The sequence below is a fragment of the Vibrio sp. E150_011 genome, assembly GCF_053544015.1.
In genome coordinates, this window is sequence record NZ_JBHFOL010000002.1 from 403,699 (window position 1) to 634,384 (window position 230,686).

Consider the following 230,686-nt stretch of genomic DNA (forward strand, 5'->3'; position numbering starts at 1 on the left):
TACATGGACGTGGCATTACACATTGGAGATGGGTAGAAGTTTTGGACCTGATCGCACTCAAAGTTGTTTTTCTTCAGCCAAAGCGCCAAGTTCAGCATGTCTTCGTCTTCGGCGCCTGGGTGCGCTGAGATAAAGTAAGGGATAAGATATTGTTTCTTACCTGCTTCCTTGCTGTATTTTTCAAACATTTCTTTGAAACGATCGTACGTGCCCATGCCGGGTTTCATCATCAGATCCAGCGGGGCTTTCTCTGTGTGTTCAGGGGCAATTTTTAGATACCCACCGACGTGATGTGTAACCAGTTCACGGACATACTCTGGTGATTCAATTGCCAAATCGTATCGAACACCAGAAGCGATCAGGACCTTCTTAATGCCATCGACTTTTCTCGCTGAGCGATAGAGGTCGATGGTGTGTTTGTGGTCGGTATTAAGCTTGTTACAGATGCCCGGGAACACGCACGATGGTCGACGACAGTTTGCTTCTGCTTTAGGGTCGGAACACCCTAAGCGGTACATGTTAGCCGTTGGTCCGCCAAGGTCAGAGATGGTGCCGGTAAATCCTGGCACTTTGTCACGAATTTCTTCCAGTTCATTGATGATGGAATCTTTAGAACGGTTCTGAATGATGCGTCCTTCGTGCTCGGTAATAGAGCAGAATGAACAGCCACCAAAACAGCCACGCATGATATTGACCGAGGTTTTGATCATCTCGTAAGCTGGAATCTTGGCTTTGCCGTAGGCAGGATGAGGTACACGAGCATAAGGCAGCCCAAAGACGTAATCCATTTCATTCGTAGACAGTGGGATTGGTGCTTGGTTAACCCAAAGTTCACGGTTTCCGTGACGTTGAATGAGCGCTCTACCTGAATAAGGATTGGTTTCCAAATGCATGATTCGGCTAGCGTGCGCATACAAAATACGGTCGTTATTGAGCTTTTCAAACGGCGGAAGCCTAACGGCCGTTGTTTTTGAGTCGTGGCGGGAAGGTCGAATCGCAATTGGTTGAGCTTCTACCGTGACATCGGTTTCTTTTTTGTTTGTGTCGCAATTTGTTTCGACTTCATAAGGATTCTGTGGGACAAACGCTTTGCCCGGTTTTTCTATTCGCGATGAATCAATGATTTTGTAGCCTTCTGGCTCTGCAGGAAGGTTAATGGCAGTACCGCGGATATCAGTCAGCGCTGTTATAGGCTCGCCATCAGCCAATCGATGGGCGACTTCGACGAGGGCACGCTCTGCGTTACCAAACAATAAAATGTCGGCCTTTGCGTCAAATAGCACGGAGCGACGTACTTTATCTGACCAATAATCATAGTGGGCAATTCGACGTAAGCTTGCTTCAATGCCGCCTAGCACAATAGGTGTCTCTTTGAACGCTTCACGACAGCGCTGAGAATAAACCAATGTGGCTCGGTCTGGGCGCTTGCCGCCTTCATTATTTGGCGTATAAGCATCATCATGACGCAGTTTTTTGTCAGCCGTATAACGGTTGATCATTGAGTCCATATTACCAGCCGTAATACCAAAAAATAGGTTCGGCTGGCCGAGCGCCATGAAGGCGTCTTTGTTGTTCCACTCAGGTTGAGCGATGATACCGACTCGAAAACCTTGAGCTTCTAATAGTCGACCAATGATTGCCATACCAAAGCTAGGGTGGTCCACATACGCGTCGCCCGTTACAATAATAATGTCACAGCTATCCCAACCAAGAGCATCCATCTCTTTCCTACTGGTGGGTAGAAATGGAGCAACACCGTAGCACTCAGCCCAGTATTTTTTGGTTTCATGGATTGGGGTTATGTCGTTGTACATGTTTTGACCTCTAACTTTGGAGGCGCGCATTATATACTTCTAATCGAGAGACTTCAAAATTAAAGCTTTGTCAATAAAGAGCGTAGGGTTATATGGAATGGGCATTGAGAGCAACAATAGTAAAGTGACTCAAGCTGATATATCATCAGCGCACTTTTATGTCTGTGAATAATGGAATTATGGTTTCTTCAATTCTAACGTTACTAGCGCCATCTATTACGGTGACATTGCTCATTCTTACGCTCATATTGGCTAAAGGTGATATCTGTCCAGGTCAGCGCGGCCGAATTCATAAATTGTTGCCAGCTATTGGCTTGCTGTGGTTGGCCATTGCCTCGCTTAAAGTAGAGGCCTTTCTTGTCGTTTTTGCTATTTTCTATTTTTATTCAAAAGTAAAAACGGGCAAAACGCGAGAGCGAGGTCCTTTTTGGGTTATCCATCTAGCCAATGGGTTTGGCATTGCCTTTTCCGCTATTCTTATTTCTTCGCAGGCAACATTTGGTCATGGGGTAGCACTATTAAGTTCCGGTCTTTTGCTTGGTACGGCCTTTGCTCACCTTTTATTGACGATTGCTCGTACCCGTCTGCAAGCTTTCCACAGAATTCTCCCTGTTTCTGGAGTGATACTTGCGATCGTATTCGCCGTTAGCTTTTTAGGAAATGCCTATCACTGGCAAGAAAGTGTTGCGCAACATTATGTGATTGAGCTCGTGATGTCTTTTGTCATGTTGCTGGTGGGTATTACTTGTTGGGTCTGGCATCTTGTTCGCCATCATGCCCCTGAAAAACGTCAGCTCAGTGTTGCCTTTTTTTGCTTACTTTCTGCTAATGTCGGCTTGTTCCAGCTTTACGCGGTGATGTAGGGCGGATGCGGAAGTTTCATGTGAACACAGTCTGACATCTTGAATATGAGCAGCATGTCGCTTTCTATTTCTTTAAACCAAGCTAGTCTTTAAAAGACTGGCTTTTTTTTGGGGAGAGTGACGATGGATTTAAGTAATGTCAGTGGTTTTGATAGCATCATTTTGCTGGGAATCGTGAACGAAAAGCTGCGTTTAGAGTGTGAATCCTTTGAAGAATTGGTATGCGCGTATGAGTTAGATATTGAAGGGGTTGTCGGTAAGCTTGATATGCTAGGCTATAAGTACGACCCGTTGACCAATCAATTTAAAGCGTATCAGCAATAAACACGCTCTAAAATAATATTGATATAGTAAGCTTGTCAGTTGTGTATCATTCGCAGGACAAGCTTATTGACGGTATCTATTCAACGAAAGTAACCGGAGTGTTCAAGGGGCGGTTATCCACAGCACTTCTTGTGTTTTTTCTTGCTACCGCAAGGGCAAGGATCGTTTCTGCCGACTTTCGATGATTCAATCGAGATAGGGCGAGGTGGTAGGCTATCATCCAACTCCCCATCGACGTAATACCACTGCTCGTTTTCAAACAGAAATCGTGAGCGTTCAGACAAGCAATGTTCAAATCCATTCTCTTCTAAATACGCTTTAAAAGTGACATAACCTTCATGCGAGTTTGCCCCGTTCTCTGTATTTGTCACTTCTAGCTTGGTCCATTTCCCGTCAATTGAATCGGCAATAGAGTCGCGCTCTTCTTCGGCCATGCAGCTTGGATGGTAAGTATCAACAACGAAATCGACATTCTTTGTGACGTGTGCGCAGAAACGTGCTCGCATTAATTGTTGTGGTGTTGTGGCAAGGGCAGGGTTGAGATGGATTGGCTGGCAACAAGCTGAAAACTCTAGCTGGCTGCCACAAAAGCAAAGTGACATAGTGAACCTAAATTAAGCGTGAGTGTGATAGTCAGATTCGATCGTGAGTAGATCTTCTGTCCATTTTATCGCATCGTCATAGTGCTTTGCTAGTCTCTCATCATTAAGTTCAAGCTTATCGCGAAGTTGAATCACAGAAGACCAATCGGCAGCCTCGTAAGCTTTGACTAAACTCAATATATCCCCAAGCTTGCCTTTTTTAATCACCAATGCTGACTTTACTAGGTTATTGATTGGCATTTTATGCACAAGCTCTTCAAGCGGCTGATCAAACAATGAATCAAGTAATGAGAACATACCAGTAAGAAAACCGAGACCATCTTCGATATTACTATTCATATCTTGCAAAATCAGTTCACAAAAGCGAGCTCGTTGGATCGATAAACTGTACAGAGAATCTGGTTTGTCGTCTTGCGTAGACGTGATTGCGACCAAGGAAATGAATTTACGTAAACGATCCTCACCGAGGTAAACCAGTGCTTGTTTAAACGATTTGATTTCTGCACGGATGAGATAAGAAGAGTTTACAAACGTTAGCAGCTTGTAGGATAAGGTGACGTCGAGCGAGAATAAGCGTTCTAGTTCATCATAATCTATATTTGGGTTGGAGATTTCTTTACATAGCTGAACAACCGTTGGAAATGACGGTTTTATCTGTTTGCGACGAATAAGTTGCGGCTTACTAAAAAAGTACCCTTGAAATTGGGTAAACCCTACCGATTTAGCCAGTTCAAATTCTTCATAAGTTTCAACTTTTTCTGCCAAGAAAATGATGTCGTGAGCATGTAGTTTGTTGATAAGCGCTTTGGCTTTATCAAGCGGATACTGACGAATATCGATCTTGATGATCGAGGTATACGGTAAGAACGGTAACCACTCCTTTTTAGGGATGAAATCATCTAAGGCAATAGTGTAACCCGCTTCCGCCATTTTCCGAACTGCAGACAACAGCTCCTTGGTCGGCTCGCAACTCTCGAGTATTTCGATGACTAAGTTATCTTTAGGAAATAGCGTAGGGACAAGGTTAACCAAACTCTGATAGGGAAAGTTAACGAAGCCAAGTTTATCGCCTATCGTACTGTAATGCGTGGCTAAAAAGTGCTCGGAAAGCAAACGATTTGTCGCGATATCGGGGTCAATATCAGGAAACGTATTATTCGGACCGTCCCTAAAAAGCAACTCATAACCAATGGTTTTTTGTTGATTATCTAAAATAGGTTGTCTAGCAATGTACGAGTATTTCAAATTTGGCATCGTGATCTCATAAACGTATCAACTATCTTAACGTCTAATAAGTAACGTTGACCATCGATCTGTCGGATTTTATGTGGAATGGCTCATGCTTTTGACAAAATGTCGGATTTGCAGTTCCTGTTTTCCAGGTGTGCAGACCAATACAGAGCCTTGTGTGTACCAATCACCAAGGACGATACGGGTGTATTCTTCGCCTTCGATATCAAATGTATGAATATTCGGACGGTGTGTGTGCCCATGAATCATGAGTTTGACATTCTCTGCTTGCATGACCACTTCAACTTCATGTTGTGTCACGTCCATAATATCAAGCGATTTTCCGATTTTTTCTTCTTTGATATCGCCTTGTATCTTATTAACAATACGGCATCTTGTAAAGAAAGGAAGTCGATTAAATAACCATTGAAGCCATGGTTGGTTAACTTTTGCTCGATAGGCGAGGTATTTAACGTCATCGGTACAAAGGGTATCTCCGTGCATGACGACAGCGCGTTGCCCGTATAAGTCAATGACGGTTTGTTCATTCAACAAGGTGATGCCCGTGTCGCGACAGAATCTTTTTCCAAGTAAGAAATCACGATTCCCCTGTAAAAAATAGCATGGGATACCCGATGATGTCAGTGTTTTGAATTCGTCTCGAATCGTGTGAGCAAAGTCAGAGGGATCATCGTCTCCGATCCAAAATTCAAATAGGTCACCCAGCACATAGAGTGCATCAGCGTGAATCGCTTCGTTGCGCATGAACTGGATGAAGCATTCTGTCGTATCGGGGAGAGAAGGCGAGAGGTGCAGGTCAGATATGAATAAAGTCGTCATAATATGAGGAAAAGGAGAGCCACGCTCTCCCTAACCATTACTCGTGGATAGTTGTGCTAGTAATAAGCACTTCTTCTAGTGGTACATCTTGGTGCATACCCATAGAGCCAGTGCTAACGCCTTTGATTTTTTCTACGATATCTAGACCTTCAACTACTTCAGCAAACACGCAGTAACCCCAACCATCAAGACTTTCTGAGCGGAAATCTAGGAATTTGTTGTCGTTAACGTTAATGAAGAACTGAGAGCTAGCAGAATGTGGTTCCATTGTACGAGCCATTGCCAGTGTGCCAACTTTGTTGCTCAGGCCATTGTTTGCTTCGTTTTTGATCGTTGCACGTGTTGTTTTTTCTTTTAAGCCAGACGTCATGCCGCCGCCTTGAATCATGAAACCATCGATAACACGGTGGAACAAAGTGTTGTCGTAAAAACCATCACGGCAGTACTGTAGGAAGTTTGCACTTGTTTCTGGTGCTTTCTCTTCGTTTAATTGAACCTTGATGTCGCCGAAATTAGTATGAAGGGTGATCATGATGAATACCTATTTAACGTGTTTTTATGTTGAACCACCGATTCTAGCTTAAGTGACAAGACAAGCAAACGGTCAAATTCGCAGAATATCTAATTGGTGCGTGGTTTTTACACGATATTGGAAAGATCAACGATAAAGTACCGGAGTAATTGTGAGTTTTCTTTGTTTAAGCGCTCCATTATGTCGGCGATTATGGTTATAATCTCACATAACTTTACACGTAATTATCCAGATAGAGATCATGCTAAAAATATACAATACGCTGACGAGACAAAAAGAGGAATTCAAACCTATCCATGCTGGCAAAGTAGGTATGTATGTGTGTGGGGTCACCATTTACGATCTCTGTCATATTGGCCATGGCCGCACCTTTGTATCTTTTGATGTGGTTTCTCGCTACCTTCGCTATGTAGGTTATGACCTGACGTTCGTTCGCAACATTACTGATATCGATGACAAAATTATTAAGCGTGCGAATGAAAACGGTGAGACGTGTGACTCACTCACTGAACGATTGATAGGCGAAATGCACGCTGATTTCGATGCGCTGAATATGAAACGCCCAGATGTCGAGCCTCGTGCGACGCAATTTATTGCTGAAATCATTGCACTTGTAGAACGCCTCATTGAGCGTGGTTTTGCTTATGTGGCAACGAATGGCGATGTGATGTTTGAGGTGAGTAAATTTGAGGATTATGGTCGTTTGTCTAAACAAGATCTCGACCAGCTTCAAGCAGGCGCTCGTGTTGATATTGAAACGGCAAAGCGCAGCCCACTTGATTTTGTATTATGGAAAATGTCTAAGCCTGGCGAGCCAACATGGGAATCACCTTGGGGGCCGGGTCGTCCAGGTTGGCATATCGAGTGTTCAGCAATGAACTCATCGATTCTTGGTGATCATTTTGATATTCATGGCGGCGGTTCGGACCTACAGTTCCCGCATCATGAGAATGAAATTGCTCAGTCTTGCTGCGCACATGATACGCCTTATGTAAACACATGGATGCACAGCGGCATGGTCATGATTGATAAAGAAAAAATGTCTAAGTCATTGGGCAACTTTTTTACCATTCGTGACGTATTATCTCATTATGATGCTGAAACGGTGCGCTACTTCTTAATGTCTGGTCATTATCGCAGCCAGCTGAATTACAGTGAAGACAACCTGAATATGGCGAAGTCAGCGCTAGAGCGTTTGTATACTTCACTGCGTGGGTTAGATATCCAAGCTGAACCGACGGGTGGCGAGGAGTATGTAACTCGCTTCTCAACGGCAATGAATGATGACTTTAATACGCCAGAAGCTTATTCCGTTTTATTTGATATGGCTCGTGAGATTAATCGCCTTAAAACGGTTGAGTTAGCTCAAGCAAGTCAATTAGGTGCAGTGATGCGCGAACTTGCTGATGTTATTGGTATTTTACATCAAGATCCTGATGCATTCCTTAAAGGTGACGCAGGCAACAATGATGAAGTAGCCGAAATTGAAGCACTAATTAAACTTCGTAATGACTCTCGCGCGTCAAAAGATTGGGCAAATGCTGATTTAGCTAGAACGAAATTGACTGAAATGGGCATCGTTCTTGAAGACAGTTCAGAAGGCACAACGTGGCGCCGTAAATAGCGTAAGCGTTTTCCTTTTATAAGAATAATCTCAGCCCTTGCTTGCAAGGGTTTATTTTTAAGTTTTAGCTTTGGTGTAATGTTTTGGCTCAAATGTATTTTTATTACTCTGCAATGAATGCGGGTAAATCGACCACACTGCTTCAGTCGTCATTTAATTATCAAGAGCGAGGTATGAACCCGCTTATCTATACGGCAGCGCTTGATGACCGTTATGGTACTGGTAAGGTGAGTTCGAGAATTGGTTTGCAATCGGATGCACAGTTATTTAAACCAGACACTGACCTTTATACTGCTATCTCTGAGCTTCATAACGAGGCGACTCGACACTGTATCTTGGTCGATGAATGCCAGTTCTTATCCAAAGAACAAGTGTATCAGCTGACAGAAGTGGTTGATAAACTTCATATCCCAGTACTGTGTTACGGTCTACGCACCGATTTTTTAGGTGAGTTGTTTGAAGGAAGCCGACAGCTATTAGCATGGGCCGATAAACTGGTTGAGCTCAAAACGATTTGTCATTGTGGCCGCAAGGCGAATATGGTTATCCGTACCGATGAGCATGGTGTGGCGATTGCACAAGGTGACCAAGTGTCGATCGGGGGAAATGATAAGTATGTTTCCGTTTGCCGCCAACACTATAAAAGCGCCCTAGGTAAGTAATAAGAGTTACGGACCCTACGTGGAGTCAGGTACAAAAAAAGGAAGCGAGTCGCTTCCTTTTTTTATCTGGCGCTATTAGGTTGATTTATTACTCAGTCATATCGATGTCGAGTGCATCGAGCGTATGTTGGTATTTAAATGTGAAACCAAAAGCCTGTAGTTTACCGCTTGATATGGCCTTGTCTGGGGTAGAGTTTACCGCGTTTAGTGACGAGTCTACCCCTGCCGCTTTCAATGCAGAGCGATAAAAAGTGGCTTTATCACAGGTGTCTGGCGTCGTCACATTGAGCACTTCGTTTTTGATTTCTTTTAATACAAAGCTGACTGCAGCAATGGCATCATGAAGATGGAGCATATTTGCAGGCGCTCTATCACTGACCGATTTAATCTTAAGCGCAAAGCGAGAAGGATGCCGATTGGGACCAAAAAGTCCACTGCAGCGCACGATCGCGTAATCAAGCTGAGAACGAACAACATGCTCTTCTGCGGTAAGCATAACAACGGATTTATCACTAAAGTCAGCTTGTGTTTGGCTTAATGATAAGCTTGCCATATCTTCGGTCATCAATGTTGGCCGGTCGGGATAGACGGAGGTTGAGCTAATCATAATGACTTTGCGGACATTAGCTTGTTTCGCGAGGTCGACCAGTCGAGCCCATTGTGTCGCGTACATTGTGCCACGACCTTGTCGAAATCCTGGTGGAAAACAACCGATGATAGTGGTGATTTTTTTCTGCTGTAACGCCTTAACGAATGTGTTTTGATTGTCATCGTTAATAGCGGTGAGATTACACTGCAAAGCATCGATCCCATCACCTTCTAGTGCCGCAACACCTTGTTCTGATGTCTTAGTCGCCGTTACGTTGTAGCCTTGGTTCATTAAGTGCTCAGCGAGTGGGCGGCCTAGCCAGCCTGCGCCGACGATTAATACAGAAGAATCTTGCATGCTACGAGTCCTTAAACAAATGCCTAGTTAGCTCACGAAGTCGCTTATGAGCGGCATCGTTACTTTTGCTTGAATGCTGAATAATGTCGATATTGACGACAGCGGAAAGTTTTTCAAATGCTAAGGGCACAGTAACCAATTGCCCTTGTCTCAATGCTTCTTTTGCCAGATAGCTAGGAGCAAATGTCCAACCACAACCCGCGATGCACCAATCTATAATCATACTATAGCTATCAGAGTGCCACACATCGGGGCTGAGAACTTGATGGAAGCTGCTCGCTTGGGAATTGCGCGCGCTGATGACAAGCTGCCTATGCAAACTTAACATTTCGATATGAGGAGAGCGTGTCTGTGCGAGCGGGTGTTTTGAAGAAACATAAATATCAAAGGCGATTGTGCAAACATGTTCAAAATCGAGAGAGAAAGGAATGAGGTGTTCGCCGTAAAGCAACCCAGATGTCGCTCGACCAGACTGTACCATATCAATAATATCGACACTGGAAGCGAGCAAGCATTCAACCTTTAGAGTAGGAAATTCTGTATCTAGAGTTTGCAAAATAGGGGTGATTTGTTCAAGAGGAATACCTTCGTCAACGGCTAAAACTATGGGGTGAACCTTAGTTTGTGCTAGATTGGCGACTTGTTCACTGAGCCTATTGTGTTGAACCATCACAGCCTTGGCGTACGGGAGTAACGTGTGACCAGCCTCAGTTAATACAGGGTATCGGCCTCTCCGGTCGAATACGCTCACACCACAATCTATCTCTAGATTTCCAATATTTTGACTAATGGCAGATTGAACCTTTCCAAGTTGCCTTGCTGCTGCTGAAAATGAGCCCGTTTCTACCGTCGTAATAAATGCTTCAATTTGCTCGATACTTAACATATCAGTAATCCTGATGTTACCTAACTTTTACTAGTCATAAGCATAGACCATAATCGTTACCATGTTGAATGTGAGTTATGGTTATCTATATGAATAATAAAGAAAGAGTATTCCACGCTATCATGTTTGAAGTATTGGCGTTAGCTATCATTATACCTGTGGTTTCTTGGGTTTCCGGGACAAGTTCTGGGTCGTTGGTCATTGTTGGGGTTGGAATGAGCGTATTCACGGTGATCTGGAATTATTTCTACAATATTGTGTTTGATAAATACATGGGGGAGAATCGCGAAACTCGCACTATGACCGTCAGGGTCATGCATGCGTTGGGTTTTGAGGCTGGGCTTATAGGATTTACTATTCCAGTTATCGCATGGTTCTTGCAGGTTTCGTTATTCGCGGCATTGTTGATCGAGGCTGGGTTTCTTGTTTTCTTCTTCTTTTATACAACGCTATTCAACTGGGCATATGACAAATGGCAACCTTATCAACGTCTATTTATGTGTTGATGAACTCGCTGACTGTGGCGCTATAAAGACGGAAAAAGCGAAGTTGTGGAAACGGATAGGGGATATCACATAGACGGCTTCAAACGGTCGCCTATGTGTTATCGAGGTGTTTTACAGTCGAGCGTTTAGTACGCGTAGCACTTTGTCGGCATGCTCTGCGACTTCAATGCCTTCACCTGTTAAGTATCCACCATCTGGCATAGTACACAAACCTTTCGCATAGAGCGCTTGAACCGCTTTTTGTGTCTCTTCGTTGGCGTCGGTATGAACTTTGATTCCTGTGGCTGAACTGCTTAGGTCAAATTGCAGGAGCAAGTTAAGTTCGGCAAGGTGTTCTAACGTTAATTTCATAGAGGTGCCTTTTCATTTAGATTGTTCGATCAACATAGTGCGATTTGAGTTCATTGACAATCATATAGTGAATAATTTGTTAGCTAACCCCGTGTTCTCAGAGAGAAGGGTGAATATTTTATGCTAAGTGGATGAATTGTAATCAGTTGGAACACTAAGTCATGTCTTTTATCGTGAACTTTGAATATAGTTCATGGTCCATTATATTGTTGTGCCTTTACTTCACTTAGATTGATAAGCAGTCTGAGTCTACGGGAGAAAAAATGTCTACACGCAAAGCGATAGTAGTACTGACGTGTGTTTTGGGCATTGCTTCTTGTGCTTCAACGCCTACCGCGGTTGATCGAGACCCAAACCTTAGCGCTGAGCAAATCCAGACAGCGCAAAAACAAGAATATAACGAAATTTTGGCGACTCATTCATTGTGGACTAAACGTTTAGAAGACGCAGAGTCTCTGCGAATTTATGCGCCCGAAAATTATCGCGATATGATGTCTTCTTGGAAAGATGCTCATGAGCTTTTTATCGAAATGAGAAAAAACCCAGCGCAAGTAGATGTTAAGCACTCTGTGTTTTCCAGTGAAACTTACGCGATTGCATTTCGAGATAGAGTGAATACTGTCGAATACAATTTTACCGCTATCCAGCGTCTAAAAAAACAAGCCGACGAACTGCTTGCCCCGGCAATGACTCAGATGGCCTACCTGAGAAAGCTTGATGCCGCAAAATACTTTAGACATGCAAATACAACCGTTACGCGAGAATACGAACAATTGTTTCAGTATCTAGTGGTGTCGGAGGTGGATCGAGCTGAAAATTACCAAGCGATCTTCCTTGAAAAAGCAACGGCGTTAGAAGTTCGTGTTATTGATGCTATGTATGTAGATCCGCTTGCGAGTAAGTTGTCTAATCTTTCAAGTGCGCGCTACAATATATTGGCGCCAATCAGCTTTAGTTATGTCGATCAAGGCATCATCGAGCTAAGAAAATTTGTTAGTCAATCACCTCGAGATTTTGAAACTATCGAACGGGATGTTGATAGCATTAATTTTCAATTTCGCCGATTAGAAGCCGTTGTGACTGAAGTAACAAAGCTGAATGATGTAGAAAAATCTAATTTTGAGCCACTGGTTCTTGCTGCTGAGTCGCGACTACATAAAATTTCCACTGTAGCCAAAGGGAATGATTATCGAGATCAAGATCTTACCACGCAATCTGAGCGAATTGCTCATGATGTGGAGATGTTGAATAAAGCAGAACAGTCTTCTGCCTTGCGTAAAGAAAATGCGCAGTTGAGACAAAAAATCGCACTGCTTGAATTACAAAATAGTAGTGACCAAGGTAATACGGAACAAGTGGTGACAGAAGTGATGGACAAAGCCGCTTACAATCGACTTGAGATAGAAAACCTAAAGAAGTTGGTGAGTGCGTTGCAAGAAAAAACGACGGACTAACGAGTCAACTCCAGCCTATTTAGCTACGGCAAAAAACATTAAAAATAAACCTAAAAAACACTGCCTAAAGCGGTGTTTTTTAGGTTTTCTAAGGATGAAAAATAAGGCTGCAAAAATACATACCTATATATTACTTATTGTTTTCTTATGACTATTTTCCATAGTGATGGTGTGATGTGTGTTTTATATTGATTAGCGCTGAAAATGTCACTTGCCATATCAATTGATTGGGCGCATTATCCGCCACCATCAAATTGTAACTAAATATGTGTTTAAAAAATGGAAATGAACCAGTTCGATTCTTTGTTACCACCACAAATGGCTGAACGCGCCGCTGAAGCTGGTGTAGGTAAAGCAACGAAAGACCCAATGAAATCTTTCTTACTCGCAATTACAGCAGGTTTGCATATTGGCATTGCTTTTATCTTTTACACAACGATTACAACTGGGGCTGGAGACCTGCCTTGGGGTTTAACTCGGTTTATGGGCGGCCTTGCATTTAGTCTTGGGCTTGTACTAGTGATTATTACCGGCGGTGAGCTGTTTACTAGCTCAGTCTTAACCTTAGTCGCAAGAGCAAGCGGCAAGATCAGCTGGGGCGCATTATTTAAGAATTGGGCGGTGGTCTACTTTGGCAATATGCTGGGTGCGCTGTTCCTTGTTGCCATCATGCTCACCGCGAAACAATACTTGTTCGATGATGGCCAGGTTGGGTTAAATACGATGCACATCGCGCAACACAAGCTTCACCATGGATTTTGGCAAGCGGTAGCGTTGGGTATTATGTGTAACGTTTTGGTTTGCGTTGCCGTATGGATGACATTTAGCGGTCGCACATTAACGGATAAGATTATCGTTATGGTTCTCCCTGTTGCCATGTTCGTATCCGCTGGGTTTGAACACTGTATTGCCAATATGTTTCAAGTCCCAATGGCCATTGGTATTAAGTATTTTGCACCGGCTGAATTCTGGCAAAACATAGGCGCAACACCGGCTGACTTTGTCGATTTAAATCTAATCGGGTTCGTCACAAATAACCTGATCCCTGTCACCCTTGGTAATATCATCGGTGGCGGCATATTTGTTGGAATGTTGTACTGGCTAATCTATTTGCGTGATTAACATGGTTCGACCGCCGTTTAAGGTGGTTGATTAATACGTTACCTGATACTGAACATCGCTTATTGCTTATTGCTTATTGCTTATTGCTTATTGCTTATTGCTCAGTGTCAGGAATCTCGACACTAAAACCAAAGTATATTTTTTGTTGTTTGTCTCCAATCTTTGGGTTCTGTAGAGTCCCTTCCATCCCTCTTTAGTGGGGGATTCGCATCAACTGCCCTTGGTGTCTGAATCAACCAGTTTTTTGAATCGTCTAGCGGCGTACTTGATATAGGCCGCATTTCTTCACCCACCATTCTTCCGTCTCCTAAGTTATCAATACAATATCGCTACTCAATCCATAGTGCGTGTTATCGCTTACTTTCATTACCGTATCCCTCTCTTATGACGATTTAATGAAGCTGATGATGTGGAATGCAGGGTGTGGTTAAAAAAATATCGACAAGTCAGTAGCTTGGTTATCCACATATACTGTGGATAACCAAGTTTAAACTAGGTGTGTAACGTCCGGTTTGCTGATTATTTGTTCAATTACTGCTCACTAGTGGGGAGGATGAGTGGCTTGCCGGAGGACGTAAAGTTGCCCCTAATAATTAGGTTCAAGTTGATGGTAATCGATACGGTCATCATCACAAATATGGCCAGCATAATAAGCAGTTGATATTTTATCGCAACCAGTGGATTAGCACCGCCTAAAATCTGACCAGTCATCATTCCCGGCAATGAGACTAAGCCGGTTGTAGCCATTGTCGCGAGGATCGGTGCTAGAGATTTTTGCAACGCAACACGCACGAACGGCAATGTCGCAATGGAGACTGACGCCCCCAAAGAGATGGCGGCTTCATACTCAGCCCAGCGATCTTGTAACGCCCCAAAAAAGTTCTGCAGTGCAACGATATTGCCACTAATACTGTTCCCCAAAAGCATCCCCGCGAGAGGAATGACATATTGTGCACTGTAAAAAGGAGTGGGTTGGATAATGGCGATACAAAGGATAGCAACGACGGGAAACAACCCAAATGATAGCGAAGCGACTACATAAGGTAACAAATGACGTTTAGGGAGTTTTGCCTTACTTAAAACAGCGCTGGCACCAACCACAATCATGACAGCAAGCCAGATGATATTGACCACGATACTATTTAAAAAGAACAAATATTCGAGATAGAGGCCGACAAGCGCAAGCTGAAGTGACATTCGAAGGATGCTAAAGCAAGCATCTTTATTGAGGTTAAGCTTGTAATAATGACTGATTGAAAAAGGGATCAACAATACCACTGAAAAAGCCAACAGTTGCCACCAGCTGATATCTATAACGTCTTGCATATTCGACCGTTTATAAAACAAAGTTGCCACTATTCTACTTGACTCGCGTATGCCTCACACCGTTTATTTGGGGCGGTTTCTTATCATTTTTATAACATTCTGGTGTCTTTTACTCGGTAAATAGCGCTGAATTCGTCAATATCTACCACGTGAATCTCACTGTCTACCACGTAAATTTGGTTGAAATGTTGCATATTTGCTGTGTTGTTTACATACTTATAAAAACATTAATTCTTCACATCCATTCATAATTTTTCATATTGGCATTTAATTGATTACAACTCAGGATGACCTCAAAAAAGTGTGGATTAACAAGGCGTGAGGGGGCGGAAACGGTTGAACCTTACATAAGGTATGGTTTAGCATTTTCGGCAGATAGTTTTAATAATTGGTTTATTCATCAGAATAAATCGCAGCTTTAACACGATACAAAATAGGCAAATGTATGAGTGATGTTAACAAAGTTGAGAGTGCTGAAAAACATGGTATGGAATGGAAGTCATTCTTTTTCATCTGCGCAGTTTTCTTTCCTCTCTTGAGTGTAGCGATCGTCGGTGGTTACGGCTTTACGGTGTGGATGCTTCAAATATTTGTATTTGGTCCTCCAGGTATGCACGGCTAATTAACCGCCAATTCAATCTATTACGAGTTTCGAGAGAGTAAGTCATGAAATCCTTTTTAACCAAACTTTGGCGTACCATCAGTAAGCCAGCTGTCCACATCAGTTTAGGTGTACTCACCGCTGGTGGTTTTTTAGCCGGCGTGATCTTTTGGGGTGGCTTTAATACCGCTCTAGAGGCAACCAACACCGAAGAGTTCTGTATTGGTTGTCACACTATGAGTGAGAATGTATACGTTGAACTTCAAGAAACGGTTCACTGGAAAAATAATTCTGGTGTTCGTGCGACTTGTCCCGATTGTCACGTACCCCATAACTGGACCGATAAAATTGCCCGTAAGATGCAAGCTTCTAAAGAAGTGTTTGCGCAAATCTTTGGTGATTTAGATACACCAGAAAAATTTGAAGCGCGCCGCTTCGCGCTAGCTCGTCACGAGTGGGACCGTTTTTCTGCCAATGGGTCTTTGGAGTGTAAAAACTGCCACGCTTATGAGTCGATGGATTTTGAAACCATGTCTCCTACTGCTCGTATTCAAATGAAATCTGCGGCAGAGCGTGACCAGAGTTGTGTCGACTGCCATAAAGGCATTGCCCACCACCTACCAAAAGATATGGCGCAAGCGTCTGGTATTGTTGGTGAACTAGAACAAGTCGCAAGCAGCACGTCTTACTCGAAAGGTAACGATGTCGTTTCTATTCGTCATTTACCGCTGTATACCGACGAGACAGGTGCAACTGAAGCGGGTCTATTAAGCCCAGCAAGTGAAGTGGCAATCGTTGACACCAAGGGTGACATGATCGAAGTCCAAATCGATGGCTGGCGTAAAGCGAAGGGCTTTGGGCGAGTAATCCAAGAAGACTTTGGTATGAATATCTCGACAGCGATCCTAAATAAAGAAGTATCGCAAAGCGCTGACGTAACGGTTGGTGAGAAAAAAGAAGACGAGCTTACAGGTCTACCTTGGGAAGAAGTTACAGTTAACCTTTGGATGAAAAAAGAGTCCATGTTGCCTGATTACACTCCAATTTGGAACGCGGCAGGTCAAGCGTATCAAACGAACTGTTCTACGTGTCACACACAACCAGATGTTGCACACTTTAGCGCGAACGGTTGGGTCGGCATGCTGGACGGTATGATCGCATTTGTGAACTTCGATAGAGATACTGAGGCATTGGTTCTTAAGTATCTACAGAAGCACTCATCAGATTTCTCTGAAGGCCACCACTAATAGACGTTAATTGGAGTAACAAAATGGCAATTACACGAAGAAGCTTCCTTAAGGGTGTGGCCGGCACAAGTGCTGCATCTCTAATCGGTCCTAGCTTGTTAGCTTCGGCGTCTGCTAGTGCAGCTGAAGTAGACGGAACCTGGAAAACATCAGGTTCACACTGGGGTGCGTTTCGTGCCCGAGTGTGGGGCGGTAAGGTTCAGGAAATTAAACCACTAGAAGTCGACAAATACCCAACTGAGATGCTTAACGGCATCAAGGGAATCATCTATAGCCCATCACGTGTACGTTACCCAATGGTACGCCTAGATTGGTTAAAGAAACATAAATATGCGGCTGAGACGCGCGGCAACAACCGCTTTGTTCGTGTTACATGGGATGAGGCGCTTGACCTTTTCTACCGTGAGCTTGAACGCGTACAAAAAGATTACGGTCCTTGGGCGCTGCATACCGGTCAAACGGGTTGGCGACAAACCGGTCAGATGCACAGCTGTAACAACCATATGCAGCGTGCAATGGGTCTACATGGCTACTCTGTAAAAAAAGTAGGTGATTACTCTACTGGTGCTGGTCAAACGATCTTACCTTATGTCCTGGGTTCTACTGAGGTGTATGCACAAGGTACATCTTGGGAGTTGATCCTAGAGAATAGTGATAACATTATTCTTTGGGCAAACGATCCTGTGAAAAACCTGCAAGTCGGTTGGACATGTGAAACTCACGAGTCGTTTGCTTATCTAGAGCAACTGAAAGAAAAGGTCGCGAAAAAAGAGATTAACGTTATCTCTGTTGACCCTGTGAAGAACAAAACGCAACGTTACCTTGAGAATGAGCACTTGTATGTGAACCCTCAAACCGATGTGGCGTTTATGCTTGGTATGGCGCATACCCTTTATAATGAAGATTTGCACGATCAAAAATTCATCGATACTTACTGTCTCGGATTTGAAGATTTCGTCAGCTATCTTCAGGGTGAGTCAAAGGACAAGATTGAGAAGACACCTGAATGGGCTGCAGAGATCTGTGGTGTATCTGCGGACAAGATTCGTGAGTTTGCCCGTATGCTGGTGCAAGGTCGTACTCAATTCTTGTTTGGCTGGTGTATTCAGCGTCAAGAGCACGGTGAGCAACCTTACTGGATGGGTGCTGTATTGGCATCGATGATTGGTCAGATTGGTCTTCCTGGTGGTGGTGTATCTTACGGACATCATTATTCTGGTATTGGTGTACCGTCGACTGGTTTTGCTGCGCCTGGGTCATTCCCGCTGAATATTGATCAGGGCCAAACGCCAAAACATACCAATCAAGATTTTAATGGCTACAGTCGTGTTATTCCGGTTGCGCGTTGGGTGGATGCCTTATTAGAGCCGGGAAAAAAGATTAACTCCAATGGTTCGGTTGTTACGCTACCGGATGTAAAAATGATGGTATTTAGTGGTAACAACCCTTGGCATCACCACCAAGATCGTAACCGAATGAAGAAAGCCTTCAGAAATTTGCACACCGTGGTTTCAATTGACTTTGCTTGGACAGCGACGTGTCGCCATGCCGATATCGTATTACCTGCATGTACTCAGTGGGAGCGTAACGATATCGATGGCTACGGGGCATACTCAGGTCGTGGTCTTATAGCGATGCATAAGCTCGTTGATCCTTTGTTCCAGTCTAAGACTGACTTTGACATTATGACTGAGCTAACACGTCGTTGGGGTGTGTCTGATGATTACACTCGTGGCATGTCAGAGATGCAATGGGTTAAATCACTTTACGATAACTGTAAAGAAGCCAACAAAGGCAAGTTTGACCTTCCTGAATTTACAGAGTTCTGGGAGAAAGGCTTCCTCGACTTTGGTACCGGTAAGCCTTGGGTTCGTCATGCTGATTTCCGAGAAGATCCGGAGATTAATGCACTTGGTACGCCATCTGGTTTTATCGAGATCACGAGCCGTACTATCGGTAACATGGGCTATGAGCACTGCCAAGAGCACCCAATGTGGTTTGAAAAATCAGAGCGTTCTCATGGTGGACCAGGTTCTGAACAGCATCCGTACTGGCTGCAATCATGTCACCCGGACAAGCGTTTGCACTCTCAAATGTGTGAATCAGAAGATTTCCGAGCGACTTATGCAGTACAAGGTCGCGAGCCAATCTACATTAACCCTAAAGATGCGAAAGCAAAGGGTATTAATGATGGTGACTTAGTCCGTGTGTTTAACGACCGTGGTCAATTATTAGCTGGTGCCGTCGTGACGGACAGTTATGCTCCTGGTGTTGTGCGTATCGAAGAAGGTGCTTGGTATGGGCCTCTTAACGAAAAAATAGGTGCGCTTGATACTTATGGCGATCCAAACACGTTGACGCAAGATATTCCGTCTTCAGAGCTTGCTCAAGCAACGTCAGCAAACACCTGCTTGGTTGATTTCGAGAAGTTCAAGGGTAAAGTGCCACCAGTAACCGCCTTCGGTGGACCGATTGAAGTCGCTTAGCGAGCAAGGTCTTCAACAGAGTTTTAACTAGCACACAAAACCCATTCTTCGGAATGGGTTTTTTTGTGCTTGAGAATATACTTATCATGTAATCTATTAACTAGGTCGAGGACGTATGACCGAATATATACCTTTCTCCAAAGAGGTTGATGCGCTTGCAATTAACCCTGATATTTGTATTACCACATCCTCTGGTGAGTTGAACTTCACTTACACGAGCCTAAATTTTACCCCGCTTTCTTCCCGAACAGCATTAACACGATTTGAAAACCAAGTTGAGACAGACGCAAGGTTGCTCGGAGATGGCTTTCAAATGCTGTGTCAAACCTCCGGTACTGTCAATCAGCTCATCGATATTGGTCGCTGCCCTGACAACAGTGCCAGCTATCGTATTTACGATGAACATGCTCCCAAGCGTTTTTACAATTATCTGTTGGTTGAGCAGTCTGCAGGCTTTACGCTATTTGGCTTTACCTCCTGTCACCGGTTTGCCGGTTACTTTGAATTGCAAGCTGGCGTTCATGGTATTGATGTGGTGGCATTTCTCGATGGTGAGCATAGTGAGCCTCAGCATTGGCAAGATAACCAGTTAGAGTCGTTAGTCGTGCTACATGGTGAGGCGATGGACAGCGTGTTTGAACAATTTTCTCGCCTGATTGCTTGTCATCATCCAGTGAAACCCGGCGTATTGAAACCAAGCCCGATAGGGTGGTGTTCATGGTATGCCTATTATGCCGATGTGAACCGTCAAAATGTAATTGATAACGTTCAGGTGATGGAGCAAGACCAAGCCGATCTTGAATGGGTGTTACTTGATGATGGTTATCAGGCTTTTATGGGTGACTGGTTGACGCCTTCAGAGAAATTTGACGGCGGGATAAAGACGCTGATTGCGAGTATTCGTCGCAGTGGAAAAAGGCCTGCAATTTGGATGGCACCATTTATCGCCCAAGCAGAATCAGACGTGTTTAAGCAACATCCAGATTGGTTTCTTAAACATGCGGATGGGTCATTACTCAAGGCGGAAGACGTGACCTACGGCGGCTGGCGATGCACGCCTTGGTATATTCTTGACTGCTCGAACCCAGACGTACTCGCTCACCTGACTCACGTAGTAAAAACGATGCGTGAAGAATGGGGTGTTGAGCTGTTTAAGCTGGATGCTAACTATTGGGGAACACTGCCGGGCCAGCGCTGTAAACCGGGAGTGACCGGTGTAGAAGCCTATCGCTTAGGGATGGAGGCCATTACGGAAGGTGCTGGAGAGGCGTTAGTATTAGGTTGCAATGCGCCTATGTGGCCGTCGCTTGGGCTTGTGGATGCCATGCGTGTATCGGATGATGTTGAGCGCGATCCGGCTCGCTTCGAACAAATAGCAAAAGAGACCTTTTTGCGCAGCTGGCAGCATCAACGACTGTGGTTAATTGATCCCGACTGTGCCACTTTTACTTCATTGCCTAATCAAGGCACAGACCGAGCGAGTTATGAATTTCATCGCAATGTGCTCTTGGCATCGGGGGGGGTGTTGTTATCGGGTGACCCACTACCAGAATTGACACCGTTTGCAAAAGAAACATTGGCAAGCTTAGTAAGTCGTCAGAAACAAACCGATCATACCTCTATCTTTCAATCATTGACAATGAATCACTCAACCTTAAAGCTGACCGAGCAGCGCTGGCTGCACTGTTTGTTTCATTACGATGAAATTGGTACTGACTATACCCTAACATCAGAATACCCATGCGATTGGTTCGACTTCTGGACAAGAGAAAAGCTTAACGCTGACCCTACACACATACAAGTGGTCCCTCTCAATCGAGCTCGTGAAAGTCGCGCTGTGGTTGCCGTGTTTGCTAGTGGAGAGTGATGGCATGTTTGATGTCTGATCGAATCTCGTCGCTAGGGGAGTAGGAACGTAGACCTTTTACCCGTTAAAGCTTAAGTCGTGCTTTAGCGGGTAAGATTAAATCTCAAATAACCAATAGTAGCTATAGCCAACAACCAAGGCTGGAATAGCCGAATAAACGGTAGCCACTAATGCCGCTTTCGGTGCCATTGCGATCGCTGGGAAAAGTGCATCGCCGTCATTTGAAATTGCGTTAGAAAGCTGCGTAGACATCGGCACCGCACCGGTAAGATAAAGGCTTGTCACCAGAATTTGAGGCCCGCAACCGGGCAATAGTCCGATGGCGACTCCCATCAAAGGCATGTAGACCCCCCAACCTGAAAATGAAGTGCTAAGGTCAATGTGTGCAAAATGTAGGGTGAGTTCAAATGCTAAAAACGCAACGATCACCCAAGCACTCACGAAGTGGGTGTCCTGCGCTGCTTTTTGCATAGGATGCGAGGTGGGCAATTTGTCATCTTCAGCGACCGTGCTCTGATAGTCTTCAATCTCTTTGGTAAATGCCCATAAAGACATAATTACTACCGCTAAAATGGCACCAAGCCACTCAATGGTATTTGGACTTAACCCAAGCAGTGTATTAACGTCAATTTGGAACGACATCGTAAAAGCCACGATAAGTGAGGGGAGTATCATCCATTTCCAAAATAACCCTTGAAGATTGATTGCCATGAGTTGTATCGGACTGGAAAGCTCGTCTTGCTGACGAGTATTCGGATCGTGAGAATCACAACCGCATGCTTGCTTCGTTGGCGTGATAGCTTTAGTTGACGTAATAGCTCCCGTTGACGTAATAGCTCTAGTTGACCTAACAGCATCAACAAGTTGAGTGACTTTGGGACGAAGAAAATCTGGTTTATGAATAGCATTGATGACCAGTCCGCTCACGATACCGACGGCGACACCTGCTGCGACTAATCCGAGACCGGTACTTGGACGACTAGCCAAGATTAAAAATGCGGCATCGCCCATCGTTGCGGTTAGTACGGCAACGATCGATCCAAATCCAACTTTTCCTGAAACAAATTGAGTGGTGACGATAATAGCGCCACCACAACCTGGCAGAGCGCCTAACAAAGAGGAAAAGACCACTTGATGCTTAGGGGAGTGTTGATAGAGCTCGACAAGCGCGTGTTTGCTGGAAACAAATCGAGAAATATGGTGATACACGGCAAGGGTGAATACCACATAACATGCGACGGCCCAGTACGCATCAGAAAGTGCGGCAACCGCAAGGCTTCGAGTTGGTTCGCTAACCAGCAATGCGATCAAGGTTACCGGAAGTAATAAGCGTTTGTATGCGGGTTTGAATTGTTCTAATGACAAACCATTCAAGCTTCCAATATTCTTAACGTGTTCCATAAATCCTGCCAATGCAAATGAGAACTGTTATCATTATATATGCTTGATAATGATTATCAATAGCAATTTGAATGTTTTGTCCGTCAAGAAATTCATTTAAAGCACTTACAGGCGATGACAAATTCGCAAAATCAGGTAAAGTATCGCCCTTGTGAGCAGTTGTCGTGGGGCACATACCCACAAGATTAAACATAGTTAGGAAGTATAATGATTCTAGTTGTCGGTCATAAAAACCCAGATAGTGATAGCATTTGCGGTGCACTAGTAGCGACAGAACTACTAAAAGCACGTGGTCTTGAAGCTAAACCCATTCGCCAAGGCGAAATCAATCGTGAAACTCAGCACATTCTTGCAACCGCTGGTGTTGAGCAGCCTGAATTGCGTACCAGCGTAGCGGGTGAAAAAGTTTGGTTAGTAGACTATACCGATTTGGCTCAGGCGCCAGACGATATTAACGAAGCCGAAATTCTAGGTATTGTTGACCATCACCGTCTTGGTGACGTGATGACAGTGAATCCACTTGAAGCGTGGATTTGGCCTGTAGGCTGTACTTGTACTATTTTGTTCAACCTATTCAAAATGGAAGAAGCTGAGATCACTCGCCCGCTAGCGATTCTGATGATGTCTGCCATCTTGTCAGACACGGTTGGCTTTGCGTCTCCTACTTGTACGCAAAAAGATAAAGATGCAGTAGAAGCATTAGCGACTATCGCAGGCGTTACAGACCTAGACTCATTCATCAAAAACCTGTTGATCGCAAAAACAAACATCGAAGGCCTCACTGCTGCAGAACTGGTTGAAAAAGATCTGAAAGCATACCCATTCAATGGACGTGATGTGGTTGTTGGCCAAGTTGAGCTTGCGACATTAGAACAAGTAGACGGAATGATTGAAGCGCTTGAGCAAGATCTTGTTCGTCGCTGTGATGACGATGCTTTAGCGTTTGCCGCTGTGATGTTAACCGATATTACGACAGCACAAACACGCTTGATTTATAAGGGTGAGTGGGCAGATAAATTGGTGAAGCATGAAGTTGAAGGCATGTTGATGATGGAAAATACGTTGAGCCGTAAGAAGCAAGGTTGGCCTTGGCTTCAAGGTGAACTTGTTTAATCATCCCCAAGATTAAGTAAGCCCTAGCACTGTTTGTATTTTGTCGCCAATGGCCTTTGAATACAATTATTAGTGCTAGGGCTTTTTATTAGGTATAAGCTTGTACCAATAGTAACACTCTATATAAGGCATGAAACTATGGCACTAGAGCAAAATCAAATCGAAGAAATTGTGCGTTACGACGAAGAAAAGCGCTTTAAATATAGCGTGAAGACAATGACGCAAGAGCGTCAAATCTGGATTCTTACCGACGAGCATGGCTGCGTGATGTTAAACACAGAAGAAGAAGACTGTGTGCCAGTTTGGCCAAATCAAGAGTTTGCTGAGCAGTGGGCAACAGGTGAGTGGTCAGAGTGTAAAGCTGAGTCTATCTCGTTGAACAAATGGCACAGTCGCTGGACGACAGGCTTGGAAGACGATGAACTGGCTGTCGTGGTATTTCCAAATCAAAATGAAGAAGGGGTAGTAATGTTCCCTGATGAGTTTGATTTTGAACTCAAAAAACAAGCGTCAAAAACACGCTAGGTTGACGGTCAAACGGTAGTACACCCTGCGGTCGCCAAACCCCATTTAGAAAAAAGCTCAGCCTAGGCTGAGCTTTTTGCATTCTAATGAGACGGCGATTTTAATCGTGTACCTTACCTTCAATACCTAAGATGAAGAAGTACTAAAACGGTTTAGTCGCGCTTCCATAAGATATGGCAGAATTTATTGTCTGGATCACGACTGACGAGAAGGCGAGCAAAGACATCATCCAGCGCATCATCTTCTTCGTTGACAAGGCCAATACGGACTTCGGCAAAGGTTTCGTCCACAGCGAAGCCAACGTGCTCAGGCCAATCGCTACCGGTCTCCACGAGTTCAGCAGCGCCACGGTCTTCAAATTGAGCAGTAAACAGAATAACGTCTACTGCTTCTAGGTTGTCCGGTGCCATCTCTAAAAAAATGTCGTAGGCGGCATCGATCACGTCGTCGTATGAAATGAGTTCTGACATAATATTAAGCTCGGTTCATGTATTTGCGTTCAGCGGTGTTAATCACAACGCGATCGCCTGTTGCAATGTATTCAGGTACTTGAATAGTAAGACCTGTCGCAAAGCGTGCTGGCTTAGAGCGAGCAGAAGCAGAAGCCCCTTTGATTGATGGGTCTGTCTCTTCAATAACTAATTCGACGGATGAAGGTAACTCTAAACCTGCAGTTCTGCCATCAATCAAGACAACTTGTACGCCCTGCGTATCTTCGTTGATGAATAACAAATCATCCGCAATTTCGTCTTGTTTAAACGTAAACTGAGTGTAGTCTTCGTTATCCATAAAGATGTACTCATCACCATCTACATAAGAAAACGTTACGTTTCGTTTGTTCATTTCAACGGTATCAACAAGTTCATCAGACTTATATCGTTCTTCGATTTTTGAGCCAGTTGCTAAATCTGTGCAGCGCAGTTTATAGATTTTTGCACCACCGCGACCGCCAGGGGTCGTAATCTCGATATCTTTAATTAGCAACGTCTTACCATTTGACTCAATCGCAAAACCTTTTTTAAGCTCACTTGCCTTTGGCATGAAATTTTTCCTTCGTTTTAATTAGACAGCTGATTATACGACCGAATACTATCTTTGCTCAAGAACCAAGTTCGTTCGACCCGTTAGATTGCTCAATAAAGGGGTGGCGTGAGAAAGTCCTCACGACGACGTGGTCGATTAGATCTTTGAAGTTATTTGAATCTGAGTCGATGCGAACGTACACTGGCCATATTCTCAAGTTGAAATGAAACAGTCAGTGCCAGCAATTAACAACGACGCTCAGTCTACCCCTCAGGCGCATTATCAGCCCGCTATCAACGATCTTCTCTCGTGCTTGAAGAGTGGGTTACGTGGCAACCTTCACAGCGTGTATATCTATGGTTCGGTGGCATACGGAAGGGCGGTTCCTGGTCTCTCAAACCTTGATGTTGTAGTGGTCACTCATCAGCCATTTTCAAGTAGTGAGCTCAAACTGCTCAATACGATTAACTGGCGTTTTCAAAAAGATTTCCCTTTTATCGATGGCGTGCTAATTCGGCGGACGGTGGTCAGTGAAGTCGCCTCTTTAGAGGCATTGTTTACCTGGGGCTTTTTGATTAAGCAATGTTGTATGTGTGTACTAGGGGATGACCTATCGGAATGTTTTGGTGATTATGTGCCCAGTTGGGAAATTGCCAAACAATGGAATATGGACATAGCGCAGGCACTGCCTATAGTTCGCCATCGTGTTGCGACCGCTCAAACCCAAAAGGAATTGCTGAAAGCGCAGCGTTTTATGTCTAAAAAGCTGCTTAGAGCCGCTTATGGCTTGGTGATGCACAAAACAAAAATCTGGCGCGACGAACCGAAGCAATGCGGAGAGCACTTTCTTCGCTACTACCCTGACCAGAAAGTGGTTGTGGAGCGGCTCCAGATATTACTCGGACCACGAGCTATTCCAAAACGTTCGGTGGTTGGGCTACTTGATGACTTCGGGGCTTGGCTCATTAAAGAGTACAAGAGAACCGAGTTTAGGATTGGTTGAAGAAACACAGGGAAAGCGGGTTTCTTCAGTATTTAAAAGAGCCCCATTTGAGGTGCACTAAGATCATCAAAATTTTTGCCAATGAAAGGCAAAATGGCCTCGGCGACAGGGCGTAACTGCTTATCGATGTAATGTTGATAGTCAATGGGCGAGGTAATGTACTCTTTCGGCTCAGGACCATTGACCGTGAACACATATTCAATACGTCCTTTATTTTGGTATTGCAATGGTCGACCAAGTTGTTGATTAATTTGGTCAGCCATTCGAGCTGCTCTGACTTGCGGCGGTATGTTTTTAACGTACTCATGAAGCTTTCGTCTCAAACGTTTTTGGTACACTAGCTTGTGATCATATTCACCATTTGCGGTGGATTCGACAAAAGCACGAATGTAAGCGTCTGGGTCTTGGTCTGAAAATACCATTTGGTAGAGCTGCTTTTGAAACTCTTGCGCAAGCGGTGTCCAATCGGTACGCGCACTTTCTAATCCTTTAAATATTAAAGACTCGCCCTGTGTGGTTCGTCGCAACCCGGCATAGCGCTTCTTTGAGCCCATTTCTGAGCCACGAATCGTAGGCATGAGAAACTTTCCATAATGCGTTTCATATTCCAACTCGAGAATAGAGGTGAGTTGGAACTCATCACGCAAGTGCTTTGTCCACCACTCATTAATCTGTTCAACAAGCTCGCCTCCGATGGCATCGGCCTTGTCGTTGGCAAAACGGTCATTAAGTGAAACAAAAATGGAGTCAGTGTCTCCGTAGATGACCTGATACCCTCGTTGTTCAATCAGCCATTTAGTTGTCTTCATTATTTCATGACCGCGCATGGTAATCGAAGAGGCGAGGCGAGTATCGAAGAAGCGACAGCCTGATGAACCCAAAACACCGTAAAAAGAGTTCATGATTATTTTTATTGCTTGAGAAAATGCTTTTTCATTATTGGCTTTAGCGACATCTCGAGCTTTCCATAGTTCTTCAATCAAGTTTGGAAGAAAATGCTGGGTTCTATGAAATTGACCACCACGAAATCCTGCTACGGCTTGATTGTTGTCTTTGCCAACATCGATCTTTAATCCTTCAATCAGTCCCATAGGGTCAATTAAAAAAGAACGGATGATAGAGGGGTATAAGCTTTTAAAATCGAGAACTAATACAGAGTCGTATAGACCAGGTATTGAGTCCATCACGTAGCCTCCAGGGCTCGCGACCCAATTTTCTGGGTGTAGGTTTGGAGCCGCGTAGTTGGCACGATGTAAGCGTGGCAGGTAAAGGTTGGTAAAAGCGGCAACAGAGCCCCCAATGCGATCAAGCTCTACGCCAGTGAGTCGACTGCGCTCAATGGCAAAATCAAGTAAATGTGTGGTTTGAAAGATGCGATTTACCAGCACACAGTCTTGCAGGTTATATTTTGCCAAGGCAGGTTTATCTTCACGAAACATTCTATTGATTTCATCCATGCGGTCGTGAACGTTATGGATGGCTTTTCCTTCCCCGAGAAGTGCTTGCGAAACGGCTTCCAATGCCCATGAGCGAAAGTGATAAGTAGCGGTTTTAAGTGTATCGATGCCGTCCAGTACGACGCGTCCTGGAATCGTGATAAAACTTTGTTGGCTAGAGGTCAGTGTGCGGAAGTATACACGCTGTTCATTTCTGCCGAGATTGAGTGCGATATGATGGTATTCCGCGCGTTTGGTTAAGAGCTTAAAATCAAAATCGATAACACTCCAGCCTACAATCACATCGGGGTCATACCGCTTAAACCATTGGTTTAGCGCAATGAGCAAGGCTTTTTCGTCAGTGACCCATTGGATTGTTGTTGTCGAGTCTTGAGGCTGTCCGACCATGATCACTCGGCTGTCATTGGCTGCATCTAGGCCGATAGAATAGAGCTGCCCCTTATCAGAACACTCAATATCAAGAGATAAGACGTTGAGGCTCGGTGCGTTATCTGCGGCTTTACATTTGGCATCTGTGATTTGAACAAATTGATTGGGTTGCCCTGAGTTGATGACTTTACGGCGCCCGGTAAACGCCATGCTGCCTTGAATAAATCGTTCCATTAGGAATCGGTCGGCGAGTTTAATATCGCTTTCAAGTACCAGAATATCTTGGGCTTTTAATGCTTCTACGAGCTTACGAGATTCTGCAATAGAATCGCAATAAACAACGTTAAGTGGCTCACTGGCAAAGCTCATAAGTGCAACTGGGTTGTTGGATATCGCTATAGCCAGAGCGCACGCGCGCTCGGAGACAGCCAATGCACTTTCTTGTAGAACAAAAAACAGTGGACGTTGGTCGTGAATTAATAACTGCGTTGGGCCTTGTTCTGTGGCGAGCCAAAGTTCAATTTGAGGTCCGGAACGGGTATCCCTCGCTTGACGGGTAAGGAGAAAGCCAGTTTGTATATCCAATGAGGTATTTCCTACGCAATCACGATTTAACTGAATATTGTAAAATAATCAGTGGCTGATAAAAGCCATTTTATTTTAGTGTATCAAAGCTCAAGGAAGAGCGAAAATCACAATGAAGACACTCAGCTACAAAAATGATGGGCATTTTTGAATAGTGACTTGTGTCGAGTTTTTGTCAATTAACAGATAATCATGTGGTTGTGGTTTCATAGTGAAAGCCATTAATTTGTTGTGATAAAACGTGAGCTTACGCCGGTAATGGCTGCCTTTGTATGTTTTGTAACCTAATGATTTTTAAGTTTTTATGATTGACGATCTGACAACTTCATCGTAATGTGTTTGCTAAAGTTTGCGGTCGTGCACGATATGCGCGAAAGCTTTTTTGTATAATTTGCGATATGATACGCAGCTTAGCTGCTATCCACTAACCTTGAGTGGTCGCAGAGCCAATTTGATAAGTGTGGAGATACAAGTTTGATTAATATTTTCCTTGTAGATGATCACGAACTGGTTCGCACAGGGATACGACGTATTATTGAAGACGTCCGTGGTATGAATGTAGCAGGGGAAGCTGACAGTGGTGAAGAGTCTGTAAAGTGGTGTCGAAGTAACCATGTCGACGTTATTTTAATGGATATGAACATGCCTGGAATCGGTGGGTTAGAAGCAACAAAAAAAATTCTACGCCACAATCCAGATGTTAAGATCATCGTACTAACTGTACATACAGAAAATCCATTTCCGACGAAAGTTATGCAGGCGGGCGCAGCGGGTTATCTAACCAAAGGCGCAGCACCTGATGAAATGGTTAATGCTATCCGTTTGGTCAACAGCGGTCAGCGTTATATCTCACCTGAAATTGCACAGCAAATGGCGTTGAGCCAATTCTCGTCAGCTTCAGAAAACCCGTTTAAAGACTTATCCGAGCGAGAGCTCCAGATCATGATGATGATCACTAAAGGACAAAAAGTAACGGATATTTCTGAACAGCTCAGCTTAAGCCCAAAGACTGTTAACAGCTATCGATATCGTTTGTTTAGTAAGCTTGATATCACTGGTGATGTTGAACTGACTCACTTAGCGATTCGACATGGAATGTTAGATACTGAGACCTTGTAGTGTCAGAACCCATTTTTGATTCAGCATCTTTTCTAAAAACAGTCACTAACCAACCCGGCGTCTACCGTATGTACGACGCTGAGTCGGTTGTGATCTATGTGGGTAAGGCAAAAGACCTTAAAAAGCGCCTCGCGAGCTATTTTCGCAAAAAGGTCGATCGCGAAAAAACGCGAGCCTTAGTGAGCCATATCGCCAAAATTGATGTGACGGTAACGCATACAGAAACAGAAGCCCTCATCCTCGAACACAATTATATCAAGCAGTATTTACCCAAATACAATGTATTACTGCGCGATGATAAGTCTTATCCTTACATCCTCATCTCAAATCACAAACACCCCAGATTGTCGCTTCACCGTGGTGCTCGGCGACGAAAGGGAGAGTACTTTGGCCCTTATCCAGATTCTGGGGCAGTCAGACAGACGCTACATCTTATCCAAAAGATATTTCCGTTACGTCAGTGTGAGGATTCGGTCTATGCGAACCGGAGCAGACCGTGTTTGATGTATCAGATTGGCCGTTGCGCTGCGCCTTGTGTCAGTAGCATTATTTCTGATGAAGAGTATCAAGAGCTTGTTGAATATGTCCGTTTATTCCTCAAAGGGAAAGACAAGCATGTGCTTCAAATTTTGGTTGATAAAATGGATGAAGCCAGCCGTGCGCTCAAATTTGAAGATGCGGCTAAATATCGCGATCAGATCCAAGCTATTCGTCGCGTGCAAGAGCAGCAATTTGTATCTGAAGACAGTGACGATGATATGGATGTGCTGGGTTATGCTCAAGAAAATGGCGTCGCTTGTATTCATATTTTAATGATTCGACAAGGAAAAATTCTAGGCAGTCGCAGCCACTTTCCTAAAATCCCGAATAACACTGACAAGCGAGAGGTCTTTTATAGCTTCTTGAGTCAGTACTACCTGAATCAAAGTGAATCTCGCACCATCCCAACTCGGATCATCCTAAATGATGGGTTAGTGGAAGAGGTAAATGAACTGCAACGTGCATTATCAGAAATAGCCGGTAGAAAAGTCACCTTCAATATTGAACCATCAGGATCTCGAGGTCAGTATTTAAAACTTTCCAATACCAATGCATTAACCGCTATTACTACCAAAATTAACCATAAAATGACGATCAACCAGCGTTTTAAAGCGCTGCAAAAAGTCTTTAAACTCGACAGTATTACCCGCATGGAATGTTTTGATATCAGCCATACGATGGGAGAAAACACCATTGCTTCGTGCGTTGTCTTTAATCAAGAAGGGCCGGTAAAGCAAGAGTATCGCCGTTACAATATTACTGGCATCACCGGAGGTGATGACTATGCTGCTATGGGGCAAGTGCTAGAACGTCGCTATTCAAAGCAAATAGATGTCGATAAGATACCGGATATTATTTTTATTGATGGTGGCAAAGGACAACTCAATCGAGCCGTGGATATTGTCTCTAAATATTGGGGGGAGTGGCCAAAGCTACCATTGCTGATTGGTATCGCGAAAGGCGTCACCCGTAAGCCAGGTTTAGAAACCCTAATTACACCGCAAGGTAACGAATTTAATCTACCAAGTGATGCGCCAGCGCTGCATTTGATTCAACACATTCGTGATGAAAGCCATAATCATGCCATTGCAGGTCATCGCGCTAAACGCGGAAAAGCGAGAAGAACCAGCCCACTTGAAGGAATTGAAGGGGTTGGACCTAAACGTCGGCAAGCCCTGCTTAAGTATATGGGGGGATTACAAGAATTGAAGCGAGCAACTGTTGAAGAAATCGCCAAAGTACCGGGAATTAGCATTTCTTTGGCAGAAAACATTCATCAAGCATTGAAACACTAGTAAAAATCCCGCAACATAAAGATGCAGTAGAAAAGAGCTGATAATTATATGCGTTTAAATATACCTAACATTTTGTCTTTGTTGAGATTGTTTCTCATCCCTGTATTCGTCGTGGCGTTTTACTTGCCCTATAGTTGGGCGCCTTTTGCCGCCGCTATGATATTTTGGGTCGCTGGTTTTACTGACTGGTTGGATGGGATGCTGGCGAGGAAACTAAACCAAACGTCTCGTTTTGGTGCCTTTATCGACCCCGTTGCGGATAAAGTTCTTGTGGCGACGGCCCTGATATTGATCACTGAGCATTATCATAGCATCTGGATTACCATTCCCGCGGTGACCATGATTGCACGAGAAATTATCATCTCAGCATTAAGAGAGTGGATGGCTGAAATAGGCAAGCGTGCAAGTGTCGCGGTGTCTTGGGTCGGTAAGGTAAAAACAGTGATGCAGATGTTTGCGTTGTGGGTGTTGGTTTGGCGTTATGATGACTGGATGATTTGGGTCGGTTATGTTGCGTTGTACATTGCAACGATTCTCACCTACTGGTCAATGATGCAATACCTGTCTGCTGCAAAAGATGATTTGTTGAATTCCGAAGATTAGAAAAAGGCGAGCTAAGTGCTCGCCTTTTTCATGCCTGAAATATACGTAGAAGCGATGAGCATCAACTAATTTGGATTTTAAGTAAGCGATACCTTGCAGGCTCTTACTTTGTCTCAATTGAAATCAAAGTTAAATAGTAAATAATCTGCATGTTTATGCTACTAAATTGAGCAAATCGACCTTTTTTGAATGTTTATTAGGCAAACGATTCAAAATATAAAAAAATACTATTGACTCATTTGTCCGATTACGTAAAATGCATCCCGTACTCAAGAGGAACTGCTCAAAGCAACCTTAAGAGTAGAAGTTAAAAAGGCGCCTTGGCAGAGTGGCTATGCAGCGGATTGCAAATCCGTGGACCTCGGTTCGACTCCGGGAGGCGCCTCCATTCTCTTTCTCAGTTGATGAGCTAGAAGAATGAAAATGCGATACTAGCTCAGTTGGTAGAGCGCAACCTTGCCAAGGTTGAGGTCATCGGTTCGAACCCGATGTATCGCTCCAAATTAAAATCTTATGGCGAAAGCGATAAGACACAGATGGTGTTTAACCACTCTTTATTAAAAGAGTACATTGGTTGGCGCATCGCAAGAAATTGCGTGCCCTGGTGGTGGAATTGGTAGACACAAGGGATTTAAAATCCCTCGACGTTCGCGTTGTGCCGGTTCAAGTCCGGCCCGGGGCACCATCTATTAAAGTCTGTATAGTGATATACAGCAATGCGATACTAGCTCAGTTGGTAGAGCGCAACCTTGCCAAGGTTGAGGTCATCGGTTCGAACCCGATGTATCGCTCCAATTTAAAAAGCCCTAGCAGAAATGCTAGGGCTTTTTGGTTTTTAATTATCATCTGAATCTACGTCTAAATCTTTCTTTATCTTCTCGATTCTTTTTGCAATTATGTCCCGCACCAATCCGCTTTTTATTCGCCAGGGAGTATCCATGTTTACAGGTATCATTCAATCTGTCGCCACTATCGAAAAAATTACAGACCTCAACGGTATCCGCACGTTTGAGATTGGCTTTGCGCCCGGCTTTTGCATTGATCTGGAAATTGGAGCTAGTGTTGCGGTAGATGGAGTCTGTTTAACGGTGACGCAGTTAATTAATGAGAACAGAGCAAGTTTCGATGTGATGCTACAAAGCTTGGCAATCACGACCTTGAGTGATTTCACGCAAGGGCAGCGTATTAATGTTGAGCGTGCAGCAAAAGATGGGGCAGAAATTGGCGGTCATCCTTTATCTGGTCACGTTGATTTTAAAACGGAGCTTGTAGACATACTTAAGCAAGAAGACAACTATCGCATTCGCTTTGGCTTGCCCGAGCAATGGAAGCCTTATGTGTTTCCTAAAGGTTATATTGCCATTAATGGCGCTAGTTTGACGGTGTCTGAGGTGGATAAGAAAGACAACTGGTTTGACGTTTGGTTGATCCCTGAAACATTGCGAATGACGACGTTTGGACATAAAGGAGCCAATGATTGCGTTAACATCGAGATTGAGCGTGGCACTCAGGTGATTGTCGACACCGTTCGGGATACCATTAAAGAAACGCTTGGGCCACTATTGCCGATGTTTGAACAATTTCTTGAACAACAAGGCGTCGACGTTGACGTAATTAGCCAACATACTACGCAAAGCCTTTCTAACAAAAAATAAACCAATGCATCGTGTTACCAATAACGCCGTAACAAGCAGGTTACGGCGTTATTCTATCGGTTTCATTTCCTGGACTGATAACTATTCAATACATCAATAAACGGTTGCGAGCAGAATCAGTTTTATGGTATTTTTCTGCGCAATCTCGGAGCGATTCTGGGGGATACGCGTCGTGCCGTTCAAATTACGGGATTACGTAGGGTAGGTATTGATTATCCATATAATCAATAGACGGGATACTGTTGTCGCCAAGCGGCATGTTTAAGGGAAACCCAACATTGAAACTTATTAACTCTCACTCCTTCTCTCATACTGTATTCGTACAGTGTTTGTTTCCTATTTGTGTCGTACGCGCAAACAGCAATATTACAGAGCCTTGATCTTATAGAGTAAAAATTCGTCTAAACCGAATTATCCGTTTAGCGCTTTGTCACATCTGAAGGTTCAGATGGGGCGTATTTTGCTATCTATTTTGTTGGGAATAGAACCCACGCAATATCAAGGTTACACAAATGAGTACAGCATTCGAAATCGAATCTACAGAATTCGCCGCGTCAATATTAGCGCACGTGCCCCATCTTGACAGCCTTTATGATCTCTCCCCTGATCAGGTATTACTTGATCAAGCCGAGCATGAGTCTGATGTTCGTTCATATCCGAGACGTCTTCCCATTGCCATTAAACGTGCACATGGTGCGCTCGTTGAAGATACTCGAGGACAAATCTTTCTCGACTGCCTAGCGGGTGCGGGCACCTTAGCAATGGGATATAACCATCCAGAGATCAACCAGGCACTTAAGGCGCAGCTTGATTCTGGCCTTCCATACCAGACGCTCGATATTACCACCGTCGCGAAAGACACGTTTATTAAGCGGGTGAAATCCTTCCTTCCTTCTGATTTTGCTCACAATTCAGTGATTCAGTTTTGCGGCCCCTCTGGCGCAGACGCCGTTGAGGCGGCGATAAAACTGGCAAAGCAAACCACAGGCCGAAACACCATGTTTGCCTTTAGAGGGGCGTATCATGGTATGACCAACGGTACGATGGGAATGATGGGGAACTTGGGGACAAAGGCCCGCCGCACTGGCTTAATGTCGGATGTACATTTTATGCCATTCCCATACAACTTACGCTGCCCGTTTGGTTTGGGAGGGGATGCTGGAGCGAAGCAGAGCATTCGCTATATTGAGCGACTTCTTAACGACGACGAAGCCGGTATCATGAAGCCTGCTGCGATCATTGTTGAACCTGTGCAAGGTGAGGGTGGTGTGATTCCAGCGCCTGCGTTTTGGCTTAAAGCGCTACGACGCATTTGTGATGAACACGATATTTTATTGATTCTCGATGAGATCCAATGTGGTGTGGGCAAAACAGGCTATCGGTTCGCGTTTGAAGAATCCGGTATTTCGCCTGATATATTATGTCTCTCCAAGGCAATTGGTGGTGGTCTGCCTATGTCACTTTTGGTCTTTAATAAAAAGATTGATACGTGGCAAGCGGGTGAACACACCGGGACATTTCGAGGTAATCAACTCGCGATGGTATCGGGCGCGAAGGCACTAGAGATCATTGAGCGAGACAACTTGGTTGAACATGCCAATGTCGCCGGCGAATACTTACGTATGGGCCTAGAGCGCATTCAAAGTCGCGTTAACTGTATTGCAGAGGTTCGCGGTAAAGGTCTGATGCTTGGTTTGGAGATTGTTCGACCAACGGGTGAGCGAAATAAATTTGATGAGCCGTGTGCGGATGGCGAATTGACTCTAGCCATTCAACGTGCGGCGCTAGAGCGAGGCTTAATGGTAGAGAAGGGTGGTCGTGATGGATCCGTCATTCGATTGCTCCCTCCTTTAATTATCAGTTACGAACAGATAGATTTTGCTTTGCGGGTGATTGAAGAAGCGATCATTGTTGCTGGCGGCGGACAAAAGAGTGAGCAAGAAGCCAAGCGCCAAACTTGGCAGAAACACTTTGTTCATACCGGGTCAAATGGCAGCACTGAGTTTTCTCAAGTGATGAATCATACTACTCAGGCAATGAAAGAAGTCTTTGAGCAAACTCACGCCCCGTATTCAGCGCTTGACCCTCAGCAATTGGAAGCGGCGATTAACGCCGTCAATTTGGATGGCTATAATCACAACCTTCAAGCCGTTGTCGATGATACGGCCGATCTTGTTGCTCGCCATTCTATTTTTACTCAGCACCCTGATTGTATCGCTCACCTTCACACCCCACCCCTGATGCCGGCGATTGCCGCTGAATCTATGATTGCGGCGTTGAATCAATCTATGGACTCTTGGGATCAAGCGTCTTCGGCAACCTATGTCGAGCAGAAGGTACTGAACTGGCTCTGTGAACGATACTCGCTGGGCGAGCAAGCCGACGGTATCTTCACAAGTGGCGGGACGCAAAGTAACCTTATGGGCTTGCTGCTCGCGCGCGACCGTATTACTGATGTGATCAATGATCACTCGATACAAAAACAAGGCTTACCGCACTACGCGGATAAGCTGCGTATCGTCTGTTCAGACAAATCCCATTTTACGGTGCAAAAGTCGGCATCTTTGCTTGGCTTGGGTGAAAAGGCGGTGCACTGCGTTGCGACCAACGAAGATGGTACGATTCAAGTTGATGCGTTGAAAGCGGATATCGAGCAGCTGATCACACAAGGACTAATCCCCTTTGCGTTAGTTGGAACGGCAGGCACCACGGATCACGGGGCGATTGATGACCTTGAAGCGTTGTCGCAGATCTCGACCGCTTACGATATGTGGTTTCATGTTGATGGTGCTTACGGCGGCGCACTGATTTTAAGTGGACACAAAGCCAAATTGCTAGGCATTGAAAAAGCAGATTCGGTCAGCGTTGATTTCCATAAACTATTTTATCAAACCATCAGTTGTGGTTCGCTTTTGATCAAAGATCGAAGCAACTTTAAGTATCTTTTGCACCATGCTGATTACCTTAACCGAGAGCATGATGAGTTACCTAACCTTGTCGATAAATCGATCGCGACAACTAAGCGCTTTGATGCATTGAAGGTCTTTATGACCATGCAAAGCGTTGGTCCCGCAGCGTTAGGTGAGATGGTTGATCATCTCATTGAGCAGGCTCAAGACGTTGCTCAACTTGTTAAACAGCATGGGAACTTTGAACTGCTTGCAACGCCATCGTTGTCGACGGTTTTGTTCCGAGCGGCACATCATGAGGTCGAGGATCTTGACCAACTGAATAAAATCATCAGATTAGAAGCGCTCACTCGAGGTGTTGCGGTTCTAGGGGAAACCGTTGTAAAGGGGCAATCAGCCCTTAAGTTCACAATACTTAACCCGTGTTTAACCCTTTCTCATTTTGAAACGTTACTCAATAATATTAATCAATTAGCCCTTGAGCTAGTGACAAAAGGAAACAAATAATGGCAGTTTTACAAATCGGCGCAGGTGGTGTTGGATGGGTTATTGCTCATAAAGCCGCGCAAAACAACCAGGTGTTGGGTGATATTACGATTGCATCACGCACGGTCGCGAAGTGTGAAAAAATCATTGAATCCATCAAGGGCAAAAATAACCTTCAAGATGCGAGTAAAAAGCTGGTAGCGCGCTCTGTCAACGCTGATGACGTTGAGGCTTTAGTTGCACTAATTAAAGACGTACAACCTGATCTTGTTATTAATGCTGGCCCTCCGTGGGTAAACATCACCATTATGGAAGCCTGCTTGCAAGCGAAGGTCTCCTATCTTGATACGTCGGTAGCGGTTGATCTGTGCTCAGAAGGCCAGCAAGTACCACAAGCCTATGATTGGCAGTGGGGCTTCCGCGACAAATTCAAAGACGCGGGTATTACCGGTATTCTCGGTGCGGGTTTTGATCCAGGCGTCGTGAGTGTATTTGCCGCTTACGCTGTCAAGCATCTGTTCGATGAGATCGATACTATTGATGTGATGGATGTGAATGCAGGCGATCATGGTAAGAAATTTGCTACCAACTTTGATCCTGAAACGAACATGCTTGAGATTCAAGGGGATTCTTTCTACTGGGAAAATGGCGAGTGGAAACAAGTTGGCTGTCATTCTCGTATGCTTGAGTTTGATTTCCCATTAGTAGGTAAGCATAAAGTCTATTCAATGGCGCACGATGAAGTTCGCTCTATGCAGGAATTCATCCCAGCAAAACGTATCGAATTTTGGATGGGTTTTGGTGATAGCTATCTCAATTACTTTAACTGTATGCGTGATATTGGATTGCTTAGCCCTGATCCTGTTACGCTGCATGATGGTACGGAAGTTCACCCGCTGCACGTATTAAAAGCCCTGCTACCTGATCCGACGTCACTGGCTCCAGGCTACACTGGCAAGACTTGTATTGGTACTTGGGTGCAAGGGACCAAAGACGGTAAGGCGCGCAGTGTCTTTATCTACAATAATGCCGACCACGAAGTCGCGTATGAAGATGTTGAACATCAGGCGATTTCTTACACCACCGGTGTACCGGCTATCACGGCTGCACTTCAATACTTCCGTGGTGAATGGGCGGATGCTGGCGTATTTAATATGGAGCAACTGAATCCGGACCCATTCTTGGCAACAATGCCTGAGATTGGTCTTGATTGGCACGTTCAAGAGCTTGAAGTCGGTCAGCCGGATATTCATATCCTAAAATAATCAGGGTTGTTGATCGAAAAATGCGTGACTCATCGTTGATGAGCTGGCGCATTTTGCGGTAAGGATTCAGTAAAAACACTAAGCCGATGCTTTTAGCATCGGCTTAGTGAGTTCTTTTTGAGTGATAAGACGATGCAAAACAGTGAACCAAAAACGCCGTATTTTATGATCAACGAAGAAAAGTTGATCGCGAATCTTGAGAAAGCCAAGTACCTGAAAGAACAATCAGGCGTGAAGCTAGTACTTGCGCTCAAGTGTTTTTCCACTTGGGGCGTGTTTGATGTGATCAAGCCCTATTTAGATGGCACGACAAGCAGCGGACCTTATGAAGTAAGGCTCGGCAATGAAACCTTTGGCGGTGAAACTCATGCTTATAGCGTAGGCTACACGGAAGATGACGTTCGTGAGGTTGTCGATATTTGTGACAAGATGATCTTTAACTCGCAGTCTCAACTTGCGGCTTATCGCCATATTGTTGAAGGTAAAGCATCGATTGGCTTGCGTCTTAATCCAGGCGTGAGTTATGCCGGTCAAGACTTAGCCAACCCAGCGAGACAATATTCTCGCCTTGGTGTTCAAGCTGATCACATCGATCTTAATGTCTTCGATTCGATCGACGGTGTGATGTTCCACATGAATTGCGAAAACAAAGATGTTGATGCATTTATTGGATTGTTAGCGGCGATTTCTGAGCAATTTGGTACGCACTTAGACAAGCTCGACTGGGTGAGCATGGGAGGCGGAGTCTTCTTTACATGGCCTGATTATGACATCGATAAACTCAGTGCGGCATTGAAAGCATTTGCTGACAAGCATGGAGTACAGATGTACCTTGAGCCCGGTGAAGCCATTATCACTCAAACGACCGATCTCGTCGTGACGGTGGTTGATATTGTTGAAAATGGGTTGAAAACGGCGATCGTCAATTCAGCGACAGAAGCGCATCGACTCGATACCTTAATCTATGATGAACCTGCGTCTATTCGAGAAGCAAGTGTCGATGGTGAACATGAGTATGTGATTGGATCGTGTTCATGTTTAGCGGGAGATCAATTTTGTGTCGCCAATTTTGATGAACCACTGCATGTTGGTCAGAAGCTTCATATTATGGACAGCGCCGGTTATACCATGGTCAAACTCAATTGGTTTAATGGCTTAAAAATGCCGTCTATTTACTGTGAACGTTCAAATGGGGCGATCCAAAAGTTGAATGAGTTTGGCTATGAAGACTTTAAACGCTCATTGTCGCAATGGTCGATTAACGAATATTGATTTAACATTGTTAGGAACATTTAATCGTTTTTTATGGATTGTCCTGCGCAGTAAACTTATCTAGTAGAAAATAAAGCAGACTGACTTGTCTGCTTTATTTTTTGGCTATCATTTTTTATACACTTGTTAGCATTCATTGTGTACCACTAGTGTTACGAATGATCTTTGCTCACTGACTATTTTCTCACTGACTAACAGTGACTATTGTTTTTATTTGGTTGGCGGGTATGAATAGCTAAGACCGCCTTGCCAGGAAAATCGAGGTTGTTCTCTGTCATGCACAACACCTGGTTGAGACCATGGCCATCCACCAAACTGTGAGCGTTCAAAGTCGATAAACGCATCGTTCAGTTCTTGCGAATTATTCATGACAAAAGGACCATGTTGAGCAATAGGTTCATTGATCGGTAAGCCTTGCAATATCAATATCTCACAACTGCTTTCACCCGCTGAAAGTGTGGTTTCAATGCTAGAATCGAGACCGACTAACTGATATTCATCGAATGTACTCGTATCAATATTTAGCTTATCACCATGAAAAAAATAAAGGTCACGAGTTAACCTGCCGACTGTTTTGGGCAAAGTGATGGTTGATAACGGCGACATCGTAATTTTCCAAATAGAAACGTGATGTTGTTTATCCGCAGCCCAAGAGTTTGATGGAGGAGCAATCGCACTTTTCCCTTCCCAAGTTCCAGCGATCAGTTTAATCGCCGTACTGCGGCCAAAAGAATCTTCATTCACAATGGTAGGAATATCTTCATGCCACATCATCTTGTATTCAGGGTCAACTAATTTATTGATTTTTGGTAAGTTGAGCCAAATTTGGAATGACTCCTTTGGATTAGCATTATTTTTGTCAAGCAATGGAGACATTTCTGAGTGTTGTATACCCGCACCAGCAGTCATCCATTGGACGTCGCCAAAGCCATAGCGTCCGGTATTTCCCGCTGAGTCAGCGTGATCGACGATACCTTCTTCAACAATGGTAATGGTTTCAAACCCTCGGTGTGGGTGCGCTGGGAAGCCCGGAACAACATCGCCATAGTACATGCTCCAACCATCTTTAGATGAAAAATCATTACCTATCTGTCTGCCTTCTAAACTGACATTTGGCGCCATTTGGTTATTAGCAATAGGAAAGTAATCAGTATGGTGTCGGCAAAATAAAAAGGGGTCACGTGTTGGCCAATTATCGGACAGAGGCTCGTTAAATAAAATTGAACTCATTTTATATTCCTTGAAATAAATTGGCGGCCAATAATTAATAATTGGCCGCAAGCTAGGTTTATAGCCCGAACTCTTTTGGATCAGGGTCAAAATATTGTTTCCCTTCTTCACTTAATTCGGCAAGTTCAACAACATAGCCGCCATGTGTTTCAAAGCGACCTTGATAACCAATTGGCACTGGAGTTTTAGGTTGCAGTACTTTCATTCCTGCTTTTTGAGCGATATCTAATGCTAGGTCCATATCTTCTGTCCAATATAGGACTTTTGTGCGTTCAAGGTATTCTGGAAAACCGTCCATTGACTCCGTGATGACCGCTGAAATGTTGCCAAAAGGGGAGGTGATAGCAATAACTTGCAGGTTACCTAGCTTGGGCATGTTAAATACGTATTCGAGCTCACCGTCAAAGTTATTGATATATTGTTTTACAAATTGCTTACCTTCTTCAGGTTTTAGGAAAACACGAATATATTCATTGCTTGAAAAATTTTTTGTTAAGTCAGACATTACGATCTCTTTATATAATGAGTTATTTAATTTTTCCCATTGTTTAATGGGTTATTTAAATCTGGTATTTAACTCCATATATAACGTGATGGTTGAGTCATCTCGTTTGTGCATCCTATGCTCTCCAGAAAGTGACGCTATGGTATTCATCTCCAAAGAATGAATAAACAGCTAAACTATCAAATGACTATTCTAATATTGTGAACAATAGGGATGACCATGGGGCAATTTGAAGACCTTAGAGCATTTGTAGCCGTTGCCAGGAGTGGGAGCATTACGAAAGCCTCAGAGCAATTAGATTCGGCTAAATCCGCGGTTAGCCGTAGGTTGAATGAGCTTGAGGAGCGGGTGGGGGTAAAGTTGCTCACTAGAACAACGAGACAACAAAAATTGACTGAGGCAGGGACCATTTATTTAGAGCGGGCTGAAGAAATTGTCGACAGAATGGAAGAGCTCAATGACGCCGTGTGTGGTTCTGCGAATGCTGTTGAAGGCTGGATTAGAATGTCCGCACCTTTAGGGTTAGGGAGTCGGCAGGTGTCATTTGCGGTGCAAGCATTTATGAAAATTCACCCTAAAGTGCGGATTCATTTATCACTTGTTGATAGTCGCCCAAATATTGTTAGCGAACAATATGATATAGGAATAATTGTTGGTGACGTTCCCGACTCAAACTTAGTGGCAAAGCGTCTAATGACGGTGGAGCACGTCTTGTGTGCGAGTCCGGGTCTTATAGAACGTGTAGGGCAGCCTAAAACGATGGCAGACTTAGCCCGTTATGATTACCTTCAGTACGCGGGTACACATATAGTGGATCCTTTAATACTTTATCTGCAGCAGTCGGATCAAAAAGTGGCACTTAATGTTATTTTGGAGTCGAATAATGGCGTGTTATTAAAAGACATGGCAGTGTCTGGGCACGGTATTTTATGCCTCCCAAACTTTATCGCTAATAGCGAGTTAAAAGATGGGAACTTGGTGAAAATTCTAGAGGACATAAAGCTGCCGAGCTATGCTGTTTCCGCTATCTATCCTCAACGAAAATATATGCCGCTGCGGTGCCGATTACTCGTTGAACATCTAACGAATTGGTTTTGCAATATTCATTAGCAGGCCGCAACCATACCACTGTGCGGGATGAGTCTATAAAATACCTATAAGAGACACGACATGGCAGTCAACGATGGCCTAGCATGCGATGTTTAATCAATTGAGGTTATGCCTTTTATTCGTTACAGTCGACGGGCTGCAACGAATACTGCAACTTAACCTAATTTAGAGTGATGAACATGGTAATTATCTCAACCAATGTCGGTGATATCGAGATCGAACTCAATCTTGAAAAGGCACCAGTGAGTGCTAAAAACTTCTTAAGATATTGCCAAGAAGGCTTTTATGACGGCACTATTTTCCATCGTGTCATCGATGGGTTTATGATTCAAGGCGGCGGCCTTGATGACAAAATGACAGAAAAATCGACTCGAGCACCAATTGTTAATGAAGCAAATCGAGGCTTAAAGAATGTAATCGGTAGCATCGCGATGGCAAGAACAGATGCGCCACATTCTGCGACGGCTCAATTCTTCATCAATTTGGATGACAACGATTTTCTCGACCATACTGCGACCACAAACAACGGTTGGGGTTATGCGGTATTTGGAAAGGTGACTGCGGGGATGGATGTAGTGAATGCTATTGCTAAGGTCAAAACGACCTCGAAGCTTAGCCACGATGACGTTCCGCAAGACGTGATTGTCATCGAGCGCGTCTCCGTTCAGTAACTCATCAATTCTTTCTTACGCCTTAATTTAAGTCATAGTGCTTCATGTTACTTATATTGCGATGACTATATTACTTTGACGATGTGGCCGTTACGTCATGACGACGGTCATGACGTGTGGATTATCAATGAGCACGTCGATTGTTTTAATGTCAGTCAAAACAATAAGGCGCATCTCTTGATCGCACTGTAACCTCAGACACTCTTCTTTACGTTCATTTCTTTGGGTATCTATCGCGATGCCTTCAATAACATCCTTGCTTGGTTCATTGCTATTAAAGTGACTACTATTTTGTGTTTGTATGTTGAGAGCAATACGAATCGGGAAACGATACAAACACAATAACTCAATTTGGTCGTAGTGCGCGCAAGACAACATGATGTGAACTCCGTTTAGTGTACCGCTTATTTATCGCTATGGGTGTAGCGCTATGGGTTTAGTGCTTGGAACATCAACAGTTTATAGAAGCGTAGTAAAAGTCAGATTCGTTTGCGAAATGAAAATTGAACCGAAGCGGCTTTGACTTTTCGACGTTGATGTCTAAAGAAAATTGTTTGGTCGGCATTGTATCAAACTCAATGCGATACCACAGGGTCTGCTGATATCGTTGAGTGATCTTAAATGAAGTCGGTGACTGTGGTGTTGGTGCGTTTGGTGTCGATAGCTGAACTTGACCAAGGTGTTGCCATTCTGACGAGGCTGGAGCGAGATCTTTTGACTCCAACGTCACCACAACGACAAGGTTTTGGGCGGTTGGCGTATTAGGGAAAACCTGTAAACGATAGCGAGCGGAGTTTGCCGACAGGCCATCCAATTCGGTTTTATGGTATCCACAACTTCGGCTTTTGACTAATTCATGATTGTCTTTAATGGGTTTAAAGTAAGTTCTCTGGGTAGGGTAAGCCACGCAACCAGCAAGGGACAACAAACTCATTCCGATAATGAATGCACGCATCATAGGGTGATTCCTGTGAAGAAAAATTGAGTATGCCGCAAGAAAATATCAATAAATAGTCAGGCTGACCAAGTGTTACCTTAACAGTAACAACGCTGACAAACTTGGACGTAACAATTCTGGCCGTAACGGCTCTGGACGTAACAGCTGGGGGCGAATCTCTGTTGTCTATTGCGGTTCAGTACTGTCTCATTTAAAGTCATCGTTATAGATGTCATGTTTCGCAGTTGAGTACGTATGCAATTATTGGTAGATAGAACCGGTGAGCAATTTCTTAGTATTTTGCAACAAACAGACGATCATGTCCGTGTTCAGTTCATTTCAAATGAGGGAGTAGCGAAAGGAAAACCGTTTTCCGATCGTTTATCAGGGTTATTCCTTGCTGGCTGGAGTGTGAGACAAACCTCAACCGCTATTGGGCTTGAACGCTTTCTGCAAGGTGTGCTGGAAGATGAAAAAGTGAGCTTTTCGCTTCATCAGCTATTTCCCTTAGGGCGCAAGGTGAAATTACCCACTAACGAGGTAGTGACCATTGCTAGCTACGCCAACACGCACCAAGGCGGATACTATATGTACGTTCGCGCTCACGGGGAGTTGAAACGCTTAAAAATTGAGGCAACTTGGCAGTTGCTTCCGTCGGACAAGCTGCTTGCTTTGCCTTATTATCCAGCCCCGCGAACCAAAGCTGAGATAGACAATATCAATAGCTTCGATGCGTGGGCTGGTGGTTTTTAACTCCGCTTAATATCTTGTTCAGTAAGCGGATTCGTTATTGCTTACTTTGCGAGCGCCTCAACGATAGCTTTACCCACAGCGTGCGCGCTCGTTGGGTTCTGGCCGGTAATCACTCGGTTATCGGTCAATACGAGTTCACCCCAAGGCTGAACTTTTGAATAGCGAGCCGCAGTACGTGCTAGGGAGTCTTCAAGCAAGAACGGAATTTTATCGATAGTGCCAAAATCGACTTCTTCTTCACGAGTAAATCCAGTCACAGATTTTGACGCAAGCAGTTTTTCGCCGTTACTCAAAGTGATAGGCAAGAGTGCAGCAGGGCCATGACATACTGCCGCTAAGAGGCCACCATTTTCATAATGCGTGGCTGCGATACGAGCAAAATCATCATTGCTTGCAAGGTCTGAAAGCAAACCAAACCCGCCAGGATAGAAAATAGCGTCATAATCAGCAACGTTAATCTGTCCTACAGGGATGGTGTTGTTGATGCTGTTTTGAAGATCGTCATTGTTAAGCATTGCAGTATTGACGTCATCACCTTCCATATCGGTACCATAAAGTGGCGCTTTGCCACCATGAATTGAAGCGATGTCGTAATCAAAGCCTGCTTCCAGCAACACATGTAGCGCATGAGTCAGCTCTGGTGCATAGGTACCGTTCGCGTCCTGAGTATCGCCAAGTGTGGCATGGTTCGTTACTGGTATAAGTACTTTCTTCATTTTATTGTCCTTTTGACTTTGGGTCGGTCTTTTGCCGTTGAGTTAATACTAATAGTAAGTCGCTTTAATGATAATATCTGTTAATGGCAAAATATTATTGCTATTTAGCAATAATATCGATTACGTTGATATGGGCTAAAGCAAGTTGGTAGAGAACGATGGACAGTTTTGAGGGGATTAACGAGTTTGTTGCAGTCGCGGAAAGCCAGGGTTTTTCTGCCGCGGCAAAACAATTGGGGTGCAGTACTAGTCATGTCAGTAGGCAAGTATCGCGACTAGAAGAGCGATTGGGTACGGCATTGTTTGCTCGCTCTACTAGGTTGGTCAGTTTGACACAAACAGGACAGGCGTATTATCAACACTGTAAAGACCTGGTCGTAGGGCTACAGCAAGCGAATGAACAAGTGAGCTCACAGCAGATCCAACTCAATGGCACACTGCGTGTTAGCGCGGCTGGTGCATTTGCTGAAAAATATGTGGCCCCAGCGTTAATGGAATTTGCTAAACAATATCCCGATCTAACCATAGATATGGACTTTAACAGCCGGATGGTGAACTTTATCGAAGATGGGATCGATTTTGCTATTCGTTATGGCAAGCTCTCTGACTCCGGTTTGGTCGCGCGAAAACTGCTCGACCGCCCAATGGCTGCTGTCGCAAGTCCCGCTTACTTAGCGGCGCATGGTATCCCACAACACCCTCAACAACTTAAACGACACAGTTGTATTGTGGCTAACAATGATCATTGGACTTTCACACATGAAGGCGAGCCGTTAGAGGCAATTCGAGTACAGGGAAGATGGAAAAGCAATAATGCCGAGGCGGTGGTAAAAGCCTGTGAGCAAGGCTTGGGCATCGCTTACATGCCTAAAAGTACATTTACCAACTCGATCGATGACGGTTTGCTGGTCCCGGTACTACAACCCTATTGGGGCAAGGGATTAAGCAGTTGGATTGTTTATCAAAATCGACGTTTCTTGCCAATGCGAGCGCGTTTAGCGATTGATTACCTACTCGAGCATTTTTCGCAATGGCAAGAACTCGAACCAAAGCGTTAAAACCGGCAAGGTGGAGTTTAATAGCAGAATTTGGCAAGGCTAACGAGGCGGTTGTAAAGGCCGTGCAGTGAGATAAATAATGCAATGAACTTAACATAAATGTGGGTAGCGGAAGCTTAGGAATGGAACAAAGGCAGACTGATGAGTACTGCCTTTGGATGTGATCAAACTTGACTCTACGCCTTATTTGAAAATAGGTTGGTCGAAGTTATGACCTTCGTCGCTGTATGCAGTGACCATCACGTCGGCGACTAATCCTGTTTCACTTTGAACTTGGCTTTCAAAGAAGTGTTGAATTTGCTGTCTGCGCCCATGTGCCGCCCATGCTTCAGCATCTCGCCAGACTTCATTGAATACGATTGAGAAATCGTTGTTAGTGGCACTTGGGTGCTTGATCTGACGAGTGACCGTATACTGAATACAACCCTCCTCACGGTATGAATCGGGCTCTAGTGCTTTTAATACTTCGAATAACTCAGCTTCTTTGCCTGTCTTGGGTTTGAATTGCGCTAATACATAAACTCGACTTGTCATCGTAAATCCTCTGTGTTGAGTTATAGCTGGTGTGAATGCCTTGATTGCCATTGATAGGCCGAGGCGCAAGCACAATAAACTAAACTCATCAGAGACGCGAGAGAACTATTTACATTATTGTCATTATCCGTTCATCAATGTTAAGAACGGTAATAGCCGTAGATCGCATGATCGAGAATACGACCGTTCAGGTTTTCTTTATTCGTAATTATTCCTTCAAGTGACATTCCGAGTCTTTCACACACGGCTCGGCTTTGGTGATTGTCTACGGCTGCTGAAATCTGCACTTTGTGCATATCTAAATGACAAAACGCGTACTCCGTGAGAGCTTTAACTGAGCGGGTAACAATGCCATTACCGCGATAGTGTTTACTTAGCCAATAACCAATTTCGGCACATTTTGTGTCATGATTTATAGCGTTGAAGCTTATGTTACCCGAGATGGAGCCTTTGTAGAGAATGGCACACGTAATAGACTTGTTATCGGCATAGTCGTGAAGGGAATGCTTTATGAACGAAAGGAAAAAGGCATCGTTAGTCGCATGAGGTGGCCACGCTAGCCACTGACTCAGCTCTGTTCGTTCTTCTGCAACCAGAGCTAAATAACAAGAAGCAAAAGAAGGTTGCACGAGCGCAAGGCTAATTTCATTGTCTATTACAAGTTGGAACATAGGTCTCTCTTTTCAAGAACCGAAAGGTGGGGGCTTTTATACAACCGATATAACGATTCTCTCATGTTGGTCTGCCACTTCCATGATAATGCCTTGGGTCTCAGGATCGAGGGCGGCTTCTAAAAGCGCGTCCAGCTGTACGCCATTCTCATCAAATCGCGCAATGAAGTCTTTTGGAAGCAACGACAATAATGAGCGAGCGATACCGAGCGGAAAACCAATGGTTTCTTCTATCGTATCGTCGCGAACGTTGAATGTTTCTATGGTCAGTTTGCGCATATACCAACACTTATTTTAAGGATTAATAAAACGAATACTTACAGAGTAGATGAGATCGGTCTTTAGGTTCGAGAAGTTATATGACTTTGGTGTGAGCTATTCTTAATTTATTAATGCAACTTAATGTATATAAGCGATTGTCAGTTTAAGGTGTATATTTTTCTTAGAGCTTAGAGCTTAGAGCTTAGAGCTAGCCTCGCACTTTGCATGACCATATGGTCGTCATTCTTTTCTACGTGTGTCCAGCCGAGTTTTTCATAAAGCGCTGGGATGTGTGTGTAAACGAGCAATTCTGGCTCTTGCTGTTTTAACACCGCCGTTTCCGCAAAACGGATTAAGCGTGAGCCAATGCCACGATGGCGATACTCAGGTTTAACGAACACGGCGTTTATCCAAAGTGCGTGGGCATTTGTCAATGGTGATAAAAAGCGGGTGAACACTAATCCACCAAGCAGGCACTCATTTTCCAGCGCCAGAATTGGCGTGGGCACAATGAGTCCGCTCTTCATGGTGATGAGTGGCTCAACGTCTTGCCACTCATGGTTAAACCATTGATATAGTTCTGCAATGTGAAAAGAGTGATCAGATTTCGACTGAGTTAAATTCAACATATGAGTTTGACTGTATTACGTTACGGATGTGGCGACCTTCTTGTTAAGACATAAAGGCGTATGAGTATAGCCAACCATTTAGGCCGCTAGGCAGGGGTTAGGCTTTCGGTCTCATTTTCACAAAAACGAATCAGATAACCGTTTGGGTCTTGTACGACGAACTGTTTCTGTATGACGCTCTCTCCATCGCAAGCATATTCTTTGCGCTCGATAGTGAGATAAATACTATCAGGGGCATGCGACTTAACGTGGGAAAACAACAAATCAATATCGCTGGTGTCCCATTGCAAGTTTACTCCTCGTCCTAACGGGTATTCTAGAGCTCCGGTTATCCATCGTCTCCCGTCACTATTTAGGCCCTCCAGCATGAGATCTACGCCATAGCGCGTAAGAAACACAAACGCTTCACTCGGGCGTTCATATTTGACTCGAAAACCAAGTATATTGACGTAAAAGTCTTTGCTGCGTTGAATGTCAAAGCAATACAACTCTGGAACTACTCTCATTTTTTCATCCAAGCCTTTAATAATATGAAAGTTATGTTACAAAATATGGGCGGTAAGTATTGTGATGTTGATGAGATTTGATCTAAATTGTTGCGTTTTATGGCGAGGAAGAATGCGAATATATGGGGCATATCTCATTTTATTCATACTGGATAATAGGATGAGCCAGTGTGTTTAAGACAATTTGTTTATGATCCATCGAGATTAGGTTCGTCATATGAGCAAAAGAAGGCTCTGCTCATATGACTGAGTGTGAAAGGGCAGTTAAATCAAATGCCAATTATGGTACCTGTCCATCACTCGCGTCGTCCATCACTCGTGTCGGTTATGCAGGGGTGCCGGCTTCGTCTTCCTCAACGATGTCTGATTCGGTAAGAGCTTGTCCAATCCATTGCTTGATAGCTGCACTTTCTAAGACGGTGTTCTGATATTGCTTTGCTGCCTTGGATAATGGTATTTGGTAGGTCATAAAACGCAAAGCAACAGGCGCAAACATAGCATCGGCAATTGACCATTCGCCGAATAACCATTGACCGGGATTGTGTTTCATTTGTTCTGACCACAATTGATCGATGCGCTCAATATCTCGATGTGCCTCCGTGGACAAGTTGATATTTCGAATAGCACGACAGTTCATTGGCATCTCATTGCGTAATGCCATAAAACCGGAATGCATTTCAGCAGCGACAGCTCGAGCTTTCGCTCGTGTCGCACTATCTTGAGGCCAACAGGTATTATGAAGATAGCGTTCATTGATGTATTCGAGTATTGCCAATGAATCCCAAACCGTGACCTCTTTATCAACCAGTAACGGGACTTTGGCCGTCGGTGTCAGAGGACGGAGCGTTTGATAAAATGTCTCGCTGAACAGTGGTAGTTTAATGATGTCTACGGAGACATCTTGTTGAGCAAAAATGAGCCACGCTCGTAATGACCAACTTGAATAGTTTTGATTTCCAATATATAGCTTCATTCGGAACCTCCTTGTCTGTAATGCTATTCATAATAAGCGATTGTTTTGTGCGTAACTAACGGATAGTTTTGATACCTACCATTAATGAAAACGATGGGATGGTTATTCGTTTAAGCACCATAAGGCATGACACATGGATATTGACGCACTACGCAGCTTTTTAGCTTTTGTTGAAACCGGCAGTTTCACTAGAGCCGCTCGCCAAATAAATAGAACCCAGTCAGCGTTTAGCGCCCAAATGAGAAAATTGGAATCAGAATTGGGAGAAAGTCTATTCGTAAAAGAAGGTCGCAACCTTGGCTTGAGCGAAGCGGGGCTGAGTTTACACGTCCATGCCAATCAGCTGGTCACGATGCATGACCATGCCGTGAGCCAGCTAAAAAGCTATCAAAATAAACGCTCCTTAAAATTAGGCTGCCCAGAAGACTACAATCAATCGTTGCTACCTATATTGATTTCATGCTTACAGGCCTCTTCTCCAACGTGCTCTATACAGGTTTTTAGTGAGCCAAGTGCGACCTTGAGGGATTGGTTGGATACTGGAAAAATCGATGCGGCCATTTTGACTCGCGCTCCTGATAGTGAAGAGGGACACTGGTTAACCGCCGATCAAGGCGTTTGGATTGCGTCTCCGAATTATGCCATTGCTGCCGCACAACCATTGCAGCTTGTGTTATTCCAGGCCGATTGCAAATACCATGCGGCTGCCATTGATGGCTTAACTAAACAAGGACAAGCGTTTCAGCTTTTAGCGTGTTGCAACACGGCATCCGCTCAACTTGGCTTAGTCCGTGCAGGGCTGGCAATTGGCGCGATGGGGCAATTAAGCGTAATGGACGGAGTCGCTATTCTTGATGAGATGCCTGCGCTCCCTGCAGTTGATATTGTCTTATCTGTTGGCGCTAAACCTCACCCATTGCTAAATCAAAGTTTGCTGCAGAAATTAACGCAGGCTATGAATAAATAGCCGTTACTCTCAAAGTCATCGTTCCGCTTGATGCAATAATTCTGGCGAAGTGATAACCATTATCGTAGTGAAGTGACAACTATTATCGCAATGATAATATATATCGTTATCTTTCATTTATTCAAAACAATCACATTTTATGAGTTTGTTTGGCAGAATATTTATTTGTAGAAGAACAAATAACCGAGCAGTGTAAAGTTATTACCCCTTAAGTAGTATCTTTGATTCGAATCAAAGTGAAGAATAGGTTCGTTTGTATTATGTAGCACAGTAAAAACATAAATATAAATGAGCAATTCGCCATGACTAATAAACTGAAGCAATTATTGACGCCATCGCTCACTCGAAGGGGCTTCCTCAAAACCTCTTCGGTGATGGGTGGTCTTGCAGCTGCGACGAGTGCAATTTCTCTTCCATTCAAATCCTCTAAAGCCAACGCCAGCGACGTTATTCCGACGGAAGAAAAAGTCGTGTGGAGTGCATGCACAGTTAACTGCGGTAGCCGCTGCCCTCTGAGAATGCATGTATCAGACGGTGAAATTAAGTGGGTAGATGCCGACAATACCGGTACGGATAACTACGCTAATAAAGACGTACAAGTACGCGCGTGTTTACGTGGTCGTTCAATGCGTCGTCGTGTCTATAACCCAGACCGTCTAAAATACCCAATGAAACGGGTAGGTAAGCGCGGTGAAGGGAAATTCAAACGCATTTCTTGGGATGAAGCGTATAGCGAGATCGCAAACAGCATTACGTCAATCAAAGAAGAATATGGCAATGAAGCGTTTTATTTGAACTACGGAACAGGAACGCTGGGTGGTACGGTCACCAAATCATGGCCCCCTGGTTCAACCTTAATTGCACGTTTGATGAACCTGACCGGTGGTTATCTGAATCATTACGGCGATTATTCGACAGCGCAGATCGCCAAAGGATTGAGCTACACCTACGGTGGTTGGGCAAACGGTAATTCATTTTCTGATACTGAAAATAGTAAGTTGATTGTTCAGTTTGGTAATAACCCGGCAGAAACACGCATGTCAGGTGGTGGTTTGATTCATCACCTTATAGAGAGCAAAGCCAAGTCGAATGCTCGAATGATCATGATCGATCCTCGCTACAACGATACGGCTGCAGGACGAGAAGACCAGTGGATCCCAATCAAACCGGGTACTGATGCGGCATTTATCTCTGCGATGGCGCATGTTATGATCAAAGAAGACTTGGTTGACCAGCCATTTCTAGATAAATATTGTGTGGGCTATGATGAAAAAACATTGCCTGCCTCTGCGCCAGCAAACAGTGACTATAAATCTTACATTCTAGGATTAGGTGACGATGGCGTGGAGAAAACGCCTGCATGGGCATCGACCATCACGGGCATCCCAACGGATATTATTATCCAAACAGCGCGCGAAATTGGCTCAACAAAACCGTGTGCGATCTACCAAGGCTGGGGTTTGCAGCGTACACAAAACGGTGAAATTGCCTCCCGTGCTATCGCCATGTTGGCGCTGCTAACCGGTAATTTAGGTATTCACGGTGGAGGCTCTGGTGCGCGCGAGTCAGATTACAATATTCCGTTTGTTCGTTTCCCGACACTGAAAAATCCAGTAGATACCTCTATCTCTATGTTTTTATGGACCGATGCGATTGTTCGTGGTCCAGAGATGACGGCAACACGAGACGGTGTGCGAGGCAAAGATAAGCTGGATGTGCCAATTAAATTTATCTGGAACTATGCAGGCAACTGTCTGATTAACCAACACTCAGATATCAACCGTACCCATGATATTTTGCAAGATGACAAAGCCTGCGAAATGATAGTGGTCATAGACAACCACATGACGTCATCTGCGAAGTATGCCGATATCATCCTACCTGATTTAACGACCTCAGAGCAGGCGGATTTCTGTATGGATGGTAAGGCGGCGAACATGCCGTATTTCATCTTTGCTGACAAGGCGATTGAACCTCAGTTTGAAGCGCGTGGCATTTACCAAATTTGTGCTGATCTTGCAGAACGTCTTGGCGTTGGCCAAGCCTTTACTGAAGGTCGAGACCAAGAAGGTTGGCTTCGCCATCTATATGCTGAAACGCTTAAGCTCGCCCCAACATTGCCAGATTTCGAAACGGTCCGTAAGCAAGGCATTGTTAAACGCAGCGATCCAAATGGTCATTATGTGGCGTATCAAACATTCCGTGAAGATCCCGTGAACAACCCTTTGAATACGCCGTCGGGTAAGGTTGAGATTTATTCTGAAGCGCTGGCAAAAATTGCAGCAGAATGGGAATTGCCGGAAGGCGATATTATCCATCCATTGCCTATCTACGCCAGTACATCGGAAGGGTGGGACTCACCGCTACGTGATAAATACCCACTTCAACTTACCGGTTTCCACTACAAAGCACGTTGCCACTCAACATACGGCAATGTTGACGTGTTGAAGCAAGCTGCTCAACAAGAAATGTGGATCAACCCTATCGACGCCAAGCGTCGTGACATTAAGAACGGTGACCGTATTCGTATCTTCAATGACCGAGGTGAGGTGCGCATTTATGCCAAAGTTACGCCGCGTATGATGCCAGGTGTTGTTGCGCTCGGCGAAGGTGCGTGGTACGCACCGGACGGTAACAAAGTGGATCATAACGGTTCGATTAACGTACTGACTTCTCAACGCCCAAGCCCATTGGCGAAAGGTAACCCTCAACATACCAATCTGGTTGAAGTTCAACTAGCAACCAAGGCGTAAGGACTGAATCATGAAGCAATACGGTTTTTATATCGATTCAAGCAAATGCACTGGCTGCAAGACATGCCAGTTATCGTGCAAAGATTTTAAAGATTTAGGTGTTGATAGAAGCTACCGTCGAGTGTACGAGTATGCCGGTGGCAATTGGGTAGAAGAAAATGGCACTTACCGTCAAGACGTCTTTGCTTATTACACGTCTATTGCCTGTAATCATTGCGATGAACCTGCCTGTGCGAAAGTGTGCCCATCAGGTGCGATGCACAAACGTGAAGATGGCTTTGTTGTCGTGGACGAAAAAGTCTGCATTGGGTGTAAGCATTGTGCTAACGCGTGTCCTTATGGTGCGCCGCAATACAACGCTGAAAAAGGTCACATGACCAAATGTGATGGTTGTTTTGAGCGTGTTGCCGATGGATTTGAACCTATCTGTGTGGGCTCATGTCCATTACGCGCACTTGAGTTTGGCCCAATTTCTGAACTGAGAGAAAAATATGGCACAAACGCGGACGTCGCGCCGTTGCCTTCATCTTCATTGACGAAACCAAATATTGTGATCAAACCAAACCGTCATGCTCGTCCAACGAATGACACCACTGGTCACCTAGCAAACCCTAAGGAGGTTTAACATGGGATGGCATGAATGGCCTCTGATTATCTTTACAGTCTTTGCACAGACCGCAGTCGGTGCGTTTATTGTATTGGGTTGTCTTAATCTATTTGGCAAAGCAAGTGATGATGTGAAGGCACGCATCAATCGTAATATGTTTTTCATCTGGGTCTTTATGGCTCTGGGCTTTATGGCTTCTACCGCACACTTAGGCAGTCCTATGCGTGCCATGAACGCCTTAAATCAAGTGGGCACCTCTTGGCTCTCGCGTGAGATCCTGTTTGGCTCTGCGTTCTTCGCCTTTGGTGGCCTGTTCTGGTTGTTAGACGTGCTTAATAAAGGCACTTTGGCAATCCGCAAAGGGTTACTGGTCGCTGGCATGATCATGGGCGTTGTCTTCATGTTTGCCATGACAAATGTTTACCTGATCAATACGGTACCAACATGGGATACGCCGTTCACCACATATTCGTTTGCGATTACGGCTGTGCTATGTGGCGTAATGTTGTCACATGTATTGATGAAAGGAGCACGTTTCGAGTGTTCTGGTTATAACCGTGTAGCTGGAGGCATTGTGATTATCGCTACAGCAGCAGCGGTGCTCACAACAATGGCAATGGTGACGTCGTTGAGCGGTATTGAATCGTCTATTGTTGCGGCGAGTGACCTGGTGCCTAACATGGCGATGGTTCAAAATTTTCGCTTTGCGTTGATTTTTGTCGGTGTTGCACTTTGGGTATTGTCATTGCGTAAACAAAGCAACGCATTACCGTTTGCTGTATCTGGCTTGGCATTAGTTGTTGTCGCTGAGTTGATAGGCCGAAGTGTATTTTTCGGTCTACATATGACGTCTGGTATGTAATGACTGAGTTGATATAACCACTTAGTCGCTAGCTCAATCAATGCCAAAATGGCTCATACAGAAAACCATGAGTATGAGCTGGCGTTGATTGCTAGGCACAACGGGGCAAGTGAGTCACTTGCCCCTATTCATTCACAATCGATTAGAGATCGTTGTATGCAAGATAGATCACAACAAGACGTCGCAAACAAAAAGGTTGAGCCACAAGATAGCATTGATCTTGAGAACCTAAATGCTATGGCTAAAGTATTGGGTTCTTTGTTTTATTTTCCGCTGACGGATGAAAACAATCAGGCACTAATCACAGCGTTGGCAAGTGAACAACAAGGCGATGATTCGGCGTTTTACCAATGGGCTCAAGTCGTTAAAAGTGAAGGCAGTGACGTACTAAATCAAGATTTCTTTCTTCTGTTTGAGGGGGGCGAAGCTATGTACGCACCACCTTGGGGGTCAGTGTACCTAGATAAAGAAGAAGTGATTTTCGGTGCAACAACCGTCGCTTACCGTCAGTTTTTACGTGAAAATGGTGTTGAGCTCGATACGGGAATGCGAGAGCCGGAAGACCAATTTGGATTGATGTTATTTGCAGTGAGTCAATTTATTGAAGAAGGTCTGCCGCTTTCGTCAATACAGTGTTTGTTGTCTGAGCATTTACTCACCTGGTGCTATCGCTACTTAGAGCTGGTGGCAGAGCATGCTCAAACGGAAAGCTACAAACAGCTCGCATTAGTGGCCAGTTCATGGTGTGCAGCGGTTCAAGAGCTGTTAGCGATACAGCCAACAGATAAGAAGCTTTATCGATAATGCCAGACAAGGATGAACGCTATTACAAGGCCTACATGGAACATAACACAATCAGTCGCCGTGGGTTGTTCCGTGCGCTATCTGGTGGCGCCAAGCGTTCAACGTCACAGAGCTCACGTGCAAACCATGAACTTGATTCACCGGTGGTCATTCGCTCAGTAGCACGCCCTCCAGGTGCTGTGGAAGAGTTTTTATTTCAACAAATTTGTAATGAATGCGGTGATTGTGCGGCGAAATGTCCTGAACAAGTGATACTGATGAACAGTGGGCTTGCCGAGTTGAACCTCGATTATGGCTACTGCGCTCAATGTGGAGCATGCCAGCAGGCTTGTCCGACCGGAGCATTGCACGCACAAAACAACGATATACAGTTGCGACCTAAATTTTTGAGCGCCTGTCAAAATGCCCTATTTGGAGAGTGCACATTATGTGCTGAGCAATGTCCTTCCGGCTCAATTTCTATCGTACCTAATACGAGCCCTGTTGTAGATGAGAAAAGCTGTGATGGGTGTGGCCGATGTAAACAAGCCTGTCCTTTTGCATCCATTGAGCTCAACCTTAATGTTGAGCATTAACAATGATGTGCATTAGCAATGGAGTGCACTAGCATAGATGCATAGATGCATAGATGCATAGATGCATAGATGCATAGATGCACAGAGGCATGGTGTCCGCTGGAAAAATCCCCCATTTATTTGCTTGTTAGTAAAGCTCACGTACGCGCTGAATAGTAGCGGCTGCATTTTTGTAATCAATGGGCAGCTCAGTGATACGCCCTTGTTTAGCCACAAATAATGACGGGAAGCTGTTTCCGCCTATAGAGCGTGCAAACTGAAGCTCGTTGAGTAATTGTGATTGTGTTTCGGCCGCCACTAAGTCACGCTCAAACCGAGTCATATCTAACCCAATGTCGTGAGCAAATTCGAGCAGACGGTCGTTGTCACTCGGGTTCTTGGCCTCTAAATAATACCCTTTTTGGATGGCATTATTCATCGCGACTTCAGCGCCTTGCACCCGCGCGGCTAAAATGGCTCGACAAGCGGGGTAGGTTGCCCGCCTTGGGGTATTCTGGGACCAAAAATCATAGTTAAATTGAGTCCCTAACAGGTGTTCGATTTTCTGCCAATAAGAAGCAATTTGTTGTTGCATGGCATCAGGCATCGGTTGGTCTGTATCGGGGGCCAACCCTCCAAGCACCCATTCAATAGTGATCTCGTCAGCCAGTGACTCTTGAATCAAATCCCATGTCGGTTTAAAGCCCCAGCACCATGAGCACATTGGGTCATAGACGTAGTAAAGCGTTGCTGTTGTAGTGGTTGTCAAAATAAGCCTTCCTATGGCGGTCTCGTATAAAGTCGATAAGAATAGTTAGTCGACTTGAGTGTGATTTAGGGCGTAATTCCATACACGATAGAAGTAGAAGATGTAGCCGATGCCTAGTGTGAGGATCGAAATAATAAACCAGAGCAATACATGACCAAGATCGCTGAAAAGGTCGATATCACATCGCATTTTTCTTTCGACACCGTGCTCGTCGACGAGGTATGTACGGTTAATGATGAATTTTGAGAAAGAATAGGGGAAAAAGAACATTGCGATGCCGAAGGTCACAATGCACAAGAGCAGCCAAAGTACTAAGTGACCAATAATATCAAATATGGCAACGTCCGCTTTTAATCTCATAGTGATACTCCTTATGGTGTTGATGGACTTTCTGTATATAGACTTTCAGTATATAGAAGCTTGCGCGAGCATAGGCTTATATGGGGGCGCGATACATACACAAAATGCTTGTAGAAAACGTAGGCAAAAATAGGCGCACAACCTACCATTATCAACATAATATTGGAGCTTGTGCGACCTAGATTCGAAGCTAACTCATGGGTGCTTCTTGTATCACGGTATTATAGCGCTTGAAAGCGGCATCCAGATCGGCAATAAGATCATCGACGTCTTCTAGGCCAATGTGTAGACGTATCAAGGTACCGGAAAAGTTAGGGTTAGCGACAGTGCGTAATGCATTGAAGCTTTTTGGTTCGTTGGCTAACACTAGGCTCTCAAAACCACCCCATGAGTAGCCCATACTAAAATGAGTCATTCCATCAAGAAAGGCGGTGGTGGCGCGTGGGTATGAAGTATTAAGTACGAACGAGAATAAGCCATTACCCCCGGAAAAGTCACGGTGAAAAAACTCGCTCCCTGGACAAGTTTCTAGGGCGGGATGGCGAACATGATCAACCTCTGGACGTTGTGCTAACCATTGAGCAACCTTGATACTGTTGACGGCGTGCTGACGCAAACGCACATCAAGTGTACGAATACCTCGCAACGCTAGATAGGCATCATCGGGAGACACGCATTGCCCCATCAAATAACTTTGTTCGCGTAATTGATCCCAATATTTTTCTGAGGCGACCGCGGTCCCCATCATGACGTCGGAATGACCAACAATATATTTGGTTGCGGCTTGGATAGAAATGTCGACACCGAATTCGAAAGGGGCAAAGTTAACCCCTGCACCCCAGGTGTTATCAAGCATTACGATGATGTCTTGCTCGTGAGCAATCTCAGCCATGGTTGGTACGTCTTGTACTTCCATCGTGATAGAGCCCGGTGATTCCAAGAACAAAATTTTGGTATTAGGTTGAATAAGATCTCGAATACCTGCACCAATCATCGGATCGTAGTAGGTGGTGTCTACGCCCATCTTTTTCATGATCTTGTCGCAAAAATCTCGAGTGGGCTCGTAACAGGTGTCCACCATCAGGATGTGATCGCCCGTTTCAACAAAGGACAGGATCGCATTAGAGATGGCTGCGGTGCCGCAAGGGAAGAGCGCGCAACCCGCGCCACCTTCTATTTCAGTCATGGCATCTTGGAAAGCAAAGTGTGTATTGGTGCCTCGGCGGCCATAAAATAGCGTTTGCTTCGCTCGATTGATGGTGGCGTGAGTTTTCTCAGCGACCGTGTTAAATACAACCGTTGATGCGCGTTGCACTGGTGGGTTGACCACGCCGTTGGTCCATTTTTTATCACGTCCAGCGGTGACGAATTTGGTGGTTTTACTTTCTGACATCAAGAATCCCTGTCTGATTATTTATCGCTCGCCCACTGGTTTGTTTGCCTTTTATTACGTATTAGAATTTTTTACACGCAAGTTTACGCATATCAAAATCCACATGGATACGAATCAACGACTATTGAATCATGAACATACGCTCCAAGGGAGCGAAGGTTTGTTCTGTGATCAGTACAGTGAACGGAGATGAGTTTACTTAGCAATAAAACACGAAGGCTAAAGAGTTTCAAGTCTTTAGCCTTCGGTTTTTACGATTAGAAACGAAGCAGGGGATGAATAACCTAGGATAAGCCGGTTGGCAGCAAAATCTTACGGCCGTTAGCCTTGGAATGCGTTATAGCAATGGATTGAACAGGTAGAACAATCGTTCGAAAAAGCGGTGATATAAACTGCGTTGTTTCCAGACAGAATAATCAATCATCTCAGATTTTGAGATGTAGCTGTTTTGGAGTTGGTGCATTTCTTCGGTAAAAATAGGATCTTCGACCGCCAGTGTGACCTCAAAGTTGAGCCACAAGCTTCGCATATCCATGTTGACCGTGCCAACTAGGCAAAAAAGCTCATCAATTACGACTGATTTAGTATGCAATAATCCGCCGTCAAACTCATAAATATTAACCCCTGAGCTAAGTAAATCGGTGTAGAACGCACGCGACGCCCACTGCACCATCATGGAGTCATTCTTTTTAGGAATGATAAGCTCTACGGTCACACCACGTTGCGCCGTTGTTTTTATGGTCTCAAGCAAATCGGCGCTCGGTACGAAATAAGGCGTCGTGATGGTCACTGAGCGTTCGGCTTGATGCATCGCTAGCGTCAAAACTTGACCAATTAACTGATCGGGCATGCCGGGCCCCGACGGCACCACTTGGATTGGCTTTGAATCCTGAGGGATATCAATTTGGCAATCTGGGTGAACGGGAAGTTCACGATCGCCGGTTTCCACTTCCCAGTCCCAACAATGGATGGCGGATAAGACATTCACGGTAGGGCCTTCAATACGAACCATGATATCGATCCATTGACCCACACCAGAGTTTTGTTTGAAGAACGCAGGATCAACCATGTTCATCGAGCCGGTGTATGCCACTTCATCATCGATCGCGATGATCTTGCGATGTTGTCTGAGATCAAGGCGTCGTAAGAAAATCCGCCAAGGAGAAACCTCAAGCCCTTCAACCAGCTCGATGCCCCCGTCCCTTAGCATTTTCGCCCAGTGACTACGAAAGAACGTTGAACTGCCTGCAGAGTCTAACAGCACTTTTACATCAACACCGCGTTTGGCTGCTTGTATGAGAGCAGCGGCAACCGAATCGGCTAGTCCGCCAGGGTGCCAAATATAAAACACCATACGAATACTGTGTTTAGCCTGTTCGATATCTTTGATGACGGACAGTAAGCTGTCTTCAGGGGTCTTGTGAAGTTGGAGTGTATTGCCACACAGAGCGGGAATACCCATTCTATTGTTACAAAGGTTGTCTATCTTTGAAATTTGGGTCCCCAAACCATCTTGGGTGTGCGCTTTGCAATCATTGAGTTGGTGAAACCAGTCTCCAAATGGATGGAACATATCTCGTGCTCGTTCCGCCCGTTTACGACCAAGATTGAGCTCGCCAAACATGAAATAACAAATGACGCCAACAACAGGGATAATGTAGATAACCATTAGCCATGCTAGCGAAACGCTGACCGCTCGGCGCTTCAGCACTACACGCAGCGTGACACCGGCGACCAGCACCCAGTACAGGCCAATGCCTGCTAGTGTTAGAAAGTGATAGAGCTTATCCATTGAGCCTCGATAGACAATTGGTAAATTAGAAACAATCTCAGAATCAAGTATTTGGAATACTTGCGGTACTGTCAATGTGTTAACTGCATGGAAAGATGTCAATGATACGTTATTGGTCACACTTTTAAGTAGACGTGTCGTTGTAGAGCAGTATTGAACAGCAGTTGATAGTTTTATTATTTTCAAAATAATAAAACAACAGACCAATAATTGATTATTTAGTAGGCGAACAGTTGCTATAACATGGCTTATATTAGGTATTTATAGCGTCGGGGCTTTCAATTGTAGTGTTGAGATGTTTTAATTGCTACCCATGAGCAAGCAGTAATATTTATCCAGTCTGTAATGATTAGTTTACACCCTATTGGGCTGCCATTCTGCATACGAGCCCAGCGGGGGTCTAGATAAGCAACGCGATAATAATCGTGTTAGATCCAAATTAAATTCAATGAGCAACATATGGACATGCCTAAACTGACGTTTGGATAGGCAATCGTGTTGTGATTCGTTACATGGAAAGCCACCATAATATCGCCGTGTATGGCGAGATTGGTATCAATAATGACAAGCTCTACCCGCGGACAATTTTCTTCACGCTTTGGTTTTATCATGGCAGCAGCAGGCTCTGCTGTTGGCCTAGGTAATGTGTGGGGTTTTCCTACTCAAACTGCTAGCAATGGCGGTGCCGCCTTCCTTCTTATTTATTTGTTAATGATGGCGCTCTTAGCGTATCCGATGTTGGTCGCTGAATTGACAATTGGTCGATTTGGCCAGTCAAATCCGATTGCTTCATTGCGTAAAATCTGGTCCAAAAGCAAATTTCTAGCGGTGGCGTTTGGCAGTATCGCTTTGCTTACCGCTTCCATGATCCTCAGTTTTTATGCCATTTTAGCTGGATGGCTAATAGGGTTTGGCGCAGAGCCTATTTTGCAGTTGATCGGGTTAAATACCGTCGCTGAGTGGTTGGTGACGTTTGGCATAGGACGCAATGTGTTGCTGACAGTTATCTTTATGTCATTGACTGTTTATGTGGTTCGTCGAGGCGTGTCGGACGGTATTGAGAAATGGTCATCAAGATTGATGCCATTGCTTTTCGGCTTGTTTTTACTGCTAATCATCTACATTCTGACTCAAGATGGTGCGATGACAGGTCTGAAAATGTACCTAATCCCAGATTGGAGCCATGTGAATGCCGGACTTGTGGTCAATGCCATGGGGCAGGCGTTCTTTTCTCTTTCGCTAGGGGTTGGAGCCATGATGGTTTATGGCTCTTATCTGAAGAAAGATGTCAATATTCCTAAGACAGCAGGGCAAGTGGCCATCATTGATACCGGTGTTGCGTTATCGGCGGGCTTGCTTATTATTCCTGCCATGTTTGTAGCGAAAGCCAATGGCGTGCAAATCTTTAATGAAGTCGGGGAACTGATCAGTTCAGGCAATCTTGTATTTATAGTGTTGCCGAGCCTATTCGATACGATGGGTTTGACAGGAGAAGTGTTGAGTGTCGCTTTTTTCTCCCTAATGGTTATAGCGGCGTTGACCTCTTCGATCGCAATGCTGGAAGTGCCAGTATCATGCTTGCACGAAGAGTTGAACATCAAACGAGACAAAGCCGCACTCATATTAGGTGGCGTAATTCTGATCTTCAGTGTCATTATCGCGGCTAACTTTGGTCAATTGTTCGATTGGGTTGCCACGGCCTCAACGATGTACATGCAACCATTACTTGGTGTGGTGTGGGCGGTGGTCATTGGTTGGGTATGGCATCGTAATGCCTTATTGCAAGAGATTAAGCAGGGCCACCCTGAGGTTGAAAAAACGTGGTTTTGGAAAATCTGGCCTTGGTACGTTAAATTTGTGTGCCCAGTGGCTATTTTGACGGTATTTGCCTACCCGTTTTTGTAAAAACGGATAACGAACATAATGTCGTTCTATGACAATCACAATGCCAGTCGGGTTTACTCCGATTGGCATGATTGTTTTGAAAAGGCAATTAATGCTGTGAACCGCGCAGTCTAGGAGAAGGGAAACCGTCATAATCGCTACCCATCGCCGTGTGTTTGTGTATGATCAGCCACAATAATTCTGCACCCTGTGATCCATATGTTTGATATTCAGTTTGAAAATGATGAATTTTTGGTCATCAATAAACATCCTGGCGTCAGTGTCCACAAAGACGATGGCGATACGATGTTAGTCGAAGAGGTTGCCAAAGCGAGCCAATCAACAAAGCTCTACCTAGTGCATCGTCTTGATAAGATGACATCTGGGATATTATTGCTTGCTAAAAATGCCACCACGGCGGCGAGTCTGTCGCAATTGTTTGCTGATAAAAATATTGAAAAATTTTACCTCGCGATTGGCGACAAAAAACCAAAAAAGAAACAAGGTCTTATCTCTGGTGACATGGAGCGCTCTCGCCGTTCTATGTGGAAGTTGATGCCAACTAAAATGAACCCAGCAACCACGCAGTTTTTTTCAAAGGCCGGCGACAATGGAGAACGTGTCTTTTTATGTCGTCCGCTAACGGGCAAGACACACCAGATCCGCGTCGCGTTAAAATCCTTGGGTTCTGCGATTTTAGGCGATCCAATCTATCACCCTAGTTCAGCGTCTGATCGTGGTTACTTGCACGCCTTTGCCATTCGCTTTGAGTTGTCGGGTGTGCCTTATGAGTTTGTCTGCGATCCTCGTATCAATCCTATTTTTGGTGCTAAATGGCACACAGAAACGATAGGTCAAGTTATTGATGCTTGGTCTACGCCGTGGGCATTGTTATGGCCGAAAAAATAAAAGAAAGCGCGATGCGTCGCGAAGGTGAATCTATGCAAAAAGATCATTTGCCGAGTTTTTTCAAAGAAGTGACTCAGCAGCTAACTCAGGCACCAAACGAAGTGCGTCGTTTATTCCATGGCCGAGGTAAGCGCTGGCCTGGGCTTGAACAGTTGACTTGCGATTGGGTAAATAGCCAATTACTTGTGAATATTTTTAAGCAGGTTGATGATGAATTTATTGTTGAACTGACGAATGGACTCAATCAGTTGGTTGAGAGTGAGTTGTGGCGTACCAAGGATGGACAATGTGTGGCGCTGCAACACCGTTATCTTGATGGCGCCCCTATGACGGTCGTTTGGGGAGAGCTTGATGCTCGTCCGGTTGTTATGGAGTCAGGGTGTAAATACCAGTTAGATATCGGGCGCAATCAAAATTTTGGTCTGTTTCTTGATATGCGCTTAGGTCGAGACTGGGTCAAAGCCAATGCCAATAATAAACGTGTACTGAATCTTTTTGCCTATACCTGCGGGTTTTCAGTCGCGGCAATGGAAGGCGGTGCAGCCGCCGTCGTCAACGTGGACATGGCTCGCTCGTCATTAAATAAGGGACGAGAAAATCATCGAGAAAATGCTCATGATCTTTCCAAGGTTACTTTCTTAGGATACGATATTTTTAAGTCGTGGGGAAAAATCAAAAAGTGTGGCCCTTATGAACTGGTTATCATTGACCCGCCATCATTTCAAAAGGGTAGCTTCGCTCTAACGAAAGACTATAAAAAGATACTCCGCCGATTACCCGAATTAATGACGGAGAACGGGGAAGTCATCGCATGTGTGAACTCACCAATGGTGACACCTGATTTCTTGATCGATAGCATGGCAGAAGAAGCACCAGGTTTTGAGTTTGTGGAACGTTTGGCTAATCCCGCTGAGTTTGCAGACGTTGATCACGACGCAAGCTTAAAGGTGTTGTTGTTTAGAACCAAACAGCAACAATAAACGATAAAAAAACGGCACGTAAAGTGCCGTTTTTAAGTCATAGATGTCGATCAGATTATGCAAGGATTAGTTGACCCAATCTTTCAACTCAAACGTCAGTGTATGTTCAGCACCTTTCAGTACCAAGTTTTCTTTTGTCAGTTGAATTTCACTCCAATCAGAGAGTGATTTTGACATGGTCATTTCAATATTCATCGCATTGTCACCACACATTTTCATGGTCATGCCCATTTTTTCGATACGAAATTGTCCGTCTTTAAGCTCGCCTTGCCCAAAAAAGTTGTTGCATCCAGCGCTACCATTTGCAGTCATTTTCTCGCCAATTTCCAAGCGAGGCTGCTGTACTTGCTCGTCGACTTGAATCGCTTTGCCATCGATTTGGACTAGGTTCCAGTTATGGTGTTGAAGATCCTGAGCCGTTACGGCTGCCATTGGTTCTTCTGCGCTGTTGTTAGCAGTCGTACAAGCTGTCATTAAAACAGGAACCGCAAGTGCAGCAAGTAGCGTCTTTGAAAAAATCTTCATATTATGTATCTCCAACTGAATGAAATTATTGATAAGTTTAATTAATAAAACACTGTTTTTTGTCAAGTGTACGTTAGCTTTAGTATAGTGGTTTTTTGATGGGCATAAATGATATGCGATGGATTTAACGGGTATGAATACGAAAATAGTCTAATTTAAGACTATTCTTACTTGAGTTTATTGGAAAGTAGCAGGGAGGGTGGTAATGGAACAACTGGAATTTTTCAACGTCCCAAGCCCTTGCGTTGGGGTGTGTACTGTCGATGGAAAAGGCTACTGTCAAGGTTGCATGAGAAAACGTGAAGAACGTTTTAATTGGCTTTCATTCACGCCTGCGCAACAGTTACATATTATTAAACTCTGTCGCCAACGTTATCGAAGGAAACTCGCGCAAGGGCGACCATCTGAGGGTTTGGTCATTGCAACGAATACTCCCCAGCAAGACTTGTTTTAATCCTCTTTTCCAATAGGCGTATGCCTATCGTCTTATTGTTCGCTCCTCGGTATAACTGAACTCGGCTCCTAGCACCTCTACCGCTGATGTTTTTTGTCTTTTATACCAATGAATAGAAGAAGTTCTAGCGACTTTTATAAGCGTGATGAACAACATGAACTGTGATCTTAGTTCATTAATTCACTAGCCAGTGAGTTAGAATTCTGTTTATATAGTTGTAACTAACTATGTAAAATGTGAATGGATTCATGCGGATACTCATTTGTGATGATTCTTCCGTTGCTCGAAAGAGCCTAGCGAGAAGCATTACAGCCCCAATGAATAGCGATATTGTATTTGCCGAAGATGGATATCAAGCTCTTGATATTCTTAGGAAAGATAGTATTGATCTTATGTTTTTGGATTTAACAATGCCAAAGATGGATGGATTTGAAGTACTGTCTATCATGCAAGGTGAATCAATAACCACACATACCGTAGTGATATCTGGTGATATTCAACACAAAGCCCAACAACGCTGTTATGCCCTCGGTGCTTATGCCTTTATAGAAAAACCACTCAAACAAGCGGTTGCAGAGCCATTGTTCCGCGATTTAGGTCTCGAATTTCGTGTGCCTCAAAAATCCAAACAACGGTTTTCTCGTGAGCAAAGTGTTGAGCGCTTTCGTGAAACGGCAAATATAGCATTGGGATCGGGCGCTGCCATTATTGCACAACAATTAAAAGAGTTTATCCAACTGCCAGTGCCAACCGTCGGTGAACTCTCTTTTGGTGAGGTTACCATGATGGTTGAAGATAACCTGAGTCGAAAGGGCAACTATACCGTGGCCCAGCGGTTTGTAGGAGGAGGTATGCATGGTGAGGCCTTGGTTTGTATAACAGGGACAGATATCAATCAAGTGGGTTTACGCTTTGGCTTTGACCAAGGAGAGTGCACACGAGACGAACTTGTGGTTAATCTATCTAACGTGCTTGTGTCTTCGTTTCTTGTGTCGATGTCGGAGCAGTTGGGAATGGAGTTTTCTTTACGCGAGCCACTGCGTATCGAACATTTTACGCCCCAGAACTCAATGATGAGTGGCAGTGAACATATTTTTACGACTGAATATACCTACGACGCTGAAACATTAGATTTAAACTGCTCCGTTTTGTTTATGTTTGATAGGGAATCTGTCGATATTATTCATCGACAAATGGAGATCTTGCATTGACGACAATGACGGTAGAGTTGTCCGATTTTCACTGGACAATGCAGCTTATTGATACACTTGATGCAGGCCTTATCGTTGTGGATAAGCATTATAATGTCTGCGCGTGGAATAGTTTCATGCAAAATTATAGTGGCATTAACGCCGATCAAATCATGGGTAAAAGTTTATTTGAGTATTGTCCGAATTTACCTGAGAAATGGCTTAAAACCAAACTCATGTCGACAGAAAAAATGCGCACTCGTGGTTTTTCAAACTGGACAGATCGACCGATAATTTTTGAGTTCAAAAACTTCTCTCCTATTTCCCAAGGCTTATTAAACATGTATCAAAACATGGTTATAACGCCGCTTAAGTCGCCGACGGGAGACATCACGCACTTTGCTATCATGTTGCAAGACGTATCAGATATCGCGAAGAGTCAGATGCACCTTAAACGCTCGAATGAAAAGCTAACCGAATTTGGACGAGTGGATGGGTTAACAGGATTATTCAATCGATCCTATTGGGAGTCTCAACTCGTCGAGGTGTATGACGATACAAAGACCAAGGGAACAAAATCGACGCTGGTTATGTTCGATATCGACTACTTCAAGCGAGTGAATGATAATTTTGGGCACTCTTTTGGCGACGAGGTGATTAAGGAAACGGCTAAGCAATTACGTAAAGCGGCCAGAGGTAGCGATGTGTGTGGGCGGTACGGAGGAGAGGAGTTTGCCGTATTACTTGTCGACACATCAGCGGATCAGGCTTTTTATTTTGCTGAACGCCTGAGAAAACGTATTGAGGCTTTGAGCGTGGTGAATGGCAACGATACCCTGCAATATACCATCAGCTTAGGTATTGCTGAGATTATGCCCAAAGACAATGACCACATCGACTGGTTGAAAAGAGCAGATAAAGCGTTGTATCAATCAAAAGAAGCGGGTCGAAACTGTACACATATTGCAGACTAACGTGAAATCTTTCTCCCTCGCTTGATCGTCAGTTGCTCTATGAACAACCGTGTCTTTATGATCGAGCCTTATACGATAACGCCTTGATGTTCGAACGGTCCGGTGCTTTGTTATGACGATATGCAGCGATCAGCAAAGTGGCGGCAATCATTAATGTACTGCCACTTATTGCCAAAAATGCCATCACGCCTTGAATATTCTGACGATCAAGTAAATATCCTACAATATAGGTTCCGATGGAAAACCCTACCGATACTGCTGCCGCCATATAACCTTGGCTTGTTGCTGGGCGATAAGGGCTCAACTCATCGGCAAGAGCCGCGATAGATATATCATTCCAAGCACCATTAACGATAGAAATGAGAACCAAAGACAGTGGCAGAAATGCTTTAATGTCGTGTCCAAACATTAGCCATATACTCACGCCGATAAGTGCGTTGATGAACACGGTACTTAACCACAGAGCAGGACTCCCATGCTTCTCCATCCAGCGACCTGCGGGCGCCAAAGCAATTAAGGTTATCAAGGCTGCCACTGCCATTCCAAGGGAGGAATTCGCTAGATCTACATGAAAAGCTTGTTTGATAATTACTGGCCCCATTTCAACCATATTCGATCCAACAAACATTGAAGCTAAAACGCACAAGACGAAACCGAACCACATTCGTTTTGATTTTGGGCGAGTTGAAGCGTGGTGATTGATTTCAACACTATGCAGCGTTATTCGTTGCGGTGGAAACAAAACAGTTAGGACAATTAAAATCAAATCAAGCAGCAACAATGCCGTGAGCTGCAATGTCGTGGACAACGCCAGAAGATGAAAAACACCCACGATGACACCAGCGATAACCACCCCTGCCATTTGGAACTGAAACAACAATCGTAAAGCGCGTGCACGGTCAGCCGATTGGGGATTAAGACGCAATACGAGTGTAGGGTTGAGGATAAGTAACAGATTACTTCCGATTCCAATTAATCCCGCGACAAACCAGTAATGCCAATGCGTATGGTCAATGAATATCAAAATGAACAAAGCGAGGCTGTGACAAAGCATAGCACTGAGATGAAGCTGACGATGTATTGAGTAGCGGTCTGCGATGGCACCAAGTATTGGCGCCGTTAATCCGCTCAGGCCTAATATGAGCATGATTTGTCCAACAAGCAGCCCGCTATTCGTGCGCTGTAAAACCAGTGGTGCAAGAATAATGGCCACTCCGATCCATTGTACAATCCCCATGGAAGCTTGACTTGAAAGCCACAAAAAACGTCGTTGCATTGAGCGGTGCACTATCTAGAGGTTGATCGTAATAGTGTATTAGAAAGGCGTATTAGTTGAGTGTTCACTCAGCGTCAACTTAGTTGACTATGTTGGTGAAATTACCTTTATTGGCCTGAAGTGAAGTGAAGTGAAGTGAAGTGAAGTGAAGTGAAGTGAAGTTCTGATGATAATATCTTATATAAGGGGCTGGCAGGTGCGACAGTCGCTCACCTGCCTATCGAGTTATGAGAGTGCTTGTTGTGGATTATTGATTAACATGAACCATTGTTGTTTTTTCAACCTAAGGTGGTCTTCTAGTTGCTCTAATTGTATCGTCAGCAATGCTTGCTCATATTTTTCTTTGACGTTTAGCTTCGCGTCTTTAATGCATTGTTTTTTGAGTTCGTCATATTCTTTCAGCTTAGAGACCAACTGTTGAAATTCATGTTCAATCAGCTCAAGCAGTCGCTCTGAGTCCGGCAGCGCAGTGACTTTGTATTTGGTCAGTTGCAAGGTTCTTGATAAACGTGCTTTTTCAATTTTAAACGCAGAAACACGTTTTAAATTTGACGTCAATCCTAGCCATGAGCAACTCTTGATTAACCATTTGGTTGGGTCGAACTGCCACCAGCGGATGCCATTTCGGTAATCGTGCTCGAAGATGTGATGAAAATTGTGGTATCCCTCTCCAAACGTTAGAAACGCAAGAATGCCGTTATCCCTTGCGGTATTTTTATCCGTGTAAGGTTGAGTGCCCCATACGTGTGCGAGAGAGTTAATAAAAAACGTCGTGTGGTGGCTTAACACTAACCGCAGAGCACCAACCACCAAAGCAAACCCAATGACATCACCGTATAACAACCCCAAGCCAATAGGAAAGGCAATGTTCATGATGAGCGCCAGTACGACATAGTGTTTGTGCTGCCACATGACGACAGGATCTCTTTGCAAGTCACGGCAGTTTTTGTAATCCGTGTAGCGGGAAGCTTGGTATTCCCTGAGCATCCAGCCAATGTGCGAATACCAAAAACCGCGTTTGGCTGAATAAGGATCTTTGTCATTGTTATCCACGTGCTTATGGTGGACTCGATGATCGGATGACCAGTGAAGAATACTGTTTTGTAGCGCAAATGCTCCGCCGATTGCGAAGATGTAACGCATCACTGGATGAGCATCATAGGTTTTATGTGACCAAAGTCGGTGATACCCCGCCGTGATTGACATGCCACAAAAGACGAAGCTAAGTGCAAGCCAAATCCAGTGATGCATCGTGTACCCGACAGAGAAGCCGTACCATGTTACGCCAAGGGTTGCCATTAAGAACGTGCCAAGAAAAATAGAGACATTTAGCCATATAATTGGTGGTTTTTTTGTCGTACTCATAGTGTCCATCGCCGAGTTGAATTTTAGTTAAGCTTACGCATGTACGCTAGAATATCAGCGTACACGTGTAAGTCAAATGGGTCTGTTCGGTTTTGCTCAAATATTGAGAAAGAGATGTTACAAAGCGTTAAAGTACTTGGACATGAAGGACGTTCTACAAAACTAATGTGTACTTTAGGCGGAGCATTTGATTCGACTTATTTCGGGCGGATGTTGATTATAAATGTCTTCAAAGAGCGCAAAGTGGTCAATGAGTATGTCGACAATAGTAGGGTCAAACGCTTTACCAGATTGGTTTTCAATGTAGGTTTTGGTGTCGTGGATAGGCCATGCGTGTTTGTAACTTCGCTTGCTTAGTAGGGCATCAAAAACATCGGCAATACTGACGATACGAGCCTCAAGAGGAATCGCATGCCGTGTGAGATTGGAAGGGTAACCGCAGCCATCAAATCGTTCATGATGACAATAAATGATGTTTTTAAGAAACTGTATTTCATCACTACTGCTGTTCACAATGTTGATGGTTTTTAACACATCATCGATGATATCAACACCATATTGGACATGTTTATTCATGATGGCTCGTTGCGTGGTATTAAAGCGTTCGGTACTAAATAAGACATCATCGGGAATGCGGTATTTCCCTATATCGTGAAACGGTGCATAAAGCTCAATCCATTGTATGAACCGATGGTCAATGGGAAGGGTTTTCGCTAAGAGTTCGGCAATAAGCTTGCTATATAAGCTCATTCTTTGTAAATGATCGGCGGTTTCTGGGTCACGTTTATGGCTAATGTTTAGAGCCAGTTTAAGTGCTTGTAATAGCATTTGATGTTTGTTTTTGTCATGGCATAAAAGGCTATAGATGACTTCTTTAACAAATAAAAGGTCGGCATGAAGCGCGCCTTTTTCAAAATAACCGACTTGAGTTGAATTGAAAAATAGCAGTGCGCCTTCGCCGTTGGCAAGTTTAATCCCCATCGTCAAACTACTATTGTGGCCCAAAGATCTTAATAGTTGAGTTCGCGTGTTATCACGTAGGTCTGCAAGATCGGAAACGACTCTAATTTCCTCACACTCAATAATTTGCATAAGAGAGAGACAAGAAGATGATGCCATGGACGCGATATCATACCGATCGGTGGTGTGTTGGGAATCAATAACATGAAAATTTTCAAGATAAGCTGAATTGGTTACGGTGACGCACAGCCGTGAAAGGTGTGGGTATTCTTGTTTAAGAGAGTTGAACAGTTCGTCAATCCCTTTTCGACAGCTGAGAGCACGGTTTGTAGTCGCGATACAATTAATATAGTCCATATGTTTCTTATCAATAGTTTGTATATGGTTGTTTAAATAGTAGTCAGCAATGTGCACTTATTTCAAGTGATCAGCCCCACAATCGAGTATGTAAGTATATGAATACTTAGCTGTGTTTTTAGCCTGTGATCCCGGTATCAAGTCTAAGAAATGCCGAGTGAAAACGATTGCGTGTTCAAAATGTAGGCGTTATTGTTACAAACAATTGTTTGACTGTACGGACAAATGTTTATGACGGATCGTGAGCAACAAGTATTAGCGTTGATTAAGCAAGACCCCATGATTGCTCAACAAAAATTGGCGCAGCAGCTAGGATTAAGCCGAAGTGCCGTGGCTGGCCACATTATGAACCTCACTCGTAAGGGGTTTATTCAGGGCAAAGGGTATGTGATTGCCCCCGATCGTTATGCCGCAGTTGTAGGGGGCGCCAATATGGATTTATGTGGTCGCTCAAATGCCGAGCTTGTTATCGGTGACTCTAACCCAGGTGCTTTGACGTCAAGTGCGGGAGGTGTTGCTCGAAATATTGCCGACAACATGAGCCGCCTAGGAAGCCACGTACAGTTTATTGGCGCCATAGGTGATGATTCTTGGGGTGAACAGTTAAAGGTTTCATGTCGAGACGCTGGTATGGGTATCGATCATCTATTGACCGTGACTGGAAAGGCGACCAGTACCTATTTGTCTATTCATGACCCTAACGGGGAGTTGCAACTCGCGCTGAATGATATGTCGTTGATTGACGAGCTAACCGGAGCGCAAATGGCGAAGCGCGCTAATGTGCTGAATTTTGCATCAGCGATCGTTCTTGATGCTAATCTGAGTGATAGTGCCCTCGATTACATATTCCACGCACATTCGGACAAGGCCATTTTTGTCGACCCAGTATCGACAGTGAAGGCCAATAAAATAGCGCCTTATCTCAATCACATCCATACACTCAAACCCAATTTAGCGGAGGCCGAGCTTCTCGCTGATTACTCGCTCCCAAGTCTTGATTTTTTACCTGAACTTGCTAACAAGTTGCACCACCAAGGTGTAAAGAGACTGTTGATTAGCCTTGGACAGCAGGGGGCATTTGCGAGTTGTGAAGACCATTCGATGCTTATATCTGCCGTTGAAGCTGAGGTTATCAATGTAACCGGAGCGGGGGATGCGCTGATGGGGGGAATCGCACACGGATTTATTCAGGGTTGGGATTGGCCTCAAAGCATAGATTTTGCTCTGGGTGCCGCTAGGTTGGCATTGCAGTCAAGCTCAACAATTAATTCAATAATGTCAGAAAAGGCGGTGACACGCCTAATAAAGGAATCGACATGTTAGACCAATACCTCGATATTTTACCTGAAGTAGCACAAGCATTAGCCACTAACCAACCTGTTGTGGCGTTAGAATCGACCATCATCTCACATGGTATGCCGTACCCGAGAAATGTAGAAACCGCACTGATTGTTGAAAAAACGATTCGAGACGCGGGCGCAATACCTGCCACCATCGCCATTATCGAAGGTCGTTTAAAAGTCGGGCTAAGTGAAGCGGAGATTACTCATCTAGGAAAAGCTGGGACATCGGTGACCAAAGTGAGCCGTCGTGATATCCCATTCATGGTAGCAAGCAAAAAAGATGGTGCCACAACGGTTGCTGCGACGATGATTCTAGCTGAAATGGCGGGTATTAAAGTCTTCGCAACGGGAGGCATCGGCGGTGTTCATCGTGGAGCACAAGAAACGTTTGATATTTCTGCTGACCTACAAGAGCTTGCGAACACGAATGTCGCGGTGGTTTGTGCTGGGGCAAAATCAATACTGGACCTGGCGCTAACGCGTGAATATTTGGAAACACAAGGTGTGCCAATTATTGGTTACCAAACAAGTAGCTTGCCAGCGTTTTACACCCGAGAAAGTGAACATGGCATTGATTACCGACTTGATAGTGCGCAAGAGATCGCTCTGGCATTGAAAGTAAAGTGGGAAATGGACCTGACGGGCGGTGCCGTTGTCGCCAACCCCATTCCAGAGCAGTTTGCTATGCCCGTTGAACGTATCAACTCGGTGATAGAGCAGGCGTTAGCGGAAGCCGAAGAGCAAGGTATATCGGGTAAGGAGTCAACGCCGTTTTTATTAGCCCGAGTCTGTGAACTTACGGGTGGAAATAGCTTAGACTCCAACATTCAGTTAGTGCTCAACAATGCCAAGTTGGGCGCGGCTATCGCTAAGGCCTATTGCGAGAATTAATCTCGTCGATACGCTTGGGATATGAAAATTTGGTACTTTAGATCGACCAACGTCTTTTTTAAGGGGTTGGTCTTTTTGTTTTTCGACGCCTATCATCGATAATATCATCCCGCCATTTATAGCTTCACGTATCACCTTACCGTCACCATGATTGATAATAACGTCGACTTTGCGCCTTAAACATCAATCAATCCTGCAATTTCTCGCAGCTCTACGGGGGACTCGATATGGTCCCGCGCCATCAGAATATAGCATTAACAGGTCAGTTCAGGCAGAATGCTATCGCTTCTATACTAACGTTTTTTTAATTAACTAAGTGACCTGTATGACTTTTAAAGCTGCGATCTTTGACATGGATGGTTTGTTACTCGATACCGAAAATGTGTGTAAACAAGTATTCAATGAAGCCTGCCAGACGCTAGGCGTGCCGTTTTTTGAAGAGCTTTACCTGTCTATCATTGGTTGCAATGCCAAGACGATTCGAACTCGACTAACGGAAGGCTACAAAGATGTGATTGATTACGAATTGATACATCAAGAGTGGCGAAAAAACTACGACGCCGTTGTACTCCATAAAGCGATCCCGATTAAAAAGGGCGCTATTGAGTTGCTTGATTGGTTGGCGTCTAAAAATATCCCCATGGCGGTCGCGACGTCAACCCAGCGAGAGGTGGCTGAAGTTAAATTGAAACTGGCGGGTTTAGACAAGTATTTCGCCAACATAACAACAGGGTGTGAGGTGACTAATGGTAAACCAGACCCAGAAATATATCTGTTGGCAGCCAAACGGCTAGGCATCATACCTGAGTTTTGTTTGGCCTTTGAGGATTCCAACAACGGCGTGAAATCTGCGATGGCCGCTGCCATGAATACGTATCAAATCCTTGATTTAGTTACGCCTTGCGACGAGGTTCGCCAACTAAGCCCTATTACCCACGACTCTCTATTCTCCGTTTATCAGGAATTATCAAAGCGATGATTCCTGTTATACTTGTAGATCTTGGATACAAAGCGGAGTGATATTTTGAAGCAAACGCAGCGTCATCGTGAAATTCTTGCGATGCTGACACAAAGTGGTTTTGTTAATACAGAAGAATTTGTAGAGGAGTTTAAGGTTAGTCCTCAGACTATCCGTCGCGATCTGAATGACTTAGCCAAGCAAGGGTTAGTGACACGTCATCACGGTGGTGCATCGCTTCATTCAAGTACTGAAAACGAAGCCTATTCAACGAGAAAAGTGCACTACCAGGAAGAGAAAACACGTATCGCGAACGCACTTGTAAGGCGCATCCCTAACGGCTCGTCGCTATTTATCGACATCGGCACCACGACGGAAGCCGTCGCCATTGCTTTATTGAGTCATAAAGACCTCAAAGTTGTCACCAATAACCTTAATGTAGCCAATATTCTTCGCGCTAAGGATGACTTCACCGTTATCGTTGCGGGTGGTCAAATTCGAAACAAAGATGGCGGAATTATCGGTGAGGCAGCGAAGGAGTTTATTGAGCAGTTTCGTTTAGATTTTGGCATCCTTGGGATCTCTGGTATCCATGAAGATGGTAGTTTATTAGATTTTGATTTTTCTGAGGTGCGAATAGCGCAAGCGATTATGGAGTGTTCAGGTCAAACACTGCTGGCAGCAGATAGTACTAAGTTTAACCGTGGTGCAATGGTAAACCTTGGGCACATTTCTCAAGTCGATGCGTTTTATACTGATGAGAAGCCGCCACAAGAGTTAATTGACATTATGGATCAGAGCGACGTAGATCTTATCGTTTGCTTGCCGTAATAAAAAGCCCTCATTTCAATTCGAGGGCTTTAAAAATAGTGACCTTAAAAAGGTTAATAGCTGTATTCGCTCGTTGTATTTACCAGCGGTAATTCGCGCTTAGTACCGCCGTTCGAGACTCACCGTAATAGCAATAATAATCACAACCTGACACGTATTCTTTATCTAAAATATTATTTACATTGAGCTGTGCTTGCCATTGTGTGTTGATATCGTAAGAAACTACCGCATCCCAAAGCGTTGCACTAGGCACGGTTAGGTCGCTGCTTTTTGGGTTGTCTTTAGACTCACCAATGTAACGGACTCCTGTTCCAACATTTAAGCCATAAATACCGGCGAAAGAGGCATCATAGTTTACCCATGCTGATGCTGCGTGTTTTGGAATCAATGGGGCTTGCATCGTGCCTTGATCGTTGGTGTCGTCAGTTTGAGCATCGGTATAGGTGTAGCCAGCCGTGACTTTTAATGCATCCGTTACCTTTCCAACCATTTCAAATTCAGCGCCCTTTGAGGTCACTTCACCGGTTTGGGTTTGAGCCCAGGTAGCAGGGTTGGTAACTAAGGCATTGGTCTGAGTAATATCGAACAACGCTAGATTCATGTAACCATCAAAAAATTGTGGTTCGTATTTAACCCCAACCTCAAATTGTTCACCCTCTAGTGGTTTGTACAGTTTGCCAGTTGATGGATCAATTGTGCTCAATACCTCAAAGGATTGAGAGTAATTGGCGTAAGGTGAAAGACCGTTGGATGCAAGGTACATTAACCCAGTGTTAAACGATAGTTGACCATCATTGCGTGACTCGTTTTGATTGGCTTTTTGACTGGTGTTTTCAGTGTTTACCCAATCGTAACGTGCACCAACTAGCGCGATCCACTGTGAATCTAAAGTGATTTGATATTGAGAGTATAAGCTCGCCTGGGACTTGTTTATTTCTCGATCGATGTTGTCCGCCGAATCTAAAGGGGTATAGTTGCCATATTCTGGATCCCAAGGATTAATGGAATCAAAGGCATAATTGTCTTGTTCTTCACCTTTAGTATTGTGGTGCTGTAGGTCTAGCCCAAGCAGCAGCGTATGCTCGGCGTTATCGCTGTACCAATTTCCGACCGCATTGTTATCAAAGGTAATACTTTGGTTAGTACCGTCACGAAATACGACACCGCGCGCAAGCTCAGTGGCGCTTGGATCAGAGTTTGGAAAGGCATAAACACTGCGGAGGAGCAGGTCGTTTTGACCGAAATTTAAGTTTTGAGCCAGTGACCAAACACTATTGTAGTCATGCTCTAGACGATAACCAACGGAAAATTGCTCGCGCTGATAGGTATCGTAACCCGGTTCACCTAGGTTGGTCGATGGATCAATTTTACCATTGTCGGAAGGCAATAAACTACCTGCCGCAGGGAAGAAGCCGTTAGTCGGTGTGCCATCATCTTTAAGATAAGTCCCCATTAAAGTAAGCATCGTGCGCTCTGAGATATCGATCTCAACACTTGGCGCAAGATAGAAGCGCTCGTTTTCTGTATCGTTAAGCTCACCATCACGGCTTTTCATCATGCCAACTAAACGATAACGCACAGTGCCTTGTTCATTGGCGTGATCGGAGACATCAAATGCAATCGATTGATGATCTTTATTACCAACTTCCAAGCGCACTTCACCTTGTGGTGTGAACGTTGGTTTCTTTTGAACTGCATTGACGACGCCACCTGGAGGCGCTTCTCCGTATAATATAGCCGCGGGCCCTTTCACCACTTCAACTTGCTGTAGGCCATAGGGTTCAACTAACCATGTGTAGTATCCGTCTCTAAATAGTCGGTTGCCATCCAAGTATGTCGCAGCATCAAAACCACGCACTTTAAACCAATCCGTATCGTTATCGGCACCATAGGGCTGTGACGTGACGCCAGGTGTATAACGGAGTGCTTCATCAAGTTTTTGTGGGGCTTTAGCTTGTAAGTCTTGCTCTGAAATGATGGAGACCGAGCGCGGAACCTCTTGAGCTGGCGCATCAGTTTTTAGTGCTTGTGCGGTAACGGTAATCGTATCCATTTGGGCTGCATCTTCTTGTGCATGTGCCTGAATGGATATCGCGGAAAGGGCGGGAAGGGTTCCGATCATCAATGCGGATCTCACCGCGCGCGAAACAGAATGTAGAGAGCTCATATAAAAACACCACTGATAATGATAATAATAGTTATTTGCGTACGCATTCTAATGATATTTTTATAATATGGAAGTGAAAACATAGATTTCACGAATGATCGCTTGCGCTGGGCTAGTTCTGGTGAATAGTTTTTATAATCAATGAGTTGAGTATTTTATTGAGGGTTAGATGAAAAAGAGAGAGTAACAGGGAGTAAGAGGGAGTCACACTCCCTCTCTCATAGATTTGAGTTAAGAACGCTTGATTCGACTGACGAGCATTAATATAAGGAAGTAGCTACCGCCAAGAATCGCCACCAACGTCCCTGCTGCGATCTGAGTCGGAAACAGTGCAACTTGGCCTATCCAATCGGCCCAGATCATGAGTGTGCCACCTATTAAACAACTGACGAACAGCTGCTGATGAGGTTTTTGTGCACCGATAAGCATTGCCATATGCGGAGCGACTAAGCCAACAAACGAAACTGGGCCCATGGTTGAGGTCACTAAGGCGCACATCAATGCAACAATACTCAATAAAACCAGTGATGCACCGTTAACCGATAACCCGCGTCCTTTAGTAAAATCTCGTCCGATAGAAATTAAGCTGAGCCAGCGCGATAAGCTAACAGAGATAATGCTCAATACTATGACACCTAACGCTAGCGATGATGCTTGAGTGTCGGTGACACGATAGGTTGAACCGGACAACCATAATAATATTTCATAGCTATCCGTCGTGCCACGAGCGAGGCAAAATTGCACCATTGCTTCGAGTAAAGCGGTAATGGCGATACCCGTCAATATGAGGCTCGATGGCGCAAATTGATGCTTCTTACCGAGTAGCAATAGCACGATCAACACGGATAGACTGCCAAATAGCGCCACGCCCCATTGTGCCCCTAGCACTGATTGACTTAAAAATAAGCTAGAGAACACCAGTGCGAATGTTGCACCGGAGGACACCCCTAATATGTCAGGGCTAGCAAGCGGGTTGTAAATAAGTCTCTGTAATAAGGTACCTGCGATAGCAAGACCAATACCAGAAAACAGTGAGGTCACTAGGCGAGGCCAGCGCAAGTGCCATTGATATTCGCTCGGCACTCCCCAATACCAAGCCTCATTGCTGAGTTGAACACACACAGTCAATAAGACACCGGTGATTGCGGCCATTATAAAGAAACCGAGGTATGGTTTAGAAATTTGTGAACGATAGGAGCCAATACTGATAGTCATCCTATCTTGAGCTTTCATCTGCCTGCGACTAAACCAAACTAGAGCGGGAGCACCTATGGCGGCGGTAGTCACACCGCTAGGGATGACTTCACCAAATACGCTGGTCAGAGACATAGAGATCATATCTGTGACAAGCAGTAACGCCGCGCCAAGATAAAGGCTATGAATGAGCTCTTCTCGCGGAGTTCTTGCGCCCAAGCTTCGTGCAATATTCGGCGTGAGTAGACCAATAAAACCAATCACGCCAACGGCAGTGATAGACGCAGATACAAGCCAAATCCCGACAACCATCATGAAAATAAATGCTGGGATGGTGTTGAGACCACGAGCCGCCGCGCCGTCATTGCCCAAACGAAGTAATGTCAGAATTCGAGGAGCAAACAGTAAAATGATTAGAGCAGGAATGAGGCGTGGCCAAAGCCAATCAAACCAGTCCCAGCCATTTTGTGCAAGATCGCCAGCACCCCACATAAAAACATTCTGAGCATATTGTTCATTGAGAAGGATTATTGCGGTGGCGATAGCGCCTAATAGAATGTTCACTACCATGCCTGATACCACAAGCGGAAGCCCCATCATATTAGAGACCCCAGTAATGGCGACAATAAGAACAAAAGCACAAATGGCACCAAACATCGCAGCGATAGCAGTGTAGTCGGCTATCCAGTCGTTAAACCAGACACTTACGATGATCAATGCTAACCAGGCACCCGATGAGGTGCCGAGTGTCAATGGCGAGGTAAGTGGGTTTTGAGTCAGTTGTTGCATCAAGCTACCAACCAAACCGAGCATACCACCCACCAGCAGTGTCAGAAGCATTCTCGGAAGCTGAGCGTAGGCATAATTGAAATCGGCAAAGCTTTCGGCCGAATCGATGTTGAAGCTCAACTGCCATTGCTGGGAGAATGATAACGAAGAATCTATTTGTAGACTCAGGATGCAGAGGCAGAGCAGGACACACAGATAGACTAAAGAATGGGCTCGAATCATTATTGAGGTGCCACTTGTAGCAGACTATCGGTTACTGCGTTTGCGGTGTACAACAGTGACATCGCACCACCGTAGCTCCATACAGGCTCCATGGCGTTAACGTGTCCCTTACGAACAAACGGCATCGCTTTCCATAATACACTACTCTTCAGTTTTTCTTCTTGAGGAAAGGGCAGGATATATAACACGTAGCCATCGGTAACATGTTGCAAAGCTTGGAATCGCTGTTGTGTGATTCCCCACGGAGCGGCAGTTTTAGGAAGTGGATTTTCTAGACCCAATTTGTTGAGTACGTATTCTGTTGTGGAGTTTTCAGTGAACATAAACACAGAAGTTGGGTTGGAAAACCGGATGGGTAATACCTTAGGAAGCTCTGGATAGGCGGTTCCCAGTTTATCTTTGAGCGTGGTGAATGCTTGCTCCATCTGAGTAAGTTTCTTCGTTGCTAGCGCCGTTTTTCCTAGTAAAACCGCCAGGGTGTTAAAGTTATCAATCGCTTGTTGAGCGTCGTTTTTATGACCATCAAAATTGGGTAAATACACCACAGGGGCAATCTGACTTAGGGAATCGATGAGGTCTTTTTGTGGCGATGCTGCGATGATCACATCAGGTTTTAATATGGCAATCTGTTCCATGTTGGGTTCGGCTCGGCTACCGATATCAACAATGCTTGAAGGTGCCGCTGGGTGTACTACCCAGTCACGGTAACCGGGAAGGTTTGGTGCGCCGACAGGTGTAATATCGAGCTCAATGACTTGTTCCAATAGGTCCCAGTTGAGCACAACGACACGCTGAGGAATGGATTCAAACGTAATCGGCCCTCGAGCATCTTGAATGGTGACTGCGTTATTACTGGTTGCCAAATTTTCTAGAGCGGCCGTTGCGAAACTGAGGGGTGATAGGAATACGCTACCTATTAATAGCATGCGACAAAGAAAAGATAAGTGCGGTGTTATGCGCATACTACGGCTACCTTATTTATGCTGGTGTCTTGTGACGGATGAGGGTGGTCGATAAGCTTAATCGGAGAATGATAAAGTTCTGAGAGTCGGTCTTCATCAAGCATAACTTCTACTGGGCCATCAAAGGCAATTTGACCTTGCTTGAGAGCTACGATATGTGTCGCGTAGCGAAGGGCCAAATTAATATCGTGTAAGATAACAATAATGCCTACCGATTGTGTTCGATTGAGCTCGGCTAGCAAAGCCATGAGTTGATATTGGTGATGAACATCAAGGGCAGAGGTGGGCTCATCGAGGATTAGAATCGGTGATCTTTGGGCCAGTAACATCGAGACCCAACCTCGCTGACGCTCTCCACCAGACAAGGAGTCAGCTAATGTATTGCTATGGTCTTGCATACCGGTTTTTGATATCGCGTCTTCAATGATTGCTTCATCTTCAGGGGTCCAGCGGGCAAAAGCGCCACGCCATGGATAGCGGCCAAGTCGAACTAACTCCCGTACAGTAAGGCCTGCCGAGGTGGGTAGTTTTTGCGGTAAAAATGCCACTTCTTTTGCTAGTGAACGTGAGGAACGCTTGGTCAAGGGCTCTCCGTTTAACGTGACAACGCCTTTATCTGGGCCTTGTTGTCCGGCAAGTAAGCTGACTAAGGTGGATTTACCAGAACCATTGTGACCTAAGACAACCGTCAATTCGGAAGTGGGAATGGTCAATGAATCTATCGAGAGTATGGTTCTGCCACCTCTGATCATTGCAATATCTGAAAGGTTATACATGTATGGGTCTTAGTTGCTAGGGGCGGATGTGTAAACTAACTGAGTTATCGACATCCGTTTAATAGTGAATAGGTAGTGGTTTAAATCAAGGTATGCACATTGAGATTGATATCCTTGATACTAGAAAGATTAATCCCCAAAGGGTCTTTCACGAAATCAAACATCTGTTACAATTCCGCCCTTCCAATCCTGCAAATGATAATTATTATTAGTCGTTTTTGCAATGGTTACCTATCAGAAAAGCCGTTATTTGAGGGCATTTATGTTTCGTCGTTTTGAGTCATTTACCCAACCATTCCCTGAAGAGGGGGGTGAAAAGCCCCCAGGCGACTTGCTTGGTTTTTGTAAATACTACACCAAAGGGTTCGAAACCCCCTTAATTATGCTGGCTATTTTGAGTGCCAGTGTCGCGATAGCTGAAGTGACGTTGCTGAAGTATTTAGGCTCTTTGGTCGATATACTTGGGCAACAAAATAAAGATATGTTTTGGCAAGAGCAAGGAATGACATTGCTTGGTATGGCGGCATTGATCGTCGTCGTTATGCCGTTGTTGTCTTTTTGTCACTCAATGATCATGCATCAAAGCCTTTTGGGAAATTACCCCATGGCAGTACGTTGGCAGATGCACCGATATTTGCTTAAGCAAAGTATTGGCTTTTTCCAGCGTGGTTTTTCAGGTCGCGTCGCGACAAAAATGATGCAGAGCGCAATAGCCGTGCGAGAAACGGTGATGAAACTCATCGATGTCATGGTCTACATCTCGGTGTATTTTGTGTCTATGATCTTGATGATGGGTGGTGCTGATAAGGTATTGATGGTACCTATTTTGGTGTGGTTAGTATTGTATGTGTGTATCCAGTTGTTTTTTATTCCAAAGCTTAAAACCATTGCAGCGACTCAGGCGGATGCTCAGTCGGTGATGACGGGACGAATCGTCGATAGCTATACGAACATCACGACAGTAAAATTGTTTGCTCATTCAAAGAACGAAGTGAACTACGCTAAAAATAGCATGAAACAGCTGTTGCAAGCGGTCTATAACCAAATGCGTATGATCACCAAATTGCTATTTAGCGTCGATGCAATTAACTACATGTTGCTATTCTCGATTACGTTATTATCGATAACGCTATGGTTAGATGATTTAGTCAGTGTGGGTGTCATTGCGATTGCCGTTAGTATTGCTTTACGTGTGCAGGGGATGTCGAAATGGATCATGTGGGAGGTCAGTTCGCTATTTGAACAGATAGGTACGGCAAGCGATGGGATGAATACCATCGCAAATGATATTGAGGTTCAAGATTGCCCCAATGCCGCACCTTTGGTGGTGACTTCCGGTGAAATTGAGTTTCAAAACATTAACTTTCGCTATAGCGATGGAAAGCCTGTCATCGAGGGGTTAAATCTGACGCTCAAGCCTGGTGAAAAGGTTGGGGTAGTGGGACGATCTGGAGCTGGCAAATCAACGTTGGTCAATCTACTGCTTCGCTTCTATGACTTAAACAGCGGCGCGATTATCATTGATGGTCAGAACATATCCTCCGTACAACAAGAATCGTTGCGACATAAGATTGGAATGATAACCCAAGATACATCGTTGCTGCATCGTTCGATTAGAGAAAATATACTTTATGGCGATCCGGACGCATCTGAACAAGCAATGATACTAGCGGCAAGGCAGGCTCATGCCCATGAGTTTATTCAGGAACTGGTTGATGAAAGTGGCAATACAGGTTATGACGTCGAGGTTGGAGAGCGAGGGGTGAAATTATCAGGTGGTCAGCGTCAGCGAATTGCCATTGCGCGAGTATTATTAAAAAATGCCCCGATTTTGGTGATGGACGAAGCTACATCAGCGCTTGATTCAGAGGTAGAGTCGGCAATTCAAGAAAACCTTACGTCATTGATGGACGGTAAAACCGTCATCGCTATTGCTCACAGGCTGTCAACTATTGCGGCAATGGATCGTCTTATCGTTATGGATAAGGGCGATATCGTGGAGCAAGGAACCCATCAAGAGCTGCTGGCATTAAACGGTGTTTATGCCCAACTTTGGTCTCATCAAACTGGCGGGTTTTTGGGTGAGTCCTTTTAGTTCATGATTTGAGAGCCCTGTTAGGACAACTTTTCTAAGTTGAAGAGGGGAAAGCGAGAATGGTTAATTGTTGAACTGTGCAAATGTTTGGAAACAATTATTCATCAAATCAATAAGAGTTTACACTTATTGATAATAATATCTGATTTTTAACGCTTCTCTGATGTGCTCTAATTAGCGCTTATTTAGCTGGTAGTCCACTTTCAGCTAAATGAAAATCCAACTTTATACATCGTATTGATGTTGCCTTGCTGCTTTACGCAGCAAGGCTTTTTTGTTTGCCTTTTCGTCCGTGTTTTTTGTAATATCACGGATTATTTACAACTGATATAATCGCTTATTTTTCAATGCGTAAACTTTGTTACTTTCTGCATGTGTCGTTTTGCCGTTACGACGTTTGTGTTCGTCTGATTGCCTCTAACCATCCGCTATACCAATCTTCTCGCTGTTCTCTCTTCATGTTTGGCCGAAAGACACGCTCAATTTCTTTTTTATCGGCGAGTTCATCTTGGTTTTGCCAAAAACCACTGGCGAGACCCGCTAACATTGCTGCGCCGAGTGCGGTTGATTCGCGAACTAAAGGCCTTACTACCTTCGTACCCATAATATCGGCTTGGAATTGCATCAAGAAATCGTTGGCTACAGCCCCACCGTCGACTCGGATCTGTGCTAATTTGATGCCGGAATCCTCTTCCATAGCTAACAACACATCGCGGCTTTGATAGGCAATCGACTCTAGTGCGGCACGAATAATATGGTTACGGTTGGTGCCACGAGTAAGCCCCGTTAACGTGCCTCTTGCGTGTGGGTCCCAGTATGGTGCGCCAAGCCCAACGAAGGCTGGAACCAAATACACACCATTTGAATCATCTACTTTTTCGGCGAAGTATTGGGTATCCTGAGCGTCACGAATGAGGCCCAGTTCATCACGTAGCCATTGAATCGTAGCACCTCCCATGAAGACACTTCCTTCCAAGGCATAGGTTACCTTGCCGTCGATCTGGTACCCAATAGTGGTCAGTAAACCATGCTTCGAAGTGATGGGCTTATCGCCGGTATTCATTAATAGGAAGCATCCGGTACCGTAGGTATTCTTGACCATTCCTTTTTTAAAGCATTGTTGGCCAAACAAGGCAGCCTGTTGATCGCCGGCGATGCCACTAATTGGGATATCTTCAGAACCACCACCAATATGCGCATAACCATACACTTCACTGCTTGATTTCACGTCTGGTAACATAGTTTTTGGAATGTTAAAGAGCTTAAGAAGGGCTTCATCCCACTCAAGAGTATGGATGTTAAATAGCATAGTACGTGACGCATTGCTTACATCAGTGACGTGCGACTTACCGTGAGTAAGCTTCCAAATGAGCCAGGTGTCGACGGTACCAAAAAGTAGCTCACCATTGTCTGCTTTTTCTCGCGCACCTTCCACATTGTCAAGGATCCAAGCGATCTTCGAACCGGAAAAATAAGCGTCGACAACTAGCCCAGTGGTTTTCTGAATATAAGGTTCATGGCCTTCTTGTTTTAATTGGTCACAAAAACTCGCGGTGCGTCGACATTGCCAGACGATAGCGTTGTAAATAGGTTGGCCGCTTTCTTTATCCCAAACAATCGTGGTTTCGCGCTGATTGGTAATACCAATAGCGGCGACGTCTTCATTGGCTATATCGGCTTGAGCGAGTACCTCGGTTAACGATGAGCGTTGGGTTGCCCATATTTCCATTGGGTCATGCTCTACCCAGCCGGGGTTTGGATAAATTTGCGTAAATTCTCTTTGTGCAGAGCAAACCGTATTCGCATCGTGATCAAAAACAATGGCACGTGAGCTGGTGGTTCCTTGGTCTAACGCGACGACGACTTTTTTGTGGTTGTTCATTCCGTTTCCGTTCTTAGTTTATCTCTGTAACTAAACTGATGAGCATCGTGTACAGCTAAATTTCTAGTTATGTCATCCAGTAATGTTCGTATTCGACCATATGGATGATTTATGTTGTGTATGTTATTGGATTTATCGCTAACTTACTTGTATCAACCTCTCAAAACATTGGCTTTACCTCTTAAGTATCAATGAATATTAGTAAATAGCAACAAAAAATTAACACAAATAAAAGTGCACAAATTGCTCGATTTTTTCGTTTGCGAATATTATAGTAATCAAAACGAACATTAACGCGCGGTTTGCGGTTGAATATAGGGTAAGGAAATATGAGCGTCTCAGAAAAAACGTACGATTTAGTGGTTATTGGTGGTGGAATCAACGGAGTTGCAGTCGCTGCTGATGCCGCGGGTCGTGGGTTAAAGGTCGCACTCTATGAAATGAATGATTTAGCGTCAGCAACCTCATCGGCAAGCAGTAAGTTAATACATGGTGGTCTGCGTTATTTGGAGCATTATGAGTTTCGTTTGGTCTCAGAAGCGTTAGCCGAGAGAGAAGTGTTATTGAAAAACGCACCGCATCTCGTATCCCCAATGCGCTTTCAATTGCCACATCGTCCCCATTTACGCCCGGCGTGGATGATTCGAGCCGGGTTATTTCTCTATGATACTTTGGGTAAACGTGTGTCGTTAGCGGGGAGTCATGGGGTCAAGTTTGTTGATCAACACAGCCCACTTAAACCCGAAATGAAGGTAGGGTTTGAATACTCAGATTGCGCCGTTGATGATGCACGCCTTGTCGTGACCAACGCCAAATTGGCAAGGGAAAAAGGGGCCGATATCCACACCAGAGCGAAATGCATTAAGGCGCAAAGAAACTCGGATGAATGGCTGATCGATGTTGAGAATACCCTATCCGGAGAGGTCACTTCAGTGCGCAGCAAGGCATTGGTGAATGCGGCGGGTCCTTGGGTTGATCGTTTTTTTGATAGCCAACTTGAGATGGCATCTCCGCGTGGGATTCGGTTGGTAAAAGGCAGCCATATTGTGGTACCGCGTATGCATGACGGAAACAATGCGTTCATCTTACAAAATGAAGACCAGCGCATTGTGTTTGTTATTCCTTATATGGACAATTATTCGTTGGTAGGCACAACGGATGTCGAATACCAAGGCAACCCGAGTGAAGTGAGTATTGATGATGACGAAATCGATTATTTGTGTGATGTTGTTAATCAACATTTTGTAAAGAGTATTTCGCCGGCTGATGTTATAACGACGTGGTCGGGCGTTAGACCCTTGTGTGATGACGAATCTGACGACCCGCAAGCGGTGACTCGTGACTACACGATTGAGTTGGATGACCAACTCAATGATGCACCGCTATTGTCGATTTTTGGTGGAAAACTGACCACTTACCGTAAGCTAGGTCAAGCCGCTGTCGATAAGCTTGCCCCATTTTTCCCACAGATGGGACCAGAGTGGACACGCACTGCAGCACTGCCCGGTGGAAACTTCTCAAATCGAGAGAGTTTGCTAAGTGAAGTACTTAATGATTACTCTTGGCTGCAAGCTAGCGTAGCAAAGCGATGGATTCAAGCATACGGAACTAAGGTCTACAGCCTGCTCGAGAACAAGCAATCGATTGAAGACTTGGGGCAAGATTTTGGCGCAGGTTTGTATCAGGTCGAAGTGGACTATTTGATGAACGCCGAATGGGCCGTCACCGCGGAAGATGTGTTGTGGCGTCGAAGTAAGCTTTGGCTGGAACTGGATGAAACACAAATGGCGATACTAGAAGATTATCTCAATGCAGCAACGCTTAAGCAGCGCGAGACGTCACTGAAATCGGTTAGCTAGAAGGTACACGTACCAACAAATAATGGGATGACGATATAAATTCGTAAAAATGCCGCTCTGAATCTGAGCGGCATTTTTGTTGTATCAACGATGTATTGACGAAACGGTAAAGACTTCTAGTTCTTGTCTACGACTTCAATTAACGCCTCACCCGTGGCTCCGGAAGGTGCGTTAATACCTAAATAACTCGACAGAGTAGGGGCCACATCATACGGTGTAATAGATCGATTGACGGTTTGTGCTTGCAATTGGTTTCCAGCAAAGATGACCGGTACATGGGTATCAAACCGCCATGGTGAGCCATGGGTAGACGCAATCGTCAGGCCGTCCATATCATTGATGTAAGTTCGGGGTGCGAAAACCAAGTAGACATCGCCTGAACGCTCGGGATGGTAATTGTTCCTGATTAATTGATTAACCCGTGTATCCGCGACACGGTTATTTGCAATATCGTCACTGGTTACGGCGCTGGATACCCCTTTAATCTTACTGATCTCCTCGGCGACGGCTTTTTGTACACGGGCAAGATCTAGCTTTTTGTCAGCAATCAACTCATGGTCTAAATACACATAAGGCTGAGCATAAAGCTTAATCACGTCTTTAGTGAGTCCAAATTCTTCGGTTAACCTTGCTTCAAGTCCGGACTGCCACAACGCGTCTTTTTGAAAATAAAAGGGTTGCCTTAGACCTAGCTGGTTCACCGTAGGTGACGCTTCTGGCACGCCGTGATCAGCCGATAGCACGATCAGTGTGTTATCTAAGCCAATGGACGTGTCGATGGTTTTGAACATATCAGCCAAAGTACGATCTAGGCGTATTAGGTTGTCTTCGGCTTCCAGGCTTGATGGGCCATATAAATGAATGACGTAGTCGTTAGAGGAGAAGCTAACGGCCAAGAAGTCGGTGGCTTTGCCTTGTCCAAGTTGTTTTTCATTCAGTAATGTTTTAGCAAAGTCGGCGGTGATTTCATCGCCAGCCGGGCTGACGGTTAGCATGGTCGAATAATATTTGAATGACGCGGGGCCATAAGGGTGAGGGAAGGTCCTTTGAAAGCCCGCGAGATCGACCTTATGATCTGGATTACCTTCTATGATGGAATAGGCGTCTTTATCCAAGGATAACTGCCACTTTTTACCTGAGTATTGAGCCGCGAGTGACTGACGGTTCCATTTGGTGACCCATTGAGGCGTTTCATCATAATAATAGTTACTGGTCACGAACTCAGATTGCGCTTTGGAAAACCAAAAAGCTTTTCCTGCATGGCCAGCGAGAGAGATAGCCCCACGATCCTTCACTGACACGGAGTAAACTTGAGATTCGCCGTTATTTGATATGATGAGCTCGTCACCAAATGTGGTAGACAGAATGGGCTCAGGCGAGCGTCCGTCTCCTTTGGCCGTTTTTTGCGTTGGGTCTATTTCAGTCGCTTTGTTGACACCTACACCTTTGGCTAGCATGGCATAGTTTGGGTCTTCAACGTTGTAAACCAAGCGGCTGAGTGAGCGATCAAACCAGACATTTCCCACCATACCGTGGACAGAAGGGGGAGCACCTGTCGCAAGCGATACGTGGCCAACAATCGTTTCAGTGTTTGCGTGCTGATAATTGGCGTTGGTGTAGTAAACGCCTTCATCCATCAAGTAACGGAATCCACCGTCACCAAAGTTATCTTTAAAACGCTCTAGCAAATCGGCACGCAGCCCATCAACGGTAATTTGCACGACTAGTTTAGGCGTGGGAGTGGCATACAAAGTGGTACTAATAAGCGAAGTCGTCGCGACGATAACCGTCTTTTTTGCGAGCGATAACAAACGTCGATTGGTATTCATATTTATTCCTTTAACCGGATGGTTTTCATCAGGATTTTTATAGCCTAATGTTGAAATGGTGCCGTCACTATACGAAAGAGTGTAGATGAGTTTTAATGACAGAGATTGAGTAATCTTTATCGTCTCTCATGAATTGTCAGTGAGTTAAGGTATGTTCCATTTTAGCGAGGGTCACTTTCTTTTTCGGAATATGCACTATTCTATTGGAAGTATTACAAGGCTAATGATGGGGATAGATCCTGCTGTGAAAGGGGTAAACGAAATGCAACGCAGCAGAAAAAGAACAACGTATCGATATAAGATGTGAAGGCGGTGAGAGGTTGCAAAGGTTAGAGCGTGAAATAGACGCTTGCTAAGCGGCACATAGCCAGATGAATATGCCGTGTTAGCATGATTACGGTGCGGCAGTCTTCATTGAGTTTATGCGATAAAAAATCAGAGAGCTGAGTAAAACCGTGCACCCTAAAATTTTATTGAACGGCATGGGCTCAGCGTAAATGATAATGCTTAGGATCAGTGTCCAGATAGGTTCCAGTAACATCAATAACGCAGCATTGGTTGGCTGCGCAAATTTCTGGCCGGTCGTTTGCATTAAATAGCGCAAGCTGGTGGCCAATAAAACACTCAGTCCAAACCATGTCCATGTTCCCGTCGATACCGTTTCTGGCCATGTTTCCACGAAAAAAGATAAGATGATACCCAAACACCCCGCCGAAAATAGTTGCAGTGTCGTCAGTAGCATTGGTGACAATCGCGCCGAGTATTTACTATTTAGATTGAAGTGCACGGCGAGGCTGACGGCGGCCGTTAAAAACCAGAATTGGCTAGCTTGTACATGCCATCCACCATTCCAAGAAAGAAGAAATAAGCCAATGATAGCGATGGGCAGTGACAACCAAAATGCTCGCGCTGGTTTACTACCGAATAACCCCCATGCCACCAGAGGTACGAATAGCATAGAAAGACTCATGATAAATGCGCCTTCTCCGAGCGTATCACTGATAGATATAGCGTGAATCCAGCAGAAGATCGAAAAGGCCAAAGCCCCGCCTACTCCCATGGCATTCAAGCAATCTTTGCGATTGGTTGCTCGTAGTACTTTTAGGCAAAAAGGAAAAAGAATGAGCGACGCGAATAAGAATCTAAAACCAATAAACCCAAACGGTGGTAGGCCCTGAATGGCTTCTTTAGAGAATACCCACCCAGCACCGGCTAAAAGAGTGGTAAATATCAAGATAAATTCGGCGCGAAAACGGTGTGTCATAATGGGGGAGTCTGAGTTTTCTTTTATTTTGCGCTAATTATTGAATAGACTCCATCATAATTTGCTTCGACACTAAATATTTGAATATTAAGAGGCTTGTTTCCATTAGGTGTCGGTTATGATACCCGTACACTTTTGATATGCAGTATGTATCAAAAACAAGTGCAACAGTGTGCATTTGTTTGTTAGTGGTTATACTCTACCAATGAAGGTCAAAGGGCGCGATAGGAGCATAAGGAATGGCATTTTTGCTGTATAGCAATGAATCACTAACGGTAATAGAAGTACAAGCGAATCGATTTGATGCCAGAATGATTCCTCATTTTCGTCAATACCTCAATCAACTTGAACAGACCATTACTACAAAGCTACTCATTGATTTAACCAATGTTGTCTTTATGGATAGTAGCGCGCTTGGGACGCTCATGGCATTACACAAAACACATTATTTCAGTGAATTGGCTATAGTCAGCGACAACCCTCCGGTCCTTCAATTGATTAAAATTACTAAAGTCGACCAACTGGTTCGTGTTTATCCTAATATTGATCAAGCACTGATTAAGATGAACAGTTAGATTTGAACAAAAAAGAGTCGTGTTGTTTGAGTATATCGTTGTTTTTGTTGACGAGACCCTGGTTGTCATACAAACTGGCTGTCAACTTTTCGTGACACTTTAGTAGGAACACCCAGTGCGCTTAGAAGTCTTTTGTGAAGATAGGCTCGGATTGACTCGTGAATTATTGGACATACTAGCGTCCAGAAGTATTGATTTACGTGGGATTGAAATTGACACCTCGGGGATTATTTATCTCAATTGTCCAGATATAGATTTTGATACTTTTCGAGACTTAATGGCTGAAATTCGTCGAATTTCAGGGGTCAAAGATGTTCGTAAAATCCAGTTTATGCCGAGCGAAAGACACAACACTGAGTTGGTGTCGCTGGTCACTAATCTGCCTTATCCTGTTCTTTCTATTAATTTGAAAGGCGCCGTTGATATGGCCAATCACGCGGCACTTAAGCTGCTTGGCAAAAGTGAAGACGAAGCCATCGCCCAGCATATCTCTCATCTACTCCCTAGCTTCCAATTTACCAAATGGATTGAGGGAGAGATTTGTCGCCAGAAAGAGTCGATTGTCGTTGATGGGATGGATTATGTCATGGAGATTTTGCCTGTCTATATTACAGGGGAATCAAATGAAACGGTTTTGGCCAGTGCGGTAATGAGTATTCAGCCAAGTAACGCCGTTAGGATCTCAGACTCACTATTAGACAGCAATATACTCGGGTTTGAACACTTTGTCGGGGTATCTAATCGACATAAAGCCCTGCTTAGTCAGGCAAAGAAACTATCAATGCTTGACCAACCATTATTAATTGAAGGTGATACTGGTACCGGTAAAGAAATGCTCGCGAAGGCTTGCCATAGCCGCTCTAATCGAGCGTCATATCCGTTTTTAGTGCTCAGCTGTGCCTCAATGCCTGATGATGTTGCAGAGACAGAATTGTTTGGGCATGCGCCTGGGTCTTTTAACCATGAGCATGGTCATAAAGGCATTTTTGAACAAGCGAACGGCGGTACCGTTTTACTTGATGAAATCGGAGAAATGAGCCCGCACTTGCAGATCAAACTACTGCGATTCTTGCAAGATGGTACCTTCAGGCGAGTAGGAGAAGAGCATGAAGTGCATGTCGACGTGCGTATTATTGCGTCTACACGGCATAATTTAGCAGACCTTGCTGAACAAGGTGCTTTCAGGGAAGATTTGTATTATCGCTTGAATGTCTTAACACTGAGTATTCCCCCGTTGCGTGAACGAGCAAGCGATATTGCGCCCCTGATGGAGCTCTTTATTGCTAAGCACAGCCAAAAGCTTGGGATAGTAAAACCAGAATGCAACGAGGTATTGGTTAAAGAGTTGGGTAATTACCCATGGCCTGGCAACATGAGGCAGCTCGACAATACGGTGCTGCGTGCTTTGACGCAATTTAGTGGTACGGAATTAAAAATTGAAGACTTTCAACTTCCCAAATTGGAATCGGTCGCCTCGAGTGGCGTTAGCCTAAATCTTGATGGGTCGTTGGACGATATGATGAAAGAGTATGAGTCCCGTATCTTAGAAAAACTGTATCAGTCTTTTCCATCGAGCCGAAAATTGGCGAAGCGTTTGAACGTCTCTCACACCTCTATTGCCAATAAGTTGCGTGATTATAACATTCGAAAAAACTAAGACTCGATGATTTACCAAATAGATTTGCCTTCAGGATCGTAAGTCGACACGCGTTATCAGGGATGTAGTGGTGGTACCTATCAACCGCCACTTCTGCCTTAAAGGAAGAAAACTTCAAGGAATTACGATGGAAGATAAGAGTTCGGCCATTGCTTTGTATCGCCGCAACGAGAATGTATTAGTACGCACTTCAACACCCTCAGACGCCTACACGATCTCCGAATATTTTCAAAAAAACAAAGCTTTTTTAAAGCCTTGGGAACCAAAGCGAGACGAGGCATTTTATCAAGCAGATACGTGGGCGGCGAAGCTCGTTAAGTTGGATGAATTGCACCGCTTAGGTCTTGCGTACTATTGCCTTATTTTCGATACAGATACAAAAGAAATGAAAGGTACAGTGTCGTTGAGTAATCTCGTTAGATTCCCACTGCATTCGTGTAATCTAGGTTATTCATTGGCCGAAGATGCTCAAGGGCAAGGTTATATGAGAGGGGCGCTGTCGATGGTGCTTCCTTATATGTTTGATGTCCAAAATATGCACCGTATCTCCGCAAGTTACATGCCTCATAATATGAAAAGCGCCGCTGTGCTTGATGCGATGGGGTTTAAAAAAGAAGGGTATGCCAAAGACTATTTATTAATTGATGACCGCTGGCAGGACCATATCCAAACGGCATTAATTAATCCCAATTGGAGATCGCGTTAATGGTACGTTTGGAGAAGCAACTGGCGTTGTTGATGGAGCTCGACCAACTCAAAAACGTGTTACGTCGTACGCGTATTAAAAGTGCAGGAGGGCGATTTGAAAATAGTGCAGAGCATAGCTGGCACGTTGCGATGATGGCTTTGTTGCTAGAAGAGCACGCAAATGAACCTGTTGATATTAACGTCGTCGTCAAAATGTTATTGCTGCACGACTTGGTCGAGATTGATGCCGGTGACACCTTTGTCTATGATGATGTTGCTCTATTAGAGCAAGAACAAAAAGAGTGGGCTGCGGCTGAACGATTATTTGGGATGTTGCCGAGCGACCAAGGTGATGAGTTGTTTTCCCTCTGGCAAGCGTTTGAAGCAGCAGAAAGCGCCGAAGCTCAGTTTGCGAAAGCGCTCGATCGTCTTATTCCGATGTTACTCAATTATCACAACCAAGGACAAAGTTGGCTGGAAAACGAGGTAACCAAAGCGCAAGTCATGAAGGTGAACCAAAAAATAGAAAAAGGTTCACAAGTGCTGTGGGATAAAGCACAATCGCTTATAGAAGAAGCCGTAGAGAACGGTTGGTTAAAACACTAGGAGACTGAATGTCGTACACGACTTTGGATGAATACCAAAGAAAATGGATTTTCACTCATCAATCGATGCCAGTGCCGGAAAGTGATTGGCCTCTCATCAAACCGATGACCCAAGCACGTTCAGCGCAGTTTTGGAAAGAAAACGTGAGTGGACAAAGTCCGGATGCCGAACGTATGTCCTCTCAAGACTGGCCAACGAAGGACAGTAATTGGCAAGACAATGTTGATTGGATGAAAGCATGGGAAGCCGATGACAATGCGTTACCAGAAGCCGTCGCTGAGTTTGTAGACTGGCAAGATGACGTTACTGTCTATTTTTGTTACGAAAAATACAATGTGATTGAAACAAAATGGTCGATATTCAAAAAGTATTGGAAGAATTTTTTGTTCTACGATGATGGCCCGATTTTATTGGGACGTCGTCGCTCAGAAGCGTTGTGGTTTTCGACCAAAGGCACCGTGAAACTGGGTCACCGTAGCTAAGTTTGATGTTGGAGTTGAGCTCGATGCTAGAGCTCAGTGTGATCTCATCGTCCATTGTGATTTTATAGTCCAGTTCGATGTTACCGCTCAACACTATGCTGTCGAGACGTAGCATCAATATTAAGCCTGCAGTGATGCAGGTTTTTTTGTATCCAGAGTAGATGGCATTCACATTCCTACGAAGAAACTCATTTTAATGCCCAAGTCTTTGATCTTACGCTAAGTAAATATTTGCATAACAACGTGATACTAGTGGCCGGACACCATTTTTGTCATATAACTCTCAGGACGAGCCATGTTATGCGCCACTATCTCAAATATATTATTCCGATCTTAATTCCACTGATCGTATTGCTTTTACCCCTTTCTGCATTTCCCTTCGAAGGATTGACCATTATTCAACAACGTGTGATTGCTATTTTTTTGTTAGCGGCACTTTGTTGGGTCTTCGAGCCGATACCGATTTACGCCACCTCAGTTGTGATTATTGTGTTGGAGTTACTCATGCTATCCAACAAAGGCATGTACTGGTTTCGTGCTTCAGAAGGACAGACGCATTTTGGTACGCTTTTAAAATATGAAGAAATCATGGCGACGTTCGCCAGTCCTATCATTATGCTATTTCTGGGTGGGTTTTTTCTTGCGATGGCCGCGACGAAATATCGACTAGATGTCAACTTGGCCAGAGTACTATTGAAACCGTTTGGGAGTGATCCCAAGTACGTGATGTTGGGGTTGATGCTCATCACGGGCATTTTCTCAATGTTCATGTCTAATACCGCGACTACGGCGATGATGTTGTCTATTTTGACACCAGTGATTGCCTTATTTGGGCCCAAGGACCCGGGGCGTATTGCGTTTGCATTGTGCATACCTGTCGCGGCAAATATCGGTGGTATTGGTACCCCGATAGGTACGCCACCTAACGCCATCGCACTTAAATATTTGGTGGGTGAGAATTACATTAGCTTTGGTGAGTGGATGGCCTTTGGTGTTCCGTTTGTCGTGGTGATGATGGCATTAGCATGGCTATTGATTAACTCGCTATATGGCGCAGAACAGAAAAAAATCGAGCTAGCCATTAAGGGAAAATTCTTAAAAACACCCAAAGCGATCATGGTTTATGGCACATTCGCTGGCACCATTATTTTGTGGCTAATGGGGTCTGCGCATGGCATGAACTCTTACACCGTCGCACTGATCCCTGTTGCTGTATTCTCGCTAACGGGCATTATCAATAAAGAGGATCTCAAACGAATCTCTTGGGATGTCTTATGGTTGGTTTCTGGTGGTATTGCACTTGGTCTAGCGCTCGACAAAACAGGATTGGCAAAACTGGTGGTGCATAGCATCCCGTTTGACGCCTATTCGCCTTATGTGGTGCTATTCGGTGCGGCAATGCTGTGTCTTGTTATGGCCAACTTTATGTCTCATACCGCCACAGCGAACCTGTTAATGCCAATCATGGCAGCACTGGGCGCTTCAATGGCTTCGCTTGCCCCACTTGGCGGTGAGATTACACTTATTCTTGTTGTGACCTTCGCTGCATCGTTAGGGATGTCATTACCAATTAGTACGCCGCCAAACGCTCTCGCTCACGCAACGGGTAACGTGCAGAGTAATCAGATGGCCAAGGTTGGCGTCATCTTAGGGGTGATAGGCGTGTTACTGAGCTTTGTTTTGGTGTGGTTACTGCACGCTGTTGGTCATATCGGATAACGGATATGAATGAACTGATTGAACATTATTTCTCGAATCCCAAAAGGCAAATCAGTCTAAAAGCAGGCGATATTGTGTTGCGCCAAAATGGACTGAATGACCGGCTGTACTACGTGCAAAGCGGCGAGCTAGAAGGGTTCTTTGAGCGAGAAGAAGATGGCAATCTGACAAAGCTGTTTACTGCGTCACAAGGTGCTTTTATTGGTGTGCACAGCTTTTTCTCGGGTACATGGACTGCCTCTTCGACGGTTAAAGCGAGAACCGACGTGAAACTGGCATGGGTAGACCGGCATACAGCAGCAATAAGGCCAGAAACATTAGGTCCACTTAACTCGCAATTTATGCCAGTCATTGTTAATGAGCTTTCTCGTCGTCAGCGCCGAGCAACGCAAGAGGCCTTGGCTAAAGAAAAAGTACTGCAACGGCTGCATACTGCTGAACAGATGACCACGCTTGGTCAGCTTGCTGCAGGTATTGCGCATGAGCTTAATAATGCAATCGGGGTGGTAAGCAGCAAAACTGAGCGTTTGCAGAGCGAGCTAGTGCAATTACTTGAAGAGGCACACCCTGATTCAAGCCAGTATTTTGATATTGGTCTGATGCAAGGCCAGTCCACATCTTCAAGTGATGCACGAAAAATAGCCAAGACGATCGAGTCCAAGTACAAATTGGACCGCACGGTAGCGAAGCGTCTTTCCAAGGCTCTGGGCTCGGCAGATGTGCCTCAAACTTGGCTCAAGGAACCAAAGCAAGCCATTAAATATTGGGAGCTTGGGCGAGACCTTCATGACCTTAGATTGGCGGCGAGGCATACCGTCGGTATCGTGAAGTCGGTCAAACAACTGGGGCGAACGGATAACGAACAAGACGAGTTGATTGATATCAATGACACGGTAAACAAGGCATTGTCACTATTACAAAGTGACTTGCGCCTTGTTTCAGTGCGTCTCCGTCCGGCAACACTGCCTCTTATCAAAGGGGCTTCGACAGAATATGTTCAGATCTGGAGCAACATCATTAAAAATGCTTGTGATGCGATGTGCGCTACCCCTAAACCAGAAATAGAAATTCAAACACGATGGGTAAATCAGCGCATTTTGGTCACGATTTCTAATAATGGTCCGGAAATTGATGAGTCTATTCGACGTAAAATATTTCAGCCTAATTTTACCACCAAGAAAGGGGGCCTCAGCTTTGGCTTAGGACTTGGGCTGTCGATTGTTAAACGTATAGTGAGTGAAAATGGTGGTACGGTCGTGGTGAAAAGTAGCCAAGAACAAACTATTTTCCGAGTGAAACTACCAGTAGGAGAAGCAAATGGAGAAGCTTAATATTATTTGTGTGGATGACCAGCGAGAAGTGCTGAGCGCTGTGGTTCAGGACCTTGAGCGCTTGTCTCATTGGCTTAATATCGAAGATTGTGAATCTGGTGCTGAGGTGCTTGATTTATTGGATGACTTGGACGCAGATGGTGAACGTGTCGCGGTAATCATCTCGGACCACGTAATGCCTGGAATGACCGGGGTTGAGCTGCTCACTACGCTTTCTAACGATAGCCGATTTAAGTGGACAAAAAAAGTATTATTGACGGGACAGGCAACCCATTCAGATACCATTACCGCCATTAATACTGCCGGGATAAGCAACTATTTTGAAAAGCCTTGGAATGCAGACATACTGACGGAGTGTGTACGGACGCTAGTGACTCAATTTATTTTTGATAGTGGGCTTGAATATCAACCTTATCATGAAGAACTTGATCAAAAAGAAGTCTTGAAGCGACTTAGCTCGTCGTTTTAATCCTAAGTAAAGATAGCCAGCTTTGCTACTTGTGCCTAGGCGTTTCACGTGTCTACAATCTGCCACCGTACACGGGTTTAAAAGCCCGCCGCCCAATAGCGTACGTTAGTGAGTAGATTCGTATCCGAGCGCCGGAATGAATGATGGTTAACGTTAAAGTGAGCGCACACTCGTTACTCGCCTTGATTTGTGAAATACTGGCGCCCCAATGTCTAGTGCTAACTCAAGCCAGTCGAGGATTGTGTGCTCAATAATATTAACCTAAATTTACTACGATCCTTGCATGTCTTAATCGAAGAATGCCACGTCAGTCGAACGGCAAAAAGGTTACACATTACTCAGTCAGCGGTAAGTCGACAACTTGCTCAGCTACGTGAGTTGTGTGGCGATCCGTTATTAGTCCGCCAAGGAAATCAGTTGATTGCAACACCAAGAGCCATTGTGTTGAAAGAAAAACTGGATTCATTGCTATCAGAATTTGAGCACTTATTAGATGATAAGCCGTTTGATCCCAAAGATTGGCAGGGAGAACTGGTCCTGGCATCGAGCGATTATGTGGCCCAGTACGTATTGCCTGATATCGCCGCGCACCTTAGCGATTTAGCGCCACAGTTAGATATGGCATATCGCCTGTGGCAACCTGAACTCCTCGACAAACTTCATGAAACAGGCATCCATATCGCGTCGTCTATGTACCCTGAGAAACCAGTAGGGGTATCGAGTATGCACATTGGCTCTGATTCCTCCGTTTGTTTAATGAAAGCGGGCCACCCATTGGCGAAAAAGGATGAGGTTACAGCCTCAGAGTTAACTCACTTCTCTCATATAAAAGTGACAGGAGGCGGGGATAAAGATTCCGATACAGAATTGGCGTTGAAGGCGCAAGGTTACTCTAGGCATGTCACATTAAAAGTTCCGTTTTTCTCTGCTGCTGTGAATAGATTAGTCTCAAGTGAACACTTGATGGTGGTGCCTGAACATATCGCGGTCAATCTCGCTAAGCATTGGCCACTGGTTTATAAACCCCTACCGTTTACTACTCAAACACATCAATACTGGCTAATGTGGCATCCTAAGTACGATAACGATCCTGCTCATAAATGGGTAAGGGAAGAGATGCGAGCCGCGATGCGTTTATCTGAATATTCCATTCGATAACCACATCGATATTCGTCATGATTTCAAATCATGAACTGGATGATTATATTTGATTTCCCTTCATACCCTATCTGTTGCAAGATTAAGCTCAAATAGGGAGAAATTTCAATGACATTAACCGTTTGGCTATCACTTTTTACCGTATGTTTGTTAGGGGCAATGTCGCCTGGCCCTAGTTTGGCCATCGTGGCTAAGCATTCTTTAGCGGGTGGGCGTCTCAATGGCATCGTCACTGCGTGGGCACATGCGTGTGGTATTGGTATTTACGCGATTATTAGCTTGGTTGGCTTATCTGTCGTTTTACAACAAAGTCCAATGTTGTTTAAGGCGATCAGTTTAGCTGGGGCAGCGTATTTAGCGTACTTGGGCGTGAATGCGCTACGTTCAAAGGGAGGAGTGGCCGCAAAGCTAGAATCTGGGGAACGAACGACAATTCTGCAGTCAGCTCGAGAGGGTTTTTTAATTTCGATTTTAAACCCTAAGATCGCTTTGTTCTTCATCGCTTTATTTAGTCAGTTTGTTGCTTTGGGTAATGTATTAAGCAACCAGCTCATCATTGTAGCGACACCACTTATTGTTGATGGTTTGTGGTACACATTGATTACGCTAGTGTTGTCGAGTGCTCGGGTTGTTGAGCATATCCGCACAAAAGCGGTGCTAATCGATAGGTTGTCTGGCGTTATCCTAATACTGCTGGCCATTAGAGTAGTGGTAACGCTTTGATTGTGCGGACAGTTACGGCAATGTTTATTACGGTTTAGAAAAAAGACCGCGCTAAAAGATGAATGTTAGCGCGGTCTTTTTGTGGGTCAAAAACTAATTATTTACTGTGGTTTATCGGGTACAGTCTCACTTTCATTCGCTATGACTTCAGTTGTCGCTTCTTCGGTTTCGCTTTCATAGTTTAACCAGAACAAAAACAGTTCATACCAAATCGCTAGGATAATCGCACCTAAGAACAAACCAATGATACCGGCAAACAACATGCCGCCGATTGCCCCGATCAAAATGACAGGCATAGGGACGTCGACACCGCGACCCATTAGCATAGGCTTGAGGAAGTTATCAGATAATCCGCCTGCTAATGCCCAGATAGTAAATAGGGTCGTACTTGTGCCATCTCCGGTCGAATAGACGTAAAAAATAACCGGAGCAACAATAAGCAAAGCAGGGAGCTGAGCGATACATAGAATCAGCGTGGCTAACGTAAGTAAACCAGCGGCAGGCACCTTAAACACGAACATTGCGGCGCCAATAATAACGGCTTGAATGAATGCGACACCGACTACGCCGAGTAAGACACTTCGAATGGTTGCGGCCATTAAGTTGGCCCATTGTTCAGCTTTTTTCCCGACCGCCCTGACTGCAACAGTTTCAAGAGCACCGGAGATTTTTTCTGCGTGCGCCATAAACCCACCCGCAATAGCTAAAGAAATGATGAACATGATTAAACTGGTAAGTGCGCCACCTAAAATAGAAGCGATAGTACCTAAAAAGCTTTTAATCTCAGGAAGGAACTGCTGGATACCTTTTTCCAGATTTGTCGCAAATAGATTCCAAACAGTGTAAAGCTTGTCACCGATTACGGGTATCTCTGCGATTCTCTCGGTCGGGCCGGGTATTTTTATATTGCCACTTTGAATGATTTCCGTTGAATGGGCAACGCCTTCATAGAGCGACCCGGATACTAAGGCAAAAGGAATAACCAATACGCTGATTCCTATCAGGGTAACGGTCGTGGCGGCTAGTCCTCGTTTGCCCCCGTAGGTTCGTTCTAGCTTTTTCGTCAAGGGCAACAATGCCACTGCGATGATGGCTCCCCACAGGACTGGAATGATGAAAGGTTTGACGATGCCATAGGTAAAGTTAATCAACAGAATTAACAATCCAATACGAATGGCAGATTCCACCATGTTGTTGATAAAAACCTTGCTGTGACGTTGTTCTATTTGTTTATCCATCTTTAATGTTCCCTGTGCTCGATATTGGCACTAACTAAACTTGATACCACAATGGCCATATAAAATACGCCAGTGATAGCCTCCAAATATACGATAACCTTTGCTAACGGTGTGACTGGACTGATGTCGCCATAGCCCAAGGTTGTTAATGTAATAAAACTAAAATAGGCTGCATTGGAAAAGTTTTCTCCCCAAGATATTCTTTCCATTCCGGTAAATGCAGCCGGTGAAAATTCTAGAATCAATAAATAAACGATAGCCCACATTAGGCCGAGTAGAAGAAATAATGCGACAGAGCCGATAACTTTATTGGTATTCACCTCTCCCTTGAATAATACCTGCTTGGCAGTGCTTTGGAATGTGGTAAAGAAAAAAGTAAACGTTAGCGCTAACATCGCCACATCCATTTCTGGTATTTCAAATACACTTTTAACAACAAGAACCACAATCCATACCCCCATCAATAATGATAGAAGGTGGAACCATTTACGATCAAACCTTAAACTGGCTAAGCAGACAATAAACGTCCAAATGATAAAGGCTTGAAGAATATGCTCAATGATGCCACGACCGACTACTTCTGCAAGTGACGCACTGACCAGTAACGCCACCAATGATAGTGTCAGGTAGAAAAAATTATTGCTGTCATCGATTTTCTTAATCTGTTGCCCAGCTTTCCATTTCATCATTACGCCTTATTCCATTGATTCACTTTTATCGTCTTCGTGTTGCGTCACCATCACCGAAGCACTCAATCCAAACCGCAGTGCGACGCCTTCCGGTAGTTCATGTAGCGTTATTCGAACGGGGATGCGCTGCGCAAGACGAATCCATTGAAATACAGGGTTTACATTAGGTAGTAGGTTATAGCCGACGGTCCCGTCAGTCGGCGCAATTCCCCAGCCGATAGAATCTACGGTGGCAGGAATCGGCTGATCGGGGTGAGACATTAACGTGACCTTTGCTTCGCTGCCAGGCTTGATACGACTAAGTTGGTTTTCTCTGAAAAAGCCAAACACCCAAAAACTGTTTTGATCGATAAGAGCGATAAGGGGTTGATTGGCCACCGCTTGGGTACCGTCGCGAATATCCAAATTGGAAATGAGACCATCTACGCTTGCATAGACTTTGGTGTAGCTAAGATTGAGTGCCGCAGAACGAATGTTCTCTTTAGACGCCTTGATTTGTAACAGCGATTCTTCATAAGCAATCTCTCGGCGCGTTAAGTCTTTGTGCGAAACGGCACCTTTGTCTTTCTTGCGAATATCAAGCAGTCGGTCATATTCAATTTTTTTACCCTTGGCACTGACAATTGCTCGCTCTAAGGCGATCTCAGCTTGTGACAGTGTCACTATGTAGGGTTCTGGGTCAATCTCAAACAACAGGTCATTTTGAGACACCATTTGATTGTCTTTTACTGCCACGTGAATGATTGGTCCAGATACTCGTGGCGCGACTTTGATAACGTTAGCTCGAACCTGTCCGTCTCGTGTCCATGGATTATGAAAGTATTCTTGATATTTGTGATAGCCAAACCAAACCGCAACACCGATTACAACAAGGTTAATTATTACGACAATTAGTTTTTTCATATGACCTAGAACCTTAAATAAAAGCTATCAATAGCAACGACATACACCACGAGTAAGGCTAAAAATGTCAGCGATGGGAAGACAACAAAACGCGCCAGTTTTGTCTTATTCAAAATAATCACTGTGATCCAAGTTGCACAGAGTGCAATAACCAACACTAATAGGAGTGGGGAGAAGTAGATATCCCCCCAAGCGAGTTCATGGGGCATTAGGGTTGCTCCTGTGGTGTTGCCTGCTTGTCACGGCTTATGGAAGGCATTGTGATTGCTTCTTCAGACAATTGATCACTCCAGTCAGTACGTTGTTTCATTTTTTCAACTAAATTAGGGGCGACAAACGCCTTACCTGAACGAACTTGCCAACCCCCACCAAGCGCTTTGTACAACGCAACGACCTGATTTGAAACATTGCCTTTTATCTGCGCGTAACTGTCTTCGCTTCGTGTCATTTTTTCTAATGAACTTAACAATCGCTCGAATGAGATCTGCCCATTTTCATATTGAGTCATAGAAATGTTAAAGGCTCGAATCGAAGAATCAACCGATTGGAGTCGCAAGGCTTGCTGCTCTTGGTATAGTTCATAGGCTTCCAGTGCGTTAGTCACTTCTTGAACGGCGAGCAGTACTTTTTTGTTGTAGTTGGTGATGGTTTCTTGGAAGCGTGCATCCTCAAAGCGAACGTTGTTTTTGATCCGTCCGTATTGGAAGATGTTCCAACTAAAACTTGGACCTGCGATAAGGGTCAGTGAATCACTAAAGCTAAAGCTACTGCCAGTTGGGGTTGTGCTGTTAATGCCTATCGAACCAAATAATGAAAAGCTAGGGTAGAGGGCCGCTTCAGCGACACCAATCTGAGCACTTTGGGCATGAGCTTGCAGTTCGGCGACTTGTAAATCAGGTCGTCTAAGCACCAAACTGGCGTCGATATCAGGTGTTAATTCAGGGGCAGACGGAACGATTGAAAACGCATCACTCTCGCGGGCCGATACTTTTCGACCGCTGGCCTGAAATTGTTGCTCGTAAAGCGCAATTTTGTCTTCAATACCAGTGTGTAGTAGTGGGATGACGTCTTCTGGTAAGGTTCCAAGTAAAACAGCGAGCGCGTTTCTGGCTTGTAGCATGGCGACCTTAAGGCTTGGTAATGCGGCCATCGTGGTAAATAATTGGTTTTGTGCTTGTTGCACATCGAGTTCGGTTACATTGCCTGACTCAAACTGAACACGAGTGATGTTTACGACGCGTTGTTGTATCTCAATATTGCGTTGCGAAAGCAATACACGTTCTTGAAAGGTACGGTAGTTAATATAATTGCGCGCAACCTCTGAGGTAATGGTAACGAGTATGTCGTTGTAAGAGGCGATTGACGCGTAATAGCTTGCTTGTGCCGATTCGATCCCCCGTGCGTATTTTCCCCACACATCCATCTCCCAACCTGTGTCGAAGGTGAGCGCCGCGTTATTGAATAAATGAGTGTTTTGATAGGCATACGCAAGGTTTCCGGACACCGCTTGCACTTGCGGATAACGAAATCCATCGGCAATACCGAGTACAGAGCGAGCTTGCAATATGCGCAGCCCAGCCGCTTCTACGTCAAGGTTTTGCTGAGAGGCTTGTGCGACCAGGCTATTCAGCGTTGGGTCCTGAAACTGTTGCCACCAAATGGCGGTGGAGAGGCTGTCTTGTTTTGTTTGCTCGGATGTCCAATGACTCGGCAGGGGCGTCGATTCGTTTTCGAGCTGAAAATCAGGTCCAACCGTTGTGCATGCCGATAAAATGCCGGTAGCGAATAGAATCAAAGGTGAGCGGTAATTAAAGCTGGTCATTGTTCTATCCCTAAAAGCGGCGCTGTTTTAGGTTAGCAAACGCAAGTGATTGACTTGCGTTGTTCACCTGAATCAGAGATTCAAACACGTTGCGCTTCAAATTAAGAAACACGTAAAAGCTTGCGATGTCGTCTTGGCTATAGTTGTCCAAATCCAATCCTTGAAAAAATGATTCAATAGCTTGTTCTGTTTTACTGTATTCGTGGTGGAGCGAAGAAAATACACGGTGTCGCTTAGTTTGTTCACTGGGTGTTGATTCGGCCTGCGTGTTGTGCAGCCTAATTAGTTTTGGTATCACGGTATCGTGATGCTCCTGTCTAAGCTTAGTAATCAATGGGTTATTTTTCAGATTTGATTGAGCCATTAAAAGGTTGTTGGTGTGATTGACTAAGGTCTGGCATGCGGAAGCGTAGTGATTGAGTGACTGAGTGGTATTCTCAGAGAAGTATCGGACATCAATTTTACTGGCCCATAAAGTTTGTTTTTTTGCGGCAATATTCATTGTTTTTGCGTGTAATGGGATGAGCAGCCTATCTAACCAAGAAGGAGTTGGAGATTGAATACGACCAATTAGATGATATTGATGGCGAAACATACGCTCGCGAACGGTAAGAAATAGGTGCTCGGCTTTTGAGGAAAAAGGAAAGTAGTGTGAAAAAACAATCATGATAACGACTAAATAAAACAGCATCATAATGGTCATAATAATGCCGAAATGGTAGGTCATTTGATTATTGATGCCTAACGTGAATAGCCCCAACATGAAAAAAATCGTAATAGGGCCTTTAAATAAATAAAAGCCAATAAAGGTATAGATAAAGAGAAACAATGCTAATTCAACGCCTAGTTCTAGCTGAGGAAGAACAAAAATGTAGGCAGGCACTGAGAAGACAAAACCAAAGGTAAATAATGCGCCCAACAGTTTTGGGTGCACTGGCATAAACGAAAGCAGTGACATAAAAATAGTGGAAAAAATAACGAAGCTATATCCGCCGGGAGGATTGATGAAGATCCATATCGCACTCGATACCCAGTACGTGATGAATACTTTAATGGCGGTTTTAAAATTCTCAGCGTCCCACCAAACGAACGTGCTTGGCGGTGGCTTAAGTTTTTCAGTGAAAGAGACCTGTTTGGTCATTGAATCAATACAGCTGATGGTTTCAGCGAGCCTGGATAACTGAGATTGAAGACGATTCATGACAAAAGCGAGGGTTAATGCCGTGGCTTTGCTGAGATGCTCAGCTTCGCCTAGTACCTCTGCATCAATTTCAATTTTGTTCTCGCTCGCTCGGTATGAAGAATCGGTGATGTGCCATTCTTCATGACAACGTTGAAACAATGCGTCGATATCATCAATAAACGCCTCATAATCTCGCATCATTGCTTGGCTATTACCATGATGAAAGTGACCGTGAGCGGTACTCACTAAGAGCTGTGTGACGTTTTGCGTGTAGTGCAAGACAAGTTTCCATTCGCGAAGGTGAGCGGAAACCTCGCTGCATTCCTTGCTCACATTGGCAAAACGAAGTTCTAGCTCGTTTTGCGCCTTAAACAATGTGGCTATTTGCTTATCAATGCGTGTTTTTAGTTCTGCGGTGTCGTTAGAGGGACTGACTTTGTCATCGTGGTTGGGTTGTGCAACTTCCGAGTGAATGTGGACGTTCAATAATGTCACCACAGATTCAAACAAATCCCTCTGAGTTTGTAGTGTTGTTTGGGTCATTTCGCGAAGGTTTTGTTCAATTTTATTCGGGAATAGATATGTGCCAACTAGCGTATAGACCACTACGCCGAAAATGGTCATGTAAGCACGGTCAACGCCATAGATAAAGGCTCCTGTGGCATCTCCACCATTGGAGGTCATCAGGGTCATGACACCCGTGAGCATAAACAGCGTTGGATCTTTTTGGTAGGCATTACGAAAATAAAAGATGAAGGAGACAATGACAGATACGCTCAGCATGTATAAAAGGCGTTCTTGTGCGAATAACCCGACAAGGAGCAGCCCGATTACCGCGCCCACAACGGTTCCTAAAACACGAAGTGTCCCTTTCTTAAGAGATTCTCTTTGCCCGCCAACAGAGGCGATGAGCATAACGGTAGTGGCTGCTGTTGATGCCTGAGGCCACCCAAGTCCAAAAGGAATAAGGTACGCTAACGTTAAACTGACGGCGACTTTTGTCGCAAACTTAGTGTTGTTATTCATCGTCCATAATACAAATGACTAGCGTATCGGCAGCGCTAATGACGGCCTTACGAGTTAAAGGGTTAACCAAAATACAAGGGTAGATAACCACGATTTCGTTATTCGTTGACTGTTGTTCTAACAATACGAAAATTATAGACACTAATTAGCTAGGTATTTGAAAATTATTACGAATAGTGCTTTATATGAGAGGTTTTTAACGAAAAAAAGCGATGCATGAGCATCGCTTTAGTGAAAGGCGCATAAAGTTAAGCGTTCGCTTGTTTCAGTGTTTTTGCTTCTTTTCGCTTGAGCAAGCGGCTGGTTATTGTGCCGGCTGTCATTGCGCCAGATACATTGAGTGCCGTACGAGCCATATCGATAAGTGGTTCGATAGAAATCAACAGCGCAGCAATGGTGACTGGAAGCCCCATCGCAGGAAGAACAATCAAAGCTGCGAATGTAGCACCGCCACCAACGCCTGCGATACCAAATGAACTGATGGTGATAATACCAATGAGCGACAAGATGAAGTTAATGTCCATCGGGTCTATACCAACAGTTGGCGCTACCATTACGGCTAACATGGCCGGATAAATACCCGCACAGCCATTTTGACCAATCGTCGCACCAAATGACGCTGATAAGTTAGCGATCGCTGGTGGAACATTAAGCTTGGTGACTTGTGCCTCAACATTAAGTGGAATAGTGGCCGCTGAGCTACGAGAGGAAAATGCAAAGGTCAGTACTGGCCAAATTTTCTGGAAATATTCTTTTGGATTCACACCGACGAGAGAAACAAGAAGCCCGTGCACAACAAACATTAAGAAGATGGCAACGTAAGAAGCAACAATGAATCCAAGGAGGCTTAGGATGTCACCAGCGCTTGATGTTGCAACCACTTTTGCCATGAGAGCGGCGATACCATAAGGCGTCAGTGCCATGATCATCTTGACCAATCGCATTACGACTGACTGCGTCGCTTCGACAAAGTTACGAATTGGTGATTCAAGCTCCGCTTTTTCGACCATCACTTTACGTGCGGCGATACCGGTAAGTACACCAAAAATGACAACAGCGATAATGGATGTTGAACGCGAGCCAGTCAAATCAGCAAATGGATTGGTTGGAATAAAGCTGATGAGCATTTGAGGAATGCTAAGGTCCGTGACGCGATCAATTCGGTTTTCGAGTACGGCAATTCGAGCCGTTTCACGTGAGCCTTCAACAAGGCCTTCTGCACTCAAGCCAAAAGCCTGTGTGACAGCAATGCCTATAATCGCTGAAATAGCGGTTGTCGCAAGCAGTACCGATATGGTTAATCCACTGATTTGGCCCAATGAACCACCTTTCTCGAGCTTGACCACAGCAGCAATCATTGACACGAGTACAAGGGGCATGATGACCATTTTTAATAAGCCGACATAGCCGCTGCCGATAATGCTCACCCATTCAAGCGTGGTTGCGATAGCGACACTGCCTTCACCGAAAACAAGTTGCAGCGCAAGTCCAAACGCACTGCCAAGCACCAAACCAAATAATACTAAGCGGGAGAGAGTGTTTTCTTTTTGTTGTTGTCCGTACAAGAAAAAGAGTATGCCCACAAATACCGCGAGTGATGCGATAACAGCAACTGACATATAAGCGTCCTTTATTTATATTCTAGCTTTTATAAAACCCTTGTTTAACTAGGGTTTCAGGATATGAGTGCGCTAAGTTACCGATCTCGTGTAATCGTTAACAATAAATAAATGTCATTAGTTAGTGCTATAAGTTATATGTAAGGCTCGTTATTACGTTTAGTGATTATAATCGGCGAGCATGTCTCGCATTTTTGCAGAATCATACGCGACGCATTTTGTACTTTCTTGGTTTATCAGACTATAAAGCATCGCCTTGGCAACAGACTCTGCCGGGATGGGGGTGAATTTACGTAATGGTCCTCTCATTATTGGGTTGATGACCTTGAACAGAGTTTGAACAAACTTCTCATCTGGTCGGAGGTTTGCTTCTCTTCCTGAAAGTGGCCCTGGTTGGGCAAATACAACTCGTTGGAAATCCATCCCACAAATACGTGCTTCGACACGACCCTTGCACTTTAAATAGTGGGATAGGGAACGTGCCGATGCCCCTAAACTGGATACAACCGCTATGTGGGTTACCCCCACCATTTTCATCGTTTGCGCAACTTCACAGACTAGCTCATAGTCAATTTTTTCTAATGCGGCTTTGCTACCTGCTTGTTTAAGCGTGGTGCCCAAACAAATAAAGCCAAGGCTGGGAGTGCACTGCAGTTGGTCCGAATCTGTGATTCTTAATGCACCATCTAGAATGACCTTTGTTTTATCTGATTCACTGTTGATAGGTGAGCGGCATAATGCGGTAATGGATTGTACATGTTGTGTTTGTTCTCACAGAGCAAGAAGTTTACTTCCCACTAAGCCAGAAGCGCCTGCAATCATGACATTAAAATGTTGCGTCATAAAAAAGTCCCTCAAGATAAACTATGAAGGACTATAGATAACATTTTACTTATGTGTTGTGATTGTCGTTAAGTTAATCCAATTCAATCAGATAATTGCATTACGACGAGTCGCAAGTGTTTACTAGACCACTTCTTCTTTTGTAAGATTTTGTCGGTGAAGTTTCTCTTTTAACACATCCATCGCCCCTTTTTGAATCTGACGAACACGCTCACGAGTGACGCCGACAATCATCCCCACTTCTTCCAGTGTTTTCGGAGTGTCATCAAGTAAACCAAAACGATGATAAAGAATAACGCGCTGTTTCTCGGGTAAGCTATCCACCAACTGAAGCAGGGCTTTATTAAGGTTTTGACTTACAATTTCACGCTCTGGCAGCTCAAAGACGTCATCGTCGTCAATGGTTTGCAGGTGATCTTTGCTATCACTATCATCATCCCAACCATTGTCGAGAGATAATGATTGCTCGGTGAGTTTTAAAAGCTTACTCACATCTTCAGGAGAGCGACCAGTCCGAGTAGCGATGTCTGCAGATGTAGGTTCGTGCTTCCCTTCTTTCCGCAGTTCTCGTTCCGCTTTGCTGCACTCTCGTATTTGTTTAGTAACGTGGACCGGGACTCTAATGGTTCTACCTTGATTCATGATTGCGCGATCAATAGATTGCTGAATCCACCATACCGCATAGGTCGAAAAGCGAAAGCCTAGCTCAGGGTCAAATTTATCGACAGCCTGGATCAGGCCAATGTTCCCTTCATTGATGAGATCATAGAAATCAACACCTCTTCCCATATAACGTTTGGCGGTACGAATAACCAAACGTAGATTGGAATTGATTAGGCTTTGTCGAGCTTGCGCATCGCCTGCACGAGCTTTGCGTGCTATATGACGTTCGTCTTCGGCCGTCAGTAAGTGATGATTGGAGACTTCTTTGAAATAAGTAGTGCCGATATTGTGAGCATCATCATTTCTTGATTTTGAACTGCTATCCTTAGCTTGAACTGCACCCATAGATAATCCCTTCCTACTGCTTGTAATTATACTGATTGGATATTTATATCGCCCTATTGGCGCATTCGCTGTACGCCATACCCTTACGTTACAATAAAGTTAAAACAAATTACAATTGTTAATTTGTTAAAACATGCTATTTGTGCAATGAATTTTATGTTTCATGTTGGTGAGCATGTTATTGATTTTTGTATCAATATATTTACATTTGCGTGGTGGGGCTTTATAAATGTTAACATTATTGCAACTGGCAGATTCAAACAGAAAGTTTGACAGAGATACGATTTTGCGAAGACAAGGTTGTGACATCAAGACAGTGCATTAAACTTTAGGAAAATTGAGCACACTAATCGCCGCAGTTTAGGGTAGACAAAAAATGAACAAACAACTACAACACAAGCTTGAAGAACTATTGACGCTCGCAAAATCGCAAGGTGTATCCATCGTCGGTTTGGTTGATTCTCCGAACACTGAGCGCTGCCACATATTTAAGTCTATTGAAATCGATAGCAAGCAGGGTATTCGAAATCTTGATCACGTGATGATGAAGCAACAATGTTCACGAGCTTTGGATGGTTGCCAATCATGTCATGTTGACTCATCGAAAGTATCAGAAGACAGCTTGGCGCTGTTGTTTAGCGAGCTCCAGCAAAAACACTGATAGCACCACCACGTTTTGCCGTGTGTCTAACGGCTTGTTATTCATAAAAGTCCTCGCGAGTCGAGGACTTTTTGGTAATGATAAAACGTTTCAATTTCCTTGGTTTACCTACTACTTACCAGTACACTGAACGAAAACCACTACGACGATTTTTGTTTAAGCAATAGATGGATAATCGAACACTCTCCAATCAAATCGTTATATGAGAATGGACTTATGCTAGATAAAAAATTCGACGCCCAGATTCAACATCGTATTGATCAAAAAACAAAACCGCTAGGAGCACTAGGGGCGCTAGAGGGTCTTGCGTTTCAGTTGGCTCAAATCCAAAGTAATCGAACGGGTACGTTAACAGAGCGAATAACTATTCACTCTCCTGCTGTGATTGTGTTCGCCGGTGATCATGGCGTCGCCAATCAGGGGGTGAGCATTGCTCCCAGCTCAGTGACTCACCAAATGGTACTGAATTTTTTAGCAGGTGGTGCTGCAATTAATTGTTTTTGCCGTACAAACCAGTTGGATTTCAACGTGGTTGACTGTGGAATTCTAGAGGCAGCAGAGACAACATCAAACACGCTCATACGAAGTAGACTTGGCGCCGGAACACACGATTTTTCAACCCACGCAGCGATGTCTATGGAACAGGTAGCCCAGGGCTTAACAAGTGGCAGTGAATTGGTGACACGTAAAGTGGAAACAGGATGTGAGCTGTTAATATTTGGTGAAATGGGTATAGGCAATACCAGTTCAGCCTCGGCGTTGTTTTCTAGTCTTGCTCATGTTCCCGTTGAACAAAGTGTTGGTTTTGGTACTGGCATTACGTTGACGCAACTGGCGAGAAAGCGTGATTTAGTGCAACTTGGTCTCGAACGATGCGCCGATAAATCCGTGATGGAAGTACTCAGTGAAGTCGGCGGGTTTGAAATTGTCCATATGGTTGGTGCTTTTATCAGTGCCGCAGAGAATAAAGTACCCGTTTTAGTCGATGGGTTTATTGTGTCGGTTGCAGCTTACGTTGCCACAAAAATTGCACCTGAAACTCGTGATTATATGATTTTTGCGCATCGTTCTGACGAGGGTGCTCATAAGCTTGTTCTTGAGCGCTTACAAGCTCGCCCGCTATTAGATTTATCATTGAGATTAGGCGAAGGTACAGGCGCTGCTTTAGCGTATCCACTGGTTGCGTGCGCCGTTGAGTTTTATAACCATATGGCGAGCTTCGAGAGCGCTGGAGTCACGGTGTGAGTGACGAACACAAGTCGAGTTGGCTGCGCTATCAATGGCAGCTTTTTTGTTTGGCCTTGAGTTTTTTTTCACGCCTGCCTATCCCCGCTGCTACGCCATACTCAAGTGAGCGAATGAACCGAGCGGGGCGATACTTCGCCTTAGTCGGGCTGTTGCTTGGTTTGATTTGTGCCGTAGTATTCTCAGCGTTCAATGCAGTGTTGCCAACCTCTGTCGCTATTGTGGCGACAATGATTGTGAGTTTACTCTTAACGGGTGCTTTCCACGAAGATGGGTTAGCCGATATGGCAGACGGCATTGGTGGTGGAATGACACTAGAAAAGCGGCTCGTCATCATGAAAGACAGTCGTTTGGGTACTTATGGCGCAGCGACATTAATGATGGGCCTATTGCTGAAGTATGTGGCATTAGTTGAATTGAGCAGCGTGGTATCGTTATTTGCGGTTTGGATTGTTGGCTACACCACAAGCCGAGCGGTTGCGGCGTCATTCATCTCGACAATGCCCTATGTATCGGACCCTGAAGGCAGCAAAAGTAAGCCCCTTGCGAATACACAACACCCTAGCGAGCTGATTTTTTTGTCGGTTTGTGGGTTATTGCCTGCGTGTTTTATCAGTCTGGAGTTTACATTTTGGCTGATCGTTATTGCTATCGCATTCCATATCACATTTAAACGTTGGCTTCTGAGTCGAATCGGTGGCTATACCGGAGATTGCTTAGGGGCTGCTCAGCAAATTATGGAACTGCTGATTTACCTAGCACTTCTGATTCTAATTGGACAATAGGCGTACTGATAATGCCAATAGAGCTTGTTTTAGGTGGAGCGCGTTCAGGAAAGTCTCGATTTGCTGAGAACCGAGTACATGAACTCACCACACCTGAAAAATCGATGCATTACGTGGCAACCTCTGAAGCACTGGATGATGAAATGGTGAGTCGAATTGAGCACCATCAAGCACAGCGCGGTGAGGGCTGGAAGGAGTGGGAATGCCCAACCAGTTTAGCCCTGCAATTATTGAGGTTTGATGAGGACGACGTTGTATTGATCGACTGCCTAACACTGTGGCTCAACAACGTGATTTATTATCAAGGGAAGGCGTGCTCAAATCAAAGCCTACAAGAAGAGATTGAGGCCCTAGCGTTTGCGTTGCAACAGTGTTCCGCACAAGTCATCCTTGTCTCTAATGAAGTGGGCATGGGGGTGGTGCCTATGGGGGAGGTAACACGCTTGTTTGTTGACAATGCGGGAAGAATGAATCAAATCATTGCCGCTGTTTCGCAACGGGTGGTCTTTGTTGCCGCTGGTTTACCTTTAGTCTTGAAATCAGGGGCTGATTAACGCTTCGCTCATTGCTTGGGTATTGTTGTTAGGTCCGTAAGTCGTGAACCATTAAGTGAAAGAATTGATGATTAATATCTATCTGCTTAGGCATGGGAAAGTTGATGGGGATGCTGCACTCTACGGACATACTGATATTCCAGTTTCCGTGACAGAGAATCGCCAGCTACTGACGCAGTTGCAATCCGCATTAACGGGCATTAAAGAGGTACAGACCTCTCCACTTATTCGCTGTCAAAAGCTCGCCGAACAATATGCTCATTTACATCATTGCCCCTTAACCATTCATCCTGTGATGCGTGAGATGCACTTTGGAGATATAGACGGCGTTCCATTTAAGTCGATGACAGAACAGGAATGGTTGGCGGTTGAGCCTTTTTGGTCATCGCCTTCGCAGCATAGACTGCCTAACGCCGAATCCTTGACTGACTTCCATGCCCGTATTGTTCAATATTGGAAAGTGTTGGCCGCACAAAGCGTCGATACCTTAGTGGTCACCCATGGCGGTGTCATACGGATGATACTTGCGCATCTTCTTGCTATCGATTGGACGAATGCAAAATGGTATTCGACCTTGTCAATTCAAAATGGCTCACTGACTCATATTCAAATTAACCCAGACATGCCAGAGCATATTCTCGTTAAAACGATTGGCGCGTCAATAAAAGGAGCGACTGATGAATAAACCTATTTGGGATCTGACCATTGCTTATCGTGATCTTTCTGATTCAAAAGTTGAGCAGGACATTGAATTAATCCAACGTACGATAGAACTGCTTAACCGTCATCAAGACGAGCGTGCGCAAGTGACAGCCATGCAAAATGCTATTCAAACTAAGTCGGCAGCCAGCACACTTCTTGCGACAGTAAACACACTTGCAACTTGTTATGCGTCCACCAATGCTTCAAATACGCAAGCGAAACAATTGATTGGTCGAATTGCGCAACTTAGCTCGCAGTTAGATCAAGCGTTTACGCCGTATGAAAATACGTTGGCATTAGCGAACACTGATTTTATCGAACAGGTACTTGAGCACGAAGACCCAAGTGTGGCAGGACAAGGTTTCCAGATAGAATTGCTTCAACGCAAAGCGCAGACGCAATTGAGCATTCCAGAAGAGCAATTACTTTCTGCAATGCAAGTCGATGGAAGAGATGCATGGGGGCGCCTGTACGATAATATTACTGGTGCTTTGCAGATCACAATGATCACCGAACAAGGTCCTGAAACAGTTGGCTTTTCACAGGCTGCTAGTCTTTTATACGGCAGCGAATTTTCAAAACAACAGGCGGCTTGGGAAGGCATTCAAACGGCGATGAAACAAAACGCTACCTCGTTTGCCGCAATTTTGAATGCCCTAGCGGGATGGCGCTTGAATGAAGCGAAGAAACGGTCGGCTCAGCAAGACGAACATTTCTTAGATTCCAGCTTGAGGGAGAATCGTATTCAACGAGAAACCCTTGATGCCATGATGTCGGTAGCGAAATCAAATCAACACATAGGACAACGTGCTGGCCGATTAATGGCTCGGGTACATGGTAGTGATAAGATGACGCCATGGAATCATTTAGCGGCCATGCCGTCGCTTAATGATAGCGAGCCACAGGTCTACTCATTTTCTGAAGGCATTGAGGTCATTAAATCTGCCTTTTTAACCGTAGACCCTGCTATGGCCGCGTTTGTTCAAACGATGGTCGATAACGGCTGGATAGACGCGGAACCATCAGAAAATCGCCGATTAGGCGCGTACTGTACAAAACTCGCGGCCACGAGGACACCACTTGTCTTCATGACCTGGGGTGGCAGTCGTTCAGATTTACTCACATTGGCTCATGAGCTCGGCCATGCTTTTCATAACTGGGTAATGAGAGACTTACCACTTTGTCGTACTCGATATCCGATGACACTGGCAGAGACCGCCTCGATCTTCGCTGAAAATATAGTGCGTGATTACCTATTAAGCCATGCCAGTACACCGGAACAGAAACTTGAAATGCTCTGGGAGGAACTATCGTCGGCGTATGCGCTCACCATCAATATTCCCGTCCGGTATGAATTTGAAAAGGCGTTTTATCAAGCTCGAGAAGAAGCAGAGCTCGATTCTGACCAATTATGCCAATTGATGTCTGAGACATGGCAGGCTTGGTATGGAGACTCAATGGAGGGGCAAGACCCTTACTTTTGGGCAAGCAAACTTCACTTCAGCATCTCGGAATTGAGTTTTTACAACTACCCCTATCTGTTTGGTTACCTGTTTAGTTTAGGCGTCTACGCACAGCGTCCAGCTAAAGGGCAGACATTCTACCCTGATTATGTCGCGCTACTGCGTGATACAGGGTCTTATGTGGCGGAACAAGTGGTGTCTAAACATATGGGGAGTGACTTAACTCAATCGACGTTCTGGCAAGAAAGTATGGCGAGATTGGAACAAAAAGTGGATGAATTTGAAGCATTATTGAACGAAGTATCACGGTGAATCTGCTTTGATGCAAAGTAACATTTCACGTGAGAATGGGAAACAAACTTCAATAAATGGTGAGTGGTGTGGATGATTTGTCATCAAATAGAAGTAAATCTTGTTTTCAAACATGATTTACTTCTATAAACGCGATCCGCTCCCTATAAATTTGCGTAATGATTCATTACCATACCGCTGTTAGATAGGGAGCAGCGCATGACGAAATCGTTTTTTCGCCAATCATTTCTTAAAGATACGCTCGAAACCCATGTTGAGTTTCAAGCTAAATCCATGGTGACCGATTCCGGTGCAAAAATGGATCTTACTCATCGTGGAATATTGGAAGTAACACCTAGTACGATAAATAAACACAGCAAGCACATCATTATTTCTTGCGGTATTCATGGCGATGAAACAGCGCCGATGGAACTGGTAGACAAAATGGTGGAAGATATCGAGTCGGGTTTTCTTAAATTAAATGCTCGTTGTCTTTTTATCATTGCTCATCCAGAGTCGACGAATAAGCATATCCGCTACATCGATGAAAACTTAAATCGTTTGTTTGACGAGCGTTCGCATCCAATGAACCGTGAAGTGGCGATTGCTAAACATTTAAAGTCACAGGTGAGTGCGTTTTATCAAGACACGCCTGAGTCTCAACGTTGGCATTTAGACCTACACTGTGCGATTCGAGCTTCTGCCCATTACTCATTTGTGGTGAGCCCTAAAACACGCCACCCGGTTCGCAGCAAGGCTTTATTTGATTATGTCGCCAGCGCGCACATTGATGCGACGCTATTATCGAATGCGCCCTCAAGCACCTTCAGTTGGTATTCGGCTGAGAATTTTGCAGCACAAGCGCTGACAATGGAGCTTGGCCGTGTCGCAAAGATTGGTGAGAATAATCTAGAAAAGCTGTTAGCATTTGACATCGCAACAAGAGACTTGCTGTCTTCAGAAGTTGCAGAGCATATCGCCAAGCCTCCTGTCATGTATCGAGTCTCACGAACCATCGTGCGTCAGCAAGAAGACTTCGATTTTTTGTTTGATGAGCAGGTAGAGAATTTCACCGAATTCAAACATGGCGAAGTGTTTGGGCATGATGGCGATAAGCCATTAATGGCAAAAAATGATCATGAGGCGATTGTTTTTCCAAACCGTCGAGTCGAGGTCGGCCAGCGTGCTGCACTCATGGTGGTAAAAGTAGCCATTCGCTACGAGGATGACCAACTGGTCTACGATTAGCAAAAAACAGTGGCGTATTTTAACGCCACTGTTATTCTCCCTCATATGAAATTCAATCAGTTACTGAATCAAAACCAAAGACGTTGGCGTACGCTTATTGCAGCGATGAGCATCGTCTTAATAGGTTGCGCTTTTCTTCACCTTTCTGTAGGTGAAATACTTATTAATCCATTCTCGCCACAAACAAAGCTTGAATCTAGGTTGCTTTACGATCTCAGGTTACCGCGCTTGCTTGCCGCCGCCGCGATTGGTGCAGCACTTGCGTTGTCTGGAGCGGCACTTCAAGTGCTGCTCGGGAACGTACTTGCAGAGCCGGGTGTCCTCGGGATTTCCGGGGGCGCAAGCCTAGGTATGGTGTTGGTTTTGTTTGTATTGCCGGTCGCCGCAACCCCTGTTGCATTTATGTTGGCTGGTGTCGGCGGTGCCTTGTGTTTTACCTTACTACTCGTTGGCATGGCTCGCGCGATGCGTTTAACGACGACCCGGCTATTGTTGGTGGGCGTAGCGCTGGGGATTCTATCGAGCGCTGTGGTTACTTGGGCATTTTATTTTAGTGACGATCTTAGTATTCGTCAGCTGATGTATTGGTTGATGGGCAGTGTTGGCGGTGTGAGTTGGTATCAACACAGCCTGACACTGATTATGATCCCGGTTGCGATCTGGTTGTGCAGCAAAGGTTCCATTCTTGACAAATTAATGGTGGGCGAGGTGCACGCTCAACAACTTGGTGTGGATGTACATCGTATCCGTTGGCAATTAATCCTGGCTGTATCACTGCTGGTGGGCGGATCGGTTGCTTTGGGGGGCGTGATCAGTTTTGTTGGTCTAGTGATCCCTCATCTTCTCCGCCTAGCTTTCGGCACTGAAAACAAATACTTATTGCCGTTATCTGCGGTGTCAGGCGCTGCCCTGTTGGTGGTTTCTGACATACTGGCTCGTATCGTGCTCGATTCTGCAGAACTGCCCGTGGGCGTTATGACAACGACCATAGGGGCGCCTGTATTTATTTGGATGTTGGTAAAAAGTCATGATACAGGTTCATAATTTATCCGTGGGCACTCGCTTACTGCCGTTATCCGTTTCGATTCCGGAAGGGAAGCTGACGCATATTATTGGGCCAAATGGTAGTGGGAAAAGTACCTTCTTGTCTGCGTTGACGGGTATCTTAGAGGCTGAGGGACAGGTCACGATTGATGACAAAGCGGTGTCGTCGTTGTCGCTAGCGGATTTGTCACTGTTGAGGGCGTATCTAAACCAGTCGTCACGCCCGGCTTTCAATATGCCGGTTTACCAATATCTGTCTCTGTCCATTCCTAGTTGTTGCGACGGGCAAAATACGCAAGTGAATCACGCGGTGACAGAAATAACGGCATTGCTGAATTTGACGTCGATGCTCACTCGAACTGTCCATCATCTTTCCGGAGGGGAGTGGCAACGAGTCAGACTGGCCGCATGTTGCTTACAAATCTGGAAACCGATTAACCCTTTCGCCAAACTGCTTGTTCTCGATGAACCTTCAGCGCCATTAGATGTAGGGCAAGAAAAGTACTTACATGAAATGATCGCGCGGATCATGGAGCAAGGGACGGCTGTCGTGGTGGCGAATCATGATCTTAACGTTACTTTAAGGCGTGCCGATCATGTGGTGATGTTGAACAATGGTGTATTGGTACAACAGGGTAGGAGTGATGAAGTATTGACTGCGAGTAATGTTGGCCAAGTCTATTCCACTCAAGTGCAGCGCGTCACGATACACGGTCGAGAATACTTGCTGTTTGATGAGTAGTTGCTGAAATAATAAAAATGAGTGACAGTAAAGGGCCAAATAAGGCCCTTTAAGCGGCAAATTTATTAACTATGCATGCAGTAGTTACTTAAACAATGGGTGCTAAGTCAGCAGGGCGATAATACACCGACTTTAAAACCTTACCTTTACGAATTGTTTTCGCTTCCGAGATAAAATCTTCGGCACATTTAGCAATGACATACGCGCCTTTTTGCACAGACATCAACGTAATACCTTGCTTGGCGTAGTGTGCTTCTGTTTCTGCATATTCAGCTTCACTGCGGCACACTTTACTCATATTGCTTGAGTGAATCTCGTCCCAGCACTTGATAAAGTCTATGTTGCGGTTGGCAGCGACATGCAGCAGAAGTTCGATTAAATAACTAATCGCAACGTTCGCCTCAACCTTGTCATTGCCAAGGTGAACCAATCTTCCCATCAAGACGTAAACCGAATCAATAATAGCGTCGGCTTGCTCGATTTTTGAATCGGCTTCCGCCAGCTCCGTCATCTCTTCAATGGCTAGCGAGCTATGTAACATATCGGCCGCATCATCTAACGAAGACGGCGCATTCACTGGAAGATCAAATGTGGTACGAAACTCCGTGATATCTTGATATAAGTGGTCAAATATTTCTTGGGTAAGTTTAGTTAAGTTCATCGGTTCTTTTTCGTTAGATTACAATGAAAATGATCCTATCAAAGGGCGTTGTTGATAGCTAGCTGAAGTTAGGCACAGAGGAACTTTCGCGAGCCAGTAATTTATTTCACTAAGTGAAATAAATTACTGGCTGTGATATTGTTATGCGCTAATATGATGAAAACAACATTGCGCAACGAATAAGCAATTCATATACTTAACTTTGAATTATAACAATAGAGTGAATATGCTCGGTTGTTTACGGTTTGGCTTAGTTCACCTCAATGACAGGTGAATTAGGTAACCAGTTTCAAAAGGTACACGTACTTTTTGGAAACGACGTTTTGGAATTAGGGTCCCGAATCGTCACAAAAAGCCACCTCGAAAGAGGTGGCTTTTTACCTTTGATTCTTTGAAATGGTGCCTGAGGCACTATTTGACCGACGCCATTTACAGGTCGTGGGCATTATTCAAATTCAGGCAACTCTTGGTAAAAATTATCAAAGGTTCCCCAAAGGTGAAGCAATTGGGTTAAATGCCTATCTTCAATAAACTTGGCGTTAATATGCTCTTGCTCGCTAAGCAGTACCAGAAAATGGCTGGTGACATCTTTCGCACTAGGGATGGCATGCCATTGTTCCAATAATTCCGATTTGGTTGCTTGATTAAAACGAGCGAGCTCGATCCCGCTGTCATCATTTTTGATGAAGACGGCAAGAGACATTCCCATAATTACCTCAGTGTAACGTGCTGTTGTTGATAGGGATGTTAGCAGTAAATAGTTTACCGATCACTATATGGAATAATGATTTTTGTGTACATTTGTAAGGCGTTAATCATCACCTTTGTCGCCTGCTAAAGGTGGCGATTAAGGCTAAGTTACACATTAAGACTTGGTTGCCATTAAGACTAAGGCTCAGTTAGAAACGTTGGTTTAGATTAAGGGTAGTGAAGGCCGCTATTCCGACGTGGCCATTTGTTGAGTTGCATTAGTGAGCTGTGTGTTGTGTTGTGTTGAATCCATCACATCGTAAGTGATGACGTATGTAACAAGTAATACAAGCGGAATAAATTTAATCCAAGCTTTCATGGTGATAGTCTCCAAAGGTCATTATCTAGAAACTATCACTCACCGAAAACCAGTGAAATGGCTATTATTGAAATGTAACTTTACTGTCTTCGCGTTTATGTTCTAACTAGCGAATAAATAAGGGAAAAGCTTTTTACGCTCGACTTCGTCAAGACGGCTTACTCGCTCGATATTATTGTCTGGGATGGCATCAGGCTCTGGGTAGTGTTTAAGCACTCTTTCCATACTAGCTTCACGAATCAGGTGGAAAATGGGGTAAGGAGAACGATTGGTTAGGTTTTCATCATCCTCTGGTGCCGCGCCTCCAAAACAATAATTGGGATGGAACGTGGCAACTTGATAAATGCCATCCCAACCATTCTGTTTAATGAGCGCTTCTACCCAATCAATGAAAAAGTTGTAGTCCATGAAGTCATCTAACATATTGGGCACGACGACCAGCGTCGTCTCAAGATCCTGTGGCTCAGTCTGCTCAAGCAGCATTAGCTCTCCAAGTATATCTTCCAATAAACCTTCTTCTTTGTCGGCCAAGCTCACAAACGTCTTGATTTGTTTGTTGCGCTCAGGCTTTGCAGCAAATGGGCATAGATTCAGCCCAATCACCACGTCTTTTAGCCATTGCTGAACTTGTTCTTCTATGAGGACGACTTCTTTACGTAACGACATAACACTCTACCGATATAATGATTAACCCGATTATATGATCGCTGACGATCTTTCGCTAATACTAGCCAAATAATTTTCGTTAAGCAGAATGAAGAGGCACTTGAGGTCGGTCACTGACCAATTTAAGTTTCCAACAAAGACCGAATAGAATCAGGTATAACACTGAGCCGCCTTCGACGACGCCTAACCATTGATTGTGCTGCCAGCAGTACAGTAAAAAGAAACCACCTAAACTGCCGCCGATATAGTAATGCACCAAATATAGGGCGGTGGCCGTGGCTTTTGCCGTAGTGGCTTTTTGGCTGACCCACGCGTAAGCGAGTGTATGAGTAAAGAATGCGCCACCGCTAATCATCAATAAGCCAATAATCATAGCGGGTATGGTGTCAATAATCGCCACTAACATTCCACATAAACTGATCGTTGCACCAAATGCCATGCCAAATAAGGGTGAGAAATGGCGACGCCATAGACCACTCCACTTGGACGAAATGGTTCCGGAGAGATAACAAAGAAATATTAATGAGGCTATCGCGATAGGCAAATTATGTGGGTGGCTCACCAAGCGAAATCCCATCACAGAGTAAAGATTAACGAAAAGCGAAAAGTTGACCCCGCCGATGAGCATTGCTAGCCAAATTTTGGTGTTTGATAAATGGCTAACGAGTGCCCGATTATGATGATAAAACAATCCTTTCGTTGGTTTGAAGTGTTGTTGAGGGGGCAGTAACCAAGCGACAATCAATACGCAAATGAAGGTAAAAATAGAGATGACAATGACGGCTGTTTGCCAGTTAAATAGGTCGGTTAATACCCCCCCAGCGATTCGTCCCGCAATACCACCTAAAGAATTGGCAGCAATATAGCCACCAATGGCGGTACCAAAAGCTTCACTAGAAAGCTCTTCTACCATATAGGCAACCGCAACCGAGGCGAAGGCGGCAAGTGCGAACCCCATCATAGCGCGCAGTATTACCAAAGATAATAGACTTTCCGTTAGCAGCATTAACCCACCAATGATAGGGACCATCAATAGACCGGTTAACATTACAAATCGACGCCCCATACTTTCTGAGCTGATTGCCCACGGAACAAGGCAGACGGACAACGCAAGTGTAGAGGCGGCAAACACCCAATTGATTTCTGTTTCTGATACGGAAAAATGCTGCGCCAATTGAGGAAGAATAGGTTGGAACAGGTACAAGTTACAGAATACTAAAAAGGAACCTAAGGATAAGCCCCACGTGACTCGGTTATATTCCGTTGAGTGCCGCTCAATCACAGTTTGCCTCTCTTGTCCTGTTCGAATTCGTTATGTCGTTGCCGGTGCTGTTTGTGTCCAGATAATGCTGTTTGTTTTGAGATGGTGTCCGTTAACACCAACGGCCTTTTACTAAGCACGGCTTGTTCCCAATGAGCCGTATTCTCAAAGAGCAGATTCGTTAATAAACCGTATTGTGATGAAATTAGCATTTGTTTGTAGATATATGAAATATATTAATACTATGGCTTTGATATATTTTATTTATATGGATATTCGACAACTCAAACATTTCATTGCTGTTGCTGAGCTGCAAAATTTCACCCGAGCAGCAAAGCGAATCAATATTGCTCAACCAGCTCTGAGCATTTCGATTAAAAAATTTGAACAGCAATTGGGTGTTCAGCTTTTTTCACGTATTGATAAACAAGTCATGCTGACTCAAGAGGGGCGTGCACTCATACCTCATGCCAGAAAAATAATCCAACAAGTGAATGATGCCACATTGGCGATGGACGAGCTAAAAGGGCTGCTAAAAGGTGAGGTACGCTTAGGGACACCAAGTATGATGGGGAGTTACTTCTTTCCGAAAATAGTCATGGCATTTAAGTTCTCTTACCCAAATTTAAAAATGACAGTGGTAGAGGCTGGGACCCAGGATATTCGGAGAATGCTGTTATCCGGCGAGATTGACTTAGGCGTGATCCGTAATACCGATGTGCCCGATGACCTTGAGGTTGACCCTATCTATCGTTCGGAAATGGTTGCGGTTGTGAGTGAGCACCACGCCCTTGCTGACCGTAACTCTTTAACATTCGACACTTTTTTCCAAGAAGAACTGGTAATGTTTAAGCCCGGTTATTTTCATCGAGATTTTATCGACGAGGAATGTCAGCGTTTAGGGATCGAAGCACAATTTTCATACGAGACGAATTTACTACCCATGATACTCAGTATCGTAAAACAAGACTTTGCCATTACCGCGTTATTAGAACTGGTCACCGAGCATGAACCAAAAACGAGGGGTATCTCCTTTGATCCCCCTGTCTTTGTTGATTTAGCATTAGCATGGCGCAAAGATGGGTATTTATCACGAGCGGATAGAGCTTTTATTGAGTACATCAAAACACACAAAAAGCATGCATAAGATTATCTTTAATTTGACGCATAAACGCAGTGACTCGACATTTATCGTGGCTGACCATTGATTTGGGTTTAATGCCCAACCGATTTTGAGAGCAAATTGACAATCAGAACACCACAAACAATAAAGGCGATACCGACTAATGCGGGTACGTCCAGTTTCTGATCGTAAAGGAAGTAGCTCACCGTTGCGATTAACACAATACCAGAGCCACTCCATATGGCATATACAACGCCTAGCGGCATACTTTTTGCGGTAACAGACAGTAAAAAGAATGCGATGCCATAACCAATAATGACGACAACACTGGGTGACAGCTTAGTAAACTGCTCAGTCTTTGGGATAAAAGAGGTCGCGATGACCTCAATGACGATAGCAATGCTAAGTGCAATTGCAGGGGGCATTGAAATAAGAGCTTGGTACATAATGGGAATACGGCCGCGTAGGTGGATACGAAACGACTCGTATCCTGAGGAGCGGCAGTATAAATAAATCGTATAATTTTAGTAGAGAAAAATGTGTAATTTATTATTACTATCAAGAAACAAATCTAAGTCATTGAATTAATGTGCTTTTATGGTGGGTAGGGGACAGTTGGCGAAAAATGGCGAGCTCTAGATAGCTCACCGAGTTAGTTGGAATTGTACATCTTGTCGAAGTTTTTTTGATTCCAGCCAATCATGACTTGATCGCCAATTTTAAGGACTGGTACCGAGCGTGCACCCATGGCTTGCAGTTCTTTTCTGCCTCTTTGCATTTTAGAGTTTGTTAGCCTGTACTTAATGCCCTTGCTGTCCAAATATCGTTGAGCATCTTTACAATGGGGGCATTTATCGGCGATGTAGAGCACTATACGTTTCATTGGGCTACTTTAAATTAAGGATAACGGCAGCATTTTATCGATATTTTTCGATGATTGCCACTGGCTTTGTGGCTCTCAGGCGATTGGACAACTGAAGAGGCGCAAGGTCCACGGTGTGAAATTTGACGACCTTGTTTTGTTTCACGACCAAGGTTTAACAAAGGGAGAGATATGGATTATTTAGCGATGAACCAAAAAGCGTGGGATCAGCGTACTACGTTGCATTTTGAATCGAATTTTTATGATGTTGATACGTTTATTCGGGGGAAGTCGTCACTCAACCCAATTGAACTGGAAGAAGTCGGGGATGTGGCGGGAAAGTCGTTGCTACATTTACAGTGTCACTTTGGTCAAGATTCACTGTCTTGGGCGCGTAAAGGGGCCAAGGTTACCGGCGTTGATTTATCGACCAAAGCGATTGAAAAGGCGCGTTATTTAGCGGAAGAAATGGGTATTGATGCCGAATTCATTAATGCCGATGTTTGTCAATTTGGTCGAGAAAATAGCAAGCTTTTTGATATTGTGTTTACTTCATACGGGGTCTTGGGGTGGTTGCCTGATTTAAAATTATGGGCGACGACGATCTCGAACTCGCTAAAATCAGGTGGGCAATTCAACCTGATAGAATTTCATCCAATGATTGACTTATTATCGGGCTACAGTTATTTCGCTCATCAAGCACCAGACATTGAAGAGGGGAGTACCTATACGGAAAATGGAGTTGATCACAAATCGATGACAGCCCAATGGTCGCATCCTATCAGCGAGGTGATTACTGCGCTAAGAGAGGTTGGGATTTCCATCGACAGTTTCCACGAGCACCCATACAGTCCTTATTGCTGCTTCGAAGATCTCATTGAGGTAAAAGGTGAAGGCTATCAAATGCTTCACAAAGGTAAGAACGTGCCATTACTATACTCAATAAAAGGCTACAAAAAATAACGTTATATCGTTAACAAAAAAGGCGAGTGGTTCTCGCCTTTCCTCAATGGTACTTTTTAATTGTTCATTAGCCTGAATAGCTAGGATCGATAAAGCAAAGTTGTTGGTATAACGTCTCTGTTTTTGGCATTTCAACCCTATTTTGTTGCGCAATATCTAGAACGTTTTTATACATGTATTGCAACTCAAGTGCCCGTTGATGCTTTAGATCTAATAACATGCTCGTTTGATACGGCTTCATCGTCGCGGTGTTGGTGAGCATGGTATCGATGAGTGTCATAGGGAGTTCGGTCCCCGTTGTCTTTGCAACATTCTTTACTTCGGTCATGATCGTTTTTGCTAACGCTACAAGCTCCTGGCATCGCATTATCTGTTCTGTATCAGCACTTAACACCGCGGATAAGCCATTAAAAGGTACATTCCAAAGTAACTTTTTCCAGCGAGCCGTTAGAATTGAATTTTCTACATCGGTCTCGACACCACTGTTTTTAAGATCATCTGCAATGTCTTGTACCAGAGGTAGGCTCTGATCGTTAAGTCCGCCGAGCGTAAGGCGGCCATAATCGATGTGATCGATGTGACCAGGACCTATTTTGTTCGAACAGATGAAGCACAAACCGCCCGCAATGAGTGGCGTTTTGATTTGTTGCGATAGCTCTTCCTCTGCGCCAATGCCATTTTGTAACAATACAATGAGAGAGTCGGGCTTTGTGATGGGAGAGACTAAAGAAGATAACAGATGATTTTGAGTGGTTTTAATAGAGACGAAGATAACGTCGGCTTTCGGCATGTCATGGCTAGATTGATAGGCTTGTAGGGCATCCCGTGGGATGGAGAAATCACCGTAATGAGAATCGACGACTAGCCCATTTTCACAAACATGCGAATAATCGGAGTTAAACAGGAAATGGACATCGTGCCCACCATGATGCAACCTAGCACCGTAGTAACCTCCAATCGCCCCCGTCCCTATAATAGCCATTACTTTCTTCGTCATACCTTACTATCCCTGTGACATGTGATAGATGTAATGTACATGAACTGACTACCGAATAAACCTATAGTCGTGATTTTTTTGATCATTATTTCATCATGATACCAACGATTTATTGCTTAATGAGTGAGCTTGAAATTGATACTTAGAGTGTGGTCTCGGTTTTTGAAATAATTCATTGATGAGCAGCGGGAATCCACCGTATTATTCGGCAAAATAAATGCGGCTAAGCCGAGCCGTTGATGAGATAGCAGGATAATAAAATGATTGAAAGAAAAGAGACAAAGCAACGCATGAGCCGAGCAGTCATTCATAATGGGACCGTCTATTTTTGCGGTCAGGTAGCTAAAGACTCAACAAAAGACATCACGCACCAGACCACAACCATGTTGGAAAAAGTAGATGACTTGTTAGAAAGTGTAGGGTCTAGTCGTGAAAAACTATTATCAGCGACCATTTACGTTAAAACGATGGCTGATTTTCAAGCAATGAACGACGTTTGGGATGCATGGGTACCGGAAGGTCATGCTCCCGCCAGAGCTTGTGTTGAAGCCAGTATGGCTCGAGAAGAGTTACTGGTTGAAATCTCAGTCATTGCCGCGGTGTAACTGACAAGCGTGACATTCAATAAAGACGGTAATAAATAAGGTGATCGTTGCGGGTAACTTTTTACTTACCATGAGTGAGAAGTTCCCTGCTTGTGCTTAAACAGTAGATTCTATTTCAAACTTGCTTTGGACTCAGAAATTCCGTGCGTCGAATCACTCAATTGATTCGTGTTGTAGCGCGGTATCCTCAGAGACTTGGTTTTCCCATTGTAGCGTTCGTTGTAGTACCGCCTCTAAGATTGGAACACTCCCCAAGGACTTGTACCACAATGAGACGAGTACTAGCGAGTTGGTATTGATGTTGAAAGCATTATTGGTGCCATTGTCGGAATAAACACCCGTTGGAATACTCCGAGAAGTCAGACTGGTTCGTAATACCTCATCATTGAGCTGTTTGCTAAAAGCATCATCAAATAGCACACTAAATCCAAATCCTACTTTGTTACTAAACGTCTGAGGCGTTTCGATAGGTTTCCCTCCAGGGCTGACACTCAACCAACTAGTGCCATAGTAATAAATGTTGTTGTAGGCAAACCATGGGCTTTTACTCATCGCATCTTCGGCATAGACATGAAGTTTTCCCGTTTGTTCAGAATGTCTCTTTTGCAGCTGATAAAGGGTATCAAGCTGATTCCACCACACTGACGGATTACCAATTTCTAAGGCCAATAATACGTAGGGATCACTGGTAAAATAAGGCACATTGCGAATATCGATATGCAGTCGCGATCCATCTACATCAATGTTAGTTGTTGTGGTGTTACTGAAACTATCAGTAAGGTTGAACCCGTAGAGAGAAAACCCTTGAGCGGCGTATTGCAAGTACCCCAACCGTCCCTCTTGTCTGAAATACTCTTTTCCTTTGTAAAGCTTAGTGCCATACAAGGTTTCATCTTTGATTGCAGCAGAGAGTGCCCACCGTGAGGTGATGGTATTAATGATTGGAGTGAGATCGGGAAATGAAGCCTGTGTGATGTTGAGCCAGATGAGAAGTCGTCCAATATCCAGCGCTGACCAGCCATTGCCGTTACTCTTAGTCGTGCTGTAACTGCCTGCCGGCAACCCCGTCTTAGTGTTGTATTCCCTATTAGGCAGTTTGTCATTATACAAAGGGAAATCAGCAAGCGTTGTTAAGGTGACGGTGAGCCTATCACGTGTCACCTCGGTGGTTTCAAACCCTAGGGCATGAAGGGCAAGCGTGGCGGCTAATCCGCTTGCCACATCCCACATGGTGGCGTGATGGTAGCCTTGAACGGAGTCCCACATTCCCGTTTTATCATGATAATTTTTTTCAAAATAATAGTGTGCCTTGTGTGCGAGTAAGCGGTCGTTTCTTGTCAGGCGTTGAATATCTGGTGCAAAAACAGATAGCGATTCATCTGTGCGATGAGTGTCTTCATTCGGGAGTGACGTAGCGATAATGGGAGGAGAGATTGCACGCCTTTGAAAATCAATGTCCTGGTTCTTGGATTGCGGTGTCCCGGAGGCCGTTTGCTCAGGCGCGATTGAGCGGCCGCCATAAAAGCTTGGCGATTTAGGTTCTTCAATATCGGCAACTGCGGGCACCATCGATACAATAATGATAGCGAGCCCCTGCAATAATCGTAATGACAATGAAATAACCTTGAAGTCGATTTGTAAGATAACTTAATGATAATACAAAAGTTATCAATTTCTAATTTGTTAGTTCTTCAATGTCTCAAAACTGAACACTCGCCATTCATATTAATTGGTTATTTTTTAAACATAGCTACTGTCTTTATTGAGAGCGAATTGATATCATAACGTCGTCAACGGACTGTATTGAGTCAACGGATAGGCAGGGCTAAACCAACAGGTGCTGCTATGCGAAATTTTATCGATACCTTAACTCATTCAGAGCTTTCACTCGTTCGCCACTCGGCGACGGTGCTCAAACAATGCCTTACTTCGACACGAGACTATCAACTCAATCAACAACAAAAAGACAGGGTATTAACCTATCTGGGTGAAACTGAGCTGTCTATGCAAGACTTTGGTCATCCACTAGATGCGCATGGTGTTATCGCTTTTTCCTTTGGGGATAGCTCAGAGGTTAATCAATGCCTCGCCAAGGAAGCCATGGCACTACTGAAAGAATACCCTTATCTAGATGCACATCTTCAACAAGAAATTGCAGAGCATGCTATCGCTTCGATTAAACGTGCTCATGTCATTGGTAGCGAAAATTATCAAACGACTACTGATATTGCGACGCAAGCCCTCCACCGAGCGGTAGGGCGAAATGTGGTGGTTGTCGCTCAATCATGGCATGCCAAACGCTGTATTGAGACTTGCGAGGCTGTTGGGCTCAAGGTGGTCGCATTGAGAGCCGTTGACCGATTTCCAGAATATGACCCACAGCCCTGGGTTCGAAATCCAATCAATTGGATCTTAAAAGAGAGTCATAGAGCGGTAGCAAATGGCGCTGAAATTAGTCAACAACTTAAGTTGGCATAGTATCAAACAACGATCGTTAGAAAAGTCATACAAACGGAGCTAACAATTTGTTTGTTATGATTTTTCTTATTAGTTAAAAAAATACACATTGCGAACACACTTACTATACTCCCTTCTAGGAAGGAACCTAATCAGGAGTAGAGTGTTTTATGGATCGCATACAGCCCGCATTCAAACAAACAAGAAAAGAACTATGGGTCGTTTGTTACTTTAGTTTTGTCATTAACTTTCTTGTGTTGTCCCTACCTATTTATGGTCTTCAACTATTTGATCGTGTCCTTTCCAGTTCGAGTTTAGAGACGATGTTTGCATTAATGGGCATCGCGCTTTTTCTTGTGACTGCTCAGTTTCTAATGGAGTACATACGTACCGAGTTGTTACAGAAATCAGGGCTAAAATTAGACGCTTCTCTTAGTGGGATTTTACTCGCAAAGAGCATTTCACAATCGTCCGTGACAAATCGAATTGAAAAACAAGGGTTACAAGATCTATCTGAAATACGCAATTTCCTTGTTACGCCTTCTACTTCCGCGATTTTTGATCTGCCATGGGTTCCTATTTTCCTTATCATTTTATTTATGCTTCATCCTTATATTGGTGTGGTTGCGTTGATGGGGTGTGTGATTTTCATGCTGTTAGCAGTAGTGATGATGCTGCAAAGTCGTCAAGCGAATGAAGATTCAGGTAAGTATTCCAATCGAACCAACATGGAGTTAAACGATTATTTGCGTAATGCTCCGATGATAAAGGCGATGGGCATGTCCGAGAATATTGGAAGGGTATGGGAAACGAAGAGTGAAAAATTACTGGGCTATCAGTGGGAGGTGAACTCCCGAATAGGCCGATTACTATCAGTGAGCCGCTACGTTCGAACGATTCTACAGATATCCGTATTATCACTTGGCGTCTATCTTGTCTTGACTCAACAGCTCGGGACTGGCGCTATCATTGCAAGTTCAATCATTATGGGACGGGTATTGTCACCCTTTGAACAAGCCGTCTCAGGTTGGAAGTCTTGGTACAGCGCGATGGGCGCATGGAAACGTCTTAATGCCTATGACGAAAATAAAGAGGTAAAGAAAACGACGTTGCCTAAGCCCAAAGGCCACATCCAATTTAAGAACGTTGCTCTCAAACTTCCAACAATGAAAGAGCCCTTGCTGCAAAACATCAATTTCAAACTAGGTAATGGTCAATCCCTGGCGATACTAGGCAATTCAGGATCAGGTAAGTCGACCCTAGCAAAGCTCATTATGGGGATATATCAACCAAGTGTTGGGATGATAGAGGTGGATGGTGCAGCCATAGAGCAGTGGTCTGAATCTCAGTTCGGACAACACATTGGTTACCTCCCTCAGCACGTTGGCTTATTGTCCGGCTCAGTTCGAGACAATATTTGTCGTTTCAGTGAAGCGAAAGACGAGGATGTGGTAGCCGCGGCAAAGCTGGCATGTATTCATGAGTTGATCATATCGTTACCTGACGGTTATCAAACGTATTGCGGAGAGGGCGGTTTGCAACTGTCGGGCGGGCAAATGCAAAGAATTGGTTTAGCCCGGGCTATTTTTTCCAATCCTAAGGTGTTGGTACTAGATGAACCGAATTCAAACCTTGATCCAGAAGGGGAGGTCGCGTTAGCGATAGTACTTCAGCATTGTAAAGAGAATGAGATTACAACGGTTATGATTAGCCACCGGCCCGGTTTTTTGAGGCAAATGGATTGGGTCATTTTACTCAAGGATGGCAAGGTTGAAAAAGCGGGAAAAAGCGATCAATTCTTAGGGTTGCACTCTGACGTTGACAACGTAACGAGCACTTCTAATCCTCAAACCCGTACAGCAAGCTAGGAGTATTTATGATTTTTGATACGTCAAAAGTAGTAAGAAAAGGCATTATTCTTAGCTTGATTACGACCGTTGGTTTTGTTTGGTGGGCAACGTCTGTTGATTTGAGTGCTGCCTCTATTGCTCGGGGAGTGCTGGTGGTCGAAAGTAAAAGAAAACAAGTCCAGCATTTAGAAGGGGGCTGGGTAAAGCAAGTGTATGTTAAAGAAGGGCAACATATAAAAGCGGGTGATGTGCTGCTAGAGTTGTCCAACTCACGAGCAGAAGCGGATTTTCAACGATTAACCTTGAAGGCTATTTCTCTTGATTATCAAAAACGTCGGCTTGACGCTTTACTAGAAGGAAATAATCAAGTTGATTGGACCTTCAAAGACAACAGCGTAAGCATAGACACTCTCGATAAAACACAAATCATTGCCAACGTCATTAGCAGTGAGCAGCTCCAGTTTCAGCAAGCTTTGTTAAAGCTGGAGCTGACGGAAGGGCAATACATACAGCGCAAAGCCTTACTCGATGAACAAATTCGCGGAGGTATGTTTCAGCAAAGAGCGATAGCAAGGCAACGCGCGTTACTGAAAGAAGAAATCGATATGACGCAAGGGCTGGTAAAAAAGGGGTATGTGTCTAAAACACGCATGCTAGAACTGAAAAGAGCGGCAGCAAGAGTCGATGCTGAGCTGGCTGAAATTGCTGCAGAGACCGAAGTGAATAATCGCCAACTTAAATCCCTTGAACAAACACACCAAGGCCAGCTTCTCGAGCTAAAACAAACCTATTCCTCTCAGCTTGCTCAGATACAAAAAGAGTCTCGTGATATTAGTGAGGCATTGAAAGCGGCAACGGATGTTAAGTCTCGAGTGACGATCCGCAGTGAGCACAATGGTACCGTGGTTGGACTCAATGTCGCCAGCGTTGGTGGTATTGTTAACCCCGGTGATGTGCTGATGGAGATTGTTCCTGATAGTGATGAATTGATTATCGAAGCGTTGATACCCCCACAAGATATTGACGTCGTTAGAGTTGGGCAACAAGCAAAAGTGAGATTAAGTGCTTACAACGTTAGAAAAACTCCGCCCGTCGATGGAGAGGTCACTTACATTGCTGCGGACAGATTAAGCACTGAAACCAATGAGCAACAAACGGGTTATATGGTTAAAGTAAAGCTTGCCAGTGATGCATTGACAGGGCTTGAAAATATCGAGCTTTATCCTGGAATGCAGACGGAAGTGTTTATTGTTCTAGAGAAACGAACCTTGTGGGATTATTTAACCGCGCCATTAACCGTGAGCTATTATCGCGCGATGAGAGAGGTATAAAAATGGAACCTGAAATGGCATTTTGGCTTTCTTTCTATGCGGTGTTTTTTATATTGTCGGTCATTGTTGGTATAAAAAAAGGTCGAGTGGTGGCGGGGGTACTGCTTGGTTATGTATTGGGCCCCATAGGACTCATCATGATTTTATGCAGCTCTGACAAGCGCATGATTCCTTGTCCACACTGCGGAGAGAAAACCCATCGTCATTCCTATCAGTGCCAATGCTGTCATGAAAAAGTGTACGGTTGTTTACATAGCGATTGATGGCTTTTCAAATGGCACTTTAGCGCTCTAAACAGGCATCAAAGGTTTGTGGCAGGCACCGCCAAGAGTTCGGCGATGCCTACTTTACACAATATTGGGTTTATTGAACCACTTCCCCTGACTCAATGACCGTTTTTCGGACGACTTGACTGAAATCTAATGCTTCTTTACGAATCGCATCCTCATCAACGGTTAACATATTTCGGTCTTGCATAATGATTTTCCCATCCACGATGGTGTGCTTTACGTTGCCAGAATTTGCTGAGTAAACCAGTGCAGAGTATGGGTTATAAACCGGAACCATATTGGGTGCTTTGACATCAATAACGATCACATCAGCCAGTTTTCCGACCTCGAGTGAGCCGATTTTATCTTCCATGTGTAATGCACGAGCCGCGCCCATTGTTGCCATATCAATGACCTTAATTGGCGGCATTGCGGCCCGGTCTTTATTAACAAGCTTATGAACTTTGGCCACTTGGTTGAACTCATCAATCGTGCTTAACGTATTGCCTGACATTGGACCGTCAGTGCCTAGCCCGATACGTACGCCGTCGTCATACATCTTAAGAGCGGGTGACACGCCTTTCGCCGACTTGATATTAGCACTCATGTTGTGCGCGACACCCATGCCAGATTGTTTCACCAGTTCAATGTCTTCGTCATCAACCAAAATCATATGAGCGCCGACTAAGTTCTCGTTGAGCGCGCCAATGCTGTTCATATACTGGACCGGCGAAAGCCCTTCGGAGCGCTCGGCAATTTTTTCTTCTTCGCGATGAGACTCCGCAAGGTGAATCATGACAGGGACATCATGTTCTATCGATAGCTTAGCCACTTTTTGAAGGATCTCAGTGGTGTTCGTATATGGAGCATGTGGTGCAAATGCGGGGGTGATACGTGGGTGGTCTTTGTATTCTTCGATAAAGTTTAATGCGTATTTAATGCCTTCCTCTGCATTGGCTGCATCGGCAACCGGGAATTTGATGACGGTCTCGCCAAGCACGGCCCGCATTCCTATTTTATCGACAGTTTTCGCGACTTCGTCTTCAAAGTAGTACATATCGGCGTACGTAGTGACGCCGCCTTTAACCATTTCTACGTTACCTAAATTGGCACCAATACGTACCATATCACGTGATACCAATTTAGCTTCTAGAGGAAAGATGTAACGGTGTAAGCGATCAGGGACGTCGTCTGCTAATGAACGGAATACCGTCATTGATACATGCGTATGGGTATTGATTAGACCGGGCATGACGATATCGCCATCGACATTGAGAGTGTGTTGAGCCTCGTAGTGTTCCGCTAATGATTGATCGCCGACGGCTAGAATCTTGTTATCCTTTATCGCGACGACTCCGTTCTCATAAATTGATTTGTCTTGGTCCATGGTTAACACCAGAGCATCAGTGATCATGAGGTCGACTTTCTCCGCCGCAAAAGATAGTGAGCTGACACTAGCGATAGCAGCGGCAATCAGTGTTTTTTTGATATTCATAAGAGGCCCTTGGGGAGTTCGTCGGTTAGTCAATGGGGTAATCGTTTTCGCAATCCTATGAGGTATTGAGCTAAATGCAATTGAATATGTCTGGGTTTGTCGAGGCGCTCAAATAATATAAATATGAGAGTAGAAGCATCTTGTAACGGTGAAGACGTTTACTCGAATAAGATAAAAAGCGTTTGAAACACAATAATGCATGCACTACAACGTATGCACTTCGGTTTATCATTGATTTAAATACTGTTGAAATAAACAAAAAATGCGTCTTTGTTGTAAATCCTCCGTCTTTATCGCTATGGATACGAGTCTGGCGCCGTGTAATTAGTAAAATGGAAAGAATTGAACATAAAGCAAGCGCCATTAGATAGCGCCTCAGGGGCATCAAGGCTCCTTAATTATGCTGAATCGGTGCGGTCTACAAACTTGCATTGTCGACTGAGCCTTCTTACGCCGTTCGATGTAAAAAGGACGGCAGTGAACGCCTGCAGACGTGAGGTGGACTAACCATAGGAATGGGCGTGTTTGGTTATTCTTAGAGGCAGAACCACGGTCGATGCGGTATTATTTCGCTCATATCTTCGGAAAACGAATACCAGAATAGTACACCGAGCCTTGCGGCTATGAACGCGACATAGGCGATAAAAATAGAAAGAGTCATTACATTATGAATAACGACAACCCCAAATTTGTGCCTCAGCAATTCATTGAAGATGTCTGTGAATGGGAAATCATGCACGGTGTCGCGTTTCGCCAAGCTGACAATACGGCAAGGCACGTTCCGTTCAGTATTGCCCCAATGACAATGGAGCGAACGGTATACAATCATTTACTTACCGTAACCCCTTTGATTGCAAAGTTGGTGAGCAATGTATCTGAAGACCATGATTTTTTACAATCATCGCTAAATGATATGGCAAAAGCAGACTCGTTTTTTGGCCGCTTGATGGATCTCCACCAACAAGCACATGGTAGCGTCGTACAACGCCTACAACCTGCACGTCAGCCATTGCTTCTAATGCGTACCGATTTTATGGATGATCGCCAGCATGGCGCGAAGGTTATTGAATTTAATGGCATCGCTGCTGGTATGGGACCGTTTGGTCAGCGCGCCACAGAGCTCCATCGTTTTGTTCAAAGCCAATGGAGTGACGTGTACGAACACTGGGTAGAAGATATAACAGCGATGCCGGCGAACAATCAAGCGATGCATCAGCTTGCCCTTGGCATTGCGACGGCGACTAAGAAAGTGAAGGCGCACTTTAACGAAATGGAACATGATGCAACCCCGACATTTTTAATGGTCGTGCAGAAAAATGAAGACAATGTCTATGATCAGCATTTATTGGAAGTTGAGTTACAGAGACTGGGTGTTCGAACACTGAGGCGCACGTTCGAGCAATTAAGTACGCAGTTATCAACTGGTGGTATGTCGGACAGTGGCAATCCACGTCTTATTCTTGATGGCGTTGGAGCGATTGATACCGTCTATCTGCGTGCTGGATACCAATATTCTGATTATTGGGCGCCAGAATTAAAAGAAGATATTTGTTGTCATACGCTGAGCCAGACGAGGCTGTTCATTGAAAAACACTATGTTGCCATGAACGCGACGATTAGCCAGCAATTGGCGACGAGTAAATCGATGCAGATGTTGCTAACCATGATACCTGCCGCAGACTACATACGTTGGGGACTTTCTCTCGAAGACGCTAAGCTTATAAAAAGCGTATTAGCTGACATGAAGCCTATCTCAGCTGAGACGATTGAATGGTTTAATACCCGCGCCAATAAACAGCAATGGGTACTCAAAAACCAAGGTGAAGGTGGTGGACACTGTGTCTTCGGCGACAAAATCAGCGATACCTTAATGGCACTGAAGCCAGAAGAGTATGATGCGTGGGCATTGATGCAACGTCTTTATCCACATGAGCGCGAGTCACCAACCATCGCCGTTCGAGATGGTCAGCAAACGATAGTGTCAGATTTAGTGAGTGAGATTGGTTTGTTTACCGCGCACTATCAAGGCCATGCGGTTACCGAAAACAATGGCTATGCGGGTTATTTAATTCGCAGTAAACCGGCTAGCGAAAATGAAGGAGGAATCCATAGCGGGCAGGGGATTCTAGATTCTCTGGTCTTAGTTAGCTAATTTTGCTTATCGTTTCATCTACGTATCTGGTTACCCATCAGCGTAAACGTATCAGCCTCGTCATTGACGGGGCTTTTCTCATATGGCTCGCGTACAGATAGACCTTTATCGAACTTCGTTGCCGCGAACGATACCGCTTCGGATAATAGATTTATATTTTTGGTTTAAGATGTTGATTGTATGGTGTTTATTTGGCATGGAAAGAGCCTTGGTTTTAGTGTGAACAGCCCGTTAGCGTTTGTTGGTGTGATTAGACGAATACATCGACGTTGTTAGTGTGCATTCCTATGGTTTACCTTTGTATTTGATAGTGGTTAGACTAAGTAACTAGTATTACTTGCTCAAATGAGTGTTTCTATATGTTATTGGTTAATGACGATTAAGAGTACGGGGTAATAATTAACAAATGCTGCTTGGGCTTTAGTGATGAAATAGAACTGACAAATAAATAGAACTGAATATAGTCGTTATTATTGGCATCACTGACGGGCTTCAATTCATTTAGGAATACAAACCCTATTATGAAAGCGGAAATAATTTTTAACACTTCATTTGACTCTACACTACCATTGTACTGCGCTGATTCAGTATACTCTTCGATAAGTTACTTAAGATCTAACCTATCGATCAATGAGGTAAATTTTGTTTAAGCGTTGGTATCAATTATTTATCGTAATGGTGTTGGCAGTGTGTACGCATACTGCTATCGCTGATGAGTACTTGTCGCTTGAGCCAATACGCGAAACGGTTACCATTCAATTGAGTTTGGACTTAGATAAAATAGATAGTCAATATACGGCTATTGTTGATGAATCTACGGACGAAGGCTCTGCAAAAAATGATTATGCGGGTGTAAATTATTTCTCTGTGCCGAGAAGAACACTCAGTGATAAGCATGACTTAAGGTTTAGCTCTGCACCGGATTACCACTTAATAATCTCGCTTTTATCTCCATCATTGTTAGATGTCTCAAAACAAGCTTATGCATTGATACCTCTACAACTTCATTGGACAAGTCGTGTTACTGCGTCACTGTCACGTCTATCCGGTTGGAAAGACGGAAATGCACTCTATTCCCACCGATTACCACACCTCTGTTAATTTTGTCCACATGAGCGATTTACGCGCTTAAAAGACAACACATACAACGCCCAATTACTGAAGCTATAGCTTTGTGCATGGCTAACTCATCATAATATGGTTGGAACAAAGGCTGGCTGTTTGAGCGTCACGTCTACGGCCATGTTCTTGTTAATTGACACGTCTTGCTAACGGTTACGCCATTACGAATGGTCTTTATCATGAGCGCTAATGTACTGCGTGGGCGTCAGAATGATGCTGTACAGTCAAAGGTGAGGTAAGCAAACCGTGTCTATACATCAAGGCCATCATACGCTTAAAACTAGCCGTGGAGCAGCCTTGCATGGTTGACGGTGACTTGCAGGCTAGAGGGTTTGTTATGTTAGGTTTCTGTCGATGAATATGATGGCGTTGAAGGGCGGTGCGATGCACAAGAGTACTGGCTAGCCATCGCACCATACGCAGTTCTTAAACTCGAATGTTGGCAATAAAAGCGCTGGGACATATAGTGTGCTCTGAGGCATATAGTGTGATCTGAGGCATATAGCGTGATCTGAGACATATAGCGTGATCTGAGCCAATATCCATCATTTGAATGTGGTGGTGAGAAACGGTGATGTAAGCGAGATTCATACATTTAGTGATGACCATTTGATCAAAATCAGACTCATTTTACTATGGTGTTAGCGCTTATTTTTTCTTAAATGATATATTTTCAATTCAATGTTAGCAACAACCGTTTTTCAGCCTATCAATGAGCTATTATGGAGACATCGACCAAATTCCATGAGGTTAATTTACTGATCCAATACTCTTTATTTAACATTTTAAAATAACATTCATTAATTTATTTGACTGTTGATTATTTTAAGGTTGAATTCGCAAGTTTTGTCCCTTTCTTCCACTCGTCATAAACGCTATTTTTTGCTGTTTTATTACTCTAGTTAATAACCCCCGATACTAATTAATTCCCACTATTTTTAAATATGTTGTTAGCGAGTAATTAGTGCCGGCTTATTCGGCTGAACGATATTGATAACTCTGTTTTTAATTGATTTTTCTCGGCTCAATGCAAATATTTACAGCCCAAAGTTAATGTTTGTTATTTCTTAATTTATACCGCTATTATCATCCAGTATTGACGCGATAGTTATCCAATAATCATATTTTGATTTGTATTACAAATATGTATTTTTATTCACGTTATTTATGTTTATTTATACTATAAGCTATTGTTTTTTAAGGTTTAATTTCATTATATTTAATTATATAAAACAGGCGATCTACGTCTCACTAATGTAGTTTTGTACTACAAATAAGAGGGGCAAATACGTAACCTTGGTGACGTAAATTAACCCCAAAACTATAAAGGTTGAAATAATGACTATTGATACACTCGTGGTTCTCGCCTACTTCTTTTTCTTAATAGCAATCGGTTGGATGTTCCGTAAATTTTCAACGTCTACAAGTGATTACTTCCGAGGTGGGGGTAAAATGCTTTGGTGGATGGTTGGTGCAACGGCATTCATGACCCAATTTTCTGCATGGACGTTCACGGGTGCCGCGGGACGTGCATTTAGTGATGGTTTTGTTGTTGTCATCTTATTTTTGGCCAATGCATTTGGTTACCTATGTAACTATCTCTACTTTGCACCAAAGTTCAGACAGCTCCGCGTTGTAACTGCGATTGATGCCATTCGAATGCGTTTTGGTAAAGTATCGGAGCAGTTCTTTACGTGGGCTGGTTTGCCAGACAGCATGATTTCGTCAGGGATTTGGTTGAATGGCCTAGCTATTTTTGTGGCTGCTGTGTTCGATATTCCAATGGAGGCGACGATTGTTGTCACCGGCATTGTTTTGATGTTAATGGCGGTAACAGGTGGTTCTTGGGCTGTTGTTGCGTCTGATTTTATGCAGATGCTGGTCATTATGGCGGTAACCATTACTTGTGCTATTGCAGCGTATTATCACGGTGGTGGGATAAGTAACATCGTATCTAACTTTGAAGGCGACTTCTTTATTGGCAACAACCTAAATTACATGAGCATCTTTGTACTTTGGGTGGTTTTCATCTTTATCAAGCAATTCGGTGTCATGAACAACAGCATTAACGCGTATCGTTACTTATGTGCAAAAGACAGTCAAAATGCTCGCAAAGCTGCGGGACTTGCTTGTGCGCTTATGATTATTGGCCCAGTTATTTGGTTCCTCCCGCCATGGTATGTTGCTTCATTTATGCCTGAGCTTATCGAAGGTTATGATGTTGGCGCTGATGCAGCCTATCTAGCGTTTGTTGAAAAGTTGATGCCAGCTGGAATGGTCGGCTTATTAATGTCAGCAATGTTTGCTGCCACCATGTCATCAATGGATTCAGGCCTTAACCGTAACGCCGGTATTTTTGTTATCAATTTCTACAACCCAGTGCTTCGTCCAAAAGCGACAGAAAAAGAACTGATGCTTGTGAGTAAACTGACGACGGTTTTGATGAGCTTCATCATTATCGGTATTGGTTTGTTTATTAACTCACTTCGTGACCTCAGCTTATTTGATGTCGTTCTTAATGTTGGAGCATTGATTGGTTTCCCAATGCTGATTCCAGTATTGCTCGGTATGTTAATGCGTAATACACCAGATTGGTCTGCGTGGGCTACGTTACTCGTTGGTGGTGCTGTTTCATTTATTTTTGGTGTTTCATTGGAAGCACATCATATTGAAAGTTTATTCGGCTTAGAGCAGACGTTGACGTTGCGTGAATGGGCTGACTTGAAAGTAACGCTGAGTCTAGCCGCACACGTTATCTTTACTGGAGGTTTTTTCGTAGCAATCGCACTAGCATACAAAGACCGTACATGCAGAACGCCTGCACGTGAAGCTGAAGTGACAGAGCTGTTTAAAAACTGGAATACGCCTGTTTATGCTGACTCTGAAGATCAACAAAACTTAGACACGAAGCAGCGTAGTATGCTCGGAAACCTCATTTGCGTGGCCGGTTTTGGTATCTTAGCGATGGCATTGATTCCAAATGAAACGTCAGGCCGTATGCTATTCCTTTTATGTGGTTCCATTGTTCTTGTCGTTGGTGTGGCATTGGTTGCCGCTGCGAACAAGGGCAGCAATAAGTTGGCAGCGCAACAATAGGTTGGGTACGTGAAACCAAAAGGATGATGTGATGATAAATTGGTCGCATGTTATTCTGTGTCGAAGTTTATGACGCACACTTAAAATGAAAAACCCCAGCTAAACGCTGGGGTTTTTGTCTAATGTCTATTCCTTACGGGTTGGTAATATGCATGTGATTTTTCAAAAAAAGGCCCTCTTTTGAAGAGGGCAAACAGTCAAATGTTGCTAAGGAAATGGACAATATTGGTTGCTGGTGCTCATTGGCTAAGCGATATCGGATGGGAAATTGATATCATCTTGTTCCAAGTCGCTCCAAATAGTGACTTCTTTTCCATCCGTACTTTCAAGTTTGTAACCATACAAGCTTGAGGTATCAAGGTTTTGTGCTTCGTAGGCATCTTTGAGTCCTTGGTCCATATCAACCGTTGTACTCTTAAGTTCCCACCCCCAGCCTGACAAGTCGATAGATTTGGCTCCGGTACACACAAACTGGCCATTTGCTTCTCCAGCGGTATCATTAACAGCAATTTTGTCGAGTGCGATGGCTATGTCGGTGTCAGTTGAACTGACCTTCACGCCTTCAATCTCTTGGAATGCGGTTTTGGACATGTCGATGGTTTGATTGTCGTTCCCATTGCCTACGACTAAGACGTCAAATCCCTCGCCACCACTAAAGTAGACAGAGTTAGCGTCACCAGACGTGATTTCTTCGTTATCGAAAACTAAGGTGTCATCGCCCGAACCAGCAAATAATTGGTCAAGGCCACTGCCGCCGTCTAGGGAGTCGTTCCCCTCTTGACCGAAGACAAGGTCATCACCTGAACCGCCACGTAATGTATCATTGCCCACGCCACCATCAACAAAGTCATTGTTAGAACCACCGTCCAACGTATCGTCGCCTTCTTTACCAGATAGGTTATCAGAGCCTGAACCACCATAGAGCTTGTCGTTACCTAACTCACCAAAGAGCTGATCGTCGCCGGATTGCCCGTAAAGCGTATCGTTGCCATCTTGACCGAATAGGGTGTCGTTACCGGAACCACCTTCAAGTCGGTCATTACCTTCACCACCATGAAGTAAATCCGTGCCACTATCACCTTTAAGTCTATCGTTTCCGAGTCCACCAGCGAGGGTATCGTCGCCATCACCGCCAAACAGTTGGTCAGCGCCGTCGCCACCGTCTAGCGAGTCGTTGTCGCCATACCCATAAAGTTTATCGTCACCCTCATTACCCTCTAGAGTGTCATGCCCGCTGCCTGCGTTCAGGGTATCGTTACCTTGGCCACCATAAAGTTTGTCATCGCCATCGCCGGCGCTTAACGTGTCGTTGCCTTCATCACCCCATAGCTGGTCGTTTCCAGCGCCAGATGAGAGAGCATCATTACCTTCATTACCTGATAGCTGATTATTACCCGCCGACGCAATAATGGTGTCGTTACCTAATCCGCCTCGAACCGTATCGTGTCCTGAGCCTGAGGTCAGGGTGTCATCACCGTCACCACCGTCAAGGATGTCATCGCCGCTTCCTGAGGTAATCTCGTCATCGCCTTCGCCTCCTGATAACGTGTTGCTGCCTCCTTGCGCCAGGATTTGGTCATCACCTATGCCTCCGAATACGGTATCATTGCCGACGCCAGTTTCAATATAATCACTGCCTTCGCCACCGATGATAGTTTCATTGCCAGTACCGCCCAAAATGATGTCATCGCCCATACCGCCATCAAGTGTGTTATTACCTGATTCGCCGTAAAGTTGATCGACACCTTCTCCGCCAGACAGGTTGTCTGCACCTGAACCCGCATACAAGAAGTCGTCTCCAGTACCGCCTGTTAGTGTGTCGTTGCCTGCGCCGCCAAGTAAAATGTCCGCGTCTTCGTTACCCGATAGCACGTCATTGCCATCTCCGCCATCCAATGTATCCGTACCCAAGCCACCCGACAGTACATCGGCACCGCCCGCACCGGATAAGGCGTCATTACCTTCACCACCGCTGGCCGTGTCGTTTCCGGCTCCACCAAAGAGCGTGTCGTTACCTTGCTCTAGAGCAATGGTGTTATTGCCGGCTTCGCCGTAGACAGTGTCGTCGCCCAAACCGGCTTGAATGTTATCCTCGCCATCGCCAGCAAAGAGCGTATCGTTACCCGCGCCGCCAGTAATCGTGTCGTCATCTTCACCACCGTACAGGGTATCGCTTTCGTCACTGCCGATTAATGTATCGTTGCCGCTGCCGCCAAATATGTTGTGCGAGCCGGTGGATGCTGCTGTGAGAGTGTCGTTACCTGCTTCGCCAAGCAGGGTATCTTGGCCATCATCGGTCATGGTGTCATCACCGGCACCACCCGCTAAGAAGTCATAACCCGCACCACCGACCAATTCATCATTACCTGCACCACCAAAAAGGGCATCATTACCGTCTTCACCGAACAGTTTGTCATCCCCGTCACCACCATCTAAATGGTCGTCGCCGCTACCTGCATTGATAGTATCTGCGCCTTTATCGGCGAAGATGGCGTCATTTCCTGCACCTGTTGTGACCGTATCGCTGCCAATGCCACCAAACACAGAATCACTACCGGCGCCGGTATCTATCGTATTTGTGCCGGCTTCACCAAAGACGGTATCATCGCCTTCTCCTGTGACGACAGTATCGATTCCTGAACCCGCAAATACCGTGTCATTACCTTTGCCTGAGATTAAGGTGTCATTATCTGCACCACCTGCCAATACATCCGCTTCGTCAGAGCCCATCAGGGTATCGTGGCCAGAGCCACCAAAAAGCTCGCTTCCATTTTGACCAGCCGTAATGGTGTCGTTGCCGCCTTCACCAAACAGTTTGTTTGCGCCAGCCTCTCCCGATATCGTGTCGTCGCCACTGCCAGCAAAGATGGTATCGTTGCCTAATCCTGCTGTGATGACATCGTTTCCAGCGCCTGCAAACACTTCATCATTACCATCACCCGCTGCAATTTGGTCTGAGCCTGAACCTGCATACAGTCGATCATCGCCTGAACCACCATCGATAATATTGTCGCCATCACCGGCATATAACGTGTCATTTCCTGAGCCCGATGTGATGGTGTCGCTACCGCCATCGGCGTAAACCGTATTTTGGCCGTCACCAGTGTCAATCTGGTTATCACCGCCACCGGCGTAAATCGTGTCATCACCACTACCGGCATTAATAATATCGTCACCGGCCTCGGTATAAATGGTGTCATGACCGGCTGCTGTATCGATAACATTGTGACCACTTTGTCCAAAGACGAGGTCGTCGCCTGCACCCGTATTGATTTGGTCATCGCCTTCGCCAGCATAGACTTGGTCATTACCAAGCCCGGTTGAAATAATGTCTGCGCCTTCGTTTGCGTGCACTATGTCGTCACCGTCACCACCGTCGAGCGTGTCAATGCCTGCACCACCATACAATTCATCATTACCTTCTCCACCAATGAGGTGGTCGGCTCCGTCATCCCCGATAAGGACATCATTACCAACACCACCCATAAGTAGATCATCACCGTACTCGCCGACTAGCACATCATCGCCTGCATCGCCCTGAAGGTTGTCATTTCCGTCACCGCCAAGGAGTAGATCGTTATCATCGCCGCCAGAGATCGTATCATCGCCTGATCCACCCATAGCAAAGTCAGCGCCGCTTCCCGCTAAAATGGTATCGTTGCCTTCCTCACCATGCAGTTCGTCAGCCCCGTCGCCACCTTCTAGGTGATCGGTGCCTTTGCCACCGAAGACTTTATCATCGCCAGCGTCGCCATATAACGTGTCATCACCGTCGTCGCCAATGACTACGTCAGCGCCTTTGCCGCCATAGATGGTATCGTTACCCATTTCGCCAAGTAACAAGTCATCACCGTCATCACCGTGCAGCATGTCATCACCATCGCTGCCCATGAGCGTATCGTTGCCAGTGCCACCGAAAAGTGTGTCGTCGCCATTTCCTCCGATAAGAACGTCATCACCTTCGTCGCCATACAGGGTATCGTCGTTGATATCACCATCAAGAAAGTCATTACCAGTTCCACCGTAGATGGTGTCTTCACCTTGTTGTCCTTTAAGAATATCGTCGCCTGCACCGCCATGAATTTGGTCATCAAAGATGTTATGAACGTCGATATCTACGGTATTGAGGTCGTTGATTGGTTGACCTTGGTTATCTTCTAACGAAAAGAAAAGAGGGCTGTTACCTTCTACTTGAGCTTCAGTAAACTCAAAGTCGACGCTAATATCACCGTTCTCATCGACGTTTGCTTCTTGAGAATGGATGATGGTCCCGTTTTCGTCCTTGATGAGCACGGTGACTGTATCAGGGGCGTTGGATACATTGAAGTTGGCGGTTAGATTACCGGTTTGGTCGATGACGTAGTTGCCAAGGCGAACGCCGTGGGATTCGGCTTCTGAGCTCGTGCCTTGCCCTTGGCTAGAATAGGAATAGACAGACTGACTATTACCCCAACTATCGTCACTGCTCGTTGAGTCAGTTGATGTGCTGGAATCGGAAGCGCTGTATTCAACATCGCCCAAAACGGTATCGGCACCGTCACCCGAGCGAATAAGGTCGGCCCCTTCGCCACCAGCAACAAAGTCGTCGCCTTGCTGAGTATGCACTTCATCGTTACCTGATTGAGCGTTAACGTTGTCTGCGTTCTCTGTACCTGAAATCAAGTCGTCGTGTTTGGTTCCGTCCATGGAGTGCCTCTCTTTTTAGATGTCGGATGTTCAATAAGAATGAATTAGGAGATCTAATAACGAAATCAACTAAATCTGCTTTTGATTTTTAATAAAGCATGTAGCATGCCAAATCGAGTGAAAATACGTAACCGATTGAATTGCCGTTATTTATGTTGAAATTACTCGGTATGCAGCTGTGGTTATTAGAAAGGGATCTCATTTTGACTTGCGAAAAGAGAGGAGAGAAACGCAATAAGTGGGGAGGTAGACTGATTCTCAAAAAGCGAATGAATAAGCGAGCATGATAGAGCCATCTAGGAATCGCCCTGTATTTTCACCAGCATCACTAGAATTCCAACGGTTACCTGAGTAGTTATTATATTGCAGCGTAATGGTACCTGGACGCCAATCAAAGTATCCAAAGCCGTAAGTGTAATCAGGGTTCCATGGTTGTTGCTGTGAACGGTCAAAATAATAAAAGGCAGTGGCGTTGATATACCAATTTCCTGTGATAGCGTATTTACACCCTAACGACAGGGTTTGATGGTTCGCTTTATAGTCCGACGAGGCTAAATCGAAATAACTGGGGGTGTAATTGTAGTCGGTCTGACAACCAATACTTCCATCATCGCTGACCCTTGTCCACTCTAGCAGTTTACCAGTAATTGGAAATTTCCACCCTAGTGACCAGGTTCCTTCGTTGAAGTTGGTACGAGACCCTCCTGGTTCGGGGCTAAAGCGATTACCGCCATAGTTGGAGTAGAGCAGGCTAAATGTATAAGGACGCCAATCACTGTATCCGAAGACATAAGTGAAATCTGGATTCCAAGTCTGTTGTTGCTCTTTATCAAAATAGTAATACAAGGTACCAGATACGAACCAATTACCGAGCAGCACATATTTAAGCGAGAGATTCGCGGTATAGTTTACATTGGAAGGACCGTTGGTTGCGCCAGAGGGCAAATTTGCCTCTTCAGTTTGAATCAGTGGAAGGTTTAAAGAGAAATTGCCGCTAAGACCTGAAAGGCCTTCTCTATTTTCAAGTTCTCCAAATGGCAGTTCAAAAGAGCTTTCAACACCACGCCAAATTAAATCGAGCTCGGTCTCTTCATCGTCATTATTAATAGAATTGTCACCTTTGGTGATGTTAGGTGATATTGGGGCTGGTGCGTGTTGGCGCGAATTAGATAAATAGTCGTCTGCCTGTACTAAGAGCGGAGTAAGAGCGATAACAACATAAATACTCGCTTTAATATTCATATTAACTCGCCATAGTTTAGAGGTAGAACATAAGGTTAATTCAAGCACAATCTCACGCTAACGTGAAGAAAACAAAAAATATTTTGGTAATTTTAATTTCTGTTCCTATCCTCATTAGTATGGTTAGGGCGTCGTGGAATACTGATGAATGGAAAATGTTGAAATCAGTGGTAATCAAATAAAAAGAGCCATTCTGTTGGTTGAAGACAATAAGACAACACAGATATTAATGAGCTCTTTGTTAAAAAAACGCGGTTACGACGTTACAGTAGCAAATCACGGCTATGAAGCACTAGAAGCCCTTAACAAAAGTGAACATATTCAATTTGTACTGAGTGATTGGGTGATGCCTAAAATGGACGGCGTCCAGTTGTGTAAAGAACTCAAGTCCACTAATTATAATCGCTATATATTTTTTGTGTTGCTGTCTTCACAAGATGATCAGGACTCAATTATCAATGGCATCGATGCGGGTGCGGATGATTTTGTAGCAAAAAACACCGCAATCGACGAACTGGATGCTCGAATTCGAGCTGGATTCAGAAACTTAGGGCTACACAACGAACTGCTTCAAAAAAATCATCAACTGGATACCGCTTATGCCACGATACGGCAAGATTTGGACTCCGCGGGTGATTTTATTCGCCAGCTTCTTCCAACTCGAACGACATTTGAGCATGTATCGATGGCATATACCTCGATACCCAGTGCGCAGGTTGGGGGCGACATTCTGGGGTACTTCCAACTAGATGATGATCACGTCGGCTTCTATCTACTCGATGTATCTGGTCATGGGGTTGCGTCGGCTTTATTGTCTTTCTCAGTTCACCAAACGCTTTCAGTAGTCAATGGTCCCAGCTCCGTTGTTTTTAAAGATACCAGTAAGGGGCGGGTAATTCGGCCAGCAGACGAAGTGGTAGCCAAGCTCAATGATATTTATAGCCAAGATTCTTCGAGCCACCTCTATTTTACCATGGTGTATGCCGTACTGAATCAAGCTACGGGTGAGCTTAACTATTGTGCTGCGGGGCACCCACCCATTGTATGGCTTCAAGACGAAGCAGGAACTCCACAATTTCTAGGTGATGATAATTTCGTGGTTGGGATGTTTGATTTTGCTGACTACAAACAAGAAACGATTTCTTTGGGGCCAAAAGATGAAGTTTGGCTTTATACCGACGGTATTACGGAAGCCCGTGTTGGCGAAGAGTTTTATACCGAGGAGAGGTTAAAAGACCTTATCGCTCTTCAGGAAAGGGAGCGCTTTGAAGATAAGCCTGCTCGTATTGTGTCTTCAGTACGGGATTGGCAACAAAATGAAATGTTTGACGATGATGTCAGCATTCTAGTGTGTAAATGGACACCACAATAGGTAGGGAATCTTATGAAGTACGATATTTCTGACAACGACTTGTTTACCGTTATTCAAGTGCAAGAAAGCCGTTTTGATGCAAAGTTAGCGACGTCGTTTCGTTCGACTCTTGAAGAGATACAGGCCGACATCAAACCAAACCTTTTACTCGATATTTCTGAAGTAACGTTCATGGATAGTAGTGGGCTAGGTGCAATTATGGCGGTATATAAAATGCTTAGAGATAAACAAATTGCCGTTGTCGGTGCGAAAAAGCCGGTTAGGGAGTTGTTTAAACTCACGAGAATGGATCGGTTAATAAAAACGTATGACACCGTCGAAGATGCGGTTGCGACGTCAGCTTAAGATTACATGATTGCCTATGGCTAGGAAGCGAATATGAAAGGAATGATTCTTGCGGCAGGGAAGGGGACGCGTGTTCGTCCTATTACCCAACAAATTCCCAAACCGATGATCCCGATATTAGGGAAGCCGGTAATGGAGTCGATGATTGAATTGTTTGCTCAACATAACATTAGCAAAATTGTCATCAATACCAGCCATTTAGCTGAAGTGATTGAGGGCTATTTTGGTGATGGACATCATTTTGATGTTCAGTTGTCCTATTCATGTGAGGGCGCACTGGAAGATGGCGTCTTTCAAAGTAAAGCATTAGGCTCGGCGGGTGGCATGAAGCGCATTCAAGAGTTTTCTGGTTTTTTTGATGAGACGTTTGTTGTCGTTTGTGGCGATGCTTGGATTGATTTAGACCTTAAAGAGGCCGTAAAGAAGCATCGTAAAAATGGCGGGATAGCGACCATCATTACAAAGCGAGTCCATGCCGATGACGTCGAAAAATATGGGGTAGTGGTGACTGGCCCCAAAGGGCTCGTGCAGAGCTTTCAAGAAAAACCAGCCAAAGAAGACGCCTTATCCGACCAAGTAAACACGGGTATCTATATCTTTGAACCTGCTATTTTCGATTATATCCCCAAAGAGACAGAGTTTGATATTGGTAGTGAATTGTTTCCTAAACTGGTCGAGCAGCACGTGCCGTTTCATGCCGTAGAAATGAATTTCCAATGGCTTGATGTCGGTAACATTAAGGATATCTGGGGAGTAACGGAGGATGTGTTAAGTGGCAAAGTACCCGGTTATCGCATTCCTGGTACACAGGTTAAAGCGGGCATCTGGTTAGGTATTAACACTAATATTGACCTTTCAAAATGTAATATTGTTCCTCCAGTTGTCATCGGGAGCGGTTGCCTTATAGAAGAAGGTGCAACGATCATCGGACCTGCGTTGATTGGTGCAAACTGTCACGTTAAGCGTGATTCTACGGTTAAGCATTCTTTGATTTTTGATTACACCCAAATACACCAAGGTGTTGACATAAAAGAGCAAACTATTTTTGGTGATTTTAGTATTGGCCACGATGGACAAACAACAAACTTGGCAATGTGGACAAATTTGCGACCTTATCCAGCAATGAATCGTTTGACTGATGCTATCAACACGATGTGATTTATGTGTACAAATAAAGCATCAATCTAAGTGTGTTTTAGATTTGAGCAAGTGAACGATACGTATGACTCGCAAACTCGCTATGCCGTTAACATTGGTAAGTGAATAACGCACAAGCGCACATTTCGACAAAGATAGGATGATCATGATGACCAGTGAAGGACATACATTTTCAAATTCATACAAAAGCGCCATCGACATATCAAGGATTGCTGCCAACGACCTTAAAAAGTACTGGTTGTCTCGCAACCTTAGTGATGACGTGGCTGGAGAGCTTGAACTCTGTGTGGTTGAACTGATCAATAATGCGTATGAACATGCTTACGAGGGGCAAGATGGTGAACTTATACAGGTAGCGAGTCGCTACAACGAAAATAAAGTAATTGTTGATATTGTCCATTTTGGTGATGGTATGTCTCAAGCCGAATTTCAGTCGGCTTTGGAAGCTGATTTTATCGAGCCCGATCCAGAAGACCCTGAGACATGGACGACGTCTGGTAGAGGATTCATCATATTAGCGGCGTTACTTGATCATGTTGAACTGACACAAGAAGGCGATAAAAACACCTTTACACTTGTCAAAACGGTTTAGTAGCTAATTGATTAGGGAGTGGAAAGTGCGGCGTATTGGATGGGTGGTTATTTATATCTTATTGCAAGGGTGCACGAGTCAGCGCTTGGACAGCAACGTTTCTACGCTGTCATTGGATGGGCAATGGCAGTTTACTTCAATTACCGCCTCACCTAGATCGAATCAGCCATCATTTGAAACCTATAATCAATCGCTGCACGTTCCTGCTAATTGGTATTCTGAAGGGGTCGATTTTGCCGGTCAGGCATTGTATGAGACGTCTTTTGAGTTAGAAAAAAAATACATTCAGAGTCGTTACTGGTTGTCATTTCAAGCCGTTGACTATGCCGCAGACGTATCATTGAATAATATACCGATAGGATCTCATGTCGGTTATTTTGCTCCATTCTCGTTTGACGTGACTTCTTTTATCAAAGAAAAAACAAATGAGCTTAGTGTCATGGTTAAGAGCGAAAACGATGACAAGGTTCAGGATTGGTCTTTAAACAAGAAAGAACTAAAAGGCGTCCTAAATCATCATGATACAAGACCTGGAGGAGCATGGTCGGAGCGGGGCCAAGATGCGAACTCAGGGGGGATCTGGGGCTCGGTAGACATAAAGCGTACCGGACCCGTTGCTATTCGAGAGGTTAAATTTACGCCCATTCTCCAGGATAATGGAGAATCGTCAGGGCAACTGAATATACTCCTGAATAGTTCGTTGTCGGGTGAAAGTTTTGTCGAAATATCACTTGTGCCTCCTCAGGAGGTTGATATGAGAACCCGTCGCGAGAGTTATGTCGTCCGTACGAGGCTTAATGAAGGCGACAATTTAATGCAGTGGACGGTTCCTAGTACCAAAAGAGCGCTCTGGTGGCCTTATGACTGGGGAAAGCCAAATCTTTATGATTTAAAAGTGACCGTGTACTTGGCGGATCAACCCGTGTCTGATTACGTACAACAACGCATTGGGTTTAGGAAAGTTGAGTATTCTGAATCGAAAAAACATTTCTATATTAACGATCTGCCTTACTTTATTCGAGGGACCAATTATATAGCGAGCCAATGGCTAGGTGAAGTGTCACGGCAAGACTATGCGGATGACCTTGATCTGATGCGGGAAGCGAACGTGAATAGTATTCGAGTCCATGGGCACGTTGCAGGCAAAGCGTTTTACGATCTTGCTGATGAACTTGGCTTTGTTGTTTGGCAAGATTTTCCGTTGCAATGGGGATATGAAGAATCGTTGGCAACGTCGGCAGAAGCGTCACGGCAAGCAAAGGACATGACGTCAATGCTGTTCAATCATCCATCAATAGCGTTTTGGAGTGGTCATAACGAACCGCCGTGGGATGCGACTTGGATGAAATACAAGTACCCATCTTATGAACGTTCGCATAATAAACAACTAACAGACAGCGTCTACTCGGCACTTGTCGAATCTCAAGATGGAAGGGTGGTAAGGAAGGCGTCTTACACCTATGAACATCCATGGTATGGCTGGTACTCCGGTCATTATACCGATTATAAAAAGCTAACAGGCCCTCCAATCATTAGCGAGTTTGGTGCGCAAGCATTCCCAAGATTTGAGTTATTGGCTAGCATTTTGTCTGATACGGATTCTTGGCCTTTAAATACCCAACAACTCGACCAACTTGATTATCATAATTTCCAACGTCATGAAACGCTCGAGCTAGCCAAAATAGAAATGGGACAAAACTTAAATGACTTTATTGTTAATAGTCAGGACTATCAGAGGACAGTAAATAAATATGCGGCAGAAAACCTAAGGTTGAAAAAAAATAAAGGTATTGCCGCCATTTATCAATTTATGTTTGTCGACAGTTGGCCCTCAGTTACTTGGTCTGTATTGGATGTAGAGCGACAAAAAAAGCCAGGTTTTTTAGCGTTGAAGCAATCTTTTCAACCTATTTTACCGATCGCCAGTGTAAACAAAGAGTCTTCGTCTAAACTTATAAAAATCAGCGTTATCAACGACTCAAGGGCCTCGATCTCCAATACTCTTGTTGTGATTAATTGCGTGATTCCGAATAAAGAACCGTCCAAATGTTGGCAAAAGGAACATATAGACATTAAAACAAATGATATTACAACAATCGCCAATATTGAACGTGGGAAAATAACTGATGAATTTGTAATTAATATCATTGGTTCGCAAGGGGAACTTATTTCAAGTAACCACTATCAACCAGGGGATTACTAATTGGCTAGAACGAACAGGCTTAGCGTTTAACTAGTCATTTACGAAACTAAGCATGGCAATGCTGAACAAGGGAAGTTAAGTAAATGGATATGTATTTTAAAAAGTTCGAACATCGAACACCACCAGAACCTGTGCCGCATAGTATGCCGAGGGAGCTACTCTATCAGTATCTTGCCACGTGTAATCTGACGTTAGGATTATGGTATTTGTGGTGGCGTTGGACTTATGCATTGAATATGGATGCGTTATGGTTTTCCTTACCATTGGCATTTGCTGAATCCTGTGCGTTCATTGGGTCTATTTTGTTTACTATTAACATGTGGAAGACAAAAGATGAACCAAAGCAATCACCGCCATCAAACATCAACCAATGTGTTCAGAACTGCGACGAAGATAGACCTGTATCGGTAGATGTTTTCTTTCCTAGTTATGATGAAGAGCCCGACCTAGTTAGGCTAAGTATCGAAGATGCACAAAAGATTACTTATCCTTGCGAGATAGAGATGAAAATCTTTATTCTTGATGACGGTAAGCGCGATTCAATGAAAGCATTGGCTGAAGAAATGGGCGTTGGCTACATAACTCGAGAGGGAAATGTAGGCTTTAAGGCAGGTAACCTTAGAAACGCGATGGAACAAACCTATGGTGATTTCGTCGTGATTTGTGATGCTGATACGCGTCCTTTTTCTACTATTTTAGAGCACACCTTAGGTTACTTTAAAGATCCTGATGTCGCATGGGTACAAACGCCTCAGTGGTTTTTTGACTTGCCAGAGGGGGTCCGCTTACCTAAATGGCTATCTAATAAATTTGGACCTTGGGCTGGAAAGCTAGGCCGTGGCGTTGAAAAGGTGTATGGGCCAGTGACGTTTGGTGAGGATCCGTTTGTTAATGACCCACAAATGTTCTATGACGTGATTCAGCGTCGAAGAAATTGGGTCAATGCGGCATTTTGTTGTGGAGCGGGTTCAATACACCGACGTGAAGCCGTAATGGAAGCCGCATTGCGCGCTTATGCCGAGCAAATTACGCAAGAGCAACAAGACGTAGAAAAACAAATTCGAAAACTGACCAAAGAAAAAAATGTCGATCAATCGGTATCAGACAACCTTAGAAACGAAATTTTATTTGATACGGAGTTTACCCCTTATAAATTCCATGTATCTGAAGACCTGTATACATCTATCGTACTTCACTCAGATTCGCAGCGAAATTGGCGTTCGATTATGCACCCTAATGTCGAGAGTAAGATGCTCTCGCCGCAAGATTTGCAGACATGGACGGTACAGCGCTTTAAGTATGCTGGCGGTTCGATCGATATTTTCATGAACGACAACCCAATATTTAGAAAAGGTTTGAATCTTAAACAAAAGCTCATGTATGGCGGAAGTTTTTGGTCAAATTTATCGGCGGTCTGGAATGTGATCTTTTTGGCATGCCCGATTATCTACTTTCTTACATCAATCGCGCCGGTGAGCGCTTACGACGTGACCTTTTATTTGCATTTCTTACCTTATGTGTTGACGGCTGAGCTTGCCATGATGATAGGCACTTGGGGTGTCGCGGGGTACAAAGGAAAAACGAATTTCTTGTCTTTTTTTCCCGTCAATATGCGAGCGCTTTGGACGGTTCTTAGAGGCCGCAAGATTAGTTTTCCAACCACACCAAAAGAGCGACAGACGGGTAACTTTGCGAAGTTAGTTGCCCCGCAAATAGCGGTGTTTGCTTTGAGTTTATTCAGCTTAGCTTTCGCTTGGTATGGACATTACTTTGGTGGTTGGGGGAGTTATTCAGAAGGGGGCTTAGTACTCAATACGTTTTGGATAATCAATAATATGATGGCGATGTGGGGCATGATTGCCGCTGCATTCTGGGAGCCACCAAAAGAAAACACAGCGAGTAAAAAAGCGGTTTCAGGGACTGAGGATCTTAAGTATGAAGTTTAGTAAAGCAATGTTAGCAGCAAGGCACCATTTTGTGTTCATCCTAGGCCTTGCGACCGCACTTGTTATCGCATTTTCGATTGAAACGCGGGACTACGGCAAGACCTTAGGTAATATCACCTTTGAAGCTCATGAAGAGATCCCGCTGAAAGCACAGCGAGTGCTGACTCAAGAAGAATTTACGTGGGCAACAACAGCATGGGTATATTTTGAAAATAACTATCAAGAGAACACCGGGCTCGTTAATTCGGTTGATGGTTATCCATCCACTACGATGTGGGACACCGCCTCTTATTTGATGGGCCTTATTGCCGCTGAAAAAATCAACATCATTACGACTGATGTATTTAAAATGAGAATGGAGAAAGCGCTCCGTTCTTTGGCTCGCCTGCCATTGGTTGAAGGGAAACTACCGAACAAAGCGTATAACACTCAGACGTTAGCAATGGTGGATTATGAGAATAATCCAAAACCTGAAGGGATCGGATGGTCTGCTATTGATATCGGCCGTATCTTAGTTCCGCTTAATATAATTATCTGGCAATACCCACAGTTTAACGCCGAAGTTACCAATATTTTGAATCACTGGAAAATGGATGAAATGTTAGTCGAAGGCTATTTGTATGGCTCGAGACCTAACGAACAAGGTAATGGGTTTGAGCTTGTACAAGAAGGCCGGATTGGTTATGAAGAATACGCTTCTAAGTCAATGTTTTTGATGGGACGCGATGTATTCAATTCAATGAAGTACATCGACTACTTGGATATGGTCGATGTATATGGCATTGAGATACCAACAGACAAACGTGACCCAGCCAAGTTCCATGCCCACAACTATGTGGTGAGCGAATCTTATATTTTAGATGGTATTGAATTCGGCTCTGACAGCGTATCCAAAATCTTTGCTCATCGCGTATTTAGCGCGCAGGAACGCCGTTACGATGATACTGGCGTAGTGACGGCAGTGAGTGAAGATAACGTCGATGAAGCCCCTTATTTTGTGTATAACACGGTGTTTTCAGATGGAAAGAAATGGAATGCTATTTCTGACGATGGCACTGATCAGTCGCACCTGAAAACCTTGTCGACGAAAGCCGCGTTTGGTTGGTATGCATTGTATGAAAATGCGTATACCGATCTCTTAATTAGCGAAGTCGCCCCTTTGTTTTCCGATGGTAAAGGTTGGTACTCAGGGCGCTATGAAATCGACGGACGCCCGAATCGAGCCATTACTGCAAATACGAACGGGATCGTTTTGGAATCTTTGGCCTACATAGAAAATGGGCCCTTGTTAAGGGTTGGCGCACAGTAAATTAGGTCTTGAAGAATTAGGGAGAATTCGATGCGTTATTTGTCAACATTATGTATAGCACTTGCCGTTGCAGGCTGTGGTAATAAATACAACCAATTTTCAGAAGATATTGTTGAACGCAAATCTCACTGGAGTGTTCCTCAGCCGCGCCATGGTGAATTGACTGAAAAAGAAATGGATATGGCTCGTATAGCTTGGAAATATTTTGAGAATAATTACCAAGAATCGACGGGTCTCGTCAATGCGGTTAACAATTATCCATCGGTAACCTGGTGGGATGCGGCGTCTTACTTAGCTGGGGCGGTGAGTGCACATCAATTAGGTATTATTGAAAAGGAAGAGTTAGATAAGCGTCTGATCGCGTTTATTGGGACGTTAAACAAACTCGATCTTTTTCGAGGCGAATTGCCCAATAAAGCGTACAACACACAAACGGCTGCAAAAGTAGATTATGCAAACCAACCTGGTGAAATAGGTTATTCCGCACTTGATCTCGGTCGGTTGTTGGTCTGGTTGTATATTGTAAAACAGCGGTATCCTGAATTCGCCCCAAGTATTGATTCGGCTATCTTGCGCTGGAACTTCTGTAATGTCGTCGATGAAAACGGCACGATGTTTGGAGCATTGCTCGAAAAAGATAAGCCCGTTCAATATCTACAAGAGGGACGCTTGGGTTATGAAGAGTACGCAGCGAAGGGTTTCCAATTATGGGGATTTGACACAAGCCAAGCGTCCGACCCGCAACCTTATGCAACGATTAATTTGTTTGGTTACGACGTGCCTTACGACACACGAGATCCAAGAAAACTCAAAGCGCATAGTTACGTTGTAACTGAAAGTTATGTCTTGGATGGTATCGAGTTAGGTTGGGATGTCACTGAAGATAGAACGCCACATGATGCGGATTATTCCCATGAATGGATGGCAGAATTTGCGTTGCAGATTTATCGAGTACAAGAAGAGCGGTACAAGCAGACGGGTATCATCACCGCAAGAACCGAGCATCAGTTAGCGGGCGCACCTTACTTTGTATACGATACGATTTATACCGATGGCTTTGCATGGAATACGATATCTGAAGTCGGAGAGTATTTACCTCAATACTCAGCGGTTGCAATTAAAGGCGCGATGGGCATGTGGGTATTATGGGATACAGAGTATACCGACCTGTTGTTTGACCACGTCTCGCATTCCTATGATAGAGACAAGGGCTTCTATGAAGGTATTTATGAAAATGGAACGGGCTTAATTAACACGTTTACTTCAAATAATAACGGGATAACGCTGGAGATTTTACTTTACAAACAACAAGGTAAGCTTCTGACGTATAAGGATAAACCAGCGCCAAGTTTGTGGGAAAAAGCATTGGAAACGCCATTTGGGTATGAAGGACAGTGCTTGCCGCGAGAAAACTTCAAAAAAAAGCAAAACAAAGAGTAGAGATGTAGCCGATGTATAAGTACGTGGTATGGCTGATGGTAGTTCCTTTACTAGTCGCATGCGGATCTATTGTCCGAGGCGTTAGCAACGGTGTTGATTCTATCAGTACCTCGCAAAGTTTTAGGCAGGGGCGTCACGGTGCATTAACTGAGCAAGAACTGGCTTGGGCAAGCACCGCATGGAAGTACGTAGAGAATAATACTCAGCTCCAGACGGGGCTCGTCAATGGTATTGATAACTACCCTTCGACTAACATGTCAGGCATTTCTGATTACCTTATTGCACTCTTGGCTGCGAAACAATTTGAGTTTATCTCAAACAAACAATATGACGAACGGTTGTCGCTTGTGCTGACGTTTTTAAATGATATGAATCTAAGCATCGGGCAGATACCGAATAAGGTCTATCATACGCAAACAGGGCAAATGACTGATTATGGCTTGCAGCCTAAAGATATTGGTTGGTCATCGTTAGATGTCGGACGTTTATTGATTACCCTCGCGATGGTGAAACAGTATTCTCCGGAGTTTTCTGAGTATGTTGATAAAGCGGTACTTCGTTGGAATTTTTGTGAGTTAATCAATGAAGATGGAGAGTTGTTTGGCGGTGCGATTTATGATGGCAATGTTACTCGCTACAAAGAAGGGCGTTTAGGGGTAGAGGAATACACATCGTATGGTTACCTAGATTGGCACGTAGTGCCTTATAAAGCCATGCGAATTGACCCTTATGATGTTGCGACAATCTACGATATTGATCTTTTGTTTGACGGGCGAGATCCTCGTAATTTTGATGTATTAAGACCCGTCTATAGCACACCTTACTTATGGATGGGGTTAGAGTTTAACTGGGATAAAATCACGGATAACTCATCTTCAGATGCGACTCACAGTGATGAAGTGATGTCGGCAATGGCTGACTCGTTATACCGAGTGCAAGAAGCGCGTTGGGATGTAGACCGAATCTATACCGCACGTGGTGACCATGTTGTAGCAGGTGAACCTTACTTTGTTTATGACGCCGTGTATGCGTTAGGAACCCCTTGGATTACAGTGGCCGAAGATGGCAGTTCACATGATCACCTTGCATTGGTATCAACGCGAGTGGCGTTTCAGATGTGGGCCTTATGGAAAACAGACTATACCGATAGATTGATGATTCTAGTGAAAGAGCTCTATGACCCTCAACGAGGTTGGTATGAAGGGCGATACGAGCGAAACAGTCAGTATGAAAAAAGTATTACGCTGAAAACCAATGCAGGGGTCTTAGAAGCACTGCTTTACAAGACCAAAGGGAAGCTTTATCAACCTAAAGGTGACCGAGAGTATCGTGACGTTCAATTTGACTCACGTTTCTATCATCCAGGAAAATGCTTAGTGGAGACGTTTGATGACTACGATTAAGGTGGGGTTAGTGATCATCGCTCTTATGTTTAGTTCGCTTTCTATAGGTGCACCGCAAGCGGTCGACCTAAGTATTTTTCGCCAGCCAACATTACTAGCAGGTAACGGTCGTTATAAACAAGCCGCAGAGCAGTATCACAGACTCAGCATACAGATTTTGGCCTCGGAAGCTAAGTTAGGCACTGAGAAGATGTGGCAATATGCGGGGCTTGCTGAGGTATTAGCTACGGTGTGTGCCAACATTGATAATGACGCTAAAGCTTATGAGTATTGGGCTAACAGTGTGCGATATTTGTTGACAGGAGGCACCGATTGGCAAGGGATGCAGCAGTCACTACATCAGCGAAATGAACAAGCGAATACTCAATTGTTGACTCAAATGCAGACCATTGATATCGCTGGGGGATATGACCAAACATGGGAACAAGATGCGGCAGTGCTGCAAGTTTGGCAAGAAAAACTTAATTTGTTTGTTTTTTCTGGTCCAAGAACAGGAATGACGGTATCTTCCTCATCGATTCAAAGCAACGCTTTGGGTCAGGCACCTGTCATTGCTATACCGGCACCTGCCGTTCCAGGACAAAAAAAGCTGAATGGTTTAGAATCTAATTTTTCGCAGTCGTCATCTTTTGTACCCTCGCAACAACCCGCGCAAACACCATCAAAACCTTCTGCTAATGGGGGGGCTAAAACACAAAGTGCAAACGTGAATCCCCCTACGTCGAGTGTGCCTCACACTAACCGGCATCTAATACAAGAAAGCGGGGCCAATACTGAATCGGAACTCAGTGGGGCGGTTATAATCGCAACGCCGATTAGTGAGTTTGATTATGAACAGGCTGAGGCGTCGCAATTAGGATCGACATCGTCGAATGTGGCAGGCCCTAATTTAGACAAAGTGGACACTAAAGCTGGGATGGCGCATGCCGAAACATCCAATATGCCAACTCAACTTCATAAAGCTAATATTGGAGCGGAGACAAAGCAGGGTGTTGAAGCTATCCAGAGACGAAGCTTTGCGCCAACGCCAGAGTAGAAAGCGGTGCAAAGGCCAAATAATATGTTAAACAAGAGTCTGTTTATTACGACTACTTATTAAAAAAATAGAGGGATACAATTTCTTGATAATACGCTAATAAATCCTAGTTTGCTTTCGTTACGTTTATTCCGATACGACCATACGAGGCAAAGGATATGACTCAAGACCAGCAATTACATCGTGCATTAACACTTCTTAGACACTCCAGCCAACATTTTGATTTGACGGATAACGCTCATCAAAAGCAATTGCTAACCCTTGCTGAACAACTCGACGCGCTAAATTTACTATCCGTTGAACAGTTGAAGCAAGTCGCGATACAAGACAAAGCGCCGCTGGAATTTCGTTTGGCAGTTAAGTTGGTCGACTCAAAACGATTTATGAAACAGGTTAACCAGCCTCTGAATGTGGGGGTCGTGTTTGCAATGTGGGGTGAGCACAATCGTTTAAACCCTAAGTCGTCATATAATCCTAATGGTGAAGATTCTCTTCGCGCAAAAATAGATCAATTGAACTGGATTACACAAGATACTCCCGTGTCGTGGTTACTTTACCCTATTGATGACGGATGTCCGCATAATAGTGCGGAAATCGCGAAGGGAATTAGTATTTCTAGTGAATCAAACAAACAAGTATTGGTGTCTCACCTAGATGATTATGTGGGCAATACCTCAGGGCCACTCACTCACCTACATAGTGCTGATGATTCACGAAAAGGAGGCGCGATTATATTGGGATGCATGAACGCGCTAGAAAACAACGCCGATGTAGTCGTGTACACCGATGCTGATAACTCCGTTCATCTTGGACAGCTTGGCTTATTGTTACGGCCTTATTTGAACGAGGGTAAACAAGTCGTTTTAGGGAATCGCAAACATCCTGATTCAATCCTAGTCAAGCAAGAAGAGCGCTGGGGGGTGGGGATTAAGACACTCAGGCACATGCAGCGTATGATTGGCAAACAAATATTTTCTCAAGGTATCAAAGATACGCAAGCGGCATTTAAATTGTATTCACGAGATGCGTTGTCAAAGATTTTAGAAAAACCGACGGTGTTTGATTTTTCATTTGATACTGATTGGATATTGGCTGCAATGGAGTATAACAAACCAATTACAACCGTACCGTTTGCGTTTATAGATTCGGCGGCCGAATCTGCTTCCATTGTTCAAGGGCCAATGACGACCTGGTTTACGTTATTAGAAGGGCTTGTTAAAGCCGCTCGTGCTCGTCAGGCGAGTTATAGCCGAGAAATGGCGACCGTATTTGATGAGGAAATTCGGTCGCATAAAGATCTGGAACTGCTTATTAACATTCTTCCTCCTGAGCTAGAGACTGCAACGGATGCCAACCTTGGCGATCCTAACATCATGTCACCTCAACAGATGCGAACTTGGATTCAACAGGCAAAAATCACAAGACCTGCGGCGATATCGTAACTCAGTTGATTAAAGGTTATGTACAAAAGGGTGACGCTATAATAGATCGCCCTTTTGTTATTCAACCAGCCGAAATATACCGCATTAAGGCCATTGTGGGTTCGAGATAGTCGATAGTTAACTGATCGGCTGAAGTATTGGGAAGCTCCAATGTGACGCAAGGTATCGCTTGCTCTTTACACCAGCTTCCAAATGATCCTGATGTGTCATACCCAATATCGGTTACGAGAGGAAGCGAAAAGTGAGAAGCAATCCAGTATCCCAACCTAGATTCTTCTGGATCATCGACACACGCAAGCGGTTCATGTATTGAGACGATAAAACTAGGTTTTCTCGTTCGGATGAGCTTAATCAACGCGTCTATTTCGGGTTCTAGCGTCGTAGCATTGCCCGTCGCGACATCGACATCTCTATCTTTGTTGTTCGTGGTCCATCGATAAGTTGTTCCATTGGGTGCCCAATTCGCACTAGGAAAGGCACGATTCAAGTCCACTTGATGGGCGTTGGCGCGAGTGCCGAGTTGGTTACCATCTGGGTTGATTGACAAGACTATATCGTGACGCAGCTGATTGGGTTGTAAACTTCGCAACGCCGCAGATAGTAAAGCGATGGCGCCCGCTTCATCGCCGTGCGTACCAGCAAGAATTAATCCCCTGTCGTTTGAGTCGACCTGGGCTGGAAAGAAAAGTAACGGTGCGTTAAAAACGCTACGACCAAAAATGTCAGGTTGAATTAAAAACTGCGCGCGCTCTTGTCGAGGAACATGTCCCTCTATTGAGTCATCGGTATTAGTCAATTTATGTGGCTTAAATGGTTTATGCATTGGTGGTTACCTTGACATTCATTACTTAGGCTAACCTCACGGCTTTGTAGACCCATCCATGATAAAAATGAACAATAATCATTAATAATGTTAGCAACAATCTTAATATTATAATGCACATGCGTTGCATTTTGTCATGCAGCACCTTTTCGCACATCATGCAGATATTTAGACAGTATATAAAACATGGAACGTTGGATTAATGCCTATGAACAGTAAATCTCTATTCTCTATCACTCCGCTAGCACTCCTTACGTCAGTGAGTTGCCTAACTTCGTCTTTAGTTTACGGTGCGGTGGTACCGGAAGAGGTCGTGCTTGCTGAGAGTCAACATGTAGTTCGTGGCAATGATGCAGAAGTCGCGACATTAGACCCAGCAAAGGCTGAAGGCTTGCCCGAGATGCACGTGATTCGAGACCTATTTGAAGGATTGGTGATTCAAGATAGCGACGGCAATGTTATTCCCGGCGTTGCACAATCGTGGGAAACTTCTGATAACCAGACGTTTACGTTTCACTTACGCCCTGATGCAAAATGGTCTAACGGCGACGCAGTTGTTGCATCTGATTTTGTTTACAGCTTAAAAAGAGCCGTTGACCCTGCAACTGCATCGCCAAATGGTTGGTACTTGAAGATGACGAGAATTAACAATATAGGCGATATATTAAAAGGAGAAAAGCCGACGTCTGAACTAGGAATTAAAGCCATCGATGATCTTACCTTAGAGTTCAAACTCGATAGTCCTGTTCCATATTTTGTTGCAATGACGGGTCATACGTCAATGATGCCTGTTCACCGAGCTTCCGTTGAAGCCTTGGGTGACAAATGGGCTAGGCCAGGTAATTTAGTGTCTAATGGCGCGTTTACGTTAACTCAATGGGTTGTGAACGAGAGAATCGAATTAGTAAAAAACTCACGCTATTGGAACAACGCTCAAACAGTGCTTAGTGAGGTGACGTTCATTCCATTTGAAAGTCAGACGGCAGCCCTTAATCGTTACATGGCAGGCGAGGTTGATATCACCTCCGATGTACCTGCGCAAATGGCAGAGAAGCTAAAGAAAGACCAAAAGGATGCGTATACCGTCGTGCCTTTGCTTTGCACGTATTACTATGCGTTTAACACGACAAGAGCCCCGTTTGACGACGTTAGAGTTCGTAAGGCTGTATCCTATACCATTATGAGAGACGTCATTACCAATGGCGTTACTAAGGTTGGCAACATCCCTGCCTATACGTTTGCTCACCAGTACGTGGCTGGTTTTAAAGCAACACAGCCGGATTACAGTCGTTGGACACAAAACCAAAGAGACCAACAAGCTCAACAATGGTTGGCGCAAGCTGGCTATGGAGAGGATAATCCTCTAAAGGTTAAGTTACTCTATAATACCAGTGAAAGTAACAAATCAATTGCGGTCGCTATTTCATCAATGCTTAACAAAAATTTGAATGCAGAAGTTGAACTTGAAAACCAAGAGTGGAAATCGTATCTGGTTGCTAGGCGTGAGGGCGATTTTGATATTCTTCGAACCTCTTGGTGCGGGGATTACAATGAGGCTTCAACATTTTTGTCGTTGATGACATCTGACAGCGCAGGTAACCGAGCATTTTATGAAAGTGACCAATATGATCAACAGATCGCCAAGGCGCTGATGGCTACCGATCAAAAAACACGTAATCAATTCTATGACCAAGCCGAAGCAACGTTAGTGAAAGACATGCCAATTGCCCCTATTTATTATTATATGCAGGCGAGATTAGTTCGCCCAACGATAGGCGGTTTTCCGGTTAACAATGTCGAGGGAAGGGTATATTCCAAAGACCTTTATGTAATCCAAAATTAGGATATGAATGAAGGTAGATTGATGGAAAAAAAGGATGTCGAGAAGACATCCTTTTTTATATTAGTAGCAATTTTTAAGTGCTGGTGTTTGCTAAGACAAGATAATCAGTACCGTGCCCGCAAGCGTCATAAGAATATTGGCGATGGCGTAAGTCCCGGCATATCCGAGCGCAGGGATCGTAGAGCGAGCATGCTCATTGACGACATCCATAGCCGGTGCACATGTTCGCGCACCCACAATCGCGCCAATCAACAAGGCGCGATTCATCTTGAGAATATAGGCCCCGACGAGATAAGCCAGTACAACCGGCACAACGCTGACTAAAAAAGCGATGAGGATGACTTGAGGACCCACTTGTGTCAGGTGCTCAAACATTTTCCCACCGGCGCTGAGTCCAATCCCAACCATGAAAAACATCAGTCCTAGATCTTTCACCATGTTCAACGCTCCTTGAGGGACATAGCCGAACGTTGGGTGGTTTGCTCTTAAAAAACCAAGAGTGATACCGGATAGCAATAGTCCAACCGCATTGCCTAAGCCGAATGAAACTTGGCCGAAGGTCATCGTAATCAAACCGAACATAATGCCTAAAATAAAAAAGCTGCAGAAGGCGAGAAGATCCGCCATTTGGCTGTGTATTGAAATAAAACCAACTTTTTCAGCCAGCCCCAGCACTCGGCTTTTCTCGCCACTCACTTGCAGGATATCACCCTTAGCGAGAACAATATTAGCATCCATCGGCATCTCAATCTGAGCCCTTACCACTCGGTTTAGAAAGCAGCCAAATTCAGAAAGGTTCAGGTTAGACAGGCTTTTCCCCGCAATGTTGTCACTTTTAACAACAATTTCTTCCTCAACGATACGTAGGTCGAGTAGATTGCGGTCAAAAACTTCTTTGCCATTCCTAAAACTAGGATCGAGACGTGCATGGCTGTCTGGGAAACCGACTAGTGCGATTTCATCGCCTTCTTGCAATATTGCGTCGCCATCAGGGTGAGCCAAAATACCGTTGCGGCGAATACGTTCAATATAACAGCCTGTTTGTCGATAAATGCCTAGTTCACGAAGGTTTTTACCGTCAGTCCAGTCAATCAGTTCTTGGCCAACACGATATGCGCGGATAATAGGTAAGTAGACTTTGCGTTGCCCTGAACCACCTAACCCTCGCTCTTGTGCGATTTGTTGCGCCGAGTCGTGCAGATTTTGTTTTTGTAATTTAGGCAATAATTTCGCCAGCATAATCATACTGACCAAGCCAATTAGATAGGCCATCGCATAACCAACGGAAAGGTTTTCTAGCACCAACCCGAAGTCCATGCCTCTCGGAATGGTGGCCAAGCCGGAGTTTAATGCATCTTGTGCCCCCACAAGAACGGGCGTTGCGGTAAGCGCACCGGCCATGACACCAGCGGATAAACCATAATCAAGCCCTAAATAGTGGCTAGCAAAATAGGTGATCATTAAAGCAGTGACGAGAACCACTAGACTCAAAATGAGGTAATGCTTGCCATCTCTGAAGAAAATACCGAAAAAGTTTGGCCCGGCCTCAATACCTACACAATAGATAAAGAGCATGAAGCCAATAGTAAGTGCCTCGGCATTAAATGAGAATCCTAAGTGCCCCATTATCAGCGAGGTGATTAAGACTCCAATAGAATTACCGAGTTGTAGGCTTCCAAAGCGGATTTTCCCGAACGCAAGGCCAATCGCCAAAGCGACAAAGATAAGGAGGATAGGGTTTTGGTCTAGCAATTGTACTACGTCAATGTTCACTGTAGCGACTCGAAGCAACGAAGTTGGATAGGTAATAAAGTGTGGCGATTGTAGCGGAAATAATCAAAAAGATAAGTGATTTTTTTTAAGTTTTACCATTAGATTACATATTCTTTGCTTTTCATGAGCATAAGCGATAGGTCAATAATATTTTCGTATGAGTTTGTACCAATATTGATGTAGATCCCAATAAAAAAGCCAACTTCAATGAGTTGGCTTTCGATGTTGAACTTTCAACTATACTATTTATTAGACAATGAGTTACTCGTCAAAAAGACCCAAGTTCTCTTTAGCGTATGCTTCAAATTCTGTACATCCACCGATATGATCTTGGTCGATGAAGATCTGAGGAACGGTTTCAACAGGCTTACCAACAGTCTTTTCTAAGTCTGCTTTAGAGATGCCTTCCGCGTGAATGTCAACATAGCGGAAGTTGAAATCGTCACGTTTTGCTTTTAGCGTTTCTGCATGCTCTTTAGCGCGGACACAGAATGGGCAACCTGGGCGACCAAAAATTACTACAAACATTGACTTTCTCCTTGAAGATTAAATTCTTACTGAGCAGTGTGAGTTTGGATTAACTCAGCTCTTATATTCGATGGCAACAACTATGCCTTAAGATGAAAAGGAAATAAAGCCAGAAATACCACTCGTTGTGATAGGGAAAACCTATCAGTACAGATGTTGCGCAGGGTGGTCGAGTATCTGCTGTATTTTCATGTGACAGACAGCAAAAATGTGACGACAAATACAGGTAAAGGGCCGCTAGCTTGGCTTACATCAATTCCTCAACGTTCTGGTCGCTGCATGCTATCAGTGGCTTATGATTTTTATGTGTTTTTATTATCGGTAGGGCTTACAGATCGGGGCACAATTTCTTCTAACGTCTAAGTGAAACTTCTCATAAAGAAGAGCAGCGGATGATGGTGTGACACGTGAGCTTGACGATATACCGAAAGGAAGTGGGTATGTTTCAGTTTATGACTTCGAGTCGTATTATATTTGGCGAAGGTGCATTGCAATCGTCACTCTCTATTATTAATCAGTTTGGCTATAGCGTATTACTTGTAACAGGACAAGATCGGCAACGTGCAGAACCTGTTATCCGTTATCTTCATAGCCAAAACATGCGTTACCAACATGTGGCTATCAGTGGTGAGCCTAATATCACTATGGTCGAAGAAACCGCGATTATGGGGCGAAGGTTTAAGCCTGATATGGTGATTGCTATCGGCGGTGGCAGTGTGCTGGACATGGGAAAAGCATTGGCCGCTATCGTGCCTAATCAAGGAGACGTTTACGACTATGTTGAGGTGGTGGGGCGAAATGTGCCATTGAAAACCAAACCCATCCCTATGATCGCTATACCCACTACCGCCAGTACAGGCGCTGAAGTGACAAAGAACGCAGTACTAAAATCTGGGCAAGACAAAGTGAAAGTGAGCTTAAGAAGCCCGGAGATGCTGCCAGATGTTGCTATTGTTGATCCCACCCTTACCTATGGTACGGATCCTTATACGTCAGGCCGCGGGGCTATGGATGCATTTACTCACTTAATGGAAGCGTATGTATGCGGTGAGCCCAATCCATTGACTGATATGGTGTGCGAAGAAGGCTTGAGGCGATTAAGTCGTTCCATTATATCTGGCTGTAAACAAGACAACCCTAAAGCTCGTGCCGACTTATCGTTTGCTGCGATGCTTGGTGGTATGGCTATTACTAACGCGAAATTAGGCGCTGCTCACGGATTAGCGTCGGCACTCGGGGGAAAAATCAATGCGCCTCACAGTGTCATTACCGCAAGACTTGCTCCTCATGTGATGAATGAAAACGTAAAGGCTGCCAAGCGAGCGGGTCGAAATGATGTGCTCAATCGTTACCGTAATATTGCGCAAATTCTAACGTCAAATTCAGAAGCGAGTATAGAAGAAGGGATCTCATGGGTAACGGCGATATTGGAGCGCTTAGCACTGCCACATTTGTCGAAGTTTGGCGTTTGCAATACACCGTTTGATGTTGTTGCCGCCGATGCGCTAAAGTCAGTGGCGATAAAAGGCAACCCGCTTCCACTGACCCAAGACAGGCTTATTCACATTCTTGATCAAGTATGTCAGTGTCATTGCAGCTCACATTCCGTAGCACCAGACGAGACGACGCAAGTCGAATATCGTAATAACACAATAGAAACTGACTAGACATAAGAACATTGCACGATCAAAAAAGAGAGGATATCCCTCTCTTTTTATTACTGGTGGTTCACTGAAATCGCAACGTTGTAGATGACGTTAGATGTTGGACAATTTGTCGTAACGTGAATCTTTTAACACTTCTTTCACTCGCTTCAGATTATCTCTAAAACGGCTACCGCGCCTTAACGTAAAGCCTGTTGCTAGCACATCAATGATGGTCATTTGTACAACGCGGCTTGCCATTGGCATATAAACATCCGTGTCTTCTGGTACGTCGACGGTAATTGAAAGTGAGCTTGCTTTATCCAGTGGCGAATCTTTTGCTGTAACAGCAATGACCGTTGCACCATTTTCACGGGCAAGGTGAGCGATCTCAACCTGACTCTTTGTTCGGCCTGTATGAGAAATCAGCACGATCACATCATTGTCTGAACAGTTGATGCAGCTCATTCGCTGCATGACAACGTCTTCATAGCAAGAAATTGGGATGTTGAAGCGAATGAATTTATTCTGTGCGTCTCGTGCGACAGACGACGACGCTCCTAGACCAAAGAATGAAATACGTTTGGCTTGAGTTAACAAGTCAACGGCCCGGTTTATTTGCATCGCATCTAAGCTATTCTTTGCAACGTCTAAACACGCCATTGTTGATTCGAAAATCTTATGGGTGTAAGCGTCTGGACCATCATCTTCTTCAACATTTCTGTTAACGTAAGGGGTCCCATTAGCAAGGCTCTGCGCTAAATGCAGTTTAAAATCAGGGAAGCCTTTTGTATCGAGTCGACGACAGAAACGGTTAACGGTAGGTTCACTAACGTCGGCCATTTTGGCAAGTGTCGCGATACTAGAATGAATGGCTGTCTGGGGGGAGGCCATTATTACTTCAGCAACCTTTCTTTCAGATTTACTAAAGTTTTCTAAGTTTTTTTGGATTTTCTCTAGAGTATTCATAGTGTTCACAGGGTAAAGAGAATCTCTTGTTAGCATACAGTGTACTGATGTCATACATTTATCTAAGTGTTGATAAGTCGTAAAATATACTCATATCGTGTTTTATAATGACATTCGACATACGCTAACTCCATTGTTTCAGTATAAACGAACAAGACAGTCAGCTGTAATAAAAGCTCACATGAAATCTTTAGAATATGACAGGCATCAAACAAAATTTTGGAAGAAAAAAACAAATGGACAAAAAACGAACAGGAAAGAGGGTTTTCTAGCCCGTTCATGCCGTATGAGTCCCACAAAAAAGAAATAAAATTTCATAATGTGGACCATGTAAGTTGTCTTTCCTTCAATGACACCATCAATAAATGGTGGTGTCGCTGGTTTAAGGCTGACTTGTCACATCGATAGTACTCACTATCTGTTTTATTTCTTGGATTATATGGATACCGTCTTCTTGAGCGATCTCTCGTTGCTCTCGTAAGATGGCACTCAGTACATCCTTTGTGGTTAATGGGTTTGCCAACACGACTCGAAAAACAATCGTATTCAGCTTATTCCATTGAATTGGATTTAACTGAGTCCGTGAAACAAAAGAACGACCGGTTTCACGCTGTTTCTTTTGAATGAGTTTCGTTAATTCGTTTAAAAGCTCATGAATCTGAGTTTGTGTCGGTGCATCGGCATTGCTGAGTGCTTGTTTTATTGATGCCGGTACATAACGATAGGTGAGTAGACATAACTCGGGCTTTGACACTAATTCAAAATCGTTTTGCTGGCCGATGAGATCTGCAAAATACGCGGCTTTTTCGATACTTTGGTTAATGAGTAATTCGTAGCCTGGTCGACTAATAATGTGCATTGCCGCGTAAACGAGCATCGCCATCCCGGAACGTGATCCTTCCAACGTGTGGCTGCCAAGATCTTTCGAACCCTTACGCAAAATATATTGCGCATGATGTTCAATACTCTTCATCGCCTCAGGATTTTTGAAAAGCACCATCCCAGCCCCCATAGGGATATAGAGTTGTTTATGTGCATCAATAGTTACGGAGTCGGCTAACTCAATACCATCAAGTAAATGACGATATTTATCAGACATTAAGGTCGCACCACCCCAAGCTGCGTCTACATGAAAATGACAGGCCTCTTGGGCACATATTTTCGCTATTTCATGTAACGGATCGATATTGCCTGTTTCTGTCGTTCCTGCCACGCCAATAACGGCAAATGGTTTAATACGTTGGCGTCCAAGTTCTGCAAATTTACGTTGTAAATCTTGGGGGCAAATACGGTTGTTATTGTCGGTTTTAACGGCGACTAAGCCTTCTTGACCGATGCCAAGTAAATCGGCTGCTTTTTTGAGAGAGTAGTGCCCACGCTCGGAGACGAGGATAGCGAGGCCTTCATAACCATAATGTTTCATGGCTTTGAAGAGTCCTTCTTTTTCAACACCTTTAAATGGGCCATCGGCCTTTAATGCGTTATTTCTTGCTACCCACAGCGCAGTAATGTTAGCGATGGTGCCACCTGAGCAAAAAGCCCCAAGGGAATGATTGGCACTGTGCATCCAACGTTGATAGAAAGATTCATTTTGAGAATAAATGAGCTTATGAAGCATGCCAATGACTTGACGTTCTAGCGGCGTAAATGCTTTAGAGGTTTCTATCTTAACGAGGTTTTGATTAAGCGCGATCATAATCTTCGATAGCGGCATCAAAAAGTACGGCAGTGCAGATGTCATGTGGCCAATGAAGCTTGGCGATGAGGTATGCACAGAGTGAGACACAAGCGTATCTAGCAGGTGTTTCGTGTGCTCGGATACAAACTCCGGTTGCTCAGGGATGACTGCACTTGAGAAATCTTTTTCAATTTCATGCAGTGGTTTTTCTTCCGCAACGATGTGCTCACGCAAAAACTCATTTAGGTTGCGCGATAAGCTCTCTTCGATTTGTGTCAGAGTAGAATCTGGTCCTTCAGGGATAGTGAATATGCGAAGAAGGCTCTCAAAGCTGACGTTTGCGATTTTTTGCTCAGATACCATATCGTAATCTACTAATATTCTATTGTTGCAAGCGGCACAATCTAAACCAAATTAATATAAATGTCTTCCAAAAATTGGAGTGAGAACTAAAGTTTCAGTGTGCTACAAATAATATGAGTGGGTTTTGGTTAATTTAAAGACAAAAGCTGACGCAGGCGTCAGCTTTTTTGTAAAACAATAAAGGCTATAGACACTTCATCGTTTCAACTTTTTCAATGGATTCGTTGTATGAGTTGAGTGCTTTCTCAATTTTCTTTGGATGACTGAGCAGCTCAGCAAAAGCACTGCGTAGTTCATAATTTTGCTCATGTGGTGTCGCTTGGCGATCGGCAAAACTGGTTGCGGCTATTTTACCCAATTCGTCGTTTCGTTGAGCGAGCGCTTTGACGTCTTTTTGTTCTAGTTGAAGCCAGCTTTCTACTGGGCGTTCAGTAGACACTTTATTCGTATCATTATCTAGGTAGTAATGAACCGCCGCTCGATTGAGCTCGAAGTGATTCTTACGTCCCTCGAGGAACCATTCACTCACGTCTTGTAATTCAGGGTATTGTTCAGTCGTTAAACCTATCAGGTCTTGGTACCAATGAATCGAGGCGTCAATATAGGCATCGTACTTATTCGATAGGCATTGGGTATCTGCAGCAAGCGAAGAGAACGAGGTCGATGCGAACATCATAGCAACAAGCCATTTTTTCATTATTTATTCCTTTAATGGGCTGAATTTATTTAATTATAATTATGCGAAAGCGGGCAGTATAACGGCTTTGCGCTAAAAAACCTGAGATCTAACTTCCAAGAGATACAAAGAACAGCATTAAAACAGGCACCAGTAAGCTAAGAATAAAACCACTGACAATCGCCACAGGCACACACTTTACGCCACCGGTATTCTGAATAATAGGGAGGGTAAAGTCCATTGCCGTTGCGCCAGCATAACCAATGGCTGTGCTTGGTTTTTTTTGAATTAGAAGAGGGATGAATACCAGTGCGACAAGTTCTCGCAAAAGCTCAATCATGAAGGATGCACCACCAAAAACAGGGCCGAACGCATCACCCATTAAAATACCAGCCAATGAGTACCAACCAAACCCCGATGCCATTGCAAGGCCTTGGTAGGTTGGAATGCCCAATACTAATGCGGCGATGAACCCGCCAAACAAAGAGCTGAGTACGATAACAACCGCAATCGCCATGCCTTGTTTGTTCACGAGGATCTGTTTAAGTGTTAAGCCGCTGTTCCTTAGTTGAATACCAATGAAGAATAACAATGCAAATAGGATCCACTCACTTGCGGCTTCAACCCAGTCGAGGCCCAGCGGTAACAGCAGGCCAATCGCGAGCCCACTTCCCACCACGAAGATGAGTTTTAATGACTCAAGTGCCATTTTAGAAAGCGGCAGTGTCGATGTTTTTGTTTCGGTCTTTAATGGTAAAACGCGGTCGATGATGGGTAAACACAATAAGTTACAGATGCTAATGATGCCAAAAAAGGTGACCGTCATCGTAATAATAGTTTTCAGGTTACTGCCAAAATCTTCTAGCGCAGCCAAGCTTAAGCCCATCAAAAACAAGATCACGTAGATAAGCCATGACGTCGCTTGATTGATTTTGTTGAGCAGCTCGTCGCGAGAAATAGAAAAAAGATAGCCGATGACGAGCGGCGCAAAGATAAACAACATGCCGGAAAACATAAACTCACAAACCCTACGTACACAATATGACGCATATTGTGTAGTGTTTGCGCTTTAAAAACAAGCAGGTAGCGGAAGTGTTTCTACATGCCAGAGCTTCGCATCACCTCTGCTGTTTGAATGGCAAATTCAGATTCAACCATATTAGTCAACTGATACAGGACCTCGGCACCATCAAGGTTAATCTCTACCTCATGCTCCTCGAGGGCTTCGTTGTCTTGCTTACGATACAAAAGGATGTGATTCGCAATCCTAGCAATATCGAGGTAGGACACCTCAGGGCGATCGGTAGTTTTGACTTTGTTGGATGCAACTTCGATGAAATCTTGATCAAAGGACCAAGTTTTCAGTACCTGCTCACTCACCACCGGGCAACGCGAATGAAAGATTTGCATGGCAAGATCAGGATCTAAGTAGTTGCCTTTTTCTAAGTACAAGTGATATTCATTCACTAAGCAAAAAAGCCCAATATCAGCAAGGAATCCGACCAATAACGCTTTTTCTTGTTCCAAGTAGCCATAGGTTTCTTTAGATTGTTCCTGAAAGGCTCGAGTGACAAGAACCATCGTTGCAGCCAGCTCTCGAGAGACTGCCGCGCTTTGTATCAATACGCTTTTACAGTTGTCCGTAAGGTTCACGGAGTGTTTTAGCATTTCAATCGATTGCGCAGTAACAATGTCTCTTACTCTAAGTATGCCTAATCGTGAAACTGCAGTATGCAAGTCATTACAAGTGATGTTTCTTCTATTAAAGACGACAGAGTTTGATACTCGCAACACAATAGCCGCTAGGCCTGGATCGTCGAGTAGGCATTCGGCGATCTCAGAGATGCCTGTCGACTCAAGCGTGCAAAGTTTTTGTATTCTCAACACAACTTCAGAAATTGGAGGTAAGGAGATTTTACCCGTATTGATGGACTGTTCGACAAGTTCAGCAAATTCTGTTTCTAAGCTTTCAATCAGCAGTTGTTGGTTATCAGGGAGCCAGTAAAACGATAAGTGATTCATAGGACTTCGACAGCAAAATATCAACCTCCAGTTTACCTTTCCTTGCTTGCAATTGACAATATTCTTCGTGTGTAAATGTATGACAAGTCAATTGCTTGCCGTTTAAAACAGCGTTCAAGTATTGATAATCATGGCACTAAGGCTATGGATGCGATCAACGTGAAGTGACTCGCATTTATAAGTCGCTGTCGTTTTATAACTGTGATGCTGCACCAGACTTAATTTGCATACTGAACTATGATTAATGCAAATTATATAAAAGAAAAGAGGTGAGCGCGTAACACGCCTTACCTAGATATTAACAACAATTTTTTTGCTTTATGCAATGCTGCTTTTCTGGTGATCACATTAATCGGGGTAATGGATTAAAGGATCAATGGAAATGATTGAACAAAATTTTTACAACTATACAACCAAGTTTGGTGAATCTCAAAAACGCTCTATGTTTGGTGGTACAGGCTTATTTCAACAAGGAGCCATGTATGCACTAGTGAGCAATGACCGCGTTTTTATTCGTGGAGGATCTGATCTTGATAATGTGCTAAATGAACTGGGATGTGACAAATTTAAGCACGTGAAAAAGCAATCAATAGCGACGGTTAACTATTACGACATTACAGAGATATTTGTGTCTAACGCAGCCTGTTTACACGACGTCGTCAAAACATCTATTGATAATTCGGTGAGCCAACGAAGCACAAAAAAGGCAATCGAAAATAGACGATTGCGCGATCTACCTAATATGCAATTGACCTTGGAACGAATGGTGAAAAAGTCTGGGATCGATGACGTAAAAACATTTTTGGAGTTAGGTGCACCAAAAGTATTCAATCGCGTCAAGCGTACTTATGGTAATGATGTTGATGTGAAATTATTATGGAAGTTTGCTGGCGCCGTTGATGGTGTGCATTGGAAGTTGATCCAAGACCCGATGAAACAGCAGCTCCTCGACAACTGTACGCAGATTGAATCATAACCGAAGCTTATAAAACGAAAAAGGTCGCGTTTAAACGCGACCTTTATATATTCATCTAGTCCATATCTAAAATGCGAAACGAGCAGTGAACAATAATTGGTCGCCATAGATATGATTGATGCGACCTTCTAAGCCAAGAGAAAATAGCTCAGTAGAGTGAAAGCGACCATAAATACTTCCCATCCATTGATCTTTATCGCCAACGTTGAGGTAACCCGCTTTACCACCAATTTCAAGTTGTGGACCTAACCATTGGCGAACACCTAGATTGACTTCCATGCCAGTATCCGTTTTGTGGTTATCGCCATCATCGTGGATATGCGCAAGCATTTCACCCGTGAAGTCCGCCCAGTTGTTTACAGGGGCGTGAAAACCAACACCACCAGTAAAGTCATAGTCGCCCTCGAATTTAGAGTCGATGCTACCCACAATGTGAGCATTTGGATGAATTGATTTGCTCATGCCTGCACCAAAAGTCATTGGGCCAGCACCAATTCGAGCTTCTGCATAATCGTAGCTAAAGTTACTCATCGTCGCTTGGTTTTGCCCTTGTTCTGCAAAAGCGTGCTGCGATGTTACCACCATTAATGCAGCTAAAAGAGTCTTGCGCATAATCTATGTAAACCTTTTTGTTTGATTTTAGTTCCTTGCACCTAAGTGCGCGCTGCATATTACTTTTTGACAGCGAATGATATGCGGACATAATAATCGAAAGTGTCCACCAATCACCAATAAAAATGTGTCGCAACGTGTGTAAATTCCCAAAAAATGACATAGCCATACAAATTTCGACCAATGTTGTACTGACTAATGAGGGAAAACGTATTCCATTGTGATCATGAATGGTGAGCTCAAGGCTCAACCTCACAAATAAATCGAGGAATTCATCACTAACGCTATCATCGATCAGTCGCCATAATTGAGACGATTGTCTGATAAAGCATTAAATATTCGCTCGGTATCTAGGATACGTGCCCAAGGGGCGAGTTCAGGTTCGTTCTTTATCATATAGGTCGTCAGTTGCTGTTTTATGACTTCTCTAAGCTCGTCACCACGCCAAGGCTTGCTGATAAAAAAATCAAGACAGGAGTGATTGACCGCTTCTATCGTGTCTTCATGACCAGCTTGGCCTGTGAGTAAGATTTTTCGGCTATTTCGCGTGGGTTTATCTTGACTGAGTTCGATGAGAAAGCTAACACCCGTCTCCCCAGGCATAATGTGATCACATAAAATGAGGGCGAGTGGAACTTGTTCGTTTCGTTGCTCGTCGATGATTTCCTTAGCCTCTGAAACCGATTCAGCCCCCTCTATTATGAAGTGTTCTTCAAAATCGGATAGGTCTTGTAGTACGCTGTCGAGAACTTCTCGCTCGTCATCAACACAGACAATCAAATACTCTTTCATTGTTGTTCTCCTTTTAGGCGTAGGTCGCTTCTAACGGAATATAAACGGACATATTTGTGTAGAGTCCGATCTCAGACTCGACCTCAATCCAACCTTTGTGCTGCGCCAAGATCTGTTGGCAGACTGAAAGTCCAATTCCCAACCCAAAATTGCCTTCTTTTTTCGTTGTGTAATTCAGTTCAAAAATAGCGCTTTGTTGTTCGAGTGGGATACCTGCGCCATTATCAATAAACTGGTACACCGCGTAATGAAGGCCTTGGCGGTACTCGGTGTTGGTATGAATTTGAAGTTGACCATTATTGGGCATGGCATCTAATGCATTCGATACTAAATTCGTCCAGACCTGTTGCAACGCAATGGGCATGCAATGAATCTTAGGGATGGATCCATACTCTTTAATGACATCGTGATGCTTCAGACGGTTTTCAAATATCACAAGAGTGTCTTCAATCCCTTCATGTAAATCGACAAGCTCGTAAGACTCGTTGTCAGGCCGTGCATACCCTTTTAGGCTTTTCACCATGTCAGCAATTCGCTGGGCACAAACCTGAATGGAACGGAGAGTTGAACCCGACAATTGGTATTGTTCAAGTTGGATTATTTTTTGTGTGAGCTGTTCTGGTGAGGTACGGGTTAATGCCAATAAATCATGATCATTGTGGAGATTAAGTTGGACGATACGTTTAGCTAAGCGGCGGTCAGTAATCGTGCCTTGTAAGGTTTTCGTTCTCGTACGCAGTTCCGATGTTGATAGTGGCTTGGACAAGCGAGCTTCTTCAAACACGTCAATGCCGGAAGCGCGGTTATTTGTGTTACCGTCTTGTCGAAGGATTCGTCCGATACTTTCTGTTACCGTGTCAGCGCCGCGTAGTATCGCTGATACGGGGTTATTTAGTTCATGCGCAACGCCGGCGACAAGTTGTCCAAGCATCGCCATTTTTTCTTGGTCGATGAGTTGTAAGTGTGCTGATTCTAGTGATTCAAGCGTCTTTTGTAGTTGAAGTTTTGTATTGATGCTGCGCTGGAGTCGTCGATTAAAATGACGAAGCAGAAGGTTGGTAAATAAGGGCAATAGATCGGTGTTGGAGTGCATGACTTGCGTAAAGACTTGGCGGTCCAGTTTGATGACCTGCGTTCTTGTGAGTGTCATTGCCGTTGAGAATGAGCATTCACCTGTAACGAATGACATACCTCCCACAATGCCCCCTTTACTGTGGCGTACTACCTCGCGCTGTTGACCCTGCTCATCTTTCTTATAGAGGGCGACCTGACCTTCAACGATGAACCATAGAAATTGATTGGCTTGCCCTTCAGCTGTGAGTAAATGTTCAGGAGAATAGTGCCTAACCGCTTTGGTTTCGTCGTTTTTTGTAAAAAATGCCAGCAAAGCTTGTATTACTTGTGCGGCGAGCGCGTCATCTGAAAGGTCATGAAAATCATGAATAAAGCTTGCCCGATAAGAATGCATTTTTTGTTCAATGTGTGCTCTCATTATTTTTTGCTGATCGAGAAGGGCACTGAAACGTAGTAGGTCATTTTTCTCATGATGGACAATGAACGTAGTAAGCTCTTTTTTAAGGGTTTTGTGTAGAATGACGTCGTCGATAGGCAGACTGATACAGTGATCTAACTGTCCTTCATTGACGGCATTGACAATAGCTTGAATGTCTTCAGAGTCGGTTTTAGTGACTAGTACCTTTCGGGCTGTTTGGGTGTGGTGCGATTGTTCCAGCTGGATAAGAAAGGCCCCACCATCGAATAACGCCGAATGCCGAGCAACAACAAGAGCAAGTTGCTGACCTTGCGAACCTATATGTTTTAATAGGTCATCAGCCTCTAAGATTGACGTTGCGAGGTGGATGTCAAAATGTGATTGATACCGCGTCAACTCAGTGTCGAGTTGGTCGAGGTTAATCAAGTCGTTATCTAAACATAAGACAGCATATCGATTTTTAATCGGCATTATTTCCTAAACCTTGTCCCTGAGTTTCAAGTTCAATATAACAATAAAAAGCATAGGGTTATGAGAAGTAGGTATGAGATTGGAGATCCGACTAAGTTAGGTTAGACTGAATACAATACACACCAATCGAATGTTTAATATCGCTATGAATGAATTGAGAAAAATGGGCGCTATCGGCGGCGCCGTTGCACTGGTCTTATGTTGGCCCCTTGCTGTGGGGCATATTGGTCAAAAAGTTATCGAAGATGGTATTGAACATCTGAATAGCGATAGTGTTGCTTCAGAGCTTATAAGCTATGATCGTGGTTACTTGTCATCTCATGTTGAAACACGCTATGAAGTTAAAGACGCAGTGCTTAAAGAGCAGTTGGAGATGGACGGGTTACCTACTGAGTTTACTGTGGCGAGTGAGGTGACCCATGGTTTGTTCAGTTTGAGTGCTGAATCCGTTATCACTAACTTTCCAGACTTTCCGCTTTTACTCACGACAGACACCCAGTTAAATGGCAACACGGACTATGAACTATCGCTCGATAGCTGGAATTATCAAGGCAATGATAATCAAAAAGTCAGCTTTTCAATTTCACCGGCTTTTGCTCGTGGTACGGCGACAGTATTGGGACAGGTTTCTCTCGAGGCGAGCGTTCCTTCAATCCAGCTCGATTTTGAAAATGGCGAACAATTGATTTTGACCGATCTTTCGGTAAGCGGTGATGGCAAAAAGGAACAAGATTTCTGGCTCGGTGAGCAGAAAGCCTCATTAAAAAGTTTCCAAATTCTAGATGAGCATCACAACAGTTTATTCGATATTAATTCCGCATCTTACACCTTTAAATCTGCTCTAGACGCGGAGCAAGACAAAATAGACACACAGCATCTATTTGATTTGAAGCAATTGGATTATCCGGAAGGCGGCAAACTCAGCGACCTCAATGTGGACTTCGCACTTGAGTCGTTAGATCGTCAAGCTTTTGAGGGCCTTGTTGGTATTTATCAAGCGAATCCATCTTTGGAACACGCTGATATCAACACGCTGGCACCACTGGTAGAAACTTTATTTGCTCGTGGTTTTAAAATTTCGATGAATGACATGCATTTTACATTACAAGATGGTGAGTTTAAGTCGAAATGGTTATTGGAAGTTCCTGAAGGGACGGAAAATGTATCGAAAGATCCAAGCATTATATTACCGTCGCTGACCGGTAACATTGATGCCTATATGTCAAATAGTATGATTGGCTCACACCCAATGCTGTCGCAAGGTATTGATGAGTTAGTTGTTATGGATATGGTTAAACAGCAAGAGTCAGGCTATCAACTCAATGCTAATGTCGACAATGGGCAATTGGTCTTTGAAAATGGACAAAAAATCCCGCTGCTAGCATTATTCCTGCCCCTAATGATGACGCAGCCAGCAGGGCAATAGCGCTGCTCGCGATGTACGTTGTTTATCGAAGCAAGAAAAGAGGTCTTAGGACCTCTTTTCTTGCTTCTTATCTTTATAAAAACATGATATTACTGAATCTTAAACCGATAAATAGTTAGGAGTAGTAAGTTCATGGAGCCGATTCACCATAGCGTATTCAATTTCAGTGCAGGCCCAGCAGCATTGCCAAAAGCCGTCATGGAAAAAGCACAAGCTGAGTTTGTTGACTGGAACAATCTGGGTACATCGGTCATGGAAGTGAGTCATCGCGGCAAACCTTTTATCAAGGTAGCAGATGAAGCCGAACAAGATCTTCGAGATCTGATGAATATTCCTGACAATTATAAAGTCTTATTTTGCCATGGCGGAGCAAGGGCGCAATTTTCTGCGGTTCCTCTGAATTTGCTAGGGGATAAAAAAACGGCGACTTACATCGATGCTGGTTATTGGGCTGAAAGTGCGATTGAAGAAGCTCGTAAATATTGCTCACCGAATGTCTATCAAGCGAAAACAACGATTGATGGGAAGGTATCGGTGGTACCCGCCTGCGATTGGGAAATTGCCTCTGATTCTGCATTTGTTCATTTTTGTCCAAATGAAACGATCGATGGTATTGAGATTAACGATCTCCCACAGACAGACTTACCAATTGTTGCAGATATGTCGTCGACCATTCTGTCTAGAGAAATTGATGTATCCAAATATGGTGTGATTTACGCAGGGGCACAAAAGAATATTGGGCCTGCGGGAATTTGTATTGTGATCGTTCGTGATGATTTACTGGATTTAGCAAGTAGCGTTCTGCCGTCGTTCCTCAACTACAAGGTGTTAGCGGAAAAAGATTCCATGTATAACACCCCACCAACATTTGCGTGGTATCTGTCTGGGCTTGTCTTTAAGTGGCTGAAAGAGCAGGGCGGTGTTGCTGAAATCGAGACTCGCAATAAGCTAAAAGCTGCGCTGCTTTATGACTACATTGATGAGTCAGCATTCTATAAAAACGATGTACATTCAAACAATCGTTCACTAATGAATGTTCCATTCCAGTTGGCTAAGCCAGAATTGGATGACACTTTCTTAGCGCTTGCCGAAGAACGCGGCTTACGTGCATTAAAGGGACATCGTGCGGTTGGTGGAATGAGAGCCTCTATCTATAACGCAATGCCGATCGAAGGTGTACAAGCGCTTGTAGATTTAATGAAAGAATTCGAAGCTCAATATGCCTAAGCTAAACAAGCTTAAGCGGTAAACGCTGAACCAATAAAAAAACGCCGTTAAGGCGTTTTTTTATTGGTTCACATCGAAATGTATAGTGGCGAACTCTTCATCGTTGCAAGCCACCACGACGCAAAAACGATTTAAAGAGTTTGGTTAAGCTCAAAATAGCGAGCTTGGTTTGCCATCAATTGAGCATGACTACCGTGTTCAATGATTTGCCCTTGTTCCAGTAGGCATATTGCATTGAATGAGCTCAGATTAACCAATCTATGTGTTATGAAAATCACGGTTTTGCTTTTAAAGTGCTCTTCAAACAGAGACATGATTTGTTGTTCTGTTTGTTTATCTAGGCCTTCAGTGGGTTCGTCTAAAAGAAGAATCGGTGCGTCGTGTAATACGGCGCGGGCAATGCCTATTCGTCTTTTTTCACCACCAGAAAGTTGGCGCCCGCCTTCGCCAAGCCAAGTGTCTAAGCCAGCGTCTTCGAGTAATGATGCTAAGTTAACTTGCACTAAGGCATTGGCAAGAACATCGTCTCCGGCATCAGGCTGAGCCATCAGAAGATTATCTCGTAAGGTACCATTTAGGATATCAACTCGTTGACTGACAATACTCATTGATTCTCTAAGCTGCGGTTCACTCCATGCCTTAATATCTTGTCCGGCGATGGTAAGCGATCCCGATTGTACATCCCAATAGCGAGAAATGAGCTGTAACAACGTGGATTTACCTGAGCCAGTTTGCCCCACGATAGCAAGCTTTTCACCTGCGCCAACAGAAATGGATACACCATCTAACGCATTGTGGTGACCATCAGGATAACCGAACTCAACGTCACTGAATTCGATTGAGTACGCCCCGCTGTGCGTAACAGGTTCTGTGCTAAATTGAACCTCAGGCTCCGCCAAAATCACTTCGTTTAAACGCCTTGCAGACGTCAATGTTTGGCCTAGAAATTGGAAAGCTCCGGCAATAGGCATTAATAATTCAAAACTGGCCATGGTGGCGAAGACCATCAAAGCGATCAGAGGATCGGGTTGGTTTCCCGCTACGCCATCGGCGGATAGCCACAAGATGAGAATTAATAACCAGCCGTTCGCGAGGATTAATAATCCTTGTGCAAGGCCAGACACCTTCGCGTGAACATATTGATTGCTGAGCAGCTTGTGCTGTGCATCCAAAATGGCATGACGATAACGTGACTCTGCGCCAAACAGTGTTAGCTCACTGTAGCCTTGCAACCAATCTAACGTTCGTACCCTAAGGTCCGCTTTGTTGATGGTCAGTTCGTGACCGTTGTTTTTACCAAGGTAGTAGAACAACACTGGCCAAACAATTAACAGCGCAAGTAAGATACCGCCCAGTGTCAGAGCTAAAGAAGCATCGAACCAATACAGTAGAGCAGTTAAACCGACGATCCCAAAGAAACCCACGACAATAGGGCTCACAAGCCTTAAGTAAACGTGGTCCATCGCATCAACGTCAGCGACTAAACGATTTAGCATATCTGCATCACGGATATTGATGGCTTTACTCGGGATGAGAGGTGCAAGTTTAGTAAAGAAGAAGACACGCAAGTCGGTCAGTAGTTTGAACGTTGCATTGTGGCTGACAACACGCTCCCCCCAACGTCCCGCAGTCCTACCCATTGCTGCGCCGCGAACACCTGCTCCGGGAAGCATATAATTGAAGGTTTCCCTAGCAATGGTGAGCCCTGCTACCGCAGAGGCAGAAATAAACCAACCAGACAGTGTGAGTAGGCCAATCGAGGCAAACAACGTTGCAAACGCGAGGACCATACCAAGCGATAAGCCAAACCAATGCTTCTTATATAATTTAAGGTAAGGGAGTAAATCACGCATCTAAGTTCCCCTTATTACTATCAACCATCGCGTTATGTGATGCCAACATCGTGCTAAACATCCCATCAGACTCGGTCAATGAGGCAAAGCTTCCTACCTGTTCAAGCTTGCCATTGTTCATGACCCAAATTGTGTCCATATTTTTTAGTTGAGACAATTGGTGAGTGACCGTTAGGGTGGTTTTCCCTTGCGTCGTTTGTACAATACCTTCGTTGACGAGTCTTTCACTTTTAGCATCTAGGCTGGCAGTGGGTTCGTCGAGCAGCCAAAATTGACCATCTTGTATCATTGCACGGGCAAGTGCTAAGCGTTGCGCTTGACCAACCGAAAGGCTAGCAGAGCGATCCGTGACTTGATAATCGAGTCCATGCTCGTCGACAAACTCGGCAGAGAATGACGAAGACAGCGCTGAGGAGATGGTTTGGTCAGAGACATTTTGCTTGCCGAGCGTGATATTGTCACCAATACTGCCATGTAATAGTAATGGGTTTTGCCCAACCCAACTCACTCGCTCACGCCATTCATCGCATACGATGTCTCGGAGTTCTTGTCCGTTGATTTTTAACGAACCAGAGTATGGCATGAAGCCCAAAATAGTGTTCACTAAGCTGGTTTTGCCCGCGCCACTTGGTCCCACCAGTGCAACCGATTCACCGTGTTTGATTTGGAAGGTAATCGGACCGACGAGACATCGTCCTTCTGGGCTAAAGACCTCTAAATCGGTTGCCTCAAGCCCTATATGTTCGCTTGGTTTTAAAGGAGATTTACCTTGTGGTAGATCAGGGACTTCGGTCTCTAGGAATTCAACGATACTCTCAGCCGCACCGACGGCTTGTGCTTTAGCATGGTAAAACGTACCGAGGTCTCTTAGTGGCTGATAAAATTCTGGTGCCAGAATGAGAATGAATAGACCAGCAAATAGGGTTACCCCCACGCCATAGTGGCCGAAATTGAGTTCACCTATGAAGCTGAAACCAAAATAAACGGCCGTCATCGCAATAGAGATGGAAGTAAAGAACTCAAGGACAGCAGAAGAAAGGAAGGCAAGACGAAGGACGTCCATCGTGCGCTTTCGAAATACCTCTGAAGCCCCCTCAAGTACGACCTTTTCCGCATTGGTGCGATTGAAAAGGCGAATAGTGGTCATCGACTGAAGACGATCATAAAAATGCCCGGATAGTCGTTGTAATGCTTTGAAGTTCTTTCTGTTCGCATCAGCCGCTTTCATGCCCACGAGTGCCATGAAAAGTGGGACAAGCGGAGCCGTGATTAAGAAAATCAAACCCGCGGCCCAGTTAACAGGGAAGACAACAATAAGAATGATAAAAGGCACTAAAACAGCAAGCGACATCTGAGGGAGATATTTAGCAAAGAAGTCGTGCATGTCTTCGACTTGTTCCAAGACTAGGGTTGCCCATGAACCGGCAGGCTTTCCTTTGATGTAACTTGGCCCAAGTTCGTGAAGCTTGTTCAGGACCAGTTCTCGAATGTAACAGCGTATTTTTTCACCACATTTGAACCCCGCAATCTCCCGTCCCCAGGCACAGCTTGCTCGTCCTGCTACGGCAACAATGAGCCCAATAAAGTACGGCACAAGCTCATATTTATCAGTATGTTCGATTATAAGTTGGTGGAGTATAGTCGCGATTAGTGCAGCTTGTGCGAGCAAGAACAAGCTAGACAATACACCGAGACCTATCGCAATGAGCAGCCAGCGTTTGGCCAAGCGACTTTGTGTTTTGAGCCACTTATTTAGGCTCTGCTGTTTCTTTTTATCCATGAAGACGGCTTAACTTAATGAGTATTATTCTTAGAAGAAGCGGGGAGTATACAAAAAAGAACCCAGTGTATACACCACTGGGTTCTAAGGTTTTACAATTGGCTTAGGACTCGGCAGAATCTAAGAAGCGTTCGGCGTCTAGTGCGGCCATACAACCTGTGCCTGCTGACGTAATCGCTTGGCGATAATTATGGTCCATGACATCGCCTGCGGCGTAAACGCCAGGGATAGAGGTTTGTGTTGCGTTCCCCTCTAGACCGGATTGAACCACTATATAGCCGTTATTCATTTCTAACTGATCTTTAAAAAGGTCAGTGTTTGGCTGATGGCCGATCGCGATGAATGCGCCCATCACTTCAATATGTTCGACCTCACCAGTCTGTGTATCTTTTACATTGATGCCAGTGACGCCCATCTCATCGCCCACCACTTCATCAAGTGTTCGGTCAGTGTGAAGAACGATGTTGCCGCTCGCGACTTTATCCATAAGGCGTTTTATAAGGATTTTTTCTGCACGAAATGTCTCACGTCGGTGAACTAAGTGCACCTCTGATGCAATATTCGCCAAATAAAGCGCTTCTTCAACGGCTGTATTTCCGCCACCTACGACGGCTACTTTTTGGTTGCGATAGAAAAAGCCATCGCAAGTAGCACAAGCTGACACGCCACGACCTTTGAACGCTTCTTCGGATTCTAATCCTAAGTATTTTGCTGAAGCGCCCGTCGAGATGATCACAGCGTCGGCCGTATAATGTTGACTATCGCCACTGAGCTTAAATGGACGTTCACTGAAATCAACGTGATTAATATGGTCAAAGATGATTTCTGTGTCGAATTTTTCAGCGTGTTGCTTCATTCTATCCATAAGCAATGGGCCACTAAGATCGTCTGCGTCACCTGGCCAATTCTCAACATCAGTAGTGGTTGTAAGCTGCCCACCTTGCTGCATTCCTGTGACCAGCACGGGATCTAGGTTTGCTCGTGCAGCATATACCGCTGCGGTATAACCAGCAGGACCTGAGCCAAGTATCAGCAATTTACAGTGTTTCGTATCAGCCATTTTAATCTCACTTCATTTTGTTTTTAGGCAGCGATGTTGAGCTACTCGTTATATCTATGCCTAATATATTGGGGTTTGAGGAGAAGAATCAACACCTAACCACTAACTTATGCGGATATTTACAAAAAGCATTGTATATGTGTAAAAAGTTGTCGTGGTGGAAACGTCGAATTACGTTATCGATGCTGTATCGGGCCTAATCGATCCTGATTTCCATCAACAACGAATAACTACGTCGAATGCAAAAATAGTGCTCTATCTCATTATGTTCTTCTGGTATCTATTTGAAATTATGGCACTTATTTTATTGCGCTAGTCACCTGTGCTGCTTTTTTAACGACGCTTGAACGAAACTTGGCATGTTTGACTGCTTTCTTTGGCGTTAGTTGAAGTCTTGTGCTGTATTTATACCTTTGTTAGATGTTAATGCTATAAAAAGTTGAACGCTTGGTGTTATTGATGTTTAATTAATGTAATAAAAATGTTGCTTCTGTGGTTTTGGATGCAAATAACTAAGGCAAAGACTATGTTACATTCAAATGAAAATACCTTACATCTTACCCAACTTAGTGCTGAAGCCATTCGGCAGCTGTCTCCTTCTTTTTCTAAACTCCCGAACACGGCCCATGCAGACGGCCAATATCGCCTTCGTCGATACTCTGTGATTCGAGCTGTAGCGGGAAAAGTGGTTGAAGAAGACAAGCATGATTTTGTTCAGACCGAACACTTTAATCACTTTCAAGGGAATGTAATCCGAAATTTTGAGCCAATCGCATCGGCAACACTACAAAGTGCAGGAATGAACGAGCTCGTGTCTTTATTTATGGCAACCAATCAATTACCAGATGGGCAAGAAATAGAGATTCATCAAATGCGTATAGCCGCCGTCTACGATGAAACTCAAGTGGCACCAGAAGGGATACATCAAGATGGATTTGATCATATCGCCATCGTTGGGGTTGAGCGCAAAAACATCGTAGGTGGCGAAGTGATGTTGTACAACGATAATCACGAAGCTCCGTTCTTTAGAAAAGTGCTTGAAGATGGTGAAGTCGCAATTTTAGATGACCATCGTTTGTGGCATAACGCACAACCTATTCGCTGTGTTGACAACAAAAGTGAAGGCCATATGGATGTATTTGTACTAACCGCTAAGGAGGGTAACAATGCACTTCACTCCTAACTCTGCCCGGCAATGCTTTCCTGCTCTAGGACAAACCTTTAACGATAAGCCGGTTGTCTTTTTAGATGGTCCTGGTGGATCTCAAGTGCCTAGCAGCGTTTTAGAGGCCATAACCCAATATTTAGGGCGCTATAACTCTAATTTAGGAGGGCACTATTTTTCGAGTGTATACACGGTTGATTTGATGACGAAAGCGCGAGCGATAGCGGCGCAATTTCTAAATGCTGAAGGTAGTGACAACATAGTGTTTGGCGCAAACATGACGTCTTTGACGTTTCAGTTCAGCCGGACTATTTCGCGAGATTGGTTGCCAGGTGATGAGGTTATTGTGACAGCGCTCGATCACTACTCTAATGTGTCATCTTGGCAACAAGCTGCTGATGAAAAAGGTGCCATAGTTAAGCAAGTGAGAGTTGATGAGCGAGACTGCACGCTTGATTATGAGCACTTTGAGTCATTACTCACTGTAAATACTAAACTGGTTGCCGTGACTTACGCTTCCAATACTACTGGGTCTGTGACGGATCTTGCTCGTATCGTGGCGGCAGCGAAGAAAGTGGGGGCTCAGGTTTACGTCGATGCCGTTCATTTTGCACCTCATGCTTTGATCGACGTGCAACGTATAGGGTGTGATTATCTAGTTTGTTCTGCCTACAAGTTCTTTGGTCCACACCTTGGTATCGCGTATGTTTCTCCTGTACGTATTCAGTCACTCGTCCCTTATAAAGTTGAACCTGCGACTGATTTAGGACCGGGACGGTTTGAAACGGGGACTCAAAGTTTTGAAGCGTTAGCGGGTCTAATCGCAGCGATTGAGTATTTGGCTCACTGGGGACAGGGGCACGAACTACGGGAGCGCTTGGTGTCGGCTTCCAGCCTGATTGCGGAACATGAAGAGCAACTCAGTCGTTATTTTTTAGAGCGATTATGTAGACTCGATTATTTGAGTTTATTTGGGTGCTCGAATGCGGATCACACGCAAAGGACGCCGACTTTTGCACTTCGATCGGATGTCTATTCTCCCGACTATATGGCGAAGGCGCTAGGTGAGCAAAACATCTGTGTGTGGAACGGTCATTTCTACGCATTAGGCTTGGTGAGGCAGCTCGGCATAGATGAAAGCGGCGGTGTGTTGCGTGTGGGTTTTATGCATTACAACACGCTTGCTGATGTCGATACGTTTTTTGATGCTATTGAGTTGATACACCGCGGGGATTGAAGATAAGAAAGCTGCGATTACCATGACTCAACACTCTCACCGATCATGAACGGTGAGAGTGCGGCTTTTGTCCTACGGCCGTATACTAACGCAGTGAAGGGCTTTACTCAGAAACTTCAACTTCATATGAGCTAAATTTTCTAATGTTAATCACGCCGGTATCAAAAATTAAATACTGGCCCTTAATGCCATTCAAAATCCCAGTCACGACCGGTTCTTTATCAAAATTATGAGATTTGATCTTAACCGGGTGCTCTTGTACTGGGTAGCTTAATGATGTGATATTTTCGCTGAGAATTTCAACCGAATCAGCCCCGTATTTTGCTCGAACTTCTTCAATTTTATCGGCAACGAGCGGCAAAAGCTGCTGGGCTTTTTCTTGTAATGGAAGTGGTGAGCCATCTTCTTTTAGCAATGTGCGCCAATTGGTTTTATCGGCAATGTGCTTTGCAAGTTCAACTTCAATTAGCCCTGAAATATGGCGAGTCGACACTTTTAAAATAGGCAAACCTTGTGTCGCCCCTTGATCAATCCAACGTGTTGGGATTTGCGTGTGGCGAGTGATGCCTACTTTCAAACTGGATGTGTTCGACAAGTAGACAAAGTGATCCACCATGCAGTTCGCTTCGCCCCATTCTGGCTCGCGACACGTACCGGCGTCGTAGTGACAGGTTTCAGGCTTCATGATGCACATGTCGCAGCTTGCCAATTTACGCATACAAACAAAACAATGGCCTTGAGCGTAGCTTTTTTTGGTTTTCTTACCACATGCACTGCAAAAAATATTACCAGTGTGAGTGAGAGTGAGAGTGCGACCGATAAAGGAAGATAACTCAATTTCTTTCTCGCCAACTGGAAGGCGGTAGTGAACGGTTGAGTCGAGAGAGGCACGCATTTTAGACAGCGTACCAGATGCAAGAAGTGACATGACATTACTCTATATATTGTTGTTTTCGTTAGTGTAGCAAATCTGTTTGTTGTGATCTTTAATAGTTAGTGAAGCAAGGACCAGCTAATCTTAGAAAGATGGGTGAGTACGCGATGGAGTTCATAAAGTTATATGAATACCTATTGATAAATTTCTCAGACTAATGCTAGTGTTATGGAAGTAATATCAATATTAAAGTAGATCCGGATAGTCATGAAGTGGTCGTATAAGTTTCTTCTTACCATGGTGGTGTTCACGCTAATTATTATTGAGTCTTATCGGTTGTGGGGCGCGGAAAAGCAGCTCATTTTGTCCCCATACACGTTCGATTACGTGGCGACCAACGATAAGCAAGATGGAGGCAGCAGTACCTCCTCCATCGACATCAACTCCCAATCCGCGGTGCTGACGTGTGAGTTGATCCAGGGAGGCTATGAATGGCCTTATTGTGGGTTATCCGTACACTTCAGTTCGGACTCGACGAAAGGTTGGGACTTATCGAGCTATCATACGTTGGAGTTTGAGATTGCTTATGCTGCTCCTAAACCGAGTGAGGCCCCAACCGTTCGAATTTATCTACGTAACTTTAATCCTGCGTATTCGAGCATCTCTGATGAGTACACGCATAAATATAACGGAATTACGGTCACACTCAGCGGTGAGAACGAGACGCTAGAGATCCCTCTCGATAATTTTCAAGTTATGTCATGGTGGCTGACCGATAATCACATTCCGATCGAATATAGTGCTCTAGAGCTAACGAACGTCAACAAATTTGAGGTAGCTACTGGCTCTGATGCTGCGCTCGGCAAGCACCAAATAACAGTGAAGTCGATTCGACTGAAAGGGCGCTACATAGAGGGCGAAACCTTATTTTTGTCATTATTAGCATTTTGGATGGTATGCACCACTATTATCGTACTGATTGAATTTCGAAATAATAAACGCCAAGCGGATAAAGCACTCGCAAGAGAAGCCTACCTAGCCAGACTTAATGAAAAATTGCGTAATGAAAACATTAAGTTTTCACAGCTCGCGCATAAAGATCCACTTACCGGAATTCGTAATCGTCACGCTGTACGGGAATGGTTAGTTAGTCAAAGTCAGCAGTTAAAAGACAGTAATGACGTTTTTTGCGTGCTGTTCGCTGATATTGATTTCTTTAAATCGGTGAATGATCAGTATGGGCATGCCACTGGTGATGACATTTTACGAGAGTTCTCTTTAGTACTATCGAGCCTGATCCAGCCACAGGATAAACTCGTCAGATGGGGGGGAGAGGAGTTTGTGATATTTTGCCCAGACACGACCATAAAAGAAGCGGTGAGCCGTGCTGAAAAAATGCGCAGTTCCGTGACGAAGCATTTATGGATCCATGGTGACCCTATAACGTGCAGCATCGGTGTTGCTGACGTGAAAAATGGCGATATATCAGCGGCTATTGTGGCGGCGGACGATGCGCTGTATCAAGCCAAAATGAAAGGTCGTAATCGAGTCGTGTGTCGAGATTAGCGATCATCAAAGGCGTGATTTTTTTCTGCTTGTTCTTTTGAATCAATAGATTTTTCAGACACGACTGGCGAAGTGGGCATGAGAGGGACGGTGGACGAGACCGGTTCAGAAGGCTCACTAGAAGTTAAAGATTCAACGGATAGCAGGGCTTCCTCGGAGATAATCGGCTCTTTAGGACCTAAAAACTTTGGCTGTGTGTCCATAATATATAAGTCTAAAAAGGCCTTTGTTCTTGCGAAAACTTCTCGTAAACGAATGGAATAACCGGATTTCGATGTCGGGCCAGACACGGCCAGGCACGTGGCATTGATATTGTAAGAGCGAGCAATAAACAATGCGCGTTCGCAATGGAATTTTTGCGTGATAATCAAAAAATCATCGGTATCAAAAATCTTCTTAGCTCTAACAATGGAGTCAAGAGTCCTAAAGCCGGCGTAGTCTAAGTGGATCGCTTGCTCTGGGATCTCGGCCCGAAGAAGGTCACGTTTCATTGTCCAAGGTTCGTTATACGAGCGATGGGCGTTGTCGCCGCTTAATAAAAAATGCGAGACTTTCCCTTCATTATATAGATCAATTGCCGCGTCAATTCGGTGTGCATAATACTCGTTGAGTGTCCGCCCTAAGTACTTACTTGTACCTAAAACAACGCCAACTTGGACGTTATCAATCTCATCAATTGAGGTGAAAATGCGGTCTTGGGCTTGCCAGCTTACCCAGCGATCGATGGAAGCAACGAATATAATGAACAATATGACGGTATAACAGCCAATACGAAGCGCTCTCTTTAAAAAAGAGAGTAATGTTCCTTTGTTGTTTCTAAAGGTCACTAAATCTGACGATTCCTTTGAGCCCAAATCCCGATACTCACAAAACTAATAACGACGATGCTAAACATAAGCCCTGGTGCTAGGCCGGCTAAAAGCTGCTCTAACAGGGGGGTTACCTTAATGATGACAAGCCCGTACCCAAAAGCATTGACGATTATAAAGCAGACTGTGCGAATTATGAAATTAGTATTGCGAAGTAAATTCCTCAATAGGCGATTGATATCACCTCCTAATACGACAAGTAAACAGGCAACAAGTGCCGTGGATATTTGTTGAAGGTAAGGATGAAGGCTTTGGCCGCCGGGGGCGAAGATATCGAACATAGTGATTTCTCAAAAGGAATAACGGGCTATTAAATACAAAAAAGGCCCTTTTAAACAAGGGCCTATCGATGAAATATCACTTAAGTGTGATTCGGATTCCGATTAAAACGCTGAGCGTTTGTATTTACGGTAGACCGGTTGCCAGAAGTTGTCTTCAATGGCGTCTCGTAGCGTGTCATCTGAGGTTTCTTTTGCTACGCCTTGCTCAATCGCCTTTTTAGCAACAGCAAAAGCAATACGCTTCGATACCAAATGAATTTCTTCAAGGGGTGGTAATAGCTGTCCAAATCCTTTTTGAGCGAGAGGTGAACATTCTGCAAGCGTACGGCTTGATTCCATGAGCATCTCATCAGTGACGCGTGATGCCTGCGCAGCAAGTACACCTAACCCAATACCAGGGAAAATGTAGCTGTTGTTACACTGTGCGATTGGGTAGGTTTTGCCTTCGACAACAACCGGATCAAATGGACTGCCCGTTGCAACCAATGCTTGCCCATTTGTCCAGCGAAGAATGTCATTTGGCGTTGCTTCAACGCGGCTGGTTGGGTTTGACAGAGGGAACACAATTGGGCGTTCGCAGTGCTTGTGCATCTCTTGAATGATCTCTTTACTGAATAGACCAGGGGCGCCAGACACACCAATGAGTATCGTTGGCTTACCGTTTTTGATCACGTCCTGTAATGAGAAGCCAGTGTTGTCACTTTCCCAATCAGCTGTTTGGGCGTGTTTTTGAACCAAACGTTGTTGGAAATCAAGAAGGTTTTGCATGCCGTCTTGTAGTAAGCCCCAACGGTCTACCATGAAGACTTGTGAGCGTGCTTGTGCATCGCTAATTCCTTCAGATACCATTTGAGCGACGATGGCTTCAGCAATGCCGCAACCCGCAGATCCGGCTCCTAGGAACGTAATACGCTGCTCAGACAACTTGCTGCCAGCCGCTTTACAAGCAGCAAGTAATGAGCCAACCGTCACGGCTGCCGTACCTTGAATATCGTCGTTGAAGCAACAGATGCGATCTTTATAGCGCTCAAGCAATGGCATCGCATTTTTTTGTGCAAAATCTTCGAACTGGACTAGGGCATCAGGCCAACGACGTTGCACGGCTTGGATAAAATCTTCAACAAAAGCACGGTAATCGTCGCCCGTGATTCGAGGATGTCGCCAACCCATATACATAGGGTCCGCGAGTCGTTGAGGGTTATTCGTCCCTACATCTAATACGATAGGAAGTGTATAAGCCGGGCTGATACCCCCACACGCGGTATATAGTGCCAGTTTCCCAATAGGAATCCCCATACCGCCAATGCCTTGATCTCCCAACCCTAAAATACGTTCGCCATCGGTGACTACAATGACTTTGACATTGTGGTTACGAGCGTTGTTTAGCAAGTCGTCGATACGATCACGGTTCGGGTAAGAGATGAACAACCCACGGCCACGGCGGTAAATATTGGAAAAGTTTTCACACGCAGCCCCCACAGTCGGTGTATAGATGATTGGCATCATTTCCGAAATGTGGTTCTGAACTAAGCGATAAAAAAGTGTCTCGTTGGTATCTTGGATGTTACGCAGATAAATGTGCTTATCCATATCGCTTTCAAAGCTGGTGTATTGCTTATACGCTCGGTCAACTTGCTCTTGAATGGTCTCAGTGGTTTCCGGTAGCAGTCCTTCTAAATTGAAAGACATGCGTTCTTCATTATTAAAAGCGCTGCCTTTGTTAAGAAGAGGAGTACTGAGTAGGGCTGGCCCGGCATATGGGATATAGAGCGGTCGTTTATTGTTGTTCATGAGTTACCTGTTTGGGAACAGTGGAGATAAAGTTGAGCACGTTTTAGGCGCGTAATTTACCATAGTTTAGGGCATATCGCGATGACGTTTTGTTAACGATTTGTGTGGACTTCATCAACGGTAAATAATGCGCCTCGAATCCGGCATTAACCCCAGTTATAATCGAGTTTTGCGTTAAGTGCTTACTATTCACCTAACTGAATAATAGGTACTTAATTACATAATAATCCTCTAACAAAATAGTATTCATATGACCTCTTTGCCCATCGATTATATTGAAGCTGAATTTAAACAACGCCTTACTCAACATCACTTAGTGGTGGAAGCTGAAACTGGGTCTGGAAAATCGACACGTTTGCCAATTTGGGCTATGAAGCAAGGGCGAGTGTTGGTGGTGGAACCACGCAGGATTGCTTGCACTTCACTGGCTGGGTTCATGGCGGAATCTTTACTAGAAAAAGTCGGGCAACGTATTGGCTATGCGATTAAGTTGGAAAGTCGATACCAAGAATCATCTCAAGTTATATTTGTTACTCCAGGCGTGGCGTTGCGGTGGTTTGCCGATAACCAACTATCGGCCTTTGATATTGTTATTATCGATGAGTTTCATGAACGCCGCTGGGACACAGACCTGCTGGTGGCTCTATTGAAGCAAACTCAGAGCCATAAAACCGTGATTACTTCCGCGACGATTGAGGGTGAAAAACTTGCTGACTATTTTGGCGCAAAACGTCTTGTCGCGAAGGGGCGTAATTATGATGTGCAGATCCAACACATAAGGTCAGACAGCAGACAGTTGCCCGATAGCCGCGAACTAGACGTTCGTATCAGACAAGCCATCGCATCTTGCTGGGATGAATTAACCGGCGACGTGCTGGTTTTTCTTCCAGGGAGAAAAGAAATTCAGCAAGCAGTGTCTACATTGCGCACGTTCTCTGATCAGTATGATGTAATTCTCGCTCCACTTTATGCGGCGGTAACCGACAGTGAAAGGGTGCTGGCGATGACAGCGCAGAACAAGCGAAAAATTGTGTTAGCGACCAATATTGCTGAAACTTCTTTAACGATTCCAAACATTGAATTGGTCATAGATTCTGGTTTGGAGCGCCGTAATGTGCAAAGAAATGGTCACACTACACTGATGCTTGGGCATATTTCAAAGGCCAGCGCGACGCAACGAAGTGGTCGAGCTGGTCGAGTGATGAATGGGCAGTGTATTCGGCTTTATGGAGAGCATGCTGCGCTTGATAGAGTGACACCGCCAGAGTTACAGCGTGAGTCGATTGTTGAACCGACATTGGCGGCAGCGACATGTGGATATTCGATACAAAATTTAAGCTTTATCGACGCGATTCCAAACAAGGCTCTCGAGCAAGCGCAGCAGCAATTGCGTGAACTTGGCGCACTTGATGACTCCGGTGTCACTTTACATGGGCGTCAGCTTTATCCATTACCCGTTGATACAATTTATGCCGACCTTATTACTAAAATGCCGACCAAAGCACTCAAAGAAGCCATGATTGATTTGACGGCGGCACTGTGCTCAACCGGTAATCTATATCAGCTTGCTAACAATGAAGAAGGGTTGGATTCATTGGATAAGCAAGAGCCTGACGGGTGTGATGGTAATTTACTGGTGGGACTCGTAAGAGGGAAGATCTTTAAAGGGCTGATTGTTAATGAGGAAGGGCTGAAAGAAGCTCGAGGTCTATCACAACAAATGAGAGAGGTGTTCGAATTACCTTCTCTTGAGGTGGCGTCTCGATATGACCGATCCCAATGGTGTCTTGAGATGATAAACGCCAATAAAGATTTGTTGTTTGTTCGACGTAAACGCAGAAAAGAGGCGCTAGGAAACGGCAAGATGGAGGTGTTACTTGGCCGACAGACTCGGATGAAGCCAGCGTCTGAGGCTGCATTAGTGCTCTCAATACATAGCCTACCGGGAAGAGGTGTCAAAGAGACGATGAGTTTAGCGACAGTGGTAATGCCTATTAGGTTATCGATGGTAGAAGCTGCTGGTGTTGGGCAGTGGTTAGCCAAAGAAACGGTCAATACTAAACAGGGCTTGAGAGGTATAGAAGAGCTGCGTTATGCGGGGCGGACCATTGCGACGCGCGAGCTTGATTTGGAGGAGGATACCACTTTAGATGTGATCGTGCAGACCATCGTTAAGGAGCAAGTGTTATTTGGTTTAGCTACTCGTATATCCGCTCAAATGCAGCATTGGAAACTTTATCTCGATTTAGGGTTGTCTGAATGCAAAAAGCCCACTGAAATACAGACGTTAGAACAATGGTTAGCTGAGCAATTGATGGCATTAGGGGTCACATCGTTAAATGACCTTGAGCTATTAGATGTGGAAGACTTTGTTTTTGATGGCATTCCAGATTGGGAATATGATGATTTCGCGCAAAAATACCCGCTCAAGATTCAACTGAGTGGTTTGAGGCTTACCGTTGCGTATTCTGGGCGAAGTAAACTCGTGCAGATCAGCTTTGATTCAGGCAGCCGCAAAGGTGATCCGCTACGGAAAGAATTACCATCTTGGTCGGGGTGGAAGGTCCGTTACAAGAAAGCGAGTCGAGTGATTGACCTGCGATAAGCTAACATATTTATCAATAAGCGGGTCTGAAAACGGTATGAGAAATCCGTTAATTAAGAGAATACAAAGTGGTGAAGTTTTGTTCTTGAATTGTTATTAATTCGCTTTTTATATCACGTTTCATACGTCATTTGAGTAATAAAAGATGATTTTAATATATCCTATTGCTATATATAGAGTGATGAATAATAGTAGTAACTAGATAACATTCTGTAAGTTGGAGTGGCTATGGTTGATAAGGTCATAACCGAAGTAGAATTTGACTATACGAGCTTTCTTGGAGCATCGTGTAATAAAAAATGGACGTTTCTAGAAGCATTGAGCTCGGTAGCGCCGGTGTTTGGCGAAGCATGGAAAGCCAGCACCAAAGATTCGTCAGACGTGGATTCTCGGTTATGGGATGAGGCTCTTAAAACGCTTTCGACACGTCAAAGTGATGAGCTGAATTTAATTCGGCTTATTCGCCTAGCGCGTCAAGAAAATATTGAGTGTTTGAAGGTAGTGATGCCATATCCGCTTGATGACAATCAAATCGACGTCATCCAAAATAAAAGTCACGTGACTATCATTTCTGATGGCACTGATGATGTCATCATTACCGTTGAGCAATCACTATAGCTTACAGCCTAACGTATTGATATTTAAACGAAGAGAGGAAGCATTATGCTTCCTCTCTTCGTTTAAAAGACGCGCTCACAGTACTAGTCAGCAATCAAGTCGTAGTCTTGACGCAGGATATCAATGATTTCTTGCTTCGGGTTTTCACTTAATTGTACTTTTCGTCCCGTGATTTTTTCAGCAATACCAATATAAGTTTCAGAAATACTCATTAGTGATGAGAGTGGTAAAGCATTCTCTTTTGCTAACGCTTCGCGTTCTGGCATTCTTTCTTTATTTAGAAGAATGTCAGGATCTGGAAAGTGGTTCAGCAAAAACTGTCTGAAGCCTTCTTTGGAGTTTTCGACGATTTTACCTTGTTGGTAAGCGTTGGTGTCCCAGATGCGAGAAGAATCAGGTGTGCCAACCTCATCCATATAAATAAGCTTTTCGCTACCACTGGCATCAGTAACGTACCCAAACTCAAATTTTGTATCAACGAATGTTTGTTCAATTTTATTGAGAGCATTGCTGATAACACTAAAGCCTTCTTTTAGTAGCTTTTCGTATTGAGCAACGCCGTCGATGTTTGAGAAATTGAAGGCAGCGTAATTATCTACAATGTTATTGCGGGTGATATTGACGTCGTCAGCTTCAGGGACTCCAGGAATATCGCGTAAGATTCCTTTGGTTGATGGCGTGATCAATATGTCTTCGAGCTTTGAGTCTTTCTTTAGCCCTTCGGGTAATGTTATTCCACAAAACTCTCTTTCACCTTGCGCGTAAGCACGCCACATTGAGCCTGTAATGTATTGACGACAGATAGCCTCAATCATGACGGGTCTCGCTTTTTGAACAATCCAGATAAATGGATGAGGAATATCTAATATGTGGCTATCGGCAAGGCCATTATCTTTGAATAATTGAAACCAATGATTAGAAATAGCGTTTAAAGCCGCCCCTTTACCCGGAACGCCTTTGAGTCCACCTTCGCCATGCCAGATACAATCAAATGCAGAGATTCGATCGCTTATCACCATAATCGCCAATGGCGCGTCTTCTGCAACATCGTAGCCTTTATCTTTTATCAGGCGACGACTATCTGCTTCAGTCAACCAGTAAACAGAGCGAACTTTACCGCTGTGCACGGGTTTATCGGTACGAATTGGGAGGTCGTCGTTTACGGCAAGGACTTGATCAGCGAGACTCATGGAAACATTCCTATCTAACGGTGGCGTCGCACAATAGCGACGAGGAGAAAGAGCATTTGTATGCCCACTTTTCACCGCATCATACCAGAATTCAGACGAGCTTCCATCATTTAAGCAAACGTTTGCTTTGATTTCTTTATTAACGTATCTCAACGGTCATAAAAGTATCATTAAACGGCGGATTTCCACGTAACTGCCGGCACAGGGACAAGTTTTTAACTGCAAGCTTGTGATTTATGACAACACGTTCATTTATCAATGAAGGTAAGGAGCAGAGGGTAAAAAAATAACTTCGCAATGGTGCTGTTTCGCGAGTTGTTGCAATTCACGCTGACAGCTAGGAGAAAAATCTCCGTTAGCGATAATCGCACAGGCGTTACCTGAACGAATGGCTTTCTCGATGACTTGCGTTTGATTTAAGTGTATGGATGGTTTGATTTGTACCATGTGGTTGCCTAGCCCTTGATAATGGGAGATTTGGGCAAGCGTAGGGCGAGGGCATTCTGCAGTCAGTAAGACCCATTGGTGTTTTGACGCAAGCTGAGACACTTTATTAAGTACATTCGTTTCCATCCTACGCTGATAAGAGATCGGGCGTCCTTTTACCGTAAGCTCACGATGTGAATGAAGATGTAATGAGTTAAGAATTTCAGTATTTCGCAACATAAACCTGTCCTTTTATACATGCTGTATGGTTATACAGTAGTTTTAAGGTGGGATAAGATCAAATACTTTTTGATGAAAATATTGATATTTTCTATAACCGTATGATTTAATTTGATTAATTAATATTGTAAATGTGAACTCATGCAAAGGTGCTCACAGTGTGTGTTCGAAAGCACTGTATAGAGAGGCTAATGCTAATATCGGCAGTGATAGGAGCAAAGTGGTTATTGAAAGGTTAGTTTTGAACCGAATAGTGTGTATTGGCTACAGTAAGGTCGATAGAGGAGGAGTGTTGAAAACAACAACGCCTCTTAAAAAGAGGCGCAAGAGATCAAGCTAAGATTTGCACAGGGAGTCTCGATATTCCAACTCCGCTTTATTGAATTGCCGGACGTCCATCGCCGCGAGATTAACGCATTCATCACAAGAAAAATGACACTTGCCGTCGATGTACTGGTGCTTTGTTACATAATTAGGTTTCTGGCACCAATCACAAAAACCTTCAATGGTGAACGTATACATTATTTCTCCCCACCCTTAATAACTTGGGTGTTATTTTCACCACTGATTATGACATAAAATGGCATCAAATGTTAATTTTTTGTTTAAAACTCCTTTTACTTATAATTTATAGTGAGAACGAGAGGTCTTTTAATGAATTTTTTGAGAGTTCTTTAGGTGCGTCATTATCGTTTTCAGCGCGGTATTGAGCTGCTTCATTTCTTCATCGGAGCCTTGAATGTCTGGATGAAAGATGCGTGAAAGCTGTTTATAGCGGGATTTTAGTTGATTAGGTGTCAGGTTCTGCTGTTGGCTAGTTGAAAACCCAAATCGTAAGTAGGCGCTTTCAAGTGTATTTGATTGTTGTATAGACGAAGCGGTTTTGTCTGCGGATTGATGCGCCAATTTTAGTTTGTGTTGGAGCTGAGCAATGGTTCGTTGCTGGGTCGTGATGAGGTCATTGAGTCGTGCATTACTGGCATTACTGGGGTTTGGTTGGTTGTGGCTAGGGCGAGATTGTGACATTGAGGCTGGTTTCCACTTCATCTGGTAGATGAATACGGTCAAGGTCAATGACAACAATAGAATATAAATTAAGTGCGTCGTCCACGAACTTCCCACGGCTTCGGGTTGTTGTGCTTGTTTAGGTGAGTGGGTGCTCAAATTAGGTGTCGATAACACCGTCGACTCTTGTTCTTTTAGCGCTTCGATTTGGCGCATTTGACGTTGATTAAACTGGCGTTGTAGTGCTTGTTCATAAGCCGGTTCAAAAGAGGACGATTGCCCAGCGGCAAAGGAATACCAAAGCACGGCTTGATCAGTGGCTGGAATATCAACATCGGCATTACTATATAGCTCCGCCAACTTTCCGTATGTGCTTTGGTCGCCCTGTATGGCCAGTTTGGTATAAAGAAGCACTGCGCGTGAAGGATTACGTTTTACTCCACGGCCGTACTCAAGTGCTTGAGCATAATTGTATGTCGCACCAAGGTGACCGTTATTACTTGCTAGTTGATACCAGTAACTAGCCTTAGTGAGGTCTTTTGGGACCCCCTGACCCGTTTCAAATGCAAGTCCGAGTTGGTATTGTGCATCGGCATTATTAAGCTGTGCTTGCTTCTCTAACGATGGAATCGAATTTGCCATTGCCGAGCAGACCAATAATACCCATAACGACAAAGCACGAGCTGCAGTTGGCCATACACGGTAATGCACCTGAGTCATCATTTTCCTTATGAATGCTGGTGAAGGTCGATATTACTTGAGCATTTTGGGCGCTTGGGCGCCATCAATCGGTCGATTAACAGAAAGCTTACGCCCCTTTTTCAAGCCCACTTCGTAATCGGCAGTGATATTCTTCATTGCATCTCGAAGTTGTTGCTTAAAGGTTTCGCGGTCGATATTTTTAAACTCTTTATCGATGTAGTTATTAATTTTGTTGTTCGACTCGTCGTCAGGAGTGATAATCGGCAGCTTTTCAAGAGCCCCTTCAATCCAGCCAGAGACAAAAGAATTGACTCGTCGGGTCACTTCGGCTGTCGATGTACCTGAACCTGCGAAGCCGTTTCTGAATTGGCCAGTGTGTTCATTCATTTCACGGTACACAATATCAAATGCAAACGCCGCAAAAATAGCTCTGTCGGCTTCGCCAATAAACTCAACGCGTTTCAGACCTTTATGGTTGAGCAGAACCGCTTCGACCCCGAATTTAGTGTTAATCCCACGAATGACGCGCAAAATTGTAGAGCTGATACTGGCAGGCAGTAAGTGTGTCGATTGGGTCTTACCCATTTTGATGAACTCAATGTCATCTTTATCTAGGCCATACTTCAACATGAGGTTATGCGCCATTTTGATCGCATTCGCCGCTTCGTTGACGTTGGCTGAATTACCTAACTCTAGGCACTTAGCTATTTTTTTTAGGGCTTTTTGTTTATCCATCGACAATGTGAGTTCTCTGTACCGCGAAAGAAAAAGGGCACTATTTTAACGAGTTTCCAATGAAAGGGGAAGTGTAGGTTTTGAAATAGAAGATGGGCGAGACCGAAGTCCACCCATTCTGTTTAAGTTGTCATGATGGTTAGGGTGTCGTACTGAGCTAGATACCGAGTTCGTCGAGCAGATCTTGGCTATTATCAGGCTGTGTTTTAGGGGACTTCGTTTCTTTATTTTTTATTGCTTGTTCTATAATCGCGTCGGGTGTCTCATCGGCTTGCACCTCGAATTCTTCCATCTGGATAAACTCAGTTTTGTCCATGGCGAATTCTAGGTAAAAGATATTGTTGTTTGCGGTTGAAAACGTCACACGTCTAGCTTGAGGTCGTTCCAAGTTAGTATCGACAGAAAGAACCACTTGCTTATTGATAGCCAGCATTTTAGGTTGGTTTTGGGTGATGTTGGTTTGTAGCTCTTTTCGTACTTTGTTAGTAAAGTCACCAACAAGCTGGTTCATCAGTTCGCCCAGTACATCGCCAACTTCATCTGCATTATGGTGAATGGCGAGTTCTTCTTCGGGCATTCCCATGCTACGCATATAGTTTGAGTACACTTCCAATGCCGCTTGGGACGTAAAGTTGATAACGACTAAACCAGAAAAACCACCGTCAAATAGTACGAAGCACCCAAAGTCAGGCTTAAGCGTAGTTTTGGTGATTTTTTGAACCATAGCAGAGTAGGTGATGCTGGATTGTGTTGCTGAAGTGAGTACGGTAGAAACCGATTGGCATAGTTTAAGAAGAATATCTTCCGTGGTGATAACCTTGGTTTTTTTCATTAGAGTTCGCTTAATTGGTTACTGCTTCCTTGATGTTACTGAGTTTGGCATGAAGGAAACCGCTTGAAAAGGTATAAACGATGCATAATTGCTATGAGATTGCGATTTGATCACATTTTTAATTGTTGTAAAGTAACCGGATAAGTAGAATTAGCTCACTTCTTCTGCCGATACTGATGATCCGTTTAAAATACTGGGTTGATGTGGTTGTGCAGGCTGTCGTGTCATTATTTTTTATTATTCCCTTGCTGAGCGGATCGGCATGTTTAAGGGGCAGGAAGCAAAATGTTACCAAGACTAAGTACGCAATCTGATATTAACCCTACGGTCGTTGTCTTTCTTCAACAGCTCAAACAAAAAGGCTTCACTGGCGATATTGAAACGCAATATTCCAGTCGTTTAGCTGTGGCAACGGATAACAGTGTCTATCAAGTCCTGCCTCAAGCGGTTGTGCACCCAAAAACGACACAAGACGTGCAGATTGTTGGCGAACTTTCGAGTCTAGAATCATTTCAGTCTATACAGTTTTCACCGAGAGGTGGCGGAACTGGCACCAACGGCCAATCTCTGACTTCTGGTATTGTCGTTGATCTCTCGCGCCATATGAATCGTGTGCTTGAAATTAATAAAGAAGAAGGTTGGGTGCGGGTTCAAACAGGGATTGTTAAAGATGCCCTAAATGATGCGGTGCGTCCCTTTGGGTATTTCTTTTCACCTGACTTGTCGACGAGCAATCGTGCCACGCTAGGAGGGATGATTAATACCGACGCGTCGGGGCAGGGCTCATTAAAGTACGGTAAGACTTCCGACCATGTGCTGTCGTTACAAGCGGTATTTGCCGATGGTTCGTTGTTAGAAAGTGATGGTTCGCTTGGGTTTCCAGTAGAACAAAGCTATGCAACTCAAGCGCTTAAGATTTCTGAGCAGGTATGCCGAGAGAATCGACCATTAATAGATGAAAAATTCCCACCATTAAACCGTTTTCTCACCGGCTACGATCTAAAAAATGCTTTTGACCCAGTCCAAGATACCTTTGATATCACGCGCATTTTGTGTGGCGCAGAAGGGTCGTTAGCGTTTATTACCGAAGCAAAACTGAATCTAACGCCTATTCCCAAAGCCCGCACGCTGATCAATGTTAAATACAACACGTTTGAAGCGGCACTGCGAAATGCACCATTTATGGTGGAAGCCAATGCGTTGTCAGTTGAAACAATAGACTCCAAAGTTCTGAATCTAGCGAAACAAGATATTGTTTGGCATACCGTGAGTGACCTTATCACTGATGTACCGGGTAAAGAGATGCTTGGTATAAATATGGTGGAGTATGCTGGTGAAGATACTCATGAGGTGGAGGCTTCTGTGAAGCAGCTGACCGCAAAATTGGATGAAATGCTGGAAACTGAACAAGCCGGTATTATTGGATATCAGATCACGAGCGACGTTGCCAGCTTAGGTCGGATCTATAATATGCGTAAAAAAGCGGTGGGGTTACTTGGCGCAGTAAAAGGCAGTGCTAAGCCCATCGCGTTTGCAGAAGATACGTGTGTTCCTCCTGAGAATCTGGCGGACTTTATTGATGAATTCCGGGCTCTACTCGATGCTCACGGTTTGCACTACGGTATGTTTGGTCACGTTGATGCGGGCGTTTTGCATGTACGTCCTGCGCTCGACATGTGCGATCCAAAACAAGAAGCGTTAATGCATCAAGTGTCCGATGAAGTGGTTAAATTGGTCTCCAAGTATGGCGGTTTGATGTGGGGAGAACATGGTAAAGGCTTCCGTTCCGAGTACGGCCCTGCTTTTTTTGGTGATGTTTTATTTAATGAACTACGCCGTATAAAATCGGCCTTTGATCCCCACAATAAAATGAATCCAGGTAAAATTTGTACACCACTAGGCAGTGAAGATGGCTTAGTGAAAGTCTCGGATGTCAAACGGGGCACGTATGACCGCCAGATCCCTGTAGAAGTGCGAGACAGCTTTTCTCAAGCAATGGAGTGCAACGGCAACGGATTATGTTTTAACTACGATACCGCATCACCTATGTGCCCTTCGATGAAGGTGACGGCCGACCGACGTCATTCGCCAAAAGGACGAGCGGGATTGGTTCGAGAGTGGTTACGACAGCTCTCTGAGCAAGGTTTTGATGTGGTCGAACTTGAACATCAAACACAAAAAGGTAGCAGCGCGAAAGGATTGATCGAGAAATGGCGCAATACGTTTAACAAGCGTCACGAGTATGATTTTTCACATGAAGTGTATGAGGCAATGAACGGTTGCCTTGCTTGTAAGGCCTGCGCTAGCCAGTGCCCAATTAAGGTTGATGTGCCAAGTTTTCGAGCGCGTTTTTTAAATCTCTATTACACACGTTACCAGCGCCCTGCTAAAGATTACTTAGTGGCAAACATCGAGACCCTACTGCCATATATGGCAAAAATACCTAAAACAGTGAACTTTGCACTCAAACAACCTTGGGTAAAATCCCTAACTGAAAAAAGCGTTGGTTATATTGATGCACCACTTCTATCTGTCCCTACGCTAAAACAACGCATGCAGTCTCAACTCATTGAAGTGTTTGATTTGGAAAAGTTGTCTGGGTTGTCAGACGCAAAGAAAGCCGACTATGTGTTGATAGTACAAGACCCATTTACCAGCTTCTACGACGCGGAAGTAGTGGAAGACTTTGTTAAACTGGTGCTTGTATTAGGGAAGACGCCCGTGATCTTGCCATTCAAACCAAACGGTAAAGCGGCACATATCAAAGGATTCTTAAAACAGTTTGCTGATGGAGCACAATCTACAGCTGATTTCTTACAGCGAGTGGCCCTGCTAAATATACCATTGGTTGGCGTCGATCCGGCACTGGTGCTGTGCTATCGCGACGAATACGTTGAGATATTGGAAGATAAACGTGGAGAGTTTGATGTATTGACGGTTCATGAATGGTTGACGCCACTACTTAAAACCCTGACGCCCTCAGTATCAAGTGACAAAGAACCATGGTATCTCTTTGCGCACTGCACAGAGAAAACCAAACTGCCTAATGCTGAGAAAGAGTGGGGCAGTATTTTCAGTCATTTCGGAGGCCAACTTAACACGGTACCGGTTGGCTGTTGTGGGATGGCGGGTACGTTTGGGCACGAGTCGGATAAGTTGCAAATGTCGAAAGATATCTATGGCCTAAGTTGGAAACCTCAAATGGCGTCCTTGCCAAAGGATCGTTGCCTTGTTACTGGTTATTCTTGTCGTAGCCAAGTCAAACGTTTTGAGGATCAACCGGTGAAGCACCCATTACAGGCTATATTGCGTCTGATTACCATTGTATAAAGTCTATATATAGCGCATGCCAAGCGAGTAAGATTTGATGTGGTGAAATGTGGGAATCGTACTGATTCCTACTTGGTACGGTAAGCCGACGTGACGACTTGCTCGCAAATTATTAACACACACGCGACTTATCAAGGACTAAGAGAATGAAAGCATTAGAACTGAAAATTCCACCAGTTGCTGTTTTCCTGGTCCTTGCAATTTTGATGTTTGCCATTCATTCCGTGGATAGCACTTGGCTCTTTATTTACATTCCCTTGAAGGTAATCTGGGTTGTGCTTCTGGTTGCGGCAAGCGGGTATGTTGGTATATCAGGTGTTTATGAATTTAAGCGTGCGAAAACTACGGTGGATCCCACTCGACCCGACAAGGCTAGCCAAGTCGTAGATTCAGGGATTTTTTCACTCACTAGGAATCCAATGTATGTCGCACTTTATTGCTTGTTACTAGCTTGGGGGATATGGTTGGAAGATGTATTGAGCCTGCTGACGAGTGTGTTGTTCGTTTTATATATTAACCGTTTTCAAATTCGACCTGAAGAGCGTGCATTGACACGTATGTTTGGAGAGCAGTACCTTGATTACAAGGCGAGAGTGAGACGGTGGATCTAATTCGTTCATTTGAATGTGGGCGGGAGTGCTCTAAGGTTCAACTAGTGAAGCGCATGAAAAAAGCCCCACTTTAGATATTTCAATCGCGGGGCGCTAATCGTTGAGCGGTTTAAGAGCGGCGTATAAGGTTATGCGGCGCTATTTACCTGAGCAAGAAAGTCGGTCTTACGTTGGTTGAAACGATCCACTAAATCTTCAACCGCTTCATCGCTATAGGGTTTCAGCCCCGTCGCTACCATTCTTTTCATGCCTTTACCCACAATTTCACCGTCTTCGGTAAACGAGAAGTTTAGTGTCACTAAGCCACGTTTACCTTCAACATCAAACGTTGCGCCGGTAAACTCGACCACAGGGTGGTTAAGATCGATTCGGTCGAACTCGACTTCCATACTTTCGTATATTACTAATGGTCGCTGGCAGTTGATCATCATCTGCTGCTCTTGCATGAGTGGCACCATAATATGTGGAAAGTTCATGCCCGAGAACTGTACATAACTGGTAACAAGATGTTCGATGAATGCTTGATTGTGACTGACGGCACCGTCGCGTGTCATGTGTAAGTATTCTTTGTTATTACTATCAACTAGCGCGCTTTCTGTATCACACCTCTTACATACACTCAGCGGTATACCATCTGTGACCATGCCAGAAAAATCAAAGCGCATTTTTTGACTAATGCCTTCTTTTTGCAGTAATACTGCAAATAGTAGATCGCCCGGTACACAAAAGCGTTTGGCATCTTCGTCATGAATTGGGTTGAAGTCTTCCGCTACTTTTTTTGCAAAATGGCTTGCTTGCAGGCGAGTGAATTCAAAATGGTCGTTGGTGCTGGTTACGTAAGGCGTTAGAAACATAATACTCTTCGATTTGACACTATTGGTCCGGATTATATATGAGTATGGCCGACAAATGGTCTATCCAGTGATAAATATGACGAGATCTTGTCTTTCAATGGAATGGACCATTAATTAATAGAGTAAAAAGAACACATCACGAGTGAAAAAATAGTCAGATAACAACCCTTCTTGAGTGTGATGCGTGCTAAGAACATGATGAGTACGGTAAGTCCGCAGCACTTACCGCCGTGCTTACCCTTCGTTGTGTTTCGGCCTCTATTGAGCTTGGGCCTGTTTGAAAATTAGGGTCCGAGAAGCCGCAACGAGACAAATAATGCACAATAGTGCAGTGACAATGCCCATTAGAGAAAGGGTGAACACTGAACTATAGCCAAACTGGTCAATAGATATTCCAGCTAGCATGGCACCGACGCCAAACCCGCCAGCCATACAGAGCATCAGTAACCCTTGAGTGAGTGCCGGAGATGTCGGGCTTAAACGCCCAGCAATGGCAGGAATGATCATATCGTTCCAAGACATCGCCTGCATAAGAAGCACTAATAGGGCAACTGGAATCATGCTATGTACATCTTTTCCAGCAGTGAACCAGAACAAAGTACCAATGATTAAGTAGACAATTTGTGCGCTAAACCAGACATTAAAGGGGCCACTTTTTTGCATCCAGCGGCCCGCTGATTCCAACATAAATAAACTAATAAACGCTGAAACGGCCATACCTAACGCAGAATTTCCTATTTCAACGTGGTACACCTCTTTGATCAGAAGTGGGCCTAATTCCATGAGGTTTGACGATAAGAACATCGAGAAAAATACCGCGAGAAGGAACAGTAGCCATGGTAAAAATCGTGTATTGCCTGAATGGCCTTCTGAGCGGTCCTCAGGATTATGTGAATCCAAGGGTGTTGATTGATCTTCAATCGTGATCGCGGGAGGAGGGGCAATAGAGACCATAAAGAGAACACAAGTGACTAAAGCCAGTAATATCAGCAGCTGGTTATCACTCTCTACGCCAAGTGATTCTGCGATAGCAATGAGTACTGCAGTGACGATAATACCGAAAAATTGGCACTGAAAAAGATTAGTCAGACCTCGGCCTTCTTCTTCTTGGTTTTTGCTGGTGGCGATAACAAAGGTAGGATTGAGTACTAATAACGACACACTGCCGAGTCCAATAAGCATTCCAACGGTCCAATAGATTGGCATGGTCGTTTCGGCAAAGTAGAGAATGAGTAAGGCAATGATATGAACAAAAAGCGCCATTCTTTGTAAAATGCGATGGCATGAGTATTTGTCTGCAATGCCTCCAATGAGAGGCGCGAATAAGCCAGCACCACCAATTAATGCCATTACTTGGCCAAGTAGTGCACCACTAGAAGTCCGTTCTATGATGATTGGGTTGAGTAGAATTGCAATGCCAACCCATTGGACGATACCAAGGGAAGCTTGCGCTAGATGCCACAAACGAAAACCATTCATGTACAGACGTTCCTTTATTTATAATTTACTCATGAATTTTCAATTAACTAGAAAAACATACAAGTAAATTACCCACTGTTACCCTCTCAAAGGTGGCAAAAGCCTTGTAATGAAAATGGCTTTAGCTTGGAGAAGCGCCATAAACTCGGTGATGCGTTGTTGTTTGCCCAGTTGCACAGCAGTATTCGCGAGTAAATACGGCGATGTATTTGAATAGATGAGAAACTCATCTAGGGTTTAGGTAGGGCAAGACAATTGACGTCTACACAAGAAGAGGAAGCACCAATGAAGACAACTCTAACTGCAGTACTTGTATCCAGTTTATTTTTGTATGGTTGTGCAAAGTCTGACGTAGCAAAAGAGGAGGCCGATCTCAACATGGCAAACCCTGCCGCAGTGTTTTGTTCGCAGCATGGGACTTATGATCTTGCAACAGGAAAGTGCGCGCTTAAATCAGGTGAAACGGTGGATGCTTGGACTTATTATAGAGAACATAACAGTGCCGATAAAACAGAAGCGCAACGCTTTTGTGAAGCTAAAAAAGGTGTATACCTAGCGGATAAAAAGCAATGTGAGCTTGCTAACGGCGATGTGATGGATGCTATGGACTATTTTCGAGATCATCAAAGCTCAAGTAATTAACGAATCTCCAATTGATTCTATCATATAGCTGACCGTTACGAAGTAACACGATGTTGGGAGCGCGCTCGGTGATTCTAGTAAAATGGCTATCCACGTTGCTAAGCATATTGTTGTGTACAGTGCTTATCAGTGGATGCAGCAATAGGGTCATCGACGCTAATCCTCAAATGTATGAGCGTTCATATTCATTATCGCCCTACCGGCAAGTCACGTTTTCACTATACGCGACGGAAACTCGTGACTGGTTGTCAACATATCGTGTTTTTCATGGGGCGGGTTTTGACCGCGAAATGGATGCCGTTAGCCCATATAAGTTGGTCCCCGAGGTAGCGAATGGCCAAGGGATATTACTTGTGCATGGCTTGGGAGATTCGCCTTACTCGTTTGTTGATATTGCCCCGTATTTGTCCGCTCAAGGTTACCTTGTCCATGTGATGCTTTTGCCTGGACATGGCTCTCGTCCTGCTGATCTTATGAATCCTACCTATGATGATTGGGTGGAGTCTGTTGCCCACCAAGTTGACCTACTCAGACAAGAGGTCGATTCCGTTTGGCTTGGTGGCTTTTCAACGGGTACCAATTTGGTCACCAGTTACGCGGCTGATCGAGCGGACATCAATGGCTTATTGCTTTTTTCTCCGGCTTTTAAGCCCAAAGACCCATTAGCTGGGTTGGCTGGGTTTGCGAGCTATTTTGTTGATTGGGTCAGTGTGGAAAAAGAACAAAACTATTCCCGTTATGATTCGTTGGCGATGCATGGTGCCGCGTTGTATTACCAAAGCGCCGTAGACGTTCAAAAAAAATTAAATGCAGACCCACTTGATGTGCCGGCTATTCTGATGCTTGCAGAAAGTGATGAGTTAGTCGATGCAAAGGGGATCTATGATTTGTTCAAGGTGCGTTTTAGCCATCAAGAATCAGAGTTGATTTGGTTTGGTGATCGCAGTTACAGCGACCCTCGTTTCGTAAAATTCCCCATGAAACTACCTGAATTTTATATCCAAAGTGGTTCCCATATATCGGTGTTGTACAGTGCAAGTAATCCACTGTACGGAAGACAAGGTTTGATGCGCCAATGCGGTGGTAGTCAAGAAGGGGAGGTATACAAAGTTGACTGCCCTAAAATGCCGACATTGAGTCACGCGGCGTGGGATCTCTTTGAAGATGATACGATCAATGCTCGGTTGAGTTGGAATCCTTATTTTGAACAGACTATGCAGCGAGTCCTGAGTTTTATGCAAAGAGTAACAGTAAAAAATTGATATGCTGTCATAGTGAATTAGCTTACTAGTACGCTATATTGATCTTCATCATAATATTTCTGATGGCAAATTTCTTTTTATTAATAGGTGACGATTTTATGTTAACAGCATCTCATATTGCCAACGATATAGATGACAATTTCCTTAATCTATAGATAATTAACATAGTAATTTGAAATACGATGTTTCAAATAGGTGCAACAATGGATATTTTCAACATGACAAATAGTTGGATTACATTAGATTATAAGATCGCATTTTTCTTCCCTTCGAGATAAGCCTACCTCTCGCACTTTTTGTGCACGCTAAATTTAACTAAGTAATTACCAGTATTATATAACTTAGGTATTACTGCGTTTGTTTTATTGTAATAAAAATCAATGTCTAGATATTTATCTGGATAGCATTGTTATTTAATTATTCTTGTTTGCTTTTTGATTACCTGATCTAAAACAAGAATTAAAAGAAGAGTAGGATAATATTATGGAAAACTTTAAACATCTCCCTGAACCATTCCGTATTCGCGTCGTCGAGCCAGTGAAACGCACCACACGTGAATACCGTGATGAAGCCATTGTAAAAGCAGGAATGAACCCTTTCTTGCTAGACAGTGAAGACGTGTTTATTGATCTATTAACGGACAGCGGCACAGGCTCTATTACTCAAGAGATGCAAGCGGCGATGTTACGTGGTGATGAAGCCTACAGTGGCAGCCGAAGCTATTATGCACTTGCCAATGCCGTTAAAGATATTTTTGGTTATGATTTAACGATTCCAACCCACCAAGGTCGTGGTGCAGAGCAAATCTATATTCCGGTATTGATTAAAAAACGCGAAAAAGAAAAGGGATTAGATCGAACCAAAATGGTCGCGCTATCTAATTATTTCTTTGATACCACACAAGGTCATACACAAGTTAACTGTTGTGTTGCTAAGAACGTATACACTAAAGATGCCTTTGACACTGCTGTTAACGCAGACTTTAAAGGAAACTTCGACTTAGAAAAGCTGGAAGAGGCCATCATCGATGCAGGTGCTGCAAATGTACCTTATATCGTGAGCACCATTACTTGTAACTCAGCAGGTGGTCAGCCTGTTTCAATTGCAAACCTTAAAGCGGTGTATGAAATCGCTCAGAAGTATGATATCCCAGTCATTATGGACTCGGCTCGCTATGCTGAGAATGCGTATTTTATTCAACAGCGTGAAGAGGGTTACAAAGACTGGACGATTGAAGAAATTACTCGCGAATCTTACAAGTATGCCGATGGCCTTGCGATGTCAGCGAAGAAAGATGCCATGGTACAAATGGGCGGATTGTTGTGCTTTAAAGATGAAAGCATGATGGATGCTTACACTGATTGTCGCACGCTTTGTGTTGTACAAGAAGGGTTCCCGACTTATGGTGGCTTAGAAGGCGGCGCGATGGAGCGTTTGGCTGTAGGCCTTTATGACGGCATGCGTCAAGAGTGGCTGGCTTACCGTATTAACCAAGTGCAATATTTGGTTAATGGTTTAGAAGCGATAGGTGTTGTCTGTCAGCAGGCGGGTGGTCACGCTGCGTTTGTCGATGCTGGTAAGTTGCTTCCGCATATCCCAGCGGATCAATTCCCTGCTCATGCGTTGGCTTGTGAGTTGTACAAAGTCGCAGGGATTCGCGCGGTAGAAATTGGCTCTTTGTTGTTAGGTAGAGACCCAGCTACTGGCAAGCAGCACCCTTGCCCAGCAGAGTTACTCCGCTTAACGATTCCTCGTGCGACCTACACTCAGACTCATATGGACTATGTCATTGAGGCATTTGAGAAGGTCAAAGAGAATGCGCACAAAGTGAAGGGGCTAGATTTTACTTACGAGCCTGAGGTGTTGCGTCACTTCACAGCTCGATTAAAAGAAGTAGAAAAAGTCACGGCTCACGCGCCACAAGCTCAGCTCGAAGAAGCTTAATCTCCAACAAAGGGCGTAGCAAGCAAGCTACGCTCTTTTTTTATCGATACCTATAATAATTAAAAACTTAAAATTAGTTAAAAACTAATTCAATTACGTGAATCTTACGAGAATATATTATGAATAAGAATCCATCTTTAATAGGTGGTGCCTGTATTATTGCCAGCGTATGTGTCGGTGCTGGAATGTTAGGGCTACCAAGTGCAGGGGCAGGGGCGTGGACGGTTTGGTCTTTATTCGCTATTGCGATTACTATGATAGTGATGACTATATCGGGTTGGATGTTATTAGAAGCGTTCAAAAACTACGGCCTTAAAGTTTCATTTGATACGGTGACAAAAGATTTATTAGGCTCAAAGATTAATTTTTTAAATAATATAACGGTGTATTTTGTAGGTGGTATCCTACTTTATGCGTATATTACTTCATCGGGACTTATTTTAAAGGATGTCCTTGGGCTGAATGCCAAATTAGCGTCTGCCTTATTTGTTCTTATCTTTTCCACTTTTGTTTGGCATTCCACTCGAGCGGTCGATCGTATTTCCGTCGTACTTATTGCTTTTATGGTTCTGAGCTTTGTCTTCGGGGTATCTGGTCTTGCCGTCAAAGTCGATATGGGTGTGTTATTCGATACGATTAGTCAAGAAAACCATTACGCTCCGTACGCAATGGCGATGTTACCTGTTGCATTGACATCGTTTGGCTACCATCACTCGGTGTCGTCAATGAGAGCGTATTACGGCTCAGAGGCTAAGGCAAAACAAGCCATTCTTGGCGGAACGATTATCGCCTCTTTATTGTATTTTGTTTGGCTTATTAGCATCTTTGGCAATCTATCTAGAGCGAGCTTTGGACCTGTTATAGAGCAGGGAGGGAACGTTGACGCTTTGCTAACAGCGCTGGGTTCAGTGATTGAATCTGATCGAGTGGCGAATGCAATCAATACGTTTTCAATGGCGGCCATACTTTCTTCTTTTATTGGCGTCGGGCTGGGGGTATTCGACTTCCTAGCAGACTTTTTTAAATTTGAAGATACTCGCCAAGGTCGAACCAAAACATGGTTAGTAACGTTCTTACCACCGCTTGTTTTATCGGTACTATTTCCCTTTGGTTTCGTTATCGCTATCGCGTACGCAGGCGCAGCAGCCACAGTGTGGACATGTATTATTCCTGCGCTTTTAGCGAAGAAAACACGAGAAGGAAACAACGGCTCGGAGGGCTTTAAAGCGCCCGGTGGCATGGTAATGATTTATATCGTCATTGGTTTTGGTGTATTAACGGCAACGTTTCACTTTTTATCGATGTTGGGGCTATTACCTGTGTTTACGGGGTAATCGTTCGTACTCATCATCAATGAGTGATTAATCAGATAGTGTTTGTTCGTTGTTTATGACGTGTTCTTGGCATTACTCAATACATCATTAGCGACGAACACCATGAATTTAATTTTTAAGGAAAATGTCAATGACAGCAATTGTTACGCCACAAGCACCACTAGCGATCGGCCCTTATGTTCAGGGTGTGACGTTTGGAAATATAGTGATGACCTCAGGCCAACTTCCTCTCCATCCAGAAACAAAAGTGATGCCAGAGGACGTTGCGGAGCAAACCACACAATCTCTGAATAATGCGCTTGCGATAGTTAAAGAGGCGGGCCTAGAAGCGCGTCACATTGTCAAGACAACGGTTTTTGTCAAAGATTTAAATGATTTTTCAAAGGTGAACGCTGCGTATGAGGGCTTTTTTAACCTTCATCAGGCTCCGTTTCCGGCGCGTTCGTGCGTTGAAGTAGCGAGACTACCATTGGATGCAAAAGTAGAAATTGAGGTGATAGCGGTACATCAGGTGTGAGTTAAGAGGTAAGATTTTGTCAGGGGGCGCCAGTAGGTTTGGCGCCTCATATCAAGCTAGGAGCGTGTCATGCTATAAGCCTAGTTCCCCATAATATTACTCAAGTAAGCACTATAAGAACGTTGATATCATTAGCGACCCTATTTACTTCGCCAAGTTTTACTTACCCAACCTCCTGCGTTTTCGTCGAAATAACTACCAGTAAACTCTTGTTTGAATTCAACAACATTGTCTCGATGCGGGTGTTGGTCGATCAATTCGTTGATGTATCTAGCCATTGGGTCATTGCATTGCTCTCGTACTTTTCTTTCGGCGACTTCTTTAATGACTTGCATACGGTACGATTTGCTCATTTTTTTCATCATTAACCTCCTTGATCGTGGGCGTTACCAAACCATAGGAGCTAATTAGAAGTCGGTCAAATAATGAACAATGTTTTGTTGAGAAAGTCATCCATTAGTGGTAATGCGATCAATATGAGTCATAAGAAAGTATAAGTTACATCCAGTATGTTACTGCCAATGTTAAGGATTACAGATTATTGTCTTACGTAGTTTTTAACAAGTTCCCTTGTTTTGATCGGAGATACATCAATGTCAAACTTCAAAAAATGGCCAGCAATAGACCCAGAAAAAGTCGCAAAGTATAAATACATCTGGGAAAATGTATCAGCCGCAGATAATTTAGACCCTAAAATAGCGGCCTACCTTGCTCGAGTAAAACAGCAGGGCGGCGGCAAGGGCATTGAGCAGCTAAGTTTCATCAATAAAGACTACCTCGGTTTTTATCAAGCGCCATTCTCTCAAGATCTTGATAATGCGGATCTCGTCATTTATGGAATGGGCATTGAAAAATGTTCACCAACAGGTTCATCTCACAAGTTCGCGCCTCAACGCTTACGTCATCTTAGTAAAATGGGCATGGGTACGGTTGGAGACAATGGTGAGCTTCCGTTTGAATGGTGTCGTGTTGTCGATTACGGTAACTGGGATAGCTTAGGCCAATTCGAGCTAAAAGCCGAAGTTGAACAGTTGACCGAGCTTCTTCACCATATGGTTGTCGAGAAGAACTGTACACCGCTTGTATTTGGTGGCGATCACACCATCCCTTATCCTACGATGCGTGCCCTAGGTGAAAAGTATGGTCCGTTGCGTGTTATTCACTTTGACGGCCATTACGATCTGTCTACTCGTGCTGATTTTGATTATCCGTATACATCAGGCCACTGGTTAGCGAAGCTGTATTCTGAAGGCTTAGCGGATCCAGAGCGTACGGTACAAATTGGTATGCGTGGCCGCCAAACAGCGTTGGTAAAAGGCAACCATATTGCATTTGGTACCACCGGTTTTACGTCTAATGAAGTGTATGACCTTGGCGTTGATGCGATGGTAGAAAGCATCATTGATCGCTGTGGTGATGGTGGTCCGGTTTATCTAACCTTTGACTTAGATGCGCTAGATACTGCGTTCTGTCGTGCTAACTCAAGCCCAGATCCATTTGGCTTGAGCCACCTGCAGGTCTATGAAATCTTACGTAAGGTGAAGGCATCAGGTAAAGTACGTTTAGTGGGTGCTGATATTGCTGAATACACGCCAGATACTGACCCAACCGATAAAGATGGCATCATTGCTGCTGGCTTTGGATGGGAGCTTTTCTGCTGGTTAGCTGAGATTAAGCGCGACGAGAACGGTGAAGACCGCCACACAGAATGGCCACTGGCCTTTGGCTCTGTCACTTTGTAGACAGTGAGCTAATACGAAAAAAAGGTTCGACATGTCGAACCTTTTTTGATCCCGGAAATAAACAGCGTAACGCGTTTTGCTTTCGTCATTCTACTCTCTCAGAGTACACTTATCTGTGTAAAGCACGGTAAATAATAAAGACAACGCACGAGGGTGTGATAAACTTAATGATAACAATAATCATTAGTGAATAGTTTATGAAAAAGCCTACGCCCAAAACCCTTTCCGTGATTCAAACTCGTTTGCTTACCCCTAATATGCGTCGCTTGACCTTTCAGGCAGAGGCATTGAAGTCACTCGAGCTTGATAGTGTCGGTGGTTATATTAAGTTTTTGTTTAATCAAGATGGTGGCACGGATCTTACTGGACTATCAGAAGACAGCCGCCCAAAGATGAGAACATACACCATTCGATCGCTTGATGTGGAGCAAGGCGTCATCGAGGTTGATTTTGTTACTCATATAACGGAAGACAAATTATGTGGTTTCGGCGCCCGTTGGGCGATCTCTGCGAAAGTAGGGGATACGATTAGTATTGTCGGGCCTGGTACGATACAGAATATTAATACCGAAAAAGATTGGTTTTTCTTGACCGCAGATATGACATCGTTGCCTGCGCTATCCACCAAGCTTGCAACACTTCCCCAAGAGGCAAGAGGATACGCTGTCATTCAGCTCATTGGCTTAGAAGATAAACAAACACTGAACGTTCCAGAAGGGATTGAAGTGGTTTGGACACTAGAGTCTGTCGCGCAAACGGCGCAGTCATTACCGTGGTTATCCGGCGAACCTTTTGTATGGTGCGCTTGTGAATTTGATGAAATGAAAGCACTTAGACAATATTTCCGTAACGAAAAAGCCATTCCTAAAGAAGATATCTATATCAGTAGCTATTGGAAAAGTGGGGTGGCAGAAGATGGACATAAGGCTATTAAAAAACAAGACCATGATGCGTTTGAAGGCTAGTGAGAGGGTTTTAACCCACTCGGTGCTTGACTCCTAACCGTTACTGATAAATTTGGCTAGTGTTGCTGGTGATAGTATTGGCTTATTTGATTAATCATGAAAAATAAGCCAATGATTTTCACTTCCTTATTGGCATGACTCTCGGTAATGCCCCATCATAAATTCTACTTGAATCACAAAACACATAGTTTATATCCTTCTTTATTTTTCCTAGCAGATTAAGTCTCTGCTTGTTACACTCCCGCACAGAAAAATAACAACATAATTACATCCCCAAACACGCGCCTTGCCTCTTGTACCCTACATGCAATTGAGAGGCGCCTATAACTGATAGAGGTCCCCCAGGTACTATGAGTAATAGCACTATCTCGCAATCGGAAATTCATCAAAATCAATGGCAACTTAACCAAACACTCGTCGAGTCGATTCTGCCTATTTTAGGTCGGCTCTACAGGGAAAAGGGCGTCGAAATCCTGTTATTTGGTAAAACGCTCGTCAACGCCACGACCATTGATATTATTAAAACCCACCGTGTTTCTCGCCATTATTCCAGCCAATCCGTCAACGTTGCTCAAACTGCCCCCATTATAGAAAAATTGATTGAGCTGGATTTGTCACCTTGTTGTATCGATGTGGGTCAGATTGCTCAGCAATATTGGTCTACGCATAATGATGGCAAAAGCATTGCAGATTTCTTGATGACGTCACTCGTCGAAAGCATCAATAGCGATAGCACTCGAGAAACGAAAGATGTTGTGTTGTATGGTTTTGGACGTATTGGTCGTTTGCTCACTCGTATTCTGGTTGAGAAAAGTGGGCCTGGTTATCCGTTACGTTTACGTGCTGTTGTCGTACGTGGTGGTAAGCAGGGCGATCTTCAAAAGCGAGCGAGCTTGTTGCGTCGTGATTCAGTACATGGCCAGTTCAACGGCAGCATTGTTGTTGATGAGGAAAGCAAAGCGCTGATTGTCAATGGCAACTATATCCAAGTTATCTATGCCAACTCCCCGTCAGATGTAGACTACACCGCTTATGGCATCAATAACGCACTTGTTGTTGATAACACGGGTGTGTGGCGTGATGCCGAAGGTTTGGGTCAACATGTCGCTTGCCAAGGGGCGCAGCGCGTGCTGCTTACCGCTCCAGGTAAAGGCGATATCAAGAATGTTGTATTTGGTGTTAACCATGATGTTATTCAAGATAGCGACACGATTGTCTCTGCGGCAAGTTGCACCACCAATGCCATCACTCCGACGCTGAAGGCGGTCAATGATAAGTACGGCATCGTGTCTGGACACATTGAAACTGTGCATTCCTATACTAACGATCAGAATCTGATTGATAACTATCACAGTGGTGATCGTCGTGGCCGTTCTGCATCGCTGAATATGGTCTTAACATCAACGGGTGCAGCAAAAGCCGTATCTAAAGCCTTGCCAGAATTAGAAGGAAAATTGAGCGGCAACGCTATTCGTGTTCCTACCCCTAATGTCTCGATGGCGGTCGCGAACCTCAACCTTGAATCGTCAGTTTCTAAAGATGAGCTCAATGCGTATTTGCGTGAAATATCGCTTACCAGTTCATTGGCTGCTCAAATTGATTACACGGATTCTACAGAGGTGGTCTCAACTGATTTGGTGGGGGCGCGTCACCCTGGGATCATTGATGGCCAAGCAACCATTGCACAAGACAACCGATGTGTATTGTATATTTGGTACGACAATGAATTTGGTTATAGCTGCCAAGTGGTGCATTGTATGGAACAAATGATGGGCGTGAAGTTTAAAACATATCCAGCTTTGGCATAATCTCTAGCTATAGATTGGATAATTAGAACCATTATGAAAAACGGCCACCGAACAGGTGGCCGTTTTTATTGTCACTGGATTAATTTTTACTTTCTATGCTTGAGTTGTTGTTGATTGAATTGCTGCTTCTTGATTTGTCGATACAGCGATTATCGATACTTATGCAGCCGATTATACGGCTATTTATTGGGCGCATTTTGCCGCTAGTATATTGAGCGGTGTGCCAGCATCATCAAATTTCAGACTCCAAACATAGCGTCCTTCTTCTAAAATTGTCACCGCCGTGTCTTTGCCGTAGCCGCCAAATTTCAGGGTGTTTTCTTGTCCTAATTTAAGGCTTAACCCTTCAGCGGTAAATTGTGGCTTCCAATCTTTAGTCGCATATTGCATTCGATAACTTCCGGGCTTTTCTGAGACGACGACTTGATACACGCCGTCTCCTTTGTATTCAAATGCCCGAGATGAAGAATGTTTCCAATTGGAATCGGTAAAATCGCCGACCACATACAATGATTCATTGATTGGGCCAGACTCAGATACCGTTGGGTTATCACAAGCGCTCATAAATGAGTCTCCCGTAGCTTGTGAGGCCGCCGCAACGAGTGCTATGGGTGCCGCGCCGCTAGGTTGATCAATATTCAAGAATCGGCCTTGGAAGGGGGCAAGATCAATCGAGTAATGACCAGACGTGAGGCTAATACGCTCGTTGGATTGTAGGTCCGTTAGCGTGGTGTTGGAAGCGAGTGTTTCATTCGCTATTGAGATCTGTTGGGTATTATCCGATACGTTAAGGACGTAAAGAATCGCATTCCCCTCATATTGTTTTACATCCGCATAGGTGGTGGCATTGGCGATGATGTTAGTTCTCGCACCTCTGGCCAGAGCAGGATGTTGTTCACGAAGCGTCATTAATTCCGTGAAGTATGTTTTAAGGTCAGCTTGTTTTGGATCAAGAGTGGCGTTGACACCCTCGACGACACCGCTGGTGCGAGCCACATGGTCATCACATTTACCGATAATCGCACAGTCATTTTCAATACGGCTGGCAAACCCTTCTAGCTCATCACCAATTTCATCGCCATAGTAGGCGGTAATTGGTCCAGTATAGGCGGCTTGAAACGATAAAACCGCCTTGTATCGCTGCCAATATTCGTTGTCTTCTGGATCCGCTAGATTTCCACGTTGTATCAGATCGCCAAAGCGCACAAGGTCATGATTGCCAAGCATCAGGTTAGGTTTGGCGTGATCTGGGTAGAGTGAATGAAGGCTCATTCCTTCTGCCAGCCACTCTCCACCTTTGCCACCAACACCCGACTCATTGACGGCAAATGTTTCGACCAAGCGATAGCGAACAGGAAAATCAAAGGCTGAACAAAGCGCAGGTGCACTATCCGTTCCGTAACCGGTTTCAATGATCTTATTCTCGCCAGACCAAATCTCTGCCACCATATAACCCAATGGGTTGACTTGCTTGCCGTCTTTGTCGGCATACGTCACGGAATTTGATGCCTCATCGACGGCCTTACGGATTTCTTGCCATGCATCAGTAGGAACTTGGTAGGCTTGATCAAGACGCCAACCATCAATTTTTAGTTCCTTAATCCAATATTCGGCCACTTCTTTGTAGAAGGGAAGGCTTTCTGGGTAGCTAACTGGGTTGTCACTTCCCACAGGGGTAAGCCCAGATGGTGAAGGGACTACATTACTTTTGTGATGACCAAATACGCCATCAAAGAATACATACATGCCGCGAGCGTGTGCTTCGTCCACTAAACGCTTCGCGTCTTCCAATGTGCCAAATCGTGGGTCAATCTCAAAATAGTTAGTTGCGAAATAACCGGTGGCATCCAGCCTATCCGCCCAATGATCTTGGCCACTAATAGGTTGGGAATTAAAAATAGGGGTCAGCCAGAGACCGTTCATGCCTAGGGATTGGACATAGTCGAGTGAATCGATGATCCCCTGTATGTCACCCATATGGTGACTAGTACCGTAACCGGTGCCATGACCAATACTGTCGTCGCCATTGACGAAGCTTTCGACCATGACTTGATAGATTCGAAGGTCGTTGGCGGCTGAAATATTTGAAGCATCACAGCTATAAAATGTCGGTTTCGTTTGATCAGAGGGGGTCGTCGACTCTGAAGCACAACCAAAAATTAAAGCAGAAGTGATGGATAGATAGAGTGCCGTTTTTATCGGTTTCACGTGATGTCCTTTTCGTTTTTATAGTAGGGCAACATGAATGATGAACGAAATGAGGTGAAGAAAAATCCACCATACTAAGAGGAGATAGGGAGGAGGAATAAGGCTGAGAGAGCCTTATCACGCTTGGTTCTAGTGCATGGAGATTTAGCGTGATAGGCGTCGTGTTTTGTGTCTTTACGAGCAAAAAATAAAATTAATTTCCGATGGCAATACCTTCCCGTCTTGGGTCGGCTGCGCCTTCTAGCCCTTCTTCGGTCACTCGAATCGCGTGTAAACCGGAGTTAAGATCTCGGGCTTTGACCTTATAGCCCATTTTCTCGAATGACTGAGAAAACTGGGTGAGTGGCGTGCCACTTTCTAGATCCATCTCACCAAAGCGGTTGATCATTTTAGGTTGGTTGATCGCTTGTTGGATATCCATTCCCCAGTCAATATGCGCGATAATGCTTTGCGCCACATAGCCGATAATGCGGCTACCGCCAGGCGAACCGATTGCCATATATGGCTTGTCGTCTTTCATCACTATGGTTGGTGACATTGATGAGCGTGGTCGTTTCCCTGGTTCTATGCGGTTAGCGATGGGTTTACCGTCTTTTTCGGCCACAAAAGAAAAGTCAGTGAGCTCATTGTTTAGCAGAAAACCTGACGCCATCACGCGTGAGCCAAATAGGTTTTCAACCGAAGATGTCATAGAAACAACGTTGCCTTCAGCATCAATTACGTTGAAATGGGTGGTTGAAGGTAACTCAATAGATTGGTCTTTTGAAACGCGAGCAAGGTCTTTAGTCGGTGTTCCAGCGGGTGCGCTTTGTAATGCTTTGTCCGGAGTGATGAGGGCGCTTCTTGTCGAGATGTACTCCTTATTAAGGAGCGCATCGGAGGGGACATCATAGAAATCACTGTCTGCCATGTACATGCCTCTGTCTGCAAACGCGAGACGCGAAGCATCGGCGAGGATTTGCCAACTTATTGGATTATTAGCCCCGGTTTTTTCTAGGTTGAATGGCTCAACGGTCATTAAGATTTGACCAATCGTAAGCGCTCCGCTGCTTGGCGGTCCCATGCCACAGATATCGTATTGCTTATACGGAGCACAAACAGGCGTTCGCTCTACGACGGCGTAATTCGTCAGGTCTTGCTGGCTGAGGAGACCAGGGTTTCTTTTGACATTGTTGACGGCATCGACAATCGATTGGGCCACCGCGCCTTTGTAGAAGCCATCCGCGCCTTTGTCTGCGATTAAGGTGAGTGTATTCGCATACTCTGGGTTCTTAAGAATCGTGCCTTGTGTTTTTGCATTGCCGTTACTGTCCAATAAATACTGGCGTGTATCTGGGTGGCGCGAAACGAATTCTTTGTCTCGTTCAATAAGCGAAGCCAGTCGTTCACTGATTGGAAAACCGTTTTTTGCGAGTGTAACCGTTGGTTGAATTAACGATGCCCAACTTAGTTTGCCGTATTTTTGGTGGGTATCCCAAAGTAATTTTACTGTACCTGGCGTACCCACAGAGCGTCCGCCAACAACAGCATCATAAAACTTCATCGGTTTGCCGTTTGCATCGATGAAAAGGTCGCCCGTTGCTTTTTGTGGTGCGGTTTCTCGGCCATCAAAAGTAGTCATTTTATTGGTCTTCGCATCCCAATACACAAGGAACGATCCGCCGCCGATACCACTTGATTGAGGCTCTACAAGACCGAGTGTAAGCTGAATCGCCACCATTGCATCAATGGCATTGCCGCCTAGAGCAAGAACATCGGAACCCGCTTTCGTCGCCGTCGGGTTCGCGGCAGTGACCATCCAATCTGTCGCACTAACAATAGATTTGCTTTCTACGTGAGTGGTGGGCTCGGGCGCAAATGCATCGGTTGCTTGCTGCGAAGCGATGGCTGAGTTTGTCATCGCTATCATTAGCAATGGTAATAGAGGTTTTAAGGGAAAGTAACGTGCCATGAACGATCCTTGTTGAGTGACTAAAAAGGGGAGGTGGTTAAGTGTCGGTGACAAGCCAAGAGTTGGCAATGCGTCGCCAAAAGAAACCCCTCGATTTGAGAGCAGAGTATTGAATAGTGAGAGGTAGTGCCAAATTAAAGAAGGAAGGCTAACGTTGGAATGACGCTTTAATAGTCGGTTTACTGCACGCGTTAACGTTGAAACTCAGCTAATCAGCACTCGTAGGTACATAGGTACGGCACCAATGAGTGCTTCATATGATGATTATTGCGTAAGGTCAGCAACAAACTCGCGAGGCGTTGTCGCTCTGCGCTTCAGTTGGCTTTGAATCCAGTTGTTAAACAGATCAAAATCGGAGTGCACAGGCCAATAGAGTGAAGCCACGACCTTTTTACCACAAAAATCTGGATGATCGCTGATGACACGCAGCCCTTTGTTGCGATTTGATTCGTTTAGAACATGCTCTGGAAGAAACGCGATGCCTTTTTTGGCAAGGCATAAGTCAACGATGGTTGCTAAATCGTCTAAGCGCCATAGGTTGTGTGAAACAATCGATGAAAAATTCAGTAATTCATCGGCACCGTCCATCAATAAAACACGCACAGGCGTATTCTTATCATCTAGTGGCACATCTTTATGGCTCACCCACCAACAATTAGCCTGGTATAGCTCTTCGATATTAAAGTCATTATTCGTTTTGTGATAGGGGTTACCTAATGCCAAGTCGATCTTACCTTCATTGAGGTAATTACCAAGAATAGTGCTGGGCTTTGTCACCACATGGAGGTCGACATTAGGGAACGCTTCTGAAAAATCTAAAAGTGCCTGCTTGGCCTTGTCATTAAAAATGAGAGGATCAATACCGACACGATAGACAATCTGTTCAGAAATGTTCATTTGCTTGGCGGCTGTCACCAATTCTTTATATTTTCCAATGACAGGACTGGAAAGATGAAATAGCCGCTTACCTTTATGGGTCAATGATATTTTTGCATGTTGTCGGTTAAACAGTTCAAACCCTAGGTCTGATTCTAAGTTTTGTACGGCAGTACTGACGGTTGATTGAGATTTCCCCAATTTTCTGGCAGCAGAACTAAAAGAACCTTCGTTAACGACCGCTACGAATGAAACGATGTTTTCAAATTGAAGCTTCATGAATAGTTCCCCGATGTTTTTTTAATCTAAATTTTATTAATAGTTTTACTTATAATTATGAACAATACGATACCGTCTTAACTATATTTTGACAAGGCGAGGCAGAATATGAACGAGGTATAACGTATAAAGTCTGTGCAATTTATAAATTAGAGTTAGATTTATTGCTCTATATGCGACTTCATCACGTTTCGGGCGAATATTTTCATTTTAGATAGTATGACGTTTTGTTTTATTTTTGAGATCCGTGCCACACTTTATGGCTTAGTGCATAGCAGCTCATATGGTTGAGATTCTGGATGTTTTAAAATGTAACTACATGTTTTATCTTGTTAAATTATGTAGAGCGGTTATTTGTAAGTGAAAATTGACGCGCTTATGACATAAAGCTATCGATTTTTTAGATGGCTTCTATTTTTATACATGTCAGTTACGGATTTAGAATAGTTGGGCATTGGGGAATTATTTATAAAAGGGAAAGATATGTTTACTCAACTATATGTAAAAGCATCAACTTTGATGACTGATTTTAAAAATGACGAGCGCGGTGTTACGGCGATTGAATATGGTTTGATTGCTGTGGCAATGGCAGTTTTACTTGGGGCTGTTTTTAGTGCTACTGGCACAGGGTCGCTAATTGGTAACTTAGAGGATGCTTTTGAAAAAATCGCCCTTGCAATTAGCAATGGTACAAGTGGAAGTTAATACTACAGTTGATTCCAGAAAAATGCCCCGATTTCTTAGTTACAAAGGCTCGGGGTAAAGCCAATTAGAAGTGTGGTTTTTTTGACCTATTTACTATTGTTACTGTTATTCTGTTGTTTGGTTTCTTTTTATGATGTGAAAACGCGAACTATCAGTAATAAATTGCTGCTCATTCTTTCACTGTTCCAGGTTTACTTTATAGGTTTAGGTAATATTCACTATGATGCGACGTTGACGGTGTTAATTGTCGGACTTGTCGGTTTTGCGTGTGGTTGGATTGGTGCTGGTGATATCAAATACGCCGCAGTACTATCATTAGCTTTTCCATGGTCATTTTTACCACAAGCTCTCATCATCACAGGATACAGTGGCGGGGTATTAGTTTGTTTTTATTATGCCAAGCATGTTTTGTTTTGTAACGGCAGTTTGAAAGAAATAACACTTCCTTATGGGTTAGCGATAAGTGTCGGTTTTTACTTAACTATCCTTACCTCCCAGTTTCAATAATCTCAAGTGGCAGTGACGACATTATCATGCGCTCAAAAATCGTATTACTTATTGCTGTAGTCGCTCTTGTAATTGGAGTTGTCGGCCTCATTGACTTGGTTAACCAGCAGCCGAAGCAAGTAAACAACACAGAACCAGCACAGGAAGTGAAGGAAGAGCGCTACATAACGGTTTGGAAAGCATTGACCTTTATTGATAAAGGAACGCCGATTGCTGTAGAGAACGTTAAAAAAACTCAATTGCCTCTTAGCCAAGCTTTAACATTAGGTCTTAAAGAAGATTCAAAAGTCGATTTCAATCCCAGTACCTTGACTAACATCGCGATTAACCAAGGGGCCGTGGTAATGGCGGAATATCAAACTAAGCGCTCGCAACCTGGTTATATCGATTTATTGATTACAGAAGGGATGACGCTTTATCCCCTACAAGTGAACGATCGAAACATTGTAAAAGACTATATCCGCCCTGGTTCATTTATCGATGTGTTAACGGTGAGCTCTCCAAATACCAATTTAGCCGAAAATGCCGAGCGCCCAAAGCATTTTGCTGGCGTAAAGGCTTCGATGTTTCTAAAGCACATAAAGGTGCTGAATGTAGGAGATGATGGAGAGAACAGTGATGTGATTTCCACTCGAACGCCAAATAACCAAAAAGGACTCACCACCATCATTATTGAGGTTCATCCTGATGATTTAGCGAGACTCGCACTTGCACAACGAACCATGCATATTGAAGTATACCGCAGTCAACATTACCAAAAACCTGATTACGCCGAAGTGCGCAATGTTATCGATAATTATATCGGTGTTGAAGAGTTTAGAGGTAACGACGGTAACCTAAGAGGAGCGATGTAATGTTGCGACATGGTATGAATAAGTGTTTAGCGATACGCTGTGCATTTCTTTTGTTTGTAAGCTTATCTTGTGCTCAACACGCTTATGCCGCAGATCGGTATATCACCATCAATGATGGCCGTCATATTCAACTTCCAGTCCCGATCGGAAAGGTGTTCATCAGTAACCCAGAAGTCGCTGATTACAAGGTTATCAACGAAACTACATTGGTGGTGTTCGCCAATGGCATGGGGCAATCTCGTCTGATCGTTTACGGCATGCAAGAAGATGTACTGCTATCAGACAGAATTATTGTTGATTTAGACCTCTCTCAATTGCGCCGGCAAGTAAAGTTTCATTTCCCTGATTCTGACATCAAACTTGAATCTATTGGCGAAAAAGTTGCAGTCAGTGGTGTTGTTAATACTGAGCACGAGCGAGATGAGGTTTATCGTTTAGTGGCTACGTTATTGGGTCGTGAAAAAACAGAACGATGGGACAAAGCGGAAAAATTAGAATTCACCTCAGATAATATTAAGATCGAAGAACCTGAAAGCATGGTGTTTGCCAGAAACATGACGTGGGAAGGGATTGTTGAACGGTTAGAAGTGGCAACGGTCCAGCAAGTGAACGTCAAAATTTCTGTCGCACAAGTCACTGAATCATTTGGTGAGACGATTGGCGTCGACTGGGGATCGCTTGGCGCCGATGTTGGTGAGTTTGTCTTCAATCAATTTGAGGCGGCCAACCTAGCAACCGTGATCAATGCGTTAGGGAATGAAGATATTGCTCAAGTGCTGGCTGAACCAAACCTAACGGTTTTGTCTGGTGAATCGGCCAGTTTTTTAGTCGGAGGGGAAGTTCCCGTCGTTGTCACTAATACCGGCAGCACGAATATCACGTTTAAAGAATATGGTATCCGACTTGACCTTACCGCTAAGGTGTTGAGCGAAGATAAGATTCGAATGCAGCTTTTTCCAGAAGTCAGCGAGGTTGAAAAGTACGTGCAAGCTGCGGGTATTGAAGTGCCTCAACTGACGTCTCGCCGCGCCATGACAACAATCGAATTGGCCGATGGCGACAGCTTTGTGTTGGGCGGCTTAATGAGCAGTGCAGACTTTGAAGAGATGCAACAAATTCCCTTGGTTGGCGATATTCCCGTTATTGGCGCGGCATTTAGAAAATCGGTGACGGAAAGAAAACGAACCGAGCTCATCATTGTCGCAACGGTGAACCTAGTACAGCCGATAAAACCGACCGACATTCAACTCCCTACAATGAGAAAAACCTCAACGCTCTTGCGTTGGCTCAATATTGAATCAGACCACGATTACGCAACGCCTTCTGACGCAACCATTCGCTTGCTTTCCCAAGGAGGGTTTATCCAATGACATTCAGAATCTTGATCCTTAGCGTAATGTTAATTCTGTCGGGCTGTGCCTCAGAGCGATACTTTGGTGGCAATGGCCTGGAAGCATTAGTTTACCAGCAGCGTCACACCGTCGAGATGTCCATCCAGGATGAAAAACAAGCCCAGCAAAGATTGAACGCGTTGTTTAGTGCGGTTGAAGGTGAAGATACCGGCGCATTGTATAGCATCGAGTATCGAAACAATGCGGGTAAAGTGTTGATAGACAGCATCATCGATGACTATCCCGCACTAAAAGTAAAAAAACACAAGGTGACGTTAGCCCAAAATACCAAATTACTCAGTGATTTGAAATTGCAGGTCACCTTTTATGCACTTCAAACGGAAGAGTGCCATGCTGCACAAATAGGGTTTGAACATTCTCAGACCAATTGTTTTTCTGAATCGGCAAGGCTAAAGCAAGTGGCTAACAAATCGCGCTTATTGGGAGGTAATTAATGTTTGATCTTTCAAAAGCCCTGAGTACCAAGAGCAAAGCCGCCCCTAAAGTGGCTAAAGGGGTGTCGGGTTGTACGCTAATCTATCAATCGCAAGAATGTCTTGACCTCGTTAGCGAGGTATTTCGCTTTGAGGGTTGGAACGATCCGACTTGCATGAAAGCATCTCAAGGCGTCGGTAAGTTTTCTGAACAACAAAACAGCCATATTGTGTTACTGGAACTCAATGAGTCATCGAATGTGGTTGAAGATGCTAAGGCGTTTGCTAGTAAGCTTCCGACTCACAAGGGTGTGGTTGTTATTGGTAAGGAAGACGCAATATCGACGCTACGTTCGTTGAAAGAAATGGGCTTTTACTACGTGTTTTGGCCGGTGAATAAACAAGAGTTTGCGGACTTCTTAACCCATGTAAACAAGAACCTGAAAACCTTCTCTGGCGTGAGTCAGCAGCGAAAGGCAAAACGAGTGGCGATCGTCGGTGCGAAGGGCGGTACGGGTACTTCTTTTATTGCTACCGAGTTGAGCTCCTTGTTATCGACTCAAGGTACCGACACGATTTTAGTGGATCACCAGTATACTGACAGCAACATCGACGTGTTGATGGGGCTTAAAGATTTTAAGCCTAAGGCGATCGATGAATTTACCGCGCCATTGCATGAAATGGATGAAGAAGGGGCATTGAGCTACCTTCATTCTGCTCGCAAAAATCTTCGTTTGTTATCGATTGATGGCAACATGACTCAGAACGATATTCTTAATTACAATCAAACGCTGTGCGAGCTTCTCGCTCGAAATACCAATTTTATTGTTGAAGACTTTTCTGGCAGCGTTGACTTTAAAGTCGAGGCGCAATTGCTGGTTGACAACTTCGATGTGGTGGTGATTGTGTTCGACGCCTCGGTTTCAGCGGTACGTAACGCCAAACGCTTATATGAGCGAATTGAAAACCTTCAGTTGGCGTTGTCAAAACGCACGCGTGTAATTACAGTGGCGAACTATCACCGGCCAGATGGCGCGTTCGTGTTGCAATCGGCTGACCTCAAAAAATACGTTGGGGCAGATATCAATCTCGAGATTGGTTATTGCAAAAATCTCTCACACATCATCATCGATGGTAAAAGAGCTCATAAGCATGATCGGAATATCAGCCGTGCGATGGACTCCCTCATGAAACTGATCAATGGCCAACCTGTTGAGACCAAAGGGTTAACACAGTGGTTTAAGCGAGCGAGTAAGAAATGAGTTCGAACAAAGAGCTGTATTTAGCGTTTCGTAGCCAGATATTTGAAGCGCTGGATGCCGAGGCGGTGCAAAAAATGAGCCGCAGAGATATCGAATCGCAGATTCAAAGTGCGGTTGACCTGCTTGCATCCAACTATCAACGACCGATCACATCGGTGATGAAATCGGGTCTAGTAAAAAGCTTAATCGACGAGCTATTTGGCTTGGGCCCGTTACAGCCGTTGATTGAAGACCAATCAATTACCGATATCATGGTTAACGGTCCTAACCATATCTTTTTTGAGCGTCATGGTAAGGTGCATCAATCTGAGGTGACGTTTGTCAATGAGGAGTTACTACTTTCGATTGCCAAACGCATTGCATCACGTGTCGGTCGACGCGTTGACGAATTGTCACCCACGGTAGATGCGCGGCTTGAAGATGGCAGTCGTGTTAATATTGTTATCCCACCGATTGCCCTTGATGGCACCTCGATCTCCATTCGTAAGTTTCGCGAGCAAAATATTGGCTTTGAAGACTTAATTGGGTTTGGGTCGATGTCTATGGATATGGCGCGTGTGCTCATGATTGCGTCGCGTTGCCGTATGAATATTCTGATTTCTGGTGGTACAGGCTCTGGTAAAACGACCTTATTGAACGCCTTGTCGAATTACATTGCCGATGATGAACGAGTCATTACCATTGAAGATGCTGCCGAACTGCGCTTACAACAACCTAACTTGGTGAGGCTAGAGACGCGTACCTCGAGTATTGAACAAACGGGCGCAGTGTCACAGCGTGATTTGGTGATCAATGCGCTGCGTATGCGCCCCGATCGCATTATTTTAGGGGAGTGTCGTGGCTCAGAGGCATTCGAGATGCTTCAAGCGATGAACACCGGCCATGACGGCTCTATGTCGACATTGCACGCCAATACACCGAGAGACGCGATTGCTCGTGTCGAGTCCATGGTGATGATGGCCAATCTCAACCAGCCACTGGATGCTATTCGCCGCACGATTGTCAGCGCGGTTCAGCTGATCGTGCAAGTGAATAGAATGCGAGACGGTACAAGGAAGATCACAAGTATTGCGGAGATAGTAGGACTGGAAGGCGAAAGTGTTGTGATGGAAGAAATCTATCGCTTCCAATCTGACGACACCACTTTCAGTGAAACCGTGCAAGGTGACTATGTGACGAACGGCATCATGCAGCGTTCAGAGCTCGTAAAAAAAGCGCAGTTCTTTGGTTTGTACGACGATCTGATGGCGTCATTTAGAGGGGCGTAGCATGTTGTGGATCTCGCTGATACTTTTTGCTGTTGCCTTATTACTCATGAGTGATTCAAAGTCGAAAAAAGTTGACCATTTTTTTGCTGTTGAGAGTGTTGAGGTCGAAAACCTGAAAGCCGTCAACGTAGGCACACTCGCAGGCAAGCGAAATTGGCAGAAGTTTAAAGATTCCATCTCTCCTACGCTGCAAGTGTTAGGGCCGCGTTTTCCGCTCTATATTTTACTGTACACCCTCTGCGTGGTAGTTGGATCTTGGTATGTCATCTTTGAGCTTATGGCGATTCGCGATACTTGGGTTTCAGGCGTTATCGTTTTGGTGTCCATGCTTCTCGGTTACCGATACCTATCTAATAAAAAGCGCAAGGACTTTGAAAATACGTTCCCAGATGCATTGAATATCCTGATGAGCGCCGTGACGGCGGGAGACAGCTTAATGC

General features: G+C 44.3%; 202 protein-coding genes and 4 tRNA genes (2 of these 206 running past the window's edge). 116 read left to right on the forward strand and 90 right to left on the reverse strand.

The window, feature by feature from the left end; genetic code table 11:
• Positions 1-1,814 carry the 5' portion of a YgiQ family radical SAM protein gene (locus tag ACE1OE_RS05000; protein WP_449210334.1) on the reverse strand. The gene continues 418 nt to the left of window position 1, outside the view, so 1,814 of the gene's 2,232 nt are visible here — the first part of the coding sequence; its start codon is at positions 1,812-1,814; its stop codon lies off the left edge, out of view.
• A gap of 179 nt (positions 1,815-1,993) precedes the next feature.
• Between ACE1OE_RS05000 and ACE1OE_RS05005 the strand changes: the two genes are divergently transcribed.
• Positions 1,994-2,677: a hypothetical protein gene (locus tag ACE1OE_RS05005; RefSeq protein WP_102470477.1), complete on the forward strand. Its 684-nt coding sequence runs from the start codon at positions 1,994-1,996 to the stop codon at positions 2,675-2,677.
• Between the two features lie 123 nt (positions 2,678-2,800).
• The gene (locus ACE1OE_RS05010; RefSeq protein ID WP_102470478.1) at positions 2,801-3,001 is read left to right on the forward strand and encodes a DUF4250 domain-containing protein; all 201 of its coding nucleotides are present in this window, start codon (positions 2,801-2,803) and stop codon (positions 2,999-3,001) included.
• Positions 3,002-3,114: 113 nt separating this feature from the next.
• Here ACE1OE_RS05010 and ACE1OE_RS05015 read toward each other — a convergent pair whose 3' ends face one another.
• The 4 genes from ACE1OE_RS05015 to ACE1OE_RS05030 form a co-directional block, all read right to left on the reverse strand.
• Positions 3,115-3,603 (reverse strand): YchJ family metal-binding protein, encoded by a 489-nt coding sequence (locus tag ACE1OE_RS05015; protein ID WP_449210335.1) that lies wholly within the window; start codon positions 3,601-3,603, stop codon positions 3,115-3,117.
• Between the two features lie 12 nt (positions 3,604-3,615).
• Positions 3,616-4,848 carry an EAL and HDOD domain-containing protein gene (locus ACE1OE_RS05020; RefSeq protein WP_449210486.1) on the reverse strand — a complete coding sequence of 411 codons (1,233 nt, stop codon included), beginning with the start codon at positions 4,846-4,848 and terminating at the stop codon, positions 3,616-3,618.
• Between the two features lie 78 nt (positions 4,849-4,926).
• A complete protein-coding gene (lpxH, locus tag ACE1OE_RS05025) occupies positions 4,927-5,673 on the reverse strand; it encodes a UDP-2,3-diacylglucosamine diphosphatase (protein ID WP_449210336.1) in 747 nt (248 codons plus the stop codon).
• 37 nt (positions 5,674-5,710) lie between these two features.
• Positions 5,711-6,205, reverse strand: coding sequence for a peptidylprolyl isomerase (locus tag ACE1OE_RS05030; RefSeq protein ID WP_102470481.1), 495 nt, complete (start codon positions 6,203-6,205; stop codon positions 5,711-5,713).
• A 241-nt stretch (positions 6,206-6,446) separates the two neighbouring features.
• Between ACE1OE_RS05030 and cysS the strand changes: the two genes are divergently transcribed.
• Positions 6,447-7,829: a cysteine--tRNA ligase gene (gene cysS / locus ACE1OE_RS05035; protein ID WP_449210337.1), complete on the forward strand. Its 1,383-nt coding sequence runs from the start codon at positions 6,447-6,449 to the stop codon at positions 7,827-7,829.
• A gap of 83 nt (positions 7,830-7,912) precedes the next feature.
• Entirely contained in the window at positions 7,913-8,491 is a 579-nt protein-coding gene (locus tag ACE1OE_RS05040) for a thymidine kinase (protein ID WP_102470483.1), read from the forward strand.
• An 88-nt stretch (positions 8,492-8,579) separates the two neighbouring features.
• Here the strand turns inward: ACE1OE_RS05040 and ACE1OE_RS05045 are convergent, their stop codons facing one another.
• Positions 8,580-9,437: an NAD-dependent epimerase/dehydratase family protein gene (locus ACE1OE_RS05045; protein WP_372060487.1), complete on the reverse strand. Its 858-nt coding sequence runs from the start codon at positions 9,435-9,437 to the stop codon at positions 8,580-8,582.
• A 1-nt stretch (position 9,438) separates the two neighbouring features.
• Positions 9,439-10,323: a LysR family transcriptional regulator gene (locus ACE1OE_RS05050; protein ID WP_102470485.1), complete on the reverse strand. Its 885-nt coding sequence runs from the start codon at positions 10,321-10,323 to the stop codon at positions 9,439-9,441.
• An 89-nt stretch (positions 10,324-10,412) separates the two neighbouring features.
• Here ACE1OE_RS05050 and ACE1OE_RS05055 point away from each other — a divergent pair, with 89 nt between their 5' ends.
• Complete coding sequence (locus ACE1OE_RS05055; protein ID WP_372060486.1) at positions 10,413-10,829, forward strand: PACE efflux transporter; 417 nt, start codon at positions 10,413-10,415, stop codon at positions 10,827-10,829.
• Positions 10,830-10,940: 111 nt separating this feature from the next.
• Here the strand turns inward: ACE1OE_RS05055 and ACE1OE_RS05060 are convergent, their stop codons facing one another.
• On the reverse strand, positions 10,941-11,180 hold the full coding sequence (locus tag ACE1OE_RS05060) for a TIGR02647 family protein (RefSeq protein WP_102470486.1): 240 nt from the start codon (positions 11,178-11,180) through the stop codon (positions 10,941-10,943).
• A 263-nt stretch (positions 11,181-11,443) separates the two neighbouring features.
• Here ACE1OE_RS05060 and ACE1OE_RS05065 point away from each other — a divergent pair, with 263 nt between their 5' ends.
• Positions 11,444-12,634, forward strand: a complete 1,191-nt coding sequence (locus tag ACE1OE_RS05065) for a hypothetical protein (protein ID WP_372060485.1) — start codon at positions 11,444-11,446, stop codon at positions 12,632-12,634.
• Between the two features lie 279 nt (positions 12,635-12,913).
• Entirely contained in the window at positions 12,914-13,756 is an 843-nt protein-coding gene (gene focA / locus ACE1OE_RS05070) for a formate transporter FocA (RefSeq protein ID WP_102470488.1), read from the forward strand.
• 531 nt (positions 13,757-14,287) lie between these two features.
• Here focA and ACE1OE_RS05075 read toward each other — a convergent pair.
• Entirely contained in the window at positions 14,288-15,082 is a 795-nt protein-coding gene (locus ACE1OE_RS05075) for an ABC transporter permease (RefSeq protein WP_372060484.1), read from the reverse strand.
• 445 nt (positions 15,083-15,527) lie between these two features.
• Between ACE1OE_RS05075 and torE the strand changes: the two genes are divergently transcribed.
• The 4 genes from torE to ACE1OE_RS05095 all read left to right on the forward strand — a co-directional run bounded on the left by torE (position 15,528) and on the right by ACE1OE_RS05095 (position 21,283).
• Positions 15,528-15,704: a trimethylamine N-oxide reductase system protein TorE gene (torE, locus tag ACE1OE_RS05080; RefSeq protein ID WP_372060483.1), complete on the forward strand. Its 177-nt coding sequence runs from the start codon at positions 15,528-15,530 to the stop codon at positions 15,702-15,704.
• A 44-nt stretch (positions 15,705-15,748) separates the two neighbouring features.
• A complete protein-coding gene (torC, locus tag ACE1OE_RS05085) occupies positions 15,749-16,930 on the forward strand; it encodes a pentaheme c-type cytochrome TorC (RefSeq protein WP_372060482.1) in 1,182 nt (393 codons plus the stop codon).
• A 23-nt stretch (positions 16,931-16,953) separates the two neighbouring features.
• Positions 16,954-19,416, forward strand: a complete 2,463-nt coding sequence (gene torA / locus ACE1OE_RS05090; RefSeq protein WP_102470492.1) for a trimethylamine-N-oxide reductase TorA — start codon at positions 16,954-16,956, stop codon at positions 19,414-19,416.
• A gap of 115 nt (positions 19,417-19,531) precedes the next feature.
• Entirely contained in the window at positions 19,532-21,283 is a 1,752-nt protein-coding gene (locus ACE1OE_RS05095) for a glycoside hydrolase family 36 protein (protein ID WP_449210338.1), read from the forward strand.
• A 96-nt stretch (positions 21,284-21,379) separates the two neighbouring features.
• Here the strand turns inward: ACE1OE_RS05095 and ACE1OE_RS05100 are convergent, their stop codons facing one another.
• Positions 21,380-22,684 carry a putative manganese transporter gene (locus ACE1OE_RS05100; RefSeq protein WP_449210339.1) on the reverse strand — a complete coding sequence of 435 codons (1,305 nt, stop codon included), beginning with the start codon at positions 22,682-22,684 and terminating at the stop codon, positions 21,380-21,382.
• A 207-nt stretch (positions 22,685-22,891) separates the two neighbouring features.
• Here ACE1OE_RS05100 and ACE1OE_RS05105 point away from each other — a divergent pair, with 207 nt between their 5' ends.
• On the forward strand, positions 22,892-23,797 hold the full coding sequence (locus ACE1OE_RS05105) for a manganese-dependent inorganic pyrophosphatase (protein ID WP_449210340.1): 906 nt from the start codon (positions 22,892-22,894) through the stop codon (positions 23,795-23,797).
• Positions 23,798-23,935: 138 nt separating this feature from the next.
• Complete coding sequence (locus tag ACE1OE_RS05110; RefSeq protein ID WP_102470496.1) at positions 23,936-24,322, forward strand: DUF2750 domain-containing protein; 387 nt, start codon at positions 23,936-23,938, stop codon at positions 24,320-24,322.
• A 152-nt stretch (positions 24,323-24,474) separates the two neighbouring features.
• Here ACE1OE_RS05110 and ACE1OE_RS05115 read toward each other — a convergent pair whose 3' ends face one another.
• Positions 24,475-24,792, reverse strand: a complete 318-nt coding sequence (locus ACE1OE_RS05115) for an HI1450 family dsDNA-mimic protein (RefSeq protein WP_102470497.1) — start codon at positions 24,790-24,792, stop codon at positions 24,475-24,477.
• A 4-nt stretch (positions 24,793-24,796) separates the two neighbouring features.
• Entirely contained in the window at positions 24,797-25,363 is a 567-nt protein-coding gene (yeiP, locus tag ACE1OE_RS05120; protein ID WP_449210341.1) for an elongation factor P-like protein YeiP, read from the reverse strand.
• Between the two features lie 205 nt (positions 25,364-25,568).
• Here yeiP and ACE1OE_RS05125 point away from each other — a divergent pair, with 205 nt between their 5' ends.
• On the forward strand, positions 25,569-26,348 hold the full coding sequence (locus ACE1OE_RS05125; protein ID WP_449210342.1) for a nucleotidyltransferase domain-containing protein: 780 nt from the start codon (positions 25,569-25,571) through the stop codon (positions 26,346-26,348).
• A gap of 32 nt (positions 26,349-26,380) precedes the next feature.
• Here the strand turns inward: ACE1OE_RS05125 and ACE1OE_RS05130 are convergent, their stop codons facing one another.
• Positions 26,381-28,759, reverse strand: coding sequence for a DNA polymerase II (locus ACE1OE_RS05130; RefSeq protein ID WP_449210343.1), 2,379 nt, complete (start codon positions 28,757-28,759; stop codon positions 26,381-26,383).
• 474 nt (positions 28,760-29,233) lie between these two features.
• Between ACE1OE_RS05130 and uvrY the strand changes: the two genes are divergently transcribed.
• The 11 genes from uvrY (at position 29,234) to nspC (ending at position 39,903) form a co-directional block, all read left to right on the forward strand.
• On the forward strand, positions 29,234-29,878 hold the full coding sequence (gene uvrY, locus ACE1OE_RS05135; protein ID WP_102470501.1) for a UvrY/SirA/GacA family response regulator transcription factor: 645 nt from the start codon (positions 29,234-29,236) through the stop codon (positions 29,876-29,878).
• Positions 29,878-31,713 carry an excinuclease ABC subunit UvrC gene (uvrC, locus tag ACE1OE_RS05140; RefSeq protein WP_449210344.1) on the forward strand — a complete coding sequence of 612 codons (1,836 nt, stop codon included), beginning with the start codon at positions 29,878-29,880 and terminating at the stop codon, positions 31,711-31,713. Before uvrY ends, uvrC begins: the two co-directional genes overlap by 1 nt.
• 48 nt (positions 31,714-31,761) lie before the next feature.
• Entirely contained in the window at positions 31,762-32,316 is a 555-nt protein-coding gene (gene pgsA / locus ACE1OE_RS05145; RefSeq protein WP_102470503.1) for a CDP-diacylglycerol--glycerol-3-phosphate 3-phosphatidyltransferase, read from the forward strand.
• Positions 32,317-32,630: 314 nt separating this feature from the next.
• Positions 32,631-32,704 (forward strand) — tRNA-Cys (locus ACE1OE_RS05150).
• Between the two features lie 37 nt (positions 32,705-32,741).
• A tRNA-Gly gene (locus ACE1OE_RS05155) sits at positions 32,742-32,817 on the forward strand.
• Positions 32,818-32,914: 97 nt separating this feature from the next.
• A tRNA-Leu gene (locus tag ACE1OE_RS05160) sits at positions 32,915-33,001 on the forward strand.
• A 33-nt stretch (positions 33,002-33,034) separates the two neighbouring features.
• A tRNA-Gly gene (locus ACE1OE_RS05165) sits at positions 33,035-33,110 on the forward strand.
• A 144-nt stretch (positions 33,111-33,254) separates the two neighbouring features.
• On the forward strand, positions 33,255-33,971 hold the full coding sequence (locus ACE1OE_RS05170) for a riboflavin synthase subunit alpha (RefSeq protein WP_449210345.1): 717 nt from the start codon (positions 33,255-33,257) through the stop codon (positions 33,969-33,971).
• A 512-nt stretch (positions 33,972-34,483) separates the two neighbouring features.
• Positions 34,484-37,387 (forward strand): diaminobutyrate--2-oxoglutarate transaminase family protein, encoded by a 2,904-nt coding sequence (locus ACE1OE_RS05175; RefSeq protein WP_449210346.1) that lies wholly within the window; start codon positions 34,484-34,486, stop codon positions 37,385-37,387.
• Positions 37,387-38,631 carry a carboxynorspermidine synthase gene (locus ACE1OE_RS05180; protein ID WP_372060473.1) on the forward strand — a complete coding sequence of 415 codons (1,245 nt, stop codon included), beginning with the start codon at positions 37,387-37,389 and terminating at the stop codon, positions 38,629-38,631. Before ACE1OE_RS05175 ends, ACE1OE_RS05180 begins: the two co-directional genes overlap by 1 nt.
• 132 nt (positions 38,632-38,763) lie before the next feature.
• Positions 38,764-39,903, forward strand: coding sequence for a carboxynorspermidine decarboxylase (gene nspC, locus ACE1OE_RS05185; protein ID WP_449210347.1), 1,140 nt, complete (start codon positions 38,764-38,766; stop codon positions 39,901-39,903).
• Positions 39,904-40,113: 210 nt separating this feature from the next.
• On the opposite strand, the gene ACE1OE_RS05190 is transcribed toward nspC, so the two are convergent.
• Positions 40,114-41,133, reverse strand: a complete 1,020-nt coding sequence (locus ACE1OE_RS05190) for a pirin family protein (protein ID WP_449210348.1) — start codon at positions 41,131-41,133, stop codon at positions 40,114-40,116.
• Positions 41,134-41,191: 58 nt separating this feature from the next.
• A complete protein-coding gene (locus tag ACE1OE_RS05195) occupies positions 41,192-41,638 on the reverse strand; it encodes a hypothetical protein (RefSeq protein WP_449210349.1) in 447 nt (148 codons plus the stop codon).
• A 219-nt stretch (positions 41,639-41,857) separates the two neighbouring features.
• Between ACE1OE_RS05195 and ACE1OE_RS05200 the strand changes: the two genes are divergently transcribed.
• Together ACE1OE_RS05200 and ACE1OE_RS05205 are read left to right on the forward strand one after the other, a co-directional pair.
• Positions 41,858-42,748 carry a LysR family transcriptional regulator gene (locus ACE1OE_RS05200; protein WP_449210350.1) on the forward strand — a complete coding sequence of 297 codons (891 nt, stop codon included), beginning with the start codon at positions 41,858-41,860 and terminating at the stop codon, positions 42,746-42,748.
• 179 nt (positions 42,749-42,927) lie between these two features.
• A complete protein-coding gene (locus tag ACE1OE_RS05205; protein WP_449210351.1) occupies positions 42,928-43,419 on the forward strand; it encodes a peptidylprolyl isomerase in 492 nt (163 codons plus the stop codon).
• A 90-nt stretch (positions 43,420-43,509) separates the two neighbouring features.
• Here ACE1OE_RS05205 and ACE1OE_RS05210 read toward each other — a convergent pair whose 3' ends face one another.
• Together ACE1OE_RS05210 and ACE1OE_RS05215 are read right to left on the reverse strand one after the other, a co-directional pair.
• A complete protein-coding gene (locus tag ACE1OE_RS05210; RefSeq protein WP_449210352.1) occupies positions 43,510-43,797 on the reverse strand; it encodes a Rho-binding antiterminator in 288 nt (95 codons plus the stop codon).
• 73 nt (positions 43,798-43,870) lie between these two features.
• Positions 43,871-44,377, reverse strand: coding sequence for a hypothetical protein (locus ACE1OE_RS05215; protein ID WP_449210353.1), 507 nt, complete (start codon positions 44,375-44,377; stop codon positions 43,871-43,873).
• Between the two features lie 234 nt (positions 44,378-44,611).
• Here ACE1OE_RS05215 and ACE1OE_RS05220 point away from each other — a divergent pair, with 234 nt between their 5' ends.
• Complete coding sequence (locus ACE1OE_RS05220; protein ID WP_449210354.1) at positions 44,612-45,109, forward strand: hypothetical protein; 498 nt, start codon at positions 44,612-44,614, stop codon at positions 45,107-45,109.
• 41 nt (positions 45,110-45,150) lie between these two features.
• On the opposite strand, the gene ACE1OE_RS05225 is transcribed toward ACE1OE_RS05220, so the two are convergent.
• A complete protein-coding gene (locus ACE1OE_RS05225; RefSeq protein WP_102532862.1) occupies positions 45,151-45,825 on the reverse strand; it encodes a type 1 glutamine amidotransferase domain-containing protein in 675 nt (224 codons plus the stop codon).
• Between the two features lie 158 nt (positions 45,826-45,983).
• Between ACE1OE_RS05225 and ACE1OE_RS05230 the strand changes: the two genes are divergently transcribed.
• Positions 45,984-46,883: a LysR family transcriptional regulator gene (locus ACE1OE_RS05230; RefSeq protein ID WP_449210355.1), complete on the forward strand. Its 900-nt coding sequence runs from the start codon at positions 45,984-45,986 to the stop codon at positions 46,881-46,883.
• 183 nt (positions 46,884-47,066) lie between these two features.
• Here ACE1OE_RS05230 and ACE1OE_RS05235 read toward each other — a convergent pair whose 3' ends face one another.
• The 6 genes from ACE1OE_RS05235 to ACE1OE_RS05260 all read right to left on the reverse strand — a co-directional run bounded on the left by ACE1OE_RS05235 (position 47,067) and on the right by ACE1OE_RS05260 (position 50,457).
• Positions 47,067-47,417 carry a putative quinol monooxygenase gene (locus ACE1OE_RS05235; RefSeq protein ID WP_102470514.1) on the reverse strand — a complete coding sequence of 117 codons (351 nt, stop codon included), beginning with the start codon at positions 47,415-47,417 and terminating at the stop codon, positions 47,067-47,069.
• Positions 47,418-47,557: 140 nt separating this feature from the next.
• Complete coding sequence (locus ACE1OE_RS05240) at positions 47,558-48,088, reverse strand: GNAT family N-acetyltransferase (protein ID WP_449210356.1); 531 nt, start codon at positions 48,086-48,088, stop codon at positions 47,558-47,560.
• Between the two features lie 36 nt (positions 48,089-48,124).
• Positions 48,125-48,367, reverse strand: a complete 243-nt coding sequence (locus ACE1OE_RS05245; protein ID WP_449210357.1) for a hypothetical protein — start codon at positions 48,365-48,367, stop codon at positions 48,125-48,127.
• A gap of 170 nt (positions 48,368-48,537) precedes the next feature.
• Complete coding sequence (locus ACE1OE_RS05250) at positions 48,538-48,978, reverse strand: GNAT family N-acetyltransferase (RefSeq protein WP_449210358.1); 441 nt, start codon at positions 48,976-48,978, stop codon at positions 48,538-48,540.
• An 86-nt stretch (positions 48,979-49,064) separates the two neighbouring features.
• Positions 49,065-49,484 (reverse strand): bleomycin resistance protein, encoded by a 420-nt coding sequence (locus tag ACE1OE_RS05255; protein WP_372060466.1) that lies wholly within the window; start codon positions 49,482-49,484, stop codon positions 49,065-49,067.
• Positions 49,485-49,809: 325 nt separating this feature from the next.
• The gene (locus ACE1OE_RS05260; RefSeq protein ID WP_449210359.1) at positions 49,810-50,457 is read right to left on the reverse strand and encodes a glutathione S-transferase family protein; all 648 of its coding nucleotides are present in this window, start codon (positions 50,455-50,457) and stop codon (positions 49,810-49,812) included.
• Positions 50,458-50,590: 133 nt separating this feature from the next.
• Here ACE1OE_RS05260 and ACE1OE_RS05265 point away from each other — a divergent pair, with 133 nt between their 5' ends.
• The 6 genes from ACE1OE_RS05265 to ACE1OE_RS05290 all read left to right on the forward strand — a co-directional run bounded on the left by ACE1OE_RS05265 (position 50,591) and on the right by ACE1OE_RS05290 (position 57,025).
• On the forward strand, positions 50,591-51,424 hold the full coding sequence (locus ACE1OE_RS05265) for a LysR family transcriptional regulator (RefSeq protein ID WP_449210360.1): 834 nt from the start codon (positions 50,591-50,593) through the stop codon (positions 51,422-51,424).
• A gap of 302 nt (positions 51,425-51,726) precedes the next feature.
• Positions 51,727-54,177 (forward strand): DmsA/YnfE/YnfF family dimethyl sulfoxide reductase, encoded by a 2,451-nt coding sequence (locus tag ACE1OE_RS05270; RefSeq protein WP_449210361.1) that lies wholly within the window; start codon positions 51,727-51,729, stop codon positions 54,175-54,177.
• 10 nt (positions 54,178-54,187) lie between these two features.
• Complete coding sequence (locus tag ACE1OE_RS05275) at positions 54,188-54,802, forward strand: DMSO/selenate family reductase complex B subunit (protein WP_372060463.1); 615 nt, start codon at positions 54,188-54,190, stop codon at positions 54,800-54,802.
• Between the two features lies 1 nt (position 54,803).
• Positions 54,804-55,646 (forward strand): dimethyl sulfoxide reductase anchor subunit family protein, encoded by an 843-nt coding sequence (locus ACE1OE_RS05280; RefSeq protein ID WP_449210362.1) that lies wholly within the window; start codon positions 54,804-54,806, stop codon positions 55,644-55,646.
• A 48-nt stretch (positions 55,647-55,694) separates the two neighbouring features.
• Positions 55,695-56,450 carry a molecular chaperone TorD family protein gene (locus ACE1OE_RS05285; RefSeq protein WP_449210363.1) on the forward strand — a complete coding sequence of 252 codons (756 nt, stop codon included), beginning with the start codon at positions 55,695-55,697 and terminating at the stop codon, positions 56,448-56,450.
• Positions 56,450-57,025, forward strand: a complete 576-nt coding sequence (locus ACE1OE_RS05290; RefSeq protein ID WP_449210364.1) for a 4Fe-4S binding protein — start codon at positions 56,450-56,452, stop codon at positions 57,023-57,025. Before ACE1OE_RS05285 ends, ACE1OE_RS05290 begins: the two co-directional genes overlap by 1 nt.
• Before the next feature lie 127 nt (positions 57,026-57,152).
• Here the strand turns inward: ACE1OE_RS05290 and ACE1OE_RS05295 are convergent, their stop codons facing one another.
• The 4 genes from ACE1OE_RS05295 to cls form a co-directional block, all read right to left on the reverse strand.
• The gene (locus ACE1OE_RS05295) at positions 57,153-57,773 is read right to left on the reverse strand and encodes a DsbA family protein (protein ID WP_449210365.1); all 621 of its coding nucleotides are present in this window, start codon (positions 57,771-57,773) and stop codon (positions 57,153-57,155) included.
• 45 nt (positions 57,774-57,818) lie between these two features.
• Positions 57,819-58,133, reverse strand: a complete 315-nt coding sequence (locus ACE1OE_RS05300) for a DUF6693 family protein (protein WP_102470525.1) — start codon at positions 58,131-58,133, stop codon at positions 57,819-57,821.
• Between the two features lie 190 nt (positions 58,134-58,323).
• Positions 58,324-59,526, reverse strand: a complete 1,203-nt coding sequence (locus ACE1OE_RS05305) for a cystathionine beta-lyase (RefSeq protein WP_449210366.1) — start codon at positions 59,524-59,526, stop codon at positions 58,324-58,326.
• Between the two features lie 337 nt (positions 59,527-59,863).
• On the reverse strand, positions 59,864-61,318 hold the full coding sequence (gene cls, locus ACE1OE_RS05310) for a cardiolipin synthase (RefSeq protein WP_102470527.1): 1,455 nt from the start codon (positions 61,316-61,318) through the stop codon (positions 59,864-59,866).
• A 561-nt stretch (positions 61,319-61,879) separates the two neighbouring features.
• Between cls and ACE1OE_RS05315 the strand changes: the two genes are divergently transcribed.
• The 3 genes from ACE1OE_RS05315 to ACE1OE_RS05325 all read left to right on the forward strand — a co-directional run bounded on the left by ACE1OE_RS05315 (position 61,880) and on the right by ACE1OE_RS05325 (position 65,091).
• A complete protein-coding gene (locus tag ACE1OE_RS05315; RefSeq protein ID WP_449210367.1) occupies positions 61,880-63,223 on the forward strand; it encodes a sodium-dependent transporter in 1,344 nt (447 codons plus the stop codon).
• A gap of 198 nt (positions 63,224-63,421) precedes the next feature.
• Positions 63,422-64,111 carry a TIGR01621 family pseudouridine synthase gene (locus ACE1OE_RS05320; RefSeq protein ID WP_102470529.1) on the forward strand — a complete coding sequence of 230 codons (690 nt, stop codon included), beginning with the start codon at positions 63,422-63,424 and terminating at the stop codon, positions 64,109-64,111.
• 32 nt (positions 64,112-64,143) lie between these two features.
• Positions 64,144-65,091 (forward strand): class I SAM-dependent methyltransferase, encoded by a 948-nt coding sequence (locus ACE1OE_RS05325; protein WP_449210487.1) that lies wholly within the window; start codon positions 64,144-64,146, stop codon positions 65,089-65,091.
• A 66-nt stretch (positions 65,092-65,157) separates the two neighbouring features.
• Here ACE1OE_RS05325 and ACE1OE_RS05330 read toward each other — a convergent pair whose 3' ends face one another.
• Positions 65,158-65,616, reverse strand: coding sequence for an META domain-containing protein (locus ACE1OE_RS05330; RefSeq protein WP_102470530.1), 459 nt, complete (start codon positions 65,614-65,616; stop codon positions 65,158-65,160).
• Positions 65,617-65,821: 205 nt separating this feature from the next.
• Here ACE1OE_RS05330 and ACE1OE_RS05335 point away from each other — a divergent pair, with 205 nt between their 5' ends.
• The 3 genes from ACE1OE_RS05335 (at position 65,822) to ACE1OE_RS05345 (ending at position 68,234) form a co-directional block, all read left to right on the forward strand.
• Complete coding sequence (locus tag ACE1OE_RS05335; protein ID WP_102470531.1) at positions 65,822-66,070, forward strand: DUF1289 domain-containing protein; 249 nt, start codon at positions 65,822-65,824, stop codon at positions 66,068-66,070.
• Positions 66,071-66,318: 248 nt separating this feature from the next.
• Complete coding sequence (locus tag ACE1OE_RS05340; protein ID WP_449210368.1) at positions 66,319-67,281, forward strand: response regulator; 963 nt, start codon at positions 66,319-66,321, stop codon at positions 67,279-67,281.
• A 5-nt stretch (positions 67,282-67,286) separates the two neighbouring features.
• Entirely contained in the window at positions 67,287-68,234 is a 948-nt protein-coding gene (locus ACE1OE_RS05345) for a diguanylate cyclase (RefSeq protein ID WP_449210488.1), read from the forward strand.
• A 55-nt stretch (positions 68,235-68,289) separates the two neighbouring features.
• Here ACE1OE_RS05345 and ACE1OE_RS05350 read toward each other — a convergent pair whose 3' ends face one another.
• The 3 genes from ACE1OE_RS05350 to ACE1OE_RS05360 form a co-directional block, all read right to left on the reverse strand.
• Complete coding sequence (locus ACE1OE_RS05350; protein WP_449210369.1) at positions 68,290-69,510, reverse strand: MFS transporter; 1,221 nt, start codon at positions 69,508-69,510, stop codon at positions 68,290-68,292.
• 225 nt (positions 69,511-69,735) lie between these two features.
• Positions 69,736-70,875: a fatty acid desaturase gene (locus ACE1OE_RS05355; RefSeq protein ID WP_449210370.1), complete on the reverse strand. Its 1,140-nt coding sequence runs from the start codon at positions 70,873-70,875 to the stop codon at positions 69,736-69,738.
• A 174-nt stretch (positions 70,876-71,049) separates the two neighbouring features.
• Positions 71,050-71,856: an HD-GYP domain-containing protein gene (locus ACE1OE_RS05360; RefSeq protein WP_157935015.1), complete on the reverse strand. Its 807-nt coding sequence runs from the start codon at positions 71,854-71,856 to the stop codon at positions 71,050-71,052.
• Positions 71,857-72,423: 567 nt separating this feature from the next.
• Between ACE1OE_RS05360 and ACE1OE_RS05365 the strand changes: the two genes are divergently transcribed.
• From ACE1OE_RS05365 to ACE1OE_RS05380, 4 genes are all read left to right on the forward strand, one after another.
• Entirely contained in the window at positions 72,424-73,515 is a 1,092-nt protein-coding gene (locus ACE1OE_RS05365; RefSeq protein ID WP_449210371.1) for a PfkB family carbohydrate kinase, read from the forward strand.
• Positions 73,509-74,426 carry a pseudouridine-5'-phosphate glycosidase gene (locus ACE1OE_RS05370; protein WP_102470537.1) on the forward strand — a complete coding sequence of 306 codons (918 nt, stop codon included), beginning with the start codon at positions 73,509-73,511 and terminating at the stop codon, positions 74,424-74,426. Before ACE1OE_RS05365 ends, ACE1OE_RS05370 begins: the two co-directional genes overlap by 7 nt.
• Before the next feature lie 325 nt (positions 74,427-74,751).
• Positions 74,752-75,405, forward strand: coding sequence for an HAD family hydrolase (locus ACE1OE_RS05375; protein ID WP_449210372.1), 654 nt, complete (start codon positions 74,752-74,754; stop codon positions 75,403-75,405).
• 45 nt (positions 75,406-75,450) lie between these two features.
• A complete protein-coding gene (locus ACE1OE_RS05380; protein WP_102470539.1) occupies positions 75,451-76,215 on the forward strand; it encodes a DeoR/GlpR family transcriptional regulator in 765 nt (254 codons plus the stop codon).
• A 79-nt stretch (positions 76,216-76,294) separates the two neighbouring features.
• Here ACE1OE_RS05380 and ACE1OE_RS05385 read toward each other — a convergent pair whose 3' ends face one another.
• From ACE1OE_RS05385 to ACE1OE_RS05400, 4 genes are all read right to left on the reverse strand, one after another.
• Complete coding sequence (locus tag ACE1OE_RS05385) at positions 76,295-78,382, reverse strand: TonB-dependent siderophore receptor (RefSeq protein WP_449210373.1); 2,088 nt, start codon at positions 78,380-78,382, stop codon at positions 76,295-76,297.
• A 231-nt stretch (positions 78,383-78,613) separates the two neighbouring features.
• On the reverse strand, positions 78,614-80,587 hold the full coding sequence (gene fhuB, locus ACE1OE_RS05390; protein ID WP_449210374.1) for a Fe(3+)-hydroxamate ABC transporter permease FhuB: 1,974 nt from the start codon (positions 80,585-80,587) through the stop codon (positions 78,614-78,616).
• Positions 80,587-81,549 (reverse strand): ABC transporter substrate-binding protein, encoded by a 963-nt coding sequence (locus ACE1OE_RS05395; RefSeq protein ID WP_241903217.1) that lies wholly within the window; start codon positions 81,547-81,549, stop codon positions 80,587-80,589. Before ACE1OE_RS05395 ends, fhuB begins: the two co-directional genes overlap by 1 nt.
• On the reverse strand, positions 81,540-82,325 hold the full coding sequence (locus ACE1OE_RS05400; protein WP_449210375.1) for an ABC transporter ATP-binding protein: 786 nt from the start codon (positions 82,323-82,325) through the stop codon (positions 81,540-81,542). Before ACE1OE_RS05400 ends, ACE1OE_RS05395 begins: the two co-directional genes overlap by 10 nt.
• Before the next feature lie 262 nt (positions 82,326-82,587).
• On the opposite strand from ACE1OE_RS05400, the gene ACE1OE_RS05405 reads away from it, so the two are divergent.
• Positions 82,588-84,420, forward strand: a complete 1,833-nt coding sequence (locus tag ACE1OE_RS05405; RefSeq protein ID WP_449210376.1) for an ABC transporter ATP-binding protein — start codon at positions 82,588-82,590, stop codon at positions 84,418-84,420.
• A gap of 388 nt (positions 84,421-84,808) precedes the next feature.
• On the opposite strand, the gene glpK is transcribed toward ACE1OE_RS05405, so the two are convergent.
• Positions 84,809-86,302, reverse strand: coding sequence for a glycerol kinase GlpK (gene glpK / locus ACE1OE_RS05410; RefSeq protein WP_102470544.1), 1,494 nt, complete (start codon positions 86,300-86,302; stop codon positions 84,809-84,811).
• A 329-nt stretch (positions 86,303-86,631) separates the two neighbouring features.
• On the opposite strand from glpK, the gene glpD reads away from it, so the two are divergent.
• Positions 86,632-88,161, forward strand: a complete 1,530-nt coding sequence (gene glpD / locus ACE1OE_RS05415) for a glycerol-3-phosphate dehydrogenase (RefSeq protein ID WP_449210377.1) — start codon at positions 86,632-86,634, stop codon at positions 88,159-88,161.
• 116 nt (positions 88,162-88,277) lie between these two features.
• On the opposite strand, the gene ACE1OE_RS05420 is transcribed toward glpD, so the two are convergent.
• Both ACE1OE_RS05420 and ACE1OE_RS05425 read right to left on the reverse strand, forming a co-directional pair.
• Entirely contained in the window at positions 88,278-89,990 is a 1,713-nt protein-coding gene (locus tag ACE1OE_RS05420) for an alkaline phosphatase family protein (protein ID WP_449210378.1), read from the reverse strand.
• 394 nt (positions 89,991-90,384) lie between these two features.
• Entirely contained in the window at positions 90,385-91,254 is an 870-nt protein-coding gene (locus tag ACE1OE_RS05425) for a DMT family transporter (RefSeq protein WP_372060439.1), read from the reverse strand.
• 239 nt (positions 91,255-91,493) lie between these two features.
• Here ACE1OE_RS05425 and ACE1OE_RS05430 point away from each other — a divergent pair, with 239 nt between their 5' ends.
• The 10 genes from ACE1OE_RS05430 (at position 91,494) to ACE1OE_RS05475 (ending at position 100,661) form a co-directional block, all read left to right on the forward strand.
• Positions 91,494-91,829 (forward strand): STAS domain-containing protein, encoded by a 336-nt coding sequence (locus ACE1OE_RS05430; protein WP_372060438.1) that lies wholly within the window; start codon positions 91,494-91,496, stop codon positions 91,827-91,829.
• 115 nt (positions 91,830-91,944) lie between these two features.
• Positions 91,945-93,486: a transcriptional regulator TyrR gene (gene tyrR, locus ACE1OE_RS05435; RefSeq protein WP_372060437.1), complete on the forward strand. Its 1,542-nt coding sequence runs from the start codon at positions 91,945-91,947 to the stop codon at positions 93,484-93,486.
• Between the two features lie 127 nt (positions 93,487-93,613).
• Positions 93,614-94,192 (forward strand): ribosomal protein S5-alanine N-acetyltransferase, encoded by a 579-nt coding sequence (gene rimJ / locus ACE1OE_RS05440; RefSeq protein WP_372060436.1) that lies wholly within the window; start codon positions 93,614-93,616, stop codon positions 94,190-94,192.
• Positions 94,192-94,779, forward strand: a complete 588-nt coding sequence (locus ACE1OE_RS05445) for an HD domain-containing protein (protein ID WP_449210379.1) — start codon at positions 94,192-94,194, stop codon at positions 94,777-94,779. Before rimJ ends, ACE1OE_RS05445 begins: the two co-directional genes overlap by 1 nt.
• Before the next feature lie 8 nt (positions 94,780-94,787).
• Entirely contained in the window at positions 94,788-95,261 is a 474-nt protein-coding gene (locus tag ACE1OE_RS05450; RefSeq protein WP_449210380.1) for a DUF2947 domain-containing protein, read from the forward strand.
• Between the two features lie 300 nt (positions 95,262-95,561).
• Positions 95,562-96,980 carry an SLC13 family permease gene (locus ACE1OE_RS05455; RefSeq protein ID WP_449210381.1) on the forward strand — a complete coding sequence of 473 codons (1,419 nt, stop codon included), beginning with the start codon at positions 95,562-95,564 and terminating at the stop codon, positions 96,978-96,980.
• A gap of 5 nt (positions 96,981-96,985) precedes the next feature.
• Positions 96,986-98,311, forward strand: coding sequence for an ATP-binding protein (locus ACE1OE_RS05460; RefSeq protein ID WP_449210382.1), 1,326 nt, complete (start codon positions 96,986-96,988; stop codon positions 98,309-98,311).
• Entirely contained in the window at positions 98,298-98,780 is a 483-nt protein-coding gene (locus ACE1OE_RS05465; protein WP_372060432.1) for a response regulator, read from the forward strand. The genes ACE1OE_RS05460 and ACE1OE_RS05465 overlap by 14 nt, the downstream gene beginning before the upstream one ends.
• Before the next feature lie 243 nt (positions 98,781-99,023).
• Positions 99,024-99,938 carry a LysR family transcriptional regulator gene (locus ACE1OE_RS05470; protein WP_449210383.1) on the forward strand — a complete coding sequence of 305 codons (915 nt, stop codon included), beginning with the start codon at positions 99,024-99,026 and terminating at the stop codon, positions 99,936-99,938.
• Positions 99,939-100,046: 108 nt separating this feature from the next.
• Positions 100,047-100,661 carry a LysE family translocator gene (locus ACE1OE_RS05475; RefSeq protein ID WP_102470557.1) on the forward strand — a complete coding sequence of 205 codons (615 nt, stop codon included), beginning with the start codon at positions 100,047-100,049 and terminating at the stop codon, positions 100,659-100,661.
• 101 nt (positions 100,662-100,762) lie between these two features.
• On the opposite strand, the gene ACE1OE_RS05480 is transcribed toward ACE1OE_RS05475, so the two are convergent.
• The 9 genes from ACE1OE_RS05480 to ACE1OE_RS05520 all read right to left on the reverse strand — a co-directional run bounded on the left by ACE1OE_RS05480 (position 100,763) and on the right by ACE1OE_RS05520 (position 110,992).
• A complete protein-coding gene (locus ACE1OE_RS05480; RefSeq protein ID WP_449210384.1) occupies positions 100,763-101,899 on the reverse strand; it encodes an AI-2E family transporter in 1,137 nt (378 codons plus the stop codon).
• 2 nt (positions 101,900-101,901) lie between these two features.
• Positions 101,902-102,588, reverse strand: a complete 687-nt coding sequence (locus ACE1OE_RS05485; protein ID WP_449210385.1) for a potassium channel family protein — start codon at positions 102,586-102,588, stop codon at positions 101,902-101,904.
• A 6-nt stretch (positions 102,589-102,594) separates the two neighbouring features.
• Positions 102,595-103,491 (reverse strand): efflux RND transporter periplasmic adaptor subunit, encoded by an 897-nt coding sequence (locus ACE1OE_RS05490; RefSeq protein ID WP_449210386.1) that lies wholly within the window; start codon positions 103,489-103,491, stop codon positions 102,595-102,597.
• Positions 103,492-103,496: 5 nt separating this feature from the next.
• On the reverse strand, positions 103,497-103,700 hold the full coding sequence (locus tag ACE1OE_RS05495) for a DUF1656 domain-containing protein (protein ID WP_102470561.1): 204 nt from the start codon (positions 103,698-103,700) through the stop codon (positions 103,497-103,499).
• Positions 103,700-105,313 carry an efflux transporter outer membrane subunit gene (locus ACE1OE_RS05500; RefSeq protein ID WP_449210387.1) on the reverse strand — a complete coding sequence of 538 codons (1,614 nt, stop codon included), beginning with the start codon at positions 105,311-105,313 and terminating at the stop codon, positions 103,700-103,702. The genes ACE1OE_RS05495 and ACE1OE_RS05500 overlap by 1 nt, the downstream gene beginning before the upstream one ends.
• A gap of 10 nt (positions 105,314-105,323) precedes the next feature.
• Positions 105,324-107,522, reverse strand: a complete 2,199-nt coding sequence (locus ACE1OE_RS05505; RefSeq protein ID WP_449210388.1) for an FUSC family protein — start codon at positions 107,520-107,522, stop codon at positions 105,324-105,326.
• 248 nt (positions 107,523-107,770) lie between these two features.
• Complete coding sequence (locus tag ACE1OE_RS05510; protein ID WP_449210389.1) at positions 107,771-109,141, reverse strand: L-cystine transporter; 1,371 nt, start codon at positions 109,139-109,141, stop codon at positions 107,771-107,773.
• A 159-nt stretch (positions 109,142-109,300) separates the two neighbouring features.
• Positions 109,301-109,762 carry an oxidoreductase gene (locus ACE1OE_RS05515; RefSeq protein WP_449210390.1) on the reverse strand — a complete coding sequence of 154 codons (462 nt, stop codon included), beginning with the start codon at positions 109,760-109,762 and terminating at the stop codon, positions 109,301-109,303.
• A gap of 345 nt (positions 109,763-110,107) precedes the next feature.
• Complete coding sequence (locus ACE1OE_RS05520) at positions 110,108-110,992, reverse strand: sigma-70 family RNA polymerase sigma factor (protein WP_372060422.1); 885 nt, start codon at positions 110,990-110,992, stop codon at positions 110,108-110,110.
• 376 nt (positions 110,993-111,368) lie between these two features.
• Here ACE1OE_RS05520 and ACE1OE_RS05525 point away from each other — a divergent pair, with 376 nt between their 5' ends.
• The 9 genes from ACE1OE_RS05525 (at position 111,369) to btuD (ending at position 119,727) form a co-directional block, all read left to right on the forward strand.
• On the forward strand, positions 111,369-111,653 hold the full coding sequence (locus ACE1OE_RS05525; protein WP_102470567.1) for a hypothetical protein: 285 nt from the start codon (positions 111,369-111,371) through the stop codon (positions 111,651-111,653).
• Between the two features lie 216 nt (positions 111,654-111,869).
• The gene (gene cobT, locus ACE1OE_RS05530) at positions 111,870-112,898 is read left to right on the forward strand and encodes a nicotinate-nucleotide--dimethylbenzimidazole phosphoribosyltransferase (protein WP_449210391.1); all 1,029 of its coding nucleotides are present in this window, start codon (positions 111,870-111,872) and stop codon (positions 112,896-112,898) included.
• Positions 112,895-113,683, forward strand: coding sequence for an adenosylcobinamide-GDP ribazoletransferase (locus tag ACE1OE_RS05535; RefSeq protein WP_372060419.1), 789 nt, complete (start codon positions 112,895-112,897; stop codon positions 113,681-113,683). The genes cobT and ACE1OE_RS05535 overlap by 4 nt, the downstream gene beginning before the upstream one ends.
• 11 nt (positions 113,684-113,694) lie before the next feature.
• The gene (gene cobU, locus ACE1OE_RS05540) at positions 113,695-114,237 is read left to right on the forward strand and encodes a bifunctional adenosylcobinamide kinase/adenosylcobinamide-phosphate guanylyltransferase (protein WP_449210392.1); all 543 of its coding nucleotides are present in this window, start codon (positions 113,695-113,697) and stop codon (positions 114,235-114,237) included.
• Between the two features lie 67 nt (positions 114,238-114,304).
• Entirely contained in the window at positions 114,305-114,922 is a 618-nt protein-coding gene (locus ACE1OE_RS05545) for a histidine phosphatase family protein (RefSeq protein ID WP_449210393.1), read from the forward strand.
• Positions 114,915-116,714 (forward strand): M3 family oligoendopeptidase, encoded by a 1,800-nt coding sequence (locus ACE1OE_RS05550; RefSeq protein ID WP_449210394.1) that lies wholly within the window; start codon positions 114,915-114,917, stop codon positions 116,712-116,714. The genes ACE1OE_RS05545 and ACE1OE_RS05550 overlap by 8 nt, the downstream gene beginning before the upstream one ends.
• A 198-nt stretch (positions 116,715-116,912) precedes the next feature.
• Positions 116,913-117,941, forward strand: coding sequence for a succinylglutamate desuccinylase (locus ACE1OE_RS05555; RefSeq protein ID WP_102470573.1), 1,029 nt, complete (start codon positions 116,913-116,915; stop codon positions 117,939-117,941).
• 45 nt (positions 117,942-117,986) lie between these two features.
• A complete protein-coding gene (gene btuC, locus ACE1OE_RS05560) occupies positions 117,987-118,985 on the forward strand; it encodes a vitamin B12 ABC transporter permease BtuC (RefSeq protein WP_372060690.1) in 999 nt (332 codons plus the stop codon).
• A complete protein-coding gene (gene btuD / locus ACE1OE_RS05565) occupies positions 118,969-119,727 on the forward strand; it encodes a vitamin B12 ABC transporter ATP-binding protein BtuD (RefSeq protein ID WP_449210395.1) in 759 nt (252 codons plus the stop codon). The genes btuC and btuD overlap by 17 nt, the downstream gene beginning before the upstream one ends.
• A gap of 88 nt (positions 119,728-119,815) precedes the next feature.
• On the opposite strand, the gene ACE1OE_RS05570 is transcribed toward btuD, so the two are convergent.
• The 5 genes from ACE1OE_RS05570 to ACE1OE_RS05590 form a co-directional block, all read right to left on the reverse strand.
• Positions 119,816-120,388, reverse strand: coding sequence for a nucleoside triphosphate pyrophosphohydrolase family protein (locus ACE1OE_RS05570; protein ID WP_102470575.1), 573 nt, complete (start codon positions 120,386-120,388; stop codon positions 119,816-119,818).
• Between the two features lie 445 nt (positions 120,389-120,833).
• Positions 120,834-121,097, reverse strand: a complete 264-nt coding sequence (locus tag ACE1OE_RS05575) for a hypothetical protein (protein ID WP_372060414.1) — start codon at positions 121,095-121,097, stop codon at positions 120,834-120,836.
• 228 nt (positions 121,098-121,325) lie between these two features.
• Positions 121,326-121,457 (reverse strand): hypothetical protein, encoded by a 132-nt coding sequence (locus ACE1OE_RS05580; protein WP_449210396.1) that lies wholly within the window; start codon positions 121,455-121,457, stop codon positions 121,326-121,328.
• 102 nt (positions 121,458-121,559) lie between these two features.
• Positions 121,560-122,123, reverse strand: coding sequence for a DUF1415 domain-containing protein (locus tag ACE1OE_RS05585; protein ID WP_372060412.1), 564 nt, complete (start codon positions 122,121-122,123; stop codon positions 121,560-121,562).
• A 79-nt stretch (positions 122,124-122,202) separates the two neighbouring features.
• A complete protein-coding gene (locus tag ACE1OE_RS05590; protein ID WP_449210397.1) occupies positions 122,203-123,405 on the reverse strand; it encodes an MFS transporter in 1,203 nt (400 codons plus the stop codon).
• A gap of 247 nt (positions 123,406-123,652) precedes the next feature.
• On the opposite strand from ACE1OE_RS05590, the gene ACE1OE_RS05595 reads away from it, so the two are divergent.
• Positions 123,653-124,531 carry a LysR family transcriptional regulator gene (locus ACE1OE_RS05595; protein WP_449210489.1) on the forward strand — a complete coding sequence of 293 codons (879 nt, stop codon included), beginning with the start codon at positions 123,653-123,655 and terminating at the stop codon, positions 124,529-124,531.
• 68 nt (positions 124,532-124,599) lie between these two features.
• On the opposite strand, the gene ACE1OE_RS05600 is transcribed toward ACE1OE_RS05595, so the two are convergent.
• The gene (locus tag ACE1OE_RS05600; protein ID WP_372060409.1) at positions 124,600-124,932 is read right to left on the reverse strand and encodes a DMT family transporter; all 333 of its coding nucleotides are present in this window, start codon (positions 124,930-124,932) and stop codon (positions 124,600-124,602) included.
• 227 nt (positions 124,933-125,159) lie between these two features.
• Complete coding sequence (locus ACE1OE_RS05605) at positions 125,160-125,390, reverse strand: glutaredoxin family protein (RefSeq protein WP_372060408.1); 231 nt, start codon at positions 125,388-125,390, stop codon at positions 125,160-125,162.
• 171 nt (positions 125,391-125,561) lie between these two features.
• On the opposite strand from ACE1OE_RS05605, the gene ACE1OE_RS05610 reads away from it, so the two are divergent.
• A complete protein-coding gene (locus ACE1OE_RS05610; RefSeq protein ID WP_449210398.1) occupies positions 125,562-126,332 on the forward strand; it encodes a class I SAM-dependent methyltransferase in 771 nt (256 codons plus the stop codon).
• A 67-nt stretch (positions 126,333-126,399) separates the two neighbouring features.
• On the opposite strand, the gene ACE1OE_RS05615 is transcribed toward ACE1OE_RS05610, so the two are convergent.
• Positions 126,400-127,329, reverse strand: a complete 930-nt coding sequence (locus ACE1OE_RS05615; protein WP_449210399.1) for a 2-dehydropantoate 2-reductase — start codon at positions 127,327-127,329, stop codon at positions 126,400-126,402.
• Between the two features lie 260 nt (positions 127,330-127,589).
• On the opposite strand from ACE1OE_RS05615, the gene ACE1OE_RS05620 reads away from it, so the two are divergent.
• Entirely contained in the window at positions 127,590-127,934 is a 345-nt protein-coding gene (locus ACE1OE_RS05620) for a RidA family protein (RefSeq protein WP_449210400.1), read from the forward strand.
• 153 nt (positions 127,935-128,087) lie between these two features.
• Here the strand turns inward: ACE1OE_RS05620 and ACE1OE_RS05625 are convergent, their stop codons facing one another.
• On the reverse strand, positions 128,088-129,548 hold the full coding sequence (locus tag ACE1OE_RS05625; protein ID WP_449210401.1) for a DUF3131 domain-containing protein: 1,461 nt from the start codon (positions 129,546-129,548) through the stop codon (positions 128,088-128,090).
• Positions 129,549-129,779: 231 nt separating this feature from the next.
• On the opposite strand from ACE1OE_RS05625, the gene ACE1OE_RS05630 reads away from it, so the two are divergent.
• The 4 genes from ACE1OE_RS05630 (at position 129,780) to ACE1OE_RS05645 (ending at position 133,835) form a co-directional block, all read left to right on the forward strand.
• Complete coding sequence (locus tag ACE1OE_RS05630) at positions 129,780-130,412, forward strand: hypothetical protein (protein WP_449210402.1); 633 nt, start codon at positions 129,780-129,782, stop codon at positions 130,410-130,412.
• Between the two features lie 149 nt (positions 130,413-130,561).
• Positions 130,562-132,259, forward strand: a complete 1,698-nt coding sequence (locus ACE1OE_RS05635; protein WP_449210403.1) for a type I secretion system permease/ATPase — start codon at positions 130,562-130,564, stop codon at positions 132,257-132,259.
• A gap of 8 nt (positions 132,260-132,267) precedes the next feature.
• Positions 132,268-133,572 (forward strand): HlyD family type I secretion periplasmic adaptor subunit, encoded by a 1,305-nt coding sequence (locus ACE1OE_RS05640; RefSeq protein WP_449210404.1) that lies wholly within the window; start codon positions 132,268-132,270, stop codon positions 133,570-133,572.
• A 2-nt stretch (positions 133,573-133,574) separates the two neighbouring features.
• Positions 133,575-133,835, forward strand: a complete 261-nt coding sequence (locus ACE1OE_RS05645) for a hypothetical protein (protein WP_102470586.1) — start codon at positions 133,575-133,577, stop codon at positions 133,833-133,835.
• A 100-nt stretch (positions 133,836-133,935) separates the two neighbouring features.
• Here the strand turns inward: ACE1OE_RS05645 and ACE1OE_RS05650 are convergent, their stop codons facing one another.
• On the reverse strand, positions 133,936-135,336 hold the full coding sequence (locus ACE1OE_RS05650; protein WP_449210405.1) for an amidohydrolase: 1,401 nt from the start codon (positions 135,334-135,336) through the stop codon (positions 133,936-133,938).
• A 667-nt stretch (positions 135,337-136,003) separates the two neighbouring features.
• Between ACE1OE_RS05650 and ACE1OE_RS05655 the strand changes: the two genes are divergently transcribed.
• The 3 genes from ACE1OE_RS05655 to ACE1OE_RS05665 all read left to right on the forward strand — a co-directional run bounded on the left by ACE1OE_RS05655 (position 136,004) and on the right by ACE1OE_RS05665 (position 141,706).
• On the forward strand, positions 136,004-137,488 hold the full coding sequence (locus ACE1OE_RS05655; RefSeq protein ID WP_449210406.1) for a glutathione synthase: 1,485 nt from the start codon (positions 136,004-136,006) through the stop codon (positions 137,486-137,488).
• Positions 137,489-138,130: 642 nt separating this feature from the next.
• Positions 138,131-138,589, forward strand: a complete 459-nt coding sequence (locus ACE1OE_RS05660; RefSeq protein ID WP_449210407.1) for a hypothetical protein — start codon at positions 138,131-138,133, stop codon at positions 138,587-138,589.
• Positions 138,590-139,948: 1,359 nt separating this feature from the next.
• Positions 139,949-141,706: a sodium:solute symporter family transporter gene (locus ACE1OE_RS05665; RefSeq protein WP_372060399.1), complete on the forward strand. Its 1,758-nt coding sequence runs from the start codon at positions 139,949-139,951 to the stop codon at positions 141,704-141,706.
• Positions 141,707-141,952: 246 nt separating this feature from the next.
• Here the strand turns inward: ACE1OE_RS05665 and ACE1OE_RS05670 are convergent, their stop codons facing one another.
• Complete coding sequence (locus ACE1OE_RS05670; RefSeq protein ID WP_449210408.1) at positions 141,953-146,392, reverse strand: beta strand repeat-containing protein; 4,440 nt, start codon at positions 146,390-146,392, stop codon at positions 141,953-141,955.
• Between the two features lie 258 nt (positions 146,393-146,650).
• Positions 146,651-147,634 carry a hypothetical protein gene (locus ACE1OE_RS05675; protein WP_449210409.1) on the reverse strand — a complete coding sequence of 328 codons (984 nt, stop codon included), beginning with the start codon at positions 147,632-147,634 and terminating at the stop codon, positions 146,651-146,653.
• Between the two features lie 148 nt (positions 147,635-147,782).
• Here ACE1OE_RS05675 and ACE1OE_RS05680 point away from each other — a divergent pair, with 148 nt between their 5' ends.
• The 11 genes from ACE1OE_RS05680 to ACE1OE_RS05730 all read left to right on the forward strand — a co-directional run bounded on the left by ACE1OE_RS05680 (position 147,783) and on the right by ACE1OE_RS05730 (position 161,880).
• Positions 147,783-149,006, forward strand: a complete 1,224-nt coding sequence (locus tag ACE1OE_RS05680; protein ID WP_372060396.1) for a SpoIIE family protein phosphatase — start codon at positions 147,783-147,785, stop codon at positions 149,004-149,006.
• A 12-nt stretch (positions 149,007-149,018) separates the two neighbouring features.
• Positions 149,019-149,351, forward strand: coding sequence for an STAS domain-containing protein (locus ACE1OE_RS05685; protein WP_372060395.1), 333 nt, complete (start codon positions 149,019-149,021; stop codon positions 149,349-149,351).
• Between the two features lie 33 nt (positions 149,352-149,384).
• Positions 149,385-150,509, forward strand: a complete 1,125-nt coding sequence (locus tag ACE1OE_RS05690; protein WP_449210410.1) for a sugar phosphate nucleotidyltransferase — start codon at positions 149,385-149,387, stop codon at positions 150,507-150,509.
• A 145-nt stretch (positions 150,510-150,654) separates the two neighbouring features.
• Positions 150,655-151,101 (forward strand): ATP-binding protein, encoded by a 447-nt coding sequence (locus tag ACE1OE_RS05695; RefSeq protein WP_449210411.1) that lies wholly within the window; start codon positions 150,655-150,657, stop codon positions 151,099-151,101.
• Between the two features lie 25 nt (positions 151,102-151,126).
• Positions 151,127-153,304 carry a glycoside hydrolase family 2 protein gene (locus ACE1OE_RS05700; RefSeq protein ID WP_449210412.1) on the forward strand — a complete coding sequence of 726 codons (2,178 nt, stop codon included), beginning with the start codon at positions 151,127-151,129 and terminating at the stop codon, positions 153,302-153,304.
• An 83-nt stretch (positions 153,305-153,387) separates the two neighbouring features.
• Positions 153,388-155,250 (forward strand): glycosyltransferase family 2 protein, encoded by a 1,863-nt coding sequence (locus tag ACE1OE_RS05705; protein ID WP_449210413.1) that lies wholly within the window; start codon positions 153,388-153,390, stop codon positions 155,248-155,250.
• Positions 155,240-156,559, forward strand: coding sequence for a DUF3131 domain-containing protein (locus tag ACE1OE_RS05710; protein ID WP_372060390.1), 1,320 nt, complete (start codon positions 155,240-155,242; stop codon positions 156,557-156,559). The genes ACE1OE_RS05705 and ACE1OE_RS05710 overlap by 11 nt, the downstream gene beginning before the upstream one ends.
• 30 nt (positions 156,560-156,589) lie before the next feature.
• Positions 156,590-157,999: a DUF3131 domain-containing protein gene (locus ACE1OE_RS05715; protein ID WP_449210414.1), complete on the forward strand. Its 1,410-nt coding sequence runs from the start codon at positions 156,590-156,592 to the stop codon at positions 157,997-157,999.
• Positions 158,000-158,010: 11 nt separating this feature from the next.
• A complete protein-coding gene (locus ACE1OE_RS05720) occupies positions 158,011-159,402 on the forward strand; it encodes a DUF3131 domain-containing protein (protein WP_372060388.1) in 1,392 nt (463 codons plus the stop codon).
• Positions 159,389-160,438 (forward strand): hypothetical protein, encoded by a 1,050-nt coding sequence (locus ACE1OE_RS05725; RefSeq protein WP_449210415.1) that lies wholly within the window; start codon positions 159,389-159,391, stop codon positions 160,436-160,438. Before ACE1OE_RS05720 ends, ACE1OE_RS05725 begins: the two co-directional genes overlap by 14 nt.
• A gap of 158 nt (positions 160,439-160,596) precedes the next feature.
• On the forward strand, positions 160,597-161,880 hold the full coding sequence (locus tag ACE1OE_RS05730) for a glycosyltransferase (protein WP_449210416.1): 1,284 nt from the start codon (positions 160,597-160,599) through the stop codon (positions 161,878-161,880).
• 61 nt (positions 161,881-161,941) lie between these two features.
• Here the strand turns inward: ACE1OE_RS05730 and mpaA are convergent, their stop codons facing one another.
• Positions 161,942-162,703, reverse strand: a complete 762-nt coding sequence (gene mpaA, locus ACE1OE_RS05735) for a murein tripeptide amidase MpaA (protein ID WP_449210417.1) — start codon at positions 162,701-162,703, stop codon at positions 161,942-161,944.
• Between the two features lie 208 nt (positions 162,704-162,911).
• Here mpaA and ACE1OE_RS05740 point away from each other — a divergent pair, with 208 nt between their 5' ends.
• The gene (locus ACE1OE_RS05740) at positions 162,912-164,546 is read left to right on the forward strand and encodes an ABC transporter substrate-binding protein (protein ID WP_449210418.1); all 1,635 of its coding nucleotides are present in this window, start codon (positions 162,912-162,914) and stop codon (positions 164,544-164,546) included.
• Positions 164,547-164,636: 90 nt separating this feature from the next.
• Here ACE1OE_RS05740 and ACE1OE_RS05745 read toward each other — a convergent pair whose 3' ends face one another.
• Both ACE1OE_RS05745 and ACE1OE_RS05750 read right to left on the reverse strand, forming a co-directional pair.
• A complete protein-coding gene (locus ACE1OE_RS05745; RefSeq protein WP_102470602.1) occupies positions 164,637-166,319 on the reverse strand; it encodes an aspartate:alanine antiporter in 1,683 nt (560 codons plus the stop codon).
• 261 nt (positions 166,320-166,580) lie between these two features.
• Complete coding sequence (locus ACE1OE_RS05750) at positions 166,581-166,847, reverse strand: GrxA family glutaredoxin (protein WP_102470603.1); 267 nt, start codon at positions 166,845-166,847, stop codon at positions 166,581-166,583.
• A gap of 440 nt (positions 166,848-167,287) precedes the next feature.
• Here ACE1OE_RS05750 and ACE1OE_RS05755 point away from each other — a divergent pair, with 440 nt between their 5' ends.
• The gene (locus ACE1OE_RS05755) at positions 167,288-168,514 is read left to right on the forward strand and encodes an iron-containing alcohol dehydrogenase (RefSeq protein ID WP_449210419.1); all 1,227 of its coding nucleotides are present in this window, start codon (positions 167,288-167,290) and stop codon (positions 168,512-168,514) included.
• A gap of 90 nt (positions 168,515-168,604) precedes the next feature.
• On the opposite strand, the gene ACE1OE_RS05760 is transcribed toward ACE1OE_RS05755, so the two are convergent.
• The 5 genes from ACE1OE_RS05760 to ACE1OE_RS05780 all read right to left on the reverse strand — a co-directional run bounded on the left by ACE1OE_RS05760 (position 168,605) and on the right by ACE1OE_RS05780 (position 174,198).
• Entirely contained in the window at positions 168,605-169,459 is an 855-nt protein-coding gene (locus ACE1OE_RS05760; protein WP_102470605.1) for a MurR/RpiR family transcriptional regulator, read from the reverse strand.
• Positions 169,460-169,841: 382 nt separating this feature from the next.
• Positions 169,842-171,500 carry a pyridoxal-dependent aspartate 1-decarboxylase PanP gene (panP, locus tag ACE1OE_RS05765; protein WP_102470606.1) on the reverse strand — a complete coding sequence of 553 codons (1,659 nt, stop codon included), beginning with the start codon at positions 171,498-171,500 and terminating at the stop codon, positions 169,842-169,844.
• 184 nt (positions 171,501-171,684) lie between these two features.
• Positions 171,685-172,197, reverse strand: coding sequence for a hypothetical protein (locus ACE1OE_RS05770; protein ID WP_102470607.1), 513 nt, complete (start codon positions 172,195-172,197; stop codon positions 171,685-171,687).
• Between the two features lie 88 nt (positions 172,198-172,285).
• Positions 172,286-173,191 (reverse strand): lysine exporter LysO family protein, encoded by a 906-nt coding sequence (locus ACE1OE_RS05775; protein WP_102470608.1) that lies wholly within the window; start codon positions 173,189-173,191, stop codon positions 172,286-172,288.
• Positions 173,192-173,274: 83 nt separating this feature from the next.
• Positions 173,275-174,198 carry an HDOD domain-containing protein gene (locus ACE1OE_RS05780; RefSeq protein WP_449210420.1) on the reverse strand — a complete coding sequence of 308 codons (924 nt, stop codon included), beginning with the start codon at positions 174,196-174,198 and terminating at the stop codon, positions 173,275-173,277.
• 376 nt (positions 174,199-174,574) lie between these two features.
• Between ACE1OE_RS05780 and ACE1OE_RS05785 the strand changes: the two genes are divergently transcribed.
• A complete protein-coding gene (locus ACE1OE_RS05785) occupies positions 174,575-175,174 on the forward strand; it encodes a TfoX/Sxy family DNA transformation protein (RefSeq protein WP_449210421.1) in 600 nt (199 codons plus the stop codon).
• A gap of 66 nt (positions 175,175-175,240) precedes the next feature.
• Here the strand turns inward: ACE1OE_RS05785 and ACE1OE_RS05790 are convergent, their stop codons facing one another.
• The 3 genes from ACE1OE_RS05790 to ACE1OE_RS05800 form a co-directional block, all read right to left on the reverse strand.
• Positions 175,241-175,786 carry a hypothetical protein gene (locus ACE1OE_RS05790; protein ID WP_372060378.1) on the reverse strand — a complete coding sequence of 182 codons (546 nt, stop codon included), beginning with the start codon at positions 175,784-175,786 and terminating at the stop codon, positions 175,241-175,243.
• A 294-nt stretch (positions 175,787-176,080) separates the two neighbouring features.
• Positions 176,081-176,578, reverse strand: coding sequence for a response regulator (locus tag ACE1OE_RS05795; RefSeq protein ID WP_449210422.1), 498 nt, complete (start codon positions 176,576-176,578; stop codon positions 176,081-176,083).
• A gap of 13 nt (positions 176,579-176,591) precedes the next feature.
• Positions 176,592-178,541 carry an ATP-binding protein gene (locus ACE1OE_RS05800; RefSeq protein WP_449210423.1) on the reverse strand — a complete coding sequence of 650 codons (1,950 nt, stop codon included), beginning with the start codon at positions 178,539-178,541 and terminating at the stop codon, positions 176,592-176,594.
• Positions 178,542-178,686: 145 nt separating this feature from the next.
• Between ACE1OE_RS05800 and ACE1OE_RS05805 the strand changes: the two genes are divergently transcribed.
• Positions 178,687-179,967, forward strand: a complete 1,281-nt coding sequence (locus tag ACE1OE_RS05805) for a DUF945 family protein (RefSeq protein WP_449210424.1) — start codon at positions 178,687-178,689, stop codon at positions 179,965-179,967.
• 132 nt (positions 179,968-180,099) lie between these two features.
• Positions 180,100-181,194 (forward strand): 3-phosphoserine/phosphohydroxythreonine transaminase, encoded by a 1,095-nt coding sequence (gene serC, locus ACE1OE_RS05810; protein WP_449210425.1) that lies wholly within the window; start codon positions 180,100-180,102, stop codon positions 181,192-181,194.
• A 131-nt stretch (positions 181,195-181,325) separates the two neighbouring features.
• Here serC and cydC read toward each other — a convergent pair whose 3' ends face one another.
• The 3 genes from cydC to trxB all read right to left on the reverse strand — a co-directional run bounded on the left by cydC (position 181,326) and on the right by trxB (position 185,887).
• Positions 181,326-183,047: a heme ABC transporter ATP-binding protein/permease CydC gene (gene cydC / locus ACE1OE_RS05815; protein WP_449210426.1), complete on the reverse strand. Its 1,722-nt coding sequence runs from the start codon at positions 183,045-183,047 to the stop codon at positions 181,326-181,328.
• Positions 183,040-184,827: a heme ABC transporter permease/ATP-binding protein CydD gene (gene cydD / locus ACE1OE_RS05820; protein WP_449210427.1), complete on the reverse strand. Its 1,788-nt coding sequence runs from the start codon at positions 184,825-184,827 to the stop codon at positions 183,040-183,042. Before cydD ends, cydC begins: the two co-directional genes overlap by 8 nt.
• Before the next feature lie 103 nt (positions 184,828-184,930).
• Positions 184,931-185,887, reverse strand: a complete 957-nt coding sequence (gene trxB, locus ACE1OE_RS05825) for a thioredoxin-disulfide reductase (RefSeq protein WP_449210428.1) — start codon at positions 185,885-185,887, stop codon at positions 184,931-184,933.
• Between the two features lie 526 nt (positions 185,888-186,413).
• On the opposite strand from trxB, the gene ACE1OE_RS05830 reads away from it, so the two are divergent.
• Positions 186,414-187,070, forward strand: coding sequence for a 2OG-Fe dioxygenase family protein (locus tag ACE1OE_RS05830; protein WP_372060371.1), 657 nt, complete (start codon positions 186,414-186,416; stop codon positions 187,068-187,070).
• Positions 187,054-188,289, forward strand: coding sequence for a cysteine desulfurase-like protein (locus ACE1OE_RS05835; RefSeq protein ID WP_449210429.1), 1,236 nt, complete (start codon positions 187,054-187,056; stop codon positions 188,287-188,289). Before ACE1OE_RS05830 ends, ACE1OE_RS05835 begins: the two co-directional genes overlap by 17 nt.
• Positions 188,290-188,392: 103 nt before the next feature.
• On the opposite strand, the gene ACE1OE_RS05840 is transcribed toward ACE1OE_RS05835, so the two are convergent.
• Complete coding sequence (locus ACE1OE_RS05840) at positions 188,393-189,217, reverse strand: DUF2797 domain-containing protein (protein ID WP_449210430.1); 825 nt, start codon at positions 189,215-189,217, stop codon at positions 188,393-188,395.
• A gap of 213 nt (positions 189,218-189,430) precedes the next feature.
• Here ACE1OE_RS05840 and ACE1OE_RS05845 point away from each other — a divergent pair, with 213 nt between their 5' ends.
• On the forward strand, positions 189,431-190,729 hold the full coding sequence (locus ACE1OE_RS05845; RefSeq protein WP_449210431.1) for a diguanylate cyclase: 1,299 nt from the start codon (positions 189,431-189,433) through the stop codon (positions 190,727-190,729).
• On the opposite strand, the gene ACE1OE_RS05850 is transcribed toward ACE1OE_RS05845, so the two are convergent.
• The 3 genes from ACE1OE_RS05850 to ACE1OE_RS05860 form a co-directional block, all read right to left on the reverse strand.
• Entirely contained in the window at positions 190,726-191,583 is an 858-nt protein-coding gene (locus ACE1OE_RS05850) for a SanA/YdcF family protein (RefSeq protein WP_449210432.1), read from the reverse strand. The genes ACE1OE_RS05845 and ACE1OE_RS05850 overlap by 4 nt on opposite strands.
• On the reverse strand, positions 191,556-191,879 hold the full coding sequence (locus tag ACE1OE_RS05855) for a DUF3392 family protein (protein ID WP_372060368.1): 324 nt from the start codon (positions 191,877-191,879) through the stop codon (positions 191,556-191,558). Before ACE1OE_RS05855 ends, ACE1OE_RS05850 begins: the two co-directional genes overlap by 28 nt.
• A 102-nt stretch (positions 191,880-191,981) precedes the next feature.
• Positions 191,982-193,670 carry an NAD-dependent malic enzyme gene (locus tag ACE1OE_RS05860; protein ID WP_449210433.1) on the reverse strand — a complete coding sequence of 563 codons (1,689 nt, stop codon included), beginning with the start codon at positions 193,668-193,670 and terminating at the stop codon, positions 191,982-191,984.
• A gap of 250 nt (positions 193,671-193,920) precedes the next feature.
• On the opposite strand from ACE1OE_RS05860, the gene ACE1OE_RS05865 reads away from it, so the two are divergent.
• Together ACE1OE_RS05865 and ACE1OE_RS05870 are read left to right on the forward strand one after the other, a co-directional pair.
• A complete protein-coding gene (locus ACE1OE_RS05865) occupies positions 193,921-196,275 on the forward strand; it encodes a DEAD/DEAH box helicase (protein ID WP_449210434.1) in 2,355 nt (784 codons plus the stop codon).
• A gap of 228 nt (positions 196,276-196,503) precedes the next feature.
• A complete protein-coding gene (locus ACE1OE_RS05870; RefSeq protein ID WP_102470625.1) occupies positions 196,504-196,893 on the forward strand; it encodes a transporter in 390 nt (129 codons plus the stop codon).
• 83 nt (positions 196,894-196,976) lie between these two features.
• Here the strand turns inward: ACE1OE_RS05870 and ACE1OE_RS05875 are convergent, their stop codons facing one another.
• The 6 genes from ACE1OE_RS05875 to ACE1OE_RS05900 form a co-directional block, all read right to left on the reverse strand.
• Positions 196,977-198,083 carry a phosphoribosylaminoimidazolesuccinocarboxamide synthase gene (locus tag ACE1OE_RS05875; RefSeq protein ID WP_102470626.1) on the reverse strand — a complete coding sequence of 369 codons (1,107 nt, stop codon included), beginning with the start codon at positions 198,081-198,083 and terminating at the stop codon, positions 196,977-196,979.
• A 255-nt stretch (positions 198,084-198,338) separates the two neighbouring features.
• The gene (locus tag ACE1OE_RS05880) at positions 198,339-198,749 is read right to left on the reverse strand and encodes a hypothetical protein (RefSeq protein ID WP_449210435.1); all 411 of its coding nucleotides are present in this window, start codon (positions 198,747-198,749) and stop codon (positions 198,339-198,341) included.
• 336 nt (positions 198,750-199,085) lie between these two features.
• On the reverse strand, positions 199,086-199,271 hold the full coding sequence (locus ACE1OE_RS05885; protein WP_372060362.1) for a hypothetical protein: 186 nt from the start codon (positions 199,269-199,271) through the stop codon (positions 199,086-199,088).
• Positions 199,272-199,400: 129 nt separating this feature from the next.
• Positions 199,401-200,477, reverse strand: a complete 1,077-nt coding sequence (locus tag ACE1OE_RS05890) for a hypothetical protein (protein ID WP_449210436.1) — start codon at positions 200,475-200,477, stop codon at positions 199,401-199,403.
• 30 nt (positions 200,478-200,507) lie between these two features.
• A complete protein-coding gene (locus ACE1OE_RS05895) occupies positions 200,508-201,191 on the reverse strand; it encodes a DUF2786 domain-containing protein (protein ID WP_102470630.1) in 684 nt (227 codons plus the stop codon).
• Between the two features lie 157 nt (positions 201,192-201,348).
• On the reverse strand, positions 201,349-202,023 hold the full coding sequence (locus ACE1OE_RS05900; RefSeq protein WP_102470631.1) for a DUF3334 family protein: 675 nt from the start codon (positions 202,021-202,023) through the stop codon (positions 201,349-201,351).
• 285 nt (positions 202,024-202,308) lie between these two features.
• Between ACE1OE_RS05900 and ydiJ the strand changes: the two genes are divergently transcribed.
• Together ydiJ and ACE1OE_RS05910 are read left to right on the forward strand one after the other, a co-directional pair.
• Positions 202,309-205,353, forward strand: coding sequence for a D-2-hydroxyglutarate dehydrogenase YdiJ (gene ydiJ, locus ACE1OE_RS05905; protein ID WP_449210437.1), 3,045 nt, complete (start codon positions 202,309-202,311; stop codon positions 205,351-205,353).
• A 146-nt stretch (positions 205,354-205,499) separates the two neighbouring features.
• Complete coding sequence (locus ACE1OE_RS05910; protein ID WP_372060359.1) at positions 205,500-205,964, forward strand: methyltransferase family protein; 465 nt, start codon at positions 205,500-205,502, stop codon at positions 205,962-205,964.
• Between the two features lie 128 nt (positions 205,965-206,092).
• On the opposite strand, the gene ACE1OE_RS05915 is transcribed toward ACE1OE_RS05910, so the two are convergent.
• Both ACE1OE_RS05915 and ACE1OE_RS05920 read right to left on the reverse strand, forming a co-directional pair.
• Complete coding sequence (locus tag ACE1OE_RS05915) at positions 206,093-206,818, reverse strand: DUF3581 domain-containing protein (protein WP_449210438.1); 726 nt, start codon at positions 206,816-206,818, stop codon at positions 206,093-206,095.
• 258 nt (positions 206,819-207,076) lie between these two features.
• Positions 207,077-208,297 (reverse strand): MFS transporter, encoded by a 1,221-nt coding sequence (locus ACE1OE_RS05920; RefSeq protein ID WP_372060358.1) that lies wholly within the window; start codon positions 208,295-208,297, stop codon positions 207,077-207,079.
• 285 nt (positions 208,298-208,582) lie between these two features.
• On the opposite strand from ACE1OE_RS05920, the gene ACE1OE_RS05925 reads away from it, so the two are divergent.
• From ACE1OE_RS05925 to ACE1OE_RS05950, 6 genes are all read left to right on the forward strand, one after another.
• Complete coding sequence (locus tag ACE1OE_RS05925) at positions 208,583-208,939, forward strand: putative hemolysin (RefSeq protein WP_449210439.1); 357 nt, start codon at positions 208,583-208,585, stop codon at positions 208,937-208,939.
• A gap of 68 nt (positions 208,940-209,007) precedes the next feature.
• A complete protein-coding gene (locus ACE1OE_RS05930; RefSeq protein ID WP_449210440.1) occupies positions 209,008-210,201 on the forward strand; it encodes an alpha/beta hydrolase in 1,194 nt (397 codons plus the stop codon).
• 203 nt (positions 210,202-210,404) lie between these two features.
• On the forward strand, positions 210,405-210,479 hold the full coding sequence (gene tnaC / locus ACE1OE_RS05935) for a tryptophanase leader peptide (protein ID WP_449210490.1): 75 nt from the start codon (positions 210,405-210,407) through the stop codon (positions 210,477-210,479).
• A gap of 205 nt (positions 210,480-210,684) precedes the next feature.
• Complete coding sequence (gene tnaA, locus ACE1OE_RS05940) at positions 210,685-212,145, forward strand: tryptophanase (RefSeq protein WP_372060355.1); 1,461 nt, start codon at positions 210,685-210,687, stop codon at positions 212,143-212,145.
• A 119-nt stretch (positions 212,146-212,264) separates the two neighbouring features.
• On the forward strand, positions 212,265-213,479 hold the full coding sequence (locus tag ACE1OE_RS05945) for an aromatic amino acid transporter (RefSeq protein ID WP_449210441.1): 1,215 nt from the start codon (positions 212,265-212,267) through the stop codon (positions 213,477-213,479).
• Between the two features lie 130 nt (positions 213,480-213,609).
• Positions 213,610-213,996, forward strand: a complete 387-nt coding sequence (locus ACE1OE_RS05950) for a Rid family detoxifying hydrolase (protein ID WP_449210442.1) — start codon at positions 213,610-213,612, stop codon at positions 213,994-213,996.
• Positions 213,997-214,136: 140 nt separating this feature from the next.
• Here the strand turns inward: ACE1OE_RS05950 and ACE1OE_RS05955 are convergent, their stop codons facing one another.
• Positions 214,137-214,358, reverse strand: a complete 222-nt coding sequence (locus ACE1OE_RS05955) for a hypothetical protein (protein ID WP_102470642.1) — start codon at positions 214,356-214,358, stop codon at positions 214,137-214,139.
• A gap of 231 nt (positions 214,359-214,589) precedes the next feature.
• Between ACE1OE_RS05955 and ACE1OE_RS05960 the strand changes: the two genes are divergently transcribed.
• The 3 genes from ACE1OE_RS05960 (at position 214,590) to ACE1OE_RS05970 (ending at position 218,511) form a co-directional block, all read left to right on the forward strand.
• The gene (locus ACE1OE_RS05960; protein ID WP_372060352.1) at positions 214,590-215,738 is read left to right on the forward strand and encodes an arginase family protein; all 1,149 of its coding nucleotides are present in this window, start codon (positions 214,590-214,592) and stop codon (positions 215,736-215,738) included.
• A 197-nt stretch (positions 215,739-215,935) separates the two neighbouring features.
• Positions 215,936-216,703 carry a siderophore-interacting protein gene (locus ACE1OE_RS05965; RefSeq protein WP_449210443.1) on the forward strand — a complete coding sequence of 256 codons (768 nt, stop codon included), beginning with the start codon at positions 215,936-215,938 and terminating at the stop codon, positions 216,701-216,703.
• A 350-nt stretch (positions 216,704-217,053) separates the two neighbouring features.
• Positions 217,054-218,511: a glyceraldehyde-3-phosphate dehydrogenase gene (locus ACE1OE_RS05970; protein ID WP_372060350.1), complete on the forward strand. Its 1,458-nt coding sequence runs from the start codon at positions 217,054-217,056 to the stop codon at positions 218,509-218,511.
• Between the two features lie 183 nt (positions 218,512-218,694).
• Here the strand turns inward: ACE1OE_RS05970 and ACE1OE_RS05975 are convergent, their stop codons facing one another.
• The 3 genes from ACE1OE_RS05975 to ACE1OE_RS05985 all read right to left on the reverse strand — a co-directional run bounded on the left by ACE1OE_RS05975 (position 218,695) and on the right by ACE1OE_RS05985 (position 223,825).
• Positions 218,695-220,719, reverse strand: a complete 2,025-nt coding sequence (locus ACE1OE_RS05975) for an alpha-amylase family glycosyl hydrolase (protein ID WP_449210444.1) — start codon at positions 220,717-220,719, stop codon at positions 218,695-218,697.
• Between the two features lie 193 nt (positions 220,720-220,912).
• Positions 220,913-222,628, reverse strand: a complete 1,716-nt coding sequence (gene ggt / locus ACE1OE_RS05980; protein ID WP_449210491.1) for a gamma-glutamyltransferase — start codon at positions 222,626-222,628, stop codon at positions 220,913-220,915.
• A 306-nt stretch (positions 222,629-222,934) separates the two neighbouring features.
• The gene (locus ACE1OE_RS05985; protein WP_449210445.1) at positions 222,935-223,825 is read right to left on the reverse strand and encodes a LysR family transcriptional regulator; all 891 of its coding nucleotides are present in this window, start codon (positions 223,823-223,825) and stop codon (positions 222,935-222,937) included.
• Between the two features lie 483 nt (positions 223,826-224,308).
• On the opposite strand from ACE1OE_RS05985, the gene ACE1OE_RS05990 reads away from it, so the two are divergent.
• The 8 genes from ACE1OE_RS05990 to ACE1OE_RS06025 form a co-directional block, all read left to right on the forward strand.
• On the forward strand, positions 224,309-224,530 hold the full coding sequence (locus ACE1OE_RS05990; RefSeq protein WP_449210446.1) for a Flp family type IVb pilin: 222 nt from the start codon (positions 224,309-224,311) through the stop codon (positions 224,528-224,530).
• A 72-nt stretch (positions 224,531-224,602) separates the two neighbouring features.
• Complete coding sequence (locus ACE1OE_RS05995; RefSeq protein WP_449210447.1) at positions 224,603-225,037, forward strand: A24 family peptidase; 435 nt, start codon at positions 224,603-224,605, stop codon at positions 225,035-225,037.
• A 26-nt stretch (positions 225,038-225,063) separates the two neighbouring features.
• Complete coding sequence (cpaB, locus tag ACE1OE_RS06000) at positions 225,064-225,891, forward strand: Flp pilus assembly protein CpaB (RefSeq protein WP_449210448.1); 828 nt, start codon at positions 225,064-225,066, stop codon at positions 225,889-225,891.
• Positions 225,891-227,261, forward strand: a complete 1,371-nt coding sequence (locus tag ACE1OE_RS06005) for a type II and III secretion system protein family protein (protein ID WP_449210449.1) — start codon at positions 225,891-225,893, stop codon at positions 227,259-227,261. Before cpaB ends, ACE1OE_RS06005 begins: the two co-directional genes overlap by 1 nt.
• Positions 227,258-227,737, forward strand: a complete 480-nt coding sequence (locus tag ACE1OE_RS06010) for a hypothetical protein (protein ID WP_449210450.1) — start codon at positions 227,258-227,260, stop codon at positions 227,735-227,737. The genes ACE1OE_RS06005 and ACE1OE_RS06010 overlap by 4 nt, the downstream gene beginning before the upstream one ends.
• Positions 227,737-228,978 (forward strand): AAA family ATPase, encoded by a 1,242-nt coding sequence (locus tag ACE1OE_RS06015; protein ID WP_102470654.1) that lies wholly within the window; start codon positions 227,737-227,739, stop codon positions 228,976-228,978. The genes ACE1OE_RS06010 and ACE1OE_RS06015 overlap by 1 nt, the downstream gene beginning before the upstream one ends.
• Complete coding sequence (locus tag ACE1OE_RS06020) at positions 228,975-230,246, forward strand: CpaF family protein (protein WP_449210451.1); 1,272 nt, start codon at positions 228,975-228,977, stop codon at positions 230,244-230,246. Before ACE1OE_RS06015 ends, ACE1OE_RS06020 begins: the two co-directional genes overlap by 4 nt.
• Position 230,247: 1 nt before the next feature.
• Positions 230,248-230,686 carry the 5' end (the start) of a type II secretion system F family protein gene (locus ACE1OE_RS06025; protein WP_449210452.1) on the forward strand. Its footprint extends 464 nt past the window's final position, so only the first 439 of its 903 coding nucleotides appear in the window; its start codon is at positions 230,248-230,250; its stop codon lies beyond the right edge, outside the window.

What these genes read in the sequence shown, in the direction of transcription:
- ACE1OE_RS05950 (WP_449210442.1), top strand. Translation starts at nt 213,610, where the DNA reads ATGACAGCAATTGTTACGCCACAAGCACCACTAGCGATCGGCCCTTAT.
- ACE1OE_RS05710 (WP_372060390.1), top strand. Translation starts at nt 155,240, where the DNA reads ATGAAGTTTAGTAAAGCAATGTTAGCAGCAAGGCACCATTTTGTGTTC.
- ACE1OE_RS05265 (WP_449210360.1), top strand. Translation starts at nt 50,591, where the DNA reads ATGGATATTGACGCACTACGCAGCTTTTTAGCTTTTGTTGAAACCGGC.
- ACE1OE_RS05960 (WP_372060352.1), top strand. Translation starts at nt 214,590, where the DNA reads ATGTCAAACTTCAAAAAATGGCCAGCAATAGACCCAGAAAAAGTCGCA.
- ACE1OE_RS05180 (WP_372060473.1), top strand. Translation starts at nt 37,387, where the DNA reads ATGGCAGTTTTACAAATCGGCGCAGGTGGTGTTGGATGGGTTATTGCT.
- ACE1OE_RS05220 (WP_449210354.1), top strand. Translation starts at nt 44,612, where the DNA reads ATGCAATTATTGGTAGATAGAACCGGTGAGCAATTTCTTAGTATTTTG.
- ACE1OE_RS05730 (WP_449210416.1), top strand. Translation starts at nt 160,597, where the DNA reads ATGACTCAAGACCAGCAATTACATCGTGCATTAACACTTCTTAGACAC.
- yeiP (WP_449210341.1), bottom strand. Translation starts at nt 25,363, where the DNA reads ATGCCAAAGGCAAGTGAGCTTAAAAAAGGTTTTGCGATTGAGTCAAAT.
- ACE1OE_RS05525 (WP_102470567.1), top strand. Translation starts at nt 111,369, where the DNA reads ATGAACAAACAACTACAACACAAGCTTGAAGAACTATTGACGCTCGCA.
- ACE1OE_RS05790 (WP_372060378.1), bottom strand. Translation starts at nt 175,786, where the DNA reads ATGCGCAAGACTCTTTTAGCTGCATTAATGGTGGTAACATCGCAGCAC.
- torA (WP_102470492.1), top strand. Translation starts at nt 16,954, where the DNA reads ATGGCAATTACACGAAGAAGCTTCCTTAAGGGTGTGGCCGGCACAAGT.
- ACE1OE_RS05075 (WP_372060484.1), bottom strand. Translation starts at nt 15,082, where the DNA reads ATGCAAGACGTTATAGATATCAGCTGGTGGCAACTGTTGGCTTTTTCA.
- ACE1OE_RS05615 (WP_449210399.1), bottom strand. Translation starts at nt 127,329, where the DNA reads ATGACGAAGAAAGTAATGGCTATTATAGGGACGGGGGCGATTGGAGGT.
- ACE1OE_RS05635 (WP_449210403.1), top strand. Translation starts at nt 130,562, where the DNA reads ATGGATCGCATACAGCCCGCATTCAAACAAACAAGAAAAGAACTATGG.
- ACE1OE_RS05915 (WP_449210438.1), bottom strand. Translation starts at nt 206,818, where the DNA reads ATGTTTCTAACGCCTTACGTAACCAGCACCAACGACCATTTTGAATTC.
- ACE1OE_RS05170 (WP_449210345.1), top strand. Translation starts at nt 33,255, where the DNA reads ATGTTTACAGGTATCATTCAATCTGTCGCCACTATCGAAAAAATTACA.
- ACE1OE_RS05580 (WP_449210396.1), bottom strand. Translation starts at nt 121,457, where the DNA reads ATGAAAGCTTGGATTAAATTTATTCCGCTTGTATTACTTGTTACATAC.
- ACE1OE_RS05125 (WP_449210342.1), top strand. Translation starts at nt 25,569, where the DNA reads ATGAAACAGTCAGTGCCAGCAATTAACAACGACGCTCAGTCTACCCCT.
- ACE1OE_RS05780 (WP_449210420.1), bottom strand. Translation starts at nt 174,198, where the DNA reads ATGAATCACTTATCGTTTTACTGGCTCCCTGATAACCAACAACTGCTG.
- ACE1OE_RS05585 (WP_372060412.1), bottom strand. Translation starts at nt 122,123, where the DNA reads ATGTCGTTACGTAAAGAAGTCGTCCTCATAGAAGAACAAGTTCAGCAA.
- ACE1OE_RS05750 (WP_102470603.1), bottom strand. Translation starts at nt 166,847, where the DNA reads ATGTTTGTAGTAATTTTTGGTCGCCCAGGTTGCCCATTCTGTGTCCGC.
- ACE1OE_RS05890 (WP_449210436.1), bottom strand. Translation starts at nt 200,477, where the DNA reads ATGATGACTCAGGTGCATTACCGTGTATGGCCAACTGCAGCTCGTGCT.
- ACE1OE_RS05965 (WP_449210443.1), top strand. Translation starts at nt 215,936, where the DNA reads ATGAAAAAGCCTACGCCCAAAACCCTTTCCGTGATTCAAACTCGTTTG.
- ACE1OE_RS05240 (WP_449210356.1), bottom strand. Translation starts at nt 48,088, where the DNA reads ATGTTCCAACTTGTAATAGACAATGAAATTAGCCTTGCGCTCGTGCAA.
- ACE1OE_RS05760 (WP_102470605.1), bottom strand. Translation starts at nt 169,459, where the DNA reads ATGAATACTCTAGAGAAAATCCAAAAAAACTTAGAAAACTTTAGTAAA.
- ACE1OE_RS05400 (WP_449210375.1), bottom strand. Translation starts at nt 82,325, where the DNA reads ATGTATAACCTTTCAGATATTGCAATGATCAGAGGTGGCAGAACCATA.
- ACE1OE_RS05175 (WP_449210346.1), top strand. Translation starts at nt 34,484, where the DNA reads ATGAGTACAGCATTCGAAATCGAATCTACAGAATTCGCCGCGTCAATA.
- ACE1OE_RS05885 (WP_372060362.1), bottom strand. Translation starts at nt 199,271, where the DNA reads ATGTATACGTTCACCATTGAAGGTTTTTGTGATTGGTGCCAGAAACCT.
- glpD (WP_449210377.1), top strand. Translation starts at nt 86,632, where the DNA reads ATGAGCGTCTCAGAAAAAACGTACGATTTAGTGGTTATTGGTGGTGGA.
- ACE1OE_RS05205 (WP_449210351.1), top strand. Translation starts at nt 42,928, where the DNA reads ATGGTAATTATCTCAACCAATGTCGGTGATATCGAGATCGAACTCAAT.
- ACE1OE_RS06005 (WP_449210449.1), top strand. Translation starts at nt 225,891, where the DNA reads ATGTTGCGACATGGTATGAATAAGTGTTTAGCGATACGCTGTGCATTT.
- torE (WP_372060483.1), top strand. Translation starts at nt 15,528, where the DNA reads ATGAGTGATGTTAACAAAGTTGAGAGTGCTGAAAAACATGGTATGGAA.
- ACE1OE_RS05970 (WP_372060350.1), top strand. Translation starts at nt 217,054, where the DNA reads ATGAGTAATAGCACTATCTCGCAATCGGAAATTCATCAAAATCAATGG.
- ACE1OE_RS05725 (WP_449210415.1), top strand. Translation starts at nt 159,389, where the DNA reads ATGACTACGATTAAGGTGGGGTTAGTGATCATCGCTCTTATGTTTAGT.
- cls (WP_102470527.1), bottom strand. Translation starts at nt 61,318, where the DNA reads ATGGATAAGCTCTATCACTTTCTAACACTAGCAGGCATTGGCCTGTAC.
- ACE1OE_RS05010 (WP_102470478.1), top strand. Translation starts at nt 2,801, where the DNA reads ATGGATTTAAGTAATGTCAGTGGTTTTGATAGCATCATTTTGCTGGGA.
- ACE1OE_RS05855 (WP_372060368.1), bottom strand. Translation starts at nt 191,879, where the DNA reads ATGTTCGATATCTTCGCCCCCGGCGGCCAAAGCCTTCATCCTTACCTT.
- ACE1OE_RS05755 (WP_449210419.1), top strand. Translation starts at nt 167,288, where the DNA reads ATGTTTCAGTTTATGACTTCGAGTCGTATTATATTTGGCGAAGGTGCA.
- ACE1OE_RS05430 (WP_372060438.1), top strand. Translation starts at nt 91,494, where the DNA reads ATGGCATTTTTGCTGTATAGCAATGAATCACTAACGGTAATAGAAGTA.
- ACE1OE_RS05015 (WP_449210335.1), bottom strand. Translation starts at nt 3,603, where the DNA reads ATGTCACTTTGCTTTTGTGGCAGCCAGCTAGAGTTTTCAGCTTGTTGC.
- ACE1OE_RS05830 (WP_372060371.1), top strand. Translation starts at nt 186,414, where the DNA reads ATGTTACATTCAAATGAAAATACCTTACATCTTACCCAACTTAGTGCT.
- ACE1OE_RS05845 (WP_449210431.1), top strand. Translation starts at nt 189,431, where the DNA reads ATGAAGTGGTCGTATAAGTTTCTTCTTACCATGGTGGTGTTCACGCTA.
- nspC (WP_449210347.1), top strand. Translation starts at nt 38,764, where the DNA reads ATGCAAAACAGTGAACCAAAAACGCCGTATTTTATGATCAACGAAGAA.
- ACE1OE_RS05005 (WP_102470477.1), top strand. Translation starts at nt 1,994, where the DNA reads ATGGTTTCTTCAATTCTAACGTTACTAGCGCCATCTATTACGGTGACA.
- ACE1OE_RS05575 (WP_372060414.1), bottom strand. Translation starts at nt 121,097, where the DNA reads ATGGGAATGTCTCTTGCCGTCTTCATCAAAAATGATGACAGCGGGATC.
- ACE1OE_RS05480 (WP_449210384.1), bottom strand. Translation starts at nt 101,899, where the DNA reads ATGGATAAACAAATAGAACAACGTCACAGCAAGGTTTTTATCAACAAC.
- ACE1OE_RS05645 (WP_102470586.1), top strand. Translation starts at nt 133,575, where the DNA reads ATGGAACCTGAAATGGCATTTTGGCTTTCTTTCTATGCGGTGTTTTTT.
- ACE1OE_RS05460 (WP_449210382.1), top strand. Translation starts at nt 96,986, where the DNA reads ATGAATGAACTGATTGAACATTATTTCTCGAATCCCAAAAGGCAAATC.
- ACE1OE_RS05715 (WP_449210414.1), top strand. Translation starts at nt 156,590, where the DNA reads ATGCGTTATTTGTCAACATTATGTATAGCACTTGCCGTTGCAGGCTGT.
- ACE1OE_RS05315 (WP_449210367.1), top strand. Translation starts at nt 61,880, where the DNA reads ATGACAAGCTCTACCCGCGGACAATTTTCTTCACGCTTTGGTTTTATC.
- ACE1OE_RS05350 (WP_449210369.1), bottom strand. Translation starts at nt 69,510, where the DNA reads ATGCAACGACGTTTTTTGTGGCTTTCAAGTCAAGCTTCCATGGGGATT.
- ACE1OE_RS05675 (WP_449210409.1), bottom strand. Translation starts at nt 147,634, where the DNA reads ATGAATATTAAAGCGAGTATTTATGTTGTTATCGCTCTTACTCCGCTC.
- ACE1OE_RS05225 (WP_102532862.1), bottom strand. Translation starts at nt 45,825, where the DNA reads ATGAAGAAAGTACTTATACCAGTAACGAACCATGCCACACTTGGCGAT.
- ACE1OE_RS05595 (WP_449210489.1), top strand. Translation starts at nt 123,653, where the DNA reads ATGGATATTCGACAACTCAAACATTTCATTGCTGTTGCTGAGCTGCAA.
- ACE1OE_RS05860 (WP_449210433.1), bottom strand. Translation starts at nt 193,670, where the DNA reads ATGAACAACAATAAACGACCGCTCTATATCCCATATGCCGGGCCAGCC.
- ACE1OE_RS05620 (WP_449210400.1), top strand. Translation starts at nt 127,590, where the DNA reads ATGATTGAAAGAAAAGAGACAAAGCAACGCATGAGCCGAGCAGTCATT.
- ACE1OE_RS05665 (WP_372060399.1), top strand. Translation starts at nt 139,949, where the DNA reads ATGACTATTGATACACTCGTGGTTCTCGCCTACTTCTTTTTCTTAATA.
- panP (WP_102470606.1), bottom strand. Translation starts at nt 171,500, where the DNA reads ATGGTATCTGAGCAAAAAATCGCAAACGTCAGCTTTGAGAGCCTTCTT.
- ACE1OE_RS05280 (WP_449210362.1), top strand. Translation starts at nt 54,804, where the DNA reads ATGGGATGGCATGAATGGCCTCTGATTATCTTTACAGTCTTTGCACAG.
- ACE1OE_RS05450 (WP_449210380.1), top strand. Translation starts at nt 94,788, where the DNA reads ATGTCGTACACGACTTTGGATGAATACCAAAGAAAATGGATTTTCACT.
- ACE1OE_RS05555 (WP_102470573.1), top strand. Translation starts at nt 116,913, where the DNA reads ATGACGAAATCGTTTTTTCGCCAATCATTTCTTAAAGATACGCTCGAA.
- ACE1OE_RS05195 (WP_449210349.1), bottom strand. Translation starts at nt 41,638, where the DNA reads ATGTCTGACTTAACAAAAAATTTTTCAAGCAATGAATATATTCGTGTT.
- focA (WP_102470488.1), top strand. Translation starts at nt 12,914, where the DNA reads ATGGAAATGAACCAGTTCGATTCTTTGTTACCACCACAAATGGCTGAA.
- tnaA (WP_372060355.1), top strand. Translation starts at nt 210,685, where the DNA reads ATGGAAAACTTTAAACATCTCCCTGAACCATTCCGTATTCGCGTCGTC.
- ACE1OE_RS05650 (WP_449210405.1), bottom strand. Translation starts at nt 135,336, where the DNA reads ATGAATATCAAAAAAACACTGATTGCCGCTGCTATCGCTAGTGTCAGC.
- ACE1OE_RS05190 (WP_449210348.1), bottom strand. Translation starts at nt 41,133, where the DNA reads ATGAGTTCAATTTTATTTAACGAGCCTCTGTCCGATAATTGGCCAACA.
- ACE1OE_RS05720 (WP_372060388.1), top strand. Translation starts at nt 158,011, where the DNA reads ATGTATAAGTACGTGGTATGGCTGATGGTAGTTCCTTTACTAGTCGCA.
- ACE1OE_RS05685 (WP_372060395.1), top strand. Translation starts at nt 149,019, where the DNA reads ATGAAGTACGATATTTCTGACAACGACTTGTTTACCGTTATTCAAGTG.
- ACE1OE_RS05900 (WP_102470631.1), bottom strand. Translation starts at nt 202,023, where the DNA reads ATGAAAAAAACCAAGGTTATCACCACGGAAGATATTCTTCTTAAACTA.
- ACE1OE_RS05325 (WP_449210487.1), top strand. Translation starts at nt 64,144, where the DNA reads ATGCAAAAAGATCATTTGCCGAGTTTTTTCAAAGAAGTGACTCAGCAG.
- ACE1OE_RS05320 (WP_102470529.1), top strand. Translation starts at nt 63,422, where the DNA reads ATGTTTGATATTCAGTTTGAAAATGATGAATTTTTGGTCATCAATAAA.
- ACE1OE_RS05215 (WP_449210353.1), bottom strand. Translation starts at nt 44,377, where the DNA reads ATGATGCGTGCATTCATTATCGGAATGAGTTTGTTGTCCCTTGCTGGT.
- ACE1OE_RS05270 (WP_449210361.1), top strand. Translation starts at nt 51,727, where the DNA reads ATGACTAATAAACTGAAGCAATTATTGACGCCATCGCTCACTCGAAGG.
- ACE1OE_RS05255 (WP_372060466.1), bottom strand. Translation starts at nt 49,484, where the DNA reads ATGAGAGTAGTTCCAGAGTTGTATTGCTTTGACATTCAACGCAGCAAA.
- ydiJ (WP_449210437.1), top strand. Translation starts at nt 202,309, where the DNA reads ATGTTACCAAGACTAAGTACGCAATCTGATATTAACCCTACGGTCGTT.
- ACE1OE_RS05335 (WP_102470531.1), top strand. Translation starts at nt 65,822, where the DNA reads ATGGAACAACTGGAATTTTTCAACGTCCCAAGCCCTTGCGTTGGGGTG.
- cobT (WP_449210391.1), top strand. Translation starts at nt 111,870, where the DNA reads ATGCTAGATAAAAAATTCGACGCCCAGATTCAACATCGTATTGATCAA.
- ACE1OE_RS06015 (WP_102470654.1), top strand. Translation starts at nt 227,737, where the DNA reads ATGTTTGATCTTTCAAAAGCCCTGAGTACCAAGAGCAAAGCCGCCCCT.
- ACE1OE_RS05100 (WP_449210339.1), bottom strand. Translation starts at nt 22,684, where the DNA reads ATGGAACACGTTAAGAATATTGGAAGCTTGAATGGTTTGTCATTAGAA.
- cysS (WP_449210337.1), top strand. Translation starts at nt 6,447, where the DNA reads ATGCTAAAAATATACAATACGCTGACGAGACAAAAAGAGGAATTCAAA.
- ACE1OE_RS05510 (WP_449210389.1), bottom strand. Translation starts at nt 109,141, where the DNA reads ATGTCAGTTGCTGTTATCGCATCACTCGCGGTATTTGTGGGCATACTC.
- ACE1OE_RS05340 (WP_449210368.1), top strand. Translation starts at nt 66,319, where the DNA reads ATGCGGATACTCATTTGTGATGATTCTTCCGTTGCTCGAAAGAGCCTA.
- ACE1OE_RS05045 (WP_372060487.1), bottom strand. Translation starts at nt 9,437, where the DNA reads ATGCAAGATTCTTCTGTATTAATCGTCGGCGCAGGCTGGCTAGGCCGC.
- ACE1OE_RS05500 (WP_449210387.1), bottom strand. Translation starts at nt 105,313, where the DNA reads ATGACCAGCTTTAATTACCGCTCACCTTTGATTCTATTCGCTACCGGC.
- ACE1OE_RS05445 (WP_449210379.1), top strand. Translation starts at nt 94,192, where the DNA reads ATGGTACGTTTGGAGAAGCAACTGGCGTTGTTGATGGAGCTCGACCAA.
- ACE1OE_RS05260 (WP_449210359.1), bottom strand. Translation starts at nt 50,457, where the DNA reads ATGAAGCTATATATTGGAAATCAAAACTATTCAAGTTGGTCATTACGA.
- ACE1OE_RS05230 (WP_449210355.1), top strand. Translation starts at nt 45,984, where the DNA reads ATGGACAGTTTTGAGGGGATTAACGAGTTTGTTGCAGTCGCGGAAAGC.
- rimJ (WP_372060436.1), top strand. Translation starts at nt 93,614, where the DNA reads ATGGAAGATAAGAGTTCGGCCATTGCTTTGTATCGCCGCAACGAGAAT.
- ACE1OE_RS05385 (WP_449210373.1), bottom strand. Translation starts at nt 78,382, where the DNA reads ATGAGCTCTCTACATTCTGTTTCGCGCGCGGTGAGATCCGCATTGATG.
- ACE1OE_RS05485 (WP_449210385.1), bottom strand. Translation starts at nt 102,588, where the DNA reads ATGATGAAATGGAAAGCTGGGCAACAGATTAAGAAAATCGATGACAGC.
- ACE1OE_RS06020 (WP_449210451.1), top strand. Translation starts at nt 228,975, where the DNA reads ATGAGTTCGAACAAAGAGCTGTATTTAGCGTTTCGTAGCCAGATATTT.
- ACE1OE_RS05370 (WP_102470537.1), top strand. Translation starts at nt 73,509, where the DNA reads ATGTTAGACCAATACCTCGATATTTTACCTGAAGTAGCACAAGCATTA.
- ACE1OE_RS05955 (WP_102470642.1), bottom strand. Translation starts at nt 214,358, where the DNA reads ATGAAAAAAATGAGCAAATCGTACCGTATGCAAGTCATTAAAGAAGTC.
- cydD (WP_449210427.1), bottom strand. Translation starts at nt 184,827, where the DNA reads ATGGATAAAAAGAAACAGCAGAGCCTAAATAAGTGGCTCAAAACACAA.
- ACE1OE_RS05065 (WP_372060485.1), top strand. Translation starts at nt 11,444, where the DNA reads ATGTCTACACGCAAAGCGATAGTAGTACTGACGTGTGTTTTGGGCATT.
- trxB (WP_449210428.1), bottom strand. Translation starts at nt 185,887, where the DNA reads ATGGCTGATACGAAACACTGTAAATTGCTGATACTTGGCTCAGGTCCT.
- ACE1OE_RS05030 (WP_102470481.1), bottom strand. Translation starts at nt 6,205, where the DNA reads ATGATCACCCTTCATACTAATTTCGGCGACATCAAGGTTCAATTAAAC.
- btuD (WP_449210395.1), top strand. Translation starts at nt 118,969, where the DNA reads ATGATACAGGTTCATAATTTATCCGTGGGCACTCGCTTACTGCCGTTA.
- ACE1OE_RS05695 (WP_449210411.1), top strand. Translation starts at nt 150,655, where the DNA reads ATGATGACCAGTGAAGGACATACATTTTCAAATTCATACAAAAGCGCC.
- ACE1OE_RS05945 (WP_449210441.1), top strand. Translation starts at nt 212,265, where the DNA reads ATGAATAAGAATCCATCTTTAATAGGTGGTGCCTGTATTATTGCCAGC.
- ACE1OE_RS05475 (WP_102470557.1), top strand. Translation starts at nt 100,047, where the DNA reads ATGACATTAACCGTTTGGCTATCACTTTTTACCGTATGTTTGTTAGGG.
- ACE1OE_RS05770 (WP_102470607.1), bottom strand. Translation starts at nt 172,197, where the DNA reads ATGAAAAAATGGCTTGTTGCTATGATGTTCGCATCGACCTCGTTCTCT.
- ACE1OE_RS05600 (WP_372060409.1), bottom strand. Translation starts at nt 124,932, where the DNA reads ATGCCCCCTGCAATTGCACTTAGCATTGCTATCGTCATTGAGGTCATC.
- ACE1OE_RS05360 (WP_157935015.1), bottom strand. Translation starts at nt 71,856, where the DNA reads ATGGGGATTAAACTTGCCAACGGCGAAGGCGCACTGCTATTTTTCAAT.
- ACE1OE_RS05490 (WP_449210386.1), bottom strand. Translation starts at nt 103,491, where the DNA reads ATGAAAAAACTAATTGTCGTAATAATTAACCTTGTTGTAATCGGTGTT.
- ACE1OE_RS05060 (WP_102470486.1), bottom strand. Translation starts at nt 11,180, where the DNA reads ATGAAATTAACGTTAGAACACCTTGCCGAACTTAACTTGCTCCTGCAA.
- ACE1OE_RS05550 (WP_449210394.1), top strand. Translation starts at nt 114,915, where the DNA reads ATGAATAAACCTATTTGGGATCTGACCATTGCTTATCGTGATCTTTCT.
- ACE1OE_RS05880 (WP_449210435.1), bottom strand. Translation starts at nt 198,749, where the DNA reads ATGTTGCGAAATACTGAAATTCTTAACTCATTACATCTTCATTCACAT.
- ACE1OE_RS05495 (WP_102470561.1), bottom strand. Translation starts at nt 103,700, where the DNA reads ATGCCCCATGAACTCGCTTGGGGGGATATCTACTTCTCCCCACTCCTA.
- ACE1OE_RS05305 (WP_449210366.1), bottom strand. Translation starts at nt 59,526, where the DNA reads ATGTCAGAAAGTAAAACCACCAAATTCGTCACCGCTGGACGTGATAAA.
- ACE1OE_RS05250 (WP_449210358.1), bottom strand. Translation starts at nt 48,978, where the DNA reads ATGTTGAATTTAACTCAGTCGAAATCTGATCACTCTTTTCACATTGCA.
- ACE1OE_RS05870 (WP_102470625.1), top strand. Translation starts at nt 196,504, where the DNA reads ATGGTTGATAAGGTCATAACCGAAGTAGAATTTGACTATACGAGCTTT.
- ACE1OE_RS05985 (WP_449210445.1), bottom strand. Translation starts at nt 223,825, where the DNA reads ATGAAGCTTCAATTTGAAAACATCGTTTCATTCGTAGCGGTCGTTAAC.
- ACE1OE_RS05785 (WP_449210421.1), top strand. Translation starts at nt 174,575, where the DNA reads ATGGAAATGATTGAACAAAATTTTTACAACTATACAACCAAGTTTGGT.
- glpK (WP_102470544.1), bottom strand. Translation starts at nt 86,302, where the DNA reads ATGAACAACCACAAAAAAGTCGTCGTCGCGTTAGACCAAGGAACCACC.
- ACE1OE_RS05355 (WP_449210370.1), bottom strand. Translation starts at nt 70,875, where the DNA reads ATGAGTACGACAAAAAAACCACCAATTATATGGCTAAATGTCTCTATT.
- ACE1OE_RS05910 (WP_372060359.1), top strand. Translation starts at nt 205,500, where the DNA reads ATGAAAGCATTAGAACTGAAAATTCCACCAGTTGCTGTTTTCCTGGTC.
- ggt (WP_449210491.1), bottom strand. Translation starts at nt 222,628, where the DNA reads ATGATAGCGATGACAAACTCAGCCATCGCTTCGCAGCAAGCAACCGAT.
- lpxH (WP_449210336.1), bottom strand. Translation starts at nt 5,673, where the DNA reads ATGACGACTTTATTCATATCTGACCTGCACCTCTCGCCTTCTCTCCCC.
- ACE1OE_RS05795 (WP_449210422.1), bottom strand. Translation starts at nt 176,578, where the DNA reads ATGAAAGAGTATTTGATTGTCTGTGTTGATGACGAGCGAGAAGTTCTC.
- ACE1OE_RS05465 (WP_372060432.1), top strand. Translation starts at nt 98,298, where the DNA reads ATGGAGAAGCTTAATATTATTTGTGTGGATGACCAGCGAGAAGTGCTG.
- ACE1OE_RS05245 (WP_449210357.1), bottom strand. Translation starts at nt 48,367, where the DNA reads ATGCGCAAACTGACCATAGAAACATTCAACGTTCGCGACGATACGATA.
- fhuB (WP_449210374.1), bottom strand. Translation starts at nt 80,587, where the DNA reads ATGATTCGAGCCCATTCTTTAGTCTATCTGTGTGTCCTGCTCTGCCTC.
- btuC (WP_372060690.1), top strand. Translation starts at nt 117,987, where the DNA reads ATGAAATTCAATCAGTTACTGAATCAAAACCAAAGACGTTGGCGTACG.
- cpaB (WP_449210448.1), top strand. Translation starts at nt 225,064, where the DNA reads ATGCGCTCAAAAATCGTATTACTTATTGCTGTAGTCGCTCTTGTAATT.
- ACE1OE_RS05050 (WP_102470485.1), bottom strand. Translation starts at nt 10,323, where the DNA reads ATGTTAAGTATCGAGCAAATTGAAGCATTTATTACGACGGTAGAAACG.
- ACE1OE_RS05925 (WP_449210439.1), top strand. Translation starts at nt 208,583, where the DNA reads ATGAAGACAACTCTAACTGCAGTACTTGTATCCAGTTTATTTTTGTAT.
- ACE1OE_RS05300 (WP_102470525.1), bottom strand. Translation starts at nt 58,133, where the DNA reads ATGAGATTAAAAGCGGACGTTGCCATATTTGATATTATTGGTCACTTA.
- ACE1OE_RS05865 (WP_449210434.1), top strand. Translation starts at nt 193,921, where the DNA reads ATGACCTCTTTGCCCATCGATTATATTGAAGCTGAATTTAAACAACGC.
- ACE1OE_RS05640 (WP_449210404.1), top strand. Translation starts at nt 132,268, where the DNA reads ATGATTTTTGATACGTCAAAAGTAGTAAGAAAAGGCATTATTCTTAGC.
- ACE1OE_RS05775 (WP_102470608.1), bottom strand. Translation starts at nt 173,191, where the DNA reads ATGTTTTCCGGCATGTTGTTTATCTTTGCGCCGCTCGTCATCGGCTAT.
- ACE1OE_RS05610 (WP_449210398.1), top strand. Translation starts at nt 125,562, where the DNA reads ATGGATTATTTAGCGATGAACCAAAAAGCGTGGGATCAGCGTACTACG.
- ACE1OE_RS05405 (WP_449210376.1), top strand. Translation starts at nt 82,588, where the DNA reads ATGTTTCGTCGTTTTGAGTCATTTACCCAACCATTCCCTGAAGAGGGG.
- ACE1OE_RS05365 (WP_449210371.1), top strand. Translation starts at nt 72,424, where the DNA reads ATGACGGATCGTGAGCAACAAGTATTAGCGTTGATTAAGCAAGACCCC.
- ACE1OE_RS05345 (WP_449210488.1), top strand. Translation starts at nt 67,287, where the DNA reads ATGACGGTAGAGTTGTCCGATTTTCACTGGACAATGCAGCTTATTGAT.
- ACE1OE_RS05210 (WP_449210352.1), bottom strand. Translation starts at nt 43,797, where the DNA reads ATGTTGTCTTGCGCGCACTACGACCAAATTGAGTTATTGTGTTTGTAT.
- ACE1OE_RS05505 (WP_449210388.1), bottom strand. Translation starts at nt 107,522, where the DNA reads ATGAATAACAACACTAAGTTTGCGACAAAAGTCGCCGTCAGTTTAACG.
- ACE1OE_RS05570 (WP_102470575.1), bottom strand. Translation starts at nt 120,388, where the DNA reads ATGAACTTAACTAAACTTACCCAAGAAATATTTGACCACTTATATCAA.
- ACE1OE_RS05605 (WP_372060408.1), bottom strand. Translation starts at nt 125,390, where the DNA reads ATGAAACGTATAGTGCTCTACATCGCCGATAAATGCCCCCATTGTAAA.
- ACE1OE_RS05330 (WP_102470530.1), bottom strand. Translation starts at nt 65,616, where the DNA reads ATGAAGATTTTTTCAAAGACGCTACTTGCTGCACTTGCGGTTCCTGTT.
- ACE1OE_RS05655 (WP_449210406.1), top strand. Translation starts at nt 136,004, where the DNA reads ATGAATAACGACAACCCCAAATTTGTGCCTCAGCAATTCATTGAAGAT.
- ACE1OE_RS05705 (WP_449210413.1), top strand. Translation starts at nt 153,388, where the DNA reads ATGGATATGTATTTTAAAAAGTTCGAACATCGAACACCACCAGAACCT.
- ACE1OE_RS05875 (WP_102470626.1), bottom strand. Translation starts at nt 198,083, where the DNA reads ATGAGTCTCGCTGATCAAGTCCTTGCCGTAAACGACGACCTCCCAATT.
- ACE1OE_RS05395 (WP_241903217.1), bottom strand. Translation starts at nt 81,549, where the DNA reads ATGCGCATAACACCGCACTTATCTTTTCTTTGTCGCATGCTATTAATA.
- ACE1OE_RS05920 (WP_372060358.1), bottom strand. Translation starts at nt 208,297, where the DNA reads ATGAATGGTTTTCGTTTGTGGCATCTAGCGCAAGCTTCCCTTGGTATC.
- ACE1OE_RS05095 (WP_449210338.1), top strand. Translation starts at nt 19,532, where the DNA reads ATGACCGAATATATACCTTTCTCCAAAGAGGTTGATGCGCTTGCAATT.
- ACE1OE_RS05105 (WP_449210340.1), top strand. Translation starts at nt 22,892, where the DNA reads ATGATTCTAGTTGTCGGTCATAAAAACCCAGATAGTGATAGCATTTGC.
- ACE1OE_RS05110 (WP_102470496.1), top strand. Translation starts at nt 23,936, where the DNA reads ATGGCACTAGAGCAAAATCAAATCGAAGAAATTGTGCGTTACGACGAA.
- ACE1OE_RS05285 (WP_449210363.1), top strand. Translation starts at nt 55,695, where the DNA reads ATGGCTCATACAGAAAACCATGAGTATGAGCTGGCGTTGATTGCTAGG.
- ACE1OE_RS05290 (WP_449210364.1), top strand. Translation starts at nt 56,450, where the DNA reads ATGCCAGACAAGGATGAACGCTATTACAAGGCCTACATGGAACATAAC.
- ACE1OE_RS05800 (WP_449210423.1), bottom strand. Translation starts at nt 178,541, where the DNA reads ATGCCGATTAAAAATCGATATGCTGTCTTATGTTTAGATAACGACTTG.
- ACE1OE_RS05200 (WP_449210350.1), top strand. Translation starts at nt 41,858, where the DNA reads ATGGGGCAATTTGAAGACCTTAGAGCATTTGTAGCCGTTGCCAGGAGT.
- cydC (WP_449210426.1), bottom strand. Translation starts at nt 183,047, where the DNA reads ATGCGTGATTTACTCCCTTACCTTAAATTATATAAGAAGCATTGGTTT.
- ACE1OE_RS05545 (WP_449210393.1), top strand. Translation starts at nt 114,305, where the DNA reads ATGATTAATATCTATCTGCTTAGGCATGGGAAAGTTGATGGGGATGCT.
- ACE1OE_RS05455 (WP_449210381.1), top strand. Translation starts at nt 95,562, where the DNA reads ATGCGCCACTATCTCAAATATATTATTCCGATCTTAATTCCACTGATC.
- ACE1OE_RS05835 (WP_449210429.1), top strand. Translation starts at nt 187,054, where the DNA reads ATGCACTTCACTCCTAACTCTGCCCGGCAATGCTTTCCTGCTCTAGGA.
- ACE1OE_RS05740 (WP_449210418.1), top strand. Translation starts at nt 162,912, where the DNA reads ATGAACAGTAAATCTCTATTCTCTATCACTCCGCTAGCACTCCTTACG.
- ACE1OE_RS05520 (WP_372060422.1), bottom strand. Translation starts at nt 110,992, where the DNA reads ATGGGTGCAGTTCAAGCTAAGGATAGCAGTTCAAAATCAAGAAATGAT.
- ACE1OE_RS06010 (WP_449210450.1), top strand. Translation starts at nt 227,258, where the DNA reads ATGACATTCAGAATCTTGATCCTTAGCGTAATGTTAATTCTGTCGGGC.
- ACE1OE_RS05690 (WP_449210410.1), top strand. Translation starts at nt 149,385, where the DNA reads ATGAAAGGAATGATTCTTGCGGCAGGGAAGGGGACGCGTGTTCGTCCT.
- pgsA (WP_102470503.1), top strand. Translation starts at nt 31,762, where the DNA reads ATGCGTTTAAATATACCTAACATTTTGTCTTTGTTGAGATTGTTTCTC.
- ACE1OE_RS05670 (WP_449210408.1), bottom strand. Translation starts at nt 146,392, where the DNA reads ATGGACGGAACCAAACACGACGACTTGATTTCAGGTACAGAGAACGCA.
- ACE1OE_RS05895 (WP_102470630.1), bottom strand. Translation starts at nt 201,191, where the DNA reads ATGGATAAACAAAAAGCCCTAAAAAAAATAGCTAAGTGCCTAGAGTTA.
- ACE1OE_RS05840 (WP_449210430.1), bottom strand. Translation starts at nt 189,217, where the DNA reads ATGTCACTTCTTGCATCTGGTACGCTGTCTAAAATGCGTGCCTCTCTC.
- ACE1OE_RS05375 (WP_449210372.1), top strand. Translation starts at nt 74,752, where the DNA reads ATGACTTTTAAAGCTGCGATCTTTGACATGGATGGTTTGTTACTCGAT.
- ACE1OE_RS05990 (WP_449210446.1), top strand. Translation starts at nt 224,309, where the DNA reads ATGTTTACTCAACTATATGTAAAAGCATCAACTTTGATGACTGATTTT.
- cobU (WP_449210392.1), top strand. Translation starts at nt 113,695, where the DNA reads ATGCCAATAGAGCTTGTTTTAGGTGGAGCGCGTTCAGGAAAGTCTCGA.
- ACE1OE_RS05235 (WP_102470514.1), bottom strand. Translation starts at nt 47,417, where the DNA reads ATGACAAGTCGAGTTTATGTATTAGCGCAATTCAAACCCAAGACAGGC.
- ACE1OE_RS05425 (WP_372060439.1), bottom strand. Translation starts at nt 91,254, where the DNA reads ATGACACACCGTTTTCGCGCCGAATTTATCTTGATATTTACCACTCTT.
- ACE1OE_RS05420 (WP_449210378.1), bottom strand. Translation starts at nt 89,990, where the DNA reads ATGAATACCAATCGACGTTTGTTATCGCTCGCAAAAAAGACGGTTATC.
- ACE1OE_RS05680 (WP_372060396.1), top strand. Translation starts at nt 147,783, where the DNA reads ATGGAAAATGTTGAAATCAGTGGTAATCAAATAAAAAGAGCCATTCTG.
- ACE1OE_RS05115 (WP_102470497.1), bottom strand. Translation starts at nt 24,792, where the DNA reads ATGTCAGAACTCATTTCATACGACGACGTGATCGATGCCGCCTACGAC.
- ACE1OE_RS05805 (WP_449210424.1), top strand. Translation starts at nt 178,687, where the DNA reads ATGAATGAATTGAGAAAAATGGGCGCTATCGGCGGCGCCGTTGCACTG.
- serC (WP_449210425.1), top strand. Translation starts at nt 180,100, where the DNA reads ATGGAGCCGATTCACCATAGCGTATTCAATTTCAGTGCAGGCCCAGCA.
- ACE1OE_RS05630 (WP_449210402.1), top strand. Translation starts at nt 129,780, where the DNA reads ATGCGAAATTTTATCGATACCTTAACTCATTCAGAGCTTTCACTCGTT.
- ACE1OE_RS05275 (WP_372060463.1), top strand. Translation starts at nt 54,188, where the DNA reads ATGAAGCAATACGGTTTTTATATCGATTCAAGCAAATGCACTGGCTGC.
- mpaA (WP_449210417.1), bottom strand. Translation starts at nt 162,703, where the DNA reads ATGCATAAACCATTTAAGCCACATAAATTGACTAATACCGATGACTCA.
- ACE1OE_RS05055 (WP_372060486.1), top strand. Translation starts at nt 10,413, where the DNA reads ATGAATAATAAAGAAAGAGTATTCCACGCTATCATGTTTGAAGTATTG.
- torC (WP_372060482.1), top strand. Translation starts at nt 15,749, where the DNA reads ATGAAATCCTTTTTAACCAAACTTTGGCGTACCATCAGTAAGCCAGCT.